Origin of the sequence: Candidatus Pelagibacter communis, assembly GCF_001180165.1 — a bacterium.
Classification (GTDB): Bacteria; Pseudomonadota; Alphaproteobacteria; order Pelagibacterales; family Pelagibacteraceae; genus Pelagibacter; species Pelagibacter ubique_P.
On record NZ_CVSQ01000060.1, the window covers coordinates 1 to 191,259 of the forward strand.

At 28.3% G+C, this 191,259-nt stretch carries 196 protein-coding genes, 3 tRNA genes, 1 other RNA gene and 2 pseudogenes; 99 read left to right on the plus strand and 103 right to left on the minus strand.

Going from position 1 to position 191,259, the window contains the following annotated elements; genetic code table 11:
- Positions 1-39: 39 nt before the first annotated feature.
- Positions 40-894, plus strand: a pseudogene (locus tag AMN88_RS03445) (lyase family protein); the annotation flags it as partial.
- Here AMN88_RS03445 and AMN88_RS03450 read toward each other — a convergent pair.
- Complete coding sequence (locus tag AMN88_RS03450; protein ID WP_075536432.1) at positions 882-2,372, minus strand: AsmA family protein; 1,491 nt, start codon at positions 2,370-2,372, stop codon at positions 882-884. The pseudogene AMN88_RS03445 and the gene AMN88_RS03450 overlap by 13 nt on opposite strands.
- Positions 2,373-2,406: 34 nt before the next feature.
- On the opposite strand from AMN88_RS03450, the gene AMN88_RS03455 reads away from it, so the two are divergent.
- On the plus strand, positions 2,407-4,443 hold the full coding sequence (locus tag AMN88_RS03455) for an ATP-dependent helicase (protein ID WP_075536433.1): 2,037 nt from the start codon (positions 2,407-2,409) through the stop codon (positions 4,441-4,443).
- Positions 4,440-6,134, plus strand: a complete 1,695-nt coding sequence (locus AMN88_RS03460; protein ID WP_075536434.1) for an aminopeptidase P family protein — start codon at positions 4,440-4,442, stop codon at positions 6,132-6,134. The genes AMN88_RS03455 and AMN88_RS03460 overlap by 4 nt, the downstream gene beginning before the upstream one ends.
- Here the strand turns inward: AMN88_RS03460 and ligA are convergent.
- From ligA to AMN88_RS03560, 20 genes are all read right to left on the minus strand, one after another.
- A complete protein-coding gene (gene ligA, locus AMN88_RS03465; RefSeq protein WP_075536435.1) occupies positions 6,117-8,147 on the minus strand; it encodes an NAD-dependent DNA ligase LigA in 2,031 nt (676 codons plus the stop codon). The genes AMN88_RS03460 and ligA overlap by 18 nt on opposite strands.
- On the minus strand, positions 8,140-8,997 hold the full coding sequence (locus AMN88_RS03470) for an outer membrane protein assembly factor BamD (protein WP_075536436.1): 858 nt from the start codon (positions 8,995-8,997) through the stop codon (positions 8,140-8,142). Before AMN88_RS03470 ends, ligA begins: the two co-directional genes overlap by 8 nt.
- Positions 8,998-9,045: 48 nt before the next feature.
- Positions 9,046-10,059, minus strand: a complete 1,014-nt coding sequence (lpxC, locus tag AMN88_RS03475) for a UDP-3-O-acyl-N-acetylglucosamine deacetylase (RefSeq protein WP_256997790.1) — start codon at positions 10,057-10,059, stop codon at positions 9,046-9,048.
- A complete protein-coding gene (locus AMN88_RS03480) occupies positions 10,031-10,735 on the minus strand; it encodes a hypothetical protein (protein ID WP_075536437.1) in 705 nt (234 codons plus the stop codon). The genes lpxC and AMN88_RS03480 overlap by 29 nt, the downstream gene beginning before the upstream one ends.
- Positions 10,728-11,399 carry a cell division protein FtsQ/DivIB gene (locus AMN88_RS03485; RefSeq protein WP_075536438.1) on the minus strand — a complete coding sequence of 224 codons (672 nt, stop codon included), beginning with the start codon at positions 11,397-11,399 and terminating at the stop codon, positions 10,728-10,730. Before AMN88_RS03485 ends, AMN88_RS03480 begins: the two co-directional genes overlap by 8 nt.
- Positions 11,377-12,291 (minus strand): D-alanine--D-alanine ligase, encoded by a 915-nt coding sequence (locus AMN88_RS03490; protein WP_075536439.1) that lies wholly within the window; start codon positions 12,289-12,291, stop codon positions 11,377-11,379. The genes AMN88_RS03485 and AMN88_RS03490 overlap by 23 nt, the downstream gene beginning before the upstream one ends.
- A 1-nt stretch (position 12,292) precedes the next feature.
- A complete protein-coding gene (gene murB, locus AMN88_RS03495) occupies positions 12,293-13,198 on the minus strand; it encodes a UDP-N-acetylmuramate dehydrogenase (protein WP_075536440.1) in 906 nt (301 codons plus the stop codon).
- A complete protein-coding gene (gene murC / locus AMN88_RS03500) occupies positions 13,195-14,592 on the minus strand; it encodes a UDP-N-acetylmuramate--L-alanine ligase (protein WP_075536441.1) in 1,398 nt (465 codons plus the stop codon). Before murC ends, murB begins: the two co-directional genes overlap by 4 nt.
- Positions 14,582-15,646, minus strand: a complete 1,065-nt coding sequence (locus tag AMN88_RS03505; protein ID WP_075536442.1) for a UDP-N-acetylglucosamine--N-acetylmuramyl-(pentapeptide) pyrophosphoryl-undecaprenol N-acetylglucosamine transferase — start codon at positions 15,644-15,646, stop codon at positions 14,582-14,584. Before AMN88_RS03505 ends, murC begins: the two co-directional genes overlap by 11 nt.
- 3 nt (positions 15,647-15,649) lie before the next feature.
- Positions 15,650-16,771 carry an FtsW/RodA/SpoVE family cell cycle protein gene (locus AMN88_RS03510; RefSeq protein ID WP_075536443.1) on the minus strand — a complete coding sequence of 374 codons (1,122 nt, stop codon included), beginning with the start codon at positions 16,769-16,771 and terminating at the stop codon, positions 15,650-15,652.
- A complete protein-coding gene (gene murD / locus AMN88_RS03515) occupies positions 16,758-18,056 on the minus strand; it encodes a UDP-N-acetylmuramoyl-L-alanine--D-glutamate ligase (protein WP_075536444.1) in 1,299 nt (432 codons plus the stop codon). The genes AMN88_RS03510 and murD overlap by 14 nt, the downstream gene beginning before the upstream one ends.
- Positions 18,056-19,141, minus strand: a complete 1,086-nt coding sequence (mraY, locus tag AMN88_RS03520) for a phospho-N-acetylmuramoyl-pentapeptide-transferase (protein WP_075536445.1) — start codon at positions 19,139-19,141, stop codon at positions 18,056-18,058. The genes murD and mraY overlap by 1 nt, the downstream gene beginning before the upstream one ends.
- A complete protein-coding gene (locus AMN88_RS03525; protein ID WP_075536446.1) occupies positions 19,142-21,985 on the minus strand; it encodes a UDP-N-acetylmuramoyl-L-alanyl-D-glutamate--2,6-diaminopimelate ligase in 2,844 nt (947 codons plus the stop codon). It abuts the gene before it with no gap.
- Positions 21,986-21,987: 2 nt separating this feature from the next.
- Positions 21,988-23,679 (minus strand): peptidoglycan D,D-transpeptidase FtsI family protein, encoded by a 1,692-nt coding sequence (locus tag AMN88_RS03530; RefSeq protein WP_075536447.1) that lies wholly within the window; start codon positions 23,677-23,679, stop codon positions 21,988-21,990.
- A complete protein-coding gene (locus tag AMN88_RS03535) occupies positions 23,679-23,984 on the minus strand; it encodes a cell division protein FtsL (protein WP_075536448.1) in 306 nt (101 codons plus the stop codon). The genes AMN88_RS03530 and AMN88_RS03535 overlap by 1 nt, the downstream gene beginning before the upstream one ends.
- Positions 23,981-24,991, minus strand: coding sequence for a 16S rRNA (cytosine(1402)-N(4))-methyltransferase RsmH (gene rsmH / locus AMN88_RS03540; protein ID WP_075536449.1), 1,011 nt, complete (start codon positions 24,989-24,991; stop codon positions 23,981-23,983). Before rsmH ends, AMN88_RS03535 begins: the two co-directional genes overlap by 4 nt.
- An 18-nt stretch (positions 24,992-25,009) precedes the next feature.
- Complete coding sequence (gene ftsZ / locus AMN88_RS03545; protein ID WP_075536450.1) at positions 25,010-26,491, minus strand: cell division protein FtsZ; 1,482 nt, start codon at positions 26,489-26,491, stop codon at positions 25,010-25,012.
- 10 nt (positions 26,492-26,501) lie between these two features.
- Positions 26,502-26,960, minus strand: a complete 459-nt coding sequence (gene mraZ, locus AMN88_RS03550) for a division/cell wall cluster transcriptional repressor MraZ (RefSeq protein WP_075536451.1) — start codon at positions 26,958-26,960, stop codon at positions 26,502-26,504.
- Positions 26,961-27,138: 178 nt separating this feature from the next.
- An RNA gene (gene rnpB / locus AMN88_RS03555) (RNase P RNA component class A) lies at positions 27,139-27,495 on the minus strand.
- Between the two features lie 41 nt (positions 27,496-27,536).
- Positions 27,537-28,274, minus strand: a complete 738-nt coding sequence (locus tag AMN88_RS03560) for an N-acetylmuramoyl-L-alanine amidase (protein WP_075536452.1) — start codon at positions 28,272-28,274, stop codon at positions 27,537-27,539.
- 99 nt (positions 28,275-28,373) lie between these two features.
- Between AMN88_RS03560 and AMN88_RS03565 the strand changes: the two genes are divergently transcribed.
- Together AMN88_RS03565 and AMN88_RS03570 are read left to right on the plus strand one after the other, a co-directional pair.
- Positions 28,374-29,162, plus strand: coding sequence for an MlaA family lipoprotein (locus AMN88_RS03565; RefSeq protein WP_075536453.1), 789 nt, complete (start codon positions 28,374-28,376; stop codon positions 29,160-29,162).
- Between the two features lie 14 nt (positions 29,163-29,176).
- Positions 29,177-29,767 (plus strand): MlaC/ttg2D family ABC transporter substrate-binding protein, encoded by a 591-nt coding sequence (locus tag AMN88_RS03570; RefSeq protein ID WP_075536454.1) that lies wholly within the window; start codon positions 29,177-29,179, stop codon positions 29,765-29,767.
- A gap of 166 nt (positions 29,768-29,933) precedes the next feature.
- On the opposite strand, the gene AMN88_RS03575 is transcribed toward AMN88_RS03570, so the two are convergent.
- The 8 genes from AMN88_RS03575 to AMN88_RS03605 form a co-directional block, all read right to left on the minus strand.
- Entirely contained in the window at positions 29,934-30,626 is a 693-nt protein-coding gene (locus AMN88_RS03575) for a hypothetical protein (RefSeq protein WP_075536455.1), read from the minus strand.
- Complete coding sequence (locus AMN88_RS04610) at positions 30,626-30,802, minus strand: hypothetical protein (RefSeq protein ID WP_179850099.1); 177 nt, start codon at positions 30,800-30,802, stop codon at positions 30,626-30,628. The genes AMN88_RS03575 and AMN88_RS04610 overlap by 1 nt, the downstream gene beginning before the upstream one ends.
- On the minus strand, positions 30,799-31,650 hold the full coding sequence (locus AMN88_RS03580) for a hypothetical protein (RefSeq protein ID WP_075536456.1): 852 nt from the start codon (positions 31,648-31,650) through the stop codon (positions 30,799-30,801). Before AMN88_RS03580 ends, AMN88_RS04610 begins: the two co-directional genes overlap by 4 nt.
- A 151-nt stretch (positions 31,651-31,801) precedes the next feature.
- Positions 31,802-31,878 (minus strand) — tRNA-Ile (locus tag AMN88_RS03585).
- Between the two features lie 59 nt (positions 31,879-31,937).
- Positions 31,938-32,012, minus strand: a tRNA-Val gene (locus AMN88_RS03590).
- Positions 32,013-32,016: 4 nt separating this feature from the next.
- Positions 32,017-33,840 carry an RNA polymerase sigma factor RpoD gene (gene rpoD, locus AMN88_RS03595; protein WP_075536457.1) on the minus strand — a complete coding sequence of 608 codons (1,824 nt, stop codon included), beginning with the start codon at positions 33,838-33,840 and terminating at the stop codon, positions 32,017-32,019.
- A gap of 67 nt (positions 33,841-33,907) precedes the next feature.
- Positions 33,908-35,683, minus strand: a complete 1,776-nt coding sequence (dnaG, locus tag AMN88_RS03600; protein WP_075536458.1) for a DNA primase — start codon at positions 35,681-35,683, stop codon at positions 33,908-33,910.
- A complete protein-coding gene (locus tag AMN88_RS03605) occupies positions 35,683-36,144 on the minus strand; it encodes a GatB/YqeY domain-containing protein (protein WP_075536459.1) in 462 nt (153 codons plus the stop codon). The genes dnaG and AMN88_RS03605 overlap by 1 nt, the downstream gene beginning before the upstream one ends.
- Before the next feature lie 125 nt (positions 36,145-36,269).
- Between AMN88_RS03605 and carA the strand changes: the two genes are divergently transcribed.
- The gene (gene carA / locus AMN88_RS03610) at positions 36,270-37,466 is read left to right on the plus strand and encodes a glutamine-hydrolyzing carbamoyl-phosphate synthase small subunit (protein WP_075536460.1); all 1,197 of its coding nucleotides are present in this window, start codon (positions 36,270-36,272) and stop codon (positions 37,464-37,466) included.
- Positions 37,444-40,668 (plus strand): carbamoyl-phosphate synthase large subunit, encoded by a 3,225-nt coding sequence (gene carB, locus AMN88_RS03615; RefSeq protein WP_075536461.1) that lies wholly within the window; start codon positions 37,444-37,446, stop codon positions 40,666-40,668. Before carA ends, carB begins: the two co-directional genes overlap by 23 nt.
- On the opposite strand, the gene AMN88_RS03620 is transcribed toward carB, so the two are convergent.
- Positions 40,665-41,330: a hypothetical protein gene (locus AMN88_RS03620; RefSeq protein ID WP_075536462.1), complete on the minus strand. Its 666-nt coding sequence runs from the start codon at positions 41,328-41,330 to the stop codon at positions 40,665-40,667. The two genes, carB and AMN88_RS03620, sit on opposite strands and share 4 nt — an antisense overlap.
- Entirely contained in the window at positions 41,330-42,274 is a 945-nt protein-coding gene (locus AMN88_RS03625; RefSeq protein WP_075536463.1) for a mitochondrial fission ELM1 family protein, read from the minus strand. The genes AMN88_RS03620 and AMN88_RS03625 overlap by 1 nt, the downstream gene beginning before the upstream one ends.
- A 21-nt stretch (positions 42,275-42,295) precedes the next feature.
- Between AMN88_RS03625 and trxB the strand changes: the two genes are divergently transcribed.
- Positions 42,296-43,240 (plus strand): thioredoxin-disulfide reductase, encoded by a 945-nt coding sequence (trxB, locus tag AMN88_RS03630; protein WP_075536464.1) that lies wholly within the window; start codon positions 42,296-42,298, stop codon positions 43,238-43,240.
- On the opposite strand, the gene AMN88_RS03635 is transcribed toward trxB, so the two are convergent.
- Positions 43,229-43,882, minus strand: a complete 654-nt coding sequence (locus tag AMN88_RS03635) for an NAD(P)H-binding protein (protein ID WP_075536465.1) — start codon at positions 43,880-43,882, stop codon at positions 43,229-43,231. The two genes, trxB and AMN88_RS03635, sit on opposite strands and share 12 nt — an antisense overlap.
- Positions 43,882-45,081 (minus strand): pyridoxal phosphate-dependent aminotransferase, encoded by a 1,200-nt coding sequence (locus tag AMN88_RS03640; protein WP_075536466.1) that lies wholly within the window; start codon positions 45,079-45,081, stop codon positions 43,882-43,884. The genes AMN88_RS03635 and AMN88_RS03640 overlap by 1 nt, the downstream gene beginning before the upstream one ends.
- 36 nt (positions 45,082-45,117) lie before the next feature.
- Here AMN88_RS03640 and uvrB point away from each other — a divergent pair, with 36 nt between their 5' ends.
- Genes uvrB through pgsA form a run of 5 tightly spaced genes read left to right on the plus strand, consistent with a single transcriptional unit; the run spans position 45,118 to position 50,857 of the window.
- On the plus strand, positions 45,118-47,292 hold the full coding sequence (gene uvrB, locus AMN88_RS03645; protein WP_075536467.1) for an excinuclease ABC subunit UvrB: 2,175 nt from the start codon (positions 45,118-45,120) through the stop codon (positions 47,290-47,292).
- Positions 47,274-48,026 (plus strand): SDR family oxidoreductase, encoded by a 753-nt coding sequence (locus tag AMN88_RS03650; RefSeq protein ID WP_075536468.1) that lies wholly within the window; start codon positions 47,274-47,276, stop codon positions 48,024-48,026. The genes uvrB and AMN88_RS03650 overlap by 19 nt, the downstream gene beginning before the upstream one ends.
- Positions 48,023-48,448, plus strand: a complete 426-nt coding sequence (locus tag AMN88_RS03655) for a dihydroneopterin aldolase (protein ID WP_023854815.1) — start codon at positions 48,023-48,025, stop codon at positions 48,446-48,448. Before AMN88_RS03650 ends, AMN88_RS03655 begins: the two co-directional genes overlap by 4 nt.
- Positions 48,435-50,270, plus strand: coding sequence for an excinuclease ABC subunit UvrC (gene uvrC, locus AMN88_RS03660; RefSeq protein WP_075536469.1), 1,836 nt, complete (start codon positions 48,435-48,437; stop codon positions 50,268-50,270). The genes AMN88_RS03655 and uvrC overlap by 14 nt, the downstream gene beginning before the upstream one ends.
- Positions 50,271-50,272: 2 nt before the next feature.
- On the plus strand, positions 50,273-50,857 hold the full coding sequence (pgsA, locus tag AMN88_RS03665; protein ID WP_075536470.1) for a CDP-diacylglycerol--glycerol-3-phosphate 3-phosphatidyltransferase: 585 nt from the start codon (positions 50,273-50,275) through the stop codon (positions 50,855-50,857).
- Here the strand turns inward: pgsA and AMN88_RS03670 are convergent.
- Positions 50,854-51,735: a branched-chain amino acid aminotransferase gene (locus AMN88_RS03670; RefSeq protein ID WP_075536471.1), complete on the minus strand. Its 882-nt coding sequence runs from the start codon at positions 51,733-51,735 to the stop codon at positions 50,854-50,856. The two genes, pgsA and AMN88_RS03670, sit on opposite strands and share 4 nt — an antisense overlap.
- 72 nt (positions 51,736-51,807) lie before the next feature.
- On the opposite strand from AMN88_RS03670, the gene AMN88_RS03675 reads away from it, so the two are divergent.
- From AMN88_RS03675 to AMN88_RS03685, 3 genes are read left to right on the plus strand one after another with little or no spacing between them, the layout of a single operon-like run.
- Positions 51,808-52,245 carry a MarR family winged helix-turn-helix transcriptional regulator gene (locus AMN88_RS03675; protein ID WP_075536603.1) on the plus strand — a complete coding sequence of 146 codons (438 nt, stop codon included), beginning with the start codon at positions 51,808-51,810 and terminating at the stop codon, positions 52,243-52,245.
- Positions 52,238-52,915 (plus strand): response regulator, encoded by a 678-nt coding sequence (locus tag AMN88_RS03680; protein ID WP_075536472.1) that lies wholly within the window; start codon positions 52,238-52,240, stop codon positions 52,913-52,915. Before AMN88_RS03675 ends, AMN88_RS03680 begins: the two co-directional genes overlap by 8 nt.
- Positions 52,896-54,215: an ATP-binding protein gene (locus tag AMN88_RS03685; RefSeq protein WP_075536473.1), complete on the plus strand. Its 1,320-nt coding sequence runs from the start codon at positions 52,896-52,898 to the stop codon at positions 54,213-54,215. The genes AMN88_RS03680 and AMN88_RS03685 overlap by 20 nt, the downstream gene beginning before the upstream one ends.
- Here AMN88_RS03685 and AMN88_RS03690 read toward each other — a convergent pair.
- Positions 54,193-54,444, minus strand: coding sequence for a hypothetical protein (locus AMN88_RS03690; protein ID WP_075536474.1), 252 nt, complete (start codon positions 54,442-54,444; stop codon positions 54,193-54,195). The two genes, AMN88_RS03685 and AMN88_RS03690, sit on opposite strands and share 23 nt — an antisense overlap.
- A gap of 32 nt (positions 54,445-54,476) precedes the next feature.
- Here AMN88_RS03690 and lgt point away from each other — a divergent pair, with 32 nt between their 5' ends.
- From lgt to ychF, 7 genes are read left to right on the plus strand one after another with little or no spacing between them, the layout of a single operon-like run.
- Positions 54,477-55,247, plus strand: coding sequence for a prolipoprotein diacylglyceryl transferase (gene lgt, locus AMN88_RS03695; protein ID WP_075536475.1), 771 nt, complete (start codon positions 54,477-54,479; stop codon positions 55,245-55,247).
- Complete coding sequence (locus AMN88_RS03700) at positions 55,234-56,286, plus strand: SAM-dependent methyltransferase (protein ID WP_075536476.1); 1,053 nt, start codon at positions 55,234-55,236, stop codon at positions 56,284-56,286. Before lgt ends, AMN88_RS03700 begins: the two co-directional genes overlap by 14 nt.
- Positions 56,283-57,041 (plus strand): peptidoglycan editing factor PgeF, encoded by a 759-nt coding sequence (gene pgeF / locus AMN88_RS03705; RefSeq protein ID WP_075536477.1) that lies wholly within the window; start codon positions 56,283-56,285, stop codon positions 57,039-57,041. The genes AMN88_RS03700 and pgeF overlap by 4 nt, the downstream gene beginning before the upstream one ends.
- Before the next feature lie 9 nt (positions 57,042-57,050).
- Positions 57,051-57,983 (plus strand): ribose-phosphate pyrophosphokinase, encoded by a 933-nt coding sequence (locus AMN88_RS03710; RefSeq protein WP_075505114.1) that lies wholly within the window; start codon positions 57,051-57,053, stop codon positions 57,981-57,983.
- A 45-nt stretch (positions 57,984-58,028) separates the two neighbouring features.
- On the plus strand, positions 58,029-58,742 hold the full coding sequence (locus AMN88_RS03715) for a 50S ribosomal protein L25/general stress protein Ctc (RefSeq protein ID WP_075536478.1): 714 nt from the start codon (positions 58,029-58,031) through the stop codon (positions 58,740-58,742).
- Positions 58,743-58,783: 41 nt separating this feature from the next.
- Complete coding sequence (gene pth, locus AMN88_RS03720; RefSeq protein WP_075536479.1) at positions 58,784-59,344, plus strand: aminoacyl-tRNA hydrolase; 561 nt, start codon at positions 58,784-58,786, stop codon at positions 59,342-59,344.
- Positions 59,344-60,417 carry a redox-regulated ATPase YchF gene (gene ychF, locus AMN88_RS03725; protein WP_075536480.1) on the plus strand — a complete coding sequence of 358 codons (1,074 nt, stop codon included), beginning with the start codon at positions 59,344-59,346 and terminating at the stop codon, positions 60,415-60,417. The genes pth and ychF overlap by 1 nt, the downstream gene beginning before the upstream one ends.
- Here ychF and AMN88_RS03730 read toward each other — a convergent pair.
- From AMN88_RS03730 to petA, 3 genes are read right to left on the minus strand one after another with little or no spacing between them, the layout of a single operon-like run.
- Positions 60,394-61,134, minus strand: coding sequence for a cytochrome c1 (locus AMN88_RS03730; RefSeq protein ID WP_425319188.1), 741 nt, complete (start codon positions 61,132-61,134; stop codon positions 60,394-60,396). The genes ychF and AMN88_RS03730 overlap by 24 nt on opposite strands.
- Positions 61,135-61,174: 40 nt before the next feature.
- Positions 61,175-62,437: a cytochrome b gene (locus tag AMN88_RS03735; protein WP_075536482.1), complete on the minus strand. Its 1,263-nt coding sequence runs from the start codon at positions 62,435-62,437 to the stop codon at positions 61,175-61,177.
- Between the two features lie 6 nt (positions 62,438-62,443).
- On the minus strand, positions 62,444-62,953 hold the full coding sequence (gene petA / locus AMN88_RS03740; RefSeq protein ID WP_075536483.1) for a ubiquinol-cytochrome c reductase iron-sulfur subunit: 510 nt from the start codon (positions 62,951-62,953) through the stop codon (positions 62,444-62,446).
- A 92-nt stretch (positions 62,954-63,045) separates the two neighbouring features.
- On the opposite strand from petA, the gene AMN88_RS03745 reads away from it, so the two are divergent.
- Genes AMN88_RS03745 through greA form a run of 3 tightly spaced genes read left to right on the plus strand, consistent with a single transcriptional unit; the run spans position 63,046 to position 64,829 of the window.
- Positions 63,046-63,519, plus strand: a complete 474-nt coding sequence (locus AMN88_RS03745; RefSeq protein ID WP_075536484.1) for a tRNA (cytidine(34)-2'-O)-methyltransferase — start codon at positions 63,046-63,048, stop codon at positions 63,517-63,519.
- Between the two features lies 1 nt (position 63,520).
- Positions 63,521-64,348, plus strand: a complete 828-nt coding sequence (gene hemF, locus AMN88_RS03750) for an oxygen-dependent coproporphyrinogen oxidase (RefSeq protein ID WP_075536485.1) — start codon at positions 63,521-63,523, stop codon at positions 64,346-64,348.
- Between the two features lie 4 nt (positions 64,349-64,352).
- A complete protein-coding gene (greA, locus tag AMN88_RS03755; protein WP_075536604.1) occupies positions 64,353-64,829 on the plus strand; it encodes a transcription elongation factor GreA in 477 nt (158 codons plus the stop codon).
- Here the strand turns inward: greA and AMN88_RS03760 are convergent.
- The 4 genes from AMN88_RS03760 to AMN88_RS03775 form a co-directional block, all read right to left on the minus strand.
- Complete coding sequence (locus AMN88_RS03760) at positions 64,826-66,100, minus strand: CCA tRNA nucleotidyltransferase (RefSeq protein WP_075536486.1); 1,275 nt, start codon at positions 66,098-66,100, stop codon at positions 64,826-64,828. The genes greA and AMN88_RS03760 overlap by 4 nt on opposite strands.
- Before the next feature lie 3 nt (positions 66,101-66,103).
- Positions 66,104-66,177: transfer RNA gene (locus tag AMN88_RS03765), tRNA-Gln, on the minus strand.
- A gap of 33 nt (positions 66,178-66,210) precedes the next feature.
- Positions 66,211-67,056, minus strand: a complete 846-nt coding sequence (locus tag AMN88_RS03770) for a GHMP family kinase ATP-binding protein (RefSeq protein WP_075536487.1) — start codon at positions 67,054-67,056, stop codon at positions 66,211-66,213.
- Positions 67,057-68,742 (minus strand): tetratricopeptide repeat protein, encoded by a 1,686-nt coding sequence (locus AMN88_RS03775; protein WP_075536488.1) that lies wholly within the window; start codon positions 68,740-68,742, stop codon positions 67,057-67,059. It lies immediately after the preceding gene.
- Between the two features lie 11 nt (positions 68,743-68,753).
- On the opposite strand from AMN88_RS03775, the gene AMN88_RS03780 reads away from it, so the two are divergent.
- From AMN88_RS03780 to AMN88_RS03790, 3 genes are all read left to right on the plus strand, one after another.
- The gene (locus AMN88_RS03780) at positions 68,754-69,473 is read left to right on the plus strand and encodes a uracil-DNA glycosylase (protein ID WP_075536489.1); all 720 of its coding nucleotides are present in this window, start codon (positions 68,754-68,756) and stop codon (positions 69,471-69,473) included.
- Positions 69,473-70,033, plus strand: a complete 561-nt coding sequence (locus AMN88_RS03785) for a ribonuclease HII (RefSeq protein WP_075536490.1) — start codon at positions 69,473-69,475, stop codon at positions 70,031-70,033. The genes AMN88_RS03780 and AMN88_RS03785 overlap by 1 nt, the downstream gene beginning before the upstream one ends.
- Positions 70,034-70,137: 104 nt before the next feature.
- Positions 70,138-71,208: a site-specific DNA-methyltransferase gene (locus AMN88_RS03790; protein ID WP_075536491.1), complete on the plus strand. Its 1,071-nt coding sequence runs from the start codon at positions 70,138-70,140 to the stop codon at positions 71,206-71,208.
- Here the strand turns inward: AMN88_RS03790 and AMN88_RS03795 are convergent.
- Together AMN88_RS03795 and AMN88_RS03800 are read right to left on the minus strand one after the other, a co-directional pair.
- On the minus strand, positions 71,205-72,347 hold the full coding sequence (locus AMN88_RS03795) for an FAD-dependent monooxygenase (protein ID WP_075536492.1): 1,143 nt from the start codon (positions 72,345-72,347) through the stop codon (positions 71,205-71,207). The two genes, AMN88_RS03790 and AMN88_RS03795, sit on opposite strands and share 4 nt — an antisense overlap.
- Positions 72,344-73,330 carry an A/G-specific adenine glycosylase gene (locus AMN88_RS03800; protein ID WP_075536493.1) on the minus strand — a complete coding sequence of 329 codons (987 nt, stop codon included), beginning with the start codon at positions 73,328-73,330 and terminating at the stop codon, positions 72,344-72,346. The genes AMN88_RS03795 and AMN88_RS03800 overlap by 4 nt, the downstream gene beginning before the upstream one ends.
- Here AMN88_RS03800 and AMN88_RS03805 point away from each other — a divergent pair, their 5' ends adjacent.
- From AMN88_RS03805 to rnhA, 15 genes are read left to right on the plus strand one after another with little or no spacing between them, the layout of a single operon-like run.
- A complete protein-coding gene (locus AMN88_RS03805) occupies positions 73,331-73,819 on the plus strand; it encodes a DciA family protein (RefSeq protein ID WP_075536494.1) in 489 nt (162 codons plus the stop codon).
- Positions 73,816-74,394, plus strand: coding sequence for a thioredoxin domain-containing protein (locus AMN88_RS03810; protein ID WP_075536495.1), 579 nt, complete (start codon positions 73,816-73,818; stop codon positions 74,392-74,394). Before AMN88_RS03805 ends, AMN88_RS03810 begins: the two co-directional genes overlap by 4 nt.
- A gap of 8 nt (positions 74,395-74,402) precedes the next feature.
- Positions 74,403-76,976, plus strand: coding sequence for a chromosome segregation SMC family protein (locus AMN88_RS03815; RefSeq protein ID WP_075536496.1), 2,574 nt, complete (start codon positions 74,403-74,405; stop codon positions 76,974-76,976).
- Positions 76,977-76,985: 9 nt separating this feature from the next.
- A complete protein-coding gene (locus AMN88_RS03820; protein ID WP_075484905.1) occupies positions 76,986-77,261 on the plus strand; it encodes an AtpZ/AtpI family protein in 276 nt (91 codons plus the stop codon).
- A gap of 9 nt (positions 77,262-77,270) precedes the next feature.
- Complete coding sequence (locus tag AMN88_RS03825; RefSeq protein WP_072090806.1) at positions 77,271-78,005, plus strand: F0F1 ATP synthase subunit A; 735 nt, start codon at positions 77,271-77,273, stop codon at positions 78,003-78,005.
- Between the two features lie 17 nt (positions 78,006-78,022).
- Positions 78,023-78,250, plus strand: coding sequence for a F0F1 ATP synthase subunit C (locus AMN88_RS03830; protein ID WP_006997791.1), 228 nt, complete (start codon positions 78,023-78,025; stop codon positions 78,248-78,250).
- Between the two features lie 4 nt (positions 78,251-78,254).
- Complete coding sequence (locus AMN88_RS03835; RefSeq protein ID WP_072090807.1) at positions 78,255-78,845, plus strand: F0F1 ATP synthase subunit B family protein; 591 nt, start codon at positions 78,255-78,257, stop codon at positions 78,843-78,845.
- Positions 78,835-79,332 carry a F0F1 ATP synthase subunit B family protein gene (locus AMN88_RS03840; RefSeq protein ID WP_179850100.1) on the plus strand — a complete coding sequence of 166 codons (498 nt, stop codon included), beginning with the start codon at positions 78,835-78,837 and terminating at the stop codon, positions 79,330-79,332. The genes AMN88_RS03835 and AMN88_RS03840 overlap by 11 nt, the downstream gene beginning before the upstream one ends.
- A gap of 39 nt (positions 79,333-79,371) precedes the next feature.
- Complete coding sequence (gene crtI, locus AMN88_RS03845; protein ID WP_075536497.1) at positions 79,372-80,832, plus strand: phytoene desaturase family protein; 1,461 nt, start codon at positions 79,372-79,374, stop codon at positions 80,830-80,832.
- The gene (locus tag AMN88_RS03850) at positions 80,832-81,683 is read left to right on the plus strand and encodes a phytoene/squalene synthase family protein (protein WP_075536498.1); all 852 of its coding nucleotides are present in this window, start codon (positions 80,832-80,834) and stop codon (positions 81,681-81,683) included. The genes crtI and AMN88_RS03850 overlap by 1 nt, the downstream gene beginning before the upstream one ends.
- On the plus strand, positions 81,670-82,734 hold the full coding sequence (locus AMN88_RS03855) for a lycopene cyclase family protein (protein WP_075536499.1): 1,065 nt from the start codon (positions 81,670-81,672) through the stop codon (positions 82,732-82,734). Before AMN88_RS03850 ends, AMN88_RS03855 begins: the two co-directional genes overlap by 14 nt.
- A gap of 1 nt (position 82,735) precedes the next feature.
- A complete protein-coding gene (locus AMN88_RS03860; RefSeq protein ID WP_075536500.1) occupies positions 82,736-83,671 on the plus strand; it encodes a Brp/Blh family beta-carotene 15,15'-dioxygenase in 936 nt (311 codons plus the stop codon).
- Positions 83,661-84,605 carry a 4-hydroxy-3-methylbut-2-enyl diphosphate reductase gene (gene ispH / locus AMN88_RS03865; protein WP_075536501.1) on the plus strand — a complete coding sequence of 315 codons (945 nt, stop codon included), beginning with the start codon at positions 83,661-83,663 and terminating at the stop codon, positions 84,603-84,605. Before AMN88_RS03860 ends, ispH begins: the two co-directional genes overlap by 11 nt.
- Positions 84,606-84,607: 2 nt before the next feature.
- A complete protein-coding gene (locus tag AMN88_RS03870; protein WP_075536502.1) occupies positions 84,608-85,573 on the plus strand; it encodes a homoserine kinase in 966 nt (321 codons plus the stop codon).
- Positions 85,573-85,998: a ribonuclease HI gene (rnhA, locus tag AMN88_RS03875; RefSeq protein WP_075536503.1), complete on the plus strand. Its 426-nt coding sequence runs from the start codon at positions 85,573-85,575 to the stop codon at positions 85,996-85,998. Before AMN88_RS03870 ends, rnhA begins: the two co-directional genes overlap by 1 nt.
- Here rnhA and AMN88_RS03880 read toward each other — a convergent pair.
- From AMN88_RS03880 to AMN88_RS03925, 10 genes are all read right to left on the minus strand, one after another.
- The gene (locus AMN88_RS03880; protein WP_075536504.1) at positions 85,990-86,475 is read right to left on the minus strand and encodes a peroxiredoxin; all 486 of its coding nucleotides are present in this window, start codon (positions 86,473-86,475) and stop codon (positions 85,990-85,992) included. The genes rnhA and AMN88_RS03880 overlap by 9 nt on opposite strands.
- A complete protein-coding gene (gene thrC / locus AMN88_RS03885; protein WP_075536505.1) occupies positions 86,475-87,854 on the minus strand; it encodes a threonine synthase in 1,380 nt (459 codons plus the stop codon). The genes AMN88_RS03880 and thrC overlap by 1 nt, the downstream gene beginning before the upstream one ends.
- On the minus strand, positions 87,855-88,508 hold the full coding sequence (locus AMN88_RS03890) for an SURF1 family protein (protein ID WP_075536506.1): 654 nt from the start codon (positions 88,506-88,508) through the stop codon (positions 87,855-87,857).
- Between the two features lie 9 nt (positions 88,509-88,517).
- Positions 88,518-89,306 carry a cytochrome c oxidase subunit 3 gene (locus AMN88_RS03895; protein WP_023854769.1) on the minus strand — a complete coding sequence of 263 codons (789 nt, stop codon included), beginning with the start codon at positions 89,304-89,306 and terminating at the stop codon, positions 88,518-88,520.
- 9 nt (positions 89,307-89,315) lie between these two features.
- Complete coding sequence (locus tag AMN88_RS03900; RefSeq protein WP_023854768.1) at positions 89,316-89,849, minus strand: cytochrome c oxidase assembly protein; 534 nt, start codon at positions 89,847-89,849, stop codon at positions 89,316-89,318.
- A complete protein-coding gene (locus AMN88_RS03905; RefSeq protein ID WP_075536507.1) occupies positions 89,846-89,971 on the minus strand; it encodes a serine protease in 126 nt (41 codons plus the stop codon). The genes AMN88_RS03900 and AMN88_RS03905 overlap by 4 nt, the downstream gene beginning before the upstream one ends.
- Positions 89,968-90,879 (minus strand): heme o synthase, encoded by a 912-nt coding sequence (cyoE, locus tag AMN88_RS03910; protein ID WP_075536508.1) that lies wholly within the window; start codon positions 90,877-90,879, stop codon positions 89,968-89,970. The genes AMN88_RS03905 and cyoE overlap by 4 nt, the downstream gene beginning before the upstream one ends.
- A gap of 33 nt (positions 90,880-90,912) precedes the next feature.
- Positions 90,913-92,547, minus strand: coding sequence for a cytochrome c oxidase subunit I (gene ctaD, locus AMN88_RS03915; protein ID WP_075536509.1), 1,635 nt, complete (start codon positions 92,545-92,547; stop codon positions 90,913-90,915).
- 2 nt (positions 92,548-92,549) lie between these two features.
- Positions 92,550-93,365 (minus strand): cytochrome c oxidase subunit II, encoded by an 816-nt coding sequence (gene coxB, locus AMN88_RS03920; RefSeq protein ID WP_075536510.1) that lies wholly within the window; start codon positions 93,363-93,365, stop codon positions 92,550-92,552.
- A gap of 61 nt (positions 93,366-93,426) precedes the next feature.
- A complete protein-coding gene (locus AMN88_RS03925) occupies positions 93,427-94,125 on the minus strand; it encodes an RsmE family RNA methyltransferase (protein ID WP_075536511.1) in 699 nt (232 codons plus the stop codon).
- Positions 94,126-94,141: 16 nt separating this feature from the next.
- Here AMN88_RS03925 and AMN88_RS03930 point away from each other — a divergent pair, with 16 nt between their 5' ends.
- Complete coding sequence (locus AMN88_RS03930; protein ID WP_072090823.1) at positions 94,142-94,804, plus strand: haloacid dehalogenase type II; 663 nt, start codon at positions 94,142-94,144, stop codon at positions 94,802-94,804.
- Here AMN88_RS03930 and AMN88_RS03935 read toward each other — a convergent pair.
- Complete coding sequence (locus AMN88_RS03935) at positions 94,797-95,156, minus strand: winged helix-turn-helix transcriptional regulator (RefSeq protein ID WP_023854761.1); 360 nt, start codon at positions 95,154-95,156, stop codon at positions 94,797-94,799. The genes AMN88_RS03930 and AMN88_RS03935 overlap by 8 nt on opposite strands.
- A gap of 128 nt (positions 95,157-95,284) precedes the next feature.
- On the opposite strand from AMN88_RS03935, the gene AMN88_RS03940 reads away from it, so the two are divergent.
- From AMN88_RS03940 to AMN88_RS03955, 4 genes are read left to right on the plus strand one after another with little or no spacing between them, the layout of a single operon-like run.
- Positions 95,285-95,539 carry a CDGSH iron-sulfur domain-containing protein gene (locus tag AMN88_RS03940; RefSeq protein WP_034390265.1) on the plus strand — a complete coding sequence of 85 codons (255 nt, stop codon included), beginning with the start codon at positions 95,285-95,287 and terminating at the stop codon, positions 95,537-95,539.
- A 3-nt stretch (positions 95,540-95,542) separates the two neighbouring features.
- Positions 95,543-95,920, plus strand: coding sequence for a DoxX family protein (locus AMN88_RS03945; RefSeq protein WP_075536512.1), 378 nt, complete (start codon positions 95,543-95,545; stop codon positions 95,918-95,920).
- Positions 95,921-96,757 carry a pirin family protein gene (locus AMN88_RS03950; protein WP_075536513.1) on the plus strand — a complete coding sequence of 279 codons (837 nt, stop codon included), beginning with the start codon at positions 95,921-95,923 and terminating at the stop codon, positions 96,755-96,757.
- A gap of 3 nt (positions 96,758-96,760) precedes the next feature.
- Positions 96,761-97,735, plus strand: a complete 975-nt coding sequence (locus AMN88_RS03955) for a quinone oxidoreductase family protein (protein WP_075536514.1) — start codon at positions 96,761-96,763, stop codon at positions 97,733-97,735.
- Here the strand turns inward: AMN88_RS03955 and AMN88_RS03960 are convergent.
- Complete coding sequence (locus AMN88_RS03960; RefSeq protein ID WP_075536515.1) at positions 97,728-98,132, minus strand: DUF2721 domain-containing protein; 405 nt, start codon at positions 98,130-98,132, stop codon at positions 97,728-97,730. The two genes, AMN88_RS03955 and AMN88_RS03960, sit on opposite strands and share 8 nt — an antisense overlap.
- Positions 98,133-98,184: 52 nt before the next feature.
- Here AMN88_RS03960 and ubiA point away from each other — a divergent pair, with 52 nt between their 5' ends.
- Genes ubiA through AMN88_RS03985 form a run of 5 tightly spaced genes read left to right on the plus strand, consistent with a single transcriptional unit; the run spans position 98,185 to position 103,824 of the window.
- Positions 98,185-99,051: a 4-hydroxybenzoate octaprenyltransferase gene (gene ubiA / locus AMN88_RS03965; RefSeq protein ID WP_075536516.1), complete on the plus strand. Its 867-nt coding sequence runs from the start codon at positions 98,185-98,187 to the stop codon at positions 99,049-99,051.
- On the plus strand, positions 99,051-100,787 hold the full coding sequence (locus tag AMN88_RS03970) for an ABC transporter ATP-binding protein (RefSeq protein ID WP_075536517.1): 1,737 nt from the start codon (positions 99,051-99,053) through the stop codon (positions 100,785-100,787). The genes ubiA and AMN88_RS03970 overlap by 1 nt, the downstream gene beginning before the upstream one ends.
- Before the next feature lie 2 nt (positions 100,788-100,789).
- Positions 100,790-102,046 carry a 3-deoxy-D-manno-octulosonic acid transferase gene (locus tag AMN88_RS03975; protein ID WP_075536518.1) on the plus strand — a complete coding sequence of 419 codons (1,257 nt, stop codon included), beginning with the start codon at positions 100,790-100,792 and terminating at the stop codon, positions 102,044-102,046.
- Positions 102,027-102,962: a tetraacyldisaccharide 4'-kinase gene (lpxK, locus tag AMN88_RS03980; protein ID WP_075536519.1), complete on the plus strand. Its 936-nt coding sequence runs from the start codon at positions 102,027-102,029 to the stop codon at positions 102,960-102,962. Before AMN88_RS03975 ends, lpxK begins: the two co-directional genes overlap by 20 nt.
- A gap of 1 nt (position 102,963) precedes the next feature.
- Positions 102,964-103,824 (plus strand): lysophospholipid acyltransferase family protein, encoded by an 861-nt coding sequence (locus tag AMN88_RS03985; protein ID WP_075536520.1) that lies wholly within the window; start codon positions 102,964-102,966, stop codon positions 103,822-103,824.
- Between the two features lie 2 nt (positions 103,825-103,826).
- Here the strand turns inward: AMN88_RS03985 and AMN88_RS03990 are convergent, their stop codons facing one another.
- Complete coding sequence (locus AMN88_RS03990) at positions 103,827-104,024, minus strand: DUF2093 domain-containing protein (RefSeq protein ID WP_075536521.1); 198 nt, start codon at positions 104,022-104,024, stop codon at positions 103,827-103,829.
- Between the two features lie 21 nt (positions 104,025-104,045).
- On the opposite strand from AMN88_RS03990, the gene purD reads away from it, so the two are divergent.
- Positions 104,046-105,311 (plus strand): phosphoribosylamine--glycine ligase, encoded by a 1,266-nt coding sequence (gene purD / locus AMN88_RS03995; protein WP_075536522.1) that lies wholly within the window; start codon positions 104,046-104,048, stop codon positions 105,309-105,311.
- Positions 105,308-105,874, plus strand: coding sequence for a 16S rRNA (guanine(966)-N(2))-methyltransferase RsmD (gene rsmD, locus AMN88_RS04000; RefSeq protein ID WP_075536523.1), 567 nt, complete (start codon positions 105,308-105,310; stop codon positions 105,872-105,874). Before purD ends, rsmD begins: the two co-directional genes overlap by 4 nt.
- Here the strand turns inward: rsmD and AMN88_RS04005 are convergent.
- The 6 genes from AMN88_RS04005 to AMN88_RS04030 are packed head-to-tail and all read right to left on the minus strand — an operon-like array spanning position 105,866 to position 112,288.
- On the minus strand, positions 105,866-107,017 hold the full coding sequence (locus AMN88_RS04005) for a hypothetical protein (RefSeq protein ID WP_075536524.1): 1,152 nt from the start codon (positions 107,015-107,017) through the stop codon (positions 105,866-105,868). The two genes, rsmD and AMN88_RS04005, sit on opposite strands and share 9 nt — an antisense overlap.
- On the minus strand, positions 107,017-107,334 hold the full coding sequence (locus AMN88_RS04010) for a DUF3035 domain-containing protein (protein WP_075536525.1): 318 nt from the start codon (positions 107,332-107,334) through the stop codon (positions 107,017-107,019). The genes AMN88_RS04005 and AMN88_RS04010 overlap by 1 nt, the downstream gene beginning before the upstream one ends.
- Positions 107,321-107,827, minus strand: a complete 507-nt coding sequence (gene lspA / locus AMN88_RS04015) for a signal peptidase II (RefSeq protein WP_075536526.1) — start codon at positions 107,825-107,827, stop codon at positions 107,321-107,323. Before lspA ends, AMN88_RS04010 begins: the two co-directional genes overlap by 14 nt.
- A complete protein-coding gene (ileS, locus tag AMN88_RS04020; RefSeq protein WP_075536527.1) occupies positions 107,824-110,556 on the minus strand; it encodes an isoleucine--tRNA ligase in 2,733 nt (910 codons plus the stop codon). Before ileS ends, lspA begins: the two co-directional genes overlap by 4 nt.
- A complete protein-coding gene (locus AMN88_RS04025) occupies positions 110,553-111,476 on the minus strand; it encodes a bifunctional riboflavin kinase/FAD synthetase (protein WP_075536528.1) in 924 nt (307 codons plus the stop codon). The genes ileS and AMN88_RS04025 overlap by 4 nt, the downstream gene beginning before the upstream one ends.
- On the minus strand, positions 111,470-112,288 hold the full coding sequence (locus AMN88_RS04030) for a TIGR01459 family HAD-type hydrolase (protein ID WP_075536529.1): 819 nt from the start codon (positions 112,286-112,288) through the stop codon (positions 111,470-111,472). Before AMN88_RS04030 ends, AMN88_RS04025 begins: the two co-directional genes overlap by 7 nt.
- 131 nt (positions 112,289-112,419) lie before the next feature.
- Here AMN88_RS04030 and groES point away from each other — a divergent pair, with 131 nt between their 5' ends.
- Together groES and groL are read left to right on the plus strand one after the other, a co-directional pair.
- Positions 112,420-112,710: a co-chaperone GroES gene (gene groES / locus AMN88_RS04035; protein ID WP_075536530.1), complete on the plus strand. Its 291-nt coding sequence runs from the start codon at positions 112,420-112,422 to the stop codon at positions 112,708-112,710.
- Between the two features lie 22 nt (positions 112,711-112,732).
- The gene (groL, locus tag AMN88_RS04040; RefSeq protein ID WP_075536531.1) at positions 112,733-114,397 is read left to right on the plus strand and encodes a chaperonin GroEL; all 1,665 of its coding nucleotides are present in this window, start codon (positions 112,733-112,735) and stop codon (positions 114,395-114,397) included.
- A 186-nt stretch (positions 114,398-114,583) separates the two neighbouring features.
- Here groL and AMN88_RS04050 read toward each other — a convergent pair whose 3' ends face one another.
- Entirely contained in the window at positions 114,584-115,216 is a 633-nt protein-coding gene (locus tag AMN88_RS04050) for a hypothetical protein (RefSeq protein WP_075536533.1), read from the minus strand.
- 313 nt (positions 115,217-115,529) lie between these two features.
- Between AMN88_RS04050 and typA the strand changes: the two genes are divergently transcribed.
- Positions 115,530-117,356 carry a translational GTPase TypA gene (gene typA, locus AMN88_RS04055; RefSeq protein ID WP_075536534.1) on the plus strand — a complete coding sequence of 609 codons (1,827 nt, stop codon included), beginning with the start codon at positions 115,530-115,532 and terminating at the stop codon, positions 117,354-117,356.
- Here the strand turns inward: typA and AMN88_RS04060 are convergent.
- Positions 117,353-118,000: a membrane protein YczE gene (locus AMN88_RS04060; RefSeq protein ID WP_075536535.1), complete on the minus strand. Its 648-nt coding sequence runs from the start codon at positions 117,998-118,000 to the stop codon at positions 117,353-117,355. The two genes, typA and AMN88_RS04060, sit on opposite strands and share 4 nt — an antisense overlap.
- A gap of 53 nt (positions 118,001-118,053) precedes the next feature.
- Here AMN88_RS04060 and AMN88_RS04065 point away from each other — a divergent pair, with 53 nt between their 5' ends.
- A complete protein-coding gene (locus tag AMN88_RS04065) occupies positions 118,054-118,734 on the plus strand; it encodes a DUF6134 family protein (RefSeq protein ID WP_075536536.1) in 681 nt (226 codons plus the stop codon).
- 2 nt (positions 118,735-118,736) lie between these two features.
- On the opposite strand, the gene AMN88_RS04070 is transcribed toward AMN88_RS04065, so the two are convergent.
- Genes AMN88_RS04070 through AMN88_RS04080 form a run of 3 tightly spaced genes read right to left on the minus strand, consistent with a single transcriptional unit; the run spans position 118,737 to position 122,436 of the window.
- On the minus strand, positions 118,737-119,708 hold the full coding sequence (locus AMN88_RS04070) for an NAD(P)/FAD-dependent oxidoreductase (RefSeq protein WP_075536537.1): 972 nt from the start codon (positions 119,706-119,708) through the stop codon (positions 118,737-118,739).
- The gene (locus tag AMN88_RS04075; RefSeq protein WP_075536538.1) at positions 119,705-121,021 is read right to left on the minus strand and encodes a TldD/PmbA family protein; all 1,317 of its coding nucleotides are present in this window, start codon (positions 121,019-121,021) and stop codon (positions 119,705-119,707) included. The genes AMN88_RS04070 and AMN88_RS04075 overlap by 4 nt, the downstream gene beginning before the upstream one ends.
- A 2-nt stretch (positions 121,022-121,023) precedes the next feature.
- Positions 121,024-122,436 (minus strand): TldD/PmbA family protein, encoded by a 1,413-nt coding sequence (locus tag AMN88_RS04080; RefSeq protein ID WP_075536539.1) that lies wholly within the window; start codon positions 122,434-122,436, stop codon positions 121,024-121,026.
- Between the two features lie 85 nt (positions 122,437-122,521).
- On the opposite strand from AMN88_RS04080, the gene AMN88_RS04085 reads away from it, so the two are divergent.
- Positions 122,522-122,875, plus strand: a complete 354-nt coding sequence (locus tag AMN88_RS04085) for a thiol-disulfide oxidoreductase DCC family protein (RefSeq protein WP_075505172.1) — start codon at positions 122,522-122,524, stop codon at positions 122,873-122,875.
- Positions 122,876-123,190: 315 nt separating this feature from the next.
- On the opposite strand, the gene AMN88_RS04095 is transcribed toward AMN88_RS04085, so the two are convergent.
- From AMN88_RS04095 to AMN88_RS04105, 3 genes are read right to left on the minus strand one after another with little or no spacing between them, the layout of a single operon-like run.
- On the minus strand, positions 123,191-124,402 hold the full coding sequence (locus tag AMN88_RS04095) for a hypothetical protein (RefSeq protein WP_075536540.1): 1,212 nt from the start codon (positions 124,400-124,402) through the stop codon (positions 123,191-123,193).
- 28 nt (positions 124,403-124,430) lie between these two features.
- Complete coding sequence (locus AMN88_RS04100; protein ID WP_075536541.1) at positions 124,431-125,621, minus strand: SAM-dependent methyltransferase; 1,191 nt, start codon at positions 125,619-125,621, stop codon at positions 124,431-124,433.
- Positions 125,621-126,505, minus strand: a complete 885-nt coding sequence (locus AMN88_RS04105; RefSeq protein WP_075536542.1) for a dihydrodipicolinate synthase family protein — start codon at positions 126,503-126,505, stop codon at positions 125,621-125,623. The genes AMN88_RS04100 and AMN88_RS04105 overlap by 1 nt, the downstream gene beginning before the upstream one ends.
- 49 nt (positions 126,506-126,554) lie before the next feature.
- On the opposite strand from AMN88_RS04105, the gene AMN88_RS04110 reads away from it, so the two are divergent.
- Positions 126,555-127,517 (plus strand): glycosyltransferase family 9 protein, encoded by a 963-nt coding sequence (locus AMN88_RS04110; RefSeq protein ID WP_179850101.1) that lies wholly within the window; start codon positions 126,555-126,557, stop codon positions 127,515-127,517.
- Here the strand turns inward: AMN88_RS04110 and AMN88_RS04115 are convergent.
- Complete coding sequence (locus AMN88_RS04115) at positions 127,514-128,017, minus strand: J domain-containing protein (protein WP_075536544.1); 504 nt, start codon at positions 128,015-128,017, stop codon at positions 127,514-127,516. The genes AMN88_RS04110 and AMN88_RS04115 overlap by 4 nt on opposite strands.
- 15 nt (positions 128,018-128,032) lie before the next feature.
- Here AMN88_RS04115 and AMN88_RS04120 point away from each other — a divergent pair, with 15 nt between their 5' ends.
- Complete coding sequence (locus AMN88_RS04120) at positions 128,033-130,108, plus strand: S9 family peptidase (protein WP_075536545.1); 2,076 nt, start codon at positions 128,033-128,035, stop codon at positions 130,106-130,108.
- A 102-nt stretch (positions 130,109-130,210) separates the two neighbouring features.
- Positions 130,211-130,657 carry an Hsp20 family protein gene (locus AMN88_RS04125; protein ID WP_075485922.1) on the plus strand — a complete coding sequence of 149 codons (447 nt, stop codon included), beginning with the start codon at positions 130,211-130,213 and terminating at the stop codon, positions 130,655-130,657.
- 47 nt (positions 130,658-130,704) lie between these two features.
- On the opposite strand, the gene AMN88_RS04130 is transcribed toward AMN88_RS04125, so the two are convergent.
- Both AMN88_RS04130 and AMN88_RS04135 read right to left on the minus strand, forming a co-directional pair.
- A complete protein-coding gene (locus AMN88_RS04130) occupies positions 130,705-132,027 on the minus strand; it encodes a uracil-xanthine permease family protein (RefSeq protein WP_075536546.1) in 1,323 nt (440 codons plus the stop codon).
- Positions 132,028-132,165: 138 nt separating this feature from the next.
- On the minus strand, positions 132,166-132,471 hold the full coding sequence (locus tag AMN88_RS04135; protein WP_075536547.1) for a hypothetical protein: 306 nt from the start codon (positions 132,469-132,471) through the stop codon (positions 132,166-132,168).
- Positions 132,472-132,597: 126 nt separating this feature from the next.
- Between AMN88_RS04135 and AMN88_RS04140 the strand changes: the two genes are divergently transcribed.
- The 5 genes from AMN88_RS04140 to AMN88_RS04160 all read left to right on the plus strand — a co-directional run bounded on the left by AMN88_RS04140 (position 132,598) and on the right by AMN88_RS04160 (position 137,821).
- Positions 132,598-133,188 carry a nucleoside deaminase gene (locus tag AMN88_RS04140; protein ID WP_075536548.1) on the plus strand — a complete coding sequence of 197 codons (591 nt, stop codon included), beginning with the start codon at positions 132,598-132,600 and terminating at the stop codon, positions 133,186-133,188.
- 3 nt (positions 133,189-133,191) lie between these two features.
- Positions 133,192-134,682: an ABC transporter ATP-binding protein gene (locus AMN88_RS04145; protein ID WP_075536549.1), complete on the plus strand. Its 1,491-nt coding sequence runs from the start codon at positions 133,192-133,194 to the stop codon at positions 134,680-134,682.
- The gene (locus AMN88_RS04150) at positions 134,679-135,743 is read left to right on the plus strand and encodes an ABC transporter permease (protein WP_075536550.1); all 1,065 of its coding nucleotides are present in this window, start codon (positions 134,679-134,681) and stop codon (positions 135,741-135,743) included. Before AMN88_RS04145 ends, AMN88_RS04150 begins: the two co-directional genes overlap by 4 nt.
- 8 nt (positions 135,744-135,751) lie before the next feature.
- Entirely contained in the window at positions 135,752-136,672 is a 921-nt protein-coding gene (locus AMN88_RS04155) for an ABC transporter permease (protein WP_425319189.1), read from the plus strand.
- A gap of 78 nt (positions 136,673-136,750) precedes the next feature.
- A complete protein-coding gene (locus tag AMN88_RS04160; protein WP_102133245.1) occupies positions 136,751-137,821 on the plus strand; it encodes a BMP family ABC transporter substrate-binding protein in 1,071 nt (356 codons plus the stop codon).
- Positions 137,822-137,871: 50 nt separating this feature from the next.
- Here AMN88_RS04160 and AMN88_RS04165 read toward each other — a convergent pair whose 3' ends face one another.
- Genes AMN88_RS04165 through uraH form a run of 6 tightly spaced genes read right to left on the minus strand, consistent with a single transcriptional unit; the run spans position 137,872 to position 143,872 of the window.
- The gene (locus tag AMN88_RS04165) at positions 137,872-138,396 is read right to left on the minus strand and encodes a phosphoribosyltransferase (protein ID WP_075536552.1); all 525 of its coding nucleotides are present in this window, start codon (positions 138,394-138,396) and stop codon (positions 137,872-137,874) included.
- 16 nt (positions 138,397-138,412) lie between these two features.
- On the minus strand, positions 138,413-139,321 hold the full coding sequence (locus AMN88_RS04170; protein ID WP_075536553.1) for a urate hydroxylase PuuD: 909 nt from the start codon (positions 139,319-139,321) through the stop codon (positions 138,413-138,415).
- Positions 139,321-139,791 carry a nucleoside deaminase gene (locus AMN88_RS04175; RefSeq protein WP_075536554.1) on the minus strand — a complete coding sequence of 157 codons (471 nt, stop codon included), beginning with the start codon at positions 139,789-139,791 and terminating at the stop codon, positions 139,321-139,323. The genes AMN88_RS04170 and AMN88_RS04175 overlap by 1 nt, the downstream gene beginning before the upstream one ends.
- Positions 139,781-142,084, minus strand: a complete 2,304-nt coding sequence (xdhB, locus tag AMN88_RS04180) for a xanthine dehydrogenase molybdopterin binding subunit (RefSeq protein WP_075536555.1) — start codon at positions 142,082-142,084, stop codon at positions 139,781-139,783. The genes AMN88_RS04175 and xdhB overlap by 11 nt, the downstream gene beginning before the upstream one ends.
- Positions 142,085-143,521, minus strand: coding sequence for a xanthine dehydrogenase small subunit (gene xdhA / locus AMN88_RS04185; RefSeq protein WP_075536556.1), 1,437 nt, complete (start codon positions 143,519-143,521; stop codon positions 142,085-142,087).
- The gene (gene uraH, locus AMN88_RS04190; RefSeq protein WP_075536557.1) at positions 143,522-143,872 is read right to left on the minus strand and encodes a hydroxyisourate hydrolase; all 351 of its coding nucleotides are present in this window, start codon (positions 143,870-143,872) and stop codon (positions 143,522-143,524) included. It abuts the gene before it with no gap.
- Positions 143,873-143,919: 47 nt separating this feature from the next.
- Between uraH and uraD the strand changes: the two genes are divergently transcribed.
- From uraD to puuE, 4 genes are read left to right on the plus strand one after another with little or no spacing between them, the layout of a single operon-like run.
- Positions 143,920-144,417 (plus strand): 2-oxo-4-hydroxy-4-carboxy-5-ureidoimidazoline decarboxylase, encoded by a 498-nt coding sequence (gene uraD, locus AMN88_RS04195; RefSeq protein ID WP_075536558.1) that lies wholly within the window; start codon positions 143,920-143,922, stop codon positions 144,415-144,417.
- A complete protein-coding gene (alc, locus tag AMN88_RS04200) occupies positions 144,414-145,400 on the plus strand; it encodes an allantoicase (protein ID WP_075536559.1) in 987 nt (328 codons plus the stop codon). Before uraD ends, alc begins: the two co-directional genes overlap by 4 nt.
- A complete protein-coding gene (locus AMN88_RS04205) occupies positions 145,397-145,888 on the plus strand; it encodes an ureidoglycolate lyase (RefSeq protein WP_075536560.1) in 492 nt (163 codons plus the stop codon). Before alc ends, AMN88_RS04205 begins: the two co-directional genes overlap by 4 nt.
- Positions 145,885-146,784, plus strand: coding sequence for an allantoinase PuuE (gene puuE, locus AMN88_RS04210; protein WP_075536561.1), 900 nt, complete (start codon positions 145,885-145,887; stop codon positions 146,782-146,784). The genes AMN88_RS04205 and puuE overlap by 4 nt, the downstream gene beginning before the upstream one ends.
- A gap of 8 nt (positions 146,785-146,792) precedes the next feature.
- Here the strand turns inward: puuE and AMN88_RS04215 are convergent, their stop codons facing one another.
- The gene (locus AMN88_RS04215; protein WP_218836662.1) at positions 146,793-147,116 is read right to left on the minus strand and encodes a c-type cytochrome; all 324 of its coding nucleotides are present in this window, start codon (positions 147,114-147,116) and stop codon (positions 146,793-146,795) included.
- Between the two features lie 43 nt (positions 147,117-147,159).
- Between AMN88_RS04215 and AMN88_RS04220 the strand changes: the two genes are divergently transcribed.
- The gene (locus AMN88_RS04220; RefSeq protein WP_075536562.1) at positions 147,160-147,447 is read left to right on the plus strand and encodes a DUF1330 domain-containing protein; all 288 of its coding nucleotides are present in this window, start codon (positions 147,160-147,162) and stop codon (positions 147,445-147,447) included.
- Between the two features lie 32 nt (positions 147,448-147,479).
- Entirely contained in the window at positions 147,480-148,367 is an 888-nt protein-coding gene (locus AMN88_RS04225) for a glycosyltransferase family 17 protein (protein WP_075536563.1), read from the plus strand.
- Between the two features lie 9 nt (positions 148,368-148,376).
- Here AMN88_RS04225 and AMN88_RS04230 read toward each other — a convergent pair whose 3' ends face one another.
- Together AMN88_RS04230 and AMN88_RS04235 are read right to left on the minus strand one after the other, a co-directional pair.
- Positions 148,377-149,012, minus strand: a complete 636-nt coding sequence (locus AMN88_RS04230; protein ID WP_075536564.1) for a DNA-3-methyladenine glycosylase family protein — start codon at positions 149,010-149,012, stop codon at positions 148,377-148,379.
- Entirely contained in the window at positions 149,005-149,886 is an 882-nt protein-coding gene (locus AMN88_RS04235; protein WP_075536565.1) for a DMT family transporter, read from the minus strand. Before AMN88_RS04235 ends, AMN88_RS04230 begins: the two co-directional genes overlap by 8 nt.
- A gap of 34 nt (positions 149,887-149,920) precedes the next feature.
- On the opposite strand from AMN88_RS04235, the gene msrA reads away from it, so the two are divergent.
- The 4 genes from msrA to AMN88_RS04255 are packed head-to-tail and all read left to right on the plus strand — an operon-like array spanning position 149,921 to position 155,304.
- On the plus strand, positions 149,921-150,364 hold the full coding sequence (gene msrA / locus AMN88_RS04240) for a peptide-methionine (S)-S-oxide reductase MsrA (protein ID WP_075536566.1): 444 nt from the start codon (positions 149,921-149,923) through the stop codon (positions 150,362-150,364).
- 1 nt (position 150,365) lies between these two features.
- Positions 150,366-151,178, plus strand: coding sequence for a sulfurtransferase (locus AMN88_RS04245; protein WP_075536567.1), 813 nt, complete (start codon positions 150,366-150,368; stop codon positions 151,176-151,178).
- 3 nt (positions 151,179-151,181) lie between these two features.
- Positions 151,182-152,177 carry an efflux RND transporter periplasmic adaptor subunit gene (locus AMN88_RS04250; RefSeq protein ID WP_075536568.1) on the plus strand — a complete coding sequence of 332 codons (996 nt, stop codon included), beginning with the start codon at positions 151,182-151,184 and terminating at the stop codon, positions 152,175-152,177.
- Between the two features lie 4 nt (positions 152,178-152,181).
- Entirely contained in the window at positions 152,182-155,304 is a 3,123-nt protein-coding gene (locus tag AMN88_RS04255) for an efflux RND transporter permease subunit (RefSeq protein WP_075536569.1), read from the plus strand.
- On the opposite strand, the gene AMN88_RS04260 is transcribed toward AMN88_RS04255, so the two are convergent.
- Together AMN88_RS04260 and AMN88_RS04265 are read right to left on the minus strand one after the other, a co-directional pair.
- Positions 155,301-155,900 (minus strand): transglycosylase SLT domain-containing protein, encoded by a 600-nt coding sequence (locus tag AMN88_RS04260; RefSeq protein ID WP_075536570.1) that lies wholly within the window; start codon positions 155,898-155,900, stop codon positions 155,301-155,303. The two genes, AMN88_RS04255 and AMN88_RS04260, sit on opposite strands and share 4 nt — an antisense overlap.
- Positions 155,881-156,276, minus strand: coding sequence for a VanZ family protein (locus AMN88_RS04265; RefSeq protein ID WP_075536571.1), 396 nt, complete (start codon positions 156,274-156,276; stop codon positions 155,881-155,883). The genes AMN88_RS04260 and AMN88_RS04265 overlap by 20 nt, the downstream gene beginning before the upstream one ends.
- Positions 156,277-156,321: 45 nt before the next feature.
- On the opposite strand from AMN88_RS04265, the gene AMN88_RS04270 reads away from it, so the two are divergent.
- Positions 156,322-157,029: a 2,3-bisphosphoglycerate-dependent phosphoglycerate mutase gene (locus tag AMN88_RS04270; RefSeq protein WP_075536572.1), complete on the plus strand. Its 708-nt coding sequence runs from the start codon at positions 156,322-156,324 to the stop codon at positions 157,027-157,029.
- Here the strand turns inward: AMN88_RS04270 and AMN88_RS04275 are convergent.
- The 7 genes from AMN88_RS04275 to polA are packed head-to-tail and all read right to left on the minus strand — an operon-like array spanning position 157,007 to position 165,497.
- Positions 157,007-157,696, minus strand: coding sequence for a sugar phosphate nucleotidyltransferase (locus AMN88_RS04275; protein WP_075536573.1), 690 nt, complete (start codon positions 157,694-157,696; stop codon positions 157,007-157,009). The genes AMN88_RS04270 and AMN88_RS04275 overlap by 23 nt on opposite strands.
- Before the next feature lie 4 nt (positions 157,697-157,700).
- Positions 157,701-158,645: a phosphotransferase gene (locus tag AMN88_RS04280; protein ID WP_075536574.1), complete on the minus strand. Its 945-nt coding sequence runs from the start codon at positions 158,643-158,645 to the stop codon at positions 157,701-157,703.
- Positions 158,646-158,661: 16 nt separating this feature from the next.
- Positions 158,662-159,111 (minus strand): tRNA (adenosine(37)-N6)-threonylcarbamoyltransferase complex ATPase subunit type 1 TsaE, encoded by a 450-nt coding sequence (tsaE, locus tag AMN88_RS04285; protein WP_082254624.1) that lies wholly within the window; start codon positions 159,109-159,111, stop codon positions 158,662-158,664.
- Positions 159,095-160,381 (minus strand): adenosylhomocysteinase, encoded by a 1,287-nt coding sequence (gene ahcY, locus AMN88_RS04290; protein ID WP_075536575.1) that lies wholly within the window; start codon positions 160,379-160,381, stop codon positions 159,095-159,097. Before ahcY ends, tsaE begins: the two co-directional genes overlap by 17 nt.
- 42 nt (positions 160,382-160,423) lie before the next feature.
- Positions 160,424-161,965 (minus strand): sensor histidine kinase, encoded by a 1,542-nt coding sequence (locus tag AMN88_RS04295; protein WP_075536576.1) that lies wholly within the window; start codon positions 161,963-161,965, stop codon positions 160,424-160,426.
- Positions 161,965-162,672, minus strand: coding sequence for a response regulator transcription factor (locus AMN88_RS04300; RefSeq protein ID WP_075484256.1), 708 nt, complete (start codon positions 162,670-162,672; stop codon positions 161,965-161,967). The genes AMN88_RS04295 and AMN88_RS04300 overlap by 1 nt, the downstream gene beginning before the upstream one ends.
- Positions 162,673-162,722: 50 nt before the next feature.
- Positions 162,723-165,497: a DNA polymerase I gene (gene polA, locus AMN88_RS04305; protein WP_075536577.1), complete on the minus strand. Its 2,775-nt coding sequence runs from the start codon at positions 165,495-165,497 to the stop codon at positions 162,723-162,725.
- Between the two features lie 114 nt (positions 165,498-165,611).
- Here polA and AMN88_RS04310 point away from each other — a divergent pair, with 114 nt between their 5' ends.
- Complete coding sequence (locus AMN88_RS04310; RefSeq protein ID WP_075536578.1) at positions 165,612-166,163, plus strand: biotin transporter BioY; 552 nt, start codon at positions 165,612-165,614, stop codon at positions 166,161-166,163.
- Here the strand turns inward: AMN88_RS04310 and AMN88_RS04315 are convergent.
- Complete coding sequence (locus AMN88_RS04315; RefSeq protein WP_075536579.1) at positions 166,156-166,719, minus strand: ActR/PrrA/RegA family redox response regulator transcription factor; 564 nt, start codon at positions 166,717-166,719, stop codon at positions 166,156-166,158. The two genes, AMN88_RS04310 and AMN88_RS04315, sit on opposite strands and share 8 nt — an antisense overlap.
- A 167-nt stretch (positions 166,720-166,886) precedes the next feature.
- Between AMN88_RS04315 and AMN88_RS04320 the strand changes: the two genes are divergently transcribed.
- Genes AMN88_RS04320 through speB form a run of 3 tightly spaced genes read left to right on the plus strand, consistent with a single transcriptional unit; the run spans position 166,887 to position 169,992 of the window.
- Complete coding sequence (locus AMN88_RS04320) at positions 166,887-168,071, plus strand: type III PLP-dependent enzyme (protein ID WP_075536609.1); 1,185 nt, start codon at positions 166,887-166,889, stop codon at positions 168,069-168,071.
- Positions 168,071-169,114: a 1,9-bis(guanidino)-5-aza-nonane synthase gene (locus AMN88_RS04325; RefSeq protein WP_075536580.1), complete on the plus strand. Its 1,044-nt coding sequence runs from the start codon at positions 168,071-168,073 to the stop codon at positions 169,112-169,114. Before AMN88_RS04320 ends, AMN88_RS04325 begins: the two co-directional genes overlap by 1 nt.
- 2 nt (positions 169,115-169,116) lie before the next feature.
- Entirely contained in the window at positions 169,117-169,992 is an 876-nt protein-coding gene (speB, locus tag AMN88_RS04330) for an agmatinase (RefSeq protein WP_075536581.1), read from the plus strand.
- Here the strand turns inward: speB and AMN88_RS04335 are convergent.
- Genes AMN88_RS04335 through AMN88_RS04350 form a run of 4 tightly spaced genes read right to left on the minus strand, consistent with a single transcriptional unit; the run spans position 169,989 to position 173,521 of the window.
- Entirely contained in the window at positions 169,989-170,543 is a 555-nt protein-coding gene (locus AMN88_RS04335; protein WP_075536582.1) for a queuosine precursor transporter, read from the minus strand. The two genes, speB and AMN88_RS04335, sit on opposite strands and share 4 nt — an antisense overlap.
- A complete protein-coding gene (gene rpmB, locus AMN88_RS04340) occupies positions 170,543-170,854 on the minus strand; it encodes a 50S ribosomal protein L28 (protein ID WP_075536610.1) in 312 nt (103 codons plus the stop codon). Before rpmB ends, AMN88_RS04335 begins: the two co-directional genes overlap by 1 nt.
- A gap of 52 nt (positions 170,855-170,906) precedes the next feature.
- The gene (locus tag AMN88_RS04345; RefSeq protein WP_082254625.1) at positions 170,907-171,959 is read right to left on the minus strand and encodes a quinone-dependent dihydroorotate dehydrogenase; all 1,053 of its coding nucleotides are present in this window, start codon (positions 171,957-171,959) and stop codon (positions 170,907-170,909) included.
- Positions 171,959-173,521, minus strand: a complete 1,563-nt coding sequence (locus AMN88_RS04350; RefSeq protein WP_075536584.1) for a lysine--tRNA ligase — start codon at positions 173,519-173,521, stop codon at positions 171,959-171,961. Before AMN88_RS04350 ends, AMN88_RS04345 begins: the two co-directional genes overlap by 1 nt.
- Positions 173,522-173,612: 91 nt before the next feature.
- Between AMN88_RS04350 and AMN88_RS04355 the strand changes: the two genes are divergently transcribed.
- Genes AMN88_RS04355 through AMN88_RS04365 form a run of 3 tightly spaced genes read left to right on the plus strand, consistent with a single transcriptional unit; the run spans position 173,613 to position 177,167 of the window.
- Positions 173,613-175,052, plus strand: a complete 1,440-nt coding sequence (locus AMN88_RS04355; RefSeq protein ID WP_075536585.1) for a TrkH family potassium uptake protein — start codon at positions 173,613-173,615, stop codon at positions 175,050-175,052.
- Positions 175,053-175,054: 2 nt separating this feature from the next.
- The gene (locus tag AMN88_RS04360) at positions 175,055-176,431 is read left to right on the plus strand and encodes an AmpG family muropeptide MFS transporter (protein ID WP_075536586.1); all 1,377 of its coding nucleotides are present in this window, start codon (positions 175,055-175,057) and stop codon (positions 176,429-176,431) included.
- Positions 176,421-177,167 (plus strand): C40 family peptidase, encoded by a 747-nt coding sequence (locus AMN88_RS04365; RefSeq protein ID WP_075536587.1) that lies wholly within the window; start codon positions 176,421-176,423, stop codon positions 177,165-177,167. The genes AMN88_RS04360 and AMN88_RS04365 overlap by 11 nt, the downstream gene beginning before the upstream one ends.
- On the opposite strand, the gene AMN88_RS04370 is transcribed toward AMN88_RS04365, so the two are convergent.
- Complete coding sequence (locus AMN88_RS04370) at positions 177,164-178,060, minus strand: prephenate dehydrogenase (RefSeq protein WP_075536588.1); 897 nt, start codon at positions 178,058-178,060, stop codon at positions 177,164-177,166. The two genes, AMN88_RS04365 and AMN88_RS04370, sit on opposite strands and share 4 nt — an antisense overlap.
- A complete protein-coding gene (gene hisC, locus AMN88_RS04375) occupies positions 178,057-179,142 on the minus strand; it encodes a histidinol-phosphate transaminase (protein WP_075536589.1) in 1,086 nt (361 codons plus the stop codon). The genes AMN88_RS04370 and hisC overlap by 4 nt, the downstream gene beginning before the upstream one ends.
- 192 nt (positions 179,143-179,334) lie before the next feature.
- Here hisC and metX point away from each other — a divergent pair, with 192 nt between their 5' ends.
- From metX to AMN88_RS04435, 12 genes are all read left to right on the plus strand, one after another.
- A complete protein-coding gene (gene metX / locus AMN88_RS04380; RefSeq protein ID WP_075536590.1) occupies positions 179,335-180,450 on the plus strand; it encodes a homoserine O-acetyltransferase MetX in 1,116 nt (371 codons plus the stop codon).
- A 2-nt stretch (positions 180,451-180,452) separates the two neighbouring features.
- Positions 180,453-181,049: a methionine biosynthesis protein MetW gene (metW, locus tag AMN88_RS04385; protein ID WP_075536591.1), complete on the plus strand. Its 597-nt coding sequence runs from the start codon at positions 180,453-180,455 to the stop codon at positions 181,047-181,049.
- 1 nt (position 181,050) lies between these two features.
- Positions 181,051-181,770, plus strand: a complete 720-nt coding sequence (gene gloB, locus AMN88_RS04390) for a hydroxyacylglutathione hydrolase (RefSeq protein WP_075536592.1) — start codon at positions 181,051-181,053, stop codon at positions 181,768-181,770.
- A gap of 64 nt (positions 181,771-181,834) precedes the next feature.
- Positions 181,835-182,233, plus strand: coding sequence for a 50S ribosomal protein L21 (rplU, locus tag AMN88_RS04395; RefSeq protein ID WP_075536593.1), 399 nt, complete (start codon positions 181,835-181,837; stop codon positions 182,231-182,233).
- A 14-nt stretch (positions 182,234-182,247) separates the two neighbouring features.
- Positions 182,248-182,502, plus strand: a complete 255-nt coding sequence (gene rpmA / locus AMN88_RS04400; protein WP_023854670.1) for a 50S ribosomal protein L27 — start codon at positions 182,248-182,250, stop codon at positions 182,500-182,502.
- Positions 182,503-182,533: 31 nt separating this feature from the next.
- Positions 182,534-183,517: an Obg family GTPase CgtA gene (gene cgtA / locus AMN88_RS04405; protein WP_075536594.1), complete on the plus strand. Its 984-nt coding sequence runs from the start codon at positions 182,534-182,536 to the stop codon at positions 183,515-183,517.
- The gene (gene proB, locus AMN88_RS04410; RefSeq protein WP_075536595.1) at positions 183,507-184,613 is read left to right on the plus strand and encodes a glutamate 5-kinase; all 1,107 of its coding nucleotides are present in this window, start codon (positions 183,507-183,509) and stop codon (positions 184,611-184,613) included. Before cgtA ends, proB begins: the two co-directional genes overlap by 11 nt.
- Positions 184,614-185,864, plus strand: a complete 1,251-nt coding sequence (locus AMN88_RS04415; protein WP_075536596.1) for a glutamate-5-semialdehyde dehydrogenase — start codon at positions 184,614-184,616, stop codon at positions 185,862-185,864. It begins immediately after the preceding gene.
- Positions 185,860-186,387 (plus strand): nicotinate (nicotinamide) nucleotide adenylyltransferase, encoded by a 528-nt coding sequence (nadD, locus tag AMN88_RS04420; protein WP_256997792.1) that lies wholly within the window; start codon positions 185,860-185,862, stop codon positions 186,385-186,387. Before AMN88_RS04415 ends, nadD begins: the two co-directional genes overlap by 5 nt.
- A 17-nt stretch (positions 186,388-186,404) precedes the next feature.
- A complete protein-coding gene (rsfS, locus tag AMN88_RS04425) occupies positions 186,405-186,755 on the plus strand; it encodes a ribosome silencing factor (RefSeq protein WP_075536597.1) in 351 nt (116 codons plus the stop codon).
- Positions 186,752-187,891: a S41 family peptidase gene (locus AMN88_RS04430; protein ID WP_082254627.1), complete on the plus strand. Its 1,140-nt coding sequence runs from the start codon at positions 186,752-186,754 to the stop codon at positions 187,889-187,891. The genes rsfS and AMN88_RS04430 overlap by 4 nt, the downstream gene beginning before the upstream one ends.
- Before the next feature lies 1 nt (position 187,892).
- Positions 187,893-188,366 (plus strand): RNA pyrophosphohydrolase, encoded by a 474-nt coding sequence (locus AMN88_RS04435; protein WP_075536598.1) that lies wholly within the window; start codon positions 187,893-187,895, stop codon positions 188,364-188,366.
- On the opposite strand, the gene atpC is transcribed toward AMN88_RS04435, so the two are convergent.
- The 4 genes and pseudogenes from atpC to AMN88_RS04455 form a co-directional block, all read right to left on the minus strand.
- Complete coding sequence (gene atpC, locus AMN88_RS04440) at positions 188,358-188,750, minus strand: ATP synthase F1 subunit epsilon (protein ID WP_075536599.1); 393 nt, start codon at positions 188,748-188,750, stop codon at positions 188,358-188,360. The genes AMN88_RS04435 and atpC overlap by 9 nt on opposite strands.
- Positions 188,750-190,168, minus strand: a complete 1,419-nt coding sequence (atpD, locus tag AMN88_RS04445; protein ID WP_075536600.1) for a F0F1 ATP synthase subunit beta — start codon at positions 190,166-190,168, stop codon at positions 188,750-188,752. The genes atpC and atpD overlap by 1 nt, the downstream gene beginning before the upstream one ends.
- A 2-nt stretch (positions 190,169-190,170) precedes the next feature.
- Positions 190,171-191,043: a F0F1 ATP synthase subunit gamma gene (locus AMN88_RS04450; protein ID WP_075536601.1), complete on the minus strand. Its 873-nt coding sequence runs from the start codon at positions 191,041-191,043 to the stop codon at positions 190,171-190,173.
- 6 nt (positions 191,044-191,049) lie between these two features.
- Positions 191,050-191,259 (minus strand): annotated as a pseudogene (locus AMN88_RS04455) (F0F1 ATP synthase subunit alpha); the annotation flags it as partial.

Here is a 191,259-nt window from a genome sequence, read left to right on the forward strand (position 1 = left end):
ACAAATATTTTTAATAAGTCTGATCTGATCATCTGAATCAATAATAGTAAAATTGGAAGAACTCATTTACAAGATGCTACTCCATTATCTCTTGGACAAGAATTTTCAGGATATCATTTTCAAGTTAAAAAAAGCATTGAAAGAATAGAGTATGCTTTAAAGGAAATACTATTTCTTGCGCAAGGAGGCACAGCTGTTGGCACAGGAATAAATTCAAAAAAAAATTTTGATAAAAAAATTGTAAAAGAAATTGCTAAATTTACAAAAATTAAATTTAAACCAGCTCCAAATAAATTTGCAGAACTTGCAGCACATGATGCAATTGTAAATTTTTCAGGTGCTTTAAATACATGTGCGGTAGCTTTAATGAAAATATCTAATGATATAAGATTTTTAGGTTCAGGCCCTAGAGCAGGTTATGGAGAATTAATTTTACCAGAAAACGAGCCAGGTTCATCAATAATGCCAGGTAAAGTAAATCCAACACAATGTGAGGCTGTAACTATGGTTTGCGTTAAAGTTATTGGAAACCATAACGGAATAACAATGGCAGGTTCACATGGACATTTTGAGCTAAATGTTTTTAAACCTTTAATTGCTCATAACATCTTGCAGTCAATAGACTTAATTGCTGACAGCACAAAGAATTTTGCTCTTTATTGTGTTAAAGGAATAAAAGCTAACAAAAAGAAAATACAGGAGCATCTTGATAATTCATTAATGCTTGTTACCGCACTAGCCCCACATATTGGATATGATAATGCTGCAAAAATTGCAAAAACTGCACTTAAAAATAATACAACTTTAAAGCATGAAACCTTAAAGACAGGACTAATAACCGAAAAAGACTACAATAAAATTGTTGATCCTAATAAGATGATTTACCCAGCATAGCTCTTAATTGCTTGGTTTAATAAGTTTTTAAAATAAATTTTATTTTGTAAATCATCTTTTTTTAAAATTACATTACTTAGAATTTTATTAACATTATCATTAATTTTGTTGTCAATTTTAATATCTTTTAACTCGGCTATTTTTTGGTCAAAATTATAAGTAAAATTTAAATCAATTTGATTAACTTGATTTCTATAATTTTTTGGTGTTAAGAGGAATTTATATAAATTATTATAATCTCTAATTTTTATCTTTAACTTTCCATCCAAAACCAACTCTCCATTTCTAACAAAAATCAAACTATCGAGTAATTCAAAATCTGCTATGTCTTTCCATTGAAATTTTGTCTTGTCTGTATCTATTAAACCTTCTTGAATTTTTAAATTTAAACTAACATTTTTAAAGTTCGAATTTTTATAAACACTTTCTGCATTTATATTTAATTTAAAATCAATATTTTTATTATTTAATATTTCTGTTTTTAAAAATTGAGCCAAAACAGCATTAGAACCAAATAGATAATTTAAATTTATTTGATCTGAATTACCTTCTAAATTTGCAAAAAAAGGTTTGAAATTAAATTTGCCTTTATAGCTAACATCTGGTTGATCAATTTTATCAAATATATGAAAATCAAATAAATTTTTTTCAATTTTATAATCTACAAGTCTTTTTATTTTATTTAAATTAAGCTTTGATTTACCAATTTTTATATTATTCTCAAAGATCAATTCATTTTCAATATTGAGCTTCATTAAATCAAGATTAATTGTAGATAAATTTTTCTTGTTATCTTCACTAAAAAAAGATTCTACTGAAAAAGGAATATTAAATATTTCATTTTCTGAATAGAAAATATTTTTTAATTCTTTTGATTCAAAATAATATTTCATCTTAAAAATTTTAGCTATAAACAAAACTTCATCGTCTATATGTTTAAAAAAAACATTGCTATTATTAATTGTTATATTTCCACTTTGGAAATCTCTATTTAATAACTTTATAAAAAAATTATAGTTTTTTGTATTAAGATTAAAATTTGCGTTTTCTAAAATCATATCTCTTATTTTAATATCCTTTATTGAAAAAAGATTATCAAATGATATGAAAATTTTTAATTTACTAATTTCAGCAATTTCTTTTTTATTATCAAGAATTTTAGAGTCGGTAGTTATGAAATGAGGTCTAGGAAAAAAGTTATATTTTATATTTTGAGAAAATTTAAAATTTAAATCATATTTGACTTGCAACTCATTTTTTAACTTTTTTGAAATATCAGTTTGATTGAAAAAAGTAGGTAATAATAAATAAGATACAGAAATAACAAAAAGTGCGACAAAAGTTAAAATTATTTTATTATTTTTAAATAAATAACTTAAATTTTTAGAATTTAACTTGTTTAAATTTTTTTCTAAAAGATTATTAATAAATTTATTAATGTTTTTTAAATGTTTTACAAAAGAATTTGTTTTACTCATAGCAATCAAGAAATCTTATAAAGGATTATTTTAAATGATAAACAAAGATTATTTAGAAAATTTAAATGATGCCCAAAAAGAAGCTGTTCTTCATCTAGATGGCCCACTTTTGATTGTGGCTGGAGCCGGATCTGGAAAAACAAAAGTTTTAACTTCTAGAATTGCTAATATTATTAAAGAAAAAAAGGCATTTCCAAATCAAATCTTGGCAGTAACATTTACAAATAAAGCTGCTAAAGAAATGCAAAATAGAGTCAGCAAAATACTCGGCTCTACCGCAGTCGGACTTTCATGGCTAGGCACATTTCATTCTATTTGTGCGAAATTATTGCGAAAACATGCATCTGCTGCGAATCTTAATTCCAATTTTACTATTATTGATTCAGATGATCAGATCAGACTTATTAAAAATATTTGTAAGGCTGAAAATATTGATATTAAACAATTATCTCCAAGGTTTATATTAGCAATAATTGATCGTTGGAAAAATAAAGGATTTTATCCTAATGAAGTAGTAATAAATAAAAAAGATCTTTATGAAAAAACAATTCTTCCACTTTATAAAACTTATCAACAAAAATTAACAGACCTTAACTCTTGTGACTTTGGAGATCTTATTTTGCATGCTGTTAAAATTTTAGAATTTAATACAGATATTAGAGAAATATATTCAAAAAATTTTAAATATATTCTTGTTGATGAATATCAAGATACAAATTTTATTCAAAGTAAATGGCTTAATCTCCTTTCAGAAAAAAATAAAAATATTTGCTGTGTAGGGGATGATGATCAATCGATTTATAGTTGGAGAGGTGCGGAAATAAAAAATTTTTTAGAATTTGATCAAGTTTATAAAAATACAAAAGTAATAAGATTAGAGCAAAATTATAGGTCTTCTCAGAATATTTTATCTGTGGCTTCAGACATTATTTCTAATAATCAAAATAGAGTTGGGAAAACATTGATTACTACAATGGAAGAAGGTGATCCAGTGCAATTAAACTGTTTTAAAAATGGTAAAGATGAAGCAGTTGGGATTTCTGATGAAATTGAAAAAAAAATAAAAAAAAAGTTTTCGTATAATAATATTGCAATTTTAGTTAGGGCCATTTTTCAAACACGTGAATTTGAGGAAAGATTTCTTAAAATTGGTATGCCTTACAGAATATTGGGTGGTACAAAATTTTACGAAAGAGCTGAAATTAAAGATTGTGTTGCATATTTAAGATTAATTCATCAGGAAAAAGATGACTTGGCTTTTGAAAGAATAGTGAATAACCCTAAGAGATCAATAGGTGACAGTACTTTAAAAAATATTCATGAGTTTTCTAAGGAAAATAATTTAAATTTAGAAAGAGCATCAATAAAAATGCTTGAACAAAATTTAATCAAACCAAAAGCTAAAATTGGTCTTAGTTTATTTATCAATTCTTTGACGAAGTGGAGAAATGATTTATTTGAGAAAAAATCAAGTCATGTAAAATTATTACAAATTGTTTTGGATGAATCAGGATATTCAGCAATGCTAAAAAATAAAAAAGACTTGGATAATGAAAATAGATTAGAAAATATTAAAGAGTTATTAAGTGCAATGAAAGAATTTGACAATCTAGAAAGTTTTTTAGAACATGTTTCTTTAGCAACGTCTGTAGATCAGGAATGGGATGGTGAAAAAATTAACATGATGACTATGCACGCAGCAAAAGGTTTAGAGTTTGATGTTGTATTTTTACCTGGATGGGAGGAAGGGTTATTTCCACACCAAAAATCTATCGAAGAAAAAGGTCAAAATGGCCTAGAGGAAGAAAGACGGTTAGCATATGTAGGAATTACAAGAGCAAAGAAAAAAGCTATAATTTCCTTTTCAATGAATAGATTTTATCAAGGAGATTGGATTGATAGTATGGCTTCAAGATTTGTTGATGAACTTCCAGAAAAACATTTAGAAAAAAACTCCTTCTTTGACGAGGAAATTAATAATGATGATGATTTTGATTTTAATCAAGATTTTGAAATTGAGGAAGGTACAAGAAGTCCTGGTTGGATAAGATATCAAAAGAGAATTAAATGAAAAATTATTTAAAAGAATTAAGAAATAAATTTAAGAAATATGAAATTGATGGCTATGTGATTCCAAAAAATGACGATTATTTTACAGAATATTCAAAATTAAATCGATTAGAGGTAATCTCAAACTTTAGTGGATCTGCTGGCTTAGCCATAATTCTTAAAAATAAAAATTATTTGTTTACTGATGGAAGATATACAATTCAAAGTAAAATTGAGAGTGGAAAAAATTTTAAAATTTATGGATTTGAAAAATTAATAAATTGTAGTTTGTTTAAAAACCTTACACTTGGCATAGATCCAAAGTTATTTACCAATACTCAAATTAAAAATTATTTTTTAAAACATAATAAAATAAAATATATTGAAAAAAATCTAATTGATGAAATTAAAAAACAAAAAGAACATGCTTCAATCCCATTTTTTTCTTTAGATAAAAATATTGTTGGTGAAAGTATTAATTCTAAATTAAATAAAATAACTAAATATTTAAAGAAAAATAAATGCGATTATATTTTTATTAGTGCGCCAGAAAATGTTGCGTGGACTTTAAATGTGAGAGGTGGAGATGGCCCCAACAGTCCAATTCCCAATTCAAGATTGATAGTAAGTAAATCAAAAAAAATACTACTTATAAGTAATCTTAAAAAGTGTAAGCAATTATTAAAAAATAAAATTATAAAGAAAGATGAATTTTTAGATGTAAATACTTTACCAAGTAAAATACTGTATCTTAAGGGGGGGAGCTTTATTATAGATGATAAATCTTGTTCAATATTTTATGAAAATTTAATTAAGTCTAAATTTAAGATCTTAAAAAGAGAAGATCCAATTTATCTCTTTAAAGCAATCAAAAACAAAACAGAGATTAGGAATATGATTAATGCTCATATCTTAGATGGAGTAGCATTAACAAAATTTTTATTTTGGATAAAAAAAATTAATAAAAAAAAAATTACAGAAGTAGAAGCAGCTAAGAAATTAGAAAATTTTAGAAAATTAAATAAAAACTTTCTATATCCTAGTTTTGATACAATAGCGGGCTCAGGAAAAAATGGTGCTATTGTACATTACCGTGCAAAAAAGGAAAACTGCAGAACTATTAATAGAAATGATATTTTACTATGTGACTCAGGTGGGCAATATAAGTATGGGACAACTGATGTCACAAGAACAATATGTTTTGCTAAACAGAAACATAGTATCAAAAATATTTTCACAAAAGTATTAAAAGGTCATATTGCTGTTGCCACGACTGATATTAATAAAGATAACACAGGTAAAAAAATTGACAAAAGAGCGAGAAAATTTTTAAATAAAAGTAACCTAGATTATGCGCATGGTACAGGACACGGTGTTGGTTTTTTTCTTAATGTTCATGAAGGACCTCAATCTATTACGAAAATAAATACAGTAAAAATAAGAGAGGGTATGATTTTAAGTAATGAACCTGGGTATTATAAAACCAATGAATATGGAATTAGGATTGAAAATTTAGTTTATGTTAAAAAAATAAAAAAAAATTTGTCATTTCAAAATTTAACAATGGCACCTATAGAGAAAGATTTAATAAATTTTGATTTATTAACAATTGATGAGAAAAATTATCTGTTTAAATATCATTTAGAAGTTTATTCAAGGATATCAAAATATTTAAATCCAAAAGAGAAAAGCTGGTTAGCTACTTTTATTTAGCATTTTCAAAAATTCAGTTTGGTCAATTACTTTTATTTTTAACTGTTTGGCATAATCTACTTTTTTTTTAGTTGGTTTTTCACCAATAATTAAGAAATTTAGTTTTTTTGATACACTACTAATTGTTTTTCCAGAATTTTCCTCAATCAGAGATTTAACTTCTGCTCTACTAATCCCATTTAATTTTCCAGTAACTAAAAAAGTTTTATTTTTAAATAAACCATTATCTGAATTTTGGACAGCATTATTAATTATTAAAATTTTTTCTAATTCATTCAAAACTCTTATATTCGATTTATTTGAAAAAAAACTTTTTATAGAATTTACTTGTGTTTCACCGATACCATCGATGTTTAACAAATCTTCATAATCACTTTGAATAGATAAATTTTTAAATTTTGAAAATGATATGAAATGTTTTGATAACAGTTTTGCGTTCTCTAATCCTATGTGTCTAATTCCTAACGAGTAAATAAATCTTTCTAGTGAAATATTTTTTTTTTGATTAATTGAATATATTAAATTTTTAACAGATAATTGACCCCAACCATCTAGTTTCTCAATTTTTGAATAGTCTAGTTTAAATATATCTTGAGGAAATTTTATAAATTTTAATTTCCAAAAATTTTCAACAATTTTTTTACCAAACCCATCTATATTAAAAGCCTCTTTTGATACAAAATGTTTTAATTTTTCAATTGAAATTTTATCACAATAATAACCTTCACTAGTACATCTTCTTACAGCATCATTTTTTTTTGTTACTGAATTATATTCTTTTATTGCTTGTGATCCACATGATGGACACTTTTCTGGAAATACAAATTTAACACTTTCTTTTGGTCTTTTATTTTTATCAACTGAAAGAATATGGGGTATTACATCTCCTGCTCTCTCGATAGTTACTGTGTCTCCAACTCTAATATCTTTTCTATTTATTTCGTCTTCATTATGTAATGTTGCATTTGACACCACGACACCTCCTATATTTATAGGTTTAATTTTTGCCACTGGCGTTAAAGCCCCTGTTCTTCCTATTTGTATTTCAATTGACTGAATTTTAGAAATAGCTTTACTAGAGGAAAACTTATGGGCTATTGCCCATCTTGGGGCGTTTGCAACATTTCCTAATCTTTTTTGTAATTCAAAATCATCAATTTTGTAAACTATGCCATCTATATCGAAATCTAAATTTGCTCTCTGTTGTTCGACCTCATTATAATTTTCAATCAAATTTTTAATCCCAGTAATAATCCTATTTAGAGGATTGATTTTAAAACCCCAGTTACTAAGTTTTTTCAAATAATCAGATTGTTTTTTAAGTTTTAAACCTTTTTCAAAACCAAACGCATAAGCAATAAATTTTAAAGGTATTTTTTTTGTATCTTGAGGATTTTTTTGTCTCAAAGACCCAGATGCTGCATTTCTTGGGTTTGCAAACTTTTCTTTTAAGTTTTCAAAATCACTATTTTGAATAAAAACTTCACCCCTGATATCAATATCCTCAGGAAAATCTTTAGATAAAATTTTCTTTGGAATATCTTTTATGGTTGCAAGATTATTGGTTATGTCTTCACCTTCTTTACCGTCACCTCTAGATAATCCTGTTTTAAATTCACCATTTTTATAATTTAAAGATGCTGAAATTCCGTCAATTTTTGGTTCCGCACTGTAAAATAGCTTAAAATCTTTTTCCTTAGAAATAAAATTCAATATTTTTTTTTCAAAGTTAATTAGGTCATTTTCTGAAAATGCATTAGAAAGTGAAAGCATTGATACTCTATGCAATATTTTTTTAAAATTTTTTGAAGGCCTGTACCCAACTATTTTTGAAGGAGAATCTTTAGAGTCTAAAAAATTATATTTTCTCTCTAGTTCTAATACCTCTTTTTTAATATCATCATATTCTTTATCTGTGACCTTAGGTTTATTTTTTTCATAATAAAATTTATTTAGTTTATTTATAAATTTTATTTTTTTTATATAATTTCTTTGAATTTCTATTTTATTCATTTTGACTTAAAATAGATTTAAATTTTTTCAAGATTGAATAATTTTTTTTTTTATCTTTTTTTAATTTTTTTTTATTCTTTTCATACATCTTATCAAAAACACTATATGATCTTTCGTACCATTTCGAGGATTGATAATTATAACCAAGAAGCTTAGCATATTTTTTTGCTTCATCCTTTAAACCAATGGTATAATAAACCTCAACTAATCTATGTAGAGCTTCTTCTGTGTAGATTGTAGTTTCATACTCATCGATAACTGCTCTGAATCTATTTATTGCTGGTATCCATTTTTTTTTTTTAAAATAATATCTTCCTATATACATTTCTTTTGATGCCAATGTATCATTGATAATATCTATTTTAAATTCTGCATCTAATGAATATTCAGTTTCAGGATAATTTTTAATTAAAAAAATAAATTTTTCTTTTGCTTTTATTATTGTTTGTAAATCTTTTTTTTCGTCAATTATTTGTTCATACCAACACAAACCTAACAAATAATAGGCATAATCTAAATCTTTATAAAAAGGATAAACTTTAACGAACCTTTGCAACTCAAGAATTGCATCTTCATAATAGTCTTGAGAATAGTAGGAATATGCTGCCATCAACGCAGATTTTGGTGCCCACTCAGATTGTGGAAATAACACTTCAGCTTCATTAAACTTTTTTGCGGCAAATAAAACATCGCCTCTTTTTAAAGAATTTAATCCTTCCTCATAAGCTTCCAAAACTTGCAATTCTAAATTTTTTTCTTGGATTACTGATTTAACTTGTTTTTCTTTTGCACAAGAAATTAATAGTAAAGTTGAAATTAATATTAAAAAAATAAACCTGACTATTTGCATAATAATTTTATAATTAATTAATTGATAATTTTAAAGTTATCTTTTTAACTAGGCAATATGTCTTAATAACTGTTTATTTATTAATGTGTGAGGAAGATTTTTTTCTTTTATCTCTAAAATTGAAAAATTATCTCTATTTTTGAATAATTTTCTGAGAAGTTGATTAGTCAGATAATGTCCTCCTTGAGAACATTTTATACTGGCTACTATTCGATATCCAGATGTATAAAGATCTCCAATGCAGTCAAGAATTTTGTGATTTACAAATTCTTTGTCATTTCTTAATCCTTCAGGGTTTAAAACTTCGTTATCCTTTACAACTATCGCATTCTCTAAACTTCCGCCTTTTGCAAGTCCATTTTTTTTAATTAACTCGATATCCTCAAATAAACAAAAAGTTCTTGAATTATAAACGTCTGCCAAATCATCCTCATAAACTTTAACTTTGTTTCTTTGATTTCCTATAATTTGATTTTTGTATTTTAGCTCGAAATCTATTTCCAAGCTTAAAGTTGAAGGTTTGATTGAAATAAACCTTTCACCATCTGAATATTGAATTTCTTTATTTATTTTAATTATTTTAATTGGTTGTTCGCTTACCTCTATCCCTGCTAATATAATTTTTTCAATAAAAATTTTTGCTGAGCCATCTAAAATTGGCACTTCTTCATTATCTATTTCAATCAAAGCATTATCTATTCCTAATCCAAATAATGCGCCCATTAAATGTTCTATAGTTGATACTTTTACTCCAAATTCGTTTTCTACTGTCGTATTTAATGAGGTATTAGATACATTCATAAAATTAGGATAAACAAAGTTATTTGATTTTAAATCTACTCGTTTGAATACAATCCCAAAATTAGGATTTGCTGGTTTAATACAAATATTTACATCAACACCATTATGAAGAGCTACACCACTGAATGATACATTTTTTTTAATAGTTTTTTGAGTTAAATAAGACACAAGAATTTTATAATTTGAAAGCACTTGAATTGAAAAACAACTAATATTACCAGAAAAAACAGTTTTAACTGAAAAGTTGAAAAAATTTCTCAAAAAAACCGTAATTTTTGGTTCTTTTTGGTACTAAAGTAACTTCATTATGATTATGACCGGACTTTATTTTAAAGGCCATTTGAATGAGACTTAGATCATCACCTTTTAAAAAAGTCTCAATATAATTTTTGTCCAAACACTTTATTATTTTGACCTGGTATTTTTCTAAAATATTATTGACTTTAGATATAAACTTATTTTTTATTGATTTGAACTGTACCTCTATACAAATATCATCAGCATTTAAATCGTTTACATAACTTAAATGATAAGTGCCATCAACTAAAATTCCTTTTATTAATATATGCATAATTTGTTGATCCTGATAATTTTCAACAAATAAATCTTTAATTTCTTTAATCGTATTTTCGAGATTTTTTTTATTTAAACTTTTATCGTAATTTTTTTTCTTCAAACTTATGTTGATATTATTAATTTTACTACTATCAATTATCAAAAAAATATTTTTTACAAACTGGTTAATTAATTTTTCGATGATAAATATATGTTTATCTAAAAATTTATTTAAATTACTTAAATCAGGATTGACACCATCACTATATATTTTTTGCTCTTGATTATATAAATATTTTAGATTTTTTGTATCAATTAGATAAATTCCAAATTTATTTGGAGTAATTACTAAATAAGTTTCAAAATCTAACTGATCACTCATTTATTATAATTTGATTTTTTATTCTTGCATCGATTACTGTAATATTTTGCGAATTATTAACTTTGATAAATTGATATACACTTTCAATTGAATCAGTAATATTTTCATTTGGAAGTTTTATTATAATATTATTTTTAAGTTCTATATCCCATCTTTTTGATGGAAAAAAAAATAAATTTTTTATTTGGTCATATGTAAAATTAGATTGATCTATGTTTTTTTTAATTTTTAAAAATTCTTTTATATCTGGTTTGCCAAAAATAAAAGGTAGCTCTCTAATATGATCATTCTTAATTAGTTTACCATTTGAACCAATTATAAATATTTTACCATCGTAATTAATCTTTGCTAAAAACCTAGTTTTTTTTATTTTTATATCCAATGTTTCAGGATATTTTTTGGAAATTTTATAATTTTCAACCAAAGAATTTTTTTCAATTAAATTTTTAATTTCATTACTTCTAAGAAAAAAAATATTATCTAAACTTAAAGATTCTATATTTTTTAAAAGGTTATCACTTTCTCTATTCTCTAAACCATAAATATTAATGTTTTTAATTTTTGGAAAATTTAATTCATTTATTGAAATATTATTAATCGAACCAAACATAAAAAGTAAAAAAATATATATTAAAATTTTTTTACTTTTTCTTTGATGCATCATTTAAAATCCATTCAATTAATTTTAGAAAACTCATTCCTTGATATGCTGCAATTTCAGGTACAAGTGAAAGTTTGGTCATACCTGGTTGAGTATTTATTTCTAAAAGATAAAATTTATCATTAAAAAATTTAAAGTCAGATCTTGTAACGCCCCGACAACCAATCACTTTATGAGCCCTATATGCCATATTCATAACCATATCCATTTTACCTTTGGGTAAATTGATTGGAATTATATGTTCAGTTTTTGCATTAGAATTATATTTTGCTTGATAATCATAAAATTTTCTTTTTGGCTTAAGTTCTATTGCACCTAGTTTTTTATTTCCCATTATTGCAACTTGTATTTCTCTTCCACCAATAAATTGTTCGATCATAACTTTTTTGTATTGTTTGATTGAATTAAGAATTTTAATTATATTTTTTTCATTACAAATATACACGTTAACACTTGAACCCTCATTTAAAGGCTTTACCACTACTGGAAATCTTAATTTTTTTTTTATTTTATTTATTAATCCTTCATTTTTAGTATCGTAAGAATGAGTAAAAAATTTTGGTGTATTTATTTTATTTTTAATAAATAATTTTTTTGAAATTTCTTTGTCCATTGCAATAGACGATGCAATTACACCTGAATGTGTATATGGAATTTTAAACCTCTCTAGAATAGTTTGAATATAACCATCCTCACCAAATTGACCATGTAATGCATTAAAAATTACATTTGGTTTAAAAAATTTAATATTTTTTTCTAAATTATGATTCGGTTCTGTGATTTTGACTCTATATCCATTTTTTTTAAGCTCATTAGCAACCTGTTGCCCTGTATCAAGACTAATCAATCTTTCTTTAGAAATGCCTCCAGACAATATGAGTATTTTTTTTTTCAATTTATTCTAAAATTTTAATTTCTGTTTCTAATTTTATACCTGTTTTCTTAAACACGCTTGCAGACACAAAATTTATTAATTTTTTCATGTCTTCAAATTTAGCATTACCTTTATTTACAAAAAAATTACAGTGTTTTTCAGAAATTGATGCATCTCCAAAAGATTTTTCTAATGGCACAGACTCTTTTATTAGTTGCCAAACTTTTTTATCAGATTGATCTACAGGGTTTTTAAATGTACTACCACTTGTTTTAATTTTTGTTGGTTGAGCTTGCTCTTTTTTTTCTTTAAGTAGCCTTATCTCATTCTTAATTATATTCTTATCTTTTTTAAAACCTTTAAATGATGCACTTAAAAAAATAAGATCTTCAGACAATCCGCTATCTCTATATTTAAAATTAATATCTTTTGCTGGTATAGTTATTACCTGACCTGATTTATTTACTGCCTGAATAGAAACAAGAATATCTTTAAATTCTCTTTGAAAACAACCTGCGTTCATTTTAATACCACCACCTATTGTTCCAGGTATACAAGAGAGAAACTCAAAACCACCTAAACTATTTTCCATTGCAAATTCAGATAAAGATTTATCTGTCACAGCACTACCGGCGACTATGATTTCTTCAGAATGTAAAGAAATATTATTAAAATTTTGAGTAAGTTTTATTACAACTCCGTCAAATTTAGAATCAGTTATAAGTGTATTGGAACCAGCCCCTAATATAAATATTTTTTCTTTATCTTGAATTTTTTTAAGAAACTTAATTAATTCTCTTAAATCATTAGCTTTATAGAAAGCTTTAGCTTTACCTCCTATGTTAAACCAATTTTTTTTTTTTAGATCATAATCTAACTTTAAATTATTACTAAATTCAGGAATCAGCTCTTTTAAATTAATTTTCATGATAAAAATTTTGGTAATTCTCGCATCCAACTCGAAATAGTTCCCGCACCCATTCCTATAACAATTTTTTTTCCATGTATATTTGCTTTTATGAATTTCGCTAATTGAAATTTGTTGTCTACTAAAAATAATTGAACTTTTGAATTTTTAATTATTTCTTTTGCAAAATTTATATAACTAAATCCAAGCTTTAATTTTTCTCCAGCAGTATAAATTGGAAATAAAATAACTTTTTCTGCATCTTTAAAAGCAAAGGTAAATTCTTTTTTTAAATCTTTTAATCTTGATATTCTATGTGGTTGGAAAATACATATTTTTTCATAATCTTTATAAACATTTTTTACACCATCCAGCACTTCTTTGATTTCTGTAGGGTGATGGGCATAATCATCATAAAAATCTACATTATTAAAATTGAAAATTTTATTAAATCTTCTTTGAACTCCTTTAAAATTTTTAAGTCCTTTTTTTATATTATTTATTGGCAGACCCACAGTTAACGCTAATGCAGCTGCAGCTACAGAATTTTTAATATTATGAGTTCCTAATAAAGGAATTTTGAATTTTTTAATTATTTGATTTTTCTTATTAGGTAATTTTATATTTAAGTCAAACTCAGAGTACTCTTTTAATTGTTTTATATTTTTAATACAAAAATTAGATTTGTTATCCATACCATATGTATAGAAGTTTTTATTTTTGATATTTTTAATTAAATTTTTATTATTTTTGTCATCTAAACAAATAAATGATTTTCCAAAAGAAGGGACCTTATTTACAAAATTTTCAAAATATTTATTTAATTTATCCATAGTTCCATAATAATCCATGTGCTCTCGATCTATATTGGTGATGATTGAATATGTTGGAGGTATAAATATAAAACTTCCATCAGACTCGTCTGCCTCTAATATAGACCAATCACTTTTACCAAGCTTTGCAGAATTATTAATTGAATTTATTACTCCACCATTGATTATTGTAGGATCAATTTTTGTTTCTTGAAATATAGATGCTATCAAAGATGTTGTTGTGGTTTTACCGTGTGATCCAACAACCACAATATTTTTTGTTAAAGAAACAATGTTGGCCAGCATTTCTCCTCTTTTATAAATTGGTAATTGTTTTTTTTTGGCAGCAACAAACTCTGGATTATTTTTTTTAATAGCTGAGGATATAACTAGGATAGTTCCCTTATTTATATTTTTTTTCTTATGTCCAATAAAAACTTTTATTTTTTCTTTTCTTAATCTTTCAATATTTTTATTATTTGAAATATCACTTCCTTGGACTTTAAAACCTTTTCCTTTCATTATTAATGCTAGGCCACTCATACCTATTCCACCTATTCCAACAAAATGTATCAGTTCAGATTTTGCTAATTTAATTTTCATTAATAATTTTTAGTATTTTTTGATTAACATTATTCCATGTATTTTGATAATTTAATTTCTGTAAATTATTTTTTTTTGTCATGTAATCCTGACTTTTATTTGTCAATTCTAATAAAAATTTCTCAAATTTTTGGTCGTCAAAATTTTTTTGATCAATTATCCAACAACAATCCTGTTCCTTGTAATATTTTGCATTTTCATACTGGTGATTATCTTTTGATGACGGAAGTGGTATTGCTATAAATGGAATATTTAAAAAAGATAATTCAGCTAAACTTGAGGCGCCTGCTCTCGTTATGCATAAATCTCCCTGCTTTAAAACTTCATTAAGATTGTGATCAAAACTGAAAACTCTACTTTCAATATTATTTTGTAAATAAAAATCTTTTAAAAAATTTATATTTTTTTTGCTTGTTTGATGAATAATTTTTATAGATATCTTTTTTGCTATACTCGCAAAGCATTTATATAAAAGCTTATCAAAGATTTTTGCACCCTGGCTACCTCCTATTATTATAATTGTGAATAAGTTATCATGTTTTTGATACGTATTGGTTTTGTAATATTCTTTTCGTATCAAAGGTTTAATGGTATTTAATTTATGATTAATTCCAGATGGTAAATTAATTAAATTCTTTGAATAGCATATTAATTTTCTTGAAAAATTTAAAAAAAATTTATTTGCTCTTCCAAGAACCATATTTGGTTCAATTAAAAAAATATTAATTCCCAACATTTTCGCTGCTAAACATAGTGGTAAAGACATATAGCCACCTGTAGAAATTAAAATTGAAATATTATTTTTTTTTAAAATAAAAAAAGATTTAACAGTTAGAAAAAGTATTTTTAAAAATAAAAAAGGAAGTAGAAAGTAATTATTTAATTTTGGGGTGTTGATTACAAATACTTTGTAATCCTGGTCTAAATACGCAAGGCCTCTTATATCAGTAGAAATATAGGTTTCATGTGTATGCTTTAAATGATTATAAATTGTAATTGCTGGTATCACATGACCTCCGGATCCACCTGTGGAAATTAAAACTTTTTTTGTCATTTATTAAGTTATTTTTCTTTTTGTTAAGTTTAAAATTATTCCAGCTAATATTGATGTACTTATTATCGATGAACCACCATAACTTAGAAAAGGTAATGTCATTCCAGTAGTTGGAAATAATCTTATATTAACGCCCACATGAATTGTGGCCTGCATTAATATTAAACTAATTGATCCTATTAAAATGAGTTTAACTTTATCATTTGTCTCAAAACTTATTTTTTTAAAAACCATATAAATTAAGATCAAAAACAATAATAATATTAACATTATGGCAACAACACCAAACTCTTCAGAAATTACTGAAATAATGTAGTCAGTATGAGCTTCGGGAACTCTATTTTTAAGAACTCCTTCACCTATACCTTTTCCAAAAAAGCCTCCACTTGTAATTGACTCTATTGCTTTATCAGATTGGAAGTTATGAGTACCTGTTTCTCTATTAAAAAATGAAAAAATACGTCCTTCAATATAATCAAACCTTGGAACATAAATAATAAGATAAGTAAGCAAAGACGCACCAGCAAAAAATATTGCTAAAAGAATATATATATTAATTCCTGATGTGAAGATTAGAACTGCCCAACAAAATATCACTAATAAAGTTTGGCCGATATCTGGTTGAGCTATTAACAGTAAAGAAATGAGAGATATCAAAAAAATAGATACTAAATACTTAAATAAAATATTTGATTTAATATCACATAAAATAGTTGCTAAAATTATTACCAAAAATGGTTTTAGAACCTCAATTGGCTGAAACCTTGGTAAGAATAATAAGTCTATCCATCTTTTAGACCCTTTAACTTCAACTCCAACGAATGGTACCAAAAATAAAGAAATAAGCGAAATAAAAAAAAGAAAAATAGAGTATTTATATAATTGATTTGAATTTAAAGAGGAAAATATAAAAATAAGAGATATTCCAATTAACACATAAATCAAATGTTTAAAAAAGAAAAAATAACTGTTGGTATCTAACTTATCAGAGGCTATTAGAGAAGTTGAAACTAAAGAAAAAAATAATCCAATAACAAATAATAGACTTATTAATAAAAAAATAGATTTGTCTATGTTTTTCCACCATTGATAATAAAATTTGTAAACAATACTATCGCTTTGCATTTATATACTTTTTAATTATTTGATTAAAATAATACCCTCTATCTTCAAAATTTTTGAAACTATCAAATGAAGCTCCAGCTGGACTAAAAAAAATAATATTTTTTTTAGATTGTTGAATATTAATTTCTGAAAAAATAACTTTAAGAGTTTCTTTTAAATTTTTAAAATTTTTAATTTTTAATCTATTTTTTAAAATTTTCATAAATTTTCTATGATGTGATCCAAAAATATAGGCTTTGATATTTTCGCACTTTATTTTTGATAGTTTAAATCTATCTCCTTTTTTAGGAATTCCTCCTAAGATCCAATATGCATGATTTAAATTTTTTAATATATTTTCCGAGGAAGCAAAACTTGTAGATTTAGAGTCGTTAATAATTGTGAGATTTTTTTTATTAAATATAATTTGTTGTCTGAAATCTAGGCCTTTAAATTTATTAATAGTTTTAATTAATTTTTTGTAATTAAGTTTTAATCTTGGAGCAATTTTTAATATAAATGATAAATTTTCTTTATTGCCATCAGATAAAAAATATTTATTAGTAATTTTATTAAACTTTTTATCTATACTTGAGGTCTGTACCCTATAAATTTTTGAGCTATATTTATTTTTATTTAATTTTTTAGTTATTATTTTATCCTCTTTTTTTACGTATGCAAAAGATCCTCTTATTTGAGATTTTAATAATTTAAATTTTGCATTCACATAATTCTTTAAACTTTTATGTCTTTCAATATGGTCTTCAGTTATGTTTAAAATTACTGCATATTTTGATTTAAATACGCTACTGTATTCTAACTGATAAGAAGAAGCCTCTATTACAAAGATTGTTTTTTTTGTAATATTTTTTTCTGATAATGCTGGATTACCAATATTCCCAATAAGTCTTGAGTCTCTTTTTTGATCGATTAAAGCATCATGTAAAATTTTAGCAGTTGTAGATTTACCGTTAGTTCCGGTAATTGTAATACTTTCATTGTTATAAAATGAAAACAAAACATCAAGGTCAGTATGAATTTTTTTTAAATTTTTCTTTAAAAATTTTGATAATTTACAATTTGAGATATCAATTCCAGGACTAATAATAATTCTATCAAAATTTATTTTTTGAATTTGCTCTAGTTGAATAATTTTTTTTTTAATTTTTAATTTAATTTTTTGATTGTCATCAAACAAATATACATCAGACTTGTTTTTTAAAAAATTATAAGATGAAATGCCGCTCTTTCCTAAACCGTAAATTAATATTTTTTTTCTTAAAAAAATATTATTAAATATTTTCATTATCTTAATTTTAAGGTAGCTAAACCAATCATTGCTAGGATGATAGAGATAATCCAAAACCTAATTACAACTGTAGACTCTGGCCATCCCTTTTTCTCAAAATGATGATGAATAGGCGCCATTCTAAAAATTCTTTTTCCAGTAAGTTTAAATGAAATCACTTGAACCATTACTGAAATTGCCTCTAGTACAAAAAGTCCACCAGTAATAGCTAAAACTATTTCATGCTTTGTGATAATTCCTACTGCACCTAAAGATCCTCCAAGAGATAATGAACCTGTATCACCCATAAAAATTTTAGCAGGTGGAGCATTGAACCACAAGAAACCTAGACAAGAGCCAATAATTGCCCCACAAAAAATTGCTATTTCACCTGTTCCTTCTATGTAGGGTATTTGTAAATAATTTGAAAATACGATGTTTCCAGTAACATAACTTATAAATGCAAAACATGCTGCAACTAATATTACGGGTACTGTTGCTAGACCATCTAATCCATCCGTAAGGTTAACAGCATTAGACGAACCAATAATCACAAATATTGCAAATGGTATAAAAAACCATCCAAGGTTTATGATTAAATTTTTAAAAAATGGAAAATATAAATTATTTAAATCTTGATAATCGTTTAAATAAACAAAAAAGCTTACACCAATAATTGCTAATATTATTTGTGAAGTTATTTTAAACTTTGAAGAAATACCTGATGAGTTGCTATGTTTAATTTTCTTAAAGTCATCATATGCCCCTAATAAACCAAAAGTAATTGCTATGTAGATACAGAATAAAATATTAATATTTGATAAATCTGCCCAAAATATTACTGATACCAATAAGCCGAATAAAATTATTAAACCTCCCATTGTTGGTGTACCAATTTTTTTAACTATATGATCTTCGGGTCCATCGTCCCGGATTGGATTTAAAATTTTTTGTTTTGAAAAAAATTGAATAAAAGGACCTCCAATAATCAGCACAATAACCAATGAAGTAAAAAAAGATAAACCAGTTCTAAAAGTTAAATATTTAAATACATTTAAAAAACTAAAGGTATCAACAAAATTTAATAAAAATTGATAAAGCATTTAATGTAATCCTTTCAAATCTTTTACTATGTCGTTGAATCCTGTCGCAAGTGAGGCTTTAATCATTAAATAATCATTATTATTTAAATCTTTTCTAATCAATTCAATAATTTGAGATTTGTTTAATAAAATCCTACCTTTTTTAGCTTTTGAGATATTTTCAAATATTATTGAAGCCAATTTTCCTTTTACAAATACCTTATCTATCTTGGTTTGATTTATTATTGGGGCAATAGATTGATGAAGTTTTTTAGAATGACTACCAAGCTCTAACATGTCACCAATTAATAAATATTTTTTTGATTTTTTGGAATTTATTTTATCAAAATTTTTTATTGCTGATTTTAATGATAGAGGATTTGAATTATAGCTTTGATCAATTAAATTAATTTTTTTATTATCAATTTTTAATACAGAATGGTCTCCTCTTCCTCCAGGAATTTTGAAATTGAGAAAAATATTTTCATTAAGTTTAAATACGTTTTTATAAATACTAATAACTGCTAAAGCAGAAAGTGTATTGTATGTATTGTTTTGAAAATCGTTAGATACTGTGAAATACTTTTTTTGATTGTTTAATCTAATATTAATTCTAAATTTTTTTCCAAAGGACTTTATATTAATTAATTTAATGTCCGATTTCTGACTTTTAATACCAAAAGAAACTACTTTAATTTTATTTTCTTTGGCAATTTTTTTATGTAATTGAAAAAAACCATCATCTGCATTTAATACAACATAACCATAAGGTTTTATGTTGTTAATAATTTCAGATTTTGCCAAAGCAATTTGTTTAATATTTTTAAAATTTTTAGCATGTGCATAATTTATATTTGTTATAACACCAACATCTGGTTTTATTATTTTTGACAAATAATCAATTTCACCTTTTTTATCCATTCCTACTTCTAAAATTCCAAATTCATCATTTTGTTTTAAATTAAAAAGACTTAAAGGAACTCCAAATTTATTATTATAAGATTTTGGGGAAATGCTTACTTTTGAAATTTTACTTAATACATTGCCCAATAATTCTTTAAGTGTAGTTTTGCCACAACTACCAGTGATAGCTATAATATTTGTATCAATACTTTTTCTAAAAGTTTTTGAAATATCTGTTAAAAATTTTAAAGTATTTTTTACTTTAATCTGTCGACTTTTATTTAATTTATTTTGAATTTTATTTACTACAGCTAGCGATGCTTTTCTATTGAATGATTGTGCAACATATTTATTACCATCGTTTTTTTTTCCTTTAATAGCAAAAAAAATATCATTTCTGTTAACTTCTTGAGAATTAATTCTTGCTGTTTTTAAAGATATGGAAGCAGACAATTTTTTAATTTTCGCTGCCTCTTTAACCACATTTAATTTTAAATTATCTGATAAATTATTATTTTTATGCTTAATAGCATTTAGAATGACCTTTCTATCTGAAAAGAAAATTTTCTTATTTCCAATATCTTGCGTTTTCTCATGGCCTTTCCCGGCAACCAACAAAATATCACCTGAATTCAAATTATAAACAGCTTGTGTTATTGCTATAGCTCTATTGGGTATTTCAATAATTCTCTTTTTTTTAATTCCCTTTTTTATATCTCTTCTTATTTTTTGAGGATTTTCAAATCTAGGATTATCATTAGTTAAAATAATGTTATCTGCAAAATTACTAGCTATTTTACCCATTTTTGATCTTTTGTTTTGATCTCTATTTCCCCCACAACCAAATAGAACTGTGATTTTTTTATTAGGAAATTGTTCTCTAAGATTTAAAAGACACGTTTTTAAAGCATCAGGCGTATGAGCATAATCAAGAATTACTTTAGATTGATTTTTAATTTTACCAATTTTTTCAAATCTACCCTCAACTGGTTTTAATTTTGGAATTGTATTTAAAACTTTATCTAAACTAATACCGCTATATTTTGCTGCAATTATTGCCATCAAAACATTTTTTAATTGTATTTTTCCAATTAAATTTAAATTTATGTCCCTTATTGAGCTATTTAATTTAATTCTAAGAAATTGAGCCTCTCCTTTAAAATTATGAGATAAAAGCTCTAGATTATTTTTCTCATCATTAAGTGTATGCAATTTTAATTTTTTATTAATTGTAATTTTTTTTATGTTTTTAAACTCGGGTATTATTTGATCTGTAATTACATTTCCTCTTTTTTTAATTAGATTTTGAAATAAATAAAGTTTTGCTTTTAAATAATTTTTTAAATTTTTATGATAATCAAGATGATCCTGAGATAAATTGGTGAATATACCAGAATTAAACTTTAAACCATCTAATCTATTTTGTTTTAAACCATGGCTTGATGCTTCCATAATTACATTTTCTATTTTTTTATTTTTTAACTTGCCTAATATTTTAGCCAATTTGATTGGATCTATTGTGGTATTAGATAAATTCAAATTAATACTTTTTGATTTAACACCTAATGTGCCAATTGAAGCACCTTTTTTTTTATTTAATTTTAATATTTGATAATAAAAATCTGCAACTGATGACTTTCCGTTTGTACCAGTAACTGCAATTAAATTTTTTGGTTTTTTATTAAAAATTTTAAAAGCAGTTTCAGATAATAATTTTCTTACATTATTTGTATGGATATACAAAATTCCGTTTTGGAATGGATTTGTTTTTCTTTCAGTTACAATAATTTTAGATCCTTTTTTAATTGCTTTAGGAATAAATTTATTACCATCAATATTATTTCCTTTGATTGCAAAAAAAATATAATTTTTTTTAATACTCTTCGTATCAAATGAAATTCCTGAAAAAGAAAAATTTTTATAATTTTTATTTATGTTATGAAAGTAGTTTCCTAGAAGCATATTTAATTAACCTCTATATATTTTGTGGCTAAAATAGGCCCAATATTATCTATGACCTTTCCGGCCACCTCAACTGATGTCCATCCAGCACTATTTTTGTAAGTTCCTTTCCATCCACCATCTCTATGTCTATATTTATAGTAATAATCTTTCGATTTTTTTGGATCATCTAACATTACAACAAAAACAAATTTAGGTTTTGAAGTTGGAAAAATTGAAGCAAAAGTATTTACCTTTCCTTTTGAATATACCCCATCTAGAACTTTATCTGCTGTTCCTGTTTTTCCTCCAATTTCATAATTAGGAACATTTGCAAATTTTGCTGTCCCCTCTTCAGTGTTTACTATTTTTCTTAAAGCGGTAACTACTTGCTCTGAAACACCTTTGTTTAGCAACCTATTTCTCTTTGTATTTTTTTCTGTATTTCTAATAATAAGAGTTGGATTAATTTGAAAGCCCCCATTAGACAAAATTGCGTATCCTTTAGCTAATTGAAGAATAGTAGTTGCTATTCCATGTCCATAAGATGCTGTTGCTAATTTACATTTACCAAACTCATAATTTTTTTGAGGAGCAACTTCTTCTATATCAAATGTTACCTCGCTAAGAATCCCTACTTTTTCTAAAAATGATTTAAACTTTTCAGGACCAATTTTTTGTGCGATTCTAACTGATCCAACATTTCCTGACCTAATTAATATTTGCTCTGCAGTCAGATCTGATGGAATTTTATTGTCATACTCTCTTATTGGAAAACCATAACAACTTAATGATTTTGGTAAATTTAAAAATTCTGTTTCAGGTTTTATTAATTTTTCATTAAGAGCATTTGCATATGTAAAGGCTTTAAATACAGAGCCGAGTTCATATGTTCCTTTGGTTACCCTGTTAATATAATTCACATCTGTAATATTTTGTCTTTCATTTGGATTAAAATCTGGCAAAGAAACTAATGATAAAATATTGCCATTATTAACATCCATTAAAATGGCTGCACTACCTTTGCTTTGAAAAATTTCCTGATATTTGATTAATTCTCTTCTAATTAAAAATTGAATATCTTTATCTAATGTAAGTTTAATAGGTTTTTTTGATTGTCTAAGTTCATCGTTCAATGATTTTTCTAATCCCGAAATACCATTATTATCATCATCTATCTGACCTAAAACATGACTAAAAAGATTTTTTTGTGGATACATTCTTAATACTCTTTCTTCTGGAACTAAAGATTTGTCTCCTAATTTCATTATTTTTTCATAATTTTCCTCTGAAATTTTCTTCTCTAAATAAAAAAATTTCTTAGTTTTTATTTTTTTTTTAATTTCATCAAAATTTTTATCAGGAAAAATAATATTTAAACTTAGAAGTAATTTTCTTTCATTGATTATATCTGAAGTTTTTAAACCAATATCAATCGATTTAACTGTCTTAGCTAAATAATTTCCATTAATATCTATGATATCTGCTCGATAAAGCTGATTTTTAGATCCAGGAAGATTATTGATGTTTTCTAATTTACTTTTTCGTGAACCTAAGTGAATTAGATGTATCGTGTATACTAAATATATAATAAAAAAAACAAAGAAAATAAAAGCTACACGATTAAATTGAATATTTAATCCATTTTCTTTTTTCTTAAATGTAAAATCACTTTTATAATCCTCTATAATTAATTTCGATTTATTATCAGCCATTACTCTTTAATAATTTTAAAATTTTGAATTTTATTTATATCATCTGAAATATTATAGATTTTTATATCGTTTATATTTATTTGAATTAACTCATCCTCAAAATACTGAGACTGATATTCAATTAACCTTTCTGAGGAACTTAAATAATCATACTCCAAGGATACATTTTCAAATTCAGACTTTAAAACTCTAATATTCTCTTTTGCTGTAAATATTTCATCTTCAATTTGTTTAGTCGTATTTTTTATTATTGCAGTTGATAGGACTAATAAAAAAATCACTAGAGCCAAAGCAAACTTTTTCACAGTTTGTCTCCATAATTTTCAATTTCTATATAATTTCTGAATTGCTCCTCTATATCGGTTTCAAAATCATAAAAATCAGTTTTTTTTATTGCATATCTAAATTTAGCAGATCTAGATGGTGGATTTTCGCTTACTTCTTCTTCTGAAGGAGTTATTGGTTTTTTGTGAATTAAATTAAATAATGTATCTGCTTGTTTTACAACAGGGCTATATCGTGAAATACTTTTATTTTCAGAGAGACTTTTAAAAAAATATTTTACTATTTTATCCTCTAAAGAATGAAATGTAACTACTCCTAAAATCCCTCCTTTTTTTAAAACTTTAGCGGCATTAATAAGTCCAAAAATTAGCTCACTTATTTCTTTATTTACAAATATTCTAAGAGCCTGAAATACCTTGGTTGCATTATGAACTTTAAAATTTTTTCTTTTTTTTGATTTATCAATAATTTCAACTAAAATTTTTGTATCAATTTTATTTTTTAATCTCTCTTTTATAATATTTCGTGCAATGTATTTTGCTTCTTTTTCATCTCCAAAAAATTTGAAAATCTTTTCTAACTCTTTTTCATCAAGTTTATTAATTACATCTTCTGCTGAATAATTATTTAAACCCAGCTGCATATTTAATTTGCCATCCGATACAAATGATAATCCTTTTTGTGGGTCTTTAATTTGAGTATAAGAATAACCAAGATCAAAAATTATTCCTCTTATGTTTTCATTTTTAAGCTTTAAATTATTTAATTGACTAAATTTAATATTTTTAAAAATAAATCTATCTTCAAAGTTTTTTTTTAATTGATTGGCAATTTTTTCACTCTCTATATCTCTATCTAGAGCTATTACTTTTGTATTTTTAAAATCTAAAATTTTTTTGGAATAACCACCTTGACCTAAAGTACAATCGATAAATGTGCCACCATGTTGAGGGGAAATAACGCTAATAATTTCTTTTAGCAGTACCGGATAATGCTTTTGCATTTTCGGTACTATGGTGGCGTCCATTTATCTCTTGGAAGACCATTAATTTTTTTGTCTTCTTAAGAATGCTGGTATCTCAAGATCATCTTCATCCTCTTCATCTGAATTCAATAAATCTTCAGGGCTTGAATTATTAGATTCTGAACTAAATAAATCTGGTGCATCTGAGTCAACTCCGAATTCTTTTAAATCATTAGAGGTTTCTTCTTCGTTGTTTATATCTTGATGATCTTCATGGTTAGTTTCCATAGCTTCTTGAGCAAAAGATTTCTCCATTTCATTAACTGAACTATCCTGAACTATACTCTCGCTTTCCATGCTAGTATTTTGAACAACTTCTTCACTCATCATCTGATTATGAGAACTTTCGTTTTGTTGCTCTTGTATAATCTCATTTTCAAGCTTTAAAGCATTCGCACCATGTGTAATTGGATTTGATGCTGTTGTATTTGAAAAATTAAATGATTGAGATGATCCCATGTTTGAAAAATCAGAGTAACCTGGATTACGGTTTTGAATTCTATGAACCATATTTACAACAGATTTTGATTCTGGCTGTTGCCCATCTAAAGAGGTAGCAACAATTGAAACTCTCATTTTTCCATCTAGCTCCGTATCAGTGATTGCACCAATAATTAACTCTGCTTCAGGATCAACTTCAGCTCTTACTTTATTTACAGCTTCATCAACTTCAAAAAGTTTAAGATCTTTACCACCAGTAATATTTACCAATAAACCTTTTGCACCTTTTAAAGTATAATCATCTATTAATGGATTGCTGATTGCCATCTCTGCAGCTTTTAGAGCTCTACCTTCTCCTTCAGCTTCTCCAGTCCCCATCATAGCTTTACCCATTGCCGCCATCACAGTTTCAACATCAGCAAAATCTAAGTTGATTAAACCGGGTCTAACCATCAAATCAGTTATACTTTGAACACCATGCATCAAAACATTATTTGAAAGGTTAAAGGATTCTTCAAAAGTAGTCTGTTCATTAGCTATTTTAAATAAGTTTTGGTTAGGTATAACAATTATTGTATCAACGTGTTTTCTTAGCTCTTCCAAACCTTGTTGTGCTCTTCTCATTCTAGAGGGGCCTTCATATAAAAATGGAAGAGTCACAACACCTACAGTTAAGATATTTAATTCTTTAGCAGCTCTTGCGATGACATGAGCAGCACCAGTGCCCGTTCCACCACCCATACCAGCTGCAATAAAAACCATGTTTGCACCTTGAAGTGTGTTTACAATTTCATTTAAAGACTCATCAGCAGCTGCTTGACCGATATCAAGTTTTGCTCCTGCTCCTAAACCTTTTGTTAAATTCAAACCAATTTGAATTCTTGTTTTGGCCTTACTAAGCTTCAAATCTTGAGCATCAGTATTTACTGCAATAAATTCTACACCTTGTAGATTATTTTCTATCATTTCGTTAATTGCATTTCCGCCAGCTCCACCAACTCCTAAAACTAGTAGTCGTGGCTGTAGCTCTTTTATCTCTGGTGCTTTAAAGTTAATTGTCATCTTTTATCCCCTATTGTTTGTTATGTTGAAGCTCCCATTTAAGATTACCACGATTAATATTTGCTTTTTTCCTCGCTGTTATCTTAAATTTTTCAAATGCTGTTGGTTCCCATATTTGAAATGTTTGGCCTTGACCAACAAACAACATGCTATTTTTTATTTTTGCATGTTTTAATAATTTTGATGAAAGTGAAATTCTTCCTTCACTGTCGAATTGTAAATTTATACTTTCTGCTAATATTGATGTTGCAAAGTAATCTCTTTTTTCCTCAAAAGGATTTAAAGAGTCAATTGCTGAAGAAATTTTTTCAATTCTATCTTGAGAGCACGCTTCTATAGAGGAATTATTAAATGATGGATAACAAATAACACCATTGTAACCTAGATTGGATAAATGTGACCTAAAACTAGCAGGCACAGATACTCTCCCTTTTTTGTCTAATTTGTTTTCGTATGTTGATAAAAACATAAAACATAAATCCCTTTATTCCCATAAAATGGGAATTTATGGGATAATATGGGTTTTATAACTGAAGGTCAATACCTATTATTTAGGCGCTATTATTGTTTTAGTGATAATAAAAATAGACACTAGTAGTTAAAAAATGAGAACAAACAAAGAAACCTATTGTGATATTTTGATTTGAAATGCCAGACAAACTATAAGCCGGGTTCTGTCATTTAAACCTATCATTTGTCTAGGCTTAAGATCACTCTTAAGCTCAAGCAACTAACCCTGATGACTAGCCAAGGACGGCTTTTAGTTTTTCAACAATGTCATCTCTACTTAGTCTTGCTCCCAGTGGGGTTTTCCAGCGTTCATTGTTACCAATAGAACCGGTGTGCTCTTACCACACCTTTTCACCCTTGCCATGTTATGGCGGTTTATTTTCTGTGGCACTGTCCCTAGGGTTTCCCCCGCCAGGTATTACCTGGCACTGTGTCCTTGTAGAGCCCGGACTTTCCTCTTTAAACAAACTTAAAGCGATAAGTCATTTATCTGGCATTATCAATTTATTACTAAACTTAAAATTTTCAAGTTTAATTATTTTAGATTTTTAGTGATATTTTTACTTATCAATAAACATTCTTCATCAATTATCCCGTTTACCAAATATTGTCTAAATCTTCTTTGGAAAGCGCTTGTAAGCAATTTGATATTTTTATTTCTGTTTTTATTTAAAACTTTTGAATACCCAATTTTATATAAATTTTTAATAAAATTAATTTTTTCATAATCACCAACTTTTTTTTCTCTTTTTTTAAGGAGTTTTTTTTCATTTAAATGATGCCACAAACCAACTTTTTTTTTTGATAAATATTTCCAAGGAAATTTTTCACCAGGATCTTTTTTTCTAAAAGGTGCAATATCAGAATGTCCTAAAATAAATTTATTTTTAATTTTATATTTCTTAATTAAATATTTTGTTAATTTTAGAATAGAATGAATTTGTTTTTTTGAAAATTTTTTATAATTAAAATTGTGACCAGGATTGCTTATTTCTATACCTATTGAGTGTTTATTAAGTGATTTGTAATTTTGCCATGACGAAATTCCTGCATGCCAACTAACATAAAGTTCAGGCACTAAAGTTATTATCTTTCCATTTTCTCTTATTAAGAAATGACTACTCACCTTTGATTTACTGTTGGTAAGTCGTCTAATTGCAACTTTGTCATTTTTCATTCCAGTGTAGTGAAAAATAATAAATTTAATTTGTTTAAATGTTCTTTTTTTTTTATCAAAATTAGGGGAGTAATTCAGAGTTGTATTTATACTCATTTTGGGTATCAAATTTAGCTACTTTATAGACATTTTATTGTCATTTTTATAAAATAATTCTTAATTTACATTAAAAAAATATATATTATATAAGTATCGATGTTTAGAAAATTGGTCATATTGGGAATTATATTTTTGTTTTCAGCATTAAATGCAAATGCTGGATCTGATGGTGAATTAATTCTAAAAAAAAATCAACCTAGTGAAGTTAAGGACTGTTTTGAAAATTTAAATAGAGCTACTTTTGCTTTTAACCAAACACTAGATGGAATATTATTTCAACCTGTTGCCAGTGCATACAAAGTACTTCCTTCTCCAATTAAGACTGGAGTAAGCAACTCTCTGGAAAATCTATCTACACTTGTAACAATTCCAAATAATATTTTGCAAGGAGAATTAAAAAAAGCTGGAGTTAACTCTGGTAGATTTGTTATTAATACAACAGTTGGTATTTTAGGTTTTATTGATGTGGCTCAACATTTAGGATTTCCTGAATATGAGAAAGAAGATTATGGTCAATCTTTAGCAACAATGGGTGTTGGCCCTGGTTGCTATTTAGTTTTACCGGTTCTAGGACCAAGTACAGTTAGAGATGCTACTGCATCTGTAGCGAGTATTGTTGGTGGAGACGCTTGGTATAATGTTGCGGTTGCAAACGATACACAACATTTCAGTGATTTTGATTATTATGCATCAAGAGTTACAAGCGGCATAGATTTTAGAGCAAAAAACTATGATGCAATAGAAAATTTAGAAAAAAATTCAATAGATTTTTATGCTTCAGTAAAAAGTTTGTATTTACAAGATAGACAACAAAAAATTTCAAATACAAATAAAATCATTGAAACCCAAGATGATAGTGATTGGGAAGAGATAGAAACTCAGTAATTTAAACTAAATTGATGAAATTAAGAAAATTTTTATTAGTTTTATTTCTTTACTCATCGGTTTTTTCAAATTCTTATTCCATAGAACCAGATGTGTTTGTCCAATCTACAGTCAATAGAGCGTCTAATATTTTATCTAAAAATATATCTAAAGAAGATAAAATAAACGAATTAAAAGCAATAGCTAAAGAGACTGTAGACATTACAGGTGTTGGTTTTTATTCACTTGGGTCAGCAAGAAAAAATTTAGATGAGAATCAAAAAATTAAGTACTCTGAATTATTTGAGTCTTACTTTTTAAAAAGTTTTTCAAGTAGACTAGCTGAATACACTAATCCAGAAATTGAAGTACAAGGCAAAGAAGTGCTGAATAAAAACTATACAATTGTAAATAGCTTGCTAATTGGAACTTCTGATAGACCTGAGGTGAAAATTGATTGGAGGATATATACTAAAAATCCAGACAATCCATTAATTAGAGATTTGATAATTGAAGGTTTAAGTTTAGCAAGAACTCAAAAAGAGGAGTTTTCATCAATTTTAAATACAAATGATGGAGACATTAATGCTCTATTTAAAATCTTAAAAGAATTCTCAAACAATTAAATAAATATTTTTGGTGGGCCCGCCAGGACTCGAACCTGGGACCAATACATTATGAGAGTCCTGAAGTAACTTAAATTAGTATTGAAGTTGTTAGCTTATTACTAAACGTTAAATTGATTTACACAATTTGGTATACAATTGATGTGCTAAATTTTTATACAAAACCCTATAATACTTTTTCATAAATATCTCCTAAAGTATTTCCATCATTATTAATTATTGCCTCTTCTCCAAATCTATTAATGATTAGTTCGATAAACTCACACTCGTCAATTAGCTTATCATCAATCTTTACTATTAGATTTCTATAGTCGTTTGGCATATTAAATACATAGTAATATTTATCATTTATTTTTGAATAAATAATTGAATGAGTTTCAAATTCTTTAGCTTTAAATTCTTTAAGTGTTTCTGCGACTTTGACTATATAAAATGATTTAAAATTAGAACTAATAGTTTCTAAAAAAGTACCTTCATTTTTATGACTTTCTAGTGCTTTTTCATATTCTTTATATTCTTTTTTGTACTTATCTTTTATCTCTATGACGTTATTTTCTGAGTGATACTCATAAGGGTGGAAAAACCATTCAAGTTTTTGGAATTTATTTAAATTTTCACCTTCAGGAAATCCATCAATGTCATTGATATTTGGGTCTAAATTTTTTTCATTACTGCAGCTTTCTATTGCACATTTTTCAATATTAAAATTTTCTACATTTGGATCTGCAGACGGATTTAAAAACCACTCGGCAAAGCTCTTTTTTTCTAAAAGATTTACAAATTTTTTAAGATCAAGATTTTTTTTTATATAATCAATATTATATAGTATCGTTTCATCTTTTTTATTAACTATTGTCATTAGTTTAAAACCTTATCAAATATCGTTATTTTTACTCTAAAATGAGATTCTGAAAGATCTTCATAAATAACTTTAAATTTATTATTAGGATCAATATTTTTAAGAACTAAACTTATATATTCATCAACTTTATAAAGGGAATGGTTGTAACTAAAATATCTTTGTAATGTTCTCATTGATATTTATCTATAAAACTTTTAATTTTATTAAAAATAGCACTTAAAAATATGAAAATATAACATAAGGCTGCAATACCTCCAAAAATTATAAATAGATTGCTAAAAAATGAAATTTCTCCTGATGGAAAAAAACTTTTTTCTAAAATAGAAATCAAATACAAAATTAAAGAACAAGTTAAAACAAAAATTAGTATTTTCCATTTTTTTTCAAATTCATTTTCAATGAGTAAAATTTTATCGATATAATTCATTATTATTGAGCCAAAATAAGATAAAATAATAGCTGAAATCACTAAAACAATTACAAGAATTATTAAAGTAACAATTATGTAACCTAATGATATAGAGGTATCTAATAAAGAGGAGCCTATTTCATATAAAGATTGTGTAAAAGTTCTAGTGGCATAATAATCATTTAAAAAATTGTTTAACAAGTAAAGTACAGCAATAAATAATATTAATGCAGGTATTAAAGAAATAATACCAGTAAATTTATCAAAGAATCTCTCTTGTTTTTTTGTTAACTTTAATTTTGTTTTAATATTTAAACTTCCTAAAAATTCATAAAAATTAAAAGTTGAAGAAATAAGAATTAAAATTACCCAAAATCCAGAAATATCAAATTTCATTGCTAAATAGTAAGCTAAATAACAAAGACTTAAACTTATGTGTAAACCAGAAAATTTTATATAATTTTTATTTTTTTCTTCAATACCAGTTAGAATACCAAAAATTATAAAGAGAAAAATTAAAGTTAACCAACCACAACTTGAATTTAAAATTCCAATTGAAATACATTTATTGAAAGATTGAATAAACCACCCTAAAATTGGAATATTTTCCATTATAGAAAATATATCACTGGTTATATATGGAGACTAGTACATTCCAATAAGCTTTTGTTATACAATTTCGTATACAATGAAGAGCTACTTTTGATCTTTTTTAAGAAAAGTTTGAAGAATAAAAATTTTTAAACGTTGATTTTGCTAGATTTGGTGGGCCCGCCAGGACTCGAACCTGGGACCAATACATTATGAGTGTACTGCTCTAACCAACTGAGCTACAGGCCCTGAATACATGATTAGTTATATCATTTTTTTAGAGTTATCAATTAAAGATAATCAAATAATGGTGGGCCGTGTTGGTTACGCTCCAACTACCCCTGCAATGTCAATGCAGTACTCTACTATTGAGCTAACGGCCCTAAATTAACTTTCCAAAAAACTTTTTAATTGTTTCGATCTACTTGGATGTTTTAGTTTTCTAAGAGCTTTAGCTTCTATCTGTCTAATTCTTTCTCTAGTAACAGAAAATTGTAGACCGACTTCTTCCAACGTGTGATCTGTATTCATTCCAACACCAAATCTCATTCTAAGAACTCTTTCCTCTCTTGGAGTAAGTGTTGATAGAATTTTAGTTGTTGCTTCACCTAAATTTGATTTTATAGCCTGCTCCAATGGAGCTAAAGCTTTGGTATCTTCAATAAAATCTCCGAGACTGCTGTCTTCTTCATCTCCAACTGGTTTTTCAAGTGACACAGGCTCTTTTGAAATTTTTAATACTTTTCTAACTTTATCAAGTGGCATCCTTAGTTTTTTGGCCAATTCTTCTGGCGTCGCCTCTCTACCAAATTCACTTAATATCAGTCTTTGAGTTCTAACAATTTTGTTGATTGTTTCGATCATATGAACAGGTATACGAATTGTTCTTGCTTGATCAGCTATAGATCTCGTGATTGCTTGTCTTATCCACCATGTTGCATAAGTAGAAAATTTATAACCTCTTCTGTATTCAAATTTATCAACTGCTTTCATTAATCCGATGTTTCCTTCTTGAATTAAATCTAAAAACTGAAGACCTCTATTTGTATATTTTTTAGCAATAGAAATAACCAATCTTAAATTAGCTTCAACCATTTCTTTTTTTGCAATTCTTGACTCTTTTTCTCCTTTTTGAATTCTACTTACAAGTTTTTTAAAATCTGTTACTGAAATTCCAAGTTTGTGACTAATTTCAATTAATCTTTCTCTAATATTTTTAAATTCTTCTTTATTCTTAGTAAAAAATTGTTTCCAAACAGAGTTTGTGTCTAAAAATTTTTTTAAATTAGGATTAATTTCATTACCAATGTAAAATTTAATAAATTCATTTCTAGGTATTTGGTGATCCATTGCTAGTCTTAGAAGATTGCCCTCTAAAGAAATAATTTTTTTATTTTCTACATAATGTTTTTGCACAAGTTCTTCTAAAACAGATGGGGATAGTTGAAGAGATTTAATATTTTCTAGTATATCATTAACAATTTTTTCATACCCCTTTTCTTTTGCAGGTGAAAAATTTTGGGATGCTAAAATACAATCCAATTTTTCTTTTTGATACTTTATTAGCTTGGTATATTCTTTTGTTAATGTATTAACCGTTTTTAAAACTTTTGGTTTAATTTCAGTTTCCATTGCTGCAAGCGTTGGGTTAAAATCATCTTCTTCGTCAGAAGAACTGTCATCTTTTTCTGTATCACCAGAATTTTTTTGTTTTGCACTTGGCCCAGTTGACTCATCTTCCATATAATTTGTATCAATATCTATAATCTCTCTAACTAAAATTTCATCTTTTTGCAGTTGTTCATTCCATTCGAAAAACTGCTGAGCAGTAATTGGACTCTGAGAAAGTGCAATTAACATTACATCTTTACCTGCTTCTATTCTTTTAGCGATTGCAATTTCACCTTCTCTGGACAAAAGCTCAACCCCACCCATTTCACGTAAATACATTCTTATAGGGTCATCACTTTTTTCAATTGTCTTACCTTCTTCTTTATTTGAATTTTCTTTTTTTCTTAGAACTTTAAAATCAGATTTTTTTTCAACTAATGTAATATTTTCATCTAAAATATGAATAAAAGCTTGAGATAGATTTTCATCAGATAAATTTCTTTTACCAAGAGATTTACTTAACTCTTCATAGGTAATAAAACCTCTATGGGTTCCTCGACCCATAAGTCTAGCAAATGATTTTGTAATAATTCTTTCCACGATAATTTGAGTTTAGAGGTCTTATATAATGTCAATTATATAAAAATCTATTAATAATTTTGTCAGTTTAATTGATATTCTGCTTTTTTTTGAGCTCTTTTAACTCATTAAATGTGGACTCGCTCATATCCACAGAAAACTTCGATTCTAATTCCTGAATTCTGAACTCAAGATCGTAATTCATCAAATCTCTAGAGATGTCCTCTAATAATTCGATTATTTTTTGATCATCATCAGATTGATTTTTTAGGATATGTTTGATTGGAGCAAATTTGTTTATTTTTTCTATTAATTGAACATCTAGGTCAAGATCTTGAGTTGTTATTTGTGATCCAGATTTCAATTTTTCAATAATCATTTCAAATATTTTTTTATTAAACTCAGTAAATAATTTAATATTTTCAATTAAATGAATATTTGATTGCAACAAATCCAAGTTATTTATTAATAAATATAATAAAGAAAATTCTTTTAATTCTACTCTAGACAGAGACTGGCTTTCTTTAAAATATTTTTTTGTACTTTCTAAAGATTTTGTATTTTTTTTATAAAATCTTTTATTATTTTGGTTAGAGTGAGGAGTTAACTCAGCAATTTTTTCTAAAAAGTATTCTAAAACATATTTTTTTATAAAATCATCTTTAATTGTATTTGCTATTCCTCTAAGTTTTTTTTCAAAAATAGCCATTGATGAAGGATTATTGTTAGTTTGTTTTTTATAATGACTGAAAATAAATTGATGAATTGATAATTTGCTATGCTTTGTAAAATCTACAAAATTAGCCTTACCATTTTTATTTACGTAGCTATCTGGGTCTTCTTTATCTGGCAGAAATAAAAAAAAAATTTGTTTTTCTGGTTTTAGTTCTTTGATTGAATTTTCAGCAGCCCTAACAGCAGCTTTATATCCACTTTCGTCACCATCAAAACATATTATTATATCATCAAAAAATTGATTCAAAGTTAAAATCTGTTTGTCAGTTAAAGAAGTTCCGAGATTTGCCACAACATTATCAATTCCATTTTTGCTAAGGCCCACAACATCCATGTATCCTTCTACTAAATAAATGTGATCAATTTTATTAGAGAGTTTTCTTGCTAAATCTAAATTATATAAGTTTGATCCTTTTTTAAAAAAATTTGTTTCAGGTGAATTTATATATTTGGCTAGATAATCTAAATTTTCAATTATTCTTCCACCTAAAGCTATTGGTTGCCCTGAAATATTATTGATGGGAAATATTAATCGACTTCTAAATCTTTCGACATATATTTTTTTTTTCTCATCTAAATAAAATAAACCAGTTTCTACCAAAGTTTTTTCACTATAGTCTTTATTTAATTTTTCGAAAAAATTTGGATTTTTTTCTATGTATCCTATTTTAAATTTTTTTACTTCTTCTTTGCCTAACGATCTATTTTTTAAATAATCTCTAGCGTTTGAATAGTTTTCATTTTTTAAAAGTTCATTATGATAAAATTCAACATAATTACTAAAAATAGATTTATACTCATCCCACTTTTTTTCTCTTTCTTCATCTTGTTTTGAGAACATATAAGGTTGCATCCCTGCTAATTGAGCCAAGTATTTAACTGCTTCTCCAAACTTTAAATTTTGAGTTTTCATCACAAAATCAAAAATATTTCCATGTTCAGAAGTTGCAAAACAATGATAAAATTCTTTTTCATCATTTACTGTAAATGAGGGTGTTTTTTCATTTTTGAAAGGTGATAAACCTACATATTCTTTGCCTCTTTTTTTTAATGAAACACTCTTTGATACTACCGTTGAAACTTTCAACCTATTTTTAATTTCATCAAGATACTCTTTTGGGTATTTCATTATTTGTTCAACAATTCTTTTATCAAGGATCCTGCTTTTGAAAAATCAATTTCATCTGCATGAGTTTTTTTAAGTTCGCCCATAACTTTTCCCATATCTTTTAATGAATTTGCTCCAATTCTCGAAATAACATCTGCACAAATTTTTTTAGTTTCCTCTTCACTAAGCTGCTTTGGTAGGAAACTTGTTAAAATATCATATTCATTTTGCTCAACCTCTAAAAGATCTGTTCTATTATTTTTTTTATAAATATCGATTGATTCGGCTCGTTGCTTAACCATTTTTTTTAAAAGTTTCTTAATGTCCTCGTCATCAGTTTCCTTTTTGTTAGGGCCTGATCTGTTAACAATGTCCAAATCCTTAATAGAAGATAATATTAACCTATAGGTTGATATTTTATTTTTATCTTTAGATTTTAATGCGTTTTTATATTCGTTTTCGATGGTCTGTTTTAATGACATAATTTTTAATCTACTTTAAAGAAAAAATTCTTCAAAAGAAAAATTGTTTTTTTACAATTTTATATTACATCTCTGTTGCGATAATAAAGCAATTATTGTATTAACCTTTAACTCATGAGTTGTAATTGAACAAAAAATCAAAAAAAACTAACTCAAAAATAAAATCTCAAATCAATACAGGCGTTTTAGTTCTCGAAAATAAAAAGGTATTCAAAGGAATTGGAATTGGTTACCAGGGAGAAGCCACAGGCGAAGTTTGCTTTAATACATCATTAACAGGCTATCAAGAAATCATCTCTGACCCATCATATGCAGGTCAAATTATTAACTTTACCTTCCCCCATATTGGAAATGTTGGAACCAATAAAGAAGATCATGAATCTGATAAAATATGGGCAAGAGGAGTTATAATTAATTCTGAAATAACTTCACCCTCAAATTACAGATCATTTATACATTTAGATACTTGGCTAAAGAAAAATAAAATTGTTGGAATTACTGGCTTAGACACCAGAAGTCTAACAAACTTTATAAGGGATAAAGGCGCTCCAAAAGGTACGATTAGTTATTCAAAAAAAGGAAAATTTAATATTAACAAATTGACCAACTCTACAATAAAATGGAGTGGATTAAAAAATCTTGATCTTGCAGAAGTAGTTTCAACTCAGAAAAATTATATTTGGAAAGGTCTTAAAACATGGAAAAAAGAACTTGGATATAAAAAAAATAATAAGAACTCATTTCACGTTGTTGCAATTGATTATGGAATAAAAAAAAATATCTTAAGATATTTCTCTGACTTTAATTGTAAAGTTACTGTCGTTTCTTGTAAAACTAATGCCCAAAAAATTTTAGCTTTAAAACCAAATGGAATATTTTTATCAAATGGTCCTGGTGATCCAGCTGCAACAGGTAAATATGCTATAGAAATTATTAAAGATTTAATTAAAAAAAATTTGCCAATATTTGGTATTTGTTTGGGTCATCAAATTTTAGCATTAGCATTAGGTGGTAAAACAAAGAAAATGAAACTTGGTCATAGAGGGGCAAATCACCCTGTTAAAAATTTAATTCATGATAATGTTGAAATAACGAGTCAAAACCACGGATTTGAAGTAGTTAAAGAAACATTACCAAAAAATATTGAAGTCACACATAAATCTTTATTTGATAATAGTATTGAGGGTATCAAACTAAAAAATAAACCTGTCTTCTCAGTTCAATATCATCCCGAGTCTAATCCGGGACCTCAAGATAGTGTTTATTTGTTTCAAGAATTTATTAACAACATGAAAAAAAATGCCAAAAAGAAAAGATATTAAAAAAATACTAGTTGTGGGAGCTGGTCCAATAATTATAGGACAAGCATGTGAATTTGATTATTCAGGGACACAAGCATGTAAAGCTCTTAAAGATGAGGGTTATAAAGTAGTCTTAATAAATTCAAATCCTGCAACAATTATGACTGATCCAGATGTTGCGGATAAAACTTATATTGAACCAATTACATTAGATGTATTAGAAAAAATTCTAAAGAAAGAAAAACCCGATGCAATTCTTCCAACAATGGGAGGGCAAACTGCGCTTAACCTTGCAATGGAAGCAGAAAAAAAAGGAATTCTAAAAAAATACAAAATTGAGTTGATAGGAGCAAATTCTAAAGCAATTTCTAATGCCGAGGATAGAAAAAAATTTAGAAAAAATATGATAGATATTGGTTTAGATTTACCAAAATCAGAAATTGTAAATAATAATAATCAAGCATCAAAAGTACTAAAAAAAATTGGTTTACCTGCAATTATAAGACCTGCTTTTACACTTGGTGGACTTGGTGGAGGAATAGCTAAAAATAAAAAAGATTATTTTAAGATTGTTAAAAATGGACTGCATGAATCTCCTGTAAGCCAGGTTCTTGTTGAGGAATGTTTGGAAGGTTGGAAAGAATTTGAAATGGAAGTTGTAAGAGATAAGAAAGATAACTGTATCATTATTTGCTCAATTGAAAATCTAGATCCAATGGGTATTCATACGGGTGACTCAGTAACAATTGCACCTGCTCTTACTCTAACAGATAAAGAATACCAGGTAATGAGAAATGCATCTATTGCATGTTTGAGAAAAATTGGAGTTGAAACTGGAGGATCAAATGTTCAGTTTGCTATCAATCCTAAAAATGGTCGAATGGTTGTCATTGAAATGAATCCACGTGTATCAAGATCATCAGCACTTGCATCAAAAGCAACTGGATTTCCAATTGCAAAAGTGGCTGCAAAATTAGCGATTGGTTATACTCTGGATGAATTAAAAAATGAAATAACCAAAGTTACCCCTGCATCATTTGAACCAAGCATAGATTATGTGGTGACTAAAATTCCAAGATTTACATTTGAAAAATTTTCTACTTCTCCCGCAACTTTAGGGACATCAATGAAATCAGTAGGAGAAGCAATGGCTATTGGAAGAAACTTTAAAGAATCTTTACAAAAGGCGCTAGTATCTCTTGAAACTGGTTTTTCGGGTTTAGACAGAATTTTTAATTTAAATAAAAAACAAATTGAAAAGAAGCTTAAAGAAACTATTCCAAATAAGATATTACTAGTTGCTGAAGCAATTAGAAAAAAAATAAACTTAAAGAAAATATATAATTTATCCAAAATTGATCCTTGGTTTTTAGAACAAATTAAAGAAATAGTAGATTACGAAACTCAGATCAAAAACAAGGGACTTCCTAAAAATTTTGTAGAATTTAATAAAATAAAATCAATAGGGTTTTCAGATAAAAAACTTTCTGAATTAACTAAAACTTCTGAAGACGTTGTTAGAAGAAAAAGATCAGCACTTAAAATACTTCCAGTTTATAAAAAAGTAGATACTTGTGCAGCTGAATTCAAATCTTTTACTCCTTACATGTACTCAACCTATCAAAGAAACTTTTCTATAAACTCAGAATGTGAGGCTGATCCATCCAATAAGAAAAAAATAATTATTCTTGGAGGAGGACCAAATAGAATTGGTCAAGGAATTGAGTTTGATTATTGTTGTTGCCAGGCAAGTTTTTCATTAAAAGACGCAGGTTTTGAGACTATAATGGTTAATTGTAATCCTGAAACAGTATCAACGGACTATGATACGAGTGATAGATTATACTTTGAACCTTTAAAAGAAGAATACGTTTTTAACATAATTAAAAAAGAACAAGAAAAAGGAAACCTAATTGGCGTGATAGCTCAGTTTGGTGGCCAAACTCCAATTAAACTTGCTAAATTTTTATATGACAACAAACTTCCAATTTTAGGAACACAATATACTTCTATCGATTTAGCGGAGGATAGAGACCGATTTAGAGATTTATTAAATAAATTAAAACTAAAACAAGCAGAAAGTGGAATTGCAAAAACATTTAATCAAGCAATAAAAATTGCTGATAAAATTGGATTACCATTAATGGTGAGGCCATCTTATGTTTTAGGTGGAAGAGCAATGGAAATTGTTCATGAAAAAAATCAGCTTAAAAAATTTGTTGAAGAGGCGTTTAAAGCTGCAGAAGATAATCCAATTTTGATTGATAAATTTATTGATCATGCAATGGAAGTAGATGTAGATGCTATATCAGATGGAAAACAAGTTCACGTTGCAGGTATTATGCAACATATCGAAGAAGCTGGAATCCATTCAGGAGACTCAGCCTGTAGTTTACCCCCTGTATCAATTAAACCTTATCTTCTTAAAGAAATAGAAAATCAAACTAAAAAACTTGCTATAGCTTTAAATGTAAAAGGTTTCATGAATATACAGTTTGCAATTAAAAAAGATGAAATATATGTGATTGAAGTGAATCCTAGAGCAAGCCGAACAGTACCTTTTGTATCAAAAGCAAAAGGATTGCCCCTAGCTAAAATTGCATCAAGAGTAATGGCTGGTGAAAAGTTATCTAAGTTTAGTTTAAAAGATAAATCTAAAGGTATGTACGCAGTTAAAGAAGCTGTATTTCCATTTAATAAATTTCCCAACAGTGACTTATTGTTAGGGCCTGAGATGAAGTCGACAGGAGAAGTCATGGGATTTGATAAAAATTTTGGAATGGCTTTTGCAAAAAGTCAAATCGCAGCAGCTAACTCATTACCAAAACAAGGATTAGCTTTTATATCTCTCAAAGATAGTCACAAAGATGAAGGAATAGATTTAGCTAAAGAACTTCTTAAACTTAAGTTTACATTATGTGCAACTAGAGGAACTGCAGAATATATTCGAAAGCATGGGATGAAATGTAAAATTATAAATAAAGTAAGCACTGGTTCGCCTCACATAGTAGATGTTTTAGACTCTAAAAAAATTGGATTAGTGATAAATACTGGAGGTGGAAATAGTGAACACAGATTAAGCGATGCAATAGCCTTAAGAAGGGCTACGCTCAAGAATAAAGTTCCTTATTGTACTAATATGTCTACTGCTCAAGCATGTTTAGAGGCGATTAGATCGCTAAAAACAAAAAAATTAGAAGTGACTTCTCTTCAGGACGTTTAAGAATTTACTTTCCAATCAGTTTCAAAAGTAACATAATTTACTTGAATACATCGTCTTTCTTTAACGATTTTTTTCTTCTCCATGCCATGCCATGTGTTTGGTCCGCTGGTAAAAAGATAACCATAATTATGTTTGTAAGGAAGTGTCTTAACCTTCTCTAATTTTTCATTGTAAAAATCAGTTCCTAAATCTTCAGACTCATTTGTTTTATTAACAAATATTAAGCCTGACATAAGTTTTTCTTTTATATCGCAATGAGGTTTTAACCAAAAACCCTCTCGGTCACATATAACCTCAACCCTAACATAGGAATTTGATAAATCTTTATTTATCATTTTAGAAATTGTTTCATATGTTTCTTTAGACTGAAGTTCATTTATAAATTTTACTAAATTTGGAAATTGAGATGAGTTATCTTTATTAATAAAACATCTAAACTTTATTGCTTGTCCGCCTGAAGCTATACCTTTTCTAAATTCTGCGGCTCCACCATCTATTGCTCTTGTTCCATCATAATTAAGATTATGCTTACTGACATCAGGAATATCGGCTTTAACTATTTCATCAATTGCTCCTTCTGACAAAGCATCACTATACTCCCAGTGATTAAAAGGGAAACTATGTTCTTTTGAATTATTTTTAATTGAATTTAAAAATGACATTATGATTGTATTTTTTCTTTAATAATTTTTGCTACTCTATTCGTTTCATCTAATTTTTGATAGTTCCAATTTTCAATTTCTTCACCTAAGTTTCTAGTAATATTTAATTCTCTAAATAAATTTCTAAAATTCTGAAATCTGACGTCTTTCCTTTTTGGTAAAATATTAGCAACATAAATTGGTTTTCCAGTCAAAGCAGCTTCCGATATCATTGAGCTAGAGTCGCATGTTACGACTATATTTTCTGAAATAGCTAAAGCTGAAAGATAAGCTTTTTTATCAACATTCATAATCACAGTGTGATTTTCTCCAAAAAACTCTTTTGCATAATGTATAGTATTTAACGGTGTTCTCATTGAAGGTATGACCACAAGTTGAAAATCATGTTTTTTCAATAATTTGTAGAAAATTGAAAAGATATGCTTCATATTTTTTGTTGAGTAATCGTAATATTTTGTAGGACCACCCATTATCAAACACCAAACTTTTCTATTATCCTGTTTGATATATGAATTTAAATAACTTCTATTTTCTTCAATTTCATTTTCCGTTAAATAGTGAATTGCACCTTTTGTTTTAATTACGTTTTTACCGCTTATCCCATCATGTTCGGGAGCAACAATAAAATCAAAATGATTAAAATCCACCTTTGGATCTTGAATATGAATGTTTAAAACTTTTTTTTTTGAAATACTTTTTAAGTGGATTGAGGGAATCACACTTTTTCTTCCACATGAAATAATTACATCAAAATCAGACTCGTTTATTTTTTTATAAACGTTTTGTGATACTGGTGTTAATTTTGGTGGAATAATTTTCCAAAAATTATTTAGTTCAACCTTATGGTGTGTAAAATCAATTTCTAAGGCTTTTGCTAAACCTTCTACCTGGCTTATCATGCCATGCATTCCTTGAGTTAATAATAAACCTTTTAATTTAGACATTAATCACTATATAGCTTTCATATGAGTCAAAATCCAACTAAACACACAAAAGTGTTAATAATTGGATCTGGTCCTGCCGGATACACAGCTGCAGTTTATGCGGCTCGAGCAATGTTAAATCCAATTTTAGTTTATGGTTCTGAACCTGGTGGTCAATTAACAACAACTACTGATGTTGAAAATTTTCCAGGATTTGCTGAAGTTATTCAAGGTCCGTGGTTGATGGATCAAATGAAAGAGCAAGCAAAAGCAGTTGGAACTGAAATGATTGAAGATCATATTGGATCGGTAAATTTAAAATCTACTCCGTTTGAAGCTATAGGAGATAGTGGGCAAAAATATACTGCTGATAGCATAATTATTTCTACAGGGGCTCAGGCCAGATGGTTAAATCTGAAATCTGAACAAGAATTTAGAGGATTTGGTGTTTCTGCGTGCGCTACGTGTGATGGTTTTTTCTTTAAAGATAAAGAGGTAGCAGTTGTCGGAGGAGGTAATGCAGCTGTTGAAGAAGCGATGTTCCTCACAAAGTTTGCATCCAAAGTTAAATTAATTCATAGAAGAGATAGTTTGAGAGCTGAAAAAATGCTTCAAAAAAAATTAATGGAAAATAAAAAAATAGAAATTATTTGGGACTCTGTTGTTGAAGACGTATTGGGAGATCAAAAGCCTAAAAATGTTAAAGGTATTAAAATTAAAAATTTAAAAACAGATAAAACTGAAGAATTAAAACTAGATGGACTATTTATCGCCATTGGTCACGATCCAGCAACTTCATTATTCAAAGATCAACTTAAGATGGATAATGAGGGCTATTTAATTACTAAACCAGATTCTACTGAAACAAATATTCCTGGAGTTTATGCTGCTGGAGATGTTAAAGACAAAACTTTTAGACAAGCCGTTACAGCTGCAGGAATGGGTTGTATGGCAGCATTAGAGGCTGAAAAATTCCTATCTCACTAATTCAACAATCTCATTTGATTCAAATATACTTTGATTAATATTTTCATTTGCCAACTTTACCATTGCTTTGGCGACTATTTCTGCCTCAATTGGTCTCATTTTTCTTAAAGGCCCAACTAATATTGGAGTTAACAATTTAAATAATATTATACCAAATTTTTCACCTATTCTTTTTTCTTTTCTATTTCCCAATAAAAAAGATGGTCTCATGATCCCAATTTTATCAAAATTTTGATTTTTAATTTCTTGTTCAACTAATCCTTTGAATTTTAAATAATCACCTGAACTTTTTGGATCTGCATAACCAGATGAAACGAAAAAAAACGATTTAATTGAATTTGATTTAGCGATTTGGGCAATTTGTCTAGGAATATTGAGTTCAACTCTTTCATATTCATTTTTATTAGGTGAATTTTTTCTTGTTGTACCAATACAAAAAAAACAGTCTTCACCTTTAATATCATTTCTATACTTTTCTAAATCATTAAAATCTGTTTCAATAATTTCAATTTTTGGATTAATATGTTCTATTTTTGAACGAACAAAAATCTTTATTTTTGAATAATTTGAATTCAGGATAAGTTGATTAACAAGATGCTCACCAACTAAACCTGATGAACCAAACACTAGGGCTGTTTTCATTAATTTAAGGATTTACAAAAAATAGATATTTTATCCATTGCTTTTTTTAAATTTTCCATTGAAGTTGCATATGAAATTCTAAAAAAACCTTCCAAACCAAATGCAGAACCCTGGACTACAGCAATCCCACTATTCTCTAATAATGATTGAACAAAATCAGTATCAGATTTAATTTCATTACCATTAGGATCTTTTTTGCCCATTAAACCTTTGCAACTTGGGAAAACATAAAACGCTCCATCTGGATTGAGGCATTCAATTCCATCTATTGCATTTAAAGCATTAACCACAAAATCTCTTCTTTCCTGAAAAGAGTTTGCTCTTTCCTTAATAAAGTCTTGTGTTCCACTTAGTGCCTCAACTGCAGCAGCTTGGCTAATGGAAGAAGGATTAGTTGTTGATTGTGATTGAATTTTAGCAATAGCTTTAACAATGTCTTTTGGACCAGCTGCATACCCTATTCTCCAGCCTGTCATTGAGTAAGCTTTACTTACACCATTCATTGTAAGAACCCTTTCTTTTAAACTTTCTATTTGCGCAATGGTAAAAAATTTAAACCCTTCGTAGGTGACGTGTTCATAAATATCATCACTTAAAATGTAAATATGCTTATGTTTTTCTAAAACAGTAGCAATTGCTTTTATATCATTTTCGGAATAACATGCTCCAGTTGGGTTTGAAGGAGAATTAAGAATGATCCATTTAGTTTTTGGAGTTATAAATTTTTCAAGATCAATTGGATTTATTTTAAAACCTTGTTTTTCATCACATTCCATTATCACTGGTTTTCCTCCAGCTAATAAAACCATATCGGGATAAGAAACCCAATAAGGAGCAGGAACTATAACTTCATCACCTTCGTTTAATGTGGCCATCATTGCATTATAAATTACATGCTTACCACCAGCACCAACTGTAATTTGATCAGCTGTATAATCTAAATTATTTTCTTTTTTAAATTTTTCTACAATCGCTTTTTTCAATGCTGGAGTACCATCTACTGCAGTGTATTTTGTATCACCATCATTAATAGCTTTTATGGCTGCTTGTTTAATGTTATCTGGAGTATCAAAATCTGGTTCCCCTGCACCTAATCCAATAACATCTTTTCCAGCAGCTTTTAATTCTCTTGCTTTTTGAGTAACAGCAATAGTAGGCGATGGTTTAATCTTCTTTAAACTGTCTGATATTATGCTCATTGAAATATAAATAAATTCTACTACGTTGTTTAATATATGGAAAATACTTATCAAGATTTAATTACAGATATTCAGAGTAAAAATCCTAAAATAGGTGGAAAACTAGAGGGTGGAAAAAAATTCAAAATTAAATCTGATTTTAAACCTGCTGGCGATCAGCCTGAAGCGATTAAAAAATTAGTAAATGGTGCTAACAAAGATCAATTTAATCAAGTTTTGCTTGGTGTAACGGGATCTGGAAAAACTTTTACAATGGCTAAAGTAATTGAAGCTACTAATAGACCTGCCTTGATTTTAGCTCCAAACAAAACCCTTGCTGCTCAACTTTATGGGGAAATGAAAACCTTTTTTCCAGACAATGCTGTTGAATATTTCGTTTCATACTATGACTATTACACTCCAGAGGCTTATGTGCCGAGATCAGACACATATATAGAGAAAGAGGCCTCTATAAATGAACAAATTGATAGAATGAGGCACTCAGCAACTAGATCTCTTTTAGAAAGAGATGATGTTTTAATTGTAGCAAGTGTTTCGTGTATCTATGGATTAGGTTCAGTTGAAGCGTACAGTAAAATGACGCTAACTCTTCAAAAAAATTATGACTACAACAGAGAAGAAATAATCAAATCTCTAGTTGCTCTACAATATAAAAGAAATGATCAAAATTTTTATAGAGGAACATTTAGAGCAAGAGGAGAATATTTAGAAATATTCCCTTCACATTTAGAAGATAGGGCTTGGAGACTTTGTCTATTTGGAGATAAATTAGAACAGATAGAAGAGTTTGATCCGTTAACTGGTGATAAAGTAAGAGAATTAAGTTTAGTAAAAGTTTATGCAAATAGTCACTACATCACCCCAAAACCTACAATTGAGCAAGCGGTAATTAATATTAAAAAAGAATTAGAAGTAACTCTAAAAAAACACCGTTCTGAAAATAAATTATTAGAAGCACAGAGATTAGAAGAAAGAACTAAATTTGATCTTGAAATGATTGAAGCTACTGGTTCTTGTGCTGGCATTGAAAACTATTCAAGATTTTTGTCAGGAAGAAAACCTGGAGAGCCCCCACCTACTCTTTTTGAATACTTTCCAGACAATACTTTAATATTTGTGGACGAGTGTCACGTTACAGTTCCTCAGCTAAATGGAATGTATAAGGGTGATAGATCAAGAAAAAGTACTTTAGCAGAATACGGTTTTAGACTTCCTTCATGCATGGATAATAGACCATTAAAATTTGAAGAATGGGACTTAATGAGAACCCAAACTGTTTTTGTTTCAGCAACACCCGGTCCATGGGAACTTGAGCAAACTAAAGGAAAATTCATTGATCAAGTTATCAGACCAACTGGTCTTATAGATCCAGTCGTAGAAATACGACCAGCAAAAAATCAAGTCGACGATTTAATGCACGAATGTAAAAAAGTAATTGAAAATAATCATAGAGTATTAGTCACAACACTAACCAAAAAAATGGCTGAAGATTTAACTGAATATCTTCATGAGAATGGAATTAAAGTAAGATATCTACACTCTGACATTGATACACTTGAAAGAATAGAAATTATGAGAGATTTGAGGATGGGTGTATTTGATGTTCTAGTTGGAATTAATTTATTAAGGGAGGGATTAGACATTCCCGAATGTGCCTTAGTTGGAATTTTAGATGCTGATAAAGAAGGTTTTTTAAGATCAGAAACATCTTTAATTCAAACCATAGGAAGAGCAGCAAGAAACGTTGATGGCAAAGTAATCTTGTATGCAGACAAAGAGACAAAAAGTATAAAAAAAGCAATTGCTGAAACTGATAGAAGAAGAAAAATTCAATTAGCTTATAATAAGAAACATAAAATAGATGCAAAGTCGGTAAAAAAAGAAATTAGCGATATTCTTGAAAGTGTGTATGAGAAAGACTACGTCAAAATAAGTGAAGGCTCTAATGTCGGAGGCAATCTTAAAAAACATCTTAAAGCACTAGATAAAAAAATGAAAGAAGCAGCATCTAATTTAGAATTTGAAGAAGCGGCTAAAATACGAGATGAAATAAGAAAATTGGAAAGCACTGAATTAGAAATTACATTAAATCCAAAAATAAGGCAGTATGATGTAAAAAATAAGCTTTATCCAAAAGGTAGATCAACTATGGGTATGCCAGGAACTAAAGTTACAAAAAAAAGAGATAAGAAATGGAAGCACGGAAAATAATAATTACTGGTGGCGCTACTCGAATGGGAGCAGCAATTGCCAGAAAATTATCTGGTCCAAATAAAGAAATCTTAATCCATTATAATAAATCAAAATTAAAAGCAGAAAAATTAAAAAAAGAATTATCTAACCAAGGTACAAAAGTATACTTAGTCAAAGGTGATTTAAGTAAAGAAACTGATATAAAAAAAATAATTAAATTTGCAAAATCTAAATTAAAGTTTTTTGATTGTCTTGTTAACAACGCCTCTTTATTTGAAAATGATAAATTAGAAAATTTTTCATTGGACAGTTGGAGTAAGCATTTAAGAACCAATTTAAGAGCGCCCGCACTATTAACGAAAGAATTTGCTAAAAATGTTAAAGGTAAAAATAATAATATTATAAATATTATTGATCAAAGAGTTTTCAAATTAACCCCTTACTTTTTTTCCTACACTCTTAGTAAAACTGGTTTGTATACTTTAACAAAAACTAGCGCTATGAGTTTGGCTCCAAATATAAGAGTAAACGCAATTGCACCTGGACCCACTATAAAAAATCAAAGACAATCTGAAAAACATTTCAAAAAGCAATATTTAGCAACACCCTTGAAAAGACAAGTTGATGTGGAGCAAATATGTAATGCTGTTGACTTTTTTATTAAAAATATATCTATTACTGGTCAGGTTTTGGCTATTGATAGTGGTCAAAATCTTAACTGGCAAACACCAGATGTAATGGGCAAAGAATGAAAAAAAATAATTTAAAAATCGTCAAAATAGACAAAAATAAAAGCCTATTTAATTATGAGAAAAAAATCTTAATTAATGAATTAATCTTAGATTTAAAACTTGGTTATTACGATTTTGAAAAAGAAAAACCACAGAAAGTTAAATTTAGTCTTGAAATAGACTATGAAGACAAAAAACCTTCAAGCGATAAAGACATAAAATCCATTGTTAATTATGGAACTATAGTAAAATTAATTACAAAACTTGTAAAAAAGAAACATTACAATTTCTTAGAAACTTTAGCAGAAGCTGTTTTTGACGAACTATTTAAAGACAAAAGGATTGCTAAAATAATGTTGAAAATTGAAAAATTAGAAATCTTAAAACAGTGTTCATCTGTTGGTATTCAAATTACCAAAAAGAGAAGCCATGATAAGCTCTGAAATAGGAAAAGAAGTAATTAAAAAAGAGCTACCTCTAGTACCAAAACTTCCAGGCGTATACAGGATGCTTAATCAAAAAAATGAAATTCTTTATGTAGGTAAAGCCAAAAATTTACCAAATAGATTAAAGAGCTATGTTGCAGAAAAAAACCACATAATTAGAACTGAACGAATGTTATCTCAAACAAGAAAATTAGAGATAACAACAACATCTAATGAAAGTGAAGCTTTACTACTAGAAGCAAATTTAATTAAAAAACATAAACCAAAATTTAATATCCTTTTACGTGATGATAAGTCATTTCCATTTATATTTATTGGTAATAAAGATAAATGGCCTCAAATAAAAAGACATAGAGGGAAAAAAACAAAAGAAGGTTTTTACTTTGGACCTTTTGCCTCTGCTGGTTCAGCTAATTGGACAATCAAAATGATCCAAAAAATTTTTCATTTAAGAGTTTGTGATGACACCGTTTTCAAAAACAGAGAAAGACCTTGCATTTTATATCAAATAAAAAGATGTTCTGGACCTTGTGTAGGATATGTAAAAAAAGAGGAATACAATCAAACAGTAGAAGATGCTATTGAATTTGTTTCAGGCAAATCTAGGAAAATTCAAAAAAATCTTTCTAACCAAATGGAAAAGGCAAGTGAGGATCTTGATTTTGAAAAAGCTGTAATTTTAAGAGATAGAATTAAAGCATTAAACATCATTCAATCTTCACAGAGAATTAATGAAGCAAACTTAGTTGAGGCAGATGTTATTGCTGGATATAAAGAATCTGGAAAAACTTGTATTCAAGTATTTTTTTATAGATCAAAACAAAATTGGGGCAATCAAGCTTTTTTTCCAAAACACGATCCAGATGAAAAGTTTGGTGAAATCCTTAATTCATTTGTTTCTCAATTTTATGAAAATAAAAGTGTTCCTTCATCGGTTATCCTTTCAGAAGAAATAAAGGAAAAAGCACTAATTGAAAAAACACTGACACAAAAAGAAGGTAAACAAATAAATATTTCAGTTGCGAAAAAAGGATCAAAACTAAAAGTAATTAATCAAGCAATTAAAAACGCAAAGGATAGTCTAAATAGAAAACTTTATGAAAGTCAGAATAATAAAGAATTGTTCGATGCAGTAGCTAAAAAATTTAATTTAGAAACCAATATAAATTTAATCGAGGTTTATGATAATAGTCATATTCAAGGCACAAATAGTGTTGGCGCTTTAATAGCCTACGGCGATGAAGGATTTATCAAAAAAAGATATAGAAAATTTAATATTAAGCATAAAAAAAATGAGCAAGACGACTATGGAATGATGAGAGAGGTATTAAATAGAAGGTTCAAAAGAGCAGTTCAAGAAAAAGATAATTACCTTGCATTTCCTGATTTGGTTCTAGTAGATGGGGGAAAAGGTCAATATTCAGTCGCTAGAGAGAGCCTTAATGAATTAGGACTTCACGACATTCCAATTATTGCAATAGCAAAAGGTAAATTTAGAAATAGTGGAAATGAAACTTTTTTTCATAATGGCAAAGAATATAAATTTACTAGAAATGACCCTACTCTATTTTTTCTTCAAAGAATAAGAGATGAATCACATAGATTTGCTATAAGTGCTCACAGAGCAAAGAGAAAAAAAGGTATAAGCAAATCTCTGTTAGATCAAATAGAGGGGATTGGGGCTATAAGAAAAAGAGCTTTGTTGAACCATTTTGGATCTGCAAGATCTGTTGAGTCTGCTAGCTTAGATGAAATAAAATCTGTAGAAGGTGTTGAAGAAAAAGTAGCAAAAAAGATATATAACTTTTTTCACGAATAATTATGCTAAAAAAAATTCCAAACATATTAACGATAGGGCGAATAATAATTGTTCCTTTTTTTGTTTTAGCTTTTTATCTTCCAGGGTTTTATGGTGATCTTACTGCTTTAATATTATTTATTATTGCATCATTTACAGACTTTTTGGATGGTATGTTGGCTAGAATGTTTGGAGTAGAGTCAAAACTGGGTGAATTATTAGATCCTATAGCTGATAAAATCATTGTTGCTACAGCATTAATACTTCTGGTTATGGATGGAACAATTAGAAATTATGAAGTGATTGCAGCAATCATAATTCTGACAAGAGAAATTTTAATTTCTGGTTTGAGAGAATTTTTAGCAAAGGGAAAAATAAAACTTCCTGTTTCAAACCTTGCTAAACTTAAAACAGTATTACAAATGGTATCAATTGCTCTTTTATTGTCTGGAGATACAGGAAATAAAATAATTAATTTCCAAGATTATAATGCTCAAACAATAGGTATAATTCTTTTGTGGTTATCCGCTGCTTTAACACTTTTTACTGCATATGATTATATGCGAAAAGGTATTGATCACGCTATGTCTGAGGATGGTAAAGACTAGGCAGCTTTTTTCTTCCTAACTAATGTCTGATAACTTTCATTCAAATCAATAATAGTATCACAAACTTTAAATTGATTTTCAGCAATACAAGATACTGGTGTTACCTCTGCTGCTGTTCCTGTTAAAAAACATCCAACAAAATTAGGCAATTCAGTAGGACTAATTTTTCTTTCATGTACTTTTATATTTTTTGATTTTGCAATTCCAATTACAGTTCGTCTTGTAATACCATCTAAAAAAGAATCTGGTATTGGAGTATGAATTTCTCCATTTTTATCTTTGAAAAAAATATTTGCACCAGTTGCTTCAGCAATATTTCCTTCATGATCAAGCATTAAAGAATCAGTATATCCTTGCTTTTCTGCCTCATGTTTTGAGAGTGTACAAATCATATAAAGACCTGATGCCTTCGTATCCCATGGGATTGTATTAGGTGCTGGTCTTCTCCAATTTGAAATATTTAATCTTATTCCTTCTACTTTAAGTTTAGGATCAAAATATGATCCCCATTCCCATGTTGCAATCGCAACATGTATTTTTGTTTGTTGCGCAGAAATAGCCATCATCTCACTACCTCTCCAAGCAACAGGTCTTACATAACCATTTTCCACTTTTTGAGTTGCGATAATTTTATTTGATGCATTATTAATTTCTTCTTCTGTATATGGAATTTCAAAACCCATTCTTGTGGCAGAATGAAAAAATCTAGCTGTGTGCTCTTCTAGTTTGAAAATCGAACCATCATAAACTCTCTCACCTTCAAATACACAGCTAGCATAATGCATACCATGGCTTAAAACATGAAGTTTAACGTCAGCCCAATCAACTAATTCGTTGTTGTACCATATTTTTCCAGATCTCTTGTCGTAAGGTATCATGTGTGAAAATTTTTTAATTTATAAATGAAAAATATCTTTGTATCTTTAATATGTCAATATAACTTACCTATTATGAAAGAACTTTTATATTTAAAAGACGATCAGCTTAAAGATCTAATTGAAAAACTATTCGTAAGCTACAGAGAAACCTTTTCTGACTCTAAAAAAATATTAGATAGATATTCAATTGGTTTAGCTCACCATAAAGTTATTCATTTATTGTCAATGTATGAAGGCATCTCCATTTCTGAGCTGCTTAAGCGACTAAAAGTCACAAAACAAAGCTTAAATCGTGTTCTTAAAGATTTAATAAAACTTGAAATCATCATTTTTAAAAAAGATGATCAAGACACAAGAGTAAAGCATGTTTTTCTTAACGATAAAGGTAAAAAAATTTTTAATGAAATTTTCAATTTACAAAAAAAGAGAATTTATAATGCTTTGCTAAATTCAAGTTCTGAAGAAGTAATAAATTTTGATAATGTAATAAGTAAGATAATTAATGGATAATTTTATTGCACATATACTAGTGGTTGATGATGATGATGGAATTAGATCTCTTGTAAAAAAGTATTTAAATGAAAATAAATTCTTAGTCACAACTGCAGAAAATGCAGAAAATGCTTTAGAGAAAATAAAAATAATTAAGTTTGATTTGATAGTTTTGGATATCATGATGCCGGGTAAAAGTGGTCTTGAATTTTTAAGAGAAAATAAAAAAAAATTAGATACACCAGTTATACTTCTAACAGCTAAAGGTGAAGCAAATGAAAGGGTCGAAGGGTTAGAGATTGGTGCTGATGATTATTTACCGAAACCATTTGAACCAAAAGAATTAATTCTAAGAATACAGAACATATTAAATAAAACTATCAAAACAGATCAGAAAAGAGTTATAGAATTTGCAAATGTGAAAATTGATTTGAATAAACTTTTAATATTTAAAAGTGATAAAGAATTTAAGATTAATGCAACGGAAAAAACGATTTTAGAAAAAATGATTAATAATCCAGGTAAAACATTTTCAAGGGAAGATATTGGTCAATTAATCAATTTAGATAAGGAGAGATCAATAGATGTTATTATTACTCGGCTTAGAAAAAAAATTGAAATTGATCCAAAAAATCCAAAATTTTTGCAAACAATAAGAGGTGCAGGATATGTTCTCTGGATTGAGTGATTACTTAAAAAAAATATTACCAAAAAGATTATTTTATCGAGCACTTCTTATAGTTGCTATTCCAGTTTTGGTTTTGCAACTAGTAATTACAATTGTTTTTTTTGATAGCCTTTGGATCAAAACAAACAAAGGTATGACAAGAACTTTGGTAAATGAAATTAGTACATTTATTGAAGCCTATGGAAGTGAGCAAGAAAATAAACAAGAGTTACTAGATCTTTTTTACATATTTTTAGATTTAAATATTGAGTTCACCAATAACGAAAAATTACAAAATACAGATACTGAAAGATGGTTTAGTCCTATAGATAGAACTTTGAGAAGAGAACTAAAATCTAAATTTGGACTAAATGAATACTGGTTTGATACAACAAGTTATAAAGAATTAATTGATTTAAGAATAAAATATGAAGATGGTTATTTTAAATTTTTAGTACCTAAAGATAGAGTTACAAGCTCCTCAGCAAGAATCTTTGCACTTTGGATCACAGTACCTGCAATTATAATGGTAATCATTTCTCTAATATTTTTAAAAAATCAAACTAGACCAATCACAAATCTAGCTCGTGCGGCTGAAAGGTTTGGTAAAGGAGAAAATATTGAAGAGTTCAAACCCTCTGGAGCCCTCGAAATAAGACAAGCAGGACATGAATTTGATAAAATGAGAAAGAGAATTGAAAGACACTTAAACCAAAGAACAGAAATGTTATCTGGAATAAGTCATGATTTAAGGACACCCTTAACAAGGATGAAACTACAATTAGCTTTTATAAAAGATAAAGAAACTGTTAATAAATTGACCGAAGACATCAATGAAATGGAGAAAATGCTTAATGAATATTTGCAATTCACCAGTTCATCATATGTTGAAAAAGATGAAATGTTTAATCTATCTGAATTAATTTCAGAAGTTATTGAAAAATATAACAACGAAAATATTTCACAAAACTTAACACCAAGAATTTACTTTAATGGCAGGAAAAATTTAATTAATAGGTGTCTTAATAATCTAATTGATAATTCACTGAAATATGCAAATAAAGTTGAAATAAGCTTACGTAAAAAAAATACAAACTTATTCGTTATTATTGATGATGATGGTCCTGGAATACCAAAAGATGAGTATGAAAATGTATTTAAACCTTTCTATAAAATAGATAAAGGTCGAGCAGACTCTAAATCAAGTGTTGGTCTTGGCTTATCAATTTCATCAGACATTATCAAATCTCATGGAGGAAATATAATGTTAGAAAAATCAAAAATGGATGGTTTAAGAGTTAAGGTTTTCTTGCCTGTTTAACTTTTTTTAATTTTTTTTTATCAAGTTTATTTATTTTATTTTCGAGATTCTCAACACGTTTTGAGAGTACTTCAAACTCATCTTTACTGGTAAGTTTCATTTTAAAAACAAACTCATCTCTTTTGGATTTTAGGATATTAAATAATTCAGTAGTTAAGTCTTTTGAAGATACTAGTCCCTGCTCTATTAATTTAGCAAACTTATCAATTATAAATTTAGAATTTTTCATATTTAAGATATACATTATAAGTATTATTATAAATGTTCATTAATAATTTTGACCCAGTAGCCTTAGAAATATTTTCTTTAGAAATCAGATGGTATTCTTTAGCTTATATATTTGGAATTATATTAGGCTGGATTCTCGCAAAAAAATTATTTATTCAAGATATAGAGGTTAAAAATAAATTTGATGATTATTTAACTTATTTAATTATAGGTATAATTTTAGGAGGAAGACTTGGTTATATTATTATTTATAATTTAAGTTTTTATATAAATAATCCATTAGATATATTTAAAATTTGGCAAGGAGGAATGTCTTTCCATGGTGGTTTAATTGGAGTTATTTTCGCATCCATATCTTTCGCTAAAAAAAATAATCTAAACCCATTCTTATATTTAGATATTGTCGCTTTAGTAGCTCCAGTTGGATTATTTTTTGGACGAATAGCAAACTTTATAAATTCAGAGTTGTATGGAACTATAACTAATGTGCCCTGGGCAGTAACATTTGTTCAGGTAGATAATTTTCCTCGGCATCCCTCGCAATTATATGAAGCACTATTAGAAGGTTTATTTTTATTTTTATTATTAATTTATTTTAAAAATAAATTTTCAAACAAGCCTGGTGTGATTTCGGGATTATTTTTAATTATTTACTCAATCTTTAGATTTATTATTGAATTTTATAGAGCACCAGATGAACAGCTTGGTTATATACTTTTAAACTTAACAATGGGGCAAGTAGTAAGTTTAATATTTATAATATCAGGAGTAATCTTATTTTATTTAAAATATGAAACTCGCTAAAACAAATAATTTACCATTAGATCAATTTATAAATTTTGCTCTTTACGATAAGGACAAAGGTTTTTATATGAAAAAAAATCCTTTTGGTGAAGATGGAGACTTTATTACCGCTCCTAATATCACAAGATTATTTTCAGAAATTATCGCAATTTGGACGATTACTTTTTGGAAAAGCATTGGCTCTCCTAAAAAATTTAATTTGCTAGAATTGGGAGCTGGAAATGGTGAAATGATGAAAGTCATAGATGAAACACTTATAAATTTTCCAGATTGTTACAATGCCTGCAATTTTGTAATTCATGAAAAAAGTGATTTTTTATTAAATGAACAAAAAAAAAATTTAAATTCTAAAAGATTTTCATGGTTAAAAAAAATTGAAAAAATAAACTCAAACCCAACAATTTTTTTAGCTAATGAATTTTTTGACGCCATACCGATCAAACAATTTTTTAAAAAAAAAGATGGTTGGTTTGAAAGATTTGTGAATTTGAGTGATCCAAACAAAGCTGAATTTAAAGAAGAAAAAATTGATATAGAAACAATTGAAAAACATCTTAATTTCAAAATATCAAAAAATCAGAATATTATAGAATATTCGCCAGATACATTTAAATATTTAAGAACAATTTGTGACTTAATACAAAAAAATGATGGAGGAATGTTAGTCATTGATTATGGTTATGCAGATAGCAAAATGCATGAAACTCTTCAGGCAATAAATAATCACAAATATTCAAACGTTTTAGAAAATATTGGAGACTCTGATATTACCTACAATATAAACTTTCATTCCTTTGAAAAATTTATAAATCAGTTTAAAGAAGTTAATTCAATTTTTACGAATCAAAAAAAATTTTTAACAAATATGGGTATTCTTCAAAGAGCAGAAATAATCAGCAAAAATATAGCATTTTCTAAAAAAGCAGATTTATTTTATAGAGTAAGACGTTTAATAGATAAAAATCAAATGGGTGAATTGTTCAAAGTCATGCTTGTAAAAAATAAGAGAAACAATTTTAAGACAGGTTTTCAAAATTGATAAAATCAAAAAAACTTTCAAAAATAAAAATAATTAAACATGGTTTTTTTAATAAAACTGGTGGTAAATCAAAAAAAATTTATAAAAGTTTAAACTGTGGTCCTGGTTCTAAAGATAATCCCTCAGATGTAAAAAAAAATTTACAAATAGTTAAAAAAAAAATAAAAAGCTCTGCTAAAAGTATTTTTTTACTTCATCAAATACATAGTAATAAGTTTGTTTATATTAATAAAAAAAATAAATTTAGATCAAAACCAAAAGCAGACGCAGTAATTACAAATCAAAAAAACATACCAATTGGTGTTTTAACTGCTGACTGTGTGCCAATTTTAATCTGTGATGAAAGATCAAAATTAGTTGCTGCAATTCATGCAGGGTGGAAAGGTGCATACAAAGATATAATTAGCAAAGTAATCCAATTTATGATCAAAAAAGGATCTAATCCTAAAAATATTACTGCAGCTATCGGGCCTGCTATCTCAGCTAAAAATTATGAAGTCAAACAAGATTTTAAAAGAAAATTTATAAAAAAGGATAAAAAAAATAATAAATTTTTTAAAATTAAGTACAAAAAGCTTTATTTTGATTTACCTAAATATGTAAAATCATGTCTTTTAAAGAATAAAATAAAAAATATTGAGTCTTTAAATATTGATACATTTGATATTAATAATAATTTTTTTAGTGCAAGAAGAGCGTTAAGGCTAAATCATGATGATTATGGTAGAAATATTTCAATAATTATGCTTTATTAGGCTTTTTTAATGAAATTATTATCCGGAAATAGCAACAAACCATTAAGCAAGAATATTGCTAAATATCTAAAATCTAAATTAGTAAACTCTAGTATTAGAAATTTTTCTGATGGAGAAATTTATGTTGAAATAAATGAGAATATCAGAGGAAACAGTATTTTTATTATTCAATCTGTATCTTCACCTGCTAATGATAATTTGATGGAGCTTTTGTTGTGTATTGATGCACTAAAAAGATCTTCTGCAAAAAATATTACTGCCGTAATTCCATATTTTGGTTATGCTAGACAAGACAGAAAGGTAGTACCTAGAACTTCAATTTCTGCAAAATTAGTATCAAACTTAATTACAAAAGCGGGTGCTGACAGAGTAGTTACTGTTGATTTACATGCAGGTCAAATTCAGGGTTTCTTTGATATTCCAGTCGACAACTTGTTTGCAACACCTATTTTTGCAAGACATGCAAAAAAAAAGATAAAAAGTAAAAACCTTATTTGCGTTGCTCCAGATGTGGGTGGAACTGAGCGAGCAAGAGCACTAGGTAAACTATTAAATGTTGGCTTAGCAATTGTAGATAAAAGACGACCAAAACCAGGTCAATCTCAAGTCATGAATGTCATAGGAGATGTAAAAGGTAAAACTTGTATAATTGTAGATGATATAATTGATTCTGGTGGAACAATAGTAAATGCAGCTAAAGCTCTTAAAGATAGAGGGGCTAAAGAAGTTTATGTCTACATAACTCATGGTGTACTAAGCGGTGAAGCTGTAAAAAAAATTAAAAATTCAGTAATTAAGAATTTAGTAATTACTGATACAATCGATAATATGAGCAGAACTAAAGGTGTTAAAAACATTGAGGTTCTGTCAATTTCAGGGCTTATGGGAGAAGCAATTAAAAGAATATCTAATTCAACCTCAGTATCAGATTTATTCAAATAAATACCTTGAGTTATTAAGGAACTTGAGCTAAAAACCCTTGTTTTTATGAATTCATTAGACGCTAACATCAGAAATACCAAAACTAAAGGTGAATTACATTCATTAAGAGATAATGGTAATGTGCCTGCTATAATTTATGGTGGAGAGGCTCAAAACGAGAAAATTTCAGTATCAAAAAAAATACTTAAGTCGCTAATTGAAAAAGAAAACTTTTTATCAAGCATCATAACTTTAAATGTTGATGGTAAACCTCAAAAAGTTCTACCAAGAGAAATAAAGTATGACATTATTTCAGATGAACCAATTCATGTAGACTTTCTAAGAATAGTTTCAGGTATAAAAGTTAGAATTGAAGTTCCAGTAAAATTTTTAAACCATGAAAAATCTCCTGGTTTGAAAAGAGGTGGGGTTTTAAATATTGTACGAAGAAAAGTTGAGCTAAAATGCCCAAGCGAAAAAATTCCTGAAAATCTTGTGATAGATCTTGATGGAGTTGATATTGGAGAGAGTTTTAAGATCTCTTCTATAAATCTTGACAGTGACGTTACTCCTACAATTCAAGGAAGAGATTTCGTAATTGCAACTCTAGCAGCTCCAACTGTTATGAAAGAACCTGAAAAACCTGCAGAAGCTGAGGCGGCTGAGGGAGAAGGTGCTGAGGGAGCAGAAGCGGCAGCAGCTGAAGGTGGAGATAAGCCAGCAGCTGAAGGTGATAAAAAAGAAGGTGAAGATAAAAAACCTGCTGAAGAAAAAAAATAAGTTAATTAAAATTGAATTTTATCCTCCAATATTAATATTTTATGCTACTACTTGTAGGATTAGGCAATCCAACCCCAGACAGTGAAAACAATAGACACAATATTGGTTTCAAGATTATAGATGCAATAAATAAAAAATTTGGACTTTCAAAACAAAAACCAAAATTCAAAGGACTTCTTACAACTGGTAATGTGGGAGAACAAAAAGTTTATGCAATTAAACCTTTAACATTTATGAATAATTCTGGAATTTGTATTAGAGAATTAATTGAATATTTCAAAATAGATGCTAAGGATGTTATCGTTTTTCATGACGATCTAGATGTAGAATTTGGAAAAATAAAAGCAAAATTTGGTGGCTCTGATGCAGGACATAACGGAATTGCATCAATAGACAAATTTATTGGTAAAGATTATTCAAGAGTGCGAATAGGAATTGGTAAACCAAAAGATAAAATGGAAGTTAGTGATTTTGTTCTTCAAAATTTTGATGAGGATGAAATGCTTGGATTGGAAAAAATTACAAATAATATAACAGATTCTATATCAATACTTATCGACAAAAAATTAGATTTATTCTCTAGCACTGTAAATAATAAATAATGAGTTTTAAATGTGGAATTGTTGGTTTGCCTAATGTGGGTAAATCTACACTCTTCAACGCACTTACAAACTCAAGCAAAGCTCAAGCTGCAAACTTTCCATTTTGTACGATAGATCCTAATGTGGGAGTAGTCCCTGTTCCAGATAAAAGATTGAACAAATTATCAGAAGTTTCAAAATCAAAAAAAACAATAAATACAACTATTTCATTTGTAGATATAGCTGGTCTTGTGAAAGGCGCATCTAAAGGTGAAGGATTAGGCAATAAATTTCTGTCCCACATAAGAGAAGTTGATGCAGTTATTCATATGATTAGATGCTTTGACTCGAACGATATTCAAAATGTTAATCCTAATGTTGACCCAATAAGAGATCTTGAGATCATTGAAACTGAAATGATGTTGGCTGACCTAGAATCTATCCAAAAAAGACTTGAAAAAAATAATAAGAAAAATGTAGACGAAGATCAGGTTAAAATTTTAGAGATTGCATTAGACTGTATTAATAATGATAAAGATATATCAACATTAAATTCTCAATTTGATACAAAACAACTTAATCAAAGTGGTCTTTTATCAATAAAACCAAAGATTTTTGTTTGCAATGTGGATGAGCAAAGCGTACAGGATGGAAATCAATATACTAAAAACTTTATTGAAAAATTTGGAAAAGATAACACTCTGATTGTTTCTGCAGACATAGAAAACCAAATAAATGAATTAGCAGATGAAGAAAAAAAAAATTATATGGATATGATTGGTTTAAAAGACACAGGTCTGAGTATGTTAATTCAAAAGGGCTATAAAATATTAGAACTTGATACGTATTTTACCTCTGGACCTGAAGAAACAAGAGCGTGGACAATACAAAAAAATTGTACTGCACCTAAAGCTGCAGGAGAAATTCATACAGATTTTGAAAAAGGTTTCATTAGGGCTGAAACTATATCTTATGAGGATTTTGTAGCCAATGATGGATGGGTAAATTCCAAGGCTAACGGAAAAATGAGATTAGAGGGTAAAGACTATATCGTTAAAGATGGAGATGTATTAAACTTCAGATTCAACACGTGACCAGATTCTTTTCATACTAAAATAAACTAAAACAGTTAAAATAATTAAATAAACAATCGCTTTAAAGCCCATCTGATGTCGAGATTCTAAATGAGGTTCAGCTGACCACATTAAGAAGGTCGTTACATCTTTTGACATCTGTTCTACTGTTGCATTTGTTCCGTCACCATACTCTACTAATCCATCTGATAATGGAGCAGCCATTCTAATTTTATTACCATACATGTATTTGTTATAGTAAACTCCGTCATCTAAAGATACGTTGCTAGGAGCTTCTTCATATCCTTGTAATAAGGAATAGATATAATCAACTCCACCTCCTCTAGCTTTAACCAAAACAGACATGTCTGGAGGGTATGCACCACCATTTGCCGCTTGTGCAGCTTTTACATTTTCATATGGCATTACAAATTTATCAGATAATTTTCCTGGTCTTGTAAACATTTCACCATCTGAATTTGGACCATCAGTTACTTCAAATGAAGCTGCTATAGCTTTAGCTTGAGCTTCAGAGAATTCTGGCCCTCCTGGCTCTGCTAAATTTCTATAACTTAAATACTTCATCGAATGACATGAGGCACATACTTCAGTATAAACTTGATAACCTCTTTGAAGAGAAGCTCTATCAAATTTTCCAAATAATCCCTTAAAACTCCAGTCAGTTTTTAGATATTCTACTTTTTCAGCAGCAAAAGAATTTGAATTTGAAGTAATAATTAAGATTATTATAGAAAATAATTTAAATAAATTTTTCACCTTATTCTATTTTACTTTCTTTATTTCTGGCGGCAGCTAGATTTGGTGAACCACCTAGAACAGGTTCGGTAATACTTAGAGGCACTGGTAAAGTTTTTTCTTTAAAGCCTAGAACAGGAAGAATAACTAAAAAATGCAAAAAGTAATACGCTGTTGCAACTCGTGCTATCAACAAGTAAAGTCCCTCAGCTGGCATCGCACCCACATAACCAAGTATCAAAACATCAGCAACTAGTATCCAGTAAAATTGTTTATATAAAGGTCTGAATACCGCAGATCTTATTTTTGAAGTATCTAACCAAGGTAAAACTGCTAAGATTAATATTGCAGATAACATAGCCACAACTCCTAACAATTTATCAGGAACTGATCTTAATATTGCATAAAAAGGTAAGAGATACCATTCAGGAACAATGTGTGCGGGTGTTACCATTGGGTTTGCCTCGATATAATTATCTGCGTGACCTAAAATATTTGGTGCGTAAAATACAAAAAAAGCAAACACAATCATGAACATTAATAAAGCAAAACCATCTTTAATTACTATGTAAGGATGGAAAGGTACAGTATCTTTAGAAGGTTTTTTTATATCTATTCCAACTGGATTGTTATTACCAGGAACATGTAAAGCCCATATATGTAAAACAACTAATCCTAAAATTAAAAATGGAATTAAATAATGCAAAGTAAAAAATCTAGTTAACGTAGGGTTGTCGACTGAATAACCTCCCCACAACCAAGTGACAATACCCTCTCCAACTAATGGAATAGCACTAAATAAATTTGTGATTACAGTTGCTCCCCAAAAGCTCATTTGTCCCCACGGCAATACATAGCCCATAAATGCAGCCGCCATCATTAGCAAATAAATAATTATTCCAATTATCCAAATTATTTCTCTTGGTGCTTTGTAAGAACCATAAAATAATGACCTGAAAATATGAATGTAGACTGCTAAGAAAAACATAGATGCACCATTTGCATGAATGTATCTAATTAACCAACCATAGTTAACATCACGCATGATGTGCTCAACACTTTCAAAAGCCATATCTGCGTGAGCAATGTAATGCATTGCAAGAGTTAATCCTGTAACAATTTGAGTGATTAAGCAAAAAGTTAAAATTCCACCAAATGTCCACCAATAATTTAGATTTTTAGGAGTCGGATAATCTGTTAAATGATTTGCAAGAGTTAATAGTGGCAATCGATCATTAAACCATTGTCCTACCTTCGATTTTGGTCTGTAATCATGGTCACTCATTTTTCTTTATCCAATTTTAATTGTGTTTGCATTAACGAATTCATATTTAGGCACTTCCATATTCCAAGGTGCCGGTCCTTTTCTAATTCTTCCTGAAGTATCATAATGAGATCCATGACATGGACAGAACCAGCCATTGTAATCACCTTTATCATTTAAAGGTACACATCCAAGGTGGGTGCATACACCTAACATAACAAGCCACTCAGGGTTTTTTGCTCTATCTTCATCTTTTTCTGGATGAATTAAATCTTCCATCTTAACTTTTCTTGCCTCATCAATTTCTTCTTGAGTTCTTCTTCTTATAAATACTGGTTTACCTCTCCATAAAACAGTCAATGTATTTCCAGGTGTTAATGAACTTACATCAACCTCTGTACTAGCTAATGCTTTAACAGAAGCATCTGGATTCATTTGATCTATCATTGGCCACACCACTGCAGCGGCACCAACAGCTCCTACCGCTGTGGTAGCTGTAAATAAAAAATCTCTTCTTTTTGTTTTTTTTTCAGACACTATTAGTAGCTTTTATTATTATCTCTTTTTGATTTAAAATAGTTAATATACGAATTCATATAATATAAAATAATTATTTTACTACTGAAAGAATGACACAGAATTCAACAATTTTAGGACCTAAAATAGCTTTGTATGAGCCTGATATACCTCAGAATACTGCTGCAATCATAAGAACCTGTGCTTGTTTGGGTGCTAAATTAGAAATAATTGAACCATGTGGCTTTCTATTATCAGACAAACGTTTTAAAAGAGTGGTTATGGACTATATGGACTATAGTCAAATAGAGTTTTATCAAAGTTCAGATAAATTTTTTGAGGCAAAGAAAAAACAGAGAATCGTATTGATGACAACTAAGGGTTCAATAAATTATACTAAATTTAAATTTAAGACTGATGATACTATTTTGTTTGGCAGAGAAAGTGCTGGAGTACCCGAAAAGGTTCATAAAATTATTAAAAATCGTTTAAAAATACCAATGAATAATCAAGTAAGATCTCTTAATATTGCATCCTCTGTTGCCATTGTTTTGGCAGAAAGTTTGCGTCAAATTAAATTAATATAAAATGGATATTTCAATTAAAAAAGACTTAGCAAGTAATTGGTTTAAGCTGTTACAAAATGCAATATGTGACGACATTTTAAAAATTGAAAAAAACAAAGTAAATTTTCAATCAACTTCTTGGAAAAGAAGCAATAAAAAAGATGAGGGTGGTGGTGAATATAGAATTCTTAAAAATGGAAAAATTTTTGAAAAAGTAGGAGTAAATTTTTCAAAAGTTTACGGAAAATTTCCTAAGCAATTTCAAAAGAATATACCGGGCGCAAGTAAAGATCCTAGATTTTGGGCATCAGGAATATCGATAGTAATGCACATGCAAAATCCCCATATTCCTGCAATGCATTTTAATACCAGATTTATTTGTACAACAAAGAATTGGTTTGGTGGAGGTATGGATGTAACCCCGGCAATAAAAGATGAAAAAGAGAAGAAAAACTTTCATAAAATATTAAAGGCAATGTGCAATAGACATAATAAAAATTATTATAAAAAATATAAAAAGTGGTGTGATGAATATTTTTATCTACCTCACAGAAAAGAAGCCAGAGGTATAGGTGGAATATTTTTTGACTATAAAAATGATAATTTTGAAAATGACTTTAAATTTGTCAGAGATGTTGGTGTTACATTTCAAATGCTATTTAATGAAATAATTAAAAAAAAATTAAAAAGAAAATGGACTTTAAAAGATAAAGAGTTTCAGTATATTAAAAGAGGTCGATACGCAGAATTTAATTTGCTCTATGATAGAGGAACAAAATTTGGGCTACAAACTAGTGGTAATGTTGAAGGAATTTTGATGTCATTACCTCCGGTTGCTAAATGGAAATAAAAAAATGGATAAAGAGCCAATAACATTAAACGGATTAAATAAACTAAAAGAAGAATTAGTTTTTTTAAAAGAAAAAAAAAGACCTGAGATAGTAGCTGCAATTGCTGAAGCGAGATCTCATGGAGACCTTAAAGAAAATGCTGAATATCATGCAGCTAAAGAAGAACAATCTCATATCGAGGGAAGAATTACAGAAATTAACGATATTATTGCAAGAGCAAATGTTATTGACGTTACAAAACTAAACAATGAAGGAAAAGTAATTTTTGGATCTACAGTTTATTTAGAAGATTTAGATACTGGTGAAAAAATTAATTATAAAATTGTTGGAAGGGATGAGGCAGATTTAAAACAAAAACTAATTTTCTTTCAATCACCAATTGGCAAAGGTTTGATTGGAAAAAATAAAAGTGATTTAGTTGAAATAAATACACCCTCTGGTGTAAAAAATTTTGAAATTAAAGACGTTAAATATATTTAACTTTTAACTATTTGTTGTAACTGCTTATCTGAAATTTGAAATCCGTTTTGAACCCAAGTTTCTTCTATTCTTTTTAATTTATTACCCAAGGTTTTGCCCTCAGGAATTTGAAATTTAGACATTAATAGATCAGCCCCTATTGGCAAAGTTGGAATAGGTTTCTTTTTATAATTATCTAATAGTTTAATTAGTTTTTTATCTACTTTGTTTGAGTTAAAAATTTTAAAATTAATTATATCTATTACAGCCTGTCGCCCATTAAAATAAAAAAGTTTATTCAAATTTTTCTCTGTAAAGCTGTTTAGAGTTACTTTTTCTCTATAAAAAAGATCTATCAATTTTAATCTTTTCTTATCTTTGTTAGATATTTTAAATTTATAAAGAAAATAATCAGCATTATCAGTCCCATCAATCACTAAAAGCGCAATCAAGAATATAAAGTCAATTTTTAAAAAATTCTCTGCAGAATAAGAATTTTGTTTTTTAAAATTTTTAATATTCTTTAATTGAGGGAAAATTATTTCTACGAGTTCTAAACTTTCTTTATCTTTAAAGAGTTTTAAAAATCCCTTTGAACTAGTTATTTTTTTTAGTTCATCAATTAATCTTTCAGATGATATATTTGAAATTCCATCAATATTTTTTTTTATGTTTTTTATTATTTCTGGCTGGTGCTTATGATTTGAGTAATTTAAATAAAATCTTAAATACCTCAAAATACGTAAATAATCCTCTTGAATTCTTTTTTCCGCATTGCCAATAAAATTAATATACCCATCCTCCAAATCTTTTTTACCGTTAAATGGATCAAATAAATTACCATCGCCATCTGCATAAATTGAATTGATAGTAAAATCCCTTCTAGAGGCATCTTCCTTCCAATCTAAAGAGAATTCTACTTCAGCATGCCTTCCATCAGTTGAGACGTCTTTCCTTAAAGAAGTAATTTCGTATTTATATTCGTCAATTGTTGCAGTTATAGTTCCGTGTTCAATTCCTGTTTCGTAATAACTTATTTGTTTGTTTTTAAGAGCCTCACAAACTTCCAAAGGCGTTAAATTTGTTGCTAGGTCAATATCATCAACATTTTCTTTTTTTATTACTTTTCTTACACACCCACCCACATATCTGATTTCACTTTTCTCTGAAAAATTATTAATTGCTTCAAAAATTTTATTTGTAGGTGTTGTTAAAGTAATTTGTTTTAAATTTTGACGGATATAATCAAGATTTTTTGATCGGGAAAAAAATTTATCTAAAAAATTTTTCATAAATGGCTGGGGCGCTAGGATTCGAACCTAGGATGCAGGTACCAAAAACCCGTGCCTTACCGCTTGGCTACGCCCCAATACTAGCTTCCTATAACATAAAAATATAAAATTCATATAGTTTTTGCTGTAACACACCAATAATTTTTATATTTTCTTTTAAATTTAGCTTTTGCCAATTTACAACTCTTTAATGAATTATAATAGGCAACAATTGTTGATCCTGAACCAGTCATTCTTACAAATAATGGATTATTTGTGCTTTCTAAGAACAACTTTATTTTTTTAAGTTTTGGATATTTTTTAAGTGCTATTGTTTCAAGGACATTTTGTTGATCAATCAAATATTTTGCCCCAAACATATTTTTTTTAGGTTTGTTATATTTTGATTTTGTATACTTCCGAACAGAAGAGTATATTTTTTTAGTTGAGCACCCAAAATCAGGCTTTACTAAAGTAGAGTAATATTTTGGAGTATTATAAATCTTTTTTATTCTACCACCGGATGACAATACACAGCTGGATGAAATGGTTCCCAGAATAACATCGGAACCAACCAAGTCACAGATACTTCGAGTTTTTTGACGATTAGGATTAATAATTTTTTTTTTAACCAGATAATTAAACACACTAGCTGCGTTCATCGATCCCCCACCCAACCCAGCTTCTTGAGGGATTAATTTTTTAATTTTAACTTTAAATTTTTTATTTTTTAATAAATTTTCTTTATCTAGTATTTGAAATAATTTTTGAACAGTATTTTTTTTTCCAATATTTTTAGAAAACTTTCCATAAAAAGAAATATGATGTTTTTTTCCATTATGTTGATTGATTGAAATAACATCATGTAAATCTATGAAACCAATTATACTTTCAATTTTATGTAAAACCTTTTTTTTTCCAGTGATATTTAGTGCTAAATTTAACTTTGCATTAGATTTAATTTTATTAATTTCCATTTATGAATTTTTAAGACCCTCAATTACTTTAATATTGATTTTTTCTATCATATCATCTTCGGTGTCATCAAAACTTAATACGTTGTTCCAAAAATATCTTGCTTGAATTTTTCGATTTAATTTCCATAAAATGTCTCCATAATGATCATTCACGATTGGGTCATCTGGCATTAATTCAACAGCTCTTTTTAAATACTTTTCAGCTTCTACATAATCCTCTATTAAAAAATAAGCCCATCCAATTGAATCAATAATATATGGATCATTGCTTTTTAAATCATATGCTGTTTTCAACATATCCATTGCTTCATTAATTTTATAATCACGCTCTAACCAAGAGTAAGCAAGGTAATTCAAAATATATGCATCACTAGGATCAATTTTCAGCGCATTCAATAAATCTTCATCTGACTTTTCATAATTACCCATTCTTTCATAGCTACCACCTCTACGATACAATACATCTGATTTGATAAGTGAATTGTCATCCAGTCTTAAAATAATTTCTGTATAGCGATCTATTGCCTTTTCATAATTTTTAGAATTTTTATAAAAATTAGCTAAATCAAAAATCATTTTTATATTTGGATTTTCAATTTTATTAAATTTTGAATCTATATATTTAATTCCATTTTCATAATCCTGCTCTTGAATTATTATTTGAGCTTCTTTTTTTAATCTAAACCAATAATAAAATTCATCTTCTTTTTTAAAGTTTTTTAAGATTCTTTGTACTTTATCGAATTCATCATTGAGATAAAAATTTTCTGCAACCAATGACAGATTAAATTCAAACTTAGGATTTAAATAGTTTGACAAATTTAAATAAAAATTTGATTTTTCAAAATTATCCTGAGAAGAATAAAGATTAGAAATCAAAAATAAAAACTCACTTACAAGATCATTATGATCTTTGCACGAAAAAATTTTTCCAAAATCCTCGAATTTTTCTTTATCTACCCAACTTTTACTTTGTGAAAGTATAAGTGTTGAATTTATATAATCAATTTGCTCAACAACTAATCTAGCTTCATTTAATTTATTGTTATCAATTAAATGATTAAGATAAAAGAAAATGTATCTGGAATAATCACCTTGTTGATTATTTATTAAATTAAGAAAAAATGATGAGGTTCTTTTATCTTCAATATAACATCTTTGGAATGTCTCGGCTATAAGAGACAGGTTGCCAAAATTTTTTTTGTTATCTAAAATTTTTTTATTTTTAAATGTATAAATGTACTGTTTTAGAGTTTCAAATATAACTAGGTTTATCCTATCTTCATCTTGAAATTTTAAACTTTGTGTTAAATATTCGTCAGCCTTCTTAAAGTTATTTTTTTTTAAACTGTCAATTATTAAAATTATATAAGCATCATAAAAATCTGAATTAGATTTGTTTGCATTGTTATTTAATACATTAATTGCTTGAGATACTTTGTTATCTAAAACTAAAGAGTTAACATATCTTTTTAAATAACTGTCATGTTTGTTAATTAATACTTTGGTTAAGTTAAAAAATTTTAAAGCTTCAGAATTATCTCGATTTTCAAATGCAACAATTCCAGAAAAATAATTTGATAAATCTCTTGAGTTGAAATCATTAAAAGTAGCACTTTTAGAATACAAAGGTGTCTGATAAGATATGAATATTAATAGTACTAATTTTAAAAATTTTAGGAACATGTAAGCATACTATGACTAAAAAAGTTATAAATCAAAATACCAAATTAAACCAAGAACTAATTAATACTATTGAGCCAAAATTTATATTCGCAGATAAGCCAATAAATAGATTTAATATTTTAGAAACGAACAATAGCACCCTGCAAATTAATAAAGAAGAATTACTTAAAAATTTAAAAGATCAAATAAATTCAATTGAAAATTGTAAATTGAAAGAAAATTCAAACAAAATCATTTTAGGTGAGGGGAATATAAATAGCTCTTTAATGTTAATTGGAGAGGCTCCTGGGGCTGAAGAAGAAAAGTTGGGTGTCCCATTTAGAGGTGAAGTTGGCGAGCTTCTTAACAAAATGCTTATAGCTATCAACATAAAGAGACAAAATATTTACACTAGTTATGCAATCAATTTTAGACCACCTGATGACAGAAAACCAACCTCAACTGAAATTAAAAGATACTCAGTATTTTTGAAGGAGCATATATCCATTATAAACCCAAAGATTATTGTTTTGATGGGTAGTTCAGCAATGGAGGCTGTAACAGGAATAAGTGAAAAAATAACTACTGAAAGAGGACATTGGAAGGAAGTGATTTTAAAAAACAAAACATTCCCTTTAATGATAACTTTTAATCCATCTTATTTAATCCGTTTTCCAGAAAATAAAAAACACTCATGGGAAGATTTAAAGAAAATTAGAGACAAAATCAAAGATCTGAAGTTAAAAATTTGATGAAGATAATTGCTGGGGTTGATGAAGTTGGTAGAGGAAGTTTAATTGGGCCTGTTTATGCTTCAGCAGTAATTTTAAAAAAATCAATTAATTCAAAGTTGTTAAAAGATTCAAAATCATTAAGTAAAAAAGAGAGAGAGTATCTGTGTACATATATAAAGAAAAATTCTACTTGGTCCATAGGCAAAGCTTCTGTCAAAGAAATAGAAAAGCTAAATATACTTCAAGCAAGTTTGCTGGCTATGAAAAGAGCCATCAAAAAACTTAAGAGAAAACCAACACACGTTCTGATAGATGGAAATAAAACTCCAGAGTTAGAAAATTATATTTTAAAATCAGTTATTAAAGGAGATAAAAAAATCCCCTCTATTTCGGCAGCTTCTATAATTGCAAAAGTATCAAGAGATAAATTTATAACCACCTTGTCAAAAAAAAATAAAGGTTATGATTGGGATAAAAACTTTGGGTACGGAACAAAACAGCACTTAAAAGCTTTGAAAAAATTAGGTATTACTAAACATCATAGAAAAACTTTTTCACCTATATCTAAAATAAATTAACACTACATCTAGTTACCTTGTAATTTAGAAACACTAATCGAATCCAAATTTTTCAATCTCAGGTTGACCGAAGAATCCATTTGGAGTCTAATTAATATTTACAAATGAAAACTAATTTCAAAAATAAAATAATTAATGGAGATAGTCTCGAAGAATTAAAAAAAATTCCACGTGAAACTTTTGATTTAATTTTTGCTGATCCTCCTTACAACTTACAATTAAAAAGTGAATTAACTAGACCCGATAGATCAAAGGTTAGAGCGGTAAATGATAAGTGGGATCAATTTGAAAATTTTAAAAAATATGATGATTTCACCTATGAATGGCTTAGTGAATGTAAAAGAATTTTAAAAAAAGATGGAGCTATTTGGGTTATAGGAAGCTACCATAATATTTTTAGAGTTGGCACAGCAATCCAAAATTTAGGTTTCTGGATTTTAAACGACGTCATTTGGAATAAAAATAATCCAATGCCAAATTTTAGAGGAACACGTTTTACTAACGCTCATGAAACTTTAATATGGGCTTCTAAAAGTGAAAAATCAAAATACACATTCAATTATCAATCTTTGAAATGTTTAAATGATGATTTGCAAATGAGATCTAATTGGGATCTTCCAATATGCAATGGATCTGAAAGACTTAAAAAGGATGGAAAAAAAATTCACTCCACACAAAAACCAGAAGCACTTTTACATAGAATTTTACTAGCTACATCTAATAAAAATGACCTCATACTTGATCCTTTTTTAGGATCAGGAACAACAGCTACAGTAGCAAAAAAACTAGGAAGAAATTATTTTGGAATAGAAAAAGAAAAAAATTATTTTAAAGCTGCTGAGCAACGCATAAAAGCTACAAAGCCAATTGAGGACGATTTATTAGATACACTAAAAAACAATAGATCAAAACCAAGAATTCCTTTTGGTTCATTAGTTGAGCTTGGAATAATTAAACCTGGAACTAATATTTTTGATAATAAGAAAAAAATAACAGCCAGAATTATGGCTGATGGTAGTATAAAACATAATCAAGCAGAGGGTTCTATACACAAAGTTGCGGCTACTATTTTAGGAGCTGAAAGTTGCAACGGATGGACTTTTTGGCACTGTGATATAAATGGACGAACTTATCCTATTGATTATCTTAGACAAAGATTAATTTCTAAAAATTAACTTTTATAAATTTTACCCAAATAACTTTCTAAAAATTTTTTATTTTTAGTTAAAAGTTTTAAAAAAATATTTCTAAATATGATCATAATTGGATTTGATAAATGGAAGGCAAATTGATTGAAATTAGATCTACTGTTAATCATTTTTACTCTCTTTAATCTGATATCATAAAAATTATTATTATTTATTAAACATTCATATAATTCATTAGCCCCCTCAATCGATTGGGAAGCTCCCTGTGCAAATGAAGGTGAAAAAGCAAAAAATGCGTCTCCTACAAGGAATATGTTTTTTGGAGGATTATATAAATTTTTACTTACAAATATTGGAAATAATTTAATATTTTGAAGACTTTTCAAAAAACTTTGAGAAACTTTTTTAGATAATTTAAATTTAATATTTTTTATAAAAGAACCTTCGGTAAAAAGATTATAGTTCTCTTGCTCATTTGAATTTAATTTATGTTTTAAAATTCCAATAAAATTTAAATTTTTATCATTATTAATTGGATAAACAACATAATGAAAATTTGGTCCTAAAAACAAAGAAATATTTTCTTCATTTATATTTTGTAGATTTTCTCTCGATATACTTCCCCTAATAGCAATCGTATCATTGTAAATTGGTTTTGATTTATTGTTTGAGATTAATACCTTCCCCTTAGAAAACACACCGTCTGAAATAATTAAGTAATCGCAACTAATTTTATTTTTATCAAATATTAATTTTATTGAATCTTTATCATAATCAATCTGTTCAATACTGTGATTATATTTAATTATATCCTCGTTTATTTGTTCTTTTAAAAATTGAAGTAATTTTGATCTTTTCAATGTTGTGTATTTACAATCTTCAGAATTAAATTTTGAAATGTCTAAATCACAAATTTTTTTTGAATTTTTAATTTCATAAAAATCAATTTTTTTTGGATTAAATTTTTCTTCTTTAGTGATAGAAGCGAACCCTATTTTATTTAAAAGCTTTACACTATTTACTGACAACTGAATTCCATAGCCCTCTTCCATTTCTATTGAATTCCTTTTTTCATAAATGGTAACCTGATAATCCTTATGATATTTGAATAAATTGGCAATATACAAACCAGAAATTCCAGCACCAATTATTGCTATTTTTTTCATTTATGACTCTCTAAAAATTTTACTATCTTTTTTGTAAATGTTGGCAGTGTATAATTTTGAAGCTTTGTTGGATCAATCCAATAATTATTTTTATTTAAATTGTATTTATTTTTAAATTCAATTTTAATATTCATGCTCATATTAGACATTTTAAAATTCAAATCTTTATCAAAATTTTTTGGATTATTTACTTCCTCCATCGGAAAGATATTAAAATTTTTCAAAAAATTAAATTTGTTATTTTTGATTAATAAATAATGATTATTTTTTTTATAAACATTTAGCTTGTAAAAAGTTTCCTTATCTTTTTTTTTAAATTTTACTAAATCAAAATTTTTATTTTTAAATGATTTGCATTTTTTTACTAATGGACAATTCTTACAATTAGGACTAACAGGTTTACAAATTAGTGCTCCTAATTCCATTAAAGCTTGAGCATAATCACTAGACCTTTTGATAGATGTTCCAAAAATTTTTTTCTTCTCGTGTAAATTTTCTTTTTTTATTTGATCTTGTTTTTTTAAAAATAAGTATCTCTTTAGTACTCTTTCAATATTACCATCTAGAGGAATTATTGGTTCATTGAATGCAATTGCAGAAATTGCACTTGCTGTATAATCACCAATTCCTGGAAGAGACTTTAAATCCAAAAAATTTCTAGGTATTTTTTTATTAAAATTTTTAACAACTATTTGAGCTGTTTTTTTTAAATTTCTTACTCTTGAATAGTATCCAAGACCCTCCCAAAGTTTAATTAATTTTCTATCATCATATTTAGATAATTTTTCTATCGTGGGAATATTTTTTATAAACCTATTAAAGTAAGGTATTACCGTTGCAACCTGGGTTTGCTGCAACATAAATTCACTTATTAAAGTGTAGTATTGCTTTTTTGTTTGAGAAACATTCTTTCTCCAAGGTAAAGATCTTTTATTTAAATCATACCAATTAAGAATATTATTTGTTATTATTGGATCTTTCATATGCAATCTAAAAATAATACTAAGCAGAGAAACGCTAGCATTCAAGGATTAAGATCTTTCAAAGACACTTTGCCAAAAAATGTCAAAAAAATAATAAATAAAAAAGGTCATGTATATTCAGAAACGCTGAGCAATTGGAAATATTTAGTTGGAAGCGAATTATTTAAAATTTGCTATCCAAAAACATTTAAAAATTCAAATAAATTTGGAGTTAGTACCTTAGTGGTGATGGTCAAGCGGGGACATGAAGTTGACGTAGAATATTCGAAAAAAGATATTTTGGATAAAATGAATAATTTTTTTGGATATTCTGTTGTTGAAAAGCTTAAATTTATAAGTTTTGATGATGAACATGAAATGACGGGCTCGAGTGAAACAAAAGTTAAAAATGTGGCAATTAGTAAATATCAAGATAAGATTAAAGGTGTTAAAAACGAAAAGATTAAAAAATCATTAACAGAGTTAACCAGGGTTTTTAGAGAGAAATGAAAAAAATTATATTTTTAATTTTAATATTTTTTACTACAGTCTTAAATGTACAAGCTGAGGAAATTAAAAGGATAAGTGTTGGGAACAAAGATGCAAAAATAACTATTATAGCTTTTGAATCATTAACTTGTAGTCATTGTGCTAATTTTCATAAAAATGTTTATCCTCAATTAAAGAAGGAGTATCTTGATACTGGACTCGCTAAAATAGAATTTAGACATTTTCCATTGGACATAGCGGCTTTTAATGCATCTAAAGTTTCTCAGTGTAAGAATGATGGAAATTCAGATATCCTTGAAAGTTTATATGCTAATCAACAAAAATGGGTAAAGGGAAGTTCAATCCAGGAGGCAAATAAAAATCTACAAAAATTTTTAAAAAAAGAGGGATTTAGTATTGATTTTGATAGTTGTATAAACAATAAGGAAATTGAAGATTTTGTATTAAATGATCGAATCGATGGAACAAAGAACTTCAAAGTAAACGCAACTCCTACGATAATTATTAACAACGAAAAATTTGAAAAAACTCTAAATTATAAAAATTTAAAAAAAGCGCTAGAAAAACTGATATAAGTTAGTGCATGGAGTTTAAAAAAATCCAATTAAACGGATTTAAATCTTTTGCTGAAAAAACCAACTTCTTAATTGAGGATGGTCTTACGGGTATAGTGGGTCCTAACGGCTGTGGAAAATCTAACATTGTAGAATCTTTAAGATGGGTAATGGGAGAAACCTCGGCAAAAAGTATGCGTGGATCTGGTATGGAAGATGTTATATTTTCAGGGACATCAAACAAAGCATCAAAAAATATTGCAGAAGTATCAATCGAAGTTGAAAACAAAGATAAAGAAGGCCCTATCCAATACCGTGAATTAGAGCAAATACAAGTTAGAAGAAAAATAGAAAAAGATAAAGGATCTAAATTTTATATTAATGATAAAGAAGTAAGAGCAAGAGATGCCCAAATGTTTTTTGCAGATCTTTCGACTGGTGCGCACTCTCCATCTATGATTAGTCAAGGAAGAATAGGCGCATTGGTAACAGCGAAACCAACAGATAGAAGGGCTATTTTAGAAGAAGCTGCAGGAATATCTGGTTTACATGTTAGAAGACATGAGGCTGAATTAAGATTAGGTGCGGCTGAGAATAATCTAAAAAGAGCAGATGAACTAAGAAGACAGCAAGAAAAACAATTAGCAAATCTTCAAAAACAAGCAGAAGAGGCAACTAAATACAAACTAATTTCAGATCAAATTAAAAAAATTGAAGCAGGTTTATATTATTTAAAATTATTGGAAATAGATAAAGAAATTAGAATAGAAAATGAAATTAATACAGAGGCAGAAGGAGAAGTAGAAGGATTTAATAACAAAATATCTGAATTAGAAAACTCAATTAAAACTTTTACAGATAAAGTAAATCCATTGAGAGAGAAAAATATTGAAAATTTATCAAGGATACAAAGACTTAATTTAGAACTTCAAAGTTTAGATGAGGAAAATACAAGAATTCAAGATGAGATAGAAAGCATCAAAAAATCAATTCAAACACTTGTTGATGATATCACGAGAGAAAAAGGGATAATCATAGACGCTAACTCTAATGAAAAAAGATTGAAGGAAGAAAAGACTGAATTAATTGAAACAGACTCTAAGTATTTTGAAACAGAAAAATTATCTAATGAAGAGTTAGAAAGTGCAAAAAATAAACTTAAAGAAGAACAAAAAGCTGTTGATGAAGTTTTAAACAGTTTAGCAGAAGAAACTGTAAATATAAGTGTTGGTCCAATAAGAAATGTAAAAAACACTATATCAAGGGTAAAAGAATTAATAGATAGTAATGAAATAAATCAAGCAGTAACACTTCTAGATAGATGTAATATGGAGCTAGATAGTTTTTTAAATGATTTAAAAAATGAAAGATCTAGAAGTGAGTTATTAGGAGTTAGCGAAAAATCAGAAAATATAAAATTACTCCAAGAAAAATATGCCGATGCATATAGTAAAAATCAATCAATTAAAAATGAGTCTATAAAAAGAAATGAAAGAATTAAAACCATTGAAACAGAAATTGAAAGTTGGAAAAATTTATTAACTAACTCAGAAAAAATGGTTAATGAACTAACACAAAGAAAAGAAAAATTATCAAAACAATTAAGTGATTTAGAAAATCAACCTAGAGCACAGGCAGAGAGAAAAGGTCAAATTTCAGAAAATTTAAGAATTTCAGATAAAGAAAAAATTGATAATGAAGCGATTATAGATGAAACAGATCAAAAAATTGAAATGTTAAGAACGCAATTAAATGAAATTCAAGAACAATCAATTCAAATCAGAGAAAGAAAAGCAAGCTCAGGAGCTACAATTGAAGGACTGCAAAAAAGAAAAAATGATCTCCTTGATAGAATTAGTTCTGAGTTAAATTTAAATGAAGATAATATTTTAGAAAATTCAAATTTAAACGGAGTAGAAGAGCTTCCAAATCCAGTTGATCAAGAAGATGCTTTGGACAAGAAAAAACAAGAAAGAGAAAAATTAGGATCTGTAAATTTAAAAGCAGATGAAGAAACAAGTAAATATGAAGAAGAGATAAAAAAAATGGAACAGGATCGTGCCGATCTTGTTACCGCTATCGTAAAACTTAAAGATAGTATTAATGAACTTAATCAAAAAGGAAGAGAAAGATTGATTGAAGCTTTTGAAAAAGTTAATAGAAAATTTAATGAAGTTTATACAAAACTTTTCAATGGTGGAAATGCCAAATTAGAATTAGTGGACTCCGATGATCCACTTGAAGCAGGTTTAGAAATGTTAGTTAGTCCTCCTGGAAAAAGACTTCAATCTATAACTTTGTTATCTGGAGGTGAACAAGCATTGACTGCACTCTCTTTAATCTTTGCAGTATTTTTAACTAACCCCTCTCCTATATGTGTATTAGATGAGGTTGATGCACCACTTGACGATGCTAACGTAACAAGATTTTGTAGTTTACTTGAGGAACTAATTAAAATAACCAACACTAAATTCATAATTGTAACTCATCATGCTTTAACCATGTCAAAAATGAACAGACTATATGGGGTAACTATGCCTCAAAAAGGAATTAGTCAGCTTGTGGCTGTTGATTTACAAAAAGCAGAGAGTATGGTTGCTTAAACTATATAAATGCCAAAAGACCCTTTCAAAACTCGCTTAGAGATTGCAAAAAGCAAGATTTCAAAGAAAAATCTCTACAATAAGAAGAATGACCCCTCACCAATAGGTACTGCATTCAAATTGAGCACAGAACTTGTTTCTGCAGTGGCTGTAGGGACAATTATTGGGTTTATTTTTGACAAGACCTTTGGTACTAAACCCTGGTTTATATTAATATTTTTTTTTGTTGGTGTAGTTGCTGGAATAACCAATGTGATTAGATCTGCAAAAAAAATGCAAAAATAAATAAGTATTATGGCAGCAAATCCTATGTCCCAATTTGATGTTTACAGAATTGGACCAGAAATTAAAGTTGGAGCATTCGACATATCATTTACAAACGCAAGTTTATTTATGATTTTGAGTACTGTATCTATTTTATTAATCTTTAATTTAGGATCAAAAAAAAATTCAATACTACCAAACAAAATTCAATTATTAGCAGAACTTAGCTATACCTTTGTATCCAAAATGATTAGTGATACAGCTGGATCAAAAGCTAAACCATACTTTGCATTTATATTTTCTCTATTCATGTTTGTTTTATTTTGTAACATGTTTGGAATGATACCTTATACTTTCACTGTAACAAGTCATATCATTGTAACATTTGTGCTCGCAGCATTTATATTTATTGGAGTGACTGTAATTGGGTTTATTAAACATGGATTTGGGTATTTAAAATTATTTGTTCCAAGTGGAGTGCCCGCAGTATTACTCCCTTTAATTGTTGTTATAGAAATTATTTCTTATTTAAGTAGACCTATTAGTTTGTCAGTTAGATTATTTGCCAATATGATGGCTGGTCATACAATGATGAAAGTTTTCGGAGGCTTTGTAATTAGCCTTGGAATAGTTGGTGGGTGGCTTCCACTAAGTTTTTCGGTTGCGTTAACCGGTTTGGAGATCTTAGTTGCTTTTCTTCAAGCTTATGTTTTTGCAATCTTAACCTGCATCTATTTAAATGATGCATTAAATTTACACCATTAATAACAGAGGAGGATATAATGGAATTAGAAGCAGCAAAAATGATCGGAGCAGGTTTAGCAGCAATTGCTTTAGCTGGAGCCGGTGTTGGTATCGGAATAATTTTTGGAAATTATTTGTCTGGCGCAATGAGAAATCCATCTGCAGCACAAAAACAATTTCCTAACTTGCTTTTAGGTTTCGCACTTGCAGAAGCTACAGGATTATTCGGATTAGTAGTTGCGTTAATCATTCTCTTTGCGTTTTAAATTGATGGTTAAAAAAATATATTTTCAGTCAATATTTTTTAGCTTCTTTTTTATTAAAGAAGCTTTTGCAGCTGAAAGCGGAGGTATGCCTCAATTAAATCCAGAGTTTTGGGTTTCTCAAATTTTTTGGCTAGTACTTACTTTTGGTATTATGTATTTAGTTTTATCTAAACTAATACTACCAAAAATTAGTAACAACTTAGAATCGAGAAAATCCCAAATATTAGAAAATATTGAGGCTGCTGAGAAACAAAGAGAAGATAGTGATGCAAAACTAAAAGAATACGATGAAATTATATCTAAAAGCAAACTTGAGGCTAATAGTATTTTCAATCAAGCAAGAGAAAAAGCGCTAAAAGACATTGGTGCAAAAAGAGAAGTGCTTGATAAGCAAATTGATAATGAAATTGCTGAGGCTGAAAAAGAAATAGATGCATTAAGAAAAAATGCGCCAGATAAAATAAATAAAATTGCTATTGAGACTTCATCTGAGTTATTGCAAAAACTAATTGGAGCAGAAGTAAATAATAGTAGTATATCTGCAATTGTTGACGATCTATCTAAAAGAAATGGAGATAAATACTATGGCAATTGATGCAACATTTTGGGTAGCCATATCATTTATTATTTTTTTTGGAGCGTTAATTTACCTTAAAATTCCTCAAAAAATTTCTGAAATGTTAGATAAAATGATATCTGACATTAAAAATGAAATTGATGAAAGTGAAAAATTAAGAACCGAGGCAAAAACACTATTAGATAATTCACAAAAAAAATTAGATACAGCTCAGTCTGTTAGCAACGAAATTCTTGAGAACGCCAAAAAAGATGCAGATAGATTAATAATTGAGATGAATGATAAGTTTCATAAATCATCAGAAATTAAAAAAAATTTAGCTGAAAATAAAATAAGTCAGATGAAAGAAGCGGCTTTAAAAGAAATTAAGGATGCATCAATAAAGATTGCCGTGGACTCAGTTAAAAAAATAATAACTACATCTGTAGACAAGTCAAAATTAGATGCTGTGTTTCAAAAAAATTTAGATGAAACTAAAGCAGAGTTAAAAAAAATTAACTCATAATACACTTACAATTTTTCAAAAAAGCTATAAATTATTAAAATGAACTCTATAGTCATTGGATCGGGATTTGGTGGGATCGCAGCAGCGCTAAGACTTAAGGCAAAAGGACATAACGTAAAATTAATAGAAAAACATCCAGACCTAGGTGGAAGAGCAAGAGTTTTTAAGAAAAACGGATTTATATATGATGCTGGACCAACAGTAATTACTGCACCCTACTTAATTAATGAATTGTTCGAGTTATTCAATAAAGATCCAAAAAATTATATAGAACTAACTCCACTTAAAATTTGGTACCAGTTTATTTTTGAAGACAAAACTAAATTTAATTATTCAGGCGACGAAATAGAGATGAAAAACCAAATTGAGAAGCTTAGCAAAGAAGATGTAAATGGATATGAAAAATTAGTTAATTTTACAAAAAAAATATTTGATAAAGGTTTTTTAGAACTTGCAGATGTACCATTTGATAAACCTTTCGTAATGATGCAACAATTGCCTGCCCTATTAAAACTTAAAAGTTATAAATCAGTTTACTCACTTGTTTCATCTTATATAAAAAATGAAAAATTAAGAAGAATGCTTAGCATGCATCCTTTACTAGTTGGGGGAAATCCCTTTACCACCACTTCTATTTATGGATTAATTCTTTATTTAGAAAAAAAATGGGGAATACATTATTCAGTTGGAGGAACAGGAAATATAATTAAAGGTTTAGAAAAATTAATGAATGAGGTTGGTATTGAAATAATAAAAAATAGTGAAGTTACAGAAATTATATCAAAAAATAATAAAATAAGTGGTGTAAAATTAAATAATGACAATGAAATTGGTGCAGATAATGTTGTTTGTAATGCAGATCCACCTGCATTTTATGAAAAAATGTTAAGTAAAAGCAACGAGAATTCCATGTTGTTTAATTGGAAAAAAAATCGAATGGAATATTCAATGGGTTTATTTGTTTACTATTTTGGAACAAAAAAAATTTATGAGAATGTTGAACATCATACAATAAAGTTTGGAGAAAAGTATAAAGAACATCTTGATGATATATTTGATAAGAAAAAATTAAATAACGATATTAGCTATTATCTTCACAGACCTACAGCGACCGATAAAACTATGGCCCCAGATGGAAATGATTGTTTTTATGTGTTAGTGCCTGTTCCCAACAATCAATCAAAAATAAATTGGGAAACTGAAGGTGAGAAAATGAAAAATCTTGTAATTGAAAAAATGGAAAAAGACTTAATGCCAGATCTTAAGAATAATATAGTTGAGGACTTTTATCTAACACCTGATTACTTTGAAAAAGAATTAAATACAAAATTTGGATCAGGGTTTTCAATTCAACCTAAATTTACACAATCCGCATACTTTAGATTTCATAATAAATCTGAAATATATGATGGTTTATACTTTGTTGGTGCAGGAACACATCCTGGGGCTGGGGTACCAGGTGTTCTCTCTTCAGCAAAAGTTTTAGATAAATTATTTTAATGTTAACAAAGAATTATTTAGCTATTTACGCAAAATCTTTTAATTGGGCAGGTTTTTTTTTACCAAAAAAAACCTATGAAAAATGCTCTGCGCTTTATGATTTTTGTAGAGAAGCAGATAATATTGCTGATGATGAAAATAAGATAGAAGTAAAAAAAGATAATTTTATTAAATTTAGAAATAATTTTATTAATAAAAATTATGATGATCCAGTTATTAAAAACATGTGGGGTCTTATTAATGAATTTAGTATTTCAACTAAAATTATAGATGATTTATTTGAGGGTATTAATTCTGATATAAAAGAAAATGTTAAACTTAATTCAAAAAAAGAATTATTAATTTATTCCTATAGGGTGGCTGGAACAGTTGGGTTGATGATGGCTAAGATATTGAATGTTCACAAAGAACCATCTCTAAAATCAGCTATTGATCTTGGGATTGCTATGCAATTAACAAATATTTCCAGGGATGTTATGGAAGATAAAAAAAATAATAGATTTTATATCAATGAAAGTTTTGAGGACATAAAGACCACAATCAAGCTTTCAGAAAAGTTTTATGAAAATTCATTTTACTCAATTAAAGAAATACCGTTAAGTTTCAGATTTTCTATTTTAGTAGCAAGAAGGGTTTATAGAAAAATAGGATATAAAATCTTAAATAAACAAAACATAGAAAATTATAAAAAGTCTGGAAAAATTTATGTTTCAAATATTGAAAAAATTATTGAAACTTTTTTATCTATTTTTGACTTAATTAAGTTATCACTTATAAGTAAAAACGATGATAATATTAATCATGACCATAATTTAATTTATGAAGAAATAAATTTAAATGAAAGAATTTGATTATACAATTATAGGAGGAGGATGCGCAGGTCTTTCCTTAGCATATGAGCTGGAAGTTTATGAAAAATTAAAAGATAAAACCCTAGCAATAATTGAACCAAGAGAAGATTATAAAAGAGATAAAACCTGGTCATTTTGGAAAGTTTTTTCCCATAATTTTGATGACTGTGTCAAAAAAAGTTGGAATAATTTTACAATAAATACACCCAATAATACGAAATATATAAATTGCGAACATACGCCATATCAAACAATTGATAGTGGTATGTTCTACGAAAAAATACTTTCAAAACTTAAATTAAATAAAAATATTCAGTTTTTTAAAAGTATTGATGAAATAGATAAATCAAATTCAATTGTATTTAATAGTGTATCTAATTTTGAGAATAAACAGAGTGAGTTATGGCAACACTTTTGTGGAGTTGAAATAGAAACAGAAAAAGACTTTTTTGATGACGAAATTTTCAATTTGATGGACTTTGCTTGTGATCAAAGAAACAAAGTTCATTTTTTTTATACGTTACCATTTACTAAAAGGAATGCATTAGTTGAAACTACTTGGATATCTGAGCTAAATGATGAAAAACTCAAAGATTATGATGAACAAATTGATAATTATTTAAGCAACCACCTAAATATCAGAAACTGTAAAATCAATTTCAAAGAAACTGGTGCAATTCCACTTTTTAGACAAAAAAATGTAAATAAATTAAATGAAATTTATATAGGCTCAGCAGGAGGCATGACTAGATTAAGTACAGGTTATACGTTCCTAAATATTCAAGAACAGAGCAGATATATAAGAGAAAACATAGAAAATATTAAAAATGTAAATTTATTTAAAATTAATTCAAAATATGATTTTTTAGATAAAATCTTATTAAGAGTTCTAAAAAATAATTCTAATGAAATGGGAAATATATTTTTCAAAGTTTTTAATTCAAAACCTAAAACAGCTATCAATTTTTTATCAAATAAAAGCAGTTTTTTTGAAGATTTAGAGGTAATTCTAAAAATGCCAAAGTGGAAATTTTTAAAAGAATTAATTTAAAATGAACAATAAAATAAAAAAAATAAATCTAAATCATTCATTTATTTTTTTCTTTGTTGTAAACATTTTTTGTATTTTACTGTTCAAGTTTAATAATTTTAATATTTCATCAATTTTGTGTTTACTTTTAATTTTAATTATAGGGGTTTCCCATGGTTCATTAGATCATATTAAAGGAAAAAAACTGCTTAAATTATTTAATATAAAATCAAATTATATATTCTATATTACATATATTTTAATTTCAGCGTTAGTTATAGTAACTTGGATATTGTTACCATCAATAACATTAATTATTTTTTTAGTAATCGCCTCCTACCACTTTGGCAAAGAGGATACACAATTTTTGATTAATGATAGATCTTATTTCACTCAAATACTTTATTTTATTAAAGGATTTTTAATTATACTTGCTCCTTTGCATTTTCATTTTCAGGAAACAATAGCAATTTTCAAATTATTATTAATCGATAGTGAAGCATTTTATTCAAATTTAAATTTTATTGAGACAAATAATGTAATTCAAATAGGAATATTCTGTAGCACCCTGTCTAGTATTTTTCTTTTCTTAAAGAATTTTGAAATAAAAAAATTTGTAGTTTTTTTAGATTATTTTTCAATTTTAATATTAAATTACTATTTATCGCCACTAATTGCTTTTACTGCTTATTTCTGTTTTTTGCACTCGATTAGGCACTCAATTTCCCTCGCTATTGAACTTGATCCAAATAGCATAGTTAATGGATTTAAATTATTTGTTAATAAAGCTTTACCTTTAACAATTTTAACTGCTATTTTTTCTTTTATTGCACTTTATCTACTGAATAATTCATTTAATTTAGATAGTGCAATCTTAAAAATAATATTTATAGGTTTGGCGTCTTTAACCTTTCCACATATATTGCTGGAATATTTTTTAGAAAAAAATGAAAAATAAAGAATTAAAAATATTATTATCTGCGCCTCGTGGGTTCTGTGCTGGGGTAGAAAGAGCAATTGAAATAGTAGAAAAATCTATCCAAAAATTTGGAGCTCCAGTTTATGTGCGTCATGAAATAGTGCATAATAAGTATGTTGTAGATGATTTAAAAAATAAAGGGGCAATATTTGTTGAAGAGCTGGAGGAGATAAAAGACAAATCAAGACCGGTAATTTTTTCAGCGCATGGTGTTCCAAAAAAAATACCTGAAGATGCAAAAAGTTATAAAATGACTTATGTGGATGCTACATGTCCACTTGTCTCTAAAGTTCATAGAGAAGCAGAAAATCTTAATAAAGCTGGTTACCATATAATTTTAATTGGTCATGAAAATCATCCAGAAGTAATTGGGACTATGGGGCAATTAAATGAAGGTTCTATAGATCTAATTCAAAGTGAGGAAGAGGCTACAAACTATCAAAATAAACAAGATAAAAAATTGGCATATATTACTCAGACTACTTTGTCAGTTGATGATACAAAAGAAATAATCAAAATTTTAAAAACCAATTTTCCTAATATAAAAGAACCAATGAAAGAAGATATTTGTTATGCAACGACTAACCGACAAATGGCAGTAAAAAATATTGCAAAAAATTGTGATATGTTTTTTGTTATTGGAAGTAGAAACTCTTCAAATTCTGTTAGACTAGTGGAAGTAGCAAAAAAATCAGGCTGTGAAAATTCACAACTTATTCACTCAGAAAGCTCAATACCGTATGATCAAATAGAAAATTGCAATACTATAGGTATATCTTCAGGAGCATCTGCACCAGAAATATTAGTTGAAAATTTTATTAATGATTTAAAAAATAAATTTTCTATAAGTATTGATGAAGTTGAGATAATTAAAGAAGATGTGGTATTTAAAGTTCCCAAAAAATTAAATTAAAAATGGCTGTTTACACAAAAATAAATCAAAAAGAAATTAATATTATTAATAAAAATTTTAATATTGAGAAAGTTATAAGTTTTAAAGGTATTAAACAAGGAATAGAAAACACAAACTATCTTCTTAAATCAAAAAGTAAAAAATACATTTTAACTATTTTTGAAAAAAGAGTTTTACAAAAAGAAATACCTTTTTTTATGAAGTTAATGGATAATTTGAATAATTCAAAAATAAACTGTCCCAAACCACTGAAAACTAAAAATAATAAATACCTTATTAAATTAAAAAATAAAACTGCATGTATTGTTTCATTCTTAGAGGGTAAAGATAAAAAAATATTAAATATAAATGATTGTTATGCAATTGGTAAAACAATTGCTCGAATGCATGTGGTCACAAATAAAATAAAGCTTAATAGAAAAAATTCAATGGGTATTAGAAATTTAAAACCTTTGTTGGAGAGTATTAAATTTAAGTCAAAAAAGTATTCAAATTTAAAAGTATTCTTAAAAAATAACCTAAAAGATATTAATAAAAATTGGCCTAAACAATTACCCAAAGGTATTATCCATGGTGACTTATTTATAGATAATATATTCTTCAAAAAAAATAAACTTTCAGGAATTATAGATTTCTACTTTGCTGCTAATGATTATTTTATGTATGAAATTGCTATATGCATCAATGCTCTTTGTTTTGACCATAAAAAGAGAAAATTCCAAATGAATCATAAAAAAATTAAAAATTTAATCAAAGGCTATGAAAGCGTTAAAAAAATTTCAATAAAGGAAAAGAAATCTATAAATATTTTATGTAGAGGTGCAGCATTAAGGTATTTATTAACAAGATTGTATGACTACTCAAATACACCAAAAACAGCATTGATTAAAATTAAAGACCCTAATGAATATTATCAAAAATTGCTTTCTCATAATAATTTAAGTTCATTTAAAGACTATTTAAGTTAATGATAACAATTTATACAGACGGTTCATGTTTAACAAATCCAGGTAACGGTGGATGGGCTGCCATTATTAATGATGACAAAGAAATAAGAAAAATTAGTGGTAGTGAAAAAAACACTACAAATAATAGAATGGAGCTACTTGCTCCGATTAATGCACTGAAGAATATGAAACCTGGTATTGAAATAAAAATATATACCGACTCTCAATATGTAAAAAATGGAATAACTGAATGGATTAATACTTGGTTAGTTAATAATTGGAAAACATCAAAAAAAGAAGATGTTAAAAATAAAGATTTGTGGATTGAATTATATAATTTGAATAAATCACTTAATGTTCAATGGAATTGGGTTAAGGCCCATGATGGAAATCCTATGAATGAAGAGGTAGACTTATTAGCTAAAAAAGCTGCAAATTTAGACTAAATTTAAAAAATTTTCTGCTGCTGAAATTTCGCATGATCCAGTGTCTTTTTCTTCCTGTAGCTTAACAACCTTCATATCTTCAATATACATCGTGTATCTATTTGATCTAATACCTAAACCTCTTCCACTTTTATCAACATCCGCACCTATATCTTTAGTAAAGTTTAAAAAAGGGTCTCCCATCATAATAATTTTATCACCTACATTATTTTCTTTTCCCCAAGCATTCATAACAAAAGGATCGTTTACAGATATGCAAATAATATGATCAATACCTTTTTCTTTATACTTATCATGTAACTTAACATAACCAGGTAAATGTTTAGCAGAACACACTGATGTATAAGCACCTGGTAATCCGAATAAAATTACTTTTTTATTTTTGAAAAAATCTTCAATTTTTTTTTTAGTTGGCTCACCATTTTCTAAAACAAATACTTCTGAATTAGGCAGTAAATCATTTTCGTTTATTTTCATTATGTTCTATCTTTAATATGTTGTTTTACTTTTTCAATATCATTTTCAACAATATCATAATTTTCTTTTTGATCTAAAACAAAAGTTAATTCATTGGGTAATTCTGCTTTCACATTAATTGCACTTTGAATTGCACCTGGAAACTTGCAGGGGTGCGCTGTTGCAAGTACAATATTGTTTCCTTTTAAGTTGTGTTTATCAAATGCTCCATACCCAATAGCTGTGTGTGGATCTAAAACTACGGCAAATTTTTCATATACATTTTTAATTACCTCTAAGGTTTCATCCTCACTCATTCTAGCTGATAAAAAGTTTTCGCTAATTTTATTTAATTTATCGTCATTTATTAAATACTGTCCCTTCTCTTTAATATTTTTCATATCTAGAGAAGTCTGTTGATCGTCTCCATTATTAAGATCAAATATAAGTCTTTCAAAATTACTGGCTATTTGTATGTCCATACTTGGAGAGATAGTTTCTGAAACTTTTTCTGCTTCATAACTACCTTTTGAAATTGCTCTATGTAAAATATCATTTTGATTAGTTGCAACAATCAATTTATCTATCGGCAAGCCCATTTTTTTGGCTAAATATCCTGCATATACATCTCCAAAATTTCCTGTCGGCACTGAAAAATTTGTTGGTTCACTTGCATCCTCAACTGATAAATAACTATAAAAGTAATAAACACTTTGGGCAATAATCCTCGCCCAGTTAATAGAGTTTACACCTGACATATTAATGTCATTTGAAAATTTCTTATCTGCAAACATGGATTTAACTAAGTTTTGACAGTCATCAAAATTTCCCTTTATGGCTATGTTAAATACGTTTTTGTCTTTACCTGTTGTCATTAATTTTCTTTGAACTGGTGAAACACGATTATCTGGATGAAGGACAAAAATATTAATATTTTTTTTACCTTTAATTGCATCAATTGCTGCAGCACCAGTGTCTCCAGATGTAGCAACAACAATATTAATCTTATGATTTTCATTGTTTAGGTAATACTCGTAAAAGTTACCTAAAAGTTGCATAGCAATATCTTTGAAAGCTAAAGTCGGACCATGAAACAGCTCTAACACAGTCCTGTCTCCAAGTTTTATAAAATCTACAACATTATCCCGTCTAAATGTAGAGTAAGACTTATCAATAATTTTACTTAATTCTGCTTGTGACATGAAATTACCAATAAATGGATGAACGATCTTTTTGGCTAACTCTGAGTAGCTTAGTTTTTTAAAATCTTGAACTTCATTTTCAGTATATTTCGTCAAACTTTCGGGAATAAATAAACCTCCATCATCAGCAAGACCTTTGATAAAAACGTCTTTAAATTCAAAGGTTTTTGATATGCCTCTTGTACTTACGTATCTCATTTAATAATTTTTTTTCCTAAAATATAAATATATTAAAAGAATTGAAATCGCCATAGAAAACCAAGTAATTGCATACTTCTTGTGATTATTTGAAATTTTAGCAGTAATCACTCTTGGTTTTGGAATTTTATAATCACCGTTTAAATAAATGACATACTGTGAAAAATTTCTTCCAGTAAATTTTGAAATATCTTCTCTATTCAAAGTAAACCAATAATTTTTCTCAATATCGTTTTCAGGTTTGAATGTACTTGGTTTAGTTTGTAGCATAAGAGTGCCGACTATTTGATTTTGATCAACTAAATTTATTTCGGGTAGGTTTTTTTTTTCAAAAGGTATCCATCCCCTATTCAATAAGTAATTGACGTCACCAATTTTTATTGGATTAATTACCTCAAATCCAGGTTTCCCTACATCATTTAAATTGTACAAGTAAATTTGTTTATCAAAATCAATATCTCCGCTTGTTTTTATCCTAAGATAATTTTTTTTTTCAACATTGGATAATTCCACTGGGTCATTTTTTAAGGAATTTTCTATTTGATCAATTAACTCTAATTTCCAATTTAATCTATAAATTTGCCAAAACCCAAGAGAGAGCAGAGTTAAAATAATAAAATAAACAAAAACTGAAAATAGTAATTTATTCTTCAAGGATAAATATTAACTTCCCCAAATATAAATTGCAGCAAATAAGAATAGCCAAACTACGTCAACAAAATGCCAGTACCAAGCAGCTGCTTCAAATCCAAAATGATGATCTTTAGTAAAATGACCAAGTCTTCCTCTCCATAAACATACTGCTAAAAATATTGTTCCAATTATTACGTGAAAACCATGAAAACCTGTCGCCATATAAAATACAGCTCCATAAATATGGCCTGAGTAAGTAAAAGTAGCATGATGGTATTCGTATGCTTGCAATAATGTAAAAAAGAAACCAAGAATAACAGTTAGTGTTAAACCTTGTATAAATCCTTTTCTATCATCTTCTAATAAAGCGTGATGAGCCCAAGTAACAGTTGTTCCTGATAATAATAAAACTAAAGTATTTATTAAAGGAATGTCCCAAGGATCAAATGTTTCAATATCTTTAGGAGGCCATACATTTCCAACAAATTCATTTGGAAATAAACTTATATCAAAGTAAGCCCAGAACCATGCAACAAAGAACATTACCTCTGAAGCAATAAATAAAGTCATTCCATATCTATGATGAATTTGAACAACAGGTGTGTGGTGACCTTGATGTTCAGCTTCGATTACTACATCTCTAAACCACATGTACGCGCCATAAATTAATAACGCTAAACCAAGATACATTCCCCAGGAAATACCATTATGCATATAAAAAATTGCACCTATTGCTAATACTAAGCATGCAAAAGATGTATAGATTGGCCAAGGGCTTGGATCAACTAAGTGGTAATCGTGTTTTTTTTCTGCTGACATTTTTCGTGATTATGATTGTTTATAGTAATCTGTCGAGAAAAAAGTGTACGACATGGTTACATCTTGTAGATTTTTTGTTGTTGGATCGTTTACAAGTTCAGGGTCTAAATAAAAAGTCATCACATAAGTGGCCTTCTCACCAGCCTTCAACTCTTGTTTTTCAAAGCAAAAACATCCTAATTTACTATAATATTTACCAAAACTTGCTGGTGAAACGTTAAAACTTGCTACACCATAAGTCGTTTCGTCTCCAATATTCTCAACTTCAAATTCTATCCTGTTAACCTGACCAACCTTTACATCAATCACATTTGATTTTGCTTTAAAATTCCATTCAAGATTGTTTACATTTGTATCAAACCTTACACTAACAACCTTATCTAATACTATTTTAGGAGCTTCTTTGGATACCTGGGTTGTTCCTCCAAAGCCTGTAACTCTACAAAACAGATCATACAAAGGCACTGCCGCAAAAGACAAACCTAACATAAGGACAAAAATCCCAGCCAAAAGTAAAGGAGTTAATGTTTTGCTTTTAATCATATCTGTCTATCAAATACTCCAACGTTGTATAAAGTAAAAACAAATAAGAATACCATAAACGCTAAAATTGCTATTGCAGTTAAAATATTTTTTTTCTTTGTTTTCTTGTCAGGCGTTATCATAAAATTTTATCAATTAAAAAAAGAACAAAAATTAAAAATAGATACAAAATTGAATATCCAAAAATAGATTTTGCTTTTTTTGCATCAAATTTGTTCTTTTTAAATTTATAAAGTTCGAAACATAAATAATTATAATAAATTGTCAAAATTAATGATGGGATTAAAAAAGTTATACCCACAAAGCCGATAGCATAAGGCAAAACAATTACTGGTAACATTGTTAAAGAATAGACAAATATATTTAATTTTGTGCTCTCAACACCATTTGTTAATGGAAGCATTGGAATTTTCGCTTTTTTGTAATCATCTGATTTATAAAGACTTAAAGCCCAAAAATGTGAAGGCGTCCAAAAGAATATGATTAAAAAGAAGGTGATTGGCTCAAAAGTTAAAGAATTGGTAGCTATAGTCCAACCAATAACTGGGGGTAATGCTCCTGCAGCTCCTCCTATCACTATATTTTGTGGAGTCTTTCTTTTTAACCAGATTGTGTAAACAAACACATAAAACAAAATAGTAAAAAGTAATAAACTAGCTGATATTCTGTTTGAATAATAATCAAGAGCAATTACAGAAAAAATCGAAAGAGAAATTCCAAATACTAGTGCTTGATTTCTATTTACCTTGCCTGTTGGAATTGGTCTCAAACAAGTTCTTGTCATAAGAGCATCTAAATCAGACTCGTACCACATATTTAAAGCCCCGGCTGCTCCTGCTCCAATTGAAACTAAAATTATTCCAATGATTGCATCTCTTGTTGGAATTATATTAGGAGCCATTAACAATCCAACTGCACAAGTAAAGATAACCAAAGACATTACTCTTGGTTTCATTAATTTAAATAATTCAGATAAATTAAAGGCGTCTTCTTGAGATAAATTTCTATTTTTTAATTTAGACTTAATCATTAATTTAAAGTTAAAAAATCTTATTTGCTAAATTTAGCTAGTAGATTTTTCAACACCCTCTTCATCTTCAAACTTTGGTAATTCTTCAAAAGTATGAAAATTAGGTGGAGATGGTACAGTCCATTCTAAAGTTGTGGCGCCTTCTCCCCATGGGTTTTGTGCTGCAGCTTTTTTCTTATAAAACGCATAAGCAAGGTTTATAAAAAATACCACCAATCCAATTACAGAAATATAAGAACCAATTGAAGAAATGTAATTCCATCCTGCAAAAGCATCTGGATAGTCAGCATATCTTCTTGGCATTCCCGCAAGGCCTAAAAAGTGTTGTGGGAAGAAAACCAAGTTTACTCCAATAAACGTTAACCAGAAGTGTAATTGACCCATCCACTCTGAGTACTCGTAACCAGACATTTTTCCAAACCAATAGTAAAATCCTGCGAATATTGCAAATACAGCTCCTAAAGATAGTACATAATGAAAATGAGCAACAACGTAGTAAGTATCATGCATTGCAGTATCAACTCCAGCATTTGCAAGTACTACACCGGTAACTCCACCAACAGTAAACAAGAATATAAATCCTAAAGCCCAAACCATTGGAGTTTTAAATGAAATCGAACCACCCCACATAGTTGCTATCCATGAAAATATTTTTATACCGGTTGGAACTGCAATGATCATAGTTGCAGCTAAAAAGTATGCTTTAGTATCTGTACTTAAACCAACTGTATACATATGGTGAGCCCAAACAACGAAACCAACTATTCCAATTGCAACCATTGCATAAGCCATTCCTAAGTATCCAAAAACTGGTTTTCTAGAAAACGTTGAAACAATATGACTGATCATTCCGAAACCTGGTAAAATTAAAATATAAACTTCCGGGTGACCAAAGAACCAAAATAAATGTTGGAATAGAACTGGGTCTCCACCAGTTTGAGCATCAAAGAAAGCTGTTCCAAAGTTTCTGTCAGTAAGAAGCATCGTAATTGCTCCTGCTAAAACTGGTAATGATAATAATAATAAGAAAGCAGTTACTAGTATTGACCAAGCAAATAATGGCATTTTATGAAGTGTCATGCCAGGTGTTCTCATGTTTAAAATTGTAGTAATAAAATTAACTGCACCTAAAATTGAAGAAGCTCCAGCTAAGTGTAAACTTAAAATTGCAAAATCCATTGCTGGACCTGGTTGACCTGCTGTAGATGATAACGGAGGATATATTGTCCATCCTCCTCCTACTCCTGTTTGACCTGGAGGGCCATCCATGAAAATTGACATTATTAATAATATGAAAGATGTAGGTAGCAACCAGAATGAAATATTATTCATTCTAGGAAAAGCCATATCAGGTGCACCAATCATTATTGGGACAAACCAGTTTCCAAAGCCACCTATCATTGCTGGCATAACCATAAAGAAAATCATTATTAAACCATGACCAGTAACTAAGACATTATATAAGTGATAGTTTCCACCTAAAATTCCATCACCTGGATGCATCAATTCCATTCTCATTAAAACTGAGAATGCAGTACCAATCACACCTGCAATAATTGCAAATATTAGATACATAGTTCCAATATCTTTGTGGTTGGTTGAATAAGCCCAACGTTTCCAACCAGTTGGTGTATGATGATCGTCGTGTGATGCTGTTTGTGTATACATAATTATTTACTCGCTAGTTTTTTAAATTGATCTTCTTCGTTAATTTCTTTTGCAAATTTGACTTTAGCGTCCAACAACCATTCTTGATATTCTTCTTCAGTAACAACTCTAACTTCAATTGGCATAAACGCGTGTTTAATTCCACACAGTTCAGAACATTGACCATAATAAGTTCCAACTTTTTCTGCTTTAAACCAAGTTTCATTTATTCTTCCAGGCACAGCGTCTCGTTTTACTCCAAATGAAGGTAGTGCCCATGCATGTAGAACATCATTAGCTGTGATCATTACCTTAACAACTTTATTTACTGGAACAACTAGTTCATTATCTACAGCTAAAAGTCTTGGCTCGTTTTCTTTTAAGTCTTTAGTTTCGATCATGTATGAATCAAAGAAAATATTTTCGTCTGGATACTCGTATCCCCAGTACCATTGGTATCCTATAGCTTTAACAGTTATGTCTGCTTTTGGAATTGCATCTTGTTTATATAGAATTTTAAATGATGGAACCGCCATCACGATTAGAATTAAACATGGAATTAAAGTCCATAAAACTTCAACTGCAACATTATGAGTTCTTTTTGATGGAACTGGATTTGCTGAAGCTCTAAATCTAATACAAGCATAGACCATTAAAAATAGAACAAAAACACTGATTGCTATAATAATTGGTAACAGCAATTTATCATGAAAGTTAACTATATCTCTCATGGTCTCGGAAGCAGCCTTTTGAAAACCTAGTTGCCAATCGACTGGTTGATTAGCGAATGCGCTTGAAGTGATTAAGAATGTTAGAAATATATATAATAATTTTTTCATTTTTTTACCCTATATAGAGTGTCTTTTAAAAAAATACACTTTTACTTTTAGCGACAAAATATCAATTAATGGCGTAATTTATGATCGATAGAGCAGAAATTACAGCCGTTTCAGATCTCAATATGTTTTCATTGATTTTAATAGGCTGAACACCACTAAATTTAAGAATCTCTACCCTCTCCTCCTCAGAAAAATCTCCCTCTGGTCCTATGATTACGCAAGTAGGCTTGGAGGTTAACTTTTTAATGTCAATTTTTGTATTAGTAGTGTTGAGATCAGTAAAAATTAAATCCATATCATTATTTAGAAAGCTTTTTAATTTTTGAGGCTCTTCAATTGATGGAACAGTTATTCTGTTTGATTGTTCGGCAGCTTCTATGATTACTTTTTCCAATCTCTCTTTATTTATTTTTCTAACAATCGTTCTTTCAAAAATAATTGGTAAAAACTTAGTTACACCAAGCTCTGTAGCTTTTTGGATCATGAAATTAAAGTAATTTGATTTGATAGGAGAGAAAGCCAGCCAGAGATCTATGGTATTTTCTTTCTGTCTTAATTGTTTCGTAACATTAAATTCAACTATGCTTTTAGTGATATTTGCGATTTTCGCTTCCCATTCACCACTACTATTAAAAAGAGAAAAAACTTCTTTCTCTTTAAGTCTCATAACTTTTGAAACATAGTGTGATTGAGATTTATCAAGTTTGTCAGTCAAATTAAGAGATAAACTTTTTGAATAAAATAATCTAATGTTACTCATATTGATAAGTTAGTTTATGAAAAATATTAAAGCAATAATTTTTGATGCTTATGGCACCTTATTTGATGTCAATTCAGCTGCTGAAAAATGTAAAGATAAAATAGGTGATAAGTGGGAAGGTTTCGCCAATTATTGGAGAACAACACAATTAGAATATACTTGGCTAAGAAGTTTAATGAAACGTCACAAGGATTTTTGGCAGGTAACAGAGGATAGTTTAGATAAATCTATGAAAGCTTATAAGATAGATTCTTCAATGAGAAATGAGTTATTAGATCTTTATAAAATTCTTTCTCCTTTCAAAGAAGTTCCTGAAGTTTTAAAATCATTAAAAGAAAAAGATTTTAAACTTGCTATTCTTTCTAATGGTACTCCTGCTCTTCTTAATGAATTAGTTAAGAGTAATAATTTGGAAAATATATTTAATAATATTTTTTCAATTGAAGAAGTTGGAGTTTATAAACCAGATTCTAAAGTTTATGACCTTCCAATAAATCAATATCAAATAAAAAAAAATGAAGTTGCTTTTTTAAGTGCTAACACTTGGGATGTATCAGGTGGTGGAAATTATGGATTCAATTCTATTTGGGTAAACAGAAATAATAATATTTTTGATAACCTTGATTATAAACCTCAAAACGAAATCAAAAATCTAAAAGAGTTACTCAATATTATCTAATTCTATTTTCTTCAAAGTTTTTATTTAGTTTTAAAGAAATAGCTCTTGTGTTTTTTCTATTCCAGTCAGAAAAAGATTTTAAAATAGGAATTACGGATAAACCAAATTCAGTAAGTGAATACTCTACTTTTGGAGGTACTACTTGATGTACTTTTCTATTAACTATTCCATCGGTTTCTAACTCTTTAAGTTGCTTGGATAACATTTGTTGGGTGATGGTTTTTAATACTTTTTTAAGTTCATTAAATCTTACTTTCTTGCTGTTATATAATGTAAATAAAATTCTTATTTTCCATTTACCACCTAAAAAATAAATAGCTCTTTCGGCGGGACAATTAATTAAATCTTTCATAAGGATTAAATAACTCTTCTATTTAAATTTTCAAGGTATGATTTTGTATACTAGTATGATTATATTGCGTTCTTGCAGAATTAAATACAAACTATTAGATAACCCTAAACTTAATGAAAGGGTAAAAAATGAGCAAAGGACAAAGAGCAGGTAACGGACCAATGGCTATCGAAGTTGAAAAAGGCAAATCATATTATTGGTGTGCATGTGGACGATCAAAAAAACAACCATTCTGTGATGGTTCACATACCAGTCCACTAAATGATGAAGGAACAAAGTTTACTCCTTTTGCATATAAAGCAGAAGAAACAAAAAAAATGTTTTTCTGTGCATGTAAACAAACTAACAATCAACCATTCTGCGATGGTTCACACAATAAATAAACTATGACAAATATTTTAGATTTAGTAGGAAGAGTATTTATCTCTTTAGTATTTTTATTAAGTGGAATAAATAAAATTGTAAATTACGAGGGATCTATCGGATGGATGGAATCTTTTGGAATGCCTGGTATTTTTTTAATTCCAGCAATTATACTAGAAATAGGTGCTCCTATATTAATTATAATTGGGTACAAAGTAAAAATCGCTGCAGTTTTACTAAGTGTATTTTGTATTGCAACTGCGCTTATTTTTCATACTGATTTTAGTAATCAAATGCAGTTTGTATCCTTTAATAAAAATATAGCTCTTGCAGGTGGATTTTTATTTTTAGTGATAAATGATACAAAGGATTTTAGTTTAAAGGGGAAATTATCAAAATAAATGTCAAATATAGAAGTAAGTAAAATTATTGACCCTATTCCAGCTTCTGATGGTGCTGGAGTTAAATTAAAAAGAAGTATTGGTGTTGAGCCAAATTATTTTGATCCTTTCTTAATGCTTGATGAATTTGGTTCAGAAAATAGTGAGGATTATATAGCTGGTTTTCCACCCCACCCTCATCGAGGAATTGAAACAGTAACTTATATGTTGGCTGGAGATTTTGAGCACAAAGATAGTACAGGTGGTGAAGGCAGAATGACTGCTGGAGACGTTCAATGGATGAAAACTGGAAGTGGAATTATCCATTCAGAAATGCCTACTATGAAAGAAGGAAGACTTCATGGGTTCCAATTATGGATTAACATGCCTGCTAAATTAAAAATGAGTAAGCCTGAATATCTTTATATTGATGCTGATAAAATGAGTGTTCATAAAGATGATGATAAACAAGTAAAAGTAATAGCTGGAAAATTTGAAAAAGCTGAAGGTCCTGTTAAAGGACACAATGTTGAGCCAGTTTATTTTGATGTAGAATTAAACAAAGATAAAGAGTTCAATTTTAAATTACCATCTACTCACAATACGTTCATTTATTTAATTAGTGGAGAAATCGAAATTGGTAAAAATAAACATGAAAATGTTAAAGACAGTACTTTAATTCTTTTAACTAAAGGTGAAGATTTAACAGTTAAGGCTCAATCAAATGCCAAATTCTTGGTAATTTCAGGGAAACCAATTAATGAAGAAATAGCTAGAGGTGGACCATTTGTAATGAATACTAAAGCAGAAATCTTGCAAGCTGTTCAAGATTATCATAATGGTACATTTGTAAAATAAATTATGAAAGCTGTAGAAATCAATAAAACTGGCGGACCTGAAGTTTTAGAAGTTAAGGATATATCTTTAGAGAAACCTGGTCCTGATCAAGTAACAATTGAACAAAAAGCAATTGGACTTAACTACATTGATACTTACCATAGATCTGGTTTGTACCCATTAAAACTACCGATTGGTTTAGGTTTAGAGGGTGCTGGAATTATTACTGATGTTGGAGAGAACGTAAAAGACTTCAATGTTGGTGATAAAATTTCTTATGCAGGTATTCCTTTAGGTTCATATTGCTCACACAGAAATTACCCGACTAAGAACTTGGTAAAAGTACCAGATGGTATTGATCTTGAGGTAGCAGCAACCTTGATGACAAAAGGTTTAACAACTTTTTATCTTTTGCACAAAACTTATCCAGTCAAATCAGGTGAAACAGTTTTATTTCATGCAGCTGCTGGTGGGGTTGGTCAGATTTTTGGACAATGGGCTAAAAGTTTAGGCTGTAATGTTATAGGTACAGTTGGATCAGATGAGAAAATGAATATAGCAAAAGAAAACGGCTACGATCATGTAATAAATTATAATAAAGAAGACTTTGCTAAAAAAGTTTTACAAATCACCAATGGTAAGGGTGTTCCAGTTGTTTATGATGGTGTTGGTAAAGATACATTGGATGGATCAATTGAATGTTTAGCTATAAGAGGAATGATGGTTTCATTTGGAAATGCTTCTGGCCCATTGTCTGAAATAAATGTTCCAAAAGTTATTCAGCCAAAAGGACTTTATCTTGTAAGACCATCTATGCAACAATACCTTTCAACTAGAGAAGAGCTGGATGAAGCTTCAAAAACAATGTTTGAAAAAATTAGCTCAGGTAAAGTAAAAATTAAAATTTTTAAAAAGTATAAGTTAGAGGATATTATTCAAGCTCATCAAGATCTTGAAGGAAGAAAAATTCTAGGACCAGCTGTAATAGTTCCTAATTAACATCAACATCCATATCTGACATATGGAGTTTAAGTGCATTCGTAGAAATCTGAATTTCTCTTATAAAAAAAACAATTGAGATAATCATAGATAAACAACAAGAGCCAAAAATTACTCTAGCAAGAAAAACTTCATCTAAATATAGTGCAAATACAGTAAGCATATTAAAAAGAAATCCAAATGCAGCGAACAATATTGTCCATCTTAACAGAGTAATTCTCCCGCTCAAATTTATAAACTGTTTTTTCCATTCTGGTGGGATGTGTTTTTCATAAACATGCTCATCATGTAGTTGACGAATTAAAATACTCAGAGAATGAAATCTGTTACTGTAAACGCTCATTAACAAAGGAATTGCTGGAAACATTAGTGCTGTGACTGTGTAATCTATATTCATACGAATCAATTTGATTATGAAACTAGCCTTTGTTATTTACAAGTAAAATTTTATGAACCAATTAAAACTTTTTATAGATTTAACCAGATTAAAAAAACCTATTGGTTATATGTTGTTATTTTGGCCCTGTGCTTGGGGATTGACTTTAGCTTATGACTTTTCACAAGATTTAAAGAAATATTTTTTTTATTTAATTTTATTTTTTCTTGGCTCAGTATTAATGAGATCAGCTGGTTGTATAGTCAACGATATTTTAGATAAAGAATTTGATGCAAGAGTTTCCCGTACAAAAAATAGACCTATTGCATCAAAAAAGGTTACTATAAAGCAGGCAATTATTTATTCTCTAATTTTGTGTTTTTTAGCTTTATTAATTTTATTGAATTTTAATTTGATCACAATTTTTTTAGCTTTAGCCTCTATGCCTTTTGCTTTCACATACCCTTTAATGAAAAGATTTACTTATTGGCCACAATTATTTTTGGGTATCACATTTAATTATGGACTTATCCTGGGATGGACATCAATTACTGCACAAGTAGATTTGGTGCCAATTATATTTTACTTAGGAGCCATATTTTGGACACTCGGCTATGACACCATCTACGGATATCAAGATATTAAAGACGATGAAATAATAGGATTAAAATCAACCTCGATTAAGTTTAGAGACAACCCAAAAAAATTTTTGTTTATATGTTATATTCTATTAATAACTTTTTTCATACTAGCAGGACAGTATATGAATTTTGATTACAAATATTTACTGTTATTAATTATTCCTGCTATTCATCTATTTTTTTTTCAAATAAAATTATTAGATTTCAAAAATCCAAAAAGTTGTTTAAAAACTTTTAAAAGTAATAATTTTTTTGGATTAATTATTTTTTTTAACATTCTAATTTGTAAAATCATTTAATGAATAAAATTAAAATATTTAAAAGACTTTATAAAGATTATACAAAAAAATTTTTAAATAAAATAATATTGTCAGCATTCTTTTCTATATTGGTGGCTGGAAGCACTTCATCAATTGCGTGGTTATTAGATCCAGCAATAGAAAAAATTTTTATTGAAAAAGATCAATCTCTAATATTAGTAATCCCTTTGTTAATAATACTTGCTTTTTCCTTAAAGGGCATCTCGTTATATTTTGCCAAATTAATAATGATAAATGTAGGAGAAGAAGTAAAAAAAAAATTACAAGTTGATATGCTTGGATCTTTGATTAAAGCTGACACGCAATATATAGATAAAAAGCATTCTGGTAAACTTATTTCAAATTTAACTTATGATGTTGGACACATAACAAATCTTCTTAGCGTAGCTATACTTAATTTGTTTAAAGACAGTTTAACATTAATTGGATTAATAATTGTAATGTTTACTCAAAACTGGAAATTATCTCTAGTATCAATTATTATGATACCACTTGCAAGCATAGCATCAAGAACTCTAGGAAAGAGAATGGGTAAGGTTGTTAATGAGGCAGCTGAGAAATCTGCTTTTTTAACCACTTACTTAGTTGAATTATTTAAAAATCATAGATTAATAAAAATATTTCAAAATGAAATATTTGAATCTAATAGAGCAGAAAACCATTTACATCAGTTGATGCAAAAAAGTAAAAAAATAGCAACAGTTCTAATTAGAATGTCTCCAATGATGGAGGTTTTGACTGGTATCATGATAGCAATATTAATTTTTTATTCTGGCAAATTAATAATGGACGGGGAAATAGAAGTGAATAATTTTTTTTCATTTCTTGCAGCGATGATGTTGGCCTATCAACCAGTTAGATCACTATCAACTCTTAATATTGTAATTAATCAAGGATTTGCTGCAGCATCAAGAATTCTTCCTATAGTTGATACTAAAAATTTAATTAAAAACTCAGAGAATGCGAAAGAAATCAAAGTTTCAGATAGCAAAATAACCTTTGAAAATATTTGTTTTAAATATGAAAGCAGTGAAAAAAATATTCTTGAAAATATTAATTTAGAGTTTGAAGGTGGAAAAATGACCGCGCTAGTTGGTCATAGTGGTTCTGGTAAGTCCACAATACTAAATCTAATACCAAGAATTTATGAAGCACATTCTGGAAATATAAAAATTGATGACCAATCAATTTATGACTCAACTTTGGAGTCTTTAAGAAAAAATATATCCATGGTTAGCCAAGAAACAACTCTATTTGACGATACAATTAAGAATAATATTAAATATGCGAATGCGGATGCAAGTGATGAGGAAGTAATAGAAGCTGCAAAACTATCAAATTCACATGAATTTATTGAAAGATTACCAAATCAATACAATACTTTGATTGGAGAAGACGGACTGAGACTATCCGGTGGAGAAAAACAAAGATTATCAATAGCTAGAGCTATGATAAAAAAAAGTTCAATTATTTTGTTGGATGAGGCAACATCATCTTTGGATTCAGAAACAGAAGCTAAAATTCAAGAAGCTTTATCTACATTGACAAAAAATAAAACAACAATAGTGATTGCTCATAGACTTTCTACAATATTAAATTCAAATAATATTTATTTAATTGATTCTGGTAGGGTTATTGATTTTGGAAAACATCAAGATCTACTTTCTAAATCGAGTTTGTATAAAAATTTTTATGAAAAACAAATTCAAAAATAAATATGTATTTATTTTATCAAACTATTTTGACCTTTATTATTTTAATCTCTCCATTGATAATAATTTATAGAATTTTTAATGATAAAGAGGATAAAAGAAGATTTATAGAAAAATTTAGTATCTCATCAATTAAAAGAAAAAAAGGTAAAATAATTTGGCTTCATGGTGCAAGTGTAGGTGAAATATTAAGTGTAATTCCTATAATTAAAAATTTTGAAAAAAATAGAAATATAAATCAAATACTCTTTACATCTTCTACATTAAGCTCATCAAAAATTTTGAAAAATTATAGATTTAAAAAAACTATACATCAATTTTATCCGATAGATCATTTTTTTTTAACAAGTAAATTTCTAAATTATTGGAAACCTGATCTTGCTATTTTTGTAGAATCTGAAATTTGGCCATGTATGTTTAAAAATATAAATTCTAGAAATATCCCATTAATTTTATTAAATGCAAGAATAACTAAAAAAACATATATCAAATGGATAGGATTGGGAAATTTTTCAAAATCCATTTTTAACAAAATTACAGCTGCATATCCTCAAAACCTCGAAACTAATTTTTTTTTAAAAAAGTTGATGTCTACAAATAAAAAAATAAATATTTTAGGAAATTTAAAATTTGTAGAACAAAAACTTACAAAAAATGAAAAAAATAATAAAATTTTTTTTAATAAATTTAATAAAAAAAAAATTTGGGTTGCATCAAGCACTCATGTAAAAGAGGAAGTTTTTTGTGCTGAAGCTCATATAGAGTTAAAAAAAAGAGTTAAAAATTTAATTACCATAATAATTCCAAGACATGTTCATAGAGCTAATGAAATTATTGAAAAACTCTCAAATCTTAATCTAAAAACAGTTTTGCATAGTACCAATCCAAAAAATTTAAATAAAGTTGATATTTATGTTGTGGATACATTTGGAGAAACAAATAAATTTCATAAAATTGCACCTACTGTTTTTTTGGGTGGGTCAATAATTAAAAGAGGGGGGCAAAATCCTTTAGAAGCAGCACGACATGGTTCCAAAATTTTACATGGTCCTAATGTGGATAATTTTAAAGATGTTTATAAACTATTAAAATCTTTGAGAATTTCAAAAAAAATTAATTCTCCCAAAAATCTAGCAAATTTAATTATTTTTAAAAAAAACAAGATATCTGGTCAAAAAATTAGGAAAATTGGAGAAAAAATTTTAAAAAAAACTATAAAAGAATTAGATACTTTTATTAATAATGAATTTAAAAAAACCTAGATTTTGGGATTACAAAAAACCAAATATTTACGCATATCTTTTAAAACCAATAGCTTTTTTTATACAAATTGTAAGTTATTTTAAGAATAGATTTAAAACTCCAAAACTCAACAAAAAAAAAATAAAAACTATTTGTGTTGGCAACTTTTATATTGGTGGCACAGGTAAAACATCCTTAAGTATTAAAATAAATGATATCTTAAAACAAAAAAAAATCCGAACATGTTTTGTTAAAAAATTTTACAAAGAACAAAAAGATGAACAAAAAATTTTAAAAAATAATGGTAAACTTTTTTTATCACTAAACAGAGCGGATGCTATAGCACAAGCTGAAAATGAAAATTATCAAATAGCTGTGTGTGACGATGGTTTGCAAGATAAATCAATTAATTACGATATAAGTTTAGTTTGTTTTAATACTATTAATTGGATAGGAAATGGCATGACTATTCCTTCGGGTCCAATGAGAGAAAGTATTAATAATTTAAAAAATTATCATCATGTTTTTTTAAATGGAAATTTAGAAAATATTGAAGAATTTAAAAAACAAATAGTTCAAATTAATTCTAAAATTAATGTTCACTTAGGGAAATATGAACCTGTTAATTTAAAGGAATTTAATTTTAAAGATAAGTATCTGGCCTTTTCTGGAATAGGAAATCATCAAACTTTTATTTCAATGATAAAAAAAAATGGTCTAAAAATTTTAAAAGATTTAGAATTTCCAGATCATTACCAATATTCCAAAAACGATATAGATAAAATTACCAACGATGCAAATAAATTAAATTGTAAAATAATTACTACTGAAAAAGATTTTTTACGTTTTGATTATATGAAAATCAAAGGAATTAAATTTTTAAAGTCTAAATTGCAAATTATAGATGAGGAAAAACTTATACGTTTTTTAATTTAAAATGAAAAAAATTAAATATTTTTTTGAATTTATATTTGTAATTATATGTTTCATTTTTTTCAAGATTTTAGGTCCAAATATATCCTCAAATCTTGGGGGGAAATTATTTGAAAAAATAGGACCTTTATTTCGATCAAAAAAAGTTATTCATTCAAACATAAAGAAGGCTATTCCAAATATAACCTTACAAAATTTAAATAAAATAACAAATTCAATGTGGAACAATTATGGAAGAACTTTTGCAGAGTATATGTTTATTAAAAATTTTAGAGAAGGTAATCTTGTGTCAAATATTAAAATTGATGGACAGGAGATACTCCATGAAATAAAAAAAAATAATAAACAAGTTGTTTTTGTATCTGGGCATTTAGGTAACTTTGAATTAATGGCAATGCACTTAGAAAAAAGTGGTATAAATTTATCTGCAATTTATCGACCTTTAAATAATATATTTTTAAATCCTATTATGGAAAAAATTAGAAAAAAATATATTTGTAAAAATCAGATTAAAAAAGGAATTGGTGGCATGAGGGAATTAATCAAAAATAAAAAAAATAATTTATCTACAGCATTGATGATTGATCAAAGAGTTTCAGAAGGAATTTTGTCTGATTTCTTTAATCACAAAGCATTAACAACAACTATTCCTGCACAAATGGTAAAAAAATTCAATACTCCAATAGTTCTTATGAGTATTGAGAGAATTAAAGAAATGAATTTCAAAATAGTAATTAAAGATCCAATTCATTTTGATGATGGAAAATCAATCCAAGAAATAACTGACAAATTAAACATTGAACTTGAAAAAATTATAAATAAATCACCTGAGCAGTGGATTTGGTCTCACAACCGATGGAAATGACCCTACTTTTTAAAAATTTCCTCTCTTTTTTTAAAAGCTTCTCTATAAGAAAAATAAGGTTCCTGCAATTCAACATTCCAATAAGTTAATTTTTCAACATTTATTTTTTTTCCCGAAACTGCACATACAACGTAGTCTCCAGGTTCAATGATTTGAAAATTATTTGGTAAATATTTTATTTTTGCTAATTTTTTTATCATTTATAGTTTATATAGTTTTACATGAAAGTTGGAATAATAGGAAGTGGTGGGAGAGAGCATGCAATATGTGAAAGTTTAAAAAAGTCTAGTAAAATCAATGAAATATTTTGCTTTCCTGGAAACGCAGGAACTGCTCATATTGCAACAAATATAAATATTAATTTGCAAGACTTTGAAATCTTGAAAAATTTTATTATTGAAAAAAAAATAAACTTAGTAGTTGTCGGACCTGAAAAACCTTTAGTAGAAGGTTTGGTTGATTATCTTAAAAAATATGAAATAAATGTATTCGGACCAAATAAAATAGCTTCTCAATTAGAGGGTTCAAAAATATTTACAAAACAACTTTGCAAAAAATTTAATATTCCAACTGCTGAATTTGGTATTTTTCAAAACAAAGAAGAGGCAAATAAATTTATAGAGAAAACTAATTTTCCATTGGTTGTAAAAGCTGATAACTTGGCCTCTGGTAAGGGGGTTTATATTTGTGAAAATCTAACTGAAGCATACGCGGCTGTTGAGGAAATTTTTAAAGGAAAATTTGGGAAAGCAGAAAACTTACTTATTGAAGAATATTTAAAAGGCGAAGAAATGAGCTTCTTTACAATTCATGATGGAAAAAAATTTAAAGATTTTAGTACAGCTCAAGATCATAAAAGAGTTTTGGAAGGTGACAAAGGGAAAAATACTGGCGGTATGGGTGCTTACTCGCCTTCAAGATTAATAAGTGATGAATTGAAAAAAAAAATAATTGATAGAATAATCAAACCAACACTTGAGGGTTTATCGGAACTTGGCACTGAATACCAAGGGTTTTTATATACTGGATTAATGATAGTTAAAAATGAACCTTATCTAATTGAATATAATGTAAGAATGGGTGACCCTGAATGCCAAACAATACTTCCAAAACTAAAAACAGATTTATTTGAAATTCTTAATGCGTGCTGTAATCAAAAATTAAATGAAATAAATATTGAATGGTCAAAAAAGAAAAGTCTTTGCATTGTTGTTTGCTCTAAAGGTTATCCTGAGACTATACAAAAAAACATAGAGTTAAAAAATTTAGATAAAATTAAATTTGACAAAAACAACTTCATGTTTCATGCTGGAACAAAAAAAGAGAATAACAAAACATATGCCATAAGTGGTAGAGTTTTAAACTTTATTTCTTTATCGGACGATTTTGCGACTGCTAGAAAAAATATTATTTCAAATATATCTAAATTAAACTGGACTGGTGGTTTTTACAGAAAAGATATTGGACACAAAGTAATTGATAAATGAGAATAATTTCAGGTTCTTTTAAAGGCAAAAAAATTCTTGAACCTAGCGACTCAAAAACTAGGCCATTAAAAGATCTAACAAAAGAATCTATTTTTAATATTATGCGTCACTCTAATAAATTTTTAGTTAATTTGAGTAATGCAAGTATATTAGACGCATTTTCTGGTGTGGGGTCTTTTGGTCTTGAATGCTTATCAATCGGTGTAAATAATGTAGTTTTTATAGAAAATTATAATCAAGTTGTATTAATTTTAAAAAAAAACTTACTCAATCTTAAATCAATTAAGAATTACAAGATTATTGAGGATAATGCGTATGAGATAAATACATTAGAAAATATTAATCAAAAATTTGATATTATTTTTTTAGACCCTCCCTATAAAGATAAAAATTTATCAATATTATTAAATAATATCCAAACAATAAATTTACTTAATAAAAATGGAATAATAATCTTACATAGACATAAAAAAAGTAAAGATATTTTTCCTGATGATTTTAAGATCCTTGAAGAAAAAAAATATGGAATTTCTAAAATAATATTTATGACTTATTTAAATTAAAAGTTTTTTAGTTTCATCCTTAATAAGTTCAACAGATGGCTGGTCATAAGGATTTACATTCATACATTTGCCTAGTAAAATTGTTTCTAAAATAAAAAAAGTGAAAAGCTCTCCAAGAGTTGTTTCATCTCTTTTATTTACTTCAAAACTCCGAAAAGGAATATTATTTTTTCTAAATATATTTTCGGTTGCTTTTTTTTGTGAATGCAAAATTTTTGAAATACTTTTGTTTTTAAGAAAATCTTGAGAATTATGTATCATATTATTTTTTAGTTTTAACGATTTACTTTCTTTAACATAAAAAAAAGTAAAAAAATTATTTTTAAACCCATCTAAATATAATTGCATTACACTATGATTATCCCTAGGCATATTTGAAACAATTGGCAAGATACCTTTTTTTTTCTTACCTAAACTTTCAGCGACTAATTGCTGATACCATTTGAATATACTTTCAGATTTTTCGTCATAATTTATAATAATAGAATTAAATTTTTTTTTTTGAGAAAAATAAAGCATTGAACTCACATTTGAAACCAAATTTCTGATAAATGTTTTGTTTTTAATTAAATTATTATATTGTTTAAAATTATTAGTATTTAGTCCCATCAGTTCTGCAGGAACCATGCCCACCTCTGATAAAACTGAGTATCTACCTCCAATAAAATTGTTATGATGAATGATCTCAGCTTTTAGCTTTTTAGCTAAAAGTAATAAATAGCTTTTTCTTTCTTCAGTGATAAATATATTTTTATCTCTTTTTTTTATTAAAAGATGAGCATTTGATATTGTTTCTATTGTGTTTCCAGATTTTGAAATTACCAAATTAGTAAACAATTTTTTTACAGGTTTATGATATGTTTGTAAATTATCTATAAATATGAAATTTTTTTTTATTTTATTTTTTAAGAAATTATAAATTGCTTGTGAACCAAGAGACGAACCTCCCATACCAATAATTCTAAAATTTAAATATTTTAAGTACTTGTTTAATTTTATTTTTTTAAACGAAATTTTATATTTTTTACTTAAAGATTTTAAGATTTCATTATCTTCTTTTAAAATTGCAGCAAGATTTTTTTTTACTATAATATTTTTTGATTTTTGTTTAAATGTTATAAAATCTACTCTCTTGCTAAGCATTATTTTTTAATTTTTTCTAACAATTGATCTTCAAGCGTTTTATCTGCTGATTTTGATTTCTGATCATCAGTACTATCATTTGCTGAATTTGCTAATAATTCTTCAATTGTACCACTTTTTATTTTTTTATCTGTTTTATTGCCTGGCAAAGGCAACTTCTCAAAATCTGGAGGTAATTTCAAAGGACTTTTTTTTTCAACCAAAAATTCATCTGTATTATCTTTCTTTTGAGTTGAAAAAGCGTCCTTAACAGTTCCACATGTATTCAAAAAAGTAAGAACAAAGATTGAAAGTAAAATTATTTTAAATTTTTTCATTATCTTTATCCTTATTATTACCAATAAATTCTAATAAAATCATAAAAATAACTCCTATAGTTATAAATATATCGGCAACATTAAATATGAACCAATGAAATGAACCTAAGTGGAAATCTATAAAATCTGGAACTGCTTTGTAGAATATCCTATCTGAAAAATTGCCAATTGCTCCTCCTAAAATCATTAGTAAGGTGTATTTTTTTAATCCCTCACTTTTAATAGCCATAATTAAAATTATAAAAATAATTATCAATATTAAAATTGATAAAATATCATATAATTTTTTTTCATTAAAAGAAAATAATCCAAATGCTATCCCCTCATTCCATATCAATTGAATATTTAGAAATTTCGATGAAAATATTTCAGATCCAAATAATTTCTTATCTAGATAAATTACATAAATTTTAGAAAATCTATCAAGTAAAAAAATTATTAAAATTAATAAGAAATTTATTAAAAAATTTTTTCCTAAACTTTTAATAATCATTTTAAGTTCATGGAGCAATTTGTTCTTTTGCAAGGTTCCTCTTTAATCTTCCAACAAGTGGAACACTTAGATCCTTTTGCTTTGGTCGTAATAACATCTGTCTCAATGTCATCTTTATAAAAAACTTCGGCTTTTGATGTGATACAAATTTCAGAAAAATCAATATTATTTGTTAAGTCTTTTAAATTTTTATTCAAATATATTTTTAAATCTGCTTCTAGACTAGATCCTATATCTTTAATGGCTCTCTTTTCTTCTATACTGATATTGCAGATATTTCTAATTTTAATTAATTCAATCCATTTTTCATTCAATTTATCGTTCTTGAGTTTTGATGGAAATACTAAAAATTTTTCTAAATGAATACTTTTTTTGTCTTTAAACAATAATTTGAAAATTTCTTCGGTAGTAAAAGATAAAATTGGAGCAAACCACCTCAATAAAGAGTTTAATATAATATTAAGCAACATTATTGTTGATTTTCTATTTATTGAATCTTTAGGATCACAATAAAGATTATCTTTTCGAATATCAAAATAAAATGCAGACAAATCAACTGTACAAAAATTTAATAACTCCTTATATAAATTATGAAAATCATAATTTTTAAAACACTGTTTGAACTTATCATTAAGAACAAAGATTTTATGTAGCATTAATTGATCTAATTCAGGTAATTCACCGACTTCCAGGTTGTCTAAATCAATTGATTCAAAATTATCATTTATATTTCCAAGCAAATATCTAAAAGTATTTCTTATCTTTCTATAAGAATCTGCGTGTTGATCTAATATTGAATAATCTATTCTTAAATCTTCTGCATAATTTGATGATGCAACCCAAATCCTTAAAATATCAGCACCATACTTTTTTAAAATATCTTCAGGTGCAATCACATTTCCTAATGATTTTGACATCTTTAAGCCTTTACCATCCACAACAAAACCATGAGATAAAATTGATTCAAATGGAGCTCTTCCTCTTGTTCCGCAAGATTCTAATAAAGATGAGTGAAACCATCCTCTATGTTGATCAGATCCTTCTAAATACATTGATGCTGGCCATTTTAAATCGTCTCTTTTTTCTAAAACAAATGAATGTGTAGAACCACTATCAAACCAAACCTCAACAATATCACTTAATTTTTCATAGTCCTCTGATTTATATTTGTTACTTAAAAATCTTTGAGGATCATCTGAAAACCAACAATCAGATCCTTCATTTTCATAAATAGTTGCAATATTTTCAGTTACTTCATCATCAATTAAAATTTCTTTTGTTTTTTTATTAACAAAAATCGGAAGAGGCACGCCCCAAACTCTTTGTCTTGATACACACCAATCAGGTCTTGTTTCTATCATTGATTTTAATCTTTCTTTACCTTTACTTGGATAGAAAATTGTTTCATCAATAGCCTTTAATGCTTTATCTCTTAGTTTATGACTTTCCATTGAAATAAACCATTGAGGTGTAGCCCTATGAACAAGTGGAGCTTTGGATCTCCATGAGTGAGGATAAGAGTGAATCAGCTCACCATTAAATAATAAATTTTTTTGCTCTTTCAGTTTTTCAATTACAATAGGATTTGCTTTAAAAATATGAGTTCCCTCAAATAATTTCACATTGTTTGTATATTTCCCATCCCCATCAACTGTTTCTATCGCTTTAATACCGTTATTCAAACAAAGATTAAAGTCATCAGGTCCATGACTTGGTGCGCAGTGAACTATTCCAGTTCCTTGCTCGGTAGTTACAAATCTAGCCTCAAGCATTGGGATATCATGATCATAACCAAGATTTAAAAAAGGGTGACTACAAATAGTGTTATTAAATTCTTTTCCCTTAAAGGAATGAATTTTTTTATAATTATTTAGTCCACACTCTTTAACAACTGATTCCAGCAGAGCGTCGGCAATAACAATTTTTCTGTTTTTAAAATCACCTTCATCATTTATTTCCAATATTATATAATCAAGAGACTCGTTATATGCTAAAGCTTTATTGGCTGGTATTGTCCATGGTGTAGTTGTCCAAATAACTATTTCACTTCCAGCTAAATCTTTTAAATTAGATGATTTAACTTTGAATGACGTATAAATTGTATCTGATTTATGATCCTGGTATTCTACCTCAGCGTCTGCAAGTGCAGTCTTCTCAACTGTTGACCATAAAACTGGTTTGAAGCCTTTATACAGACTTCCCTCTTTTAAAAATTTACCAAGCTCTCTAACTATCTGTGCTTCTGCTCCAAAGCTCATTGTAGAGTAATAATTTTCCCAATCTCCTATAACACCTAATCTTTTAAATTGACTTTTATGAACTTCAATCCACTTCTCAGCAAATGTTCTACATTCCTTTCTAAACTCAACTATTGGAACTTCGTTTTTGTTTTTTTTATTTTTTTTATATTGTTCTTCAATTTTCCATTCAATTGGTAAACCATGACAATCCCAGCCTGGAACATAAATAGAGTCTTTTCCATCCATTTGATGAAATTTTACAATTATATCTTTAAGAATTTTATTCAAAGCTGTCCCCATGTGAATATTTCCATTCGCATAAGGAGGACCATCATGTAGGACGAATTTTTCTCTTCCTTTACTATCGTTTCTTAATTCATCGTAAAGATTTATTTTTTTCCAATGTTCAAGAATTTCTGGCTCTCTAGTAGGCAGGTTGGCTTTCATTGAAAAAGCTGTTTTTGGTAGATTTATTTGTGATTTAGTCATTTAGTCTTTTTTGCAATATTTAAATCTTTTTTAATTTGAGCTCTTAATTGATTGACATTATTAAATTTTTTTTCTTTCCTTATAAACTTTAAAAACTCTACTGATAAAAGTTTATTATAAAGATTTCCAGAAAAATTAAATAAATGAACTTCTAATAATATTTTTTTTTGATTAAATGTTGGTCTGTATCCAAGATTAGCAATTCCTTTAAGATATTTATGGCTATTTTTTCTCAAAACCTTGACGGCATAAACACCTGGTTTTGCTAAAACATAATCCTCGATATCTATATTGCAGGTTGGAAAGCCAATTTTTTTTCCTACTTGTCTCCCCTTCTTAACGATACCTTGTATTGCCCAGTTTCTTTTTAAAAGATTATTAGCTTTGTCTAAAAGCCCTTTTTCTAGAAAATTTCTTATTAATGATGATGATACAATTTTTTTACTTTTAATTAATGGTTCAGGCTTAACAACTTTATAATTAAACAAGTTTTCAAATTTTTTTAGTAAATTAACATTTCCTTCTCTTTTATTTCCAAATCTAAAATTATTGCTAACAAAAATAAATTTAGAGCTTAATTTTTTATTTAAAATATGAGAAATAAAGTTTAGCGCTTTAGTTTTTGAAAATTTTTTATCAAATTTTTTTGTGATTACAAAATCTACTTTTAAATTACTGAGTAACTCAAGTTTTTGGTCAATATTAGAAAGGCGAAAATTTTTCAATTTTTTATTAAAAAACATTTTTGGCATTGGATCAAAATTCACAACACCAATTTTTAAATTATATTTTTTCTTATATAACTGTGCTAACTGAAATAATTTTTGATGCCCCAAATGCAAACCATCAAAATTACCTATTAAAATAATTGAACCTCTATGGATTTTTTTAATATTAAAATCTGTATAATGTTTTACCATTTTAAATCTGATTGAATAAAATTAACTATCGCTTCATACTCTTTTGAAACATCTTGGATACCTTTATTTTTTATTTCATTTCTATGTATTCCGTTACTTATTAATAAAGAATCAAAATTTAATAGGTTTGCACCTTTGATATCGGTATTTAAATTATCACCAATTGCTAATATTTTTTTATTTTTATTATCAATAGACTGATTATAAACCTCTGGATGTGGTTTTCCAAAATATACTACTTCTCCACCCATTTTTTCAAAAACCATTGCAACAGAACCTGCACACAATTCTCTAACTTCACCACGATCAACGATTAAATCTGGATTTGTACAAATCATTTTTTTGGTAATATGTTTATTAAGTAAATCTTTATAAAATTTTAAATCCTTATCATGATCATCAAATAACCCTGTACACAATAAATATTCACTATCATCGATATCTTCGCATTTATTTTTCTCAAATAAATAAAATAAATCAAAATCTCTGGGTGGACCTATGTGATAAAACTTTTTTGATAAATAAGATTTTTTCAAATAATTCAATGCAGCCTCTCCTGAAGTAAATACATGATCTCTGAGCAATTTATCCATGCCCATCTTTTCTAAAAAATTTTGAACAGTTTTATTTGGTCGTGGAGCATTTGTTAAAAGTACTAGCATTTTCTTTTTTTTTAAAAGCTCATTTAAAACAGCTATCGCTTTTTCATGAAGGTTAACCCCATTATGAACAACACCCCATAAGTCTATATAAAAAAGATCATAATTATCAGCAATTGATTTTAAGCCATTTAAATCTAAATTTTTGGTCATATTTTAAGGTATAAACCATAAAATCCGGAATTTACTAGCAATATTAATATCCTAAACTTTTCTGATCTTGAAATAGACGCTGAAATATCTATATGAAGCTCATATTTATAAAGATTTATTAAGGAGAATTTATGAAGTTTAAACCGTTACATGACAGAGTTTTAATTGAGGTATTAGATAGTAGTGAAAAAACTGCTGGAGGAATAATTATCCCTGACACAGCTCAAGAAAAACCTCAAGAAGGCAAAGTTGTTGCTGTAGGTGGTGGAGCAAAAACAGAAGATGGAAAAATAATTCCAATGGATGTTAAAGTTGGTGATAAAGTTTTATTTGGCAAATGGTCAGGAACTGAAGTCAAAATTAATGGCAAAGAATACAGCATAATGAAAGAGTCTGACATTATGGGTATTTCAGGTAAGTAATTTAATTTAAAGGAGAAAAATAATGGCAAAAGTTGTTAAATTTGATGCTGAAGCAAGAGCAGCAATGATTAGAGGTGTAAATATTTTGGCTGATACTGTTAAAGTAACTTTAGGACCAAAGGGAAGAAATGTAGTGATGGATAAATCTTATGGTGCACCTAGAATTACTAAAGATGGTGTGTCTGTAGCTAAAGAAATAGACCTTGAAGATAAATTTGAAAATATGGGTGCACAAATGGTTAAAGAAGTTGCTAGCAAAACTAACGATGAAGCTGGTGATGGAACTACGACTGCAACTATACTTGCACAAGCAATTGTCAAAGAAGGTGTTAAGTATGTAACGGCTGGTATGAATCCTATGGATGTAAAAAGAGGAATTGATGCTGCTGTGGAAACAGTAAAAGAAAACCTAGTTGCATCTGCAAAAAAAGTAAAAGACAGTGATGAAATTGCTCAAGTAGGAACAATTTCTGCAAATGGTGACAAAGAAATTGGAACGATGATTGCAAAAGCAATGCAAAAAGTTGGGAATGAAGGAGTAATTACTGTTGAGGAAAATAAGGGAATAGAAACTGAATTAGATGTAGTTGAAGGTATGCAGTTTGATAGAGGATATTTATCACCATACTTTATCACTAACAGTGATAAAATGACTACAGAGTTGGACAATCCTTTTATTCTTTTACATGAAAAAAAATTAACTAACTTGCAACCTATGGTCCCTCTTTTGGAAGCTGTAGTACAGGCTGGTAGACCATTAATGATTATTTCTGAAGATGTTGAAGGTGAAGCTTTAGCAACTCTAGTTGTAAATAAACTTAGAGGCGGATTAAAAGTTGTAGCTGTTAAAGCTCCTGGATTTGGAGATAGAAGAAAAGCTATGCTTGAAGATATTGCAATTTTAACAGGTGGTCAGGTAATATCTGAAGACTTAGGAATTAAACTTGAAAATGTTAAACTTGATGATCTTGGATCTTGTAAAAAAATAAAGGTGGACAAAGATAATAGTACTATCGTAAACGGTAGTGGTAAAAAATCTGATATCGAAGCTAGATGCGCATCTATCAAACAACAAGTTGAGGAAACTACTTCTGATTATGACAGAGAAAAACTTCAAGAGAGACTTGCTAAGTTGGCTGGTGGGGTTGCAGTAATTAAAGTAGGTGGTGCAACTGAAGTTGAGGTTAAGGAGAGAAAAGACAGAGTTGAAGATGCTTTAAACGCAACTAGGGCTGCTGTTGAAGAAGGTATTGTAACTGGTGGTGGTTGTGCGCTTCTTTATGCTGCTCAAGAACTGGATAAGGTTAAAGCAAAAGGTGATGACCAAAAAGCAGGTGTTGATCTAGTCAGAAAAGCATTGGAGGCTCCTATTAGACAAATTACTAAAAATGCTGGTGTTGATGGTTCAGTTGTTGTTGGTAAGTTATTAGAGCAAAAGAAAAAAACTCACGGATATGATGCTCAAAGTGAAGAATATTGCGATATGTTTGCCAAAGGTATCATAGATCCTGTTAAAGTGGTGAGAACTGCTCTACAAGATGCTGCCTCAATTTCTGGATTATTAGTAACAACAGAAGCAATGATTGCTGACAAACCAGAGGAAAAAGATGCTGCTGCTGGCGGAATGCCGGGCGGTATGCCTGGTGGCATGGGTGGCATGGGTGGCATGGGAGGAATGGGTATGTAACACCCTTTTCGTACCTACGAAATTTAAAAAGGCGAGTTTTTACTCGCCTTTTTTTTATCTCTATGAAAATAAAAGTAATGAACAAAGTAATGAAAGAGTAATGAACAATTTTAAAAAAGGGCAGTTTTTACTGCCCTTTTTTTTTGTTTATATCAGAATCATCAGTGATGATGGAATGATGAAGGATCATTTTATGTTGTGAATTTGTCTCATTAAAGATGTTGAAGGATCAGAAAAATCCTCACTTTTGTTGTATTTATGAAAATTTGGGAAATTTTTTAAAAAGGTTTCATCCTTGATACTTAAAAAACTTTTAATCTTTTTTTGAGTATCTAGGTCTTGATAAAAATTTGGATAATTTATCTCCAAAACTAGTTCCTTATTATATTTGCTCCAGTTATTATAAAATTTATCTAGATATCTAAAATATTTTTGTTTTAATTTTTTTTGATCTTTAAATACGTTAATATACATAAAAGGAAATAAATCACCTAAAACATTTAATCCATTTCTAATAAAACCTCTTGATTTCATAGAATTATAAATTCCCTCATAATCTCTTTTGATGAGTATTACCTTTATATTATTTTTAAAAAAAAATTTAGGTGGTTTGTATATATGACTAGTTCCAAAAACTTTATATTTTTTCTCAAAATATAAATTAGATTTTCCGAAATCATCTAAATATTTAATCAAAGTAACTGTTCCACATCCACCTGGTGAAACAATTAAAAAATCTATTTTTTCTTTTAAATAAAAATAATTTACCTTAAATCTTCTAAAAATTCCTCTTTTACAATAAACTAATAAATTAGGCACAATTTTTTATATTGTTTAAAAAATATACTAATACAATATTTTTCAACTTAAAATATAATTCAAAAAAATTAAAGTTTATTATTTATTATTTTTGCTTACTATGGGTATCAAATGTCAAAAAGATATAGTGGTAAATCATTTAAAGATTCTAGTGTTAAAAAAAAACCTAAATTGAGCTTTAAAGAAAAAAGAAAACTTAAAAAAGATAAGCAAAAAAAGACAAATTAACCCTGAATTTTGAAAATTATTCAAGCCAGTTATGAGTTTTTTTGAGTTTTAATATCCTTTTAAATATGTATAAGAGCCAGAATTTATGAGCAATAATATCAGAAACATCACAATCATAGCCCATGTTGATCATGGCAAAACTACTCTAATTGACAATTTAATGAAACAAAGCGGTTCGTTTAGAGAAAATGAAGTAGTTGATGAAAGATTAATGGACTCGGGTGAGCTTGAAAAAGAGAGAGGAATTACAATTTTAGCTAAACCTGCATCAATTAATTGGAACAATTCAAGAATAAATATAATCGATACTCCAGGCCACAGAGATTTTGCTGCTGAAGTTGAAAGAGTTTTAAGTATGGCAGATGGAGCCTTGTTATTAATTGACTCTGCAGAGGGTGTTATGCCTCAAACAAAATTTGTATTATCCAAAGCTCTTAAACAAGGATTAAAACCAATTGTTGTTATTAATAAATTAGATAAAGCTGATCAAAGAGCTAATGAAGTTTTAGATGAAACTTTTGATTTATTTGTAAGCTTGGATGCGAACGAAGAACAATTAGATTTTCCTGTTCTATATGCAAGCGGAAGATCAGGTTGGGCAGACCATGAAGTTGATGGCCCAAGAGAAAATTTAAATCCTTTGTTAGATTTAATTGTTGATCATGTAAAACCTGCTGAACTTGATAAAACTAAACCTTTTGCAATGTTATCAACACTGCTTTATGCAGATAGTTTTTTAGGAAGAAGTTTAGTTGGAAGAATTACACAAGGGACTGCAAAAGCTAACCAATCTATAAAAGCAATTAATTTAAATGGCGAGAAAGTTGATGAAGGAAAATTAACTAAAATTTTTAGATATGAAGGAACAAAAAAAGTTCCAATCGATGTTGGCGAGGCTGGAGATATTGTAGTTGTTGCTGGACTAGAAAAAGCGAACGTTGCTGATACAATATGTGACCTAGAGGTAAATGAACCTATCCCTGCTACACCGATAGATCCTCCTACAATGTCAATTACAATTACTGTAAATACTTCACCTTTAGCTGGGACAGAAGGTAAGAAATTAACTAGCACACAGATAAGAAATAGATTAGTTCAAGAGGCACAAAATAATGTTGGAATTACATTTTCAGAAAACGAGGGAAAAGACTCTTTTGTCGTAAGTGGCAGAGGTGAGCTAATGTTAGAAATTCTTTTAACTCAAATGAGAAGAGAGGGTTTTGAAATGACAGTAAGCCCTCCAAAAGTTTTATACAAAACTGATGAGAGTGGAAATAAACTTGAGCCAATTGAAGAAATTACTATGGACCTAGATGAAGAATATTCATCAAAAGTAATTGATTCAATGAACAGAAGAAAAGGTAAGCTAATAGAATTAAAAGATACTGGAACTAGTAAAAAAAGATTAATTTTTCATGCACCTACTAGAGGCTTAATGGGTTACACAAGTAGATTTCTTACACTTACTAAAGGAAATGGGGTGATCAACAGAATTTTTCATAGCTATGGTCCTTTTGAAGGAGAAATGGAAGGTAGAAGAAATGGAGCTTTAATCTCGATGGAACAAGGAAAAGCTGTTGCATTCGCAATTTTTAACTTACAAGCACGAGGAGAAATGTTTGTTACGCATAATGACTCGGTTTATCCTGGAATGATTGTTGGTCTTTCACCAAAACCAGGTGATATGATCATTAATGTAATGAAGGGTAAGAAGCTCACAAATATGAGAACTCAGGGCACAGATGAGAATGTCGTGCTTACACCTGTAAGAAAAATGTCAATTGCAGAACAATTAAGTATGCTTAATACTGATGAAGCTTTAGAGATAACTCCGGACTCGTGTAGATTAAGAAAGGCAATTCTTGATCCACACGAAAGAAAAAAAAGCGAAAAAGCTGTAGCTGCAGCCTAATCAAAAGTTTTATCAACTAAATAAAGTCCTAGAGCAACGCAAGGACCTATTCCAAACGCGAACAATAAAGTTCCAACCCCTACTGTTCCTCCTAAATACCATCCAATACTTACAACAGAAATTTCTAATGTTGCTCTTACTACAGCTATAGGAAAATTAGTTAATTTTTGTAATCCTATCATAAGTCCATCTCTAGGACCAGTTCCTAAATTTGATACTAAGTAAATACCCCCACCTATTCCAACCATGATGACAGAAATTACAGCTAATAATAATTGATGAATATAATTTGAAGGTGTTGGAACATACTTGATACAAAGATCAATCATAATTGCAATTATCAGAGCATTAAATATTGTACCCATCCCTGGTTTTTGACCTAGAGGTATCCATAAAATTAAAACAGCAACACTTATTAATAATGTGATAGTTCCAATACTTAAATTAACATTTAAAGAAATACCTTGCGCTAAAACACTCCAAGGAGAGGCTCCTGTGAATGAAACAATTAACAATCCTTCACCTAATCCAAATAAAGACAAACCAAAACATAAGAAAAAAAATGTAGAAAACTTTGGTTTAAAATTAAATGGTTTTTCTGAGCTCCATTTTACTTTTGGAATTTTTTTTATTTTTAAAAACATAATTATAATAAGCTATATCTATTAATGAAAAATTCTAATATTGTAATCAGCAAATGAAAAAGATTGCAATTATTTTACTTTTAACATTTTTCTCATCAATTTCTTTAGCTCATATTGGTCATTATAACAAATTTAACAAAATAGAAATGGAGATCTTGAGAAATGATGAAGTAATTGGGTATAACAATTATTTTTTTAAAAGAGATGGTGAAAAAACGATAGTAAAAAATCAATATAAATTTGAGGTAAAACTCCTATCTGCAACAATATTTAAAGTAGAGGGATATGGGGAAGAAATTTATTTAAAAGATAATTTAATATCTTTTCAATCAAAGACACTTCAAAATAAAAAAGAAAAATTTGTAAACTTAAAATTAAATAAAAATAATAAAAAGTTTGAGATTAAAGGATCTTCATATTCTGGTGAAGCTTCTGTTAAAAATATTATTGGAAATTGGTGGAGTCATAAAATTTTACAAGCAGAAAGCCAAATAAGTCCTATTTCTGGAAGTATTAAAGAACAAATTGTTACTTTTATTGGTAAGGAAAAAATTTCAATTAATGGTAAAGAATACGAGACAGATCATTTCAAACTTATGTCTAAAGATATGTCTCTTCCTGAAGATAAAAAATTAAATTTTGACATTTGGCTTGATAAAAAAACTTCAGTGATTGTTAAAATTACATATGAGAGAATGGGAGATTGGGAATATCGCTTAAAAAATCTTGAATAAAATTATTTATATATTTTTTTAAAAAGATCGTTTGCACTTATCCATCCAGCCTCTACTCTAGGACCTACAAACCAATCTGCGCACACACCTAAATTTAATTTGTTATTCCAATAACTTTTAATTTTTAAAGATCTAGAATTTGAAGAATATTTCCAACCATGATTTAATGAAGTTAATATTTTTGTTTTTTTAATTCCAGTAAGTTTAAAAAATTGATCAATTAAAATTTTTGAGTTTTTTTCTTTATTTTCTCTGTTTTTATTTATTTTTTTATTTGCCCATAAGCTTGTACTTTGTAAAGTCCATAAATCATTATTACTTTTAAATCTTTTTTTACTATTTTCTTTAGCAGCCCATCCTAGAATTTTATCATTAAATAAATAACTTGATATGTTTTTATTTGTTTTTTTAATTTCGATCATGACTGTAATATTTGCATCCATTTTGATTTTTTGCTTGATGAATGGATCCTTAATAAATTTTTTTGTTAATTTTTTTAATTGTGGGAATGGGCAAGTTAATATTAATTTATCATAATATTTTGTTTGGTTGTTATTAAAATCTAATTTCCATTTATTTTTAATATATTTAATCTTCTCCAACTCACTTTGAAAATTACAATTTATATTTTTTATTAAATGTTTGCTAATATCATTGTTACCTTTGCAGCCAATTATTTTAACATGATTTTTATTTTCTTTTTTTAACTTATGTAAAAACACATGTTTGCCGCCCCATTTTTTTAGAATTTTTTTTTTACGTAAATTTGTAATAAATTTTTTAAAATGAATTGTTTTTGGAGAAATATATTGTGCCCCATGATCAAATCCTTTTGATTTATTTAATCTTTTAAAAGAAGATCTGCCACCTGGACCTCGGGCTTTGTCATAAATGTGTACAGAATTTTTTTTACTTAACAAATTAGCTATTGTTGCTCCAGAAATTCCAGAGCCAATTACACAATAACTACTCATTTTCCTGCAACAGTCATACCTTCTATCATCATAGTTGGTGAATTGACTGAATATTCGAATTCTAAATCATTAGCTAAAATAATATTTTTGAACATATCCTTAAAATTTCCAGCAATTGTTATTTCATTAACAGGATATTTAAATTCTCCGTCTTCAACCAAAAAACCAGTGGCCCCTACTGAATAATCTCCTGTTACAAGATTAGATCCGTGACCAATAGTTTCAGTAATATAAAGACTTCTTGAATTTTTTTTCATAAGATCCTCATGGCTTATATTTCCTTTTTCAAAATATAAATTGGTAGTTCCACCACTTCTTCCATTTGATTGTAAATTTAATTTTTTTCCATTGTATGTGTCGACAAGATAATTTTTAAGTATTCCATTCTCTATAAGTTGTAATGTATTTGAGTTTACACCCTCTGCATCAAAGTTTTGAGAACCCATTCCTTTAATTATATCAGGTTTATCAATTACATTTATCGAATCAGCAAAAACCTGTTCACCAATTTTATCCTTTAAAAATGAAGTACCTCTTGCAATTGCGGAGGCAGATATTGCACTTGCAAAAACACTTAACATTCCCTTTGAAATTCTTTTATCAAAAATTATGCTAATCTTTTCACTTCCAATTTTTTTAGGGCTCAATTTTCTAATAGTTTGCTTGGCAGCTTTATTTCCAAGATCTATTGCTTGCTTAATATCAAACAAATGACGTTTGCTAGAAAACTCATAGTCTCTTTCCATGCTATTTTCATCTTTTGCAACTGTTACGCAAGAAGTAGTAAAAGAAGAAGTTTTATAACCGTCACAAAAACCGTCACTATTTGCAAGTATAAAATTCGATTTATTTTCAGTGAAACTAGATTCTGTATTTATGATTTGATTATTTGATGAAGCAGACTCTTCTAAATCTTTTAAGTATTTTATTTTTTTATCGTTTTCGAATCTTGTTTCATCATACAAATTAAGACTACTAATTTGTTTGGCTAATAAATTTTTATCAGGTAAAGAATTAAATTCATCCTCTGGTGTAATTTTTGTAGTTTCAAAGCACTTTTCAATTAAAGTTTTTATATTTTCATCTAGTAAATTTGATGATGAAATTGATGATCTTCTTTTACCTAAATAAGTTTCTATACTTAATGCCAATCCATCTGATCTATCTGAAGCTTCTAGGGATTTATTTCTAAAATTAACTGTTTCTGAAATTGAGTGACCAACTGTAACACTTGCATCAGTTGCTCCCATTTTTTTTGCCAAATCCAAACAATATGAAGCTTTAGATTTTAGAAATTCTTGATCCTTAACCATAATTAAAGTTTAGTTCCACCAACTGTCATTTTATCGATCAAAATTGAAGGTTGAGCGACTCCCACAGGAACTCCTTGTCCAGCCTTTCCACAAGTTCCTATACCTGGGTCCAACATCATGTCATTTCCTACCATTGATACTTCTTTAAGTATTGATGGCCCATCACCAATTAGTGTTGCTCCTTTAATTGGAAACCCAATTTTTCCATTATTTATTTCGTAGGCTTCGGTGCAATTAAATACAAATTTTCCAGATGTGATATCTACCTGACCTCCTCCAAAGCTTACAGCAAAAATTCCTTTATCAACAGATTTGATCATTTCATCTTGAGTTTGATTGCCACTTAACATCATTGTATTTCTCATTCTTGGCAAAACAATATGTCTATAATTTTCTCTTCTTCCAGATCCAGTGGATCTTGTCTTCATTAATCTCGCATTATGCCTGTCTTGCATAAAGTTTTTAAGAATACCATTTTCAATTAAAACAGTTCTCTCCGTTGGCGTTCCCTCATCATCAATTGTTAAACTTCCTCTTCTATTATCAATCGTACCATCATCAACAATTGTTACACCCTCACTTGCAACTTTTTGACCCATAAGATCGTGAAAAGCTGATGTTTTTTTTCTATTAAAATCTCCTTCAAGACCATGACCAATTGCTTCATGAATTAAGATAGCTGGCCAACCAGGTCCTAAAACTACTTTCATCTCTCCAGCAGGCGCTGGTTTACTGTCTAAATTTACTGAAGCAATTCTAAAAGCTTCTTCACAAACATTTTTCCAATTATCATTTTTTAAATAATCATCATAAGATTGCCTGCCACCAATACCATATACACCCGTTTCTTTTCTTCCGTTTTTTTCCAACATTACAGATACATTAAATCTAATTAATGGACGTACATCGGTGAGTGCTTCTCCACCTGATCGAATAATTTCAATTGATTTTTGTTCACCAGCAAAACTAGCAGTCACTTGTTTTACTGATCCATCTTTTTTTCTTAAAAAATCATTTACTTTATTTAAAACTTCTAATTTCGAGTCTAAAGATTTTTGTTCAATTGGATTAATATCTTCATAAAATTTTTTATTAGATTTTGGAATTTCATGATTATATGTGCCTTTAATTGATTTAAGAGTTGATTTAAGATTTTCTGAGGAATTTTTTAATGAATCTTTTGATATTTCATTAGAATATGAATAAGCAACAACCTCGTTTGAGATAGCTCTGAAGCCAAATCCTAAATCAGAACTATAGTTTGAGCTTTTTATTTTATTGTCATCTAACACAATTGACTCTGATTTTGACTCCTCTAAATAAAGCTCACCATCATCACAATTATTTAGTGTATCAGATACTATTTTATCAGCATCTTGTCTTGTTAAGTCGGATTTATTAAAGAAGTTACTCATTCATCTTAAATAGTGGTTTGTTAATAATTTTCAACTGATCATTTTACGCATGTACAATTTATTACTAAAAGTTAATTATTGTTAAATGAAAGTATTTTTTAATAATTCTTGTAAGATCTGTAGATCTGAAATTAACTTATATAAAAAAGAAAATATTAAGGATATTGACTGGATAGATATTACAAATAATTCAGATGCTGAAAAAGAAACATCTAGAAATGATAAAGAATTATTAAGAAGATTGCATGTTAAGGAGAATGGTAAAATTATTGAAGGCGCGGAGGCATTTCTTTACGTTTGGAAAAAAATTCCAAAATATAAATTTTTATATAAATTTTTTAAACTACCAATAATTTTCTCAATCTTTAAATATGGATACGAAATTGTTGCTTTTTTTTTATATTTAAAAAATAAAAAACAACTCAAAAAACTAAGTTAAAAAAAATATTAAAAATTCACTTAGTAAAGACATGGATAATAAAAACATAATTAATAATATTGAATACATGAGAGTTATAACTCTATTTCTTTTCCTCCTGAGTCTAACAAAAATCTTATCATCTAAATCTGAAATATCTCTTTCACCAACTACTGGGTAATCATAACTCCATCGCCATGTAGATTGGCCTAATCTAGAGTCGAGACTGTTAAAATACCTTATCCAGGCAAGGACATATTTTAATATTAGATACAAAATAATCATTAATGTTGAGGAAAGTAACATTCTTAATGATACTTAATTATGTAAGATAATTTAATTGATATTTTTGGCTCTTTTTCTTGCGATTAACTGCGTAAGAGCATCAACCATGGTATCTGAGGCCTTAAATATTTCATTATTTTTAAACTCATGAGAAATATTTTTTTCTGGATTGGTTTTATCTTCAATAACTATTCCTTCATCTGGTGAATTATTTTTTATATAAATTAATAAAAGCCATTCATCATCTAAGGCTTCATCCCATTTAACAAATATTTCTCCTGTTTCAAATCTTCTGTCTATACATCTAAAGATAGACATATGTCTTGTTATATGTCTTTTGTTTAATTGAAATACTAAACTGCTAGCACTTCTGTAAAAACTTTCGAGAGCAAACTCAATTTTCTGTCTAGCTAAAGTATATTCTTTTTCTTTTTGTAACAGTGTTTCTCTATCTTCATCTCCTTGAATTTTAACTCCTAAAGCCTCTACTCTTTCTCTAATTTTTTGATCCCTAATAATTCGATATTTTTCTTTTAATTTTTCTATTCTTTGTTGTAAGCCAGCATAATCCTCTCTCTTTTCTCTTAAGGAAATTTTTTCCAATTTCTCTAATTCTTTAACCTCTCTAACTCTAAATTTTTCAATTTGTTTATCTAATTTTAATTGTTGTAAAAATTGCTTTTGTTTTTCTGCTTGTTCAATTCTTAAAAGAGCTTGTTCTTTTCTTAAGAATAGTTTTATTTCTTTTGTTCTTTGTTTTTCTAATCTAATTTCATCTTTTAAAGCTTGTTCTTTTAATTTAACTTTTAATTCAGCCTCTTTTTGCTTTTCTTTTGCAGCTTCAATTTTTTCTAATCTTTCTTTTTCTTGTTTTTCTAATTTTAACCTTCTTGCTTCATCTTTTTTTAGAATTTTATACTGTGAAATTGTGTCTGCTATTTTATCAAAAAATGCTTGGATATATTTTTCAAAACCGAAATTTAATCTAAACTTAAATTCAGGCTTTAAAGAATTTTGAAAGTTAACTAATTTTAAAAGAAAATCTGGTTTCTTTGATACAATAGATTTAGATTTTTTTGAAATTTTTTTTGATTGTTTTGGTTTCTTTGATTTTTTTTGTTTTCTTCGATTATTAATTTTTTTTACAGATTTATTTTTAATCTTAAATTTATTTGACTTTTTAGATAATTTTTTAACTTTTTTTTTAGTTTTTTTTTGGTTTTTAGAAATACTTTTTTTTAATTTTTTTTTCTTTTTTTTCATCTTAAGGGAGTTAGTTTCTACCAATTATTTATTGATAAATATAGTCTCTTGTGACTGGTGTGGAAGAATAATTCTTTGTTAATTGAAATTGGTATACAACTTGATCACCCCATTTAAATGCCATCTCACAACCAGCAAGATAAAATTCCCACATCCTAAAAAATCTTTCATCGAACATTTGAATTATTTTATCTTTATTTCGAATGCAATTTTCTTTCCAATGTCTTAGTGTATGTGAGTAATGAAGTCTTAAAACCTCAATATCTGCAACAATTAAGCCTGCTTTTTCAATTGGTGTAGTTACCTCACTTAAACTTGGAGTATAGCCTCCAGGAAAAATATACTTAGTGATCCATGGATGTGGATCTCTTGGTGGATTAACTGATCCTATAGTATGAATTAATGACACCCCATCATCCTTTAAAAGTTTTTCAACTTGTGAAAAGAATTTTTTATAAAATTTTCTTCCTACATGTTCAAACATCCCAACACTGACAATTCTATCAAATTTTTCATCGAGCTCTCTATAATCCATTAACTTAAAGTTTAATTGATTTTCCAAATTAAGTTCTTTTGCTCTTTTCTTGCAGTAATTAAATTGGTTTTCTGAAAGTGTAATACCTGTTACTTCACATTTTGCACTTTTTGCAATATCTATTGCAAGAGAACCCCATCCACATCCAATATCTAAAACTTTTTGATTTGGTTTTATATTAAGTTTTTTTATTAAATGTTGAATTTTATTATTTTGAGCTGTTTCCAATGTATCTGTTTCATTTTTAAAATATGCACATGAGTATTGTCTTTTAGGATCCAAAAATAAGTCATAAAGATCATCCGAAATATCATAATGATGCGAAACATTCATCTTAGATTTTTTTATAAAATTAAAATTAGTTAAATATCTATAAGAACCTCTTAATCTATTAATCAAATAACTAAAAAAATTTAAATCTCCTCTTCCAAAATTCATTAAAGAGAGATCCAAAAAATCAGTCAGCGTTCCATTTTCAATAGTGATTTCACCATCTGTATATGCTTCACCAAAATATAAATCGGGATGAAATAGCAACTTATAATGAAGATTTTTATTTAAAATGTTAACTTTTATAGGGTTTTCACTTTTTGGATTTCCAATAATGTAACTTTTTGAATTAGCATCAACTAATATAAATCCATCTTTTTTAAAAACATTATTTAAAAATCTAGCTAATTGCATTAAGCCGCCTTAGTATTTTTTAAAGAAAAATTTAATTTTTCTAAATTATTGATTAAATCCAATTCATCTTTAGCATTTAAAATGCTAAGTGGTGGTAAAAGATTTTTATAATATATTTCTTTTTTACTAAAGTATGTATGTAAACCTGAAATTAAATTATATTTTTCAAATTCAGCTCTTACATCACAAAGATTTTGATTTACTGTCTGATCTTGTCCATCATTAAAATCATCATATACTTTTCTTGCCAGTGAAGAAGTGGCATTGCATGTAGCTGTGATTATTCCTGAACAGCCTAATTGAAGTCCTTTAAGTAATTTAGATTCTGATCCAGGTAAAACTGAAAAATTATCAATTTTTAAATTTTCAAAAAGATTGTAAGAACTATCTTTTACACCAATAATATTTTTTGGATATTTTTTTACTAACTCTTCAATACATTCAATACTAAACTTATAACCACAGAGTTTTTCAAAATTATAAAGTACTATTTCACAATCAGAAATTACTTCTACTATTTTGCTATAAAACTCTATTACTTCTTTATCTCCATATTTATAGTAAGCAGGCGGCATAATTAAGAATCTATTAAAACCTAAAGATTTAGAAACTCTCATTAAATTAATTGTTTCACCTAAAGAATTTAAACCAGTACCTATAATATATTTTTCTTTGTGTTTGCTTGAAGTCAGATGATTTAACAAATTAATTTTTTCAGAGACAGGTATAAGTTGAGCCTGCCCTGTACTACCAAATATAGCTGCTCCGTGACAACCATTGTCTATAACCATTTCTGCGTGCAGAATGGTTTTTTTAATATCAAGCGTCAAATCATCATTTAAGATCGACATTGAGGCCGCATAAATGCCTTTAATTTTACTCATAGTAAAAATTTATATAAAAATATTAATTAGTAAAGTTTATAAATTAACTATGAAAATATTAGCTATTCAAAATAAGATGGGTATTGGTGATACGGTTATTTTCCTACCATTTATTAAAGCTATTTCAAATAAATTTGGAGTACCTGTTAGCTTGCTAGTGAAAGAAAATTCAAAAGCTGACGAGTTTTTAAATCAAACAAATTATATTGATGAAATAATTCACTTAGAAAGAGACAATAAAATAAATCAAAAACATGATGGTTTAAAAGGATTTTTCAAATTGGCAAGTGATATAAAAAAATATAATTTCAATAAAGTTTTTTTATTTAATTCTTCTTTGAGATATAATTTAATTTCTAGATTAGCAGGTATCAAAGAAATATTTCAATACCCATTATTTGAAAAACAAAATCAACATATTACAGAGTCTGCTAAAAAATTAATAAAAAGATACTTAGATATAGAAACTATTGATAATCCAGAAATTCAAATTGATAATGATCTAGTTCAAAAATCAGCAGTAAACTTTAATATAAATAATGACGAACTTAATGTCTTGTTAGGTGTAGGTGGTTCAGGTCCAACAAAAAGAATACCGTCAAAAACTTTTCTAAACGTAATGGAAAGATTAGAAAATACTAAAAAATGTAGGTTTTTTTTAGCTACAGGTAAAAATGATGATGAGCAAAAAATCTTAATGGAAATATTAAGTACAAAATTTAGAGAAAAGTGTGTTGCTTTAGATAACCTAAGTATAAAAGAAACATTACCTATTATAAAAAATTGTAATGTTGCAATTTGCAATGATACAAGTTTCTCCCATTTATCATCAGCATTAGGAATTAAAACAATTACATTAATGGCAGATACACCATTAATTTATGGTTCTTATAATACAAATATGCATCCAATAATTCCTGATGGAGAAACTACTGTTTCTCACAACACTCATGGTAAAGATAAAATAAATCCAGATAAGATTTATGAAAAACTATTATCAATAATTAATTAAGAAATATCTTTAAGAACTATTTCTTTAGCTTCATTGACTATAGCTGACAATCTTGAAGTCTCAGGAGAAATATCTGGGTGAATTTTTTTTTGTATTTTTTGGTAAGCTTTATTTAGTGTCTCTTTGGTTGGTTTTTTATTAATATCTAAATTTAAAATTTTATATGCCTCAGATGTTGATAATGATGAAGGGTTATTATTTTGATGCTGATTAAAAGAAAATCTTCCAGAATTCCTCAAAGTTTGAATAAGCCTATAAAGAGAAAGCAATTGTATCAATGATAAACCTTTAAGTTTAACTAGAGCAAGACTTGCAAGAGTTAATGGTAATGTGAGTAGAAATTTCCCACCAATGGCAAATAAAACTGCTAATAAAGCCAATAATAAAATTGTAATCAGCCTAACTCCTTTTGACATTTTTTTTGGAGAAATATTTGACCACCATCTTAATAAAAAATATAAAATGACTAAAATTACAAGTAGATAAATAATAATATTCATATATTTCCTTATTAGATGAAAGTACCACAACTTAAAAAAAAACTAGAGATAAAAACTTGTCACAATATTGATTGGGAAGACAATTATAGCTGGATTCATCAAAAAGATATTTTAGAAGTCCTAAAAGATAAAAGTAAGTTAGATCCTGAAGTGAAAAAATATTTAGAAGACGAAAATGCTTACACAGATCATCATTTAAAAGATACAAAAGATATTCAAAAAAAATTATTCGATGAAATTAAAGGAAGAATTAAATTAGAAGATGAATCTTTACCCTATAAAGATCATACGTACGAATATTGGACAAAAACTACAGCAAAAGGAAATTATTCCATAAAGCTTAGAAAAAAAATTGGTTCAGAAAATATTGAGGAGATATGGAATGGGGATAAAGAAAAAGAAAAACTCAAAACTGAATATTTTGGTGTAGGAGATTTAGAAGTAAGTAATAATGATAAGTATTTAGGATATTCTTTAGATCTTAAGGGTTCTGAATATTATACAATTTATTTAAGAGATATAAAAACAAACAAGATTATTTCAAAAGAAATTACAGAAACATCGGGAGGAATAACATTTAGTTTAGATGATAAATATATTTTTTATTCTAAACTTGATGAAAATCATAGAGCAAGAACAATATACAGGCACAAAATAGGAGATTTTGATGGCAAAGATGAATTAATATTTGAGGAGAAAAGTGAGGCTTTTACTGTAGGAATTGAAAAAAGCTCAGATGAAAAATATTTTTTTATAAATACTTCTGACCATAATACTTCGGAGCAATATTACTTTAAATCAGAAGAATTAAGTCCATCTCCAAAACTTATTATTAAAAGAGAAAGAGGTGTTCTGTATTCTGTTAATTCATGGGATGGTAAATTTTATAATCATACAAATAAAAATGCTGAAGACTTTAAAATTGATATTTGTGACAATTTAGAAAATCAAAATTGGCAAACATATATTCCAGCAAAAGATGAAGTTTTAATTGGTGGATTAACATTCCTTAAAAATTGGATTATTCGTGGTGAAACATCAGATGCACTAGATAAACTATTTGTCAAAAATGTTTCTACAAATGTAGAAGAAGAATTAATTTTTTCTGATGAATCTGTTTATGTTCCAGGAGTAAGCTTAACTCAAAAAGATAGAAATACTGATGAAGTTCATTTGGGATATTCATCACCTAAAACTCCTTCTAGAGTATTTAAATATAATTTAGCAACAAAATCTAAAGAACTTGTTAAAGAACAAGAGATCCCATCTGGTCATAATAGAGATGACTATATTGTAGAGAGAGTTGAGTTTAAATCTCATGATGGGAGGATGGTTCCATTAACAATTACTAGACACAAAAAAACAAATATTGATGGATCTGCAAATGTTTTGTTATATGGATACGGGTCTTATGGAAATTCTATGTCCCCAAGTTTTTCTTCTACAAGACTTAGTCTTATAAATAGAGATATAATTTGGGCTACAGCTCACATTAGAGGTGGTATGGAAAAAGGTATGAAGTGGTGGAAAGAGGGAAAATTAACAAACAAAAAAAATACTTTTAAAGATTATATTTACTCAGCAAAATATTTGATCGAAAAGAATTATACATCAAAAGGAAATATTATTGGAATGGGTGGATCAGCTGGAGGATTATTAATGGGAGCTGTAGTCAATCAATCTCCTGAATTATTTTTAGGAATTATAATGGCTGTCCCTTTTGTGGATTCTTTAACAACAAATTTAGATCATTCTTTACCTTTAACTGTGGGAGAATTTGACGAATTTGGAAATGCAAAAGAGAATAAAGAACACTTTGATTATATTTTTTCATATGCGCCCTACAACAATATTAAAAAAATGGATTATCCACATATTTTTATTACAACAAGTTTAAGTGATAATAGAGTTTTATTTGATGAACCTGCAAAGTTCACAGCAAAACTTAGAGACTATAAAACAGATAATAATTTACTTCTTTTAAAAACCGAAATGAATGCTGGTCATGGTGGAAAATCAGGAAGAGATGGCGCAATAGAAGAAATTGCGATTGATTATGCATTTGCATTAAAAATTTCAAATAAAATTTAGTAAATATTCAATCTTGAAAAAAAAAAATTAATTCCCATATAAGTTAGGTAAGTCGCCTAATGGGGCTTGCATAAATAAACTTGCTTAAAAAAGGAGGATATTATGACAAGTAAGGATCTATCTATATTTAACTCACTTAGACCTTTTTCAATTGGTTTTGACGATATGTTCGACCAATTTGAAAATATGTTGGGAAATGGAAATTTGACGATGCAGTCAAATTATCCACCATACAACATCCGAAAGACAGGTAAAGACAACTATGCAATTGAAGTAGCATTGGCTGGCTTTAGCAAAAAAGACGTTGAGGTTGAGTTCGAGGACAATTTATTAACAGTTAGAACAAAACAAGTTAATAAGTCTGAGGACAGTGATGTAAATGGAGAAATTATTCATAAAGGGATTTCTCAAAGACAATTTGCAAGATCATTTACTATAGCTGATGATGTAAAAGTTAATGGTGCTGAGCTTAAAGATGGTCTTTTAACAATATCTTGTGAAAGAATAATTCCAGAACATAAAAAAAAGAAGCTTATTGAAATTAAATAAGTCTTAAACCTTGCTTGTGGGGATTTCTCCCCACAAGTTTAAATTAATTATTTCTTTGCCATTATAGCATTTAAAACAAATGCTAATAATCCAGCAGGTATAAGTCCAGTTGTTAACAGTAGTTTTAAACTTATTCCAAAATCTGGAATATTTTTCACAAAGTCTGGTAACAATGACATTCCAATTCCAAAAGACAAAGAAAGAGCTAAGATTAATAAATTTCTTTGATCCATTTCTGCTCTTGAAATTAATTTTATACCAGCAGCTACAATCATCCCAAACATAATGATTGCTGCTCCACCAATCACCGACTCTGGCATTGCTGCGATTATTCCACCTAATTTTGGAAATAATCCCATTAGAACTAATACTATTCCTGCAATAGTTCCAACGTGCCTACTTACCACTCCTGTAAACGCAACTAGTCCAGCATTTTGTGAATAGGATGTATTTGGCATCGCATTAAATATTGCACCAAATGCAGTACCAACACCATCTGCCATAATTCCACCTGATATTTCTTTATCCGTTGCTTCTCGTTTAGCACCACCCATTGTAGTAGCACTTATGTCTCCAATTGTTTCAATCGTTGTAACAATTGACATAAACAACATTAGAATTATTGCACCAGGCACAAAATCAATTCCATATTGAAGTGGCATTGGAAATGCAAACCATGATGCAGATGCAATTTTACCATAGTTAACCATTCCTAGTGCTGCTGCAACTATGAAGCCAGCTACTATTCCAATTAAAATTGAGGCTGCAGAAGCCATTCCTTTTCCTCTAAGATTGAAAAAAATAGCAACTATAAAAACTGAAGCGGCAACTGTTAAGTGATTTGCATTTGCAAAGATTTCAGGTTTATTATTCATTAACCATCCACCTCCACCAGCATACATAAAACCAACTTTAAGCAAACTAAATCCAATCATTAGTACAACTATACCAGTGACTAATGGTGGAAATAGATGCCTTATTGGTTTCAAAACTTTTCCAATAAAAATTTGAAAAATTCCTCCAATGAACGCTGCTGTAAATACCGCACCTAACCCTGCTGCTTTAAATGGTAGCATAATTGGTATAAACGCAAAACTTGTTCCTTGAACAATAGGAAGTCTTGCACCAATTTCTTTGTAACCAACTGTTTGGATAATTGTTGCAACTCCCGCAACAAACAAAGCCATTTGAATCAAAAATATTTTTTGTTCAGGCGTTTGACCAAAAACTCCAGCCACAATAATAGGAACCGTTATATTACCAGCAAACATTGCTAGTACGTGCTGAATTCCTAAAGGTATGGATTTATTTAATGGAAGTTTTTTATCCGGACTGTTTGTAGAGCCCACTTTTGTTTTTCTTGAAGCCATATAACCTCCGTCGTTATCTAAACAGACGTTACATTATTGGCTATGAATTAATATAAAAAAACTGATTAGTTTTGTACAACTCCACTTTAGATAGTGAAAAAAACCTATAATGAGCAGATTTATTTTAATTAATAAATTTTAAAAGCAACCGTTTGAAACAAAACCCACGACTATATTTTCTGAATTTATTTCAAATCTACGTTCACATGGAACAAGGTATTTTTTGCTATTATAAACAAACTCAAAATTGCCTTTAGCATTTTTAAAGTCTTCGTCTGGTTTTCCAAGCTCTATCTGAAGTTCACTAGCTGATTTTCCAAGAAATTTACTTAATTTTTCATTTTCCTTTTCAACAATAGCATCTGTTTTATCTTTAACAGTTTGACAGCCTGAAAAAAAAATTAATATAATTACAAGACTTATTGCTGATTTTAATTTTGACATAAGTTTAAACTAACATTTTTCGTTTCACAAATTATTAACTTTTAAGTTGTATAAATAATTTATTTCTTATTACTTTTAAGTTTAATTATAGTAACAATTGTGTTCTTTATTTGATGATCCAAGCATATGAATGAAAAAGCCCTAGAAAAGATACTAAATATATTTTTAAAAGAAGTTTTGCCCTTAACTGAACAAGGTGTTGCCAAAGGTAGTAAAATATTTGGTGCCGCAATAATTAAAAAAGAAGATTTATCTCTTGTAGCTGCAGAAACAAACAATGAAATAGAAAATCCATTGTGGCATGGTGAGATGCATACTCTTAAAAAATTTTATGAATTAGATGCAAATACAAGACCAAAAGAAAAAGACTGCATGTTCTTAAGTTCACATGAGCCTTGCAGTATGTGTTTGAGTGCAATCACATTTTCTGGCTTTGATAATTTTTATTATTTGTTTCCATATATTGCCACAAATGATGAATTTAATATTCCACATGATTTAAATATACTCAAAGAAGTATTTAAAATTAATGATGGAGAATATAATAAAGAAAATTCCTATTGGAAAAGTCAGAATATAAATTTACTTATTGAAAATTTACCTTCTTCAAAAAAAGAAAAAATTTTAAACCAACTAAACGAAATTAAAAAAAAATATCAAAAATTATCAAATCAATATCAGGAAAATAAGGATGGAAATTCTATACCATTAAATTAATTAATGAATACAAACCTTAAAATTTCAAATGTAACTAAAATATATCCTGGGTGTGTTGCAAACGACAATGTTTCTCTGGAATTTAATAGTGGTAAAATTTATGCCCTTCTTGGAGAAAATGGTGCTGGAAAATCTACACTAGTTAAAATTCTATCAGGCGTCATCATTCCTGACGAAGGTAAAATTTATTTAAATGAAAATAATCTAAAGCTTAATTCGCCATTGGATGCAAAAAAAAATGATATCGGAATGGTATTCCAGCATTTTAATCTTTTTGAAACATTGTCCGTATTTGAAAACTTAATAATAGACTCAGATGAACAAAGGGAAAGTTTAAGAGAAAAAATTGATACAATTATGAAAAAATATAATTTTTCAATTGATCTTGATATTCCTATTCTAAATCTATCAGCAGGTCAAAAACAGAAAGTGGAAATAATAAGATGTCTAATAAGGAATCCAAAAGTTTTAATTATGGATGAACCAACATCTGTATTAACAGAACAAGAAACGAGTGAATTATTCTTATCTTTGAAAAAATTTTCAGAAGAAGGAATTTTAATTATTTATATTACACATAAACTAAAGGAAGTTATGCAGCTTTGTGATGAGGTTGCTGTAATGAGAAGAGGAAAGTTAGTTTCTGTAAGTGAAATAAAGAACGAAAATATTGAGTCACTTGCTAACAAAATGGTGGGTCAGAACCTTAAAACAATTAAGAAAAAAAAAGCAAAAACTTCATCAGATCAATTAATTAAAATAACTAATCTTAATTTTACAAGTGAAGATCCTTTTGAAACAAATTTAATGGATATTAATTTTTCTGTTAATCGAGGGGAGTGTTTAGGAATTGCTGGTATATCAGGAAACGGTCAAAGTGAATTATTTCAAGTATTAAGTGGTGAAATTATTTCGGAAAAAAAATCTATAGAATTTAATAATAATTACATAGGAGATTTAAATCCTCAAGAAAGAAGAGAATATTTGATGGCCTTTTCTCCAGAGGATAGGCTTGAGCAGGCTGCAATTCCACAAATGAAAATTTTTGAAAATGTAGCTCTAAACAATTTTAAATCATCAAATTTTTTTAATAATGGATTAATAAACGAAAACAAAATTAAAGATCATTCCAAAAAAATAATTTCAGATTTTAATGTTAATACGGACAACATTGAATTAAAAAGCCAATTTTTGTCCGGAGGCAATCTTCAAAAATTAATTATTGGAAGAGAATTAATAACTTCTCCAGATTTATTAATTTGTTTTAATCCAACTTGGGGTCTAGATGTTGGAGCAATAAATTATATCCACGAAACATTGATAAGAATCAATGAACAAAATAAATCAATTATATTAATATCTACAGACACTGATGAGTTATTAAAATTAAGTGATAAAATTTCAGTAATTCATAAAGGAAAATTGTCAAAAATTATGAATGCTGAAGAAGTTACCTCTGAAAAACTTGGGATTCTAATGGGAGGAGCAAATTGATTAAAATCGTAAAACGAGATCAGCCATCAAGAGCTATTTTTTTCTTTACTCCTGTGTTAGCTATTTTTCTAACATTAGTAGCTGGAGGTTTAATTTTTTTTATTTTAGGTTTTAAACCATTTGAAGCTCTTAAATTTTTTTTCATAGTTCCAATTGCAGATAAATATGGTTTCAGTGAATTGCTATTAAAAGCAACACCTCTTTGTTTAATTGCAATAGGTTTATCTTTTTGTTTTAAAAGTAATAACTGGAATATTGGAGCCGAAGGGCAATTAACTTTCGGGGCGATAGTTTCAGGGGGAGTTGCATTATTGTTTTATGAGCAAGAAGGTTTTTATATTCTTCCAATAGTAATTTTAGCTGGTGCAATTGGTGGTATGCTTTATGCATCAATACCTGCAATCTTAAAAACTTACTTTAATACAAATGAAATATTAGTAAGTCTTATGTTGGTATATGTTTCAAAATTAATTTTGGACTATCTTGTTGTTGGTCCTTGGAGCAATCCAGAAGGATTTAATTTTCCTGAAACCAGACAGTTCAGTGACTCTGCTAAACTTCCGTTATTATTTGAAGGACTGAGAATTCACGCGGGAATATTTTTAGCTTTAGCTGCGGTGGTTATCAGTTGGTTTGTTTTTTATAAAACTTATTTAGGGTTCCAAATGAAAGTTTCAGGTTTTAGTTTAAAGACAGCAAAATATGCTGGATACAAAGGTAAAAAAATGATCGTCCTCGTTTTTCTAATAAGTGGTGCTTGCGCAGGTTTAGCTGGAGTTGGAGAAATAACTGGACCTATTGGACAGCTTCATAGAGAAATTTCTCCAGATTATGGTTTTACTGCTATAATTGTAGCGTTTTTGGGTCGTTTACATCCTGTTGGTATCATCTTTGCATCACTAGTTGTTGCAATAACTTATTTGGGTGCTGAAACAGCTCAAATATTTATGCAAATTCCTAAATATACTGGTCAGGTTTTTCAAGGAATGATTTTATTCTTTCTTCTTGCATCAGATTATTTACTTTTTTTCAAAATTAAATTTATAGGTTCAAAAAAATGATCATCGATATAAATTTTATTGGACTGATAATTGCATCAATAATGGCCTCCGCTGTTCCTTTGATCCTAGCGTCCTGTGGTGAACTGATTACAGAAAGATCCGGTGTTCTAAACCTTGGTGTTGAAGGAATGATGATCATCGGCGCTATATCAGGCTTCGCACTAATGACAGTGACAGGAAGTTTAATTATTGCAATTTTTGGGGCAATGTTAGCTGGAGTTCTTATTTCAACTATTTTTGCATTCCTGACTCAAACATTAATCACTAATCATGTTGCTACTGGTTTAGCGCTTACCATATTTGGAATTGGTATTTCTGCGATGATAGGAAAAAATTTTGTAGGTATTCCTGGAAAAGAGTTTCCTGTTTTATTTGAAGGTTTAAAAGACACAATACCACTTTTAGGTCCAATATTATTTGGACATTCAATTGTTTTTTATTTTGCTTTTGCCCTTCCCTTCATAACTAGCTATTTTTTAAAAAAAACGAAAATTGGATTAATTGTAAGAGCTGTAGGAGACTCACCTGAGTCTGCATCTAATCAAGGAATAAATGTTAGGCTAGTTCGTTACGCTTGTATACTTTATGGAGGCGCAATGAGTGGACTTGCTGGCGCATATTTATCCATGATTTATACTCCTCAGTGGATTGAAAATATGACAGGTGGAAGAGGTTGGATCGCATTGGCTCTGGTGGTTTTCTCAACGTGGAACCCAATAAAAATTTTGATTGGTGCTATGATTTTTGGTGGCTTAACAATTATTCAGTTCCATATGCAAGCAATTGGAGTAAGAATTCCTGTGCAATTTTTAACAGCTCTACCTTACATCGTTACAATAATAGTTTTAGTTGTAATTTCTCGTGATAGTAGAAAAATAAGACTAAGTACTCCTAGTTCATTGGGGAAATCTTTTCATAAAGACAATTAATTTAAAAATAATCATTTTTTTTTAGATAATTTAATCTAAATTTAATTTTATTAAAAAATCAAAAGGGGAAATAAATTTATGCATAAATTTTTAATTCGTTCTTTCGTCTCTTCTTTAGTTTTAATATTTACATTAACTGTAGCTGCAGTTGCCAAAGATGTTAAAGCAGCATTTGTTTATATTGGTCCAACTGGTGACCATGGATGGACATATCAGCATGATGTAGGTAGAAAAGCTGTTGAAGCTGCCGGATTTAAAACAACTTACGTAGAAGGTGTTCCAGAAAGTGCTGATGCTGAGAGGGTTCTTAGACAATTAGCTAACTCTGGTCATGACGTTATCTTTACAACTAGCTTTGGATATATGAATCCAACTAACAAAGTTGCAAAAGAGTTTCCAAATGTAAAATTTGAACATGCTACTGGATATAAAAGAGAACATCCAAATGTTTCTACATACGCAGCTAGATTCTACGAAGGTAGAACTATCTTAGGAACAATTGCTGGAACTATGACAAAATCAAATGTTATTGGTTATGTTGCATCTTTTCCAATTCCTGAAGTTATCAGAGGTATCAATTCATTTACTTTAGCAGCTCAAAAAGTTAACCCAAATATTAAAACTAAAATAGTTTGGGCTTTCACTTGGTATGATCCAGGTAAAGAAGCAGAGGCAGCAAAAGCTTTAATTGATCAGGGTGCTGATGTAATTGCTCAACATACAGATAGTACTGCTATTGTTCAAATAGCTGAAAAAGCTGGAGTATATGCTTTTGGACAAGCAAGTGATATGGATAAGTTTGCTCCTAAAGCTGTACTGACTTCAGTTGAAAACAATTGGGGCCCATATTACGTAGACAGAGTTAAAGCTGTAGCGAACGGTACATGGAGCCAAAAAGATACTTGGCATGGTATTGGAGACGGTATGGTGGTGATATCAGATTTAGATTCACAAATGCCAGCTGACCTGAGATCAAAAGTTAAAAAACTTCAAGCAGATTTAGCATCTGGTAAAGTTCATTCTTTCACGGGACCAATTTATGACCAGAAAGGTAATTTAATGGTAGCAGAAGGAAAAACTGCAGATGATGGAATGCTTGCAGGAATGATGACTTACGTTAAAGGTGTTGAAGGAGATATACCTAAGTAACCAGTTTTCATTTAAAAATTTTAAAAGGCCGGTTTTTTAACTGGCCTTTTTTATGTCTGATGTTTTTTTTTGATTTCTTCAATCCTTAATTCTTCATAAATTTCGAAGGGCTGTACTATCCAAGGATTATCAGGAAGTCTATTTGCACAAAAGTCTGGCTCAAATGTTGATTTCTTTTTTTTAAATAATGTTGCGGTTTTAATGTCTTCTATTTTATCCTTAATGGGTTCGTATTTTTTTAACCAATCTATACTTTTGTTAAAAGTGATTCCTGTGTCAGATAAATCATCACATAAAAGTATTTTTCCACCCATATTAGGTGCTATCGAACTCATTTCTCTTGAAAACACAATATCACCTTGCTCATCCTCTACTCCCTTACCACTGTAAGACTCAACTGCAAGATACGCACATTTTAATTTAAAAATTCTACTTAAAACATCTATCATCGGCGCTGCTCCACGCATGATACCAACTAGTATTGTTGGTTTATATCCGCTCTCATCAATTTGGATTGCTAGTTTCTCAACAGTTTTATTATACTCGTCCCAGCTAACAATCATTTTTTCAGACATAATTTTTTATATCTAGTTATTTAAATAATAAAACTAAAACTGCAAGAACGATAAGTGCTATTATTGAAGAAATTAAAATATACAACCTATGAATGTTTCTTCCTCTTAAATTAAAATAATGTCTTGCTACTCCAGAAATAACAGCAATCACACATAATATTAACCAATTATATTGGTGATAAACTAAAAAGCTCGAATGCCCAGAAAGCATTATAAACAAAACTAAAAAAGTTGAATAATTATTGTGAATTGATCTTTGTTTAGCTGCTAAAGACAAACTCATATCAAATTTTTCACCTCTTTCGCTGCTACTAATTATATTCATTTGATTAGGGATGATTACCGTGAAAACATTGCCAAACATATTGGATCCAATTATTAATCCAACACTTAAAATTGCAAATTTTGGTCCAAATAATTTTGTAAGTCCAAATGATACAACTGCCAGCAAAATTATTCCCGTGGATATAAATAAAATATTATTCTCAATTAATTTTGATTTACATAAAAGATCGTAAACAAACCAAGAAATAATCAACGATAAAAGTGAGATAATAATTGCATAACTAGGGGGTATTAACAGAACACGCTTATCAACCATTAATACACCAGCGTTATAATAGTAAATCACAACTAAGAGCAACATTCCAGTTACAAAAGTTAAGTAACTTTGCCATTTAAAAATTACTAATCTATTTAAATAATCCTGTGGTGGTGAAGTTTTTAACCTTGAAAGTTTATAAAAAAAACCAGAATGCATCAGATATCCTTCTCCATCGACATCATCGCTTGTTACATTTTTATTTAAATTATTATCTAAATAATTAAATAAAAAACTATTACCTACCCATAATATTGCAAATAATACATGGCCCCATCTTAAAATAACCTCTAACCATTTTATTGTATAAGGTAAAAATTCCATCAATATTTAATTTTATCTACTTTTTTATCCCAAATTTCAAATGCTTTTAAAGCTTCATCTCTAAGCATTTGTACCATTTTAATTTTCCTATCATCTATTTTTTTCGGAATTTCTGTATAAATAAAAGAGTCATCGAAATCTATATTTTTTGCATCTTCTCTAGTGTTTGCATAATATATTTTATCTAATCTTGACCAATAAATTGCTGAAAGACACATCGGGCAAGGTTCACAAGATGTATAAATCTCACATCCAGAAAGATCGAAAGTATTTAAATTTTGACAGGCTTCTCGAATTGCTACTATTTCTCCATGTGCAGTTGGATCATTTGAAGAAGTAACTTTATTAGAACCCTCTGCAATAATCTTGTCATTCTTAACTATAACGCTTCCAAAGGGACCTCCAATAGTATTCGCGCTATTAATTGATAGTTCAATGGCCCTTGCCATAAATTTTTTTTTATCTTCCATTTAAATTTTTAATTTTGTTGATACTCATTAAAATTCTTTCAGGTGTTGCCGGTGCATTAAGTTCTGGTGCAAACTGGTAATTTCCAATCGAAGCAACTGCGTCTTTAATTGCATAAAAAACACTCATAGCTAGCATCAAAGGGGGCTCACCAGTTGTTTTTGCTTTATTAACAACTTTTTCTTTATTTAATCCCTCTTTAAAAATTTCTACATTAAATTTTTTTGGAATATCACTTACTGCAGGTATTTTGTAAGTCGATGGAGAAAAAGTTGTAATCTGACCATCTGACTTCCACTTTAATTCCTCTATTGTCAGCCATCCCTGTCCTTGCACAAAACCGCCCTCAATCTGACCTAGTTCTAGTGCTGGATTTATTGGTTTGCCGGCATCGTGTAAGATATCCACTCTTTCCAATATATTTTCACCCGTTAATGTATCTACAGTTACTTCCGAAACAGCTGCCCCATAACAAAAGTAATAAAAAGGTCTACCTCTAAATTTTTTTTTATCAAAATTAATTTTTGGTGTTGAATAGAAACCTGATGATGAAAGAGATATTCTATTTAAATATGCCTCTTGAATAATGCTTTTAAATTCAAATTGTCTGTTTCCAAATATTATATATTGATCTTTATATACTGCCTCTTGATTGTAGATCTTATATTTTTTCTTAATAAATTTTTCTAAATTTAATTTAATTTTAGCTACTGCATTTAGAGCTGCTGCTCCATTAAGGTCTGTAGTTGACGAAGCGGCGCTAGCTGAAGTATTTGGAACCTTGGCTGTATTTGTTGATGAGATATGAACTAAATTATATGGTAATCCCAAAGAATTTGCCACTAACTGAGCAATCTTTGTGTGAGTCCCCTGACCCATTTCAATTCCTCCATGATTCAAATGAACACTTCCATCTGTGTAAATATGAACTAAGGCTCCAGCTTGATTTAAATGAATTGTAGTAAATGAAATACCAAATTTTAAAGGTGTAATAGCTATACCCTTCTTTTTAAATTTATTTTTTTCATTAAATTTTCTTATATCGGAATATCTTTTCTTATAATTAGATTTATTTTCTAATTTTTTAAATATTTCATTAATAACATTATCTTCAACTGTCATTCCATAATGAGTTACATTCCTTTTATCTTTTTGATAAAAATTTTTCTTTCTGACTTCTATAGGATCTTTTTTTAAGTACCTTGCGATATTGTCTATAATATTCTCTATAGCCATCATCCCTTGATTTCCACCAAAGCCTCTAAATGCAGTTGATGTTGGAATATTTGTTTTACATAAATTATTTGTTACCTCGATATCTGAAATGTAATATGCATTGTCCACATGAAGCAAAGCTCTCTCGTTTATTGCAGCTGATAAATCGGGTGACATTCCACAATTTGAGGATAAGTTTATTTTTAATCCTTCAATAATTCCTTCATCATTAAAACCAACTTCATATTCAGATAAAAATTCATGTCTTTTACCAGTCAATATTATATCATCATCTCTATCTAATCTTAGTTTGACTGGCTGTCCTGATTTTTTTGCCAACAACGCACAAATACACGCTGTCATGAAATTTGTTTCTTTTCCCCCAAACCCACCTCCAATTCTTCTAACTTCTACATTTATTGAATTACTTTTTTGATTAAACATTTTTGCAATTAATTGTTGAGTTTCTGATGGATGTTGTGTTGAACTATAAACTAAAAAATTATCATCTTCCTTAGGAACAACGAAAGCTGCCTGGCCTTCTAGATAGAAGTGCTCTTGGCTTCCAGTTGTAAAATTTCCTTTTAAATTATTTTTTGAATTTTTTATTTTTTTAGAAGGGTTGCCTTTTTTAACTTTTCTAGGTTTAAATAGGAATTGCTTCTTATTTAAAGCTTCTTTTATTGTAATAATTGGTTTTAAATCTTTATAGGTAACTTTAGCTTTTAATACTGCCTTTCTAGCAAGTTCTGTGGTTGTAGCAGCTACAGCAAATAAAGGCTGACCAAAAAACTCTACTTTTTTTTCTGGAAAGATTGGATCACCTTCAAAAACAGGACCTACGTCATTCCTACCAGGGATGTCTCTTTGAGTAACTACCGATATTACTCCATCACTTTTTTTTACTTCAGTGAGGTCTATTTTTTTGATTATTGCATGAGCTTTTTTACTTAAACCAATAGCGCCATAAATTGTGTTTTTTGGCTCATTAATATCATCGGTATACTCTGCATATCCACTCACATGTTTATACGCACTATCATGTGGTCTTATTTCCTCAATATAGTTCTCTTTGCTCATTTAATTTACTCTTGATAACTTATTAGAATTTATTTCTACAAAACATTTCATCAATAAATTTTTTGCTATCTCTAGTCTGTATTCTTTACTAGCTCTCATGTCTCCAATAGGACTTAAATCTTTTTCTAAATATTTTTTTGCTTGATCAAAAGTGTTGATGGTAAGAGGTTTATTTTTAAGAATTTTTTCACATGTTTTAGCTCTTTTTGGCACAGCAGCCATACCTCCATATGCAATATAAACCTCCTTAATTTTATTATTATTAATCTCAAAATTAAAAGATCCACAAACAGATGAAATATCATCATCAAATCTTTTTGAGATCTTAAATGCCTTAAAAATATTTTTCTTAAATAATGGTATTTTTATTGAGTGTATAAATTCATTGTTTTTTAATTTAGTTTTTCTGTAATCAAGAAAAAAATGATTTAAAGGTAATACTTTTCTTTTATTAAAACTTTCAATTAAAACTTCTGCATTTAAAGATAATAGAATTGGCAGTGAGTCGCCAATTGGAGATGCAGTTGCAATATTGCCACCTATAGTTCCAACATTTCGAATTTGAACAGATCCATATCTTTTTAGAACCGAATAAAAATCTGGATAATATTTTTTAATTTCTTTTTCAAATTTTATTAATGGTGTAGCGGAACCAACTTCTAAATAATTTTTACTTACTTTTATAAAATCTAATTCATTAATTTCTTTTAAATCAATTATAAAAGGAATTTCTTTTCTTTCTTTTGTAACTTTTAAAGATAAGTCAGTTCCACCAGCAAGAAAACTAAACTTAGAATGTTTTTTAATTATACCTTTTAAATCTTTAATATTTTTTGGTGAAAAATAGATTTTATCATCTTTTTTAATATAAACATTTTTTGGTTTAATTTTTTTTAATTGCTGAATAACTTTATTTTTATTTTTAGAAAATTGATCATTTTTGTTTATCTTATTTAAACTTTTGGCCGCATCCATTATAGGTCTATAACCAGTACAACGACATAAATTACCTGATATAGAATCTGTTATTAATTCATTACTAAGTTTTTTGTTATTTTTAAACATTGAAAATAAAGACATAACAAATCCTGGGGTGCAGAAACCACATTGGGAACCATGAAATTTAACCATCGCATCTTGCACTGGATGAAGTTTTCCATTTTGAGAAACTAAATCTTCAACAATTATAAGTTGCTTACCATTCAATGATGGTACAAATGAAATGCAAGAATTAATTGCTTTATATTCGATTTTATTATCGACTAATTCACCTAAAACAATTGTACATGCGCCACAGCCACCCTCTGAACATCCCTCTTTAGTTCCAGTCTTTTTTAATTCAGTTCTAATATAATTAAGTAATGTTTGGTTTGGATCTGGATTTTTGATTACTATAAGCTTGTCATTTAATAAAAATTTAACAGAACTCGATATCACTTAACTACCTCTATAAGTAGAATAACTCCAAGGTGAAACAAGTAAAGGAACATGATAATGCTGCGAAGGATCTGAAATACCAAATCTGATAACAACATCATCCAAGAATGGTACATCACTAGCTGAAGATGTATTTTTAAAATAATCACCAATATGAAAAACTAATTCATATTTACCCTTAATAAAAACATCTCCCTCTGCTAATGGTGAATTAGCTCTACCATCTTCATTGAGTTTTGTTGACGTTAATTTTTTTCGTTCTGAATTATTAATATAAAATAACTCAACTAAGATACCTTTGCCAGGTTTACCAGAATACACATCTAAAACATGAGTTGTGAGCTTTGTCATAAAATTATAGTATCATTTAATTTCAAACTTAAATTATTTAAAGTTATATGAGAACAATAGATAACATTAACGATCTTAACAAGTCTGATTTTTTGTCTGTATTTGGTAATGTTTTTGAAAAAACTGAATCAGTTGCTATGGAAGCTTTTGAGTCAAGACCATTTAAAAACTTCGAAGATATTGTGTTTAAAATGCTTGATATTTATGAAAATTACGAAAACAATAAAATTTTAGAGATTTTAAATGCACATCCTGAGCTTGCTGTAGCAAAAAAAATGACCTCTGAATCTATATCAGAACAAGCCTCTGCAAAATTAAACCAATGTTCTAATGATGAATATGAGGAATTTAAAAAATTAAATGCAGAATATAAAAAAAAGTTTAATTTTCCTTTTATAATTGCCGTAAAAGGTAAAGATAAAAATGAAATTTTGAATAATTTTAGACAAAGAATACAAAGTGATGTAGAAAGTGAATTCCTTGAAGCAAAAAAACAAGTAAAAAAAATCGCAACCTTTCGTTTGAATGAAATAAACAAAAAATGAAAAAATTTATAAGTGCAAAAATGATTAACTTAGCAGATCCAAGAATTGGATCTAAAGTTATATTTAAGACTGATGATTTTTTTGCAGCCGCTCATAGAATATTAAGCGTCGAAACTCCAGTTTTTAAAGATGGACTATTTGACAAACATGGTAAATGGATGGATGGATGGGAAACAAGGAGAAGAAGATCAAAAGGTTTTGATTATTTAATTTTAAAACTTGGTAAACCTGGAAAGATATTTGATATAGACATTGACACAACACACTTCAATGGAAATCAGCCTACACATGCTTCTTTAGAGGGTTGCTTAAGTAAAACAAAGCCTAATAATAAAACAAAATGGATTTCTTTATTGGGCAAAAAAAAACTTGGGCCAAGCCAAAACCATGGCTTCAAATCAAAGAACAAATCTGTTTTTAATTATATAAGACTAAACATTTTTCCAGATGGTGGAGTTGCAAGACTAAGGCTTTATGGAAAAATTGAAATGGAGAAAAACTTTTTAAATAACAAAACTATCAACCTTACATCTGTTTTAAATGGAGCATCAATTATTGGTTGTAATAATGAACATTTCGGCAGGGCTGAAAATATCATAGCACCTGGTAAAGGAAAAAATATGGGAGATGGTTGGGAAACAAGAAGAAGTAGAGGAAAAAACTTTGATTGGCTTATAATAAAATTTGGAAAACCAGGATTAATAAAAAAACTAGAGATAGATACCCATCATTTTAAAGGAAACTATCCCGACAGTTGTTCAATTCAAACTGCAAGCATTTTAAAAGATCTGTCCAATAAATCAATTGTCAATAATTCAAAAAATTGGAAATTTATTTTAAATAAGTCAAAACTGTCAGCTCACAAGAAACATGTTTTTAAAAAATTCTTAATTAAGAGAATTAAGGAAAATTATCTTAGAATAAATATCTATCCAGACGGTGGAATTTCAAGAATAAGAGCATTCGGAAATTTTGTAAGATGAAAATAATAAAAGCAAAAAAAATTACTAAAAAAAATTTTTCTAAATTTGGTCAATTAATAGATACATCAAAAAAAAATCCTATAAATATTAATGATGGCTATGCAAAAAGATTTGATAATTTGATAAACGTAGATGCATCAAAAAACAAAGGGAAAGCAATTGTTAGTATTTTTAAAGCAAAAAAAAGAAGGTTTCCTATGAAAATTGATATGATGGAAAAACATCCTTTAGGAAGCCAAGCCTTTATACCAATGGAAGATACAAAGTTTTTAGTATTTGTAGCACCAAAAGGAGATAAGCCGGATGTAAATAAAATCCAATCCTTTTTAGTCCCAAAACAAACTGGGGTTAATTACAATGCTGGTATTTGGCACTTTCCATTAATTTCTATGAAAAATATGAATTTTCTAATTGTTGATAGAAAAGGAAAAGGAAACAATCTTGTTATTTATAAATTTAAAAAAGATAAAATTATTTTGAAAAAATGAAAAAAAAATACCCAAGAGATTTAGTGGGATATGGTTCCAAAAAAGTTAAGGTAAAATGGCCTGGTAATGCTAAGTTGGCTTTGCAATTTGTGCTTAATTACGAGGAGGGAGCAGAAAATTGTACTCTTCATGGTGATAAAACTTCAGAAGTATTTTTATCAGAAATTATAGGAGCAAAACCAATTAAAGGTCGACACTTAAATATGGAATCAATTTATGAATATGGATCTAGAAGAGGTTTTTGGAGAATTCATGATCTATTTAATAAAAAGAAAATTCCACTTACTATTTTTGGAGTCGGTATGGCATTGGAAAGAAATAAAGAAGTTTGTTCGGCTATAAAGAAAGCAAATTATGAAGTTGCTAGTCATGGGTGGAGATGGATTGACTATCAAAATGTATCAAAGAAAAAAGAAAAGAATGATATGAAGCTTGCAGTAAAATCCATAAAAAAGATTTTTGGTAATCAACCTGCTGGTTGGTACACTGGTAGATGTAGTGAAAATACTCTAGATTTAGTAATTGATAATGGTAGTTTTTTATACTGTAGCGATACATACAGTGATGACCTTCCTTATTGGATAAAAAAAGGAAATAAAAAACAGCTAATGGTTCCTTATACACTTGATAACAATGATATGAGGTTTGCAACCAATCAAGGGTTTAATTCGGGTGAACAATTTTATAATTATTTAAAAGATAGTTTTGATGCCCTTTATGAGGAAGGAAAAACTTCACCAAAGATGATGTCAGTCGGCTTGCATTGTAGATTAATTGGAAGACCTGGTAGAATACAGTCTCTTAAAAAATTTTTGAATTACATCACAAAATTTAAGGATATTTGGATCTGCAAGAGAGTAGATATAGCTAAACATTGGATAAAAAATTATAGTTAAAATTTTTATTATTGTTCCGCAGCTATAGAAGTATAGTGAGCAACTGCTTCTATTTCCTCATCAGTTAGTATACCCTCCATTGCGGGCATTACTCCTATACCGTTTCTAACTGCCATTATAATTCTTTGAATATCAGGTCTAATTTCATTTAAATTTGGACCAACCATTGCGTTCGATCCAGCATCTGAGAGCATATGGCATGCTGCACAATTTCCAGTTCCCAGAAAAACTTCTTTTCCCTTATTAAACAATTCATCAGCATTAACGTGGGTTAATGATAAAAATATCAAAAATAATGATGTACCAAAGAAATTTAAAAATAATTTTTTCACATAAATTTGGTATCATAATTAAAAAAATTTAAAAAGGAGAATTATGAAAGCTTATTGGATTGCAAATTATACTGAAATAAAAGATGACGAAAGACTTAAAAAATATGCCGTTAAAGCTAAAGAAGCGGTTGAAAAATATTCTGGAAAAATAATAGCAAGAAGTGCAAATAATGTAACTTTGGAAGGTAGGGAAATGGTCAGAGTAGCTCTTGCAGAATTTCCAGATATTGAAACAGCAAAAAATTGTTACAATTCTGAAGAGTATGTTGAAGCTAGAAAACATTTGGAAAATAATGCTACTAGAGAACACATAATTTTTGAGGGAATGTAAGATAATAAATTTAAAATTTATAAATTAAGAGCATGAAGATATTTGATTGTTTTATGTATTTTGACGAGGAAATGATTTTAGATCTTAGGCTAAATATTTTAAACAAATACGTTGATTATTTTGTAATCGTGGAGAGTACATTCACTCATCGTGGAGAAAAGAGAGAATTAAAATTTAATCAAAATAAGTTTGAACAATTTAAAGATAAAATCATTTATCTTATTTATGATCAAGTCCCAGAAAATATTGAAAGTATCAATACAAATGATACCGAAAAAGAGAAATCAAGAAAATTGATTATGAATGCAATTTTTAGGGAAAATGGTCAAAGAAATTTCATTGAAAAAGGTTTAAAAAGTGCTGAAAGCGAAGATATTATTTTAATTTCAGATGTAGACGAAATACCAAACCTAAATGATTTAGATTTTAATCAAATAAATCAAAAAATTTTTTTGTTTGAACAAGATATGTTTTATTACAAATTTAATTTAAAATTACCTAACTTATCATGGAAAGGGTCAAGGGGCTGTAGAAAGAAATATTTTAAAAATCCTCAGTGGTTAAGAAATATAAAAGATCGTAAATACCCATTTTATAGGTTAGATGCATTTTTTTCTGAAAAAAAATTTATTAATTGTAAGATAATTAAAAATGGTGGATGGCATTTTACCAACTTAAAAACAGCTGAAGAAATAAAACATAAATTAAAATCATATCTTCATCATATTGAATTTGATAGAAATCCATTAACTACCGATCAAATTGATCAAATAATAAAAGATAAAGTTGCAGTTTATAATTTATCAGCTGATCAAAGACAAAATAAATTAGGTGGGAACAAATTAGAAAATTATCCGATACAAAATTTACCTAAATTTTTAACTGATAATATAGAACAATACAGAGAATGGATAGATTGATATAGAAATTTAGTACTGTATAGGCTCAGGATCTATACTTCTCCATAAGTACCAAGTTGCAACTGAACAATAGGGTGAAAATTTTTTGTTTAAATATTTAACGTAACTTTCTGGTGGTAGATATTTTTTATTAAAATTTTTTGAAATAGCTCTTAATAAACCAATATCCTGAATTGGCCAAATATTAGGACGATTATAAGTAAATAATAAAATCATTTCTGCTGACCATCTTCCAATTTGTCTTAATTGAGAAAGATAAATTATGGCATCTTCATCAGACATTTTTGAAATAAGTCTTGGATTAAAATCTTTACTTAATATTTTTTGAGCTAAACTTTTTATACCTTTCACTTTCTGTCTACTTAGACCACAACTTTTGAGCTGAATAGTAGACAGCTTGCTTACTGTTTTTGCGTTAATTTTATTTTTACATTTTTTCTTAAATTTTAAAAAAACCGAATTAGCAGCAGCTACACTAATTTGTTGTCCAATTATACTTTTACAAAGAGAGAAAAAAACATCTTTTCTTGAAGTTAGCACTGTCTCTGAGGGGGATTTATATTTTTTAATCAAAGAGGACATGATTTTATCTTTTTTCGACAAATATTTTTTTGCTTTATTCCAATATGATGGGGTTTTACTCATGGCGTGAAACAGATAGCTTTTTTTTTAAATACATCTCTCTTCTAAATATAATAATAGATGAAACTATAACTAATAGGGCACCTAATAATGTTTTAGAAGTTGGTATTTCGTTCCAAATAAAATATCCAAATATTATAGCAAAGACCAATCCAAGATATTTTAAAGGGGAAACTAAACTTACTTCTGAATATTTGTAAGATTGTGACAACCATAAATTTGCTAGACCACCTAATATACCAACCATAGATAGCAAAAATAAATCAACTAAACTTGGCAAGATCCATCCCTGATAAAAAGATAAAAAACTTAGAAGCATTATTGAGAATGAAAAGAAAAAACTAATTAACCAAGCAGGCTCGGTTGATGATAATTTTCTTATAGCAATAGCTACATAAGATAAGCCTAAGCAAAAAATTATTGGATAAATATAATATAAATTCAAAGAGCTAAAACCTGGTTCAGTGATGAAAATTATACCAACAAATCCTACTAAAACTGCTAACCATCGATAAATACCAACTTTCTCTTTTAGTAAAAAAATTGAAAATATTGTTATAAATATTGGTGCCGCAAATGAAATACTTACCACTGTTGCTAAAGGCAAATTTCTTAATGCTATAAATATAGAAACCAAAGCAATTAATCCTGCTAGACATCTTTTAAAATGAAGAAATGGTCTAGTTGTTTTGTAAAAATCTAAATATCTATCTTTAGGAATAAGAAATAAAATAGGAATTATTCCACAAAATCCTCTGAAAAATAATACTTGTCCAACGGGATAATCCTCAGACCATTTAACAATCACATCCATAAGTGAAAATGCACATACCGATATAAACATGTAAAAAAAGCCTAATTGATTTTTTGATAACATATGATTAACTTTAGATTAATTAACTTAATTATCAATGGAAATAGCAATTTTAGGATTAGGATGTTTTTGGGGACCAGAAATTAAGTTTAGTAAACTTGATGGAGTTATAAAAACAGAAGTAGGTTATTGTGGAGGTCATAATACTGAAACAAATTACAAAGAAGTATGCACAGGCACAACAAATCATGCAGAAGTAGTAAAATTAGATTTTGATCCTAAAGTAATATCTTACGAGAAAATTCTTGAATATTTTTTTGAAATTCATGACCCAACAACATTAAATTCTCAAGGACCAGATTTTGGAACCCAATATAGAAGTGAAATATTTTATTTAAATGATCAGCAAAAAATTACTGCTGAAAAAATGATAGAAAAAGAAAACGTCAAATTATCTGGAAAAGTAGTAACAAAAACTTCTTTAGTTAAAAATTATTGCCCAGCTGAAGAGTATCACCAAAGATATTTGGAAAAAAGATAAAATGTCTTTAGTTGATACAAGTTGGTTAGAAAATAATATAGATAAAGTAAAAATTATTGATTGCTCATGGCATATGCCTCAAACTCAAAGAAACGGTTTTGAGGAATATAAAGAGGAACATATTCCAAATGCTATTTTTTTTGATTTGGATAAAAATTCAAAATTAGATACTGATTTACCACATATGCTTACTGATACTAAATCTTGGGAAAAAATAATGAGCAACATGGGTATAGAAAATAATGATCGAATAGTAATTTATGATAATTCTGATGTTATTAGTTCTTGTAGATGTTGGTACAATTTAATTTATTATGGACATGATCCTAAACTAGTTCATGTTCTGGATGGCGGGTTAAAAAAATGGAAAAAAGAAAATAAACCTACAGATAACAAAGAAGTAACCAATCAAACTTCAAAGTATATATGCAAAGAAAATTTAGAACTAGTTAAAAATAAAAAACAAATAGATGAAAATATTAATTCACATGAATTTAATGTTGTTGATGCAAGAAGTAGAGAAAGATTTGAAGGCAAAGTTGCTGAACCAAGGAAAGGCCTTAGAAGTGGTTCAATAAAAAATTCTTTTTGCCTACCCTTTTCTGAATTAGTAAACGAAGACCATACTTTCGTTAGTAAAGATAAAATAATGGAAATATTTAAGTCGTTTAAATTTGACCATGATAAAAATCTAGTATTTTCATGTGGTTCTGGAGTGACTGCAAGTGTATTGGCACTAGCTTATTCTTTAATAAATGCTAAATATATGCCGACAATTTACGATGGCTCTTGGGCTGAATACGGAAAAAATTAACTTATGAAAACATCTACAAAAATAACAAGTATAGTAATCATATTTTTCTTGATCATTGCAACAGTGATCATTGGAAGAACGATGATAGGTAATCATTTCAAAAAAAAATTTAGCAAAAGACCACCTCCTGGAATAATAATAACTACTACTAAAGAGAGAATTTTTGAAAATGTTGTTAGTACTTACGGGACTGCAACTCCAATTCAAACACAATCATTTAAAATTGAAAAATATGAAATATTAAAACCTATAAAATTTAATCAAAAAGTTAAAAAGGGTGATATAATTGCTGAGCTTAAAAATCGAAAAGTTATCGCTCAATTTGATGGTGTTATTGGAAAAAGAGAATTTTCGGAAGATATAGAAGTTTCAAAATCTTCAATATTAATTAATCTTGAAGATACTAGCTCAATATATTGTGATGTAGATATACCTGAAATTTTTGTACCATTTATTGAAGTTGGTCTGCCAGTTGATATTAAATTTTCTGGATATAAAAATAAAATTTATAAAGGTGAAGTAGACTCTTTTGCTAGCAGAATAAGTGAAGATACAAGAGCTTTAGCAACAAGAATTAAGATGGATAATTCATCAGGTGAAATTTTACCTGGCTCATTTTTAGAAATATCAATTAAATATGATGTGAGAAATGGTTTAAGTGCTCCTGACACTAGTACAATTGTCGAGGGTGAAAATGTTTTTATTTATAAAGTAGATGAAAAAAATAAAGTAATAAAAACAAAGGTAACCATTGGTGATAGATATTTAGGCTTTGTAGAAATATTAGATGGATTAAATAATGGAGATAAAATTGTTGCAGAAGGAACAAAAAAAGTAAGACCAAATTTAACAATTAGACCTATAGAGAAAGGTGCTAAAAAAAAACAAGGAAATTCTAGCTGGGGCAAAAAAGATAAATCAAAAAAAACTGAAGAAAAAAAAGGTAAATTTGATTGGTTGAAAAATATTTTTAAAAAATCAGATAAAGAGAAAAAATAATTAAATGTATATAACTGAAGTTAGCATTAAACGACCTGTTGTTGCTTGGGTTATGTCTTTGATATTGATAATTTTTGGTATTTTTGTCTTTTTAGAATTGCCAGTACGAGAACTTCCAGATGGTATACAGCCTCCAGTAGTACAAGTTCAAACTGATTATAAATCTGCTTCTGCTGAAATCGTTGATGAAGAAATAACTCAAAAACTAGAGGATGTAATTGGAGGCGCTGAAGGTATCAAAAATATTGACTCAAGTTCTCTCAATGGAAGAAGTAGGATTAATATTCAATTCAATACAGATATTGATTTAGATGATGCAGCTAATGATATAAGGGAAAGAGTTGCAAGAGTTGTAGATAATTTACCAAGTGAGTCAAATCCTCCACAAATTTTAAAACAGGCAGCAGGTTTTACAACTACAATGTGGGTAGCATTATCATCCCCAACCTGGAATGATCTAGATCTTGGTGATTATGCTGAAAGATATCTAATAGATGCATTTTCAAGCGTACCAAACGTAGGTCGAATTTTAGTTGGTGGATTAAGAGAGCTTAGTGTTAGAGTTTGGATAGATCCAATAAAATTAGCTGCAAACGATCTTACAATTCAAGAAGTTGAAAGAGCTCTTAGAAATGAGAATATAAATCTTCCAGCTGGAACCTTAGAAGCTAATAACAAAGACTTAACTTTAAACATTGATAAATCGTATTCTAATATTGATACTATTAAACAATTGCCACTAAAGAAAAATAAAGAAAAAGTTATTATTTTATCTGATGTAGCTAATATAGAGTTTGGACCTGTTTCAGAAAAAACTTTATTTAAAGCACAAAGAAAAAATGCAGTAAATTTAAAAACCGTAGGAATTGGAATTTATGCAAAAAGTGGTGCATCAACGGTAGAGCTTTCTAAACAAATAAAAACTAAAATTAAAGAACTTAACAAATCCTTACCTGATGGATTAAAGTTAGAGATAGCATTTAACAGAGCGACCTACATTGGTGCAGCGATTGAAGAAGTATATAAAAGTTTAGTAATTGCATTCGTACTAGTTGTTTTAATTATTTATCTTTTTTTAGGTAACCTAAAAGCTGTAATTGTTCCTGCGGTTGCTTTACCAGTTAGTCTTATTGGATCATTTCTCGGATTATATATATTCGATCTATCAATTAATATTTTTGTATTACTAAGTTTTATTCTAGCAATTGGTATAATCACTGATGACTCTGTAATCATGACTGATGCGATTTATACAAGAATTGAAAATGGGGAAACACCTTTAGTGGCTGCTTACAAAGGTTCTAAACAAATTACATTTGCAATTATTGCAACAACTTTAATTCTTGTAGCAGTATTTTTACCTTTAATTTTTATTAAAGGAATATCAGGAACTTTGTTTAAAGAAACAGCAATTGCCTTATCTTTTTCAATTGTTGTATCTTCTTTTGTGGCATTAACATTATCTCCAATGCTAGGAAGTAAATTTTTAAACAAAAAAGAAAAAATAAATTTCTTCGTAAAAAAATTCAATAATGGATTTAAATCTTTTACAGGATTTTATGTAAACTCTCTTAAATATTGGGTGAATAAACAAAAAACTATTTCAATATTTATAATTTTAATTATAGCCACTTCAGCTTATTTGTTTAGTTTTTCCAAAAAAGAATTAATACCAATTGAAGATAGGGGTGCTTATTTAATTATTGGGTCAACTGATGAAGGAAGTTCATTCGAATATACCCAGGAAAAAGCGCAAATAATTGAAGGAAGAATATTAAGATTATTACAGGCAGAAGACAGTCCATATGAAAGACTAATCATGAGAGTTCCTGGTTTCGGAAGATCTGCAACGTCTTATAACAGTTTTATAATTATTGCATTACTTGATGAATGGAAAAATAGAGAAAAAGGTAGTCAAACAATATTAAGAGAAGCAATTGGACAAGTGGTTTCTGTACCTGAAACTTTTGCTTTTCCAATTTCTCCACAATCAATAAGAGTATCTAGTTACAATAAGCCCGTTCAGATGGTGATATATGGATCTAGCTACGAAGAATTGGAAGAAATTCAAAATAGTGTTTTAAGAGAATTAAGAAAAAATAGAAATATGTCTAGAATTGAAAGTGATTATACAAAAAATAAACCTGAGGTTAAATTAATCACTAATAAAAACAGAGCAAATGATTTGGGAGTTTCTACTGAAAATATAGGTAGAACTCTAGAAACTCTTTATGGAGGAAAAAGAGTAACAACTTTTAGTAAAGAAGGAAGAGAATATCCAATTATTTTACAACAATATTTAGCAGACAGAAGAGATAAAGATGGCTTGTCAAAAATTTTTGTTAGATCTGAAACAACTGGTAAACTTGTATCTGTTGCAAGTTTAGTTGAGTTTAAAGAGAAAGGCACTGCTGAAGCGCTTCCAAGATACAATCGTCAAAGAGCAGTTACAATTTCTGCTGCGCTTGCAGAAGATTACACTCTAACAGAGGCTATAAAATACCTGGAAGATGTCATGATTAGAGTTGCTCCTCAAAATCAAATCACTTGGAAAGGAAAATCTGAAGAGTTAAAAGAAACAACAAATGAAATATACTTAATTTTTGCTCTTGCTTTGTTAACTGCCTATTTAGTAATGGCAGCAACATTTAACTCTTTTGTTCATCCATTTATTATTATTTTAACAGTTCCACTAGCTGTATTTGGTGGATTAGTATTTATTTTATTTTTAAATAGTTCAGTAAATATTTTCTCTCAAATCGCTTTAATAATACTGATTGGTATATCCACAAAGAATAGTATTTTGATTGTAGACTACACAAACCAGATAAGAACTACCGGTGTTAAAATTCAGGACGCTATAATTAAAGCTTGCCAACTTAGAATTCGACCAATCATAATGACCTCACTTAGTACAATGATAGCAATGCTTCCATTAGTTATAGGAAATATTGGCCCCGGTGCAGGTGAAGGCTCTAGATTAGCTGTGGGTTCTACAATTTTAGGAGGAATGATCATTTCAACCTTCTTTACTTTATATGTAACTCCAACAATGTATTTAGCTCTTGCAAAAAATACTAAGCGAATTGATGCAGTTGATATTGAATTAAAAAAACAGCTAAATTAAAAAATAATATATTTTGAAGTTGATAAAGAATTTTTACATTCTGATAATTGTTGCTTATAAATATTTGATTGTTTCTCAACTCTTTTGGCTAGATTAATTACTTTTTTATTTTTTTTATAATTTTTATAGTTACCCCACCCTTCATGATAAGCAATATACTGCTTAAAAGCATCTTTTTTTGAAACTTTTAAAATTTTTTCAGTTTTATTAGTATACCAACCAATAAAATCTACACTGTCTTTAAATCTTGTCCTGGCAGCAAGCCTATTCCCAGTTTCTTCTTTATATTGTTTCCATGTTCCTTTTACAGCCTGTGAATACCCAAAAGAACTTGATGGTCTCTTATAAGGCACTACTTTAAATAATTTCTGTCTAGGAGGTTTTGCTAACCAGTCAAAACTGGATTCCATTTTTATAATTGCAAGCTGTAAATAAACAGGGGTTCCCCATTTTTTTTCAGCTTTTTTTGCATGTTTGTACCACATGTATCTTTCATTAAATATAGAACAACCATCTGCTGTATTTTTTGGAACAGATGAGCAACCTGAAATAAAAATTATTAAAATAAATAAATAATTAATTTTCAAAATTTTCATTTTTTTTAAAAAAGTAAAATATAATTATGGCTATAATTACACCTGCTAGATTTCCAAATAAATCCGAAAATTCAAAACTTCTATTGGGCACAAAGTATTGTAACACCTCAAGTACAATAGACAAAAATATTAAATAAATACTTAAAATGTTGAATTGATTTTTTTTTCGGTAAGTTAGAAAACCAATTAGAGAAAGGACTATATATGCATACAAATGATTTGTTGAAACAATAAAATTTGCAGTTATTTGAGGCTGTATTTTACAATCGTCATAAAAATAACAGCCAAGCAAACTGCCTGGAAACAAATACAAAACAATTAAAATGAAATTGCATAAATAAAAAATAAATTTATATTTCGAAAAATAATTAATCATTAATAATATAGTTTTATTTATCAAATTGATTTAAAAGATAAACAAATGAGTTATTTAATTTTAGTAAGACACGGTCAAAGTGTATGGAATCTTGAAAAGAAATTTACTGGATGGGTTGATGTAGATCTGACAGAAAATGGAAAATCAGAGGCAAAAAAAGCTGGTGAATTAATAAAACAAGAAAAAATTAAAGTTAATTTGTATTACTCTTCTTTTCAATTGAGGGCTAAGAATACTTTAAAAATAATACAAGAAGAATTACAAGATTTTAAAGAAGTAAAGAGTGCATGGGAATTAAACGAGAGACATTATGGAGCTCTGACAGGGTTAAATAAAGATGAAATGAAAAAAAAACTTGGAGAAGAAAAAGTTCATCAATTTAGACGTTCTTGGGACCTTAGACCCGACCCTTTAGATAAAAAAAATCCATATCACCCACTAAATATTGAAACATATAAAAAAATTCCTTTAGAAAAAATTCCAGATACTGAGTCACTCAAAGACACATATGAAAGAGTAATAAAATTTTATAACAAAGAGATTGAAAACAAAACAAGTGAAAATATCCTCATTTCTGCTCATGGAAACTCTATTAGAGCTTTATGCAAATATTTGTTTAATTTAGATAATAATAAAATCTCTAAACTTGAAATTCCTACAGGAAACCCCCTTTTAATTGAATTAGAAAACAGCAAAATTTCTAATTGTAAATATCTTGATCAAGATAGAGCTAAAGATCTTTTAGTTTTTTAAAAATATCCAGATCAGTTAAATGATAAAATTTTTTTTGGCTTTCATAACCAAATAACTTTTTTTGGTCTAATAAATTGTTCCAAATTTCCAAAATTGAATAATTTTCTATTTTCTCTTTAATAAATAATTTTTTATTAATTATTTGACATCCAATGTAAATAAATTCTTTTTCAGCCTCTTTGTTAATTAAATTATTTTTTAAATTAAAATCTCCCTTTAACTTTTTATCAAAACTAAATCTTTTGTTTACCAAAAGAAGAATGTTTTCTAATTTTTCAGAAAAATACATTGTTTCCATTTTTAATATCTCATCTTTATAGTCATTACTCCAGATTGTATCTGGATTAAAAATTATAAAATCCCTTTCATTAGAACCTTTAATCATATTTTGAATACCTCCCCCTGTATCTAAAATATGCTCACCATCCTCAATTATTTTGATATCAATATTGAAATTTTTACTATTTAAAAAAGCTGAAAATTGATCCTTTAAATAAAAAGTATTTATTAAGATTTTTTGAATACCTAGTTTTTCGATTAAATGAATACATCTCTCCAGCATACTTATATCTTTAATCTCTAATAAGGGCTTAGGAGTATTTAAAGTAATTGGATTTAATCTCTTACCAAAACCTGCACATAAAATTAAAGCTGTATTTATTTTCACAACTCTACCTTATATATTTTGGAAAATTATTTTTTAATAGCAACATCAAATTATTGAATTCATTTTGCTCTTTAATTCTATGATTAATCATTTCCCAAGCGTAGGGAATTAATTTTAGATATTTTTTTTTATTGTCTCTAACAGCTAAACGCATAAATATACCGATTATTTTTAAATTTCTTAAAACAGATAATATTTCAAAATCTTTTTTAAATTTTTTCAAATCAATTTTTTTATTTGTTTTGATGTAAAACTTAAATACTTTTTCTTTTAATTCATTAGATGTTTTTAATCTTACGTCGTCAATTAAGGATGCTAAATCGTAAGCTCTATTGCCAATTAGTGCATCTTGACTATCTATTACTGCAATTTTTTTATTGTGATACATCAAATTTGAAACATGAAAATCTCTATGAACAAATGTAACATTTTTATAATTTAATTTTGATAATAATTTTTTTATCTCTAATCTAAATTTTTTTCTAAATTGAATACTTTTAGATTTAGATAATATCTTTGGTGCATACCATTCACAAAAAAGTTTAGTTTCATCAAACAAAATATTGTTTTTATATTCTTGAACTTTATATAGTTTGTTTTTAAAATTTTTTACTTTTTTATCTTTTATTAATTGTATTTTATTTAAAATTTTTATTATCTTTTTAAAAATAACATATTTATTATTCTTTTTGTTTTTTAAAATTTGAAACAAAGTTTGGCCTCCAAAGTCATTTATTTCTATATAATTATTAATGTAATTTTCACTTATTAGATTTGGTGCTAAAATTTTATTTTTAATTAAAATTTTATTTATCGCATCATAAATTAAAAGATTTTTTAACTTTTCTTTCTTGGATAGTACAATAATAGATTTATTATCTCTGTTTCTATAAAATTCTCTAAAAGAAGCGTCACCTTTTATTTTTTTCAATTTTGCTAAGCTTTTCATCAAAATAGGTTTTAATTTAAACTTTTATATCTACAGTTCTATCATTTAATTGATTTAAATAATTAAATGTTAAAGTTATAAATTTTATATCTTGTTTATCAGCAATTAATTGTGGCCATTCTATAAGTGTTATTAATTTATTATCTTTTTCAAAAATATCTAAATTATTGATATCTTCTTTCCTATTAATTCTAAATAAATCATAATGTTTTATTCTTATATCTTTCACCTGATACTCATTTAATAAACTAAAAGTAGGGCTTGTAATTTCTGTTTGTGTTAAATTATTTATTTTTTGATACTCATTTATAAAATATTTAACAAAGGTTGTTTTACCAACGCCCATCTCTCCATATAAAAAAACAAACTCACCACCTTTAAGATATTTTGTAAATTCTTTAGCTAATTCTTTGGTTAACTTCTCTGAAGTGATATCGATTGTGCTATCTTTAATAGCGATAGGCATCTGGTTTGAAAGGACCTTCTGTTCCAACGCTTATATAGTCTGCTTGCTCTTTTGATAATTTTGTTAGTTTTGCTCCAACCTTTTTTAAATGCAGAGTTGCTACTTTTTCATCTAAATGTTTTGGAAGCACGTAAACTTTATTTTCATAATTTTTATGATTATGCCAAAGTTCTATTTGAGCAATTACTTGATTAGTAAATGATGCACTCATTACAAAACTTGGATGTCCTGTTGCACAGCCAAGATTAACTAATCTTCCTTCAGCTAAAAGAATAATTCTTTTACCGCTTGGCAGCTCTATTTCATGCACTTGAGGTTTTACTTCAGTCCACTTATAATTTCTAAGAGCTTCAACTTGTATTTCATTATCAAAGTGACCAATATTACACAAGATAGCTCTGTCCTTCATATCTCTCATATGATCTGCAGTAACAATGTCTTTGTTACCTGTTGCTGTTACAACGATATCCGCTCTACTTATAGCCTCCTCCATTAATACCACTTCATAACCTTCCATTGCAGCCTGAAGAGCACATATTGGATCTGCTTCTGTAACTAAAACTCTAGCTCCACTTTGTCTTAAAGATGCAGCACTTCCTTTTCCAACGTCTCCAAAACCAGCAACAATAGCAATTTTTCCAGACATCATTACATCAGTAGCTCTTCTGATGCCGTCTACTAAACTTTCTCTACATCCATATAAATTATCAAATTTTGATTTTGTGACAGAGTCATTCACGTTTATTGCTGGAACTAAAAGCGATTTATCTTTTTCCATTTTATTTAATGCTTTAATCCCAGTGGTAGTCTCTTCTGAAACGCCTTTAATATCTTTCATTAAATCTTGATATTCATTGTGCATGATAGCTGTTAAATCACCACCGTCATCTAATAACATGTTAGGTTTCCAGTCAGGTTTTCCAACTATAGTTTGTTTAATGCACCATAAATATTCCTCTTCTGTTTCACCTTTCCAAGCATAAACAGGGATCCCAGCCTTTGCAATTGCAGCAGCTGCATGATCTTGAGTTGAAAAAATATTACAAGAAGACCAACGAACTTCAGCACCTAATGCAACTAAAGTTTCAATTAGTACAGCCGTTTGGATTGTCATATGAAGGCATCCTATAATTCTTGCACCCTTTAATGGTTTTTCATTAGAATACTCTTCTCTTAAAGCCATTAATCCAGGCATTTCACTTTCAGCTATTGATATTTCTTTTCTACCAAATTCAGCTTGATCAATGTTTTTTACTTTATAATCTTCCATGGCAAGCTTTATACAGCTAAGTATTTATTTATCAAGGATTGATTAAACATTTGGAAATCTTATCTCTATCATTGCTCCTTCTTTATCAATACGATTAGATGCTACAATTTCACCATCGTGGAGTTCAACCAAGTTTTTTACTATATTTAAACCTAAGCCTGAGTGTTCTCCAAATTTTTCAGGTCTATTACTATAAAATCTTTTAAATATTCTTGATGTGTCTTTTTCTTTAAATCCTTGTCCTTCATCAAGAATTTTGATTGATATTTGACTTTTTTCATTAACAGAAACATCAACAAAAACATTAGCACCGTCTTTACTAAATGATATTGAATTGTCTAATAAATTTGCAATGATTTGTTCAATTCTATTTTCTATACCATTTATAAAATATTTATCTTTTCCATCATTTTTGTATTCAATTTTAATTCCTTTTTTTACTTGATGAATATTATTATAATCATCAACAACAGATTGAATTATAGGTTCAATATCAATTTTTTTCATTTTTTCTTTACTTAAGGCAACTTCATCCTTTAACATTTGTGAATAATCAGTAATCAATCTTTCTATTCTTTGTACGTCGTGACTAAGTATATTTAATAATTTATTTCTTTGTTTGTTATCATTTGTATCTTGTAAAATTTCTGATGCACTTTTTAAAGATGCTAATGGATTTCTAATTTCATGAACTAAATCTGTCGAAAAGTTTTCTGCATGAGTAACTCTATTTTGAAGCTCATTTGTCATATCCTCTAAAGAATTTGATAAAAGTCCCAATTCATCATTTCTTTTTTTAAGATTTTCAATACCTGGTTTAGCTTGACTTTTTTCTTTAATACGAATTGTATATCCAACGAGATTCTGTATTGGTTTAATAAAATATCTGCTTAACACAAAAGAAAAAATTAATATTACAAATCCTACTGATATAGCTGTTCTTATTACAAATGCTTTCCTCTCATCTATTGCTGTCTTTATTTCATTAGCGTTTTCTGTAATAGCTACATAACCAAGATTTATCTCATTCTTTGTAACATTCTTAATAGTTGTTACATTAAATTGATTAAACTCTTCTTGAATAAATGTGTAAGTAACTCCTAAATTTTCAGAGCTAGAATAATTTTTTAATATATCTTTGAATGAAACAGGTTTTTTTTCATCAATTTTTATATTTTTTTCCTCAATAGTTTTTTCTATTTCCTCATTATCTAAACTTTCAAATTCAATTCTATCAAGCCTTGTAGAGAATGATCTTGGATCAAGATCTAAAGTATCAGTGTCACCAATAAGGTTAAGTTGATCATCAAAAAATATTACTCTATCTAAATTTTGAAAAATAAACCTTGTAGAAAATAAAAATCTTCTAATATCGTCAGATTGGAATTTTACATCTAGCCTTAAAATATTATCAATGGTGTTGTTAATGATGTTTGTGTGATTTTGAGATTTTTTTTTTATTAAACTTGGCTGAATATTATTTAGATATATGAATGTAAATAGTCCAATAATTGTAAAAATTACAAAATTTATAAATAAAAATTTTTTTAATATAGAAAGAGTTTTTAAGTATTTACTAAACATTAGCTAACATTCCATCTATATCCACTACCATACCTAGTTTCAATAGCTGAAAAATCAGGATCTACTTTTTTAAATTTTTTTCTAATTCGTTTTACGTGACTATCAATAGTTCTATCCTCAATATCTGTATCTTCTCGGTAAGCTATATCCATAAGCTGAGCTCTTTCTTTAATTATACCAGGCCTCTTTGCTAACTCTTTAACAATTAAAAACTCAGTAGTTGTCAATTTATCAGGCAGCTGTTTTCCATTCCATTCACACTCAAGTTGTGATGGATCTAATTTTAATCTTCCATGGGATATCAGACTTTTATTTTCCTCTAGAATATTATTTGAATCTTTTTTTCTTAACTGCACTCTAATTCTTTCAATCAAAACTTTTATAGAAAAACCTCCTGATTTTTTTACAAAATCATCTGCACCCAGCTTTAGACCTAACAACTCATCAATTTCATCATCTTTAGATGTTAAAAAAATTACTGGTAAGGAAGTTTTTTTTCGAAGTTTTTTTAGTAATTCTTCTCCATCCATCTTAGGCATTTTTATATCTATGACTGCTAAGTCAGGTGGCATTCTGGTTAAACCGATTAATGCACTTTCACCATCAATGTATGTTTGAACTTTAAAACCCTCTTTTTCTAATGCGATACTTAAACTTGTTAAAATATTTCTATCGTCATCTATCAAGGCTATTGTTTGTTTTTGCATAAAGTAGTTTAAAAATACTAAATTGTCCTAATTTGGGCAATGTTATAAATTTAATGTAACATGCCCCAATTATCTCCAACATTAATATCAACTGTTAAAGGAGTTGAAAAAGAATGATAATCACTCTGAGCTACACTGGTCATTTCTTTCTCAATTAATTTAATCATTACTTTTTCATCTTTTTTTGGAATTTCAAAAATTAATTCATCATGAATTTGCAAGAGCATTTTTGAATTAGAATTTTTTTCCTCTGATAATTTCTTATCCAATCTTATCATAGCTAATCTCATTACTTCAGAAGCAGAACCTTGAATGGGAGCATTAATTGCTGCACGTTCTTGAAAATTTCTTACATTAAAGTTTTTGTCATTTATTCCATTAAAGTGAGATCTACGTCCAAAAATATTGTTAACATATCCACTTTTTCTACAGAATTTAATTGTATTATCCATATAAACTTTAATTTCTGGAAACTTAGCAAAATATGAATTCAAAAATTCCTCTGCTTCATAATTAGAAACATTTATTTGCTTAGCTAATCCATATTGCGAAATTCCATAAATAATTCCAAAATTAATAGCCTTAGCCTTTCGTCTGTGATCTTGATTAACTTTTTTGATATCAATATTAAATATTTGGCTAGCTGTTAAAGAGTGAATATCTTCTTTATTCTTAAAAGCTTTTTTCAATTCTTTTACATCTGCCAGGTCTGCTAAAATTCTCATCTCAATTTGATTGTAATCTGCAGAGATTAATAGGTGCCCCTTTTTTGCAGTGAAAGCTTTTCTTATATCTTTTCCATCTTCTGATTTAATTGGTATATTTTGTAAGTTGGGATCACTAGACGCTAGTCTTCCAGTCGTTGTAGCGGCCAGCAAAAACGAAGTATGAACCCTTTTTGTATTTGGATTTAAATGTTCGGGTAAAGCATCTGAATAAGTATTTTTCAATTTTGAAACTTGTCTCCATTCTAAAATTAATTTTGGAAACTCATGACCTTTAAAAGCTAAATCCTCTAAAACACTTGCACTTGTTGCAAAACTTCCTTTTTTAGTTTTCTTTAAACCAGCTATTTTCAAGTCATTATAAATTATTTCACCTAATTGCTTTGGGGATGCGATATTGAACTCTTTTTTAGAAATTCTAAATACTTCTTTTTCAAGTTTTTGAATTTTTTTTTCAAATTTAGATGAAAGAGATTTTAAAAACTTACTATCAATTTCAACTCCCTCTATTTCCATAAATGCAAGAATTTTAATTAGTGGCTTTTCAAAAATTTCATAGATATTTATCATTTTTTCTGATTTTAAATTTTTGACAAATTTCTTGTATAATCTAAAAGTAACATCAGCATCTTCTGCAGCGTAATCTTTTGCTTTATCTAATTCTACTTCGCTAAAATTAATTTCTTTCTTACCTGTTCCTACCATCTCTTTAAAAGAAATAGTTTTATGCCCTAAATGAATTTCTGATAAAGTATCCATATTATGTCTATTTTTTCCTGCATCTAAGACATAAGACATTAGCATCGTATCTTCCATTGATGAAAGCGTTATTCCACACTTATAAAGTACGATAAAATCAAATTTTATATTTTGACCTATTTTTTTTATACTAGGATCTTCTAATATTTTTTTTAATTTTTTAATTACTGCGTCTTTTTTAAGACACTTGGGTGACTTGTGACCAACTGGTATGTAACATGCTCTCCCAACTTTAGAGCAAAGAGAAATGCCCACTAAATCAGCTTGGTGCGGATCTAATGATGTAGTTTCTGTATCTACAGCAACTTCACCAACTTCTTCTGCCTCCTCTATCCATTTATCAATTTCATCTAAACTATTAATTAAATAATAATTTTTGTTATTTATCGTTTGTTGTTTATCTAGATTTTGAGTTTCAATCTTATTACTTTCTAGCTCAGGTTCTCCATAAGCAGAAATTGCAGAACTTAACAACCTGTTAAATTCCATTTCTCTTAAAAATTTATATAATTTATCTTTATCTATATTTTGTAATTTAAATTCACTTAACTCTCTATTAACAGGAGATTCATGATCAAGTGTTACAAGTTTTTTACTTATTAATGCTTTATCCTTATTCTCTATTAATGTTTCTCTTCTTTTATTTTGCTTAATCTCATGAGCTGATTTTAGTAAATTTTCTAAAGTGCCATATTTATTAATAAGCTCTGCAGCCGTCTTAATACCTATACCCGGAACACCAGGGACATTATCACTACTATCTCCTGCTAAAGATTGTACATCAATAACTTTTGAGGCATCTACTCCAAATTTTTTTAAGACATCATCATCAGTTATAAATTTGTTTTTCATGGGGTCAAAAATTCGGACCCCTTTTTTGTAAAGCTGCATTAAATCTTTATCTGATGAGACAATTGTAACCTTTGCACCTTTTTTAAGGATTTGATCAACATATGTGGCTATTAAATCATCTGCTTCATAATTAGGAAGATCCACAGATGGCAAATTGAATGCTAGTACTGATTTTCTTATATACTCAAATTGAGGAGCCAAATCATCAGGCGCCTCAGACCTATTGGCTTTGTAATCACTATAAATTTCATTTCTGAAAGTTTTTCTTGCTGAATCGAAGATTACTGCAAAATGTGTTGGTTTTTGCAAGTTTTGATCAGATTTTGAGTCCTCTAATAATTTAAATAACATACTGCAAAAACCACTTACAGCACCTGTTGGAAGTCCATCACTTTTTCTAGTCAATGGAGGCAAAGCATAATAAGCTCTAAAAATATAACCAGAACCATCAATCAAATAAAAATGATCTGTTTTTTGAATTTTATTCATGAAGTAATATTAAATATTATAATGATAATATATTCTGTATATAAAAAAATTTACTTTCAATTAATTTAACAATTATAAGTAGATTATTTTTTATATTTTGAGTATTATTTAACGATGGAATTAACAAAAAATCTCACGCACGCTAAACTATTTAAATCTCTGGTTGTTATTGTTCTTGGTTCAATAGCACTAACTATATCTGCAAAGATCAAAATTCCTTTCTATCCGGTTCCTATGACTATGCAAACATTTGTTGTATTGTTTTTAGGAATAAGTTTAGGACATAAAATTGCACTAGCTACAATTAGTCTGTATTTAATTGAAGGAATTGCAGGTCTTCCTGTATTTTCAAATTCACCTGAAAAAGGTGTTGGATTAGTTTACTTTACAGGACCAACTATGGGTTACTTAATTGGTTTTTTAACAGCTTGTTACTTAGCTTCCAAAATTAAGATTGATGACAATTTTTTCGTTGTTTTATTTAAGTTAATTATCGCAACTTCAACAATCTATATTCTGGGTCTAATTTGGCTTGGAACATTGATTGGATGGGATAAGCCAATTTTTGCATTAGGTGCAAAACCTTTTCTATTAGCTGAGATTTTTAAAATTATGCTTTTAGCTCTTTTGACTAAGCAAATAATTAAAATTAAAAAATTTATCTAGGTGATCTTTTAGAAAGAATTCTTTGAAGAGTTCTTCTGTGCATTTTAAGCCTTCTGGCTGTTTCTGAAACATTCCTATTACATAACTCGAAAACTCTATGTATATGTTCCCATTTAACTCTATCAGCTGACATCGGGTTTTCTGGTGGAGCTGCTTTTTTTGAAGGATCTGCCAACAATGCTTTCTCTACATCTTCTGCATCAGCAGGTTTAGCTAAATAATCTATGGCACCTTCTTTAATTGCAGCTACTGCAGTTGGAATATTTCCATAACCAGTTAACATGATAATCCTACTATCACTATTTGAAGACTGAATTTCTTTTACAACCTCAAGTCCATTACCATCTGCAAGTCTTAAGTCTACAACAGCAAAACCAGGTTTTTTAGTTTTTACGGATTCAACTCCCTTTTGTACACTCTCAGCTTGAAAAACCTCAAATCCTTTTTTTTCCATCGCTCTTGCTAAACGCTCACGGAAAGGATTATCGTCATCCACGATTAATAATGACTTATTTTCAAAATCATTGAGATTCTGTAGTTTTGCTTCTTCTTTCATGGATCTAATATGGGGTCTCTGCTAGATATTACAATATATGAATTTTACGCATTTCTGGCTTGAATTATTTGCTTTACTTTAGTGCTGTTTACTTTATATGCCAAAAAATATTAAAGTTTTTTTTAAAAAGACTTTTTTTTATTAAATTTTTTTTGGAGGCATTTAAAATGCAAAAATTTAAATCAGTTGAGGAATTAGTTAGTCAACTGAAACCTGAAAAACCAGTTTACTGTATTAGAAAGAATTCCATTAAATCTGCTGTTAAATTTTTCCTAAAAAAATTTCCAGGTAAAATTTTATATGCAGTTAAAACTAATCCACATTCTGAGGTAATTAAAACAATCATAGAAAGTGGAGTTGAGCAATTTGATGTTGCTTCAATTGAGGAAATTAAAAATATTAGAACTTTCAGTAATACAGCAAAATGCTCTTATATGCATACTGTTAAAAGCAGAGAAAGTATAAAAGAAGCATACTTTAATTATGGTGTAAAAACTTTTTCATTAGATACTAAAGATGAACTGATTAAAATAATTGAAAGTACAAATAACGCTAAAGATTTAGAGTTATTTGTAAGAGTTGCTGTTTCAAATGAACATGCGGAAATTGATTTATCAAAAAAATTTGGTGCTTTAACATCAGAAGCAATAGGTTTATTAAGACTTGTAAAACAACATGCTAAAAAAATTGGCTTGAGTTTTCATGTTGGTTCACAATGCATGCATCCAATTTCTTATTCGAAAGGAATTAGTGAAATTGGAAATATAATTAAAAAGACAAAAATTATTCCACATTACATTAATGTAGGTGGAGGTTTTCCTACAATCTATCCTGACTTAATTCCACAATCTTTAGATAGTTATTTTAATGAAATAAATAAGAGTTTAGAAAATCTAAAGCTTGAAAAACTTCCTGAAATTATTTGTGAGCCTGGTAGAGCTATAGTTGCAGAAAGTGGCTCTACAATTGCAAGGGTTAATTTAAGAAAAAAACAAAAACTTTATATTAATGATGGTACCTATGGTACTCTTTTTGATGCAGGTACACCAAACATTGTATTCCCATCTAAAATGATTAAAGAAAATTCTAATAAAATAATTTCAAAAAAATTAACTGCTTTTAATTTCTTTGGACCTACATGTGATAGCATGGATTATATGAAAGGTCCTTTTTTGCTTCCAAATAATATTAAAGAAAATGATTATATTGAACTCGGTCAACTTGGTGCATACGGATTGACATTTAGAACTCAGTTTAATGGTTATTACTCAAATGAAATTTACGAAGTTGAAGATAATCCAATAATGACAATGTATGACAAAGACATTAACAAAGCTAACATGGTAGCTTAATGTCAGGTCAAAAAAATCCAGGTCATAACAGCAAAAGGGATTTCTTAAAAAATCCTGTTGAACACATCGATATAACTTCTTTTGATAGTAGAAAAATTATTTCCTCAATGGAGAAAATGTCATTTGTTTCTAGAGAAGCAGCAAATGCTGCTAATATTTATAACGAAATGCTTAAAGATAAAGATTGTACAATTTTCCTTACTTTAGCAGGCTCTACTTCGGCAGCTGGATGCATGAATATTTATAAAGATTTAGTTAAATATAATATGGTAGATGCAATAGTTGCAACAGGTGCCTCAATTGTAGATATGGATTTTTTTGAAGCTCTTGGCTTTAAACATTATCAAGGTTCACAATTTCAAGATGATACTGAGCTGAGGAATAACTATATAGATAGAATTTACGATACCTACATAGATGAAGAAGAGCTTCAAGTGTGTGATAAAATCATATGTGAAATCGCAAACAACTTAGAAGCGAGAAGCTATACTTCAAGAGAATTCATTTATGAAATGGGAAAATATTTAAAAAATAACTCAAAGAAAAAAGACTCTTTAATTGAAACTGCTTTTGACAACAATGTTCCTATTTTCTGTCCAGCTTTTACTGACTCAAGTGCAGGATTCGGATTAGTTATGCATCAAGAACAAAATCCAAAAAAACATATGACAATAGACTCTGTTAGAGAATTTAGAGAACTAACAGAAATTAAAATCAAATCTAAAGGTTCTGGATTATTTATGATTGGTGGTGGTGTACCTAAAAACTTTATTCAAGATACTGTAATTTGTGCTGAACTATTAGGAAAAGATGTAGACATGCATAAATATGCTGTTCAAATTACTGTTGCTGATAGTAGAGACGGTGCTTGTAGTAGCTCCACATTAAAAGAAGCAAGTTCATGGGGAAAAGTAGATATTACAAAAGAACAGATGGTGTTTGCAGAAGCAACTAGTGTTTTACCATTGATAGCAAGTGATGCTTATCATAAGGGTGAGTGGAAAAATAGAACAAGAAAAAACTTTACTAAAATTTTTGAATAAAATTGAAATATCTCTCAAATAAAAACGGGTTTTTAGGAATTGATAATAAATTTAGCTTTAAAGAAAAAGCTGTAATTGTTCCATTTGGTTTAGAAAAAACTGTCAGTTATGGGGGAGGAACAAAAAATGGACCTAAAGAAATTATAAAAGCATCTCATCAAGTTGAGCTGTATGATGAAGAACTTAATTGTGAACCTTATAAAAAAATAGGTATTAAAACTTTAAAACCGTTTAAAATTGATAAAAATATTAAAAAAGCACTTAATAAAATCTCAAATATTAATAAAGAAATTTTAGATAAAAAGCTTTTCCCAATGACTTTGGGTGGAGAACATTCGATAACTCCTGGATGTATTGTTCCTTTTACTAAAAAGTATAAAAACATTTGCCTGCTACATTTTGATGCTCATGCAGACTTACGTCAAAGTTATAATGGAGAAAAATTTTCACATGCTTCTGCAATTAGAAGGTGTCTAGATTATAAAAACGTTTCGTTAATTTCATTTGGCATAAGAAACATCTCAGAAAGTGAAATCCCATTTTTAAAAAAGAATTCTTCAAGAATAAATATTTTTTGGGCGAAAGATAAAAAAAAATGGAATTTGTCTAAATTTAAAAAACTAATTAAAAACAAAACTGTTTATCTAACATTTGATGTAGATGGACTAGATTCAAGTATTATGCCTGCGACTGGTACGCCTGAACCAGGAGGACTTTTGTGGGACGAAACATTAGATATAATAAGAATTGCAGCTAAAAACTCGAAAATTGTTGGTGCAGATATCAATGAACTATCTCCAATTAAAGGATTTAATTCTTATAATTTTCTTGTTGCAAAATTAGCTTATAAAATTTTGTCTTATAAATTTTTGTATTAAACTTTAATTGGTTTAATAATTTTCAACAACATTCTGAATGGTATCAACATTATTATAGCAACTAAAATTTTTACTGCTAAGTCTCCAAGAGATAAAGTAACCCAAGGCACCCCTGTTGCATAAAATGATATTGAGAAAAATAAAAATGTGTCGACTGTTGATCCAATCAAAGATGAAGTAAGTGGTGCAACAAACCACTCTTTTTTTCTTAATCGATCAAAAATTTGAATATCTAACAATTGAGCAGTAATAAATGCTACACCTGATCCAATTGCAATTCTAACAGAAATTAAATCTGCAAAATCAGTTGAGAAAAGCAATGTAAACATAATTCCTATTAAAAAGCCCAAATATACAATTTGTCTTGCTAATAATTTTCCGTAAGACCTATTCGCTAAATCGGTTATTAAAAAAGCTATTGGGTAACTAAAAGCCCCATAAGTTAAAATCTCATTTAATCCAAAATAGTTTATTGGGAACTGAACCAAATAATTAGAAGATAGTACAACAACCCCCATCATTACAGACAGGGTGATAAATAATTTGTTCATTAAGCTGATTTAGCTACAGGTTTCTTTTTAAAAGGGGATTTAATTAAAACTACTTTTTTTAACTTTTTTAATCTAGGAGATAAATTTTTATTTTTTACGGTTTTTAAAAATTCATCAAAACTGCCTTTTTTGTCTACTGACCTTACACCTGAATTACTTACAGTAAGTTTTAAACTTCTTCCAGTGAGCTCGCTTGTAAATTTTACTTTTTTAAGATTCGGTAAAAATCTTCTTTTAGTCTTGTTGTTAGCATGGCTAACATTATGACCTTTCATAGGAATTTTACCGGTAAGTTCGCATTTTTTTGGCATAATAACAGTGCTTATATAAGGGGAGATATTGAAGGCGTCAAGTTTAATACTTTTAAGAAACAGTTTTATTTCCCACAATTTCTGTGAAATTTTTAACACCATCTCTTATTAGTAATTCTTTTAGGTCCTTTTTAATCATCCCAGCAATATTGGGTCCTTGAAATACCATGCCGGTATACAACTGAATATAATCTGCTCCTAATAAAAACTTTTCATAAGCTGCTTTACCAGAGTCAACACCACCTACTCCAATTATTTTAATTTTACCTTTAATTAAATTGTAGAATTTACTTATTAAAAGATTTGATTTTTTTTCAATAGGTTTTCCAGATAAACCACCTTTTTGATGTCTCTGTATATTTTGAAGTGTTTCCCGAGAAACTTCTGAAGTATTTGAAATTATTATTGCGCTTATTTCATTTTCTAAAAGTATTTCTGAAATTAAGTCAATTTGATTTTCATTTATATCTGGTGAAATCTTTACAGCTACAGGAATTTCAGTTTTTAATTGTTTTTTTTTCTCTAAGATAGATTGTAATAACTCTTTTAATTTATTCTCATCATGAAAGTTTCTTAGATTTTCAGTATTTGGTGAAGAAATATTGATCGTAATATAATCTGCAACTTCAGAAAATTTTTCTAATCCAATTAAATAATCATTCAATCTATCATTAGAATCTTTGTTTGGACCCACATTTACACCTAGCACACCTAGTTTTTTATTAGATTTTATTCTGTTTAATATTGTATCTGATCCGTGGTTGTTAAAACCTAACCTATTAATTAATGCTTGATCTTCTACCAATCTAAATACTCTTGGTTTTTCATTTCCATATTGTTTTAATGGTGTAACTGTACCTACTTCAACAAATCCAAATCCCAGCTTAAATAAAGGGTTGTATACCTCTGCGTTCTTATCAAAACCTGCAGCAATACCGATAGGATTATCAAGATTTTGATTAAATAATTTTGTTTTTAAAATTGGATCATTTTTGTTTTCATCAAATATATTTGAAACTAAATTGAGTTTGAGTGATTGAATTGCTAAAAAATGTGCTCTTTCAGGATCTATTTTAAATATTAAAGATCTTAAATTTGAATACATTATTTCAATTTATTAATTATCAATTCTTTTGTTTCGTTAACACCGAAAAAACTTATAAAAAAACCCATTCTAGGTCCATTTTCATCTCCAAACACCACTTCATAAATTAACTTAAACCAATCTCTTAAGTTTTCTGCATACCCATTTTCTTTGCCTGTTGAATAAATTAATGTTTGTATATCCTCTGGAGACATTTGGTCATTACATTGTTCTAAAGTTTTAACTAAAGCTTGTAGAGCTAATTTTTCATTTTCAGATGGATTTTTATATTTTTTTTGAGCCTTAATAACATCATTAAAATACTTAATTGCATAACCAACTAGTCCATCAAAAATCGGAAAATTTTTTTCATGAATATTAGATTTGTATTTTTTAACAAACTTCCATAATAAGTCTTTGTTATCAGCATTACTTGTTTCAACTAAATTCAACAACATAGAAAAAGTCATGATCATCTCTTCTTTTGGAATTTTTCCATTATGAACATGCCAAACAGGATTCATTACTAATTGTTGTTCTGTTTGTTTTTTTGATTTTTCAATATTATCAAGGTACTCATCTACAGCCTTAGGCACTATTTCTTTATAAAGTTTTTTTGCTCTTTTTGGATTTTGATACATGTATAAAGATAAGCTTTCGGGTGAGGCATATTTTAACCATTGGTCGATGGTAATACCATTTCCTTTTGATTTTGAAATTTTTTCTCCCTTTTCATCAAGAAATAATTCATAAGCAAATCCGGATGGATGTTTTTTACCAATTAAATTTATTATTTTGGTCGATAAAATTGCACTCTCAATAAGGTCTTTTCCATACATTTCAAAATCTATATCTAGAGCATACCATCTCATTGCCCAATCAACTTTCCATTGTAATTTACAATTTCCATCCAAAATACTAGATTCTAATTTTTTACCTTTATTATCAAAAATTATTTTAGAATTTTTTTTATCAATTTCTATAACTGGAATTTCGAGGACATGACCTGTATCTGGACAAATAGGTAAAAAAGGGCAATAAGTTTGTTGACGTTCTTTGCCTAAAGTTGGAAGTATAATATTCATTATACCATCATAATTTTCTAAAATAATTTTTAAAGTTGGGTTGAAAAAACCACCTTTGTATAAAGATGTCGAACTTTTAAAACTATATTTAAAGTTAAAACTATTTAAAAAATCTTTTAACATTTCATTATTATGCTCTCCAAAACTTGCAAATTTTTCAAATGGATCAGGAACTTGTGTTAATGGTTTATGAAGATTTTTATTTAGCAATTCCTGATTAGGAACATTGTCAGGAACTTTTCTTAAACCATCCATATCATCAGAAAAAGTAATTATCTCAGTTGGTAAATCTGTAAGTTGCTTTAAGGCATTCACCATCATTGAAGTCCTTGCAACTTCGCCGAATGTTCCAATATGAGGAAGACCACTTGGACCATATCCTGTTTGAAGGGTAATTTTCCCTTTTTTATCAATAAATGATTTTCTCTCACGAAGCATTTTTTTTGCTTCAACGAAAGGCCAAGCACTTGTTTTGTCCAAAATTTCTTTTTTAATCACGAATATATCTTTTATAAAAATCTTAAATTGGCGATTTTATTAATTCTTATAGAGTTGAAATTTATTTACCATAAAATAATGTTCTTTCAAAATGTCTAATTATAAAACTGTTTTTTTTACACTTGGAATTTTGCAAATAATTTTAGGGGTTTCAATGTTGATCCCTATAATTGCTCAATTTATTTATTCTGAAATAGACTCTTCATTTTTTGGTGCATCTATTGTAACAATAATTTTTGGATCATTATTTTTTCTTTCAAATCTAGACCACGACAAAAAGTTAAATTTACAACAAGCTTTCTTATTAACTGCTTTGTCCTGGTTAAGTATTGCTATTTTTGGATCTTTACCATTTATATTTTCAACTATGGAGCTTTCAATTACTGATGCCTTTTTTGAGAGTATGTCTGGTATTACAACAACTGGATCTACAATTATTTCCAACTTAGAGAGTACTCCAAAAGGCATTCTATTATGGAGAGCAATACTACAATGGCTAGGTGGCATTGGTATTATTGTGATGGCAATTACTCTAATGCCTATAATGAATGTTGGTGGTATGCAATTATTTAAAATTTCTAGCAACGACTCATCTGAAAAAATTCTTCCTAAATCAAAAGAAATAGCTTTGAGACTTATTTATATTTATTCAGGTTTAACCGCTCTTTGTGCATTTTCATATTGGATATTTGGAATGGGGAAATTTGATAGTTTAACTCATTCTATGACTACCATAGCTACTGGTGGATTTTCTAATTATAATCAATCTATCGGATATTTTGACAGCGTTCCTATAGAAATATCATCGATGATTTTTATAATTTTAGGAAGTATTCCATTTATTGCATATATTAAATTTATTAATGGTAATAAAAGTATATTTTTAAGCGATATTCAAATTAGAACATTTATTAAAATAATAATTATAAGCATTATTATATTATCAATTTATTTATTATTTAATAATAACGGAAACTTCAATTTAAGATCTATTTTTTTTAATACAATTTCAATATTGACTGGAACAGGCTATGTCAATGCTCAATTTGATGGTTGGGGAAGCTTTCCAATAACAATATTTCTTGCACTAATGTTTATTGGAGGGTGTGCTGGATCTACTACTTGTGGTATTAAAATCTTTAGAATTCAAATTCTTTATTTATTTATATTAAATCAATTAAAAAAAATTATATATCCAAAGGGAATATTTATAATTAAATACGATCAAGGATCTGTTGATGATAAATTTATTGCATCAATAATTTCATTTATTTATTTTTACTTTGTTATTTTTTTTATTTTAGCTGCATTATTATCATTAACTGGTCTCGATTTTATAACTGCTATCTCTGGAGCAGCAACATCAATATCGAATGTAGGTCCAGGATTAGGTCCTATAATTGGGCCTAATGGAGATTTTTCGGCTTTACCTGATATTTCTAAATGGATTTTAACTTTAGGTATGATTTTAGGTAGACTTGAGTTGTTTGCGATATTAGTATTGTTCTTACCATCTTTTTGGAGAAATTAATTATGTCTGAAACAAAGAAACAAACATGGCTTGATTCTCTTGCAGTTTATAAAGATATTCGAATGGTAAGAATTCTTTTATTAGGTGCAATAAGTGGTTTCCCATGGGTATTAATTGCAAGTAGCTTAAGTCTTTGGCTTAAAGAAGAAGGTCTTAGTAGATCAACAATTGGTTGGGCTGGTTTAATATTTGGAGTTTACGCTTTCAATTATTTGTGGGCTCCCATTATAGATAGAATTCAAATTCCAATACTAACAAAAAAATTAGGTCATAGAAGAGGATGGATAGTTTTGATGCAATTAATTATTTTGTTAAGTCTTGTTGTTTGGAGTGTGATTAATCCAACTGAAAATTTGGCTTTATTAATTACTGTAGGTTTAATTATTGCAATCGCGTCAGCAACCCAAGATATAACTGTGGATGCATTAAGAATTGAACAGATAAATGAAAATGAAGGAAAATCAATGGCTGCCGGCGCAGCCATGGCTGTTGTTGGTTGGTGGACAGGTTATAAATTAGGTGGGGTTGTTGCTTTATTTACGGCAGAATTTTTTGAAAACATAGGGGTAACTGACTACTGGCAAGCTACTTTTTTGATTTTAGGTATTTTAATAATTTTAATGAATATTGGATTAATGTTTGTTCATGAACCTATAGAGACAAACAGACAAGCAAAACAGAGAGAAACAGACAAATTAATTGAAGAAAAACTTGGATCTAGCAATATTATTACAAACTTTATCGCATATATTACAGGAACTATAGGCGGACCTATAATTAGTTTTTTTAGAAAAAATGGTTTTGCTATTGCAGCTGGAATTTTAGGGTTTGTTTTTTTGTTTAAAATAGGCGAGGCATTTATGGGAAGAATGTCTATTGTTTTTTATAAAGAAATTGGATTCTCCAAAGGTCAAATTGCAATTTATTCAAAAGGACTTGGTTGGATAACAACTGTTGTATTTACTTTGTTGGGTGGTGTAATGGCTATGAGAGCTGGAACAATTAAAACTATGTTCTTTGCTGGTGGGTTAATGGCTATAACAAATCTTTTATTTGCAGTTTTAGCGTGGACTGGAAAATCAGAAATTTTATTTGCAATTGCGGTTATAGCTGATGATATCACAGCAGCTTTTGCAACTGTAGCATTTGTTGCATTTATATCATTACTAGTTGATAGAACTTATACAGCCACACAATATGCATTGCTTGCTTCAATTGGTACTGCTGGTCGTACTACTTTAGCTTCATCCTCTGGAGCTCTAGTTGACTGGTTAAACGGAGATTGGGGAACATTTTTTGTTTTAACGACTATAATGGTGATACCATCATTAATTTGTTTGTGGTTAATTAAAAACAAAATTAAAGTTGGTGCAAAATAATTTTTATTTCATAGGTAATTTTTCGAATATTTACAAAAATCCTTCGAAAAGATCTGAAGTAACTTCACAAATTATACATGGTGAAAAATTCAAAATATTAGCAAAAAATAAAAATTGGATAAAAATTAAAACTTTATTTGATAATTATAAGGGGTTTATAAAAAATTCAAAATATATAGAAAAATTTAGCCCCAATTATAAAGTCAGTTCACTAAAAGCAAAGATTTATAAAAAACCTGGAATTGGAACTAACAGTTGGCTTCCATTTGCATCCAAATTATCTGTATTTGAGCAAAATAAGAATTACGTAAAAATTGAAAAAAATAAATGGATTAAAAAAGCTGATATTAAAAAAATAAACCATAAGGAAAATAATTTTACAAAAATATTTAAAAAATTTATCGATAAAAAATATGTTTGGGGTGGAAAAACATTTAAAGGTATTGATTGTTCAGCCTTATTGCAAATATTTTATTTTTATAATAATTCGTTTTATCCAAGAGATACAAAAGATCAGATCAAATATACAAAAAAGAATTCAAAGAAAAAACTATTTAAAAAAGGAGATGTTATTTTTTGGAAAGGTCATGTTGCTATCTGTTTAAATTCTAAACAACTAATTCATGCTTATGGTCCAGAAAAAAAAGTAATTATTATGCCAATTATAGAAACAATTAATAGAATTGAAAAAACTGCCAAGCTAAAGGTAAAAAAAGTATCTAAAATAAAATATTAATTTCTTCCAAAGTCAGGTTTATCAATATCTTGTTTCAATTTGATGATTTTTGACCTTACTTTTTTAGTCTGAATAAGTTTCTTTACGATAGACTTATTATTTTTTGAATTAATATCTTTTTTAAATTGATTTAAATTTTTAATAAACAAATCAATCGCTTTTGAAATATTATTTTTATTGTTAAAAAAAATATCTCTCCACATGATTTCATTTGATGCTGCAATCCTTGAAAAATCTCTTAATCCACCAGCGCTATATTTGATTAGTTCATAATTTTGTTTTTTCTCAAAATCTTGTGCAGATTTCACCAGATTATATGCAACTAAATGTGGTAAATGACTAGTAATTGAAAAAATTTTGTCATGTTTTTCAGCGCTCATAACAACTACTTTTGCTCCAATTTTTTTCCAAAACTTAGTTAGAATATTTATATTATTTTTTTTAATATTTTTTTCTTTAATTATTATGCACCATCTATCAGTAAACATATTTTCTTTACCATGCTCTGGTCCACTGACCTCTGATCCAGCTATTGGGTGACTTTGAATCCAATGAATACCTTTCTTTAAAAATTTATTTATAATTTTAGAAGTTTCAATTTTCGAAGAACCAATATCTGTAATCAATGTTTTCGATGTTATAAATTTATTAATTTTTAAAATAATATTTTTGTATTCACTCATTGGTGTACAAAAGATTATGAAATCGGAATTACATGCACCTTCTTTTAATGATTTAACAATTGTTCCAGGTAATTTTAATCTTTTTATCTTGGCAATATTTGATTTTGATTTTTCATAAATAAATATTTTTTTTGCTATTTTTTTTTTGCTAATACGCCTTAATAAAGATGAACCTAATAATCCACAACCAATAATTAAAATATTTTTCATTTTTTCAATACTTGCTTAATAACACTCATAAATTTTAAGTTTTCTTTTTTAGATCCAATAGTTAACCTTAATTTATTCTTTATATGATAACCATCTTCTGTTGATCTTAAAATAATTCCCTTATTTTTAAGTTTTTCATATAGAAATTTTGCTGAATATCTGCATTTTTCAAAATTAAGTAACAAAAAATTTGCTGAAACTGAATTTGAAAAAATATTATATGTCTCAAGAAATTTCTTAATTTTTTCAGAATATAATAAATTATGTCTAATCGATTTATTTATGAAAGCTTTATCCTTCAGTGACTCGGTGGCAGCTAATTGAGCAATACCATTTACATTAAATGGTGGTTTTATAACATTTAGCGCATCAACTATTTTTTTTGATCCATATCCCCAACCTACTCTCAGAGAAGCTAATCCAAACATTTTTGAAAAAGTTCTAAGGATGAAAACATTGTCTTTATTTTTAAACAAATCTAACCCAGATGAATAATCTTTGTTTTTCATATATTCTGCATAGGCATCATCTATAACTAGTAAAATTTTTTTATTTAATCTTTTTCTTAATTGTAAAACTTCTTTTTTCGTTAAGTAAGTTCCTGTAGGATTATTTGGGTTAGCTATAAAAACAATTTTAGTTTTTTTTGTTATTTTTTTTAAAATTTCATTTACTGAAACTTTAAATTTAATTTCTTTTGCAAATACAACTTTTGCACCTACAATTTTTGAGTAAATTCTGTACATTAAAAAACTGTACTCTGGTACCACAACCTCATCTTTTGGGTTTAAAAATAACTGACAGAGCATTTGGATAACTTCATCTGAACCTGCTCCACAAATAATTTTCTCAGAATTACATTTATAAGCTTTAGATATTGCTTTTCTTAAATTTTGAGATTTTCCATCTGGATATTTATCTAAATTCAGATTTTTATTTGATATTATTTTCTTTGCTTTAGGGCTCATACCTAAAGCAGACTCATTTGCAGAAAGTTTAATTACGTTCTTAAGTTTTTTAACTTTTGATTTACCAGGCTTATAAGCCTCAATTTTAAATTTTTTGAAATTTGGAGTTATCATTTTTTTTTAATTTATGTGCTCTTTATAGATAAAATTACAAAATTTTATAGAGAATAAGAGGTTTTTTTAAAAAATTGACATAATAAATAAGTTCTAGTAAAAAAATTATGCGCTGATTTAACTGAATTGCGAGCGCTTAAAAAAAACCGCTAAAATAGTTTTTTTTCTCACAATTCGAAACAGTCAAAAACTATGAATACTGAGAAAAACATAAAAACTTTGATTGTAAAGAAACCACTAAAATTAGACTGTGGGAAGACCATAAAAGATTTTCCAATAGCCTATGAAACTTACGGTTCACTTAATTCAAAAAAAGATAATGCAATATTAGTTTTTCATGCTCTAACTGGAGATCAATTTGTAACTGGAACAAACCCTGTAACTAACAAAGAGGGCTGGTGGAGTTATGCAGTAGGTCCTGATAAGGCTATCGATACGAATAAATATTTTGTTATTTGCTCTAATGTAATTGGAGGATGTATGGGATCATACGGACCAAGTCATAAAGATCCTGATCAAAAAATTTTTGGAACAAATTTTCCAGTTATTACAATTAATGATATGGTGAATGCTCAATATAATTTACTTGATCATTTTGGTATTGATAAACTATTTTCTATAACTGGTGGTTCAATGGGAGGTATGCAAGTCCTTCAGTTTATTAGTAATTTTCCTGATAAATCTAAAACAGTCATACCGATAGCAACCACATCTAGTCATTCAGCTCAAAATATTGCTTTTAACGAGCTAGGTAGACAAGCTATTACAGCTGATAGTAACTGGAAGGATGGAAATTATACATCAAACGAAACTAATCCTGGAAAAGGATTGGCGGTAGCTAGAATGGCAGCTCATATTACTTATTTATCTAAAAAAGGTTTGCAGGAAAAATTTGGAAGAAAGTTACAAGAAAGAGAAGATCTTAAATTTGGATTTGACGCTGACTTTCAAATAGAAAGTTATTTAAGATATCAGGGATCAGTTTTCGTAGATAGATTTGACGCAAATACTTATCTTTATATTACTAGAGCTATGGATTATTTTGATTTAGCTAAGCAATTCAAAGGTAATCTTTCAGATGCTTTTATAAATACAAAAGCGAAATTTTTTATAATTTCATTTACTTCAGATTGGCTTTATCCAACCCAAGAAAACAAAGATATTGTGATTGCTTTAAACTCAATAGGAGCTGATGTTGGATTTGTAGAAATTGAGTCAGATAAAGGTCACGACTCCTTTTTACTAGACGTTCCTGATTTCTTGAGTGCACTTAAAAACTTTTTAGATAAATCTTACGAAGAAAATTAATTATGAAAAATGAATTTCAGGTAATAGCAGATTTAATTGAAAAAGATAAGAAGGTCTTAGATGTTGGTTGTGCCGATGGAACTTTGATGAAATTTTTAAAGGATAATAAAAACATAAATATAAGAGGATTAGAGATTTCAAAAGAAAAAGTGCAAGAATGTATTGCTAAAGGTTTAACTGTAATTGAAGGAAATGCTGAAAAAGATTTAAAGCAATTTCCAGACAAATCATTTGATTATGTTGTTTTAAGTCAAACCCTTCAAGCTTTTCTTAATCCTGAATTAGTTTTAGATGAACTTTTAAGAGTTGGAAAAAAAGCAATAGTTACGATTCCTAATTTTGGATACTGGAAAGTAAGATTTCATTTATTATTTAAAGGCACAATGCCAATTACAAAAACATTACCAGATGAATGGTATAACACACCAAATTTACATATGTGTACAATCAAAGATTTTTTTCACTTTGTAAAATCAAAAGATATTAAAATTTTTAAATCACTTGCTTTAAATAATCTTAATTCATCAATAATAAATGAGAGTAATTTAGGAGTTAAAAATTTATCTGCAGATCTAGGTATATTTTTGATAGAAAAATAAAATGCGTATTGAAATTATACCCTGTCTTCAAGACAACTATAGCTATTTAATAATAGACGAAAGTAACAATTTTGCGTGTGTCGTAGATCCTAGTGAGTCTGAACCAATAATAAATTTCCTAAAAAATAAAAATATAAAATTAAAATATATTCTTAATACCCATCATCATTATGATCATATCGGAGGAAATCAAGAATTAAAAAAAAAATATGGGTCAGTTGTTATAGGTTTTAAAGGAGACTCAAAAAGAATACCTGGAATAGACATATTGTTACAAGACAATCAAATATGGAAAGCTGAAAACTTTGAAGCTAAAATTATGCATATACCTGGACACACATCAGGACATATTTGTTTTAATTTTTTTAAAGAAAAATTAGTTTTTACTGGAGATACACTTTTCTCACTTGGCTGTGGAAGAATATTTGAAGGCTCTTATGAAGAAATGTTTGAATCTTTGAACAAAATTAAATTATTACCAAAAGAGACAAAAATTTATTGTGGTCATGAATACACTCTTAACAATGCAAAATTTTGCAAAAAATATGATTCTGAGAATAAAGATTTGCAAAAAAAAATAGAAAAAATAGAAAAATTAAGAGAAAAGGGAATTCCTACCATACCCTCAACCTTAAAGGAGGAATTAGATTGTAATATATTTTTAAGAGCAAAAGATGTGGAAACCTTTTCAAAATTAAGAGATTTTAAGGATAATTTCTAATTAATTCGGCTTGACTATAGGCTGACTACAACTATATTGCGATAACTTTAAATTAAATCATACTATGTCATACGCAGTAATAAAAACAGGTGGAAAACAGTATAAAGTAAAATCTGGAGAAATTCTAAAGATTGAAAAACTAACAGATTCTAAACCTGAGACTAAGATAGAGTTTAATGAAATTTTGGCATACGGTGATAACAAATCAATTGAAATTGGAACTCCAAATGTTGAGGGTGCAAAAGTAGAAGCTGATTTAATTAAAAATAGCAAAAATAGAACTATTTTAATTTTTAAAAAAAGAAGAAGACAAAATTCAAGAAGAAAAAATGGGCATAGACAAGAATATTCTATGATAAGAATTAACAAAATTTTTTCAAAAGATGGTAAAGTGTTATCAGAAGCTGAAAAAATTTCTAAAACTTCAAAAAAAGAAGAAGTTAAGGAAGCAGTAAGCAAATAGTTATTAGGTAAGTTATGGCAACAAAAAAAGCAGGTGGATCATCACGAAACGGACGAGATAGTGCCGGTAGAAGACTTGGTGTAAAAAAGTATGGTGGTGAAACAGTAATTCCTGGAAACATAATTGTTAGACAAAGAGGAACTAAGATTTTTCCAGGTGAAAATGTTGGTATGGGTAAAGATCATTCAATATTTTCAGTTGTTAAGGGAAAAGTTGTCTTCAAAAAATCAAAATCAGATAGAACTTTCGTTTCTGTAAAGCCCAATTAATAGTACAACCAATTAAAATAGATGTTGTATTATGAAATTTCTCGATCAAGTTAAAATATATATTAAAGCTGGAAACGGCGGAGATGGATCTCCTAGTTTTAGAAGAGAGAAATATGTTGAGTTTGGTGGACCAGATGGTGGGGATGGTGGAAAAGGTGGATCAATTATTTTAAAGTCAGAGGAAAATTTAAATACCCTTATTGATTATCGATATCAACAACACCACAAAGCCGAACGTGGGGAAAACGGTTCCGGTCAAAATCGAACAGGAAAAGGTGGTGAAAATTTAATTTTAAAAGTTCCTCTAGGTACACAGGTATTTGAAGAGGATAACAAAACTCTTCTTTTCGATTTTAATAAAAAAGGTGAAGAATATGTTGCAGCTGCTGGTGGAAAAGGAGGTTTAGGAAACACAAGATTCAAAAGTTCTACAAATAGAGCTCCAAGAAAATTTACTAAAGGCACTATCGGAGAAGAATTTACAATATGGCTTCAATTAAAAACAATTGCTGATATTGGTATTATTGGATTACCAAATGCAGGAAAATCAAGTTTGTTAGCAGCATTAACAAACGCAAATCCAAAAATTGCAAATTACAAATTCACAACTATTAATCCAAACCTTGGCGTGGCTTCTTACGATGATAAAGAAATTACCATTGCAGATATACCAGGATTAGTTGAAGGAGCTCATGAAGGTATAGGCTTAGGAATACAGTTTTTAAAACATATAGAGAGATGTAAATCTTTACTACACTTAATCGATATCACCAACTTAGATCTGAATGAGTCTTATAATCAGGTAAAAAATGAATTAAAAAGCTACAGTGCAAAGTTATTAGAAAAAAAAGAACTAATTGTGCTTAATAAAATTGATTTGATTGATGAAGAAACAGCAAATGAAATTATAGATCATTTTTCAAAAGGTAAAAATTGCGAGATTATGACAATGACAACTTTGGAAAAAGAATCTGTATCAAAAATTAAAGCAAAACTTTTATCTTATGTATCTTAAAAACTCCAAAATTATTGTTGTCAAAATTGGATCATCTCTTCTAGTTGATCAAAATAAAAAAATTAGGAGACAATGGTTATCTAGTTTTGCAAAAGATATTAAAAAATTAAGAGATAAAAATCAAAAAGTAGTTATTGTTAGCTCTGGCGCTATTGCTTTAGGTTGCAAGAAAATGAATTATAACAAAAAAAATATTAAATTAGATAAGAGTCAAGCTATTGCTTCTATTGGTCAAATAGAGCTGATGAATTTATTTTCACAAACTTTCTCAAAGTATAAATTAAATATTTCTCAGATTTTGCTTACATTAGAAGATACTGAGGAAAGAAGAAGATCTCTAAATGCAAAACGAACTTTTGATAATCTTTTTGAACTTGGTTTTATTCCTGTAGTCAATGAAAATGATACTATTGCAACGAGTGAAATAAAATATGGAGATAATGATAGATTGGCATCTAGGGTTGCGCAAATTACAAACGCAGATACCTTAATTTTATTATCTGATGTTGATGGTTTGTATACAAAAAATCCTAAAATTTTTAAGGATGCTAAACTAATAAAGAAGATTGATGATCTAAAAAAAGATCTAAAAAATATTTATATTAAAGGTGTAAATGAATATGGAAGTGGTGGTATGCATACAAAAATCGAAGCAGCAAAAATATGTCAGCTTGCTGGTACTAGTATGGTTATTGCCAATGGACTATATTCAAATCCTATTTCAAAAATAATTGAAAAAAATAATTGTACTTGGTTTAGTCCTAAAATTTCAAAGTTAGATGCTAGAAAAAAATGGATAATAAGTTCTGTAGCACCTAAAGGAGCTTTAATAATTGATGATGGTGCTAAGAAAGCATTAAAATCTGGAAAAAGTTTGTTAGCAGCAGGAATTAGAAAAGTTTCGGGGAGATTTAACAAAGGTGATCATATTAAAGTATTAGATAAAAAAAATAATGAATGTGCTAGAGGGTTAAGCTCCTTTACTTCTGATGAGGTGGCTAAAATTATGGGTCATCACTCTAATGAAATTGAAAAATTATTAGGCTATGTTGCAAAATCAGAAGTTATTCATAAAGATGATATGGTGGAAATTTAAATGATTAAATATATGAATTTAATTGGAATAAAAGCTCGAAAAGCTAGTGAGTATAAAGTTTCAACTGAAGTAAAAAATAAAGTCTTAAATGATTACGCAAAATTAATTAAGAATGAAAAAAAATTTATTATAAATCAAAATTCAAAAGATATTAATTACGCAAGAAAAAAAGGGTTAAAAGAGAACTTAATCAAAAGACTTCATTTAAATGAAAATAAATTAGATGGAATAATAAATTCTATTTTAAAAATAGCTAAATTAAGGGACCCTATAGATAGCACTTTAGAAAAATGGAAAAGACCAAATGGTTTGAATATTAAAAGAGTATCAATACCAATTGGAGTTATTGGGGTTATTTATGAAAGTAGACCAAATGTAACTTCAGATGTTGCTAGTCTTTGTTTTAAATCTGGAAATGTAGTGATTTTGAAAGGTGGCTCTGAGGCCATAAACTCAAATAAAGCTTTAGCTAAGTTGTTTAGAAAAGCACTTAAAAAAAATAAAGTTAATGAAAACTTTATACAATTTATTGATTCAAAGCAAAGGAGGCTTGTGGATATTATGCTTTCTAAAATGAAAAAATATATCGATGTCATCATACCTCGTGGTGGAAAAAATTTAGTTAAAAAAGTTTTAGAATTATCTAAAGTACCTATAATTGGGCACTTAGAAGGGCTTTGTCATACTTATATAGATAAAGATGCAGAATTAAAAATGGCTAAAGAAGTTGTCTATAACGCTAAATTAAGAAATACAAGTATTTGTGGTGCGACTGAAACTATTCTTATTCACAAAAATGTAGTCAAAAAATTTAGTAATCCTATTTTGCAGGCACTTGAAAATAGTGGTTGTAAAATAATTGGCGATAAGATTTTGAAGAGTTATTACAAAGGCCAAGTATATCCTGCAAAAGAAAAAGATTGGTCAACTGAATATTTATCATCAATTGTATCTGTTAAAGTTGTTCAAAATTCTGTAGAGGCAATTAAGCATATTAATAAATACGGAACTATGCACACTGACTCCATCATTACAAAAAATAAAAAAACAGCAAAATATTTCTTAAAAAATGTTAAAAGCTCAATTGCAATGCATAATACCTCAACTCAATTTGCTGATGGTGGTGAATTTGGATTTGGTGGAGAAGTTGGTATTTCTACTAATACACTACCACCGAGAGGTCCTGTGGGTTTAAATCAATTGATTTCATATAAATATGAAATTACTAGTAATGGTAAAATAAGAAATTAAATTGAATAACACAAAAATAAAAATTGGTGTATTGGGCGGATCGTTTGATCCTGCTCATAAAGGACATTTGGCAATTTCTAAGGAAGCAAAAAAAAGATTTAAACTCAAAAAAATTATTTGGGCAATTACAAAAAAAAATCCATTTAAAATAGAGAGTAAGACAACTCTTGCTGACAGGATTAAATTTTGTAAAAAAATAATTGGTACAAATTCATTTATTAAGGTTAAATTTTATGAAAAAATTATTAAATCAAATAAAACTATAAATTTAATCAATCATTTAAAAAAAGATAAAAACATTGAAATTTATTTTTTAATGGGTGCCGACAACCTTATTAATTTTCATAAATGGCATAAATCTAAATTAATTTCACAAAAATGTAACATTCTAGTTTTTGATCGACATGGGTATAAAAAAAATTCTTTAAAATCAAAGACATTTAAGCAACTTAGTAAGGCCAATCTAGAGTTTGTTGAGTTTAATAAAGTCAACATTTCATCTTCTCAATTAAGAAAAATTTGATAATCTAAAATCAATTAATGGACAAAATTTCAGACTTAAAAGAAATTGTAATTAAAACACTAGATCTCAATAAAGCTCAAGACATTGTAACTATTGATCTTAAAGACAAAAGTTCTATGGCTGATTACATGATCATAGCAAGTGGAACATCATCTAGACATATTCAATCTTTATCAGAACAAGTTTTAGAAAAACTTAAAAATAACGGTGTAAAAGACTCAAAAATTGAGGGTAAAGAAAGTGGAGAATGGAAACTTGTTGATGGGATTGATTTGATTGTTCATATTTTTCATCCAGAAAAAAGAAAATTTTATGAATTAGAAAAAATTTGGTCAGAGCTAATTCCAAAAGAAAAAGTGATGATATGAAAAAAATTAAATTTTTATTATTAATTTTTTTTTCTGTTTTTTATTTAAATAAAACAGTTATTTCAGCTGAAATTGATATTTATAAAAAAATTGATCTCTTCGGTGAGGTTCTAGAAAAAATTAATAAAGAGTATGTTGATGAGTTCAACCAATCTGAGAGTATGGACTCTGCTATCAATGGACTTTTACAATCCTTAGATCCTTATTCATCCTACATGTCTCCTAAAATTTTTGATGAAATGCAAACAGAAACCAGTGGTGAATTTGGTGGACTAGGAATTGAAGTTAGTATGGAGGCTGGTGTGGTAAAAGTAATTTCACCAATAGATGATACACCTGCATCTAGGGCTGGATTAAAAGCTGGTGATTACATAGTCAAAATAAATGATGTCCAGGTTCAAGGAAAATCATTAAGTGAAGCTGTTGATTTAATGAGAGGACCTGTAGGTTCTGGAATAGAGTTAACAGTAAGACGGAGAGGCGAAAGAAAAGCGCTAACATTTAATATCATAAGAGAAGTTATTCAGGTTCAATCTGTAAAATCTGAAATTATAGATGAAAATATTGGATACATCAGGCTTACTTCATTTAACGATAACAGTAGTGATCAAATAGAAAAACAAATTAAAAAACTTAAGAAAGATAAAAACTTAAATTCATTTATTTTAGATTTAAGAAATAATCCTGGAGGTCTTTTATCTCAAGCAATAAAGATATCAGATTTTTTTCTGGAAAATGGAGAGATAGTTTCAACAAAAAGTAGAAAAAAATCTGAAAATAGAAAATGGTTTGCAAAAAAAGGAGATATTACCGATGGAAAAACACTATTGGTTTTAATTAACTATGGTTCAGCATCTGCATCTGAAATTGTTGCTGGAGCTTTAAAGGATCACAAAAGAGCAATCATCGTTGGTGAAAATAGCTTTGGTAAAGGTTCTGTCCAATCCATTATTCCTTTAAAAAATCGTGGTGCTATCAGATTAACTGTCGCAAAATATTATCTTCCTTCTGGAAAATCTATTTCTGAAGTAGGTGTTAGACCAGATATTGAAGTAAATGAAGAAGGTGATGATTTTAGAATAAAAACTGATACTGATAATCAATTAAACTACGCTATTAAGTTACTTAACGGATAATATGAATAAAAATTTAAAAGATTTACCACTGAGAAGTGGGGTAGGAATTATGTTATTAAATAAAGAAAATAAAGTATTCGTAGCGAAAAGAATAGATAATCCTAAAAATTTTTGGCAAATGCCTCAGGGTGGTGTTGATGAGGGAGAGGATAATTTAAAAGCTGCATTTAGAGAACTAGAGGAAGAAACAAGTATCAAAAGCGTAGAACTTATAAAAGAATTAGATGGTACATTAACCTATGATTTACCTGATAGATTACTAGGTATTATTTGGAAAGGTAAGTACAAAGGTCAGAAGCAAAAATGGTTTTTAATGCGATTTATTGGAAATGATAATGAAATAAATATTAATACATCTAATCCAGAATTTTTAGATTGGAAGTGGATTGACTTAGATTTAATTACTGATGTTGTTGTTGACTTTAAACATCATGTTTACAAGGAACTCAAAGAAAAAGTAAAAAAATTAATTTAGAGTTTTTAAAACTTCAACTTTTTGGTCTGCTAAATATTTAGATTGATCGTTAATATCGGTTTTATTAGCCTCTTCTTCTGCCTGTTTAAGTAAATCTTGTTGCTTTGATTTATCCATATCAGCAAGTTTAAAAATTGTACTTGTTAGAATAGATAGATTGTTATTTTTAAACTCAACAATCCCATCTTCAACATAGTAATTTTCATCACCTGATTTTGATAAAATCTTTATTATCCCAGGTTTTAAAAAGGAAATAATAGAAATATGATCCTTTAATATTCCCATCTCTCCTTCAAAAGCAGGGACCACAACTTCTGAAACATCATCTTTTACTAAAAATGATTTTTCAGGATTTACTATTTCAACTTTAAACTCTTCGCTCATTAAGCAGCAGCTTCTTGTTCCATTTTCTTAGCTTTTTCTATAGCTTCTTCAATTGTTCCAACCATATAAAAGGCAGCTTCAGGTAAGTGGTCATACTCACCTTTACAGATTGCATCAAAACCTTTGATAGTTGAGTCAAGATCAACAAGTTTTCCTGGAGAACCAGTGAATACCTCTGCAACAAAGAATGGTTGAGATAAAAATCTCTGGATTTTTCTTGCTCTTGCTACAACTAATTTATCTTCTTCTGATAACTCATCCATACCAAGAATAGCTATAATATCTTGTAGTGATTTATATGATTGTAGAATTCGTTGAACATCTCTTGCTACTCTATAATGTTCATCTCCAACAATTCTTGGATCTAAAATTCTTGATGTAGAATCAAGTGGATCTACAGCAGGATAAATACCAATTTCTGCAATTTGTCTTGAAAGTACAGTCGTTGCATCCAAGTGAGCAAACGATGTTGCTGGAGCGGGGTCTGTTAAATCATCAGCAGGTACATAAATTGCTTGTACAGATGTGATTGACCCTTTGTTTGTAGTCGTAATTCTTTCTTGTAGGTTACCCATGTCAGTAGCTAATGTCGGTTGATATCCAACAGCAGATGGAATTCTTCCCAACAAAGCTGAAACCTCTGATCCTGCCTGAGTAAATCTAAAAATGTTATCTACAAAGAAAAGTACGTCCTGACCTTCCTGATCTCTAAAGTATTCAGCTACAGTTAACCCTGTAAGCGCAACTCTTGCCCTTGCTCCAGGAGGTTCATTCATCTGTCCATAAACTAAAGCAGCTTTTGAACCAGCTCCATCTTTTTTAATTACTCCAGACTCAATCATTTCATGATAAAGGTCATTTCCTTCTCTAGTTCTCTCTCCGACTCCCGCAAAAACTGAAAAACCACCATGAGCTTTTGCAACGTTATTAATTAATTCCATAATTAAAACTGTTTTTCCTACTCCTGCTCCACCAAATAATCCGATCTTTCCACCTTTTGCATACGGTGCAAGCAAATCAATTACTTTGATGCCTGTTACAAGGATTTCAGTTTCTGTTGATTGGTCATTAAATTCAGGTGCAGCTCTATGAATTGGCCAACTTTCTTTGGTTTTAACTTCACCTCTTTCGTCAATTGGTTCCCCAATTACATTGATAATTCTTCCAAGAGTTTCAGGCCCAACCGGAACTTGAATAGGAGCATTTGTGTTGGTAACTTCATCACCTCTTTTTAGTCCTTCAGTAGCATCCATAGCAATTGTTCTTACAGTGGTTTCACCTAAGTGTTGTGCTACTTCTAAAACTAGTCTGTTATCACCATTTTTACATTCCAATGCTGTTAAAATTTCTGGTAGTTCACCATCAAATTTTACGTCTACTACCGCTCCAATAACTTGTGTGATTATTCCTTTGCTCATAATTATAAACTTTCTGCTCCTGATATGATTTCTATTAGTTCTTTTGTAATTGCTGCCTGACGACTTCTATTATATTCAATAGTAAGTTTGTCAACCATTTCACCTGCGTTTCGGGTTGCATTATCCATTGCACTCATTCTAGACCCTTGTTCGCTAGCTGAATTCTCTAACATTGCTTTAAATATTTGCGTAGAAATATTCTTTGGCAATAAATTGCTTAAAATTTCATCTTCATCTGGTTCAAATTCGTAACTTTCTTCTGAACTATTTTCTTCTCCCTCATTATTTAAAGGGATAATTTGCTGTGCTTGAGGAATTTGAGTAATTACATTTTTAAATTGGTTATAAAAAATTGTACAAACATCAAATTCACCTGCCTCAAATTTTTCAATTACCATTTTCCCAACTTTGTCAGCATCAAAATAATTTGCATTTTTAGACTCTTTGAAAGAAATATCTTCAATTATTTTATCACCATAAACTCTTTTTAATTGGTCGTTTCCTTTTGAGCCTACTGTAATAATTTTAAGTTCTTTACCTTCATCTAAAATTTTTGCAAAATAACTTTTAGCTTTTTTAATTATATTAGAATTAAATCCGCCGCATAAACCTCTATCAGAAGTCATCACCACACAAAGATGAGTTTTTTCTTGACCAGTCCCTGACAATAACTTTGGTGCATTTTCTTTATCAGATATACCATTTGATAAATTTAAAATAACATTATTCATCTTTTCAGAATAAGGTCTTCCCTTCTCAGCGCTTTCTTGAGCTCTTCTTAATTTAGCTGCTGCAACCATTTTCATAGCTTTAGTAATTTTTTGTGTAGACTTTACACTAGCTATTCTTTTTTTTAGGTCGTCTAAACTTGCCATAAATTATTAAGATTTAAAATTTGCTTTTAATTGAGTGATTACCTCAACAAGTAATTTTTCTTTATCTTCCTCAAGTTTTCCTGAAGTTAAAATTGACTCGATAATCTCAGGCTTATCTGATTTACATTTTTCAATAATCTTGCTCTCAAATTCAGCAACGTCTTTTAAATCAATATCGTCAAGATAACCTTTCACTCCACAAAATACTGAAATAAC

Bases quoted from the DNA above. Each gene is read 5' to 3' on its own strand.
- atpD (WP_075536600.1), bottom strand. From the start codon at position 190,168: ATGAGCAAAGGAATAATCACACAAGTTATTGGAGCGGTAGTAGACGTA.
- AMN88_RS04140 (WP_075536548.1), top strand. From the start codon at position 132,598: ATGAATGAAAAAGCCCTAGAAAAGATACTAAATATATTTTTAAAAGAA.
- AMN88_RS03790 (WP_075536491.1), top strand. From the start codon at position 70,138: ATGAAAACTAATTTCAAAAATAAAATAATTAATGGAGATAGTCTCGAA.
- AMN88_RS03780 (WP_075536489.1), top strand. From the start codon at position 68,754: ATGACTAAAAAAGTTATAAATCAAAATACCAAATTAAACCAAGAACTA.
- AMN88_RS04235 (WP_075536565.1), bottom strand. From the start codon at position 149,886: ATGTTATCAAAAAATCAATTAGGCTTTTTTTACATGTTTATATCGGTA.
- AMN88_RS03680 (WP_075536472.1), top strand. From the start codon at position 52,238: ATGGATAATTTTATTGCACATATACTAGTGGTTGATGATGATGATGGA.
- AMN88_RS03715 (WP_075536478.1), top strand. From the start codon at position 58,029: ATGAATTCATTAGACGCTAACATCAGAAATACCAAAACTAAAGGTGAA.
- pgsA (WP_075536470.1), top strand. From the start codon at position 50,273: ATGCTAAAAAAAATTCCAAACATATTAACGATAGGGCGAATAATAATT.
- pth (WP_075536479.1), top strand. From the start codon at position 58,784: ATGCTACTACTTGTAGGATTAGGCAATCCAACCCCAGACAGTGAAAAC.
- tsaE (WP_082254624.1), bottom strand. From the start codon at position 159,111: ATGCCTATCGCTATTAAAGATAGCACAATCGATATCACTTCAGAGAAG.
- rpmB (WP_075536610.1), bottom strand. From the start codon at position 170,854: ATGCCAAAAAAATGCGAACTTACCGGTAAAATTCCTATGAAAGGTCAT.
- AMN88_RS03450 (WP_075536432.1), bottom strand. From the start codon at position 2,372: ATGAGTAAAACAAATTCTTTTGTAAAACATTTAAAAAACATTAATAAA.
- AMN88_RS03480 (WP_075536437.1), bottom strand. From the start codon at position 10,735: ATGAGTGATCAGTTAGATTTTGAAACTTATTTAGTAATTACTCCAAAT.
- AMN88_RS04105 (WP_075536542.1), bottom strand. From the start codon at position 126,505: ATGAGTAAAATTAAAGGCATTTATGCGGCCTCAATGTCGATCTTAAAT.
- AMN88_RS04345 (WP_082254625.1), bottom strand. From the start codon at position 171,959: ATGTATTCAAATTTAAGATCTTTAATATTTAAAATAGATCCTGAAAGA.
- ileS (WP_075536527.1), bottom strand. From the start codon at position 110,556: ATGACTAAATCACAAATAAATCTACCAAAAACAGCTTTTTCAATGAAA.
- ychF (WP_075536480.1), top strand. From the start codon at position 59,344: ATGAGTTTTAAATGTGGAATTGTTGGTTTGCCTAATGTGGGTAAATCT.
- ahcY (WP_075536575.1), bottom strand. From the start codon at position 160,381: ATGGAAGATTATAAAGTAAAAAACATTGATCAAGCTGAATTTGGTAGA.
- AMN88_RS03565 (WP_075536453.1), top strand. From the start codon at position 28,374: ATGTTTAGAAAATTGGTCATATTGGGAATTATATTTTTGTTTTCAGCA.
- puuE (WP_075536561.1), top strand. From the start codon at position 145,885: ATGAAAAAAAAATACCCAAGAGATTTAGTGGGATATGGTTCCAAAAAA.
- AMN88_RS04415 (WP_075536596.1), top strand. From the start codon at position 184,614: ATGATTAAATATATGAATTTAATTGGAATAAAAGCTCGAAAAGCTAGT.
- AMN88_RS04325 (WP_075536580.1), top strand. From the start codon at position 168,071: ATGTCAGGTCAAAAAAATCCAGGTCATAACAGCAAAAGGGATTTCTTA.
- AMN88_RS04010 (WP_075536525.1), bottom strand. From the start codon at position 107,334: ATGAAAAAATTTAAAATAATTTTACTTTCAATCTTTGTTCTTACTTTT.
- AMN88_RS04100 (WP_075536541.1), bottom strand. From the start codon at position 125,621: ATGCAATTAGCTAGATTTTTAAATAATGTTTTTAAAAAAGATGGATTT.
- typA (WP_075536534.1), top strand. From the start codon at position 115,530: ATGAGCAATAATATCAGAAACATCACAATCATAGCCCATGTTGATCAT.
- AMN88_RS04360 (WP_075536586.1), top strand. From the start codon at position 175,055: ATGTCTGAAACAAAGAAACAAACATGGCTTGATTCTCTTGCAGTTTAT.
- rsmD (WP_075536523.1), top strand. From the start codon at position 105,308: ATGAGAATAATTTCAGGTTCTTTTAAAGGCAAAAAAATTCTTGAACCT.
- AMN88_RS04300 (WP_075484256.1), bottom strand. From the start codon at position 162,672: ATGCAAAAACAAACAATAGCCTTGATAGATGACGATAGAAATATTTTA.
- AMN88_RS04175 (WP_075536554.1), bottom strand. From the start codon at position 139,791: ATGGAAGATAAAAAAAAATTTATGGCAAGGGCCATTGAACTATCAATT.
- AMN88_RS04205 (WP_075536560.1), top strand. From the start codon at position 145,397: ATGAAAATAATAAAAGCAAAAAAAATTACTAAAAAAAATTTTTCTAAA.
- AMN88_RS03975 (WP_075536518.1), top strand. From the start codon at position 100,790: ATGTATTTATTTTATCAAACTATTTTGACCTTTATTATTTTAATCTCT.
- AMN88_RS03700 (WP_075536476.1), top strand. From the start codon at position 55,234: ATGAAACTCGCTAAAACAAATAATTTACCATTAGATCAATTTATAAAT.
- AMN88_RS04225 (WP_075536563.1), top strand. From the start codon at position 147,480: ATGAAGATATTTGATTGTTTTATGTATTTTGACGAGGAAATGATTTTA.
- AMN88_RS03950 (WP_075536513.1), top strand. From the start codon at position 95,921: ATGTCAAATATAGAAGTAAGTAAAATTATTGACCCTATTCCAGCTTCT.
- cyoE (WP_075536508.1), bottom strand. From the start codon at position 90,879: ATGATTAAGTCTAAATTAAAAAATAGAAATTTATCTCAAGAAGACGCC.
- AMN88_RS03770 (WP_075536487.1), bottom strand. From the start codon at position 67,056: ATGGAAATTAATAAAATTAAATCTAATGCAAAGTTAAATTTAGCACTA.
- ftsZ (WP_075536450.1), bottom strand. From the start codon at position 26,491: ATGACAATTAACTTTAAAGCACCAGAGATAAAAGAGCTACAGCCACGA.
- AMN88_RS03635 (WP_075536465.1), bottom strand. From the start codon at position 43,882: ATGAAAACAGCCCTAGTGTTTGGTTCATCAGGTTTAGTTGGTGAGCAT.
- AMN88_RS03800 (WP_075536493.1), bottom strand. From the start codon at position 73,330: ATGAAAGATCCAATAATAACAAATAATATTCTTAATTGGTATGATTTA.
- AMN88_RS03775 (WP_075536488.1), bottom strand. From the start codon at position 68,742: ATGTTCCTAAAATTTTTAAAATTAGTACTATTAATATTCATATCTTAT.
- ispH (WP_075536501.1), top strand. From the start codon at position 83,661: ATGAAAAATAAAGAATTAAAAATATTATTATCTGCGCCTCGTGGGTTC.
- AMN88_RS03900 (WP_023854768.1), bottom strand. From the start codon at position 89,849: ATGATTAAAAGCAAAACATTAACTCCTTTACTTTTGGCTGGGATTTTT.
- AMN88_RS03685 (WP_075536473.1), top strand. From the start codon at position 52,896: ATGTTCTCTGGATTGAGTGATTACTTAAAAAAAATATTACCAAAAAGA.
- AMN88_RS03455 (WP_075536433.1), top strand. From the start codon at position 2,407: ATGATAAACAAAGATTATTTAGAAAATTTAAATGATGCCCAAAAAGAA.
- AMN88_RS04030 (WP_075536529.1), bottom strand. From the start codon at position 112,288: ATGACCAAAAATTTAGATTTAAATGGCTTAAAATCAATTGCTGATAAT.
- AMN88_RS04370 (WP_075536588.1), bottom strand. From the start codon at position 178,060: ATGAAAAATATTTTAATTATTGGTTGTGGATTATTAGGTTCATCTTTA.
- AMN88_RS04085 (WP_075505172.1), top strand. From the start codon at position 122,522: ATGAAAGTATTTTTTAATAATTCTTGTAAGATCTGTAGATCTGAAATT.
- AMN88_RS04220 (WP_075536562.1), top strand. From the start codon at position 147,160: ATGAAAGCTTATTGGATTGCAAATTATACTGAAATAAAAGATGACGAA.
- AMN88_RS04005 (WP_075536524.1), bottom strand. From the start codon at position 107,017: ATGCTTAGCAAGAGAGTAGATTTTATAACATTTAAACAAAAATCAAAA.
- AMN88_RS04065 (WP_075536536.1), top strand. From the start codon at position 118,054: ATGAAAAAGATTGCAATTATTTTACTTTTAACATTTTTCTCATCAATT.
- AMN88_RS03760 (WP_075536486.1), bottom strand. From the start codon at position 66,100: ATGAAAAATTTTTTAGATAAATTTTTTTCCCGATCAAAAAATCTTGAT.
- AMN88_RS03855 (WP_075536499.1), top strand. From the start codon at position 81,670: ATGAAAGAATTTGATTATACAATTATAGGAGGAGGATGCGCAGGTCTT.
- AMN88_RS03710 (WP_075505114.1), top strand. From the start codon at position 57,051: ATGAAATTATTATCCGGAAATAGCAACAAACCATTAAGCAAGAATATT.
- msrA (WP_075536566.1), top strand. From the start codon at position 149,921: ATGGAAATAGCAATTTTAGGATTAGGATGTTTTTGGGGACCAGAAATT.
- AMN88_RS03785 (WP_075536490.1), top strand. From the start codon at position 69,473: ATGAAGATAATTGCTGGGGTTGATGAAGTTGGTAGAGGAAGTTTAATT.
- mraZ (WP_075536451.1), bottom strand. From the start codon at position 26,960: ATGTTTTTATCAACATACGAAAACAAATTAGACAAAAAAGGGAGAGTA.
- gloB (WP_075536592.1), top strand. From the start codon at position 181,051: ATGCGTATTGAAATTATACCCTGTCTTCAAGACAACTATAGCTATTTA.
- mraY (WP_075536445.1), bottom strand. From the start codon at position 19,141: ATGCTTTATCAATTTTTATTAAATTTTGTTGATACCTTTAGTTTTTTA.
- ligA (WP_075536435.1), bottom strand. From the start codon at position 8,147: ATGAATAAAATAGAAATTCAAAGAAATTATATAAAAAAAATAAAATTT.
- AMN88_RS04250 (WP_075536568.1), top strand. From the start codon at position 151,182: ATGAAAACATCTACAAAAATAACAAGTATAGTAATCATATTTTTCTTG.
- AMN88_RS03870 (WP_075536502.1), top strand. From the start codon at position 84,608: ATGGCTGTTTACACAAAAATAAATCAAAAAGAAATTAATATTATTAAT.
- AMN88_RS04110 (WP_179850101.1), top strand. From the start codon at position 126,555: ATGAAAATATTAGCTATTCAAAATAAGATGGGTATTGGTGATACGGTT.
- AMN88_RS03745 (WP_075536484.1), top strand. From the start codon at position 63,046: ATGACACAGAATTCAACAATTTTAGGACCTAAAATAGCTTTGTATGAG.
- atpC (WP_075536599.1), bottom strand. From the start codon at position 188,750: ATGAGCGAAGAGTTTAAAGTTGAAATAGTAAATCCTGAAAAATCATTT.
- AMN88_RS04320 (WP_075536609.1), top strand. From the start codon at position 166,887: ATGCAAAAATTTAAATCAGTTGAGGAATTAGTTAGTCAACTGAAACCT.
- AMN88_RS04255 (WP_075536569.1), top strand. From the start codon at position 152,182: ATGTATATAACTGAAGTTAGCATTAAACGACCTGTTGTTGCTTGGGTT.
- cgtA (WP_075536594.1), top strand. From the start codon at position 182,534: ATGAAATTTCTCGATCAAGTTAAAATATATATTAAAGCTGGAAACGGC.
- purD (WP_075536522.1), top strand. From the start codon at position 104,046: ATGAAAGTTGGAATAATAGGAAGTGGTGGGAGAGAGCATGCAATATGT.
- AMN88_RS03620 (WP_075536462.1), bottom strand. From the start codon at position 41,330: ATGTCATTTTTAAATTCAATTAAAAATAATTCAAAAGAACATAGTTTC.
- uraD (WP_075536558.1), top strand. From the start codon at position 143,920: ATGAGAACAATAGATAACATTAACGATCTTAACAAGTCTGATTTTTTG.
- ctaD (WP_075536509.1), bottom strand. From the start codon at position 92,547: ATGTATACACAAACAGCATCACACGACGATCATCATACACCAACTGGT.
- uraH (WP_075536557.1), bottom strand. From the start codon at position 143,872: ATGACAAAGCTCACAACTCATGTTTTAGATGTGTATTCTGGTAAACCT.
- AMN88_RS04095 (WP_075536540.1), bottom strand. From the start codon at position 124,402: ATGAAAAAAAAGAAAAAAAAATTAAAAAAAAGTATTTCTAAAAACCAA.
- AMN88_RS04025 (WP_075536528.1), bottom strand. From the start codon at position 111,476: ATGGTAAAACATTATACAGATTTTAATATTAAAAAAATCCATAGAGGT.
- AMN88_RS04355 (WP_075536585.1), top strand. From the start codon at position 173,613: ATGTCTAATTATAAAACTGTTTTTTTTACACTTGGAATTTTGCAAATA.
- AMN88_RS04070 (WP_075536537.1), bottom strand. From the start codon at position 119,708: ATGAGTAGTTATTGTGTAATTGGCTCTGGAATTTCTGGAGCAACAATA.
- AMN88_RS03895 (WP_023854769.1), bottom strand. From the start codon at position 89,306: ATGTCAGCAGAAAAAAAACACGATTACCACTTAGTTGATCCAAGCCCT.
- AMN88_RS03960 (WP_075536515.1), bottom strand. From the start codon at position 98,132: ATGAATATAGATTACACAGTCACAGCACTAATGTTTCCAGCAATTCCT.
- rplU (WP_075536593.1), top strand. From the start codon at position 181,835: ATGTCATACGCAGTAATAAAAACAGGTGGAAAACAGTATAAAGTAAAA.
- AMN88_RS04060 (WP_075536535.1), bottom strand. From the start codon at position 118,000: ATGTTTTTAAAAATAAAAAAAATTCCAAAAGTAAAATGGAGCTCAGAA.
- rnhA (WP_075536503.1), top strand. From the start codon at position 85,573: ATGATAACAATTTATACAGACGGTTCATGTTTAACAAATCCAGGTAAC.
- AMN88_RS03605 (WP_075536459.1), bottom strand. From the start codon at position 36,144: ATGTCATTAAAACAGACCATCGAAAACGAATATAAAAACGCATTAAAA.
- AMN88_RS04160 (WP_102133245.1), top strand. From the start codon at position 136,751: ATGCATAAATTTTTAATTCGTTCTTTCGTCTCTTCTTTAGTTTTAATA.
- AMN88_RS03880 (WP_075536504.1), bottom strand. From the start codon at position 86,475: ATGAAAATAAACGAAAATGATTTACTGCCTAATTCAGAAGTATTTGTT.
- AMN88_RS04080 (WP_075536539.1), bottom strand. From the start codon at position 122,436: ATGAGTAACTTCTTTAATAAATCCGACTTAACAAGACAAGATGCTGAT.
- AMN88_RS03795 (WP_075536492.1), bottom strand. From the start codon at position 72,347: ATGAAAAAAATAGCAATAATTGGTGCTGGAATTTCTGGTTTGTATATT.
- murD (WP_075536444.1), bottom strand. From the start codon at position 18,056: ATGAAAATATTTAATAATATTTTTTTAAGAAAAAAAATATTAATTTAC.
- groL (WP_075536531.1), top strand. From the start codon at position 112,733: ATGGCAAAAGTTGTTAAATTTGATGCTGAAGCAAGAGCAGCAATGATT.
- murC (WP_075536441.1), bottom strand. From the start codon at position 14,592: ATGAAAATTAAATTAGCAAAATCTGAACTGATACATTTTGTTGGAATA.
- AMN88_RS04265 (WP_075536571.1), bottom strand. From the start codon at position 156,276: ATGATTAATTATTTTTCGAAATATAAATTTATTTTTTATTTATGCAAT.
- AMN88_RS03815 (WP_075536496.1), top strand. From the start codon at position 74,403: ATGGAGTTTAAAAAAATCCAATTAAACGGATTTAAATCTTTTGCTGAA.
- AMN88_RS04145 (WP_075536549.1), top strand. From the start codon at position 133,192: ATGAATACAAACCTTAAAATTTCAAATGTAACTAAAATATATCCTGGG.
- dnaG (WP_075536458.1), bottom strand. From the start codon at position 35,683: ATGAAATACCCAAAAGAGTATCTTGATGAAATTAAAAATAGGTTGAAA.
- AMN88_RS03850 (WP_075536498.1), top strand. From the start codon at position 80,832: ATGTTAACAAAGAATTATTTAGCTATTTACGCAAAATCTTTTAATTGG.
- AMN88_RS03470 (WP_075536436.1), bottom strand. From the start codon at position 8,997: ATGCAAATAGTCAGGTTTATTTTTTTAATATTAATTTCAACTTTACTA.
- AMN88_RS04435 (WP_075536598.1), top strand. From the start codon at position 187,893: ATGAATAAAAATTTAAAAGATTTACCACTGAGAAGTGGGGTAGGAATT.
- thrC (WP_075536505.1), bottom strand. From the start codon at position 87,854: ATGAGATACGTAAGTACAAGAGGCATATCAAAAACCTTTGAATTTAAA.
- AMN88_RS03485 (WP_075536438.1), bottom strand. From the start codon at position 11,399: ATGATGCATCAAAGAAAAAGTAAAAAAATTTTAATATATATTTTTTTA.
- greA (WP_075536604.1), top strand. From the start codon at position 64,353: ATGGATAAAGAGCCAATAACATTAAACGGATTAAATAAACTAAAAGAA.
- AMN88_RS03840 (WP_179850100.1), top strand. From the start codon at position 78,835: ATGGCAATTGATGCAACATTTTGGGTAGCCATATCATTTATTATTTTT.
- AMN88_RS03575 (WP_075536455.1), bottom strand. From the start codon at position 30,626: ATGACAATAGTTAATAAAAAAGATGAAACGATACTATATAATATTGAT.
- hisC (WP_075536589.1), bottom strand. From the start codon at position 179,142: ATGATAACTCCAAATTTCAAAAAATTTAAAATTGAGGCTTATAAGCCT.
- crtI (WP_075536497.1), top strand. From the start codon at position 79,372: ATGAACTCTATAGTCATTGGATCGGGATTTGGTGGGATCGCAGCAGCG.
- AMN88_RS04430 (WP_082254627.1), top strand. From the start codon at position 186,752: ATGAAAAAAATTAAATTTTTATTATTAATTTTTTTTTCTGTTTTTTAT.
- AMN88_RS03675 (WP_075536603.1), top strand. From the start codon at position 51,808: ATGAAAGAACTTTTATATTTAAAAGACGATCAGCTTAAAGATCTAATT.
- AMN88_RS03860 (WP_075536500.1), top strand. From the start codon at position 82,736: ATGAACAATAAAATAAAAAAAATAAATCTAAATCATTCATTTATTTTT.
- AMN88_RS03735 (WP_075536482.1), bottom strand. From the start codon at position 62,437: ATGAGTGACCATGATTACAGACCAAAATCGAAGGTAGGACAATGGTTT.
- AMN88_RS04270 (WP_075536572.1), top strand. From the start codon at position 156,322: ATGAGTTATTTAATTTTAGTAAGACACGGTCAAAGTGTATGGAATCTT.
- AMN88_RS03640 (WP_075536466.1), bottom strand. From the start codon at position 45,081: ATGAGCATAATATCAGACAGTTTAAAGAAGATTAAACCATCGCCTACT.
- AMN88_RS03670 (WP_075536471.1), bottom strand. From the start codon at position 51,735: ATGATACCTTACGACAAGAGATCTGGAAAAATATGGTACAACAACGAA.
- proB (WP_075536595.1), top strand. From the start codon at position 183,507: ATGTATCTTAAAAACTCCAAAATTATTGTTGTCAAAATTGGATCATCT.
- ubiA (WP_075536516.1), top strand. From the start codon at position 98,185: ATGAACCAATTAAAACTTTTTATAGATTTAACCAGATTAAAAAAACCT.
- groES (WP_075536530.1), top strand. From the start codon at position 112,420: ATGAAGTTTAAACCGTTACATGACAGAGTTTTAATTGAGGTATTAGAT.
- AMN88_RS03820 (WP_075484905.1), top strand. From the start codon at position 76,986: ATGCCAAAAGACCCTTTCAAAACTCGCTTAGAGATTGCAAAAAGCAAG.
- rsmH (WP_075536449.1), bottom strand. From the start codon at position 24,991: ATGGACGCCACCATAGTACCGAAAATGCAAAAGCATTATCCGGTACTG.
- AMN88_RS03970 (WP_075536517.1), top strand. From the start codon at position 99,051: ATGAATAAAATTAAAATATTTAAAAGACTTTATAAAGATTATACAAAA.
- AMN88_RS04165 (WP_075536552.1), bottom strand. From the start codon at position 138,396: ATGTCTGAAAAAATGATTGTTAGCTGGGACGAGTATAATAAAACTGTT.
- AMN88_RS03990 (WP_075536521.1), bottom strand. From the start codon at position 104,024: ATGATAAAAAAATTAGCAAAAATAAAATATTTACCAAATAATTTTCAA.
- AMN88_RS03690 (WP_075536474.1), bottom strand. From the start codon at position 54,444: ATGAAAAATTCTAAATTTATAATTGATAAGTTTGCTAAATTAATAGAG.
- AMN88_RS04260 (WP_075536570.1), bottom strand. From the start codon at position 155,900: ATGAAAATTTTGAAAATTAATTATTTATTTATTTTAATAATTTTTATT.
- trxB (WP_075536464.1), top strand. From the start codon at position 42,296: ATGAGTCAAAATCCAACTAAACACACAAAAGTGTTAATAATTGGATCT.
- uvrB (WP_075536467.1), top strand. From the start codon at position 45,118: ATGGAAAATACTTATCAAGATTTAATTACAGATATTCAGAGTAAAAAT.
- AMN88_RS03525 (WP_075536446.1), bottom strand. From the start codon at position 21,985: ATGCTTCTAGGAAACTACTTTCATAACATAAATAAAAATTATAAAAAT.
- AMN88_RS03625 (WP_075536463.1), bottom strand. From the start codon at position 42,274: ATGTCTAAATTAAAAGGTTTATTATTAACTCAAGGAATGCATGGCATG.
- uvrC (WP_075536469.1), top strand. From the start codon at position 48,435: ATGATAAGCTCTGAAATAGGAAAAGAAGTAATTAAAAAAGAGCTACCT.
- alc (WP_075536559.1), top strand. From the start codon at position 144,414: ATGAAAAAATTTATAAGTGCAAAAATGATTAACTTAGCAGATCCAAGA.
- AMN88_RS04245 (WP_075536567.1), top strand. From the start codon at position 150,366: ATGTCTTTAGTTGATACAAGTTGGTTAGAAAATAATATAGATAAAGTA.
- AMN88_RS04170 (WP_075536553.1), bottom strand. From the start codon at position 139,321: ATGGAATTTTTACCTTATACAATAAAATGGTTAGAGGTTATTTTAAGA.
- AMN88_RS04610 (WP_179850099.1), bottom strand. From the start codon at position 30,802: ATGAGAACATTACAAAGATATTTTAGTTACAACCATTCCCTTTATAAA.
- rsfS (WP_075536597.1), top strand. From the start codon at position 186,405: ATGGACAAAATTTCAGACTTAAAAGAAATTGTAATTAAAACACTAGAT.
- AMN88_RS03570 (WP_075536454.1), top strand. From the start codon at position 29,177: ATGAAATTAAGAAAATTTTTATTAGTTTTATTTCTTTACTCATCGGTT.
- coxB (WP_075536510.1), bottom strand. From the start codon at position 93,365: ATGAAAAAATTATTATATATATTTCTAACATTCTTAATCACTTCAAGC.
- AMN88_RS04135 (WP_075536547.1), bottom strand. From the start codon at position 132,471: ATGTCAAAATTAAAATCAGCAATAAGTCTTGTAATTATATTAATTTTT.
- AMN88_RS04280 (WP_075536574.1), bottom strand. From the start codon at position 158,645: ATGAAAAGCTTAGCAAAATTGAAAAAAATAAAAGGTGACGCTTCTTTT.
- AMN88_RS04075 (WP_075536538.1), bottom strand. From the start codon at position 121,021: ATGGTTAAGGATCAAGAATTTCTAAAATCTAAAGCTTCATATTGTTTG.
- AMN88_RS03935 (WP_023854761.1), bottom strand. From the start codon at position 95,156: ATGAAAGATTTAATTAATTGTCCCGCCGAAAGAGCTATTTATTTTTTA.
- murB (WP_075536440.1), bottom strand. From the start codon at position 13,198: ATGAAAATTAATTTAAAAGAGCTGATTCCTGAATTTAGTAATAATTTA.
- metX (WP_075536590.1), top strand. From the start codon at position 179,335: ATGAATACTGAGAAAAACATAAAAACTTTGATTGTAAAGAAACCACTA.
- AMN88_RS04230 (WP_075536564.1), bottom strand. From the start codon at position 149,012: ATGAGTAAAACCCCATCATATTGGAATAAAGCAAAAAAATATTTGTCG.
- polA (WP_075536577.1), bottom strand. From the start codon at position 165,497: ATGAATAAAATTCAAAAAACAGATCATTTTTATTTGATTGATGGTTCT.
- AMN88_RS04125 (WP_075485922.1), top strand. From the start codon at position 130,211: ATGACAAGTAAGGATCTATCTATATTTAACTCACTTAGACCTTTTTCA.
- AMN88_RS03825 (WP_072090806.1), top strand. From the start codon at position 77,271: ATGGCAGCAAATCCTATGTCCCAATTTGATGTTTACAGAATTGGACCA.
- AMN88_RS04295 (WP_075536576.1), bottom strand. From the start codon at position 161,965: ATGTTTAGTAAATACTTAAAAACTCTTTCTATATTAAAAAAATTTTTA.
- AMN88_RS04130 (WP_075536546.1), bottom strand. From the start codon at position 132,027: ATGGCTTCAAGAAAAACAAAAGTGGGCTCTACAAACAGTCCGGATAAA.
- hemF (WP_075536485.1), top strand. From the start codon at position 63,521: ATGGATATTTCAATTAAAAAAGACTTAGCAAGTAATTGGTTTAAGCTG.
- lspA (WP_075536526.1), bottom strand. From the start codon at position 107,827: ATGATTATTAAAAGTTTAGGAAAAAATTTTTTAATAAATTTCTTATTA.
- AMN88_RS03510 (WP_075536443.1), bottom strand. From the start codon at position 16,771: ATGCAAAGCGATAGTATTGTTTACAAATTTTATTATCAATGGTGGAAA.
- lpxK (WP_075536519.1), top strand. From the start codon at position 102,027: ATGAATTTAAAAAAACCTAGATTTTGGGATTACAAAAAACCAAATATT.
- AMN88_RS03945 (WP_075536512.1), top strand. From the start codon at position 95,543: ATGACAAATATTTTAGATTTAGTAGGAAGAGTATTTATCTCTTTAGTA.
- AMN88_RS04115 (WP_075536544.1), bottom strand. From the start codon at position 128,017: ATGAATATTATTATTTATCTACTTGTAATTTTAGTCATTTTATATTTT.
- AMN88_RS04310 (WP_075536578.1), top strand. From the start codon at position 165,612: ATGGAATTAACAAAAAATCTCACGCACGCTAAACTATTTAAATCTCTG.
- lgt (WP_075536475.1), top strand. From the start codon at position 54,477: ATGTTCATTAATAATTTTGACCCAGTAGCCTTAGAAATATTTTCTTTA.
- AMN88_RS03925 (WP_075536511.1), bottom strand. From the start codon at position 94,125: ATGAGTAACATTAGATTATTTTATTCAAAAAGTTTATCTCTTAATTTG.
- AMN88_RS03940 (WP_034390265.1), top strand. From the start codon at position 95,285: ATGAGCAAAGGACAAAGAGCAGGTAACGGACCAATGGCTATCGAAGTT.
- AMN88_RS03560 (WP_075536452.1), bottom strand. From the start codon at position 28,274: ATGAGTATAAATACAACTCTGAATTACTCCCCTAATTTTGATAAAAAA.
- carB (WP_075536461.1), top strand. From the start codon at position 37,444: ATGCCAAAAAGAAAAGATATTAAAAAAATACTAGTTGTGGGAGCTGGT.
- AMN88_RS04335 (WP_075536582.1), bottom strand. From the start codon at position 170,543: ATGAACAAATTATTTATCACCCTGTCTGTAATGATGGGGGTTGTTGTA.
- AMN88_RS03905 (WP_075536507.1), bottom strand. From the start codon at position 89,971: ATGATAACGCCTGACAAGAAAACAAAGAAAAAAAATATTTTAACTGCA.
- AMN88_RS03505 (WP_075536442.1), bottom strand. From the start codon at position 15,646: ATGACAAAAAAAGTTTTAATTTCCACAGGTGGATCCGGAGGTCATGTG.
- AMN88_RS03985 (WP_075536520.1), top strand. From the start codon at position 102,964: ATGAAAAAAATTAAATATTTTTTTGAATTTATATTTGTAATTATATGT.
- AMN88_RS04315 (WP_075536579.1), bottom strand. From the start codon at position 166,719: ATGAAAGAAGAAGCAAAACTACAGAATCTCAATGATTTTGAAAATAAG.
- AMN88_RS03655 (WP_023854815.1), top strand. From the start codon at position 48,023: ATGAAAAAAAATAATTTAAAAATCGTCAAAATAGACAAAAATAAAAGC.
- AMN88_RS03650 (WP_075536468.1), top strand. From the start codon at position 47,274: ATGGAAGCACGGAAAATAATAATTACTGGTGGCGCTACTCGAATGGGA.
- AMN88_RS03805 (WP_075536494.1), top strand. From the start codon at position 73,331: ATGCAATCTAAAAATAATACTAAGCAGAGAAACGCTAGCATTCAAGGA.
- AMN88_RS03810 (WP_075536495.1), top strand. From the start codon at position 73,816: ATGAAAAAAATTATATTTTTAATTTTAATATTTTTTACTACAGTCTTA.
- AMN88_RS04120 (WP_075536545.1), top strand. From the start codon at position 128,033: ATGAAAGTACCACAACTTAAAAAAAAACTAGAGATAAAAACTTGTCAC.
- metW (WP_075536591.1), top strand. From the start codon at position 180,453: ATGAAAAATGAATTTCAGGTAATAGCAGATTTAATTGAAAAAGATAAG.
- AMN88_RS03580 (WP_075536456.1), bottom strand. From the start codon at position 31,650: ATGGAAAATATTCCAATTTTAGGGTGGTTTATTCAATCTTTCAATAAA.
- AMN88_RS04450 (WP_075536601.1), bottom strand. From the start codon at position 191,043: ATGGCAAGTTTAGACGACCTAAAAAAAAGAATAGCTAGTGTAAAGTCT.
- rpmA (WP_023854670.1), top strand. From the start codon at position 182,248: ATGGCAACAAAAAAAGCAGGTGGATCATCACGAAACGGACGAGATAGT.
- AMN88_RS03955 (WP_075536514.1), top strand. From the start codon at position 96,761: ATGAAAGCTGTAGAAATCAATAAAACTGGCGGACCTGAAGTTTTAGAA.
- AMN88_RS03460 (WP_075536434.1), top strand. From the start codon at position 4,440: ATGAAAAATTATTTAAAAGAATTAAGAAATAAATTTAAGAAATATGAA.
- xdhB (WP_075536555.1), bottom strand. From the start codon at position 142,084: ATGAGCAAAGAGAACTATATTGAGGAAATAAGACCACATGATAGTGCG.
- AMN88_RS03830 (WP_006997791.1), top strand. From the start codon at position 78,023: ATGGAATTAGAAGCAGCAAAAATGATCGGAGCAGGTTTAGCAGCAATT.
- AMN88_RS03930 (WP_072090823.1), top strand. From the start codon at position 94,142: ATGAAAAATATTAAAGCAATAATTTTTGATGCTTATGGCACCTTATTT.
- AMN88_RS03530 (WP_075536447.1), bottom strand. From the start codon at position 23,679: ATGGCTGATAATAAATCGAAATTAATTATAGAGGATTATAAAAGTGAT.
- AMN88_RS03835 (WP_072090807.1), top strand. From the start codon at position 78,255: ATGGTTAAAAAAATATATTTTCAGTCAATATTTTTTAGCTTCTTTTTT.